This is a genomic window from Sulfitobacter sp. (genome assembly GCF_039977885.1).
Taxonomy (GTDB): Bacteria; Pseudomonadota; Alphaproteobacteria; order Rhodobacterales; family Rhodobacteraceae; genus Sulfitobacter.
Window position 1 is genome coordinate 278714 of the sequence record NZ_JBDWCI010000020.1, and the last position, 230686, is coordinate 509399.

General features: G+C 56.3%; 222 protein-coding genes, 3 tRNA genes and 2 riboswitches (2 of these 227 cut by a window edge). Of the genes, 105 read left to right on the forward strand and 120 right to left on the reverse strand.

The window, feature by feature from the left end; translation table 11 throughout:
• Positions 1-591, reverse strand: the 5' portion of a protein-coding gene (locus ABJM03_RS15010; protein ID WP_348418660.1) for a CDP-alcohol phosphatidyltransferase family protein. The gene continues 546 nt to the left of window position 1, outside the view; the window shows 591 of its 1137 coding nt (coding positions 1-591); it begins with the start codon at positions 589-591; its stop codon lies beyond the left edge, outside the window.
• A gap of 78 nt (positions 592-669) precedes the next feature.
• On the opposite strand from ABJM03_RS15010, the gene ABJM03_RS15015 reads away from it, so the two are divergent.
• The 8 genes from ABJM03_RS15015 to ABJM03_RS15050 all read left to right on the forward strand — a co-directional run bounded on the left by ABJM03_RS15015 (position 670) and on the right by ABJM03_RS15050 (position 8509).
• On the forward strand, positions 670-1569 hold the full coding sequence (locus ABJM03_RS15015) for a metallophosphoesterase (protein ID WP_348418661.1): 900 nt from the start codon (positions 670-672) through the stop codon (positions 1567-1569).
• A 161-nt stretch (positions 1570-1730) separates the two neighbouring features.
• A complete protein-coding gene (locus tag ABJM03_RS15020; RefSeq protein ID WP_348418662.1) occupies positions 1731-2180 on the forward strand; it encodes an HIT family protein in 450 nt (149 codons plus the stop codon).
• A 20-nt stretch (positions 2181-2200) separates the two neighbouring features.
• Positions 2201-3409: an LptF/LptG family permease gene (locus ABJM03_RS15025; RefSeq protein WP_348418663.1), complete on the forward strand. Its 1209-nt coding sequence runs from the start codon at positions 2201-2203 to the stop codon at positions 3407-3409.
• A complete protein-coding gene (gene lptG / locus ABJM03_RS15030; RefSeq protein ID WP_348418664.1) occupies positions 3406-4458 on the forward strand; it encodes an LPS export ABC transporter permease LptG in 1053 nt (350 codons plus the stop codon). Before ABJM03_RS15025 ends, lptG begins: the two co-directional genes overlap by 4 nt.
• Positions 4459-4470: 12 nt before the next feature.
• Entirely contained in the window at positions 4471-5670 is a 1200-nt protein-coding gene (locus ABJM03_RS15035; RefSeq protein WP_348418665.1) for a CDP-alcohol phosphatidyltransferase family protein, read from the forward strand.
• A gap of 127 nt (positions 5671-5797) precedes the next feature.
• Positions 5798-6550 carry a sterol desaturase family protein gene (locus ABJM03_RS15040; RefSeq protein ID WP_348418666.1) on the forward strand — a complete coding sequence of 251 codons (753 nt, stop codon included), beginning with the start codon at positions 5798-5800 and terminating at the stop codon, positions 6548-6550.
• 25 nt (positions 6551-6575) lie between these two features.
• The gene (locus ABJM03_RS15045; protein WP_348418667.1) at positions 6576-7718 is read left to right on the forward strand and encodes an N-acetyltransferase; all 1143 of its coding nucleotides are present in this window, start codon (positions 6576-6578) and stop codon (positions 7716-7718) included.
• The gene (locus tag ABJM03_RS15050; RefSeq protein WP_348418668.1) at positions 7715-8509 is read left to right on the forward strand and encodes a nucleotidyltransferase family protein; all 795 of its coding nucleotides are present in this window, start codon (positions 7715-7717) and stop codon (positions 8507-8509) included. Before ABJM03_RS15045 ends, ABJM03_RS15050 begins: the two co-directional genes overlap by 4 nt.
• A gap of 6 nt (positions 8510-8515) precedes the next feature.
• Here ABJM03_RS15050 and ABJM03_RS15055 read toward each other — a convergent pair whose 3' ends face one another.
• Positions 8516-9238, reverse strand: a complete 723-nt coding sequence (locus ABJM03_RS15055; protein WP_348419144.1) for a phosphocholine cytidylyltransferase family protein — start codon at positions 9236-9238, stop codon at positions 8516-8518.
• A gap of 279 nt (positions 9239-9517) precedes the next feature.
• Between ABJM03_RS15055 and ABJM03_RS15060 the strand changes: the two genes are divergently transcribed.
• On the forward strand, positions 9518-10393 hold the full coding sequence (locus ABJM03_RS15060) for a lysophospholipid acyltransferase family protein (protein ID WP_348419145.1): 876 nt from the start codon (positions 9518-9520) through the stop codon (positions 10391-10393).
• 60 nt (positions 10394-10453) lie between these two features.
• Here ABJM03_RS15060 and ABJM03_RS15065 read toward each other — a convergent pair whose 3' ends face one another.
• Positions 10454-11227: an aspartyl/asparaginyl beta-hydroxylase domain-containing protein gene (locus ABJM03_RS15065; protein ID WP_348418669.1), complete on the reverse strand. Its 774-nt coding sequence runs from the start codon at positions 11225-11227 to the stop codon at positions 10454-10456.
• 337 nt (positions 11228-11564) lie between these two features.
• Between ABJM03_RS15065 and ABJM03_RS15070 the strand changes: the two genes are divergently transcribed.
• Positions 11565-12332, forward strand: coding sequence for a YrbL family protein (locus ABJM03_RS15070; RefSeq protein ID WP_348419146.1), 768 nt, complete (start codon positions 11565-11567; stop codon positions 12330-12332).
• A 126-nt stretch (positions 12333-12458) separates the two neighbouring features.
• Here ABJM03_RS15070 and ABJM03_RS15075 read toward each other — a convergent pair.
• Positions 12459-12535 (reverse strand) — tRNA-Arg (locus ABJM03_RS15075).
• A gap of 142 nt (positions 12536-12677) precedes the next feature.
• Between ABJM03_RS15075 and ABJM03_RS15080 the strand changes: the two genes are divergently transcribed.
• Together ABJM03_RS15080 and ABJM03_RS15085 are read left to right on the forward strand one after the other, a co-directional pair.
• On the forward strand, positions 12678-13712 hold the full coding sequence (locus ABJM03_RS15080; RefSeq protein WP_348418670.1) for a LacI family DNA-binding transcriptional regulator: 1035 nt from the start codon (positions 12678-12680) through the stop codon (positions 13710-13712).
• Positions 13712-14941: a crosslink repair DNA glycosylase YcaQ family protein gene (locus ABJM03_RS15085; RefSeq protein ID WP_348418671.1), complete on the forward strand. Its 1230-nt coding sequence runs from the start codon at positions 13712-13714 to the stop codon at positions 14939-14941. The genes ABJM03_RS15080 and ABJM03_RS15085 overlap by 1 nt, the downstream gene beginning before the upstream one ends.
• Here ABJM03_RS15085 and ABJM03_RS15090 read toward each other — a convergent pair.
• On the reverse strand, positions 14918-15667 hold the full coding sequence (locus ABJM03_RS15090) for an IclR family transcriptional regulator (protein WP_348418672.1): 750 nt from the start codon (positions 15665-15667) through the stop codon (positions 14918-14920). The two genes, ABJM03_RS15085 and ABJM03_RS15090, sit on opposite strands and share 24 nt — an antisense overlap.
• A 670-nt stretch (positions 15668-16337) precedes the next feature.
• Between ABJM03_RS15090 and ABJM03_RS15095 the strand changes: the two genes are divergently transcribed.
• The 6 genes from ABJM03_RS15095 (at position 16338) to ABJM03_RS15120 (ending at position 22277) form a co-directional block, all read left to right on the forward strand.
• Entirely contained in the window at positions 16338-17075 is a 738-nt protein-coding gene (locus ABJM03_RS15095; RefSeq protein WP_348418673.1) for an allophanate hydrolase subunit 1, read from the forward strand.
• Positions 17072-18100, forward strand: a complete 1029-nt coding sequence (locus ABJM03_RS15100) for a biotin-dependent carboxyltransferase family protein (RefSeq protein WP_348418674.1) — start codon at positions 17072-17074, stop codon at positions 18098-18100. The genes ABJM03_RS15095 and ABJM03_RS15100 overlap by 4 nt, the downstream gene beginning before the upstream one ends.
• A 1-nt stretch (position 18101) precedes the next feature.
• Positions 18102-18866: a 5-oxoprolinase subunit PxpA gene (locus ABJM03_RS15105; RefSeq protein ID WP_348418675.1), complete on the forward strand. Its 765-nt coding sequence runs from the start codon at positions 18102-18104 to the stop codon at positions 18864-18866.
• 47 nt (positions 18867-18913) lie between these two features.
• Entirely contained in the window at positions 18914-20353 is a 1440-nt protein-coding gene (gene xylB / locus ABJM03_RS15110; RefSeq protein WP_348418676.1) for a xylulokinase, read from the forward strand.
• Positions 20354-21262, forward strand: a complete 909-nt coding sequence (locus ABJM03_RS15115) for a glucokinase (protein WP_348418677.1) — start codon at positions 20354-20356, stop codon at positions 21260-21262.
• Positions 21263-21347: 85 nt separating this feature from the next.
• The gene (locus ABJM03_RS15120) at positions 21348-22277 is read left to right on the forward strand and encodes a carbohydrate kinase (protein WP_348418678.1); all 930 of its coding nucleotides are present in this window, start codon (positions 21348-21350) and stop codon (positions 22275-22277) included.
• A gap of 16 nt (positions 22278-22293) precedes the next feature.
• Here the strand turns inward: ABJM03_RS15120 and ABJM03_RS15125 are convergent, their stop codons facing one another.
• Positions 22294-23088, reverse strand: a complete 795-nt coding sequence (locus tag ABJM03_RS15125) for a manno-octulosonate cytidylyltransferase (protein ID WP_348418679.1) — start codon at positions 23086-23088, stop codon at positions 22294-22296.
• A complete protein-coding gene (locus tag ABJM03_RS15130; RefSeq protein ID WP_348418680.1) occupies positions 23088-24056 on the reverse strand; it encodes a KpsF/GutQ family sugar-phosphate isomerase in 969 nt (322 codons plus the stop codon). The genes ABJM03_RS15125 and ABJM03_RS15130 overlap by 1 nt, the downstream gene beginning before the upstream one ends.
• 200 nt (positions 24057-24256) lie before the next feature.
• On the opposite strand from ABJM03_RS15130, the gene ABJM03_RS15135 reads away from it, so the two are divergent.
• A complete protein-coding gene (locus tag ABJM03_RS15135; RefSeq protein WP_348418681.1) occupies positions 24257-25267 on the forward strand; it encodes an NAD-dependent epimerase/dehydratase family protein in 1011 nt (336 codons plus the stop codon).
• 45 nt (positions 25268-25312) lie between these two features.
• Here ABJM03_RS15135 and ABJM03_RS15140 read toward each other — a convergent pair whose 3' ends face one another.
• Positions 25313-26074: a MipA/OmpV family protein gene (locus ABJM03_RS15140; RefSeq protein WP_348418682.1), complete on the reverse strand. Its 762-nt coding sequence runs from the start codon at positions 26072-26074 to the stop codon at positions 25313-25315.
• Between the two features lie 406 nt (positions 26075-26480).
• Here ABJM03_RS15140 and ABJM03_RS15145 point away from each other — a divergent pair, with 406 nt between their 5' ends.
• Genes ABJM03_RS15145 through ABJM03_RS15160 form a run of 4 tightly spaced genes read left to right on the forward strand, consistent with a single transcriptional unit; the run spans position 26481 to position 29087 of the window.
• Positions 26481-26609, forward strand: a complete 129-nt coding sequence (locus tag ABJM03_RS15145) for a hypothetical protein (RefSeq protein ID WP_348418683.1) — start codon at positions 26481-26483, stop codon at positions 26607-26609.
• Positions 26610-26645: 36 nt separating this feature from the next.
• Positions 26646-27929 (forward strand): acyl-CoA dehydrogenase family protein, encoded by a 1284-nt coding sequence (locus ABJM03_RS15150; RefSeq protein ID WP_348419147.1) that lies wholly within the window; start codon positions 26646-26648, stop codon positions 27927-27929.
• A 3-nt stretch (positions 27930-27932) separates the two neighbouring features.
• On the forward strand, positions 27933-28706 hold the full coding sequence (locus tag ABJM03_RS15155; RefSeq protein WP_348418684.1) for an SDR family oxidoreductase: 774 nt from the start codon (positions 27933-27935) through the stop codon (positions 28704-28706).
• Positions 28707-28715: 9 nt separating this feature from the next.
• Positions 28716-29087: a VOC family protein gene (locus ABJM03_RS15160; RefSeq protein ID WP_348418685.1), complete on the forward strand. Its 372-nt coding sequence runs from the start codon at positions 28716-28718 to the stop codon at positions 29085-29087.
• Positions 29088-29111: 24 nt separating this feature from the next.
• On the opposite strand, the gene ABJM03_RS15165 is transcribed toward ABJM03_RS15160, so the two are convergent.
• From ABJM03_RS15165 to ABJM03_RS15185, 5 genes are read right to left on the reverse strand one after another with little or no spacing between them, the layout of a single operon-like run.
• Positions 29112-29978, reverse strand: a complete 867-nt coding sequence (locus ABJM03_RS15165; RefSeq protein WP_348418686.1) for an acyl-CoA thioesterase II — start codon at positions 29976-29978, stop codon at positions 29112-29114.
• 9 nt (positions 29979-29987) lie between these two features.
• A complete protein-coding gene (locus ABJM03_RS15170; protein ID WP_348418687.1) occupies positions 29988-30155 on the reverse strand; it encodes a hypothetical protein in 168 nt (55 codons plus the stop codon).
• 12 nt (positions 30156-30167) lie between these two features.
• Complete coding sequence (locus tag ABJM03_RS15175) at positions 30168-30974, reverse strand: IclR family transcriptional regulator (RefSeq protein WP_348418688.1); 807 nt, start codon at positions 30972-30974, stop codon at positions 30168-30170.
• Between the two features lie 2 nt (positions 30975-30976).
• Positions 30977-32002 (reverse strand): phosphotransferase family protein, encoded by a 1026-nt coding sequence (locus tag ABJM03_RS15180; RefSeq protein ID WP_348418689.1) that lies wholly within the window; start codon positions 32000-32002, stop codon positions 30977-30979.
• Positions 32002-32823: an SDR family NAD(P)-dependent oxidoreductase gene (locus ABJM03_RS15185; protein WP_348418690.1), complete on the reverse strand. Its 822-nt coding sequence runs from the start codon at positions 32821-32823 to the stop codon at positions 32002-32004. Before ABJM03_RS15185 ends, ABJM03_RS15180 begins: the two co-directional genes overlap by 1 nt.
• 195 nt (positions 32824-33018) lie before the next feature.
• Between ABJM03_RS15185 and ABJM03_RS15190 the strand changes: the two genes are divergently transcribed.
• Both ABJM03_RS15190 and ABJM03_RS15195 read left to right on the forward strand, forming a co-directional pair.
• Positions 33019-34017 (forward strand): NADPH:quinone oxidoreductase family protein, encoded by a 999-nt coding sequence (locus tag ABJM03_RS15190; RefSeq protein WP_348418691.1) that lies wholly within the window; start codon positions 33019-33021, stop codon positions 34015-34017.
• Positions 34018-34089: 72 nt separating this feature from the next.
• Positions 34090-34560 carry a MaoC family dehydratase gene (locus tag ABJM03_RS15195; protein ID WP_348418692.1) on the forward strand — a complete coding sequence of 157 codons (471 nt, stop codon included), beginning with the start codon at positions 34090-34092 and terminating at the stop codon, positions 34558-34560.
• 89 nt (positions 34561-34649) lie between these two features.
• On the opposite strand, the gene ABJM03_RS15200 is transcribed toward ABJM03_RS15195, so the two are convergent.
• Positions 34650-34725: transfer RNA gene (locus tag ABJM03_RS15200), tRNA-Lys, on the reverse strand.
• Between the two features lie 106 nt (positions 34726-34831).
• On the opposite strand from ABJM03_RS15200, the gene dapF reads away from it, so the two are divergent.
• A complete protein-coding gene (gene dapF / locus ABJM03_RS15205; protein ID WP_348419148.1) occupies positions 34832-35686 on the forward strand; it encodes a diaminopimelate epimerase in 855 nt (284 codons plus the stop codon).
• Complete coding sequence (gene mtaB, locus ABJM03_RS15210) at positions 35683-36936, forward strand: tRNA (N(6)-L-threonylcarbamoyladenosine(37)-C(2))-methylthiotransferase MtaB (RefSeq protein ID WP_348418693.1); 1254 nt, start codon at positions 35683-35685, stop codon at positions 36934-36936. Before dapF ends, mtaB begins: the two co-directional genes overlap by 4 nt.
• Positions 36937-37242: 306 nt before the next feature.
• Here the strand turns inward: mtaB and ABJM03_RS15215 are convergent, their stop codons facing one another.
• The 5 genes from ABJM03_RS15215 to ABJM03_RS15235 all read right to left on the reverse strand — a co-directional run bounded on the left by ABJM03_RS15215 (position 37243) and on the right by ABJM03_RS15235 (position 41464).
• The gene (locus ABJM03_RS15215) at positions 37243-38022 is read right to left on the reverse strand and encodes a cytochrome c1 (protein ID WP_348418694.1); all 780 of its coding nucleotides are present in this window, start codon (positions 38020-38022) and stop codon (positions 37243-37245) included.
• A gap of 13 nt (positions 38023-38035) precedes the next feature.
• The gene (gene petB / locus ABJM03_RS15220) at positions 38036-39379 is read right to left on the reverse strand and encodes a cytochrome b (RefSeq protein ID WP_348418695.1); all 1344 of its coding nucleotides are present in this window, start codon (positions 39377-39379) and stop codon (positions 38036-38038) included.
• A gap of 12 nt (positions 39380-39391) precedes the next feature.
• Positions 39392-39979, reverse strand: a complete 588-nt coding sequence (petA, locus tag ABJM03_RS15225; protein ID WP_348418696.1) for a ubiquinol-cytochrome c reductase iron-sulfur subunit — start codon at positions 39977-39979, stop codon at positions 39392-39394.
• Positions 39980-40159: 180 nt separating this feature from the next.
• Complete coding sequence (locus ABJM03_RS15230) at positions 40160-40771, reverse strand: glutathione S-transferase (RefSeq protein ID WP_348418697.1); 612 nt, start codon at positions 40769-40771, stop codon at positions 40160-40162.
• Between the two features lie 69 nt (positions 40772-40840).
• Positions 40841-41464, reverse strand: a complete 624-nt coding sequence (locus ABJM03_RS15235; RefSeq protein ID WP_348418698.1) for an FMN-binding negative transcriptional regulator — start codon at positions 41462-41464, stop codon at positions 40841-40843.
• Positions 41465-41527: 63 nt separating this feature from the next.
• Positions 41528-41687, forward strand: a riboswitch (FMN riboswitch).
• A gap of 80 nt (positions 41688-41767) precedes the next feature.
• Between ABJM03_RS15235 and ABJM03_RS15240 the strand changes: the two genes are divergently transcribed.
• Positions 41768-42196 (forward strand): 6,7-dimethyl-8-ribityllumazine synthase, encoded by a 429-nt coding sequence (locus ABJM03_RS15240; protein ID WP_348418699.1) that lies wholly within the window; start codon positions 41768-41770, stop codon positions 42194-42196.
• On the opposite strand, the gene ABJM03_RS15245 is transcribed toward ABJM03_RS15240, so the two are convergent.
• The 3 genes from ABJM03_RS15245 to thiB are packed head-to-tail and all read right to left on the reverse strand — an operon-like array spanning position 42188 to position 45391.
• Positions 42188-42880, reverse strand: coding sequence for an ATP-binding cassette domain-containing protein (locus ABJM03_RS15245; RefSeq protein ID WP_348418700.1), 693 nt, complete (start codon positions 42878-42880; stop codon positions 42188-42190). The two genes, ABJM03_RS15240 and ABJM03_RS15245, sit on opposite strands and share 9 nt — an antisense overlap.
• A complete protein-coding gene (locus tag ABJM03_RS15250; RefSeq protein WP_348418701.1) occupies positions 42867-44438 on the reverse strand; it encodes a thiamine/thiamine pyrophosphate ABC transporter permease ThiP in 1572 nt (523 codons plus the stop codon). Before ABJM03_RS15250 ends, ABJM03_RS15245 begins: the two co-directional genes overlap by 14 nt.
• Positions 44414-45391 (reverse strand): thiamine ABC transporter substrate binding subunit, encoded by a 978-nt coding sequence (thiB, locus tag ABJM03_RS15255; RefSeq protein ID WP_348418702.1) that lies wholly within the window; start codon positions 45389-45391, stop codon positions 44414-44416. Before thiB ends, ABJM03_RS15250 begins: the two co-directional genes overlap by 25 nt.
• A gap of 35 nt (positions 45392-45426) precedes the next feature.
• Positions 45427-45526: riboswitch (TPP riboswitch) on the reverse strand.
• A gap of 92 nt (positions 45527-45618) precedes the next feature.
• Between thiB and aroC the strand changes: the two genes are divergently transcribed.
• From aroC to cobO, 3 genes are all read left to right on the forward strand, one after another.
• On the forward strand, positions 45619-46716 hold the full coding sequence (aroC, locus tag ABJM03_RS15260; protein WP_348418703.1) for a chorismate synthase: 1098 nt from the start codon (positions 45619-45621) through the stop codon (positions 46714-46716).
• 73 nt (positions 46717-46789) lie between these two features.
• Positions 46790-47764: a DMT family transporter gene (locus ABJM03_RS15265; RefSeq protein WP_348418704.1), complete on the forward strand. Its 975-nt coding sequence runs from the start codon at positions 46790-46792 to the stop codon at positions 47762-47764.
• A gap of 9 nt (positions 47765-47773) precedes the next feature.
• Positions 47774-48367: a cob(I)yrinic acid a,c-diamide adenosyltransferase gene (gene cobO, locus ABJM03_RS15270; protein ID WP_348418705.1), complete on the forward strand. Its 594-nt coding sequence runs from the start codon at positions 47774-47776 to the stop codon at positions 48365-48367.
• 93 nt (positions 48368-48460) lie between these two features.
• Here cobO and ABJM03_RS15275 read toward each other — a convergent pair whose 3' ends face one another.
• Complete coding sequence (locus ABJM03_RS15275) at positions 48461-49330, reverse strand: branched-chain amino acid aminotransferase (RefSeq protein WP_348418706.1); 870 nt, start codon at positions 49328-49330, stop codon at positions 48461-48463.
• Positions 49331-49493: 163 nt separating this feature from the next.
• Here ABJM03_RS15275 and ABJM03_RS15280 point away from each other — a divergent pair, with 163 nt between their 5' ends.
• The 5 genes from ABJM03_RS15280 to dxs all read left to right on the forward strand — a co-directional run bounded on the left by ABJM03_RS15280 (position 49494) and on the right by dxs (position 53916).
• Complete coding sequence (locus ABJM03_RS15280) at positions 49494-50003, forward strand: MarR family transcriptional regulator (protein WP_348418707.1); 510 nt, start codon at positions 49494-49496, stop codon at positions 50001-50003.
• Positions 50000-50701: a response regulator gene (locus ABJM03_RS15285; RefSeq protein ID WP_348418708.1), complete on the forward strand. Its 702-nt coding sequence runs from the start codon at positions 50000-50002 to the stop codon at positions 50699-50701. The genes ABJM03_RS15280 and ABJM03_RS15285 overlap by 4 nt, the downstream gene beginning before the upstream one ends.
• Before the next feature lie 164 nt (positions 50702-50865).
• A complete protein-coding gene (locus ABJM03_RS15290) occupies positions 50866-51108 on the forward strand; it encodes an exodeoxyribonuclease VII small subunit (protein ID WP_348418709.1) in 243 nt (80 codons plus the stop codon).
• A gap of 2 nt (positions 51109-51110) precedes the next feature.
• Positions 51111-51977 carry a farnesyl diphosphate synthase gene (locus ABJM03_RS15295; RefSeq protein ID WP_348418710.1) on the forward strand — a complete coding sequence of 289 codons (867 nt, stop codon included), beginning with the start codon at positions 51111-51113 and terminating at the stop codon, positions 51975-51977.
• Between the two features lie 10 nt (positions 51978-51987).
• Positions 51988-53916 carry a 1-deoxy-D-xylulose-5-phosphate synthase gene (dxs, locus tag ABJM03_RS15300; protein ID WP_348418711.1) on the forward strand — a complete coding sequence of 643 codons (1929 nt, stop codon included), beginning with the start codon at positions 51988-51990 and terminating at the stop codon, positions 53914-53916.
• Here the strand turns inward: dxs and ABJM03_RS15305 are convergent.
• The 7 genes from ABJM03_RS15305 to ABJM03_RS15335 form a co-directional block, all read right to left on the reverse strand.
• Complete coding sequence (locus ABJM03_RS15305; protein WP_348418712.1) at positions 53913-54701, reverse strand: ion transporter; 789 nt, start codon at positions 54699-54701, stop codon at positions 53913-53915. The genes dxs and ABJM03_RS15305 overlap by 4 nt on opposite strands.
• 137 nt (positions 54702-54838) lie before the next feature.
• A complete protein-coding gene (locus ABJM03_RS15310) occupies positions 54839-55693 on the reverse strand; it encodes an SDR family oxidoreductase (protein ID WP_348418713.1) in 855 nt (284 codons plus the stop codon).
• 89 nt (positions 55694-55782) lie between these two features.
• Positions 55783-56022, reverse strand: coding sequence for a hypothetical protein (locus ABJM03_RS15315; protein WP_348418714.1), 240 nt, complete (start codon positions 56020-56022; stop codon positions 55783-55785).
• A 145-nt stretch (positions 56023-56167) separates the two neighbouring features.
• Positions 56168-56872 carry a YjbF family lipoprotein gene (locus ABJM03_RS15320; RefSeq protein WP_348418715.1) on the reverse strand — a complete coding sequence of 235 codons (705 nt, stop codon included), beginning with the start codon at positions 56870-56872 and terminating at the stop codon, positions 56168-56170.
• Positions 56869-59034 (reverse strand): YjbH domain-containing protein, encoded by a 2166-nt coding sequence (locus ABJM03_RS15325; RefSeq protein ID WP_348418716.1) that lies wholly within the window; start codon positions 59032-59034, stop codon positions 56869-56871. Before ABJM03_RS15325 ends, ABJM03_RS15320 begins: the two co-directional genes overlap by 4 nt.
• Positions 59035-59154: 120 nt before the next feature.
• The gene (locus tag ABJM03_RS15330) at positions 59155-61035 is read right to left on the reverse strand and encodes a nucleoside-diphosphate sugar epimerase/dehydratase (RefSeq protein ID WP_348418717.1); all 1881 of its coding nucleotides are present in this window, start codon (positions 61033-61035) and stop codon (positions 59155-59157) included.
• A gap of 155 nt (positions 61036-61190) precedes the next feature.
• Positions 61191-61799: a sugar transferase gene (locus tag ABJM03_RS15335; protein ID WP_348418718.1), complete on the reverse strand. Its 609-nt coding sequence runs from the start codon at positions 61797-61799 to the stop codon at positions 61191-61193.
• A gap of 289 nt (positions 61800-62088) precedes the next feature.
• Here ABJM03_RS15335 and ABJM03_RS15340 point away from each other — a divergent pair, with 289 nt between their 5' ends.
• On the forward strand, positions 62089-63198 hold the full coding sequence (locus ABJM03_RS15340; protein WP_348418719.1) for a polysaccharide biosynthesis/export family protein: 1110 nt from the start codon (positions 62089-62091) through the stop codon (positions 63196-63198).
• A gap of 21 nt (positions 63199-63219) precedes the next feature.
• On the opposite strand, the gene ABJM03_RS15345 is transcribed toward ABJM03_RS15340, so the two are convergent.
• The 6 genes from ABJM03_RS15345 to ABJM03_RS15370 form a co-directional block, all read right to left on the reverse strand.
• Complete coding sequence (locus tag ABJM03_RS15345; RefSeq protein ID WP_348418720.1) at positions 63220-64473, reverse strand: glycosyltransferase family 4 protein; 1254 nt, start codon at positions 64471-64473, stop codon at positions 63220-63222.
• A gap of 77 nt (positions 64474-64550) precedes the next feature.
• The gene (locus ABJM03_RS15350; protein WP_348418721.1) at positions 64551-65330 is read right to left on the reverse strand and encodes a carnitinyl-CoA dehydratase; all 780 of its coding nucleotides are present in this window, start codon (positions 65328-65330) and stop codon (positions 64551-64553) included.
• 11 nt (positions 65331-65341) lie between these two features.
• Positions 65342-67357 (reverse strand): acetate--CoA ligase family protein, encoded by a 2016-nt coding sequence (locus tag ABJM03_RS15355; protein ID WP_348418722.1) that lies wholly within the window; start codon positions 67355-67357, stop codon positions 65342-65344.
• A 282-nt stretch (positions 67358-67639) separates the two neighbouring features.
• On the reverse strand, positions 67640-68800 hold the full coding sequence (locus ABJM03_RS15360) for an acyl-CoA dehydrogenase family protein (protein ID WP_348418723.1): 1161 nt from the start codon (positions 68798-68800) through the stop codon (positions 67640-67642).
• A 63-nt stretch (positions 68801-68863) separates the two neighbouring features.
• The gene (locus ABJM03_RS15365) at positions 68864-69619 is read right to left on the reverse strand and encodes a class II aldolase and adducin N-terminal domain-containing protein (protein ID WP_348418724.1); all 756 of its coding nucleotides are present in this window, start codon (positions 69617-69619) and stop codon (positions 68864-68866) included.
• 81 nt (positions 69620-69700) lie between these two features.
• Complete coding sequence (locus tag ABJM03_RS15370) at positions 69701-70123, reverse strand: glyoxalase (protein ID WP_348418725.1); 423 nt, start codon at positions 70121-70123, stop codon at positions 69701-69703.
• 48 nt (positions 70124-70171) lie between these two features.
• On the opposite strand from ABJM03_RS15370, the gene ade reads away from it, so the two are divergent.
• From ade to ABJM03_RS15415, 9 genes are all read left to right on the forward strand, one after another.
• Complete coding sequence (gene ade / locus ABJM03_RS15375; protein ID WP_348418726.1) at positions 70172-71968, forward strand: adenine deaminase; 1797 nt, start codon at positions 70172-70174, stop codon at positions 71966-71968.
• Positions 71965-72777, forward strand: coding sequence for a hypothetical protein (locus ABJM03_RS15380; RefSeq protein ID WP_348418727.1), 813 nt, complete (start codon positions 71965-71967; stop codon positions 72775-72777). The genes ade and ABJM03_RS15380 overlap by 4 nt, the downstream gene beginning before the upstream one ends.
• 11 nt (positions 72778-72788) lie before the next feature.
• Positions 72789-74243 carry an AMP nucleosidase gene (locus tag ABJM03_RS15385; RefSeq protein ID WP_348419149.1) on the forward strand — a complete coding sequence of 485 codons (1455 nt, stop codon included), beginning with the start codon at positions 72789-72791 and terminating at the stop codon, positions 74241-74243.
• Positions 74244-74380: 137 nt separating this feature from the next.
• Complete coding sequence (locus ABJM03_RS15390) at positions 74381-74671, forward strand: HU family DNA-binding protein (protein WP_348418728.1); 291 nt, start codon at positions 74381-74383, stop codon at positions 74669-74671.
• 146 nt (positions 74672-74817) lie between these two features.
• Positions 74818-75687: a DMT family transporter gene (locus tag ABJM03_RS15395; RefSeq protein ID WP_348418729.1), complete on the forward strand. Its 870-nt coding sequence runs from the start codon at positions 74818-74820 to the stop codon at positions 75685-75687.
• 116 nt (positions 75688-75803) lie between these two features.
• Complete coding sequence (gene msrB / locus ABJM03_RS15400; RefSeq protein WP_348418730.1) at positions 75804-76253, forward strand: peptide-methionine (R)-S-oxide reductase MsrB; 450 nt, start codon at positions 75804-75806, stop codon at positions 76251-76253.
• On the forward strand, positions 76250-76759 hold the full coding sequence (gene msrA, locus ABJM03_RS15405) for a peptide-methionine (S)-S-oxide reductase MsrA (protein ID WP_348418731.1): 510 nt from the start codon (positions 76250-76252) through the stop codon (positions 76757-76759). Before msrB ends, msrA (ABJM03_RS15405) begins: the two co-directional genes overlap by 4 nt.
• Before the next feature lie 201 nt (positions 76760-76960).
• Positions 76961-77941 carry a YHYH protein gene (locus ABJM03_RS15410; protein WP_348418732.1) on the forward strand — a complete coding sequence of 327 codons (981 nt, stop codon included), beginning with the start codon at positions 76961-76963 and terminating at the stop codon, positions 77939-77941.
• A gap of 11 nt (positions 77942-77952) precedes the next feature.
• Positions 77953-78483: a hypothetical protein gene (locus tag ABJM03_RS15415; RefSeq protein WP_348418733.1), complete on the forward strand. Its 531-nt coding sequence runs from the start codon at positions 77953-77955 to the stop codon at positions 78481-78483.
• A 13-nt stretch (positions 78484-78496) separates the two neighbouring features.
• Here the strand turns inward: ABJM03_RS15415 and ABJM03_RS15420 are convergent, their stop codons facing one another.
• The 8 genes from ABJM03_RS15420 to ABJM03_RS15455 form a co-directional block, all read right to left on the reverse strand.
• Positions 78497-80500: a hydantoinase/oxoprolinase family protein gene (locus ABJM03_RS15420; protein ID WP_348418734.1), complete on the reverse strand. Its 2004-nt coding sequence runs from the start codon at positions 80498-80500 to the stop codon at positions 78497-78499.
• Positions 80500-81525 (reverse strand): tRNA epoxyqueuosine(34) reductase QueG, encoded by a 1026-nt coding sequence (gene queG / locus ABJM03_RS15425; RefSeq protein ID WP_348418735.1) that lies wholly within the window; start codon positions 81523-81525, stop codon positions 80500-80502. Before queG ends, ABJM03_RS15420 begins: the two co-directional genes overlap by 1 nt.
• A gap of 42 nt (positions 81526-81567) precedes the next feature.
• Positions 81568-82233 carry a glutathione S-transferase family protein gene (locus ABJM03_RS15430; protein ID WP_348418736.1) on the reverse strand — a complete coding sequence of 222 codons (666 nt, stop codon included), beginning with the start codon at positions 82231-82233 and terminating at the stop codon, positions 81568-81570.
• A 54-nt stretch (positions 82234-82287) separates the two neighbouring features.
• Entirely contained in the window at positions 82288-83034 is a 747-nt protein-coding gene (gene mtgA, locus ABJM03_RS15435) for a monofunctional biosynthetic peptidoglycan transglycosylase (protein ID WP_348418737.1), read from the reverse strand.
• A gap of 154 nt (positions 83035-83188) precedes the next feature.
• Positions 83189-87718: a glutamate synthase large subunit gene (gltB, locus tag ABJM03_RS15440; protein ID WP_348418738.1), complete on the reverse strand. Its 4530-nt coding sequence runs from the start codon at positions 87716-87718 to the stop codon at positions 83189-83191.
• Between the two features lie 198 nt (positions 87719-87916).
• Positions 87917-89350: an NAD(P)-dependent oxidoreductase gene (locus ABJM03_RS15445; protein ID WP_348418739.1), complete on the reverse strand. Its 1434-nt coding sequence runs from the start codon at positions 89348-89350 to the stop codon at positions 87917-87919.
• 157 nt (positions 89351-89507) lie between these two features.
• Positions 89508-90314, reverse strand: a complete 807-nt coding sequence (locus ABJM03_RS15450) for an undecaprenyl-diphosphate phosphatase (protein ID WP_348419150.1) — start codon at positions 90312-90314, stop codon at positions 89508-89510.
• Entirely contained in the window at positions 90311-91294 is a 984-nt protein-coding gene (locus ABJM03_RS15455) for a complex I NDUFA9 subunit family protein (RefSeq protein ID WP_348418740.1), read from the reverse strand. Before ABJM03_RS15455 ends, ABJM03_RS15450 begins: the two co-directional genes overlap by 4 nt.
• A gap of 167 nt (positions 91295-91461) precedes the next feature.
• On the opposite strand from ABJM03_RS15455, the gene ABJM03_RS15460 reads away from it, so the two are divergent.
• Positions 91462-91547, forward strand: a tRNA-Leu gene (locus tag ABJM03_RS15460).
• A gap of 271 nt (positions 91548-91818) precedes the next feature.
• Positions 91819-92586 (forward strand): SDR family oxidoreductase, encoded by a 768-nt coding sequence (locus ABJM03_RS15465; RefSeq protein WP_348418741.1) that lies wholly within the window; start codon positions 91819-91821, stop codon positions 92584-92586.
• A gap of 82 nt (positions 92587-92668) precedes the next feature.
• Here the strand turns inward: ABJM03_RS15465 and ABJM03_RS15470 are convergent, their stop codons facing one another.
• The 4 genes from ABJM03_RS15470 to ABJM03_RS15485 are packed head-to-tail and all read right to left on the reverse strand — an operon-like array spanning position 92669 to position 97003.
• The gene (locus tag ABJM03_RS15470) at positions 92669-93592 is read right to left on the reverse strand and encodes a 2-hydroxyacid dehydrogenase (protein ID WP_348418742.1); all 924 of its coding nucleotides are present in this window, start codon (positions 93590-93592) and stop codon (positions 92669-92671) included.
• Positions 93585-94433, reverse strand: coding sequence for a fumarylacetoacetate hydrolase family protein (locus ABJM03_RS15475; protein ID WP_348418743.1), 849 nt, complete (start codon positions 94431-94433; stop codon positions 93585-93587). The genes ABJM03_RS15470 and ABJM03_RS15475 overlap by 8 nt, the downstream gene beginning before the upstream one ends.
• A 12-nt stretch (positions 94434-94445) precedes the next feature.
• Positions 94446-96245: an IlvD/Edd family dehydratase gene (locus ABJM03_RS15480; RefSeq protein ID WP_348418744.1), complete on the reverse strand. Its 1800-nt coding sequence runs from the start codon at positions 96243-96245 to the stop codon at positions 94446-94448.
• Positions 96242-97003, reverse strand: coding sequence for an SDR family oxidoreductase (locus ABJM03_RS15485; RefSeq protein ID WP_348418745.1), 762 nt, complete (start codon positions 97001-97003; stop codon positions 96242-96244). The genes ABJM03_RS15480 and ABJM03_RS15485 overlap by 4 nt, the downstream gene beginning before the upstream one ends.
• A 188-nt stretch (positions 97004-97191) precedes the next feature.
• On the opposite strand from ABJM03_RS15485, the gene ABJM03_RS15490 reads away from it, so the two are divergent.
• The gene (locus ABJM03_RS15490; RefSeq protein WP_348418746.1) at positions 97192-98076 is read left to right on the forward strand and encodes an NAD(P)-dependent oxidoreductase; all 885 of its coding nucleotides are present in this window, start codon (positions 97192-97194) and stop codon (positions 98074-98076) included.
• Positions 98073-99041: a D-erythronate dehydrogenase gene (gene denD, locus ABJM03_RS15495; protein ID WP_348418747.1), complete on the forward strand. Its 969-nt coding sequence runs from the start codon at positions 98073-98075 to the stop codon at positions 99039-99041. Before ABJM03_RS15490 ends, denD begins: the two co-directional genes overlap by 4 nt.
• Here denD and ABJM03_RS15500 read toward each other — a convergent pair.
• Positions 99038-99685 (reverse strand): GntR family transcriptional regulator, encoded by a 648-nt coding sequence (locus tag ABJM03_RS15500; protein ID WP_348418748.1) that lies wholly within the window; start codon positions 99683-99685, stop codon positions 99038-99040. The two genes, denD and ABJM03_RS15500, sit on opposite strands and share 4 nt — an antisense overlap.
• Positions 99686-99882: 197 nt before the next feature.
• Between ABJM03_RS15500 and ABJM03_RS15505 the strand changes: the two genes are divergently transcribed.
• From ABJM03_RS15505 to ABJM03_RS15565, 13 genes are all read left to right on the forward strand, one after another.
• On the forward strand, positions 99883-100908 hold the full coding sequence (locus tag ABJM03_RS15505; protein WP_348418749.1) for a TRAP transporter substrate-binding protein: 1026 nt from the start codon (positions 99883-99885) through the stop codon (positions 100906-100908).
• A 142-nt stretch (positions 100909-101050) separates the two neighbouring features.
• Entirely contained in the window at positions 101051-101911 is an 861-nt protein-coding gene (locus ABJM03_RS15510) for a TRAP transporter small permease subunit (RefSeq protein WP_348418750.1), read from the forward strand.
• Positions 101911-103707, forward strand: a complete 1797-nt coding sequence (locus ABJM03_RS15515) for a TRAP transporter large permease subunit (RefSeq protein ID WP_348418751.1) — start codon at positions 101911-101913, stop codon at positions 103705-103707. The genes ABJM03_RS15510 and ABJM03_RS15515 overlap by 1 nt, the downstream gene beginning before the upstream one ends.
• A 99-nt stretch (positions 103708-103806) precedes the next feature.
• Entirely contained in the window at positions 103807-104811 is a 1005-nt protein-coding gene (locus ABJM03_RS15520) for a Gfo/Idh/MocA family oxidoreductase (RefSeq protein ID WP_348418752.1), read from the forward strand.
• A 33-nt stretch (positions 104812-104844) separates the two neighbouring features.
• Complete coding sequence (locus tag ABJM03_RS15525; RefSeq protein WP_348418753.1) at positions 104845-105732, forward strand: NAD(P)-dependent oxidoreductase; 888 nt, start codon at positions 104845-104847, stop codon at positions 105730-105732.
• Between the two features lie 3 nt (positions 105733-105735).
• Positions 105736-106617: a DMT family transporter gene (locus tag ABJM03_RS15530; protein WP_348418754.1), complete on the forward strand. Its 882-nt coding sequence runs from the start codon at positions 105736-105738 to the stop codon at positions 106615-106617.
• On the forward strand, positions 106614-107477 hold the full coding sequence (locus ABJM03_RS15535; protein ID WP_348418755.1) for a sugar kinase: 864 nt from the start codon (positions 106614-106616) through the stop codon (positions 107475-107477). The genes ABJM03_RS15530 and ABJM03_RS15535 overlap by 4 nt, the downstream gene beginning before the upstream one ends.
• Before the next feature lie 147 nt (positions 107478-107624).
• The gene (locus ABJM03_RS15540) at positions 107625-108239 is read left to right on the forward strand and encodes a ribonuclease D (protein ID WP_348418756.1); all 615 of its coding nucleotides are present in this window, start codon (positions 107625-107627) and stop codon (positions 108237-108239) included.
• The gene (lptC, locus tag ABJM03_RS15545) at positions 108236-108847 is read left to right on the forward strand and encodes an LPS export ABC transporter periplasmic protein LptC (protein ID WP_348418757.1); all 612 of its coding nucleotides are present in this window, start codon (positions 108236-108238) and stop codon (positions 108845-108847) included. The genes ABJM03_RS15540 and lptC overlap by 4 nt, the downstream gene beginning before the upstream one ends.
• A gap of 8 nt (positions 108848-108855) precedes the next feature.
• A complete protein-coding gene (locus ABJM03_RS15550; RefSeq protein WP_348418758.1) occupies positions 108856-109347 on the forward strand; it encodes an LptA/OstA family protein in 492 nt (163 codons plus the stop codon).
• Complete coding sequence (lptB, locus tag ABJM03_RS15555; RefSeq protein ID WP_348418759.1) at positions 109347-110105, forward strand: LPS export ABC transporter ATP-binding protein; 759 nt, start codon at positions 109347-109349, stop codon at positions 110103-110105. The genes ABJM03_RS15550 and lptB overlap by 1 nt, the downstream gene beginning before the upstream one ends.
• Positions 110106-110344: 239 nt before the next feature.
• Positions 110345-110911: a ribosome-associated translation inhibitor RaiA gene (gene raiA, locus ABJM03_RS15560; protein WP_348418760.1), complete on the forward strand. Its 567-nt coding sequence runs from the start codon at positions 110345-110347 to the stop codon at positions 110909-110911.
• Positions 110912-110962: 51 nt separating this feature from the next.
• Complete coding sequence (locus tag ABJM03_RS15565; protein WP_348418761.1) at positions 110963-111427, forward strand: PTS sugar transporter subunit IIA; 465 nt, start codon at positions 110963-110965, stop codon at positions 111425-111427.
• Between the two features lie 6 nt (positions 111428-111433).
• Here ABJM03_RS15565 and ABJM03_RS15570 read toward each other — a convergent pair whose 3' ends face one another.
• From ABJM03_RS15570 to cysQ, 7 genes are all read right to left on the reverse strand, one after another.
• The gene (locus tag ABJM03_RS15570; RefSeq protein WP_348418762.1) at positions 111434-112861 is read right to left on the reverse strand and encodes a nodulation protein NodH; all 1428 of its coding nucleotides are present in this window, start codon (positions 112859-112861) and stop codon (positions 111434-111436) included.
• Positions 112862-114565, reverse strand: coding sequence for a beta-1,6-N-acetylglucosaminyltransferase (locus tag ABJM03_RS15575; RefSeq protein WP_348418763.1), 1704 nt, complete (start codon positions 114563-114565; stop codon positions 112862-112864).
• Positions 114562-115548, reverse strand: coding sequence for a glycosyltransferase family 2 protein (locus tag ABJM03_RS15580; protein WP_348419151.1), 987 nt, complete (start codon positions 115546-115548; stop codon positions 114562-114564). The genes ABJM03_RS15575 and ABJM03_RS15580 overlap by 4 nt, the downstream gene beginning before the upstream one ends.
• Positions 115549-115616: 68 nt before the next feature.
• The gene (locus tag ABJM03_RS15585; RefSeq protein WP_348418764.1) at positions 115617-116792 is read right to left on the reverse strand and encodes a glycosyltransferase family 1 protein; all 1176 of its coding nucleotides are present in this window, start codon (positions 116790-116792) and stop codon (positions 115617-115619) included.
• Positions 116793-116884: 92 nt separating this feature from the next.
• A complete protein-coding gene (galU, locus tag ABJM03_RS15590) occupies positions 116885-117766 on the reverse strand; it encodes a UTP--glucose-1-phosphate uridylyltransferase GalU (protein ID WP_348418765.1) in 882 nt (293 codons plus the stop codon).
• A 171-nt stretch (positions 117767-117937) separates the two neighbouring features.
• Entirely contained in the window at positions 117938-119182 is a 1245-nt protein-coding gene (locus ABJM03_RS15595) for a glycosyltransferase family 2 protein (protein WP_348418766.1), read from the reverse strand.
• A gap of 22 nt (positions 119183-119204) precedes the next feature.
• The gene (gene cysQ, locus ABJM03_RS15600) at positions 119205-120002 is read right to left on the reverse strand and encodes a 3'(2'),5'-bisphosphate nucleotidase CysQ (RefSeq protein ID WP_348418767.1); all 798 of its coding nucleotides are present in this window, start codon (positions 120000-120002) and stop codon (positions 119205-119207) included.
• A 114-nt stretch (positions 120003-120116) separates the two neighbouring features.
• On the opposite strand from cysQ, the gene ABJM03_RS15605 reads away from it, so the two are divergent.
• On the forward strand, positions 120117-120941 hold the full coding sequence (locus tag ABJM03_RS15605) for an ABC transporter permease (RefSeq protein ID WP_348418768.1): 825 nt from the start codon (positions 120117-120119) through the stop codon (positions 120939-120941).
• On the opposite strand, the gene ABJM03_RS15610 is transcribed toward ABJM03_RS15605, so the two are convergent.
• The 4 genes from ABJM03_RS15610 to ABJM03_RS15625 form a co-directional block, all read right to left on the reverse strand.
• Positions 120938-121432 (reverse strand): hypothetical protein, encoded by a 495-nt coding sequence (locus ABJM03_RS15610; protein ID WP_348418769.1) that lies wholly within the window; start codon positions 121430-121432, stop codon positions 120938-120940. The two genes, ABJM03_RS15605 and ABJM03_RS15610, sit on opposite strands and share 4 nt — an antisense overlap.
• 155 nt (positions 121433-121587) lie before the next feature.
• The gene (locus ABJM03_RS15615; protein WP_348418770.1) at positions 121588-122163 is read right to left on the reverse strand and encodes a hypothetical protein; all 576 of its coding nucleotides are present in this window, start codon (positions 122161-122163) and stop codon (positions 121588-121590) included.
• Positions 122163-123338 (reverse strand): DUF3500 domain-containing protein, encoded by a 1176-nt coding sequence (locus ABJM03_RS15620; RefSeq protein ID WP_348418771.1) that lies wholly within the window; start codon positions 123336-123338, stop codon positions 122163-122165. Before ABJM03_RS15620 ends, ABJM03_RS15615 begins: the two co-directional genes overlap by 1 nt.
• Before the next feature lie 173 nt (positions 123339-123511).
• A complete protein-coding gene (locus tag ABJM03_RS15625) occupies positions 123512-124114 on the reverse strand; it encodes an alpha-ketoglutarate-dependent dioxygenase AlkB (protein ID WP_348418772.1) in 603 nt (200 codons plus the stop codon).
• A gap of 215 nt (positions 124115-124329) precedes the next feature.
• Between ABJM03_RS15625 and dnaK the strand changes: the two genes are divergently transcribed.
• The 3 genes from dnaK (at position 124330) to radC (ending at position 128420) form a co-directional block, all read left to right on the forward strand.
• The gene (gene dnaK / locus ABJM03_RS15630) at positions 124330-126249 is read left to right on the forward strand and encodes a molecular chaperone DnaK (RefSeq protein ID WP_348418773.1); all 1920 of its coding nucleotides are present in this window, start codon (positions 124330-124332) and stop codon (positions 126247-126249) included.
• Positions 126250-126328: 79 nt separating this feature from the next.
• Positions 126329-127489 (forward strand): molecular chaperone DnaJ, encoded by a 1161-nt coding sequence (dnaJ, locus tag ABJM03_RS15635; protein ID WP_348418774.1) that lies wholly within the window; start codon positions 126329-126331, stop codon positions 127487-127489.
• A gap of 217 nt (positions 127490-127706) precedes the next feature.
• On the forward strand, positions 127707-128420 hold the full coding sequence (radC, locus tag ABJM03_RS15640) for a DNA repair protein RadC (protein ID WP_348419152.1): 714 nt from the start codon (positions 127707-127709) through the stop codon (positions 128418-128420).
• Here radC and ABJM03_RS15645 read toward each other — a convergent pair.
• The 3 genes from ABJM03_RS15645 to secA form a co-directional block, all read right to left on the reverse strand.
• Positions 128417-129985, reverse strand: a complete 1569-nt coding sequence (locus ABJM03_RS15645; protein ID WP_348418775.1) for a phosphate ABC transporter substrate-binding/OmpA family protein — start codon at positions 129983-129985, stop codon at positions 128417-128419. The genes radC and ABJM03_RS15645 overlap by 4 nt on opposite strands.
• Before the next feature lie 17 nt (positions 129986-130002).
• On the reverse strand, positions 130003-131055 hold the full coding sequence (locus tag ABJM03_RS15650; RefSeq protein WP_348418776.1) for a hypothetical protein: 1053 nt from the start codon (positions 131053-131055) through the stop codon (positions 130003-130005).
• Between the two features lie 109 nt (positions 131056-131164).
• Positions 131165-133870 (reverse strand): preprotein translocase subunit SecA, encoded by a 2706-nt coding sequence (secA, locus tag ABJM03_RS15655; RefSeq protein ID WP_348418777.1) that lies wholly within the window; start codon positions 133868-133870, stop codon positions 131165-131167.
• 175 nt (positions 133871-134045) lie between these two features.
• Between secA and ABJM03_RS15660 the strand changes: the two genes are divergently transcribed.
• The 4 genes from ABJM03_RS15660 to ABJM03_RS15675 all read left to right on the forward strand — a co-directional run bounded on the left by ABJM03_RS15660 (position 134046) and on the right by ABJM03_RS15675 (position 136783).
• Entirely contained in the window at positions 134046-134900 is an 855-nt protein-coding gene (locus ABJM03_RS15660; RefSeq protein ID WP_348418778.1) for a peptidylprolyl isomerase, read from the forward strand.
• 9 nt (positions 134901-134909) lie between these two features.
• The gene (argJ, locus tag ABJM03_RS15665) at positions 134910-136136 is read left to right on the forward strand and encodes a bifunctional glutamate N-acetyltransferase/amino-acid acetyltransferase ArgJ (protein WP_348418779.1); all 1227 of its coding nucleotides are present in this window, start codon (positions 134910-134912) and stop codon (positions 136134-136136) included.
• A complete protein-coding gene (locus tag ABJM03_RS15670) occupies positions 136133-136531 on the forward strand; it encodes a (deoxy)nucleoside triphosphate pyrophosphohydrolase (RefSeq protein WP_348418780.1) in 399 nt (132 codons plus the stop codon). The genes argJ and ABJM03_RS15670 overlap by 4 nt, the downstream gene beginning before the upstream one ends.
• A 120-nt stretch (positions 136532-136651) precedes the next feature.
• Positions 136652-136783: a hypothetical protein gene (locus ABJM03_RS15675; RefSeq protein ID WP_348418781.1), complete on the forward strand. Its 132-nt coding sequence runs from the start codon at positions 136652-136654 to the stop codon at positions 136781-136783.
• A 76-nt stretch (positions 136784-136859) separates the two neighbouring features.
• Here the strand turns inward: ABJM03_RS15675 and infB are convergent, their stop codons facing one another.
• The 6 genes from infB to pip form a co-directional block, all read right to left on the reverse strand.
• A complete protein-coding gene (infB, locus tag ABJM03_RS15680; protein WP_348418782.1) occupies positions 136860-139331 on the reverse strand; it encodes a translation initiation factor IF-2 in 2472 nt (823 codons plus the stop codon).
• Between the two features lie 9 nt (positions 139332-139340).
• The gene (locus ABJM03_RS15685; protein WP_348418783.1) at positions 139341-139961 is read right to left on the reverse strand and encodes an RNA-binding protein; all 621 of its coding nucleotides are present in this window, start codon (positions 139959-139961) and stop codon (positions 139341-139343) included.
• A gap of 21 nt (positions 139962-139982) precedes the next feature.
• Complete coding sequence (gene nusA / locus ABJM03_RS15690) at positions 139983-141593, reverse strand: transcription termination factor NusA (protein ID WP_348418784.1); 1611 nt, start codon at positions 141591-141593, stop codon at positions 139983-139985.
• Positions 141593-142171 (reverse strand): ribosome maturation factor RimP, encoded by a 579-nt coding sequence (gene rimP / locus ABJM03_RS15695; protein WP_348418785.1) that lies wholly within the window; start codon positions 142169-142171, stop codon positions 141593-141595. The genes nusA and rimP overlap by 1 nt, the downstream gene beginning before the upstream one ends.
• A 121-nt stretch (positions 142172-142292) precedes the next feature.
• Entirely contained in the window at positions 142293-143123 is an 831-nt protein-coding gene (locus ABJM03_RS15700; RefSeq protein WP_348418786.1) for an ABC transporter substrate-binding protein, read from the reverse strand.
• The gene (gene pip, locus ABJM03_RS15705) at positions 143120-144091 is read right to left on the reverse strand and encodes a prolyl aminopeptidase (protein WP_348418787.1); all 972 of its coding nucleotides are present in this window, start codon (positions 144089-144091) and stop codon (positions 143120-143122) included. The genes ABJM03_RS15700 and pip overlap by 4 nt, the downstream gene beginning before the upstream one ends.
• A gap of 48 nt (positions 144092-144139) precedes the next feature.
• Between pip and ubiG the strand changes: the two genes are divergently transcribed.
• The gene (gene ubiG, locus ABJM03_RS15710; RefSeq protein ID WP_348418788.1) at positions 144140-144889 is read left to right on the forward strand and encodes a bifunctional 2-polyprenyl-6-hydroxyphenol methylase/3-demethylubiquinol 3-O-methyltransferase UbiG; all 750 of its coding nucleotides are present in this window, start codon (positions 144140-144142) and stop codon (positions 144887-144889) included.
• Between the two features lie 3 nt (positions 144890-144892).
• Here ubiG and ABJM03_RS15715 read toward each other — a convergent pair whose 3' ends face one another.
• The 4 genes from ABJM03_RS15715 to ABJM03_RS15730 are packed head-to-tail and all read right to left on the reverse strand — an operon-like array spanning position 144893 to position 147174.
• On the reverse strand, positions 144893-145324 hold the full coding sequence (locus tag ABJM03_RS15715; protein WP_348418789.1) for a MarR family transcriptional regulator: 432 nt from the start codon (positions 145322-145324) through the stop codon (positions 144893-144895).
• Entirely contained in the window at positions 145314-146153 is an 840-nt protein-coding gene (locus tag ABJM03_RS15720) for a carbon-nitrogen hydrolase family protein (protein ID WP_348418790.1), read from the reverse strand. The genes ABJM03_RS15715 and ABJM03_RS15720 overlap by 11 nt, the downstream gene beginning before the upstream one ends.
• Positions 146150-146407 (reverse strand): glutaredoxin 3, encoded by a 258-nt coding sequence (grxC, locus tag ABJM03_RS15725; RefSeq protein WP_348418791.1) that lies wholly within the window; start codon positions 146405-146407, stop codon positions 146150-146152. Before grxC ends, ABJM03_RS15720 begins: the two co-directional genes overlap by 4 nt.
• Positions 146408-146442: 35 nt before the next feature.
• Positions 146443-147174 carry a ComF family protein gene (locus ABJM03_RS15730; protein ID WP_348419153.1) on the reverse strand — a complete coding sequence of 244 codons (732 nt, stop codon included), beginning with the start codon at positions 147172-147174 and terminating at the stop codon, positions 146443-146445.
• Between the two features lie 26 nt (positions 147175-147200).
• Between ABJM03_RS15730 and ABJM03_RS15735 the strand changes: the two genes are divergently transcribed.
• The gene (locus ABJM03_RS15735; protein WP_348418792.1) at positions 147201-148001 is read left to right on the forward strand and encodes a methyltransferase domain-containing protein; all 801 of its coding nucleotides are present in this window, start codon (positions 147201-147203) and stop codon (positions 147999-148001) included.
• Positions 148002-148052: 51 nt separating this feature from the next.
• Complete coding sequence (gene hemH / locus ABJM03_RS15740; protein WP_348418793.1) at positions 148053-149108, forward strand: ferrochelatase; 1056 nt, start codon at positions 148053-148055, stop codon at positions 149106-149108.
• A 113-nt stretch (positions 149109-149221) separates the two neighbouring features.
• Here the strand turns inward: hemH and ABJM03_RS15745 are convergent, their stop codons facing one another.
• Both ABJM03_RS15745 and ABJM03_RS15750 read right to left on the reverse strand, forming a co-directional pair.
• Positions 149222-149404: a hypothetical protein gene (locus ABJM03_RS15745; protein WP_348418794.1), complete on the reverse strand. Its 183-nt coding sequence runs from the start codon at positions 149402-149404 to the stop codon at positions 149222-149224.
• Between the two features lie 141 nt (positions 149405-149545).
• On the reverse strand, positions 149546-150160 hold the full coding sequence (locus ABJM03_RS15750) for a L,D-transpeptidase family protein (RefSeq protein WP_348418795.1): 615 nt from the start codon (positions 150158-150160) through the stop codon (positions 149546-149548).
• A 165-nt stretch (positions 150161-150325) separates the two neighbouring features.
• Between ABJM03_RS15750 and ABJM03_RS15755 the strand changes: the two genes are divergently transcribed.
• Positions 150326-150835, forward strand: coding sequence for a CAP domain-containing protein (locus ABJM03_RS15755; RefSeq protein WP_348418796.1), 510 nt, complete (start codon positions 150326-150328; stop codon positions 150833-150835).
• A 131-nt stretch (positions 150836-150966) separates the two neighbouring features.
• On the opposite strand, the gene ABJM03_RS15760 is transcribed toward ABJM03_RS15755, so the two are convergent.
• From ABJM03_RS15760 to ABJM03_RS15790, 7 genes are all read right to left on the reverse strand, one after another.
• Complete coding sequence (locus ABJM03_RS15760) at positions 150967-151467, reverse strand: L,D-transpeptidase family protein (RefSeq protein ID WP_348418797.1); 501 nt, start codon at positions 151465-151467, stop codon at positions 150967-150969.
• A 117-nt stretch (positions 151468-151584) separates the two neighbouring features.
• Entirely contained in the window at positions 151585-152802 is a 1218-nt protein-coding gene (locus tag ABJM03_RS15765) for a class I SAM-dependent RNA methyltransferase (protein ID WP_348418798.1), read from the reverse strand.
• Positions 152803-152841: 39 nt separating this feature from the next.
• Positions 152842-154674: an ABC transporter ATP-binding protein gene (locus tag ABJM03_RS15770; RefSeq protein ID WP_348418799.1), complete on the reverse strand. Its 1833-nt coding sequence runs from the start codon at positions 154672-154674 to the stop codon at positions 152842-152844.
• Positions 154671-156512, reverse strand: a complete 1842-nt coding sequence (locus tag ABJM03_RS15775; protein ID WP_348418800.1) for an ABC transporter ATP-binding protein — start codon at positions 156510-156512, stop codon at positions 154671-154673. The genes ABJM03_RS15770 and ABJM03_RS15775 overlap by 4 nt, the downstream gene beginning before the upstream one ends.
• A 58-nt stretch (positions 156513-156570) precedes the next feature.
• Positions 156571-157752, reverse strand: coding sequence for a CCA tRNA nucleotidyltransferase (locus ABJM03_RS15780; RefSeq protein ID WP_348418801.1), 1182 nt, complete (start codon positions 157750-157752; stop codon positions 156571-156573).
• On the reverse strand, positions 157728-158324 hold the full coding sequence (locus ABJM03_RS15785) for a CoA pyrophosphatase (protein WP_348418802.1): 597 nt from the start codon (positions 158322-158324) through the stop codon (positions 157728-157730). The genes ABJM03_RS15780 and ABJM03_RS15785 overlap by 25 nt, the downstream gene beginning before the upstream one ends.
• Positions 158317-159297, reverse strand: coding sequence for an Hsp33 family molecular chaperone HslO (locus ABJM03_RS15790; protein WP_348418803.1), 981 nt, complete (start codon positions 159295-159297; stop codon positions 158317-158319). Before ABJM03_RS15790 ends, ABJM03_RS15785 begins: the two co-directional genes overlap by 8 nt.
• A gap of 80 nt (positions 159298-159377) precedes the next feature.
• On the opposite strand from ABJM03_RS15790, the gene ABJM03_RS15795 reads away from it, so the two are divergent.
• Positions 159378-159824 carry an NUDIX domain-containing protein gene (locus ABJM03_RS15795; RefSeq protein WP_348418804.1) on the forward strand — a complete coding sequence of 149 codons (447 nt, stop codon included), beginning with the start codon at positions 159378-159380 and terminating at the stop codon, positions 159822-159824.
• On the opposite strand, the gene ABJM03_RS15800 is transcribed toward ABJM03_RS15795, so the two are convergent.
• On the reverse strand, positions 159803-161083 hold the full coding sequence (locus tag ABJM03_RS15800; RefSeq protein WP_348418805.1) for a SpoIIE family protein phosphatase: 1281 nt from the start codon (positions 161081-161083) through the stop codon (positions 159803-159805). The two genes, ABJM03_RS15795 and ABJM03_RS15800, sit on opposite strands and share 22 nt — an antisense overlap.
• A gap of 133 nt (positions 161084-161216) precedes the next feature.
• Between ABJM03_RS15800 and ABJM03_RS15805 the strand changes: the two genes are divergently transcribed.
• A complete protein-coding gene (locus ABJM03_RS15805) occupies positions 161217-161543 on the forward strand; it encodes an Hpt domain-containing protein (protein ID WP_348418806.1) in 327 nt (108 codons plus the stop codon).
• Here ABJM03_RS15805 and ilvA read toward each other — a convergent pair.
• Positions 161540-162772: a threonine ammonia-lyase IlvA gene (gene ilvA / locus ABJM03_RS15810; RefSeq protein WP_348418807.1), complete on the reverse strand. Its 1233-nt coding sequence runs from the start codon at positions 162770-162772 to the stop codon at positions 161540-161542. The genes ABJM03_RS15805 and ilvA overlap by 4 nt on opposite strands.
• Before the next feature lie 128 nt (positions 162773-162900).
• On the opposite strand from ilvA, the gene ABJM03_RS15815 reads away from it, so the two are divergent.
• The gene (locus tag ABJM03_RS15815) at positions 162901-164121 is read left to right on the forward strand and encodes an argininosuccinate synthase (protein WP_348418808.1); all 1221 of its coding nucleotides are present in this window, start codon (positions 162901-162903) and stop codon (positions 164119-164121) included.
• Between the two features lie 323 nt (positions 164122-164444).
• A complete protein-coding gene (msrA, locus tag ABJM03_RS15820) occupies positions 164445-165101 on the forward strand; it encodes a peptide-methionine (S)-S-oxide reductase MsrA (protein ID WP_348418809.1) in 657 nt (218 codons plus the stop codon).
• Here the strand turns inward: msrA (ABJM03_RS15820) and ABJM03_RS15825 are convergent.
• Genes ABJM03_RS15825 through ABJM03_RS15835 form a run of 3 tightly spaced genes read right to left on the reverse strand, consistent with a single transcriptional unit; the run spans position 165098 to position 170083 of the window.
• A complete protein-coding gene (locus tag ABJM03_RS15825) occupies positions 165098-165964 on the reverse strand; it encodes a ribokinase (RefSeq protein ID WP_348418810.1) in 867 nt (288 codons plus the stop codon). The two genes, msrA (ABJM03_RS15820) and ABJM03_RS15825, sit on opposite strands and share 4 nt — an antisense overlap.
• Entirely contained in the window at positions 165961-168219 is a 2259-nt protein-coding gene (locus ABJM03_RS15830) for an NADP-dependent malic enzyme (RefSeq protein ID WP_348418811.1), read from the reverse strand. Before ABJM03_RS15830 ends, ABJM03_RS15825 begins: the two co-directional genes overlap by 4 nt.
• A gap of 58 nt (positions 168220-168277) precedes the next feature.
• A complete protein-coding gene (locus ABJM03_RS15835) occupies positions 168278-170083 on the reverse strand; it encodes a glycosyltransferase family 61 protein (RefSeq protein ID WP_348418812.1) in 1806 nt (601 codons plus the stop codon).
• A gap of 55 nt (positions 170084-170138) precedes the next feature.
• Here ABJM03_RS15835 and mutS point away from each other — a divergent pair, with 55 nt between their 5' ends.
• Complete coding sequence (gene mutS / locus ABJM03_RS15840; protein WP_348418813.1) at positions 170139-172781, forward strand: DNA mismatch repair protein MutS; 2643 nt, start codon at positions 170139-170141, stop codon at positions 172779-172781.
• Positions 172782-172811: 30 nt separating this feature from the next.
• Here mutS and ABJM03_RS15845 read toward each other — a convergent pair whose 3' ends face one another.
• Together ABJM03_RS15845 and hrcA are read right to left on the reverse strand one after the other, a co-directional pair.
• Positions 172812-173366, reverse strand: coding sequence for a nucleotide exchange factor GrpE (locus ABJM03_RS15845; RefSeq protein WP_348418814.1), 555 nt, complete (start codon positions 173364-173366; stop codon positions 172812-172814).
• A gap of 9 nt (positions 173367-173375) precedes the next feature.
• Positions 173376-174440 (reverse strand): heat-inducible transcriptional repressor HrcA, encoded by a 1065-nt coding sequence (gene hrcA, locus ABJM03_RS15850; RefSeq protein WP_348418815.1) that lies wholly within the window; start codon positions 174438-174440, stop codon positions 173376-173378.
• 82 nt (positions 174441-174522) lie between these two features.
• Here hrcA and rph point away from each other — a divergent pair, with 82 nt between their 5' ends.
• From rph to hemW, 3 genes are read left to right on the forward strand one after another with little or no spacing between them, the layout of a single operon-like run.
• Positions 174523-175236 (forward strand): ribonuclease PH, encoded by a 714-nt coding sequence (rph, locus tag ABJM03_RS15855; protein WP_348418816.1) that lies wholly within the window; start codon positions 174523-174525, stop codon positions 175234-175236.
• Positions 175233-175844, forward strand: a complete 612-nt coding sequence (rdgB, locus tag ABJM03_RS15860) for an RdgB/HAM1 family non-canonical purine NTP pyrophosphatase (RefSeq protein WP_348418817.1) — start codon at positions 175233-175235, stop codon at positions 175842-175844. Before rph ends, rdgB begins: the two co-directional genes overlap by 4 nt.
• On the forward strand, positions 175837-176994 hold the full coding sequence (hemW, locus tag ABJM03_RS15865) for a radical SAM family heme chaperone HemW (protein WP_348418818.1): 1158 nt from the start codon (positions 175837-175839) through the stop codon (positions 176992-176994). Before rdgB ends, hemW begins: the two co-directional genes overlap by 8 nt.
• Here the strand turns inward: hemW and ABJM03_RS15870 are convergent.
• From ABJM03_RS15870 to ABJM03_RS15900, 7 genes are all read right to left on the reverse strand, one after another.
• Complete coding sequence (locus ABJM03_RS15870) at positions 176991-177884, reverse strand: ParB/RepB/Spo0J family partition protein (RefSeq protein ID WP_348418819.1); 894 nt, start codon at positions 177882-177884, stop codon at positions 176991-176993. The two genes, hemW and ABJM03_RS15870, sit on opposite strands and share 4 nt — an antisense overlap.
• Complete coding sequence (locus ABJM03_RS15875; RefSeq protein WP_348418820.1) at positions 177877-178701, reverse strand: AAA family ATPase; 825 nt, start codon at positions 178699-178701, stop codon at positions 177877-177879. Before ABJM03_RS15875 ends, ABJM03_RS15870 begins: the two co-directional genes overlap by 8 nt.
• Entirely contained in the window at positions 178694-179302 is a 609-nt protein-coding gene (gene rsmG, locus ABJM03_RS15880; RefSeq protein WP_348418821.1) for a 16S rRNA (guanine(527)-N(7))-methyltransferase RsmG, read from the reverse strand. The genes ABJM03_RS15875 and rsmG overlap by 8 nt, the downstream gene beginning before the upstream one ends.
• Complete coding sequence (gene mnmG, locus ABJM03_RS15885; RefSeq protein WP_348418822.1) at positions 179302-181164, reverse strand: tRNA uridine-5-carboxymethylaminomethyl(34) synthesis enzyme MnmG; 1863 nt, start codon at positions 181162-181164, stop codon at positions 179302-179304. The genes rsmG and mnmG overlap by 1 nt, the downstream gene beginning before the upstream one ends.
• A 12-nt stretch (positions 181165-181176) precedes the next feature.
• Complete coding sequence (gene mnmE / locus ABJM03_RS15890) at positions 181177-182463, reverse strand: tRNA uridine-5-carboxymethylaminomethyl(34) synthesis GTPase MnmE (RefSeq protein WP_348418823.1); 1287 nt, start codon at positions 182461-182463, stop codon at positions 181177-181179.
• Between the two features lie 30 nt (positions 182464-182493).
• On the reverse strand, positions 182494-183765 hold the full coding sequence (rho, locus tag ABJM03_RS15895) for a transcription termination factor Rho (protein ID WP_348418824.1): 1272 nt from the start codon (positions 183763-183765) through the stop codon (positions 182494-182496).
• 131 nt (positions 183766-183896) lie between these two features.
• Positions 183897-184346: a CopD family protein gene (locus ABJM03_RS15900; RefSeq protein ID WP_348418825.1), complete on the reverse strand. Its 450-nt coding sequence runs from the start codon at positions 184344-184346 to the stop codon at positions 183897-183899.
• 393 nt (positions 184347-184739) lie between these two features.
• On the opposite strand from ABJM03_RS15900, the gene ABJM03_RS15905 reads away from it, so the two are divergent.
• From ABJM03_RS15905 to dnaQ, 4 genes are read left to right on the forward strand one after another with little or no spacing between them, the layout of a single operon-like run.
• Entirely contained in the window at positions 184740-185339 is a 600-nt protein-coding gene (locus tag ABJM03_RS15905) for a Maf family protein (protein WP_348418826.1), read from the forward strand.
• Positions 185336-186172 carry a shikimate dehydrogenase gene (locus ABJM03_RS15910; protein ID WP_348418827.1) on the forward strand — a complete coding sequence of 279 codons (837 nt, stop codon included), beginning with the start codon at positions 185336-185338 and terminating at the stop codon, positions 186170-186172. Before ABJM03_RS15905 ends, ABJM03_RS15910 begins: the two co-directional genes overlap by 4 nt.
• Positions 186172-186759, forward strand: a complete 588-nt coding sequence (coaE, locus tag ABJM03_RS15915) for a dephospho-CoA kinase (RefSeq protein ID WP_348418828.1) — start codon at positions 186172-186174, stop codon at positions 186757-186759. Before ABJM03_RS15910 ends, coaE begins: the two co-directional genes overlap by 1 nt.
• Positions 186752-187438 carry a DNA polymerase III subunit epsilon gene (gene dnaQ, locus ABJM03_RS15920; RefSeq protein WP_348418829.1) on the forward strand — a complete coding sequence of 229 codons (687 nt, stop codon included), beginning with the start codon at positions 186752-186754 and terminating at the stop codon, positions 187436-187438. Before coaE ends, dnaQ begins: the two co-directional genes overlap by 8 nt.
• A gap of 4 nt (positions 187439-187442) precedes the next feature.
• On the opposite strand, the gene secB is transcribed toward dnaQ, so the two are convergent.
• Positions 187443-187922: a protein-export chaperone SecB gene (gene secB, locus ABJM03_RS15925; RefSeq protein ID WP_348418830.1), complete on the reverse strand. Its 480-nt coding sequence runs from the start codon at positions 187920-187922 to the stop codon at positions 187443-187445.
• A gap of 72 nt (positions 187923-187994) precedes the next feature.
• Positions 187995-188483, reverse strand: a complete 489-nt coding sequence (locus ABJM03_RS15930; protein WP_348418831.1) for an FxsA family protein — start codon at positions 188481-188483, stop codon at positions 187995-187997.
• Between the two features lie 105 nt (positions 188484-188588).
• Between ABJM03_RS15930 and ABJM03_RS15935 the strand changes: the two genes are divergently transcribed.
• From ABJM03_RS15935 to ABJM03_RS15945, 3 genes are read left to right on the forward strand one after another with little or no spacing between them, the layout of a single operon-like run.
• A complete protein-coding gene (locus ABJM03_RS15935; protein WP_348418832.1) occupies positions 188589-189245 on the forward strand; it encodes a Tim44/TimA family putative adaptor protein in 657 nt (218 codons plus the stop codon).
• 23 nt (positions 189246-189268) lie between these two features.
• Entirely contained in the window at positions 189269-190279 is a 1011-nt protein-coding gene (locus ABJM03_RS15940) for an MltA domain-containing protein (RefSeq protein WP_348419154.1), read from the forward strand.
• Entirely contained in the window at positions 190276-190881 is a 606-nt protein-coding gene (locus tag ABJM03_RS15945) for a Smr/MutS family protein (protein WP_348418833.1), read from the forward strand. Before ABJM03_RS15940 ends, ABJM03_RS15945 begins: the two co-directional genes overlap by 4 nt.
• Here ABJM03_RS15945 and ABJM03_RS15950 read toward each other — a convergent pair.
• The 3 genes from ABJM03_RS15950 to hslV are packed head-to-tail and all read right to left on the reverse strand — an operon-like array spanning position 190864 to position 193987.
• Positions 190864-192087 (reverse strand): MFS transporter, encoded by a 1224-nt coding sequence (locus tag ABJM03_RS15950; RefSeq protein ID WP_348418834.1) that lies wholly within the window; start codon positions 192085-192087, stop codon positions 190864-190866. The genes ABJM03_RS15945 and ABJM03_RS15950 overlap by 18 nt on opposite strands.
• A 38-nt stretch (positions 192088-192125) precedes the next feature.
• Positions 192126-193433 carry an ATP-dependent protease ATPase subunit HslU gene (gene hslU / locus ABJM03_RS15955; protein ID WP_348418835.1) on the reverse strand — a complete coding sequence of 436 codons (1308 nt, stop codon included), beginning with the start codon at positions 193431-193433 and terminating at the stop codon, positions 192126-192128.
• Positions 193430-193987 (reverse strand): ATP-dependent protease subunit HslV, encoded by a 558-nt coding sequence (gene hslV / locus ABJM03_RS15960; RefSeq protein WP_348418836.1) that lies wholly within the window; start codon positions 193985-193987, stop codon positions 193430-193432. The genes hslU and hslV overlap by 4 nt, the downstream gene beginning before the upstream one ends.
• A 74-nt stretch (positions 193988-194061) precedes the next feature.
• Here hslV and ABJM03_RS15965 point away from each other — a divergent pair, with 74 nt between their 5' ends.
• On the forward strand, positions 194062-195027 hold the full coding sequence (locus ABJM03_RS15965; RefSeq protein ID WP_348418837.1) for a phosphotransferase: 966 nt from the start codon (positions 194062-194064) through the stop codon (positions 195025-195027).
• Positions 195028-195058: 31 nt separating this feature from the next.
• On the opposite strand, the gene trxA is transcribed toward ABJM03_RS15965, so the two are convergent.
• The 8 genes from trxA to ABJM03_RS16005 all read right to left on the reverse strand — a co-directional run bounded on the left by trxA (position 195059) and on the right by ABJM03_RS16005 (position 206897).
• A complete protein-coding gene (trxA, locus tag ABJM03_RS15970) occupies positions 195059-195379 on the reverse strand; it encodes a thioredoxin (RefSeq protein WP_348418838.1) in 321 nt (106 codons plus the stop codon).
• Between the two features lie 32 nt (positions 195380-195411).
• On the reverse strand, positions 195412-198798 hold the full coding sequence (gene addA / locus ABJM03_RS15975) for a double-strand break repair helicase AddA (protein ID WP_348418839.1): 3387 nt from the start codon (positions 198796-198798) through the stop codon (positions 195412-195414).
• A complete protein-coding gene (gene addB / locus ABJM03_RS15980; protein WP_348418840.1) occupies positions 198795-201743 on the reverse strand; it encodes a double-strand break repair protein AddB in 2949 nt (982 codons plus the stop codon). Before addB ends, addA begins: the two co-directional genes overlap by 4 nt.
• On the reverse strand, positions 201736-202416 hold the full coding sequence (locus tag ABJM03_RS15985; protein ID WP_348418841.1) for a nucleotidyltransferase family protein: 681 nt from the start codon (positions 202414-202416) through the stop codon (positions 201736-201738). The genes addB and ABJM03_RS15985 overlap by 8 nt, the downstream gene beginning before the upstream one ends.
• Positions 202413-203423 carry a phosphotransferase gene (locus ABJM03_RS15990; RefSeq protein ID WP_348418842.1) on the reverse strand — a complete coding sequence of 337 codons (1011 nt, stop codon included), beginning with the start codon at positions 203421-203423 and terminating at the stop codon, positions 202413-202415. Before ABJM03_RS15990 ends, ABJM03_RS15985 begins: the two co-directional genes overlap by 4 nt.
• The gene (tsaE, locus tag ABJM03_RS15995; RefSeq protein WP_348418843.1) at positions 203420-203887 is read right to left on the reverse strand and encodes a tRNA (adenosine(37)-N6)-threonylcarbamoyltransferase complex ATPase subunit type 1 TsaE; all 468 of its coding nucleotides are present in this window, start codon (positions 203885-203887) and stop codon (positions 203420-203422) included. Before tsaE ends, ABJM03_RS15990 begins: the two co-directional genes overlap by 4 nt.
• A 41-nt stretch (positions 203888-203928) precedes the next feature.
• Positions 203929-205428 carry a PAS-domain containing protein gene (locus ABJM03_RS16000; RefSeq protein ID WP_348418844.1) on the reverse strand — a complete coding sequence of 500 codons (1500 nt, stop codon included), beginning with the start codon at positions 205426-205428 and terminating at the stop codon, positions 203929-203931.
• A gap of 77 nt (positions 205429-205505) precedes the next feature.
• On the reverse strand, positions 205506-206897 hold the full coding sequence (locus tag ABJM03_RS16005; protein WP_348418845.1) for an ActS/PrrB/RegB family redox-sensitive histidine kinase: 1392 nt from the start codon (positions 206895-206897) through the stop codon (positions 205506-205508).
• Positions 206898-207007: 110 nt separating this feature from the next.
• Between ABJM03_RS16005 and ABJM03_RS16010 the strand changes: the two genes are divergently transcribed.
• Positions 207008-207613, forward strand: coding sequence for an SCO family protein (locus tag ABJM03_RS16010; protein ID WP_348419155.1), 606 nt, complete (start codon positions 207008-207010; stop codon positions 207611-207613).
• Between the two features lie 64 nt (positions 207614-207677).
• A complete protein-coding gene (locus tag ABJM03_RS16015; protein WP_348418846.1) occupies positions 207678-208232 on the forward strand; it encodes an ActR/PrrA/RegA family redox response regulator transcription factor in 555 nt (184 codons plus the stop codon).
• Here the strand turns inward: ABJM03_RS16015 and ABJM03_RS16020 are convergent, their stop codons facing one another.
• A complete protein-coding gene (locus ABJM03_RS16020) occupies positions 208233-208718 on the reverse strand; it encodes a GNAT family N-acetyltransferase (RefSeq protein WP_348418847.1) in 486 nt (161 codons plus the stop codon). It abuts the gene before it with no gap.
• Complete coding sequence (locus tag ABJM03_RS16025) at positions 208715-209311, reverse strand: HD family hydrolase (protein WP_348418848.1); 597 nt, start codon at positions 209309-209311, stop codon at positions 208715-208717. Before ABJM03_RS16025 ends, ABJM03_RS16020 begins: the two co-directional genes overlap by 4 nt.
• Before the next feature lie 97 nt (positions 209312-209408).
• Here ABJM03_RS16025 and ABJM03_RS16030 point away from each other — a divergent pair, with 97 nt between their 5' ends.
• From ABJM03_RS16030 to ABJM03_RS16050, 5 genes are all read left to right on the forward strand, one after another.
• Positions 209409-209714 (forward strand): S-adenosyl-L-homocysteine hydrolase, encoded by a 306-nt coding sequence (locus ABJM03_RS16030; RefSeq protein WP_348418849.1) that lies wholly within the window; start codon positions 209409-209411, stop codon positions 209712-209714.
• A 94-nt stretch (positions 209715-209808) separates the two neighbouring features.
• Positions 209809-211197 carry an adenosylhomocysteinase gene (gene ahcY, locus ABJM03_RS16035; RefSeq protein WP_348418850.1) on the forward strand — a complete coding sequence of 463 codons (1389 nt, stop codon included), beginning with the start codon at positions 209809-209811 and terminating at the stop codon, positions 211195-211197.
• A gap of 5 nt (positions 211198-211202) precedes the next feature.
• Positions 211203-211943, forward strand: coding sequence for an extensin family protein (locus tag ABJM03_RS16040; protein WP_348336990.1), 741 nt, complete (start codon positions 211203-211205; stop codon positions 211941-211943).
• Positions 211944-212054: 111 nt separating this feature from the next.
• The gene (locus tag ABJM03_RS16045; RefSeq protein WP_348336989.1) at positions 212055-212627 is read left to right on the forward strand and encodes a hypothetical protein; all 573 of its coding nucleotides are present in this window, start codon (positions 212055-212057) and stop codon (positions 212625-212627) included.
• A 164-nt stretch (positions 212628-212791) separates the two neighbouring features.
• Positions 212792-213133 (forward strand): DUF2853 family protein, encoded by a 342-nt coding sequence (locus tag ABJM03_RS16050; RefSeq protein WP_348336988.1) that lies wholly within the window; start codon positions 212792-212794, stop codon positions 213131-213133.
• A 224-nt stretch (positions 213134-213357) separates the two neighbouring features.
• Here ABJM03_RS16050 and ABJM03_RS16055 read toward each other — a convergent pair whose 3' ends face one another.
• From ABJM03_RS16055 to tsaD, 4 genes are read right to left on the reverse strand one after another with little or no spacing between them, the layout of a single operon-like run.
• A complete protein-coding gene (locus ABJM03_RS16055; RefSeq protein ID WP_348336987.1) occupies positions 213358-213777 on the reverse strand; it encodes an EVE domain-containing protein in 420 nt (139 codons plus the stop codon).
• Entirely contained in the window at positions 213777-214049 is a 273-nt protein-coding gene (locus ABJM03_RS16060) for a YciI family protein (protein ID WP_348336986.1), read from the reverse strand. Before ABJM03_RS16060 ends, ABJM03_RS16055 begins: the two co-directional genes overlap by 1 nt.
• Position 214050: 1 nt before the next feature.
• Positions 214051-215004, reverse strand: coding sequence for an NAD(P)H-dependent glycerol-3-phosphate dehydrogenase (locus ABJM03_RS16065; protein WP_348418851.1), 954 nt, complete (start codon positions 215002-215004; stop codon positions 214051-214053).
• Entirely contained in the window at positions 215001-216086 is a 1086-nt protein-coding gene (tsaD, locus tag ABJM03_RS16070; protein WP_348418852.1) for a tRNA (adenosine(37)-N6)-threonylcarbamoyltransferase complex transferase subunit TsaD, read from the reverse strand. The genes ABJM03_RS16065 and tsaD overlap by 4 nt, the downstream gene beginning before the upstream one ends.
• A gap of 84 nt (positions 216087-216170) precedes the next feature.
• On the opposite strand from tsaD, the gene ABJM03_RS16075 reads away from it, so the two are divergent.
• From ABJM03_RS16075 to ABJM03_RS16100, 6 genes are all read left to right on the forward strand, one after another.
• Positions 216171-216872, forward strand: coding sequence for a uroporphyrinogen-III synthase (locus ABJM03_RS16075; RefSeq protein ID WP_348418853.1), 702 nt, complete (start codon positions 216171-216173; stop codon positions 216870-216872).
• A gap of 72 nt (positions 216873-216944) precedes the next feature.
• A complete protein-coding gene (locus ABJM03_RS16080; RefSeq protein ID WP_348418854.1) occupies positions 216945-218279 on the forward strand; it encodes a hypothetical protein in 1335 nt (444 codons plus the stop codon).
• 10 nt (positions 218280-218289) lie between these two features.
• Positions 218290-219783 carry a heme biosynthesis HemY N-terminal domain-containing protein gene (locus tag ABJM03_RS16085; protein ID WP_348418855.1) on the forward strand — a complete coding sequence of 498 codons (1494 nt, stop codon included), beginning with the start codon at positions 218290-218292 and terminating at the stop codon, positions 219781-219783.
• A 41-nt stretch (positions 219784-219824) separates the two neighbouring features.
• Positions 219825-222056, forward strand: coding sequence for a heavy metal translocating P-type ATPase (locus ABJM03_RS16090; RefSeq protein ID WP_348418856.1), 2232 nt, complete (start codon positions 219825-219827; stop codon positions 222054-222056).
• Between the two features lie 187 nt (positions 222057-222243).
• A complete protein-coding gene (rpsU, locus tag ABJM03_RS16095) occupies positions 222244-222444 on the forward strand; it encodes a 30S ribosomal protein S21 (RefSeq protein ID WP_348419156.1) in 201 nt (66 codons plus the stop codon).
• A gap of 191 nt (positions 222445-222635) precedes the next feature.
• Positions 222636-222986, forward strand: a complete 351-nt coding sequence (locus ABJM03_RS16100; protein WP_348418857.1) for a hypothetical protein — start codon at positions 222636-222638, stop codon at positions 222984-222986.
• Positions 222987-223162: 176 nt separating this feature from the next.
• On the opposite strand, the gene gyrB is transcribed toward ABJM03_RS16100, so the two are convergent.
• The 5 genes from gyrB to rpsT all read right to left on the reverse strand — a co-directional run bounded on the left by gyrB (position 223163) and on the right by rpsT (position 230178).
• Positions 223163-225577, reverse strand: coding sequence for a DNA topoisomerase (ATP-hydrolyzing) subunit B (gene gyrB, locus ABJM03_RS16105; protein WP_348418858.1), 2415 nt, complete (start codon positions 225575-225577; stop codon positions 223163-223165).
• 96 nt (positions 225578-225673) lie between these two features.
• Positions 225674-226771, reverse strand: a complete 1098-nt coding sequence (gene recF, locus ABJM03_RS16110; protein ID WP_348418859.1) for a DNA replication/repair protein RecF — start codon at positions 226769-226771, stop codon at positions 225674-225676.
• Between the two features lie 61 nt (positions 226772-226832).
• Positions 226833-227951: a DNA polymerase III subunit beta gene (gene dnaN, locus ABJM03_RS16115; protein ID WP_348418860.1), complete on the reverse strand. Its 1119-nt coding sequence runs from the start codon at positions 227949-227951 to the stop codon at positions 226833-226835.
• A gap of 136 nt (positions 227952-228087) precedes the next feature.
• Positions 228088-229449, reverse strand: coding sequence for a chromosomal replication initiator protein DnaA (dnaA, locus tag ABJM03_RS16120; protein WP_348418861.1), 1362 nt, complete (start codon positions 229447-229449; stop codon positions 228088-228090).
• A gap of 465 nt (positions 229450-229914) precedes the next feature.
• The gene (gene rpsT, locus ABJM03_RS16125; RefSeq protein ID WP_348418862.1) at positions 229915-230178 is read right to left on the reverse strand and encodes a 30S ribosomal protein S20; all 264 of its coding nucleotides are present in this window, start codon (positions 230176-230178) and stop codon (positions 229915-229917) included.
• A gap of 241 nt (positions 230179-230419) precedes the next feature.
• Between rpsT and ABJM03_RS16130 the strand changes: the two genes are divergently transcribed.
• Positions 230420-230686, forward strand: partial view of an MFS transporter gene (locus ABJM03_RS16130; protein WP_348418863.1) — the 5' portion only. It continues 1197 nt past the right edge of the window; 267 of the gene's 1464 nt are visible here — the first part of the coding sequence; it begins with the start codon at positions 230420-230422; the stop codon falls past the right edge of the window.

A 230686-nucleotide genomic window follows, 5' to 3' on the forward strand; every position in this document is an offset into this window, starting at 1 on the left:
CAGCGAGGTGACCATATTCGGGGTAATGCGCATTTTGGCACACCAACGCACAACCGCAATCGCGGGTTTCGGCCAGCAATAGAGCGTCACAAAATCGGTCACACCTTTATAGGAACCGGCAAAGGTGCGCTGCTCTACGGCGCGCACTGTCGCGAGGGTGAGAGGCATAACATAGGGCAGTTCCCGCTTGCGCAGCTTTTCATCGTAAGCCGTGCTCAGCGCTTCGGGCTCGACCTGCGCCAGATCCGTGGCCCGCGACAGCACACCATCCGCGATATCCTGTGCCACATCCGCCGCCCGGTCTGCAGCGACATGGGCCGCGACAGGGCGCCCTTCAGAGGTCAGCACAGTGCCCACCTGCCGCGCCAGATCCCCCAGCAGAACCTGCGCATAAACGTGATCCGCGCTGATCACCAAACAGCTATCATTTACCGGCGCGATACCATCCCATGCGGCAACATCATCCAACCCTGCCCGCGCGCACATCCGCACCAGACGCTCGGCCGAGGTCATGCCCCAGATAGGCGTGCCTTCCCCCACCAGTCGAACCGGTGGGGTGGTCGTTGTTGGCGCAGGAGCGGATGTCGGCATAACAGGTTTCTCTTTTCTTAAAATCAGCGTAGCGGTTATGCCGATATATGATCTGAAACAATCACAAACGCGAGTGCTATGCATCTTTCCTTCGCCCATATGTCGGATCCGCACAATCCACTGACCCCGAATGTTACATTGGGCCAGCTGCTGAATAAGCGGTTTCTTGGCTATAAATCGTGGCACCGCAAACGGCACCTGCGCCACCGGCCCGAGGTACTGGCCGCGTTACTGGCAGATATCAAAGCCGCAACGCCAGACCATCTGATCATTTCTGGTGACCTGACGAATATCGCCCTGCCCGATGAATTTGCCGCCTCGCGCGTCTGGCTTGAACAGGTCGGACCGCCGCAGGACGTGACAGTGATCCCCGGAAATCATGAGGCCTATGTCCATGTTCCCTTTGATCAAGGGATCGGCCAGTGGGCACCGTGGATGTTGGGCGATAACGCAACCGAAGTGACATTTCCCTTTGTGCGCCGACGCGGGCCGGTGGCGTTTATCATGCTGTCCACAGCAACAGTCACGCCGCCACTCATGGCGTCAGGCACCCTAGGAAAACAACAATTACAAGAACTTGAGACCATTCTTGAGAATCTGCGCGGTCAGGATCTATTCCGCTGCGTGGTCCTGCACCACCCGCCCGAAGACCACCCAACCAAACGCCGCAAAGCGCTGCGCGACCGCGCCGCCTTTCGCGAGGTTCTTTCCCGCACAGGGGCCGAGCTGGTCCTGCATGGGCACCAGCATCACAGCCACTTTGGCCTGATCAACGGCCCCGCAGGCAAGATCCCCGTGCTGGGTGTGCCATCGGCCTCAATGAGCCTTACGCACACCAAAGGAGACGAGGCGCGGTGGAACCTGTGGGACGTGCGGCGCGGGGATCATGGCTGGCGTTTGTCGTCCCATGCGCGCGGTCTGACGCAGCGCGGATTTGAGACAATTGGCCGCTGGTCGCTCGACATGCCGCTGTCATAAACTGTTACAATCATGTGCGAGAACTCGCCGGAGGGTCTGCGGCAGCTTGGCCCCGCATGCCGCGCTCTACTTGAGTAAATTCCATTTGTCCGCTATCCATGGCCCTAGAAAAAGCCATGGATGGCAGCAGTGCGCTCGTCCGGTCGCAACGGAGATATACAGTGAGCGAACACGCCCCAAACAGCACCATGTCAAAGTTCGGCCACCCCGACACCGTGATCGGTGAAACCGAGTATTGGACCGTGCAACTGCGCCCCGAGCAGGTCACGCTGGGATCGCTTGTTCTGATCTGCCGCGAACCCGTTGAGGCCTTTGCCGATGTCAGCGCCCAAGGCTTTGCCGATCTCAAGCCCGTTATCGCCAAGATCGAAACCATTCTGGGCGAGATGGTCAGCTATGAGAAAATCAATTACCTGATGTTGATGATGGTCGATAGCGATGTGCATTACCATGTCATCCCCCGCTATGACGGCACACGCCCCTTTGACGGAATGACTGTGCCGGACGCCGGATGGCCCGGCCCTCCGCAATTGGGTCAGGCGGTCACGCCAGACGCGGACACCACAACCAAACTGGTGGACGAGCTTAGACAGCGCTGGTCACAAAGCTGATCTGTGGCGGTTAAACTCACATGAGTATCATCGACAAATATCTGCTGTCCCTGACGATGCGCCGGCTTATGATCGCGCTGAGCATCGTGTTGCTGACGCTTGTTCTGGAGCGCGTGCTGCGGCTGTTTGAATTTGCGGCGGCCAATAATGCAGCGATGGGGTTGGTGTTCCAGATGGCCGCCAATCTGGTGCCGCATTATCTGGGTCTTGCCCTGCCTGCGGCATTTTTCATCAGTATTTTACTGCTCATGGCCCAATTGGGCGACGACAACGAACTGGACGTTATTCTGGCGACCGGATCATCGGTGCGGCGCATGGCTCGGATCATCCTGATCTGCGGTATTGTCCTTTCTATTCTCAGCGTTCTGCTGCTGGGTTATCTGCAACCCTACAGCCGATACGCCTATCGCGCCGTGCGCCATGTCGCCACCCATGCGGTATGGAACGAGGCAATTTCCGAAAAGACTTTTTTCACGCCAACAGATGGGCTGACTATTCTTGCGGATGAGGTCGATTTCGGCGGCAAAGGGTTGGGCGGTGTTTTTTTGCATCAACTATCCGACGACGGAAGCAAAATGACCATCACTGCCGAAGCAGGACAGGTCGAAACCGACGATGTTACCGGTGAGACAAAAATCCTTTTGCAGAACGTCGTCCAGATGATCGAGAAACCAGGCACCGCACCTTACACTCTGTTTTTGGGTCAGCTTACCTATAAACCCGACTTTGCCTTCCAGCCCGCCCCATACAGGGCACGAGGCCGCGAACAGCGCGAACTCACCCTCGGCGAGCTGTGGGAGCGCAATGCAAACCCACTGCCAGAGGGCGATGAGGCAAGCGATATCGAGCAAAATAAAATCACATCCGAACTTCATGCACGTCTGGTGCGATCCCTTTCGATTATGGCGATGCCTCTTCTTGCTATTCCGATGGGGATTTCCGCAAAACGCCGCCGTCGAGGGCCCGCGATTGCGACCGCAGTGCTATTGCTTTTGCTGCTTCATTATACGTTGCAGGTAGGAGAGGGGCTTGTCGGGATTGGTGTAACATCGCCATGGATCGGGCTATGGCTGCCCCTTGGTGTGTTTTCATTCTTTTGCGGACGCCTGTTCCTGAGGGTTGACCAACGTTTGCGCCCCAACAAGCTCGAGATGTTCTTTGACAGGTTGGATAGCTGCATAGAGTTCGTCAAAACGCGTTTGTCGCGTAAAGGCCGGGCATCCGAATGAGAATTCTGTTCACCTACTTCGGGAAAACTGTTGGTACCCGCATCCTGTCAGTCTTGCTTGCCTTCGCGGCGCTGCTGGTTTTGATGGACCTGATCGACAATTTCGAGGACATCCTCGAAAAGCGCGGCAGCCTTACTGATGTTGCCCGCTTTGTCGCCTACCGCGTGCCCACCATCATCGAGCGACTGATCCCCATTGCCGTGCTGATTGGCAGTACGATGGGCATTCTGACGCTGGCCACCCGCAGCGAGCTGATCGTGTTGCGTGCGGCGGGCATTTCCCCACTCAAGATCGCCGGCTTGGGCCTACCCGCCTGTTTGATCGTCGTTGCCGGTCATTTCTTTTTGGCGGACTACGTTGCCCCGACATCCCAAAAAGCCTTTATCGAATGGTGGGAACCACTGCTCAATGAAGATGCGCCGCAGTGGCTGCGCGGCGAGGAAGACATTGTCAGGATCAGCGGCGTTTCAAATGACGGCAAAACCCTCACCGGCCTCAGCTTTTTCCAGCGCGACGAAATTGGCCGCCTTACCGGACAGCAAACAGCCGCTTCCGCCCGTTTTGAGGATGGCGGCTGGCTGCTGTATGAAACCTCTGATGCTGTTGTAGAGAAAGGCAATCTGCAGATTATCGAGGCTGAAGTCACACCATGGCCAAACGGGCCTGACCCGCAGGTCATTCTTGATCTGATCGCGCCCCCCGAACAGTTGACCAACAGCACACTGGGCAAAGTGATCAATGTTGCGTGGAGTTCCTCGGCGGATCCATCGGTTTATGGCACCGAATTGGCCCGCCGGTCCGTAGGACCTTTGACGTCATTGGTGATGATGTTGATTGCAGCCTCGACCATAAGAGGTCAAAGCAGGTCGGGTGGCCCGCAAATGGGTGCCGCCATCGCCATCGCCCTTGGGCTGTCGTTCCTTGTCTTCGATGGCATCTTTGCATCTTTGGGCAAGGCGGGCGTTCTTACACCGCTGTTCGCGGCGTGGGTGCCGCTGGTTGTTTTTGTTATTATTTCGGGCATTTTCCTGTCCCGTTCCGAAAGTTAGAGAGGATCGCACATGCGTATCTGGATCGATGCAGCCCCTGCATCACAAGCCCCACGCCTTTTTGGCTTTACCTCGCTTGAGCGCATCCTGCGCTCTGTCAAGAAAGCCGCAGACCCCTCTGTTGAGGTTGTCATCTCGGGGATGCCCGACGCCACCACCGACCCGCGCTATAAGGTTGCGCAGGACAACGGCACAGTGGCCGAACGTCTGGCAAGCTATCTGGCGACCGTTGAGGGCCCTGTTTTGGTGCTGGACGGTGGTGCGGTGATCGATGCGCGCCTTGTGCCGCTACTGATGGAGGGTGCCGACCCTGTCTGCTTCACCGCAGCAGCCAAGGATACTGCCGTGCTGCGGTTGAACTCGGACACATTGCCCCCTGCGGATGCCACATCCCTGCAGGACATTGCGAACCAAATGTTGGCGGCAGGCACAATCCGGCAGGTCACGCCGGACGAGCTGCCTGATTTTATCGGCACGCTGCGCCGCAATGTGCCGTTTCTGTTGGAGCGGGTACAGGATGACACCCACCGCGCCGAGCTGGAAAAACGGCTGTTCCATCTGAACTATAAAGGCTCGACCGATTTCATGACCAAATGGGTCTATCCGCCGATTGTTTGGCAGCTTACCCGCTTGTGCATCCGTTGGCGGATCACGCCGAATATGGTGACGATCTTTAGCATCTTCCTCACCATTCTGGCGGTGCCCCTGTTTGCCTACCAATACTGGTTCGCAGGATTTGTCGCGGCCTACGGCATGACCATCCTCGACAGCGTCGACGGCAAACTGGCGCGCCTGACGCTGACGGATTCGCCTATCGGCAACATTCTGGATCACGGGCTGGATATCGTGCACCCGCCCTTCTGGTACGCTGCATGGGCAGCGGGCCTGCTTGCTGGCGGCTCCCAAGCGCCGCTGTATACGGCGACCATCTGGCTGACCATTTTCTACATCGCGGACCGCCTTGCCCTTATGGTGGCAAAGGCTCGGTTCAAACGCGGCCTGCACGCGCTGACCACACTCGACGGGACGGTGCGCACCTTCATCGCACGGCGCAACGTCAATCTGGTGATCTTCACCCTTGGCGTCGCAATCGGGCTTGGCTCGGCCGCGTTTCTGTTCATTACTGTCTGGCAGGGCCTGACGTTTGCATGGCACGCCGCGCGCACCTTCTGGCTATATCCCAAGGCGCGGCACACGCAGTACCTTACATGATGCAGCCGCAAGGCCCGATGTAACGCCGCATGTTTCAGACTGTAATCTGCGACATTCGGTGATCTGGACACCATCCTGACCCACACCTATCTAAGATGTCTGAGTATCCAATAGGAAGGACGCGACAATGAAAGCACCTACGTGGAAAGGTCGTAGTTTCGACCTTGGAAAAATGTCTATGAACGACCTCATCAAGGCGTATTTTACGTTTTACGCCATTCAAGCCTATATCGCGCTTGCGGTAGTGGCCATCATCACGGCCTCGGTTCTGGCCACCGGCTGGACTGGGCCGCTCATTGCGGCGGCCGCCATTGTGTTTGTCTATCCGGTTGTCTGGTATCTGCTGCACCGCTTTGTGCTGCACAGCCAATACCTATACCGCTGGAAGCATACCGCTACGGTCTGGAAGCGCATCCACTTTGATCACCATCAGGACCCGCACAGCCTGGATGTGTTGTTTGGCGCGCTTTACACGACGCTGCCTACGATCTTTTCGTTCACCGTTCCAATCGGTTGGGCTATTGCCGGCCCCGCCGGTGCTGCGGCGGCCTTTGCATCCGGCCTTGTGATCACCTGCATTTACGAGTTCGTGCACTGCATCCAGCACCTGAACTTCAAGCCAAAGAACAAGTGGCTCAAACATATGAAAGAGCACCACCTACTGCACCATTTCCACCACGAAGATGGCAACTATGGCATTACCAGTTTTGGTGTGGATAAGGCATTGGGAACCTATTACGATAAGGCCAAAGACCGCCCTCGTAGCCCGACTGTGTACAACCTTGGCTATGACGTCGAGAAGGCTGAAAAATATCCGTGGGTTGCCGAGGAATCCGGCCGCCTTCCATTGGATCGGCCGCCCTCACGCCAGCAGGCTTAACGCTTAGAATATTGGAATTCCGCCAGTGAAAACATCGACACTCGACATTGTACCGGTTCACACACAGGCGGAATTGGAAGAATTTATCAAGCTACCCTATAGTTTGCATAAAGATGATCCATTGTGGATCCCGCCGCTTTTGATGGAGCGGCGGGACCTACTGGACCCGAAAAAGAACCCCTTCATGAAGCGCGCCGAAGTGCAGTTCTGGCTGGCAAAGCGGGACGGCGTGGCCGTGGGCCGCATCAGCGCACAGCTTGACCCGCTCACAGCAAAACAGCGTGGACCCGGTGAAGGGCATTTTGGCCTGGTCGACGGCGAAGATGATCCCGCCATTTTTGAAGCACTGACCAAGACCGCCGAAGACTGGCTGCGCGCACGCGGGGCCACCGTGGTTTACGGCCCCTTCAATCTGAACATCAATCAAGAAGCCGGCCTTTTGGTCGATGGACACGAAACACCGCCCATGATGCTGATGGGCCATGACTTCCCGCATGTGGACACGCATCTGAATGCTCTGGGCTATGATAAAGTCCGCGACCTGCACGCGTTTGAGTGGAAGTTCGGTGATGAGCTGCCCAAAATGCTCAAGGCATTCGAAAAGCGCGGCCTGTCCGAAAACATGGTCGTGCGCCCCATCAATATGAAGAAATACCAAGAAGAGATCCGCATCCTCGGCGATATCTTCAACGATGGCTGGTCCGAAAACTGGGGCTTTGTGCCCATGGTCGAGGACGAAATCGCGCATATGGCCAAAGAGCTGAAACCCGTGATCGACCCGAAAATGTTCTGGTTTGTCGAAGTAGATGGCGAACCCGCAGCCTTTATTGTCGGCGTGCCAAACGTGAATGAAGCCATTGCCGATCTTCAGGGCAAACTGCTTCCCTTTGGCTGGGCCAAACTGTTGTGGCGTCTCAAGGTTAAGGGCCTCAAGACGGTGCGCGTACCGCTTTTGGGTGTGCGCAAGAAACATCAGGCAACGGTTCTGGGTCCCCGGATCGTTGGCAACCTTATGCTGAAAATCCACAAAGCGCAGGAAGATCGCGGGACCGAGACCCTCGAGATGTCATGGGTTCTGGAAGACAATCACGCGATGATCAGCCTTGCGGGTAAAATGGGTGGTCGCCACTATAAAACCTACCGCGTTTACCAAAAATCACTAACGTGACCTATACCGCTATCGTTCTCGCAGGCAGCCGTGGACCGGACTGTAGCGTCGCCGCCTTGGGCAATGTGTCGCATAAGGCGCTGTTGCCCATCAACGGCACGACGATGATCGAACGCGTGATAGCTGCGCTCCAAAACGTCAAAGCCATCGACAAGGTTCTGGTCGTCATTGAAACGCCAGATGTCTTGCAGGATTTGCCGAGCCTCAAACCTCTTCTGGATAGTGGCTATCTTCAGGCGTTGCAGGCCAAACCCTCGCCCGCGCAAAGCGCATTGCACGGCTTTGAAGCCGCAGGCGCGGGGACTGCTGGCCCGGTCTTGATGACCACTGCGGATAATTGCCTGCTCACCCCTGGGATTATCGAGTATTTCCTCGCCTCCCTCACCGAGGACGCTGATGTAACAGCGGCGATGGCCAAGACCGATCTGGTCATGCAAGCCTACCCCGAAGCGCGCCGCACCCGTATGCGGTTCCGCGATGGTGGTGCGGGGGGATGCAATCTGTTTGCTTTCCAGACCCCCCAAGCCAACGGAGTGATTACATTCTGGCGCGAGATCGAGCAGAACCGCAAAAGCCCGCTGACCATGTTGCGTCGGCTGGGCGTGATGACAGCATTACGCTATCTCACCAACACGCTGACGTTGGCACAGGCAATCAACAAGTTGGGAAAGCGTACAGGAACGCGGCTTGCGACAACGGATATGCCCTTTGCCGAAGCCGCGATAGACGTGGACAAGCCCGAAGATTTCTATCTGGCCGAAAAGATACTCAAACAGCGCGAGAGCGCCTGACCAAGGTCAGCCGCCCCATTTTTCTCCGAGCGCCTCGGCGCTTTTGAGGTCATCCATAAAATCGACTTCTTGCCATGCCAGCCCCTCGATGGAGGCCGTGCCGACGATCTTCTTGACCGCAAGCGCGTCAATCGCCTGCAAATACCAGCGCTTCAGCCCGCCTTCGCTACGCAGCAGATTGACGATAGCATCTTTAAAATGCGCCCCGCCCTCTTCGCTGAACATCAGCATCCCGATTGATTCAGCATCCACAACATCAAGCGGCAAGGATTTCCCGATGCGCGCCAGACGGTCGCCATCAAGACAAACCTTCATATCGTCGCCATCATAGCTGTCTTTGCGGTCAATCGTTACGGTCACAGGTGTGTCGTGTTGCGCAAGTGCGCGCCTGCACAGCTCAGGCTCGAACAGCGTGTCACCGTTGATCACCATAAAGTCGCCCGTCATGAATTCGCGTGCGACATAGCAACTGCCCGCGTTATCGGCGACCGCGTAGAACGGATTATAAAGCGTGCGCACCGTCTGCGCACCGAAATCCCGGGATGCAATCAATGCATCGACCGTTTCAGCATAAAAGCCGGTCACGACCGTCACATCATTCACACCGTTTGCCGCCAGTGCGGCAAGCTGCCACTCAAGAATGGTGCGGCCGTTGACCGGCAGCAGGCATTTAGGTTGGCTTTGCGTCAACGGAAGCAATCTGCTCCCCTGTCCGGCGCTTAAAATCACTGCTTTCAAGGTACTAATCCACGCTTTTTGAAGTTCTCTACGTTCTGCCCAGATTGGACAAGGACATCAAGGACAATACTGGCTTTTCCCCTCTTGGGCGACAGAACGCCACCTCAGGCAGCCCACCCATCGGCATGATACGACCGACGCAACAAAGCCGATGGCGGTCCATCTGGACAATTCGCCCTACTATGCGTAATCCACTTAGAGTTTTTGAGCGTGAAGGCATCCAAGTTGACCAAGAAAATTCCAAAGCACATGAACCCTCTGATTGCGTCCATGCACTTTGTTATCAGAACGTTGCCATTCAGAATAGCACAGCCCCTTATCGCCTTTATTATAAAGAACAGCGGCGGCATCCTCATCAAAACGAGCAATATCAAAAGAAATATTGCCGACGTTTTTCCACATCTGAGCAAAGCCGAGATTGACGCGCTGACCAAAGAAATGCTCGCTAATACGGGGCGGCACATCGCAGAAACCGCTCATATGAAGTCCTTCAAGGAAGGCAAACATGGCCTGCGCATTGATTACACAACGCCCGATGGTATGGTGTTTGATGGCAAAGGTCCGGCGATCTATGTCGGTGCCCATGTAGGAAGCTGGGAAATGTTCCCGATCCTCATGGCCGAAAAGAACCAGCCCTTCACCATCATCTACACCCCCCATGAAAATGCCGTGCTAAACGGTTTGATGATGAAACCTCGCCTTGAGACAGGCGTGAAATATGTCGAAAAATCCAAAGCCCTACGGCCCTGCCTCAAGGCGCTGAAAAACGGCGAATCGATTGGGCTTTTGGTGGATCAGCGCGTCAGCCCCGGTGTCGAAGCCGAGTTTTTCGGCCGCCCCGCGTCATTCACCCAGATGCCGGCCCGCCTTGCGATTGCACATAACTGTCCTATCATCACATTCGATGTTGTCCGCCTCAAAACCGGCCACCTGAGGGCAGTCTTCCGCCCGCCAATTTTGCCAAACGGTGAAAAAGGTCCAGAAGCCGAAGCGCGGCTTACTCAGGAAATCGCCACCTCTATTCAGGGGTCGATCACGCGCAACGCAGAGTCGTGGTTTTGTAGCAAGCTGCGCTGGAAACGGTCTGACAAGAAACGCCCGTTTGATCCAGCCGAAGTCAAAGACACTTCAGGTCAGCCCGTCTAACGCCATCCCCATCAGGCAGCCGTGAGATCGGCCCGCAGGAAACACCGCGGGCCGATATATTTACTCGTCGGCCTTTTCAAACTGACGGAATGTATTTTCCCAATTGCCCAACTGTTTGCGCGCCGTGCCTACAAAGGAACTGCGGCGCACCGCATGGAAAAACAGCGATGCCACAATATTGCCGGGGAATTTCATTGGGCGGTCAAACTGAACCAGCAAGATGACGCGCTCTTCGTCCGTGCGGTTCCACGTTTCATGTTCTTTCGTGTCGTCGAACACAAAGGCTTCGCCTTCTTTCCAGCTGACGATCTGATCATCAACGCGAATGGCACAATTGGCTGTGTCTTTGGGAGTTTTCAGGCCTAGGTGGAAGACACACATGCCCGCAGTGACCCCTTTATGCGGAGGGATCGCCATACCCGGATCATGGATAGAGAACATTGCCGTCCGCAGCCCTGGAACCGCTTTGAGCGCCTGTGTCGTCCGGGGGCAGCGGTCGCAGTTCTGGTCGATACGAAAGCCGTACGCCCACATAAAGAACGACCGCCATTTGTTTTGTTCGTCCAGATTTTTATGATCCGGCGAGATTTTCGCCAGCGGAGGGATCGCATCGCGGTGCTTGAGCACGGCAAGCGCCTCGTCACGAATGGCTTCCCAATCCGCTTCCAGCTCAGACATCCAAGGAAAAAGAGAGCGGTCAAAAACGGCCGCATCACCGATCTTCGAGTGCTTTTTAATGTAGGGGTTAATCCACTTGCGTTGCTTCTTCCCGTAGCGCACCAGCCAAGAGTTCACTTTGCGCTTTGGCGGGGATGCTGTTGCTGAATTTGTCATACCGATCATCCTCGATTTTAAGTCATCAACTATGACATACCCCCATCAGAGCGTAAACCGGCAACCCCTAGCCTGCGGCGGTTGCTCGCTGGATTGTGTTCAGCCCTGCCCCTACACCCGCGCCCCTCGCAAGACATGCTGTAACATAACATCGCCCGCGCTCCCGCAGCCAAATGGCGACCGCAGATGGCGGCAACAGGCTGGAATCCCTTACAAACCGGACTCGACACTCAAACCGCCATGCCCTTCAAATGCCCTGATGTAACAAATTCATTACAAAGCCTTACCCGGGCTGGCTCCATAATGTATCATTTCGAGCAATATCAACCTTGTGTGTATGTTTTTCAGGACGGCTTTTGGTTTGACGCGGCATTTTTCAAGTACTGTTTTCAAGGCTAATTTCGGGGTTGGTTACCATACAGCTCCGGTCCGGAATGCTGCCCAGATTGCGAGCGGGATCACTATTCTGGCCGCTCAGACCCCCATTGCCCAAGGCCGGGTTCGGCAAATCTGGGATCGCCCGGGCTACCCCGATCAAGTCCTCAAAACCATCCAACCCGGGAAGAGAGCGAAATTCGCCAAACGCAGCCGTCTGCGGCGCGCAGTCGATGATATTCGCTTTGGGCCTTACCGTACATTTCGCATCGAATATCGATATTACGCACGCACAGCCTTTAAATGCCTAAAAGCACAGCGCCCAAACCCGATCGCGGAAATGGGCGGGCTGATTGCGACGGATCAGGGGCTTGCCCAAATATGTGAGAAAATCACAGACGCATCAGGTGCGCTGGCCAGTACACTTAAAGTACTGATTGAAGCGAACGCTTTGGACGATCAAAAATTGCGCTGGCTGAACGAATGCATCGAAACACTTTTCGTTCTGAATATCAGCGTTCCCGATCTGAGCGCAGAGAACATCGTGTTCGACGAAGTACGGCAAAGGTGTCTGGTGGTTGACGGTTATGGTGACAAGGCCAAAATCCCGTTCCGTACGTGGATTGCCTACCTAAACCGCGCAAAGCTCGATTTCCGTATCTCCAATAAAATCGCAATCCCCGGTCGCTTGGAATGGGATTCTCAAACGAGAAGGTTCTTTCTTCCTTAAACAGTGAAATTCAAACTGTTTTTTAAGATCGATAGCCCCCGTCCCCAACGGGCCAAACTCTGGAAGCACACCGGATCGACCCTCCCAAAGTGTCGCACCTCAATCCTGCGCCATAAAGTCCGTTTTTGGTGACCCCGGCAGGATTCGAACCTGCAACCTGCCCCTTAGGAGGGGGCTGCTCTATCCAGTTGAGCCACGGGGCCGTCATCGGTTGGATACCCCAAACCAAACGCCTTATCCAGACCATTGAGCGTCGGCTAAAGGGTGAATTTGCGATCATCAATTGCCTGTCTTGCCGTGACCTACTACGCTAACGCAAGCATCAACAGCAGCAGGAACATCACCTTGTCCCAACCGTCCAAGCGCCCCCTCACCTTACGCGATGTATCCGAGGCCTGTGGCGTATCGGAGATGACCGTCAGCCGCGTCTTGCGAAAAAGCGGTGATGTATCGGCAAAGACGCGCGAGCGGGTGTTGGCCTCTGCCAAAGAGCTGGGGTATGTACCCAACCAGATCGCAGGATCATTGGCATCCCAACGCGTCAATCTTGTCGCTGTGATCATTCCCTCACTCAGCAATATGGTCTTTCCGGAAGTGCTCAACGGCGTGAACGAAGCTTTAGACGACACGCCCTTGCAGCCGGTTGTCGGTGTGACCGATTACCGGCCCGAAAAAGAAGAACAGGTGCTCTATGAGATGCTGTCATGGCGGCCATCAGGGGTGATTATTGCGGGGCTTGAGCATTCCGAAGCTACGCGCGCGATGTTGCTTAACGCCGGCATTCCTGTGGTCGAGATCATGGATGTAGATGGCAACCCTGTGGACGCTATGGTTGGCATAAGCCACCGCCAAGCTGGCCGCGATATGGCGCGGGCCATCCTGCGCGAAGGGTATGAACGGATCGGTTTTCTCGGCACCAAGATGCCCCTTGATCACCGCGCCCGCAAACGGTTCGAAGGCTTTACCGAAGCACTGGCCAAAGAAGGAATAGAAATCGAGGATCGTGCGTTTTATTCTGGCGGTTCTGCGCTGCTGAAGGGGCGTGAGATGACGCAGGACATGCTCGAACGCTCGCCTGATCTGGATTTCCTCTACTATTCTAACGACATGATCGGCGCAGGCGGCCTGCTGCATCTGCTGGACGAAGGCATCGACGTACCGGGCAAAATTGGCCTTGCAGGTTTCAACGGGGTCGAGCTGTTGGATGGTTTGCCACGTCAGTTGGCAACCACCGATGCGTGCCGCCGCGAAATCGGCATTGCTGCTGCGCAGATCATCCTCAACGCTTCCGGCAGCGAACCCGATCCAGACCAGCCCAAAGTCATCACCATGAAGCCTAACCTTTCGTTGGGCGACACATTGCGTCGAAAACAGCGCTGATGACGCTTCCACGCCTGTCAAATACGGCAGCGCGGCGGATATTTCTCGATCGCCATGCCTTGCTGGATCCGCCGCAAGGCTCTGCAAGCGGGACTGATCTTTTAGCCCTGATCGAGCGTTTGGGCTTTGTTCAGCTCGACAGCATCAATACGCTGGCCCGCGCCCACGACCTGATCCTTTTTGCGCGCAGACCAAGGTACAGGCCCGACGACCTGAAAGTGCTGTATGAGCGTGACAGCAAACTTTTCGAGCATTGGACCCATGATGCTGCTGTCATTCCCCTGTCCTTTTATCCACACTGGCATATGCGCCGCACCCGTGACGCGGCAAAGCTGCGGGGCCAGTGGCGCAACTGGCGTCGTGACGGATTTGAGGAGCAGTTCCAGACCGTGCTGGATCACATCCGCGACCATGGCCCCTGTGGAACTTCGGATGTTGGCAAGAATGAAAAACGCGGTTCGGGTGGCTGGTGGGACTGGAACCCGTCCAAAACCGCGCTGGAATATCTATGGCGCAGCGGCGCATTGCATGTGGTAGGCCGCGAAAAATTTCAGAAGCGCTATGATTTGACCGAGCGGGTGGTGGAACCGCATCTTTGGGCCCCCAACACAGCGCTCTCCGATGCTCAAACCATTGATTGGTGCTGCAACGGAGCATTGGACAGACTGGGCTTTGCCACCTCGGGCGAAATTGCAGCCTTTTGGGCGCATGCTACATCGGCCGAGGCAAAAGCATGGTGTACGGAAGAATTGGCCAAAGGCCGTATCGAAGAAATCGAAGTGACAGGGGCGGATGGCACACAAAAGCGCTGCTTTGCCCGGCCGGGTTTGCTTGATGACAAGGCGGCTGATTGCCCTGCCCCGCGACGCCTGCGCGTCCTCAGCCCCTTTGACCCCGCCCTACGCGACCGCAAACGGGCCAGCTTCCTGTTCGGGTTCGAATACCGGATCGAAGTCTTTGTCCCCGCAGCAAAGCGCATATTCGGCTACTACGTCTTTCCTCTTTTACAGGGGCAACAACTGGTCGGGCGCGTGGATATGAAAGCGTTTCGCGCCGAGGATACCCTGCGCATCCGTGCACTTTGGCCCGAGCCGGGCATAGCGTGGGGCAAGGGGCGTCAGCAGGCTCTTGAGGCGGAGTTGGACCGTATCATCCGTCTTGCCGGTGTGAGCAAAATCGAGTTCGAGGATGGTTGGCTCAGGCCATCAATTGATTACAAGCCCGGATAGCTCTTTTGCAACTTCCTGCAAACGCGGCAGATGGGATGTAAATTTATCCAGATCGGCGCGCGGCATGGGGCCATGCATCGAGAGCGTTGACATCAACCGGCCCTGGCTGTCCAACAGCGGCACCGCAATTGCAACCATCCCTTCCATGAATTCCTGATTATCGGTGGCGTAGCCCCGATTGCGCACAGCATCTATTTCTGCGCTCAGCAGCCTGGCATCGGTGATTGTGCGGTCTGTGTAGGATTCCAGCGTAACGATGCTGAGGTATCTAGCAAACAGACCCGGCTTGAGAGAGCTGAGATACATCTTGCCCGCGGCTGTGCAGTGAAACGGTACCTCTGTACCAACAGGCAACTGGATGCGCAGCGGCCATTCGGTCTCTGCCCTGTCGATATAGACCATGGCGTGGCGTTCGGGCATTGCAATATTGCACGTCTCGCCGACATCTTTTGCCAATGCGCTCAGCGCAGCCTGACGCACCATCCGGATGCGAGAGGTCGACAAGACAGAAGCCGCCAACCTGCGCAGCCGCGTCCCCGGCGCATAGGAGCGCCCGTCAATGTCGCGCTGTAAAAACCCCTCCTCCTCCAACGTATGAAACAGGCGGTGGATCGTCGGTTTCGGTAGGCCCAAAACTTCATTCGCGGACGTCGGTGTAACCGGCACACCGACCCGAGCCAGCTCTTCCAATAAAAAGAGTAGCCGCAAGTTCGTCGGGATTGTCATCTCAGATCTGCTCGCGTCATCAGGCATAGAGTCATGTCGTCCTTATTTGGCTAGCAAGCGCATCAGCGCCGTCTAATTAGTTAACGATACGATAATTCAGAAACTTATCAAAGCAACCAAATAGGGCTCGGGAGCCGCTAGCAAAGAAAAATAACACCCGGAAGTTGTTTCACTTACCACACAGGCCTTCAAAACTCAGGGCTATCAAAGACAGAAAAGCGCCGCGCGCGACCGCATAACAAAGGCAAAAAGAATCTGTCAGCCACTGGCACTGGCTCAGCCATTTCAGCAGAACCAGACGCCCAGCCTCTTTACCTTTTGCTGTCGAACAAAATGCACCCCTAGCGCACAGAACTGCGTTATTTCGCGGCTGTTGCCCTCATCAATCAGGCGCTGTTCAAAGCAATCCACCCTATCACCGAAAGCCCCATTGCCTTTGCCTCGACTGTCTGGTCTTTCTGCCGCAAAGGAGGCCTCAATGATCCTAGCCCAAGCAAACTGCTATCGCTGATGACGACACAATCCCTACACCTTACGTCGCAAAATACCGGCCAGCCACCAGCCATGGCCAGACCCGGATCCACTTCCCGGGCTGCCTTTTATCAGGGTGGTGCCTTTGCTACTTTCACCCGACACCCGCTCTCTAAACTCTGCAACAAGGTTTTGCATTATGGCTGAACTCCCCCGTATCCGTTACGTAGGCTTATCCGGCCTGCTCGTGCAATTCGGCACCGACATGAGCGAACCTGCCAACCGTGCCGCTATCGCATTTCGCGCCGCAGTCGATGCGCACAACTGGCCGGAAGTGCGCGAAACATCCACATCGCTTGTCTCGACTTTTATCAGCGTTGATCTGGCCGCCTGTGCCCCCGAGCCACTTGTCGAGAAATTGCAGGCCCTGCTGGAAACCCGGAACTGGCTCGAAAGCCCCCTGCCCGCGGGCAGGACCTTTTGGGAGATCCCCGCACTCTACGGCACCGACGCAGGCCCCCAATTAGAAGAGGCCGCCGAAGCTGCTGGTGTCTCGCCCGAGACCGCAATCGCCGAGCTGTCAGAGGCCCGGATGCGCGTGCTTACGCTGGGCTTCGCCCCCGGCCAACCCTACACCGGAGAGCTGCCACCCCATTGGAACATCCCCCGTCAACAAGCACTAACCCAATCGGTGCCCGCCGGCGCACTTGTGGTTGCAATCCGGCAACTCATTGTTTTTACCAACGCGACCCCTACCGGTTGGCGCCATGTGGGCCAGACCGCATTCCGCAACTTTCGTCCCGATAGCGATACGCCCATCGCCCTCTCACCCGGGGACGAGATTTGCTTCCGCTCGGTCAGTGCTGCGGAATACGCGCGCATCCAACAAAGCGATACCAGCGGCAATGGCGGCGCACAGCGGGAGATTTTGTCATGAGTGCGGTTCTTGAAGTTCTATCCTGCGGCCCTTCCATGACCGTACAAGACATGGGCCGTCCCGGTTTTCTGGCTCAGGGCATGACCCGCGGCGGGGCCGCCGACGTGCTGGCGCTGTTCGAGGGGGCTGCGCTGCTTGGCCAATCGCCCGATCTGGCCGCGCTCGAGATGGTCGGCATGGGCGGTAGCTTTCGCGCCACGGCAGACGTCCGCATCGCCCTGACAGGCGCACCAATGACTGCCACGCTGGACGGCGTACCGCTGGCGTGGAACGCAAGCCATCTGTTGCCTGCCGGCGCAACGCTCAATATCGGCGGCATCCGGACAGGTACCTATGGTTATTTACATGTCGGTGGCGGCTTTGACACCGCCGTTATGATGGGGGCCCGCGGCGCGCATCTAAGCGCCGGACTTGGAGCCGCGCTCGCTGCTGGTGATACTTTGCCTGTCGGGAATGATGTTGGCGATACCGTCGGGATGGTCTTGCCAATTGATGACCGCTTTGGCGGCGGTACGATCCGCATCACTCCGTCGATGCAAACAGATCAGTTCGACAGCGCGACGCAGGAACGGTTTACCTCTACTGCATTTCGCCGTGACGCCCGCGCGAACCGCATGGGCGTGCGGATGGATCATGATGGTGCCCCTTTCGAAGCGGCAGGCCAGCTGACCATCGTGTCGGATGTGATTGTCTCGGGCGATATCCAGATCACAGGCGACGGTGCACCCTTTGTCCTGATGTGCGAATGTCAGACCACCGGCGGCTATCCCCGCATCGGGACCGTACTCCCCTGCGATATGGCGCGGGTCGCTCAGGCACCGACCGGTGCGCCCATTTCGTTTCAATTCATCCCCTTTGACGAAGCCCGCCAGATCGAGCAACGCGCCACAACCGCCCGTGACGCGCTGAAATCTGCAATCACGCCATTGCTGCGCGACCCGGCAACCATCAAGGACCTGCTGTCCTACCAATTGATCAGTGGCGTGACCTCTGCCACCTCGGACCCTTTCGAACAGGAGACATAACATGCGAGTAGATTTGAACGCCGATATGGGCGAAAGCTTTGGTGCATGGCGCATGGGCGATGATGCAGCGCTTTTGCGCACCGTGACCTCAGCCAATATCGCCTGCGGGGGGCATGCAGGTGATGCCGATGTGATGGCGGCGACGATGGCATTGGCGCATGACGGAAACGTCGGCATCGGCGCACACCCCGGCTTCATGGATATCGCAGGCTTTGGGCGCAACCGCATGTCCGTGCCACGCGCCACACTACAGAACCAGGTCCGCTATCAGGTGGCGGCCAGCACCGGCATGGCACGCAGTGCCGGCGCACAGGTCCGGCATTTGAAACTGCATGGCGCATTGGCCAACATGGCCTCCGAAGACCCTGTGCTGGCCCGTGATCTGTACGAGGCCGCCCTATCTGTCGCGCCTGATTTGATTATCATGGTGCTTAGCTCAACCGCGCAGCAGCAAGCCGTTCAAGAGCTTGGCTGTTCGTGGGCCGGAGAGATTTTCGCCGACCGCGCCTATAATGACGATGCAACATTGGTTGATCGCAGCATAGAAGGCGCCGTGATCCATGATCCTGTGCGCGCAGGTAAGCGCATGGTCGAAATGGTAAAAGCCGGTGCGATCATCACCGAGTCCGGCAAACAGATTCCGACCGCGATTGATACCATTTGCCTGCATGGTGACACACCAACCGCAGTGCAAATCGCGCAGTCCGTGCGTGGCGCGCTAGAGACAGCGGGCATCACGGTGCAGACTTTTGACGGCCGCCGTTAGGACATTCCATCAATGACTTTTCTGGGCAAAAAACCAAAGGCAACTGTATGAGCTTTATCGGTCTGGATCTTGGCACATCATCGCTGAAGGCAGTGCTCATTGATGCCGATCAGAAAGTGCTGGCCGAGCATAGCGTGCCACTCAGCGGTGCCCGCCCGCAGGCTGGCTGGTCGGAACAGGCACCAGCGGATTGGGTCACCGCCACCGATACGGCGATGAAAGCACTGCGGGCACAGCACGATCTTAGTGATGTGCGCGGCATTGGCCTTTCGGGGCACATGCACGGGGCCACGATGCTGGATGCCGCGGACAATGTTCTGCGGCCCTGCATTTTGTGGAATGACACCCGCGCCAGCACCGAGGCGGCAAAGATGGATGCGGACCCACAATTCAGGGATGTCTCAGGCAATATCGTCTTTGCCGGTTTCACCGCCCCCAAAGTGGCATGGGCCAAGAACCATGAACCGCAACTGTTCGACCAGATCGCTAAGGTTTTACTGCCCAAAGACTACCTCCGCCTGACCCTAACAGGGGAGCACGTGGCAGAAATGTCGGATGCCGCTGGCACCAGCTGGCTTGATGTGGCCGCCCGCAACTGGTCCGATGATCTGCTGGCTGCAACAGGGCTGGAGCGCAGTCAGATGCCCCGCCTTGTTGAAGGCTCTGAGGTCTCAGGCACCTTACGGGATGCCTTGGCACAGCAATGGGGGCTGCCCAAAGGCGTGATCGTGGCTGGCGGCGGCGGCGATAATGCGGCCTCTGCGATTGGGGCTGGCGTTGTGGCCAAGGGCGATGCCTTTATCTCGCTGGGCACTTCGGGTGTGCTATTTGCCGCCAGCGATGCCTACCAACCGGATGCCACCAGTGCGGTGCATACCTTCTGCCATGCGGTGCCCGATACCTGGCACCAGATGGGCGTGATCCTTGCCGCCACGGATGCGCTGCAATGGCTGGCACGTCTTACCGGTCAGACCGCAGCAGAGCTTACTTCAGATTTGGGCGATCTCACCGCCCCCCAGCGGACGCTTTTCCTCCCCTATCTGGGGGGAGAGAGGACACCGCATAATGACACGCAGATACGCGGGCAATTCCTGCACCTCGATCACAACACCGATGCGCGCCAAGCTACCCGTGCCGTGCTTGAAGGGGTCGCATTTGCCTTTGCCGATTGCCATGCCGCGCTCCGCTCAACCGGCACCACAATCGAGCGGGCCATTGCCATGGGCGGCGGCGCAAAATCGAACTACTGGCTGCATGTGCTGGCCACGACTCTTGGCATCCCGTTGATGCTTCCGAAAGACGGTGATTTTGGCGCCGCATTGGGGGCTGCCCGTTTGGCGATTATGGCCGCAACCGGTGCCGGCCTCGAAGTGGCAAGCATGCCGCCAATTGCGCGCACAATTGATCCCGACACAACCCTTACAGCGGCCTTCACCGATACGCACGCCCGCTACCGTGAGGCCTATATTGCGCTAAAAAACCTCTAAATGCGCCTCATTGCAGATATTGGCGGGACCAATTCCCGCCTTGCACTGAGCGAAAGCGGGCAGGTTATCGACGGCAGTACACGGCAATATGTAAACGCTGATTGGGACAGCCTTTATGCCCTAATCGCTGATTTTCTATCTCACCACGCACGCCCCCAGATTTCCGAAGCCGTCGTGGCCGTCGCGGGACCTGTGCATGCAGACCATGCCGAGCTCACCAACTTTCACTGGTCCGTGGAGGCGGCGCAGTTGGCCGCCCTGATCGGCGCACCGAATGTGCGGCTTTTGAATGACCTTACCGCGCTGGGGTATGCCGCCCCAGAACTGCGCGATGACCAGCTGAAACTGATCAAATCAGGAAACCCGAAACAAAGCGCTGTTTCACAATCGCTTGTCGTAGGTATGGGCACAGGGTTCAACGTCAGTCCGGTTTTGCGTAGCGCGCATCAGGTAATCTGCCCCGCCGTAGAGGCAGGCCATATCGCCATGCCATACAGTATTTCAGCGCAACTTGGCGCACTTGCGCTTGCACCAGAGACCTTCCCCACGGTCGAGAGCCTGTTTTCAGGCGGCGGCCTGAGCAACTTTGTCCGCCATATGACGGGCCAGCCCGATCTCACCGGCCCTGCCATCATCGCGGCCTACGGCGATACCAAAATCGCTGTTGTCGTCGACCATTACGCCGCGCTTCTGGGCATACTGCTGCGGGAATTATCATTGGCTTATATGCCATCCGCGGGGATCTACCTTGCTGGAAGTGTGGCGCGTTCACTCATGTCTGTCGCCGCTGGCCCCTGCATGCGGGCTTTTGAGCGCAATGCCAGCAGCCTGTTGCACCCTCATATACCGATCTGGACCATCAATGACGACCTTGCGGCACTCACCGGATGCGCAAAATTCGAGATGTAAGCGACACGTAGCACTGATTGCGCTAACAGCCACACTGCTATAAAGGGTTCACCCTATCCGCATTGTGCTTTTGAAAGGCGACCAAATGATTGTGTGTTGTGGCGAAGCCCTTATTGATATGATTCCCACAGGGGATGCCGAGGCAGGTCAAAGCCTTACGCCCCATGCAGGTGGCGCAGTCTTCAACACGGCCATCGGGCTTGGCCGGTTGAGCGTCAAGGCAAGCTTTCTGTCGGGCGTATCCAATGATCTGTTCGGCAAAATTCTTGCGACTCGCCTCGAAGAAAGCCGCGTGGCCACTGACCTGCTGATCCGCTCGGACCGGCCCACAACCCTCGCCTTTGTCGAGCTTGAGGACGGTCAGGCATCTTATGTTTTCTACGATGAAAACACCGCTGGCCGTATGTTGGACCCGAACGCCCTGCCTGACGTGCCTGACACAGCAGATGCAATGTACTTTGGTGGCATCAGTCTGATTAACGCGCCCGCAGCCGATTTCTATGTCGCCCTTGCCCAGCGTGAAAGCGCGCAGCGGGTTATCGTATGTGACCCGAACATCAGAGCCAATTTCATTAAGGATGAGGCAGCTTACCGCGCGCGGCTCGAAAAGCTGATCGCGGTTGTTGATATTCTCAAGGTCTCAGACGTTGATCTGGATTGGTTGGTGCCCGGACCTGCAAGCCATCTGGAAAAAGCAGCCAGCTTGCGCGGTGCCGGTCCCAGCATTGTTGTCCTCACCCGAGGCAGCGACGGTGCCTGCGCTGTGTTTGGTGAAAACGAAATTGTCGAAGTGCCCATTGAAAAAGTTCAGGTCGCCGACACCGTTGGCGCGGGCGATACTTTCAATTCCGGTTTTCTGGCTCATCTGTCAAAAGAAGGCCTGCTGAAAAAAGACGGGATCAAAAACCTTGCCGCCGACGACATCCAGGCGGCACTGCGCCTTGGCGCAAAGGTGGCGGCGGTTACTGTCTCACGCGCAGGGGCCAACCCGCCATGGCTGCACGAGTTGAGCTGAGCCCTGAGGCGATCTTTTAAAGATCGGCCTTCAGGATGGATTCGATCCGCTCGACATCGCCGGGGTTGTTAAGCTCCCAAAACACGCGACCCCGGCCTTCGACCTCAACGCATAGAATATCTGTGCCGTTCTCGAGAAACCGAAGCTGCTCCAACCCCTCGTGGCGCTCGAGCCGCCCCTCTGACCATGTCGCATATTCCGCTAGGGCAGCGGGCCGGTACGCATATAGGCCAACGTGGTGGAACACTTCGCCCGCGGCATCAGCTTCCTTTGCCGGCGCGATATAGGGCAGCACTTCCTTGCTGAAATAGAGTGCGCGGTTGTTGCGGTCGAATACAGCCGTTGTGCCGCCAACCAATCCTGCGGCGCGATCCGCGCGAAAATGCGCATAGGTTTCCGCATCACATTTCACGACAGGCGTGGCCACCGGCGCATCGGGTGCAGCAGCCATGGCCGCGATCAGGTCTTCGACAAACCACGCCGGTGTCAGCGGCGCGTCCCCTTGCAGGTTCACAACCAGATCAGCCTCAAACGCGCCAGCAAGTGCTGCCTCGGCGCAGCGGGCAGTCCCGTTTTCACAGCTTTCGGAGGTCATAATAACCTGTGCGCCAAATGCTTCGGCAGCCTGCTTAATGCGGTCATCATCTGTGGCGACAAACACACCGTCTACGCCCTTCACCGCCATCGCGGCGTTCCAGCTCCGTTCGATCAATGATTTTGCGATGCCATCATGGCCCGTTAGCGTGACCAGCGGCTTGCCGGGATAGCGGGTCGAGGCATAGCGGGCGGGAATTACGATAACAGTTTTCATTAAGCGACTCCTGCGCGCAAGCAATCATTCACACGCAACAACCCGACGGGCCTGCCTGTATCATCTACCACCACAAGAACGGTGATCTTATTGTCATTCATCACGGCAAGCGCTTTGGCGGCGAACATATCGGTCGGGACCGTCTTGGGGTTGCGCGTGGCGACTTCACCGGCGTTGCGCGTCCCCAGATATTGAATATTGCGGCGCAAATCCCCGTCCGAGATCACCCCCAAAAGCTTGCCATCCTCGATCACGCAGGCAAGGCCGAAACCCTTTTCACCCATTTTGAGCATGGTCTCTTGCATGTCTGTCTCAGGTGCCACGACCGCCATAGAATCCGCATCATGCATCAGCTGATGCACCAGCGCCAACTGCGCACCCAGCTTGCCACCCGGATGATAGGTGCGAAAATGCTCGGACAAAAACCCGCGCTGCTCCATCAAAGCCATCGCCAGCGCATCCCCCAAGGCAAGCGCCATCGTTGTCGACGTGGTCGGCGCGATGCCACTGCCCGCCTCAGGCTCTTGCGGCAGGGTCAGCCGCAGATCGGCCGCGCGCATCAATGTGCTGTCTGGTTTGCTGCTCATCCCGATCATGGGGATCGAAAAGCGGCGGGTGTGGTTGATCAGATCACCCAGTTCGGATGTCTCGCCGGAATTGGACAGCAACAGACACAGATCGTCCTGTGTCACCATCCCAAGGTCGCCATGACTCGCCTCGGCGGGATGCACAAAATACGCAGGCGTCCCCGTCGAGGCCAAGGTTGCGGCGATTTTGCGGGCAATGTGACCCGACTTGCCAATCCCCGATAGAATGATGCGGCCCTTAATCCCCAGAATACTATGGACCGCTGCAACAAAATCATCTGGCAGGTTCTGCGCCATCCGGACAAGCGCACTGCCCTCCTGCTCTAGCACCTGCGCTGCGGTGGCAAGGATCGTATCACTGGCAACAATCTGATCAGGCATGGCTCTCTTTCCATATGGTTCGGCCTGCACGTGATGTACGCGGCGGTGCCGGATGCCGCAAGGCTAGGGCCCTACTTTCACTATTGCTCTATGCCGGTGACGTGATCCACGCAAATCACCCGTGATCGCTTTGCCGGTTGAGCGCCCTCCCTCCAACGGTATAACGCTAGGCAACACACGCGACATCAAAGGACCTTCCGATGAAAACTGCCCTTGTCACAGGCTCATCCGGCTTTATCGGCTATTTCGTCGCGCAAGCGCTTCTTGATGCGGGATGGCGTGTGGTTGGTGTCGACAGCATGAGCGATTATTACGATGTCACGCTGAAACAAGCGCGCCTTGACCTGCTGCTTGCTCAAGACGGGTTCACCAACGTCAAAGGTGAAATCCAGCAACAAGGGCTGCTGGCTGATCTGTTTGCCGCGCACAAACCTGCGCTTGTGGTGCATTTGGCCGCTCAGGCCGGTGTGCGGTATTCCCTCGAAAATCCGATGTCCTATTTTCAAACCAACCTCGGCGGGACATTGCAGCTACTCGAAGCCGCACGCGCGCATTCGCCTGCGCATATGCTTATGGCCTCCAGCTCGTCGGCATACGGTGCCAATAGCCAGATGCCCTACCGCGAAGATATGCAGGCGGATCATCAAATGTCGCTTTATGCGGCGACTAAGAAATCAAGCGAGAACATCGCACATAGCTATGCGCATCTGTTCTCACTGCCCATCACGATGTTCAGATTCTTTACTGTTTACGGCCCGTGGGGACGTCCCGACATGGCCCCGCATAAATTCACCTCACGGATATTGGAAGGGCGTCCGATAGACGTCTACAACCACGGACATATGCGCCGCGACTTCACCTATATCACCGATCTGGTGAAGGCGATTATGCTGCTCATTGACGCCGTGCCCGACCCCAGCACCGCGCAAGGCAAACACCCCAACGACAGCCTGTCGCCCGTGGCCCCTTACCGTGTTGTGAATATCGGCAATTCCGACGCCATTCCGCTGCTTGATTTCATCAAGGCGATTGAGAGTGCTACAGGCATGGATGCAGAAATGAACATGATGCCTATGCAGCCCGGTGATGTGCCTGCCACCTGGGCAGATGCCAGCCTGCTTAAATCACTCACCGGGTATGTGCCGCATACCCCCGTAAAAGACGGCGTGGTAGAATTTGTGAAGTGGTATCGTGACTACTATGCAATCTAGGGCAAATCATCAACCAGACCGACAAACGCGATCTGGCCGGATGTCTTAGAAGTTCAGGTTGAAGACCCGCGAGATGCCAAGGCGCACCCGGAATTGATCGTCAGAGCCGCTGCGCGTGATGGGGCTGTCGCCTGCATCGTTGAGCAGCTTCTCATAGCTTACCGCCCCTTCAACCGCCCACTTGTCGTTGATGAAGTAGGAACCGGTCACCTCAAGGCCACCACCCAGAATGCCACCATCGGCATCAAAGCTGTCAAAGTTTGCAGTGCCACCTGTTGGCACACCAAAATAGGTATCTGCAAATTCATCATCGCCAAAGCTCATCCGCGGACCTGCAGTGAACAACCAGCGTTCACTTGGGCGAAAGATAAAATCAGCGCCCACCGTACCGGTAAAGCCGCTGTGACCGGTTACACCTCTGCGCGCTTCAGCATAGATCATCCAATCGGTCTCTTGATATTTTGCCCGCAAGCCGAGTTCGACTGCTGTGTCGATATCATCCAGACCTTCCAGATCAGAGCTGTCATCGGAATCGCGATCACCGATCACGCGAAAGGCAGGGCTGATGGAAAAGCCGTTTTTCGGCGCAGCACGTGCACCTTCACCAAGGTTAATGCCGCCGAACTTCAGGGAGCCAAAGGTAAAACCGATATCAGGTGCTGCTTCAAAATCGTCCGAACCGGGGTAGTCGGGAATAGCCGAAGCGCCAACACGCAAAGAAAAACTAAGCGAGCGTTCCTGCGCCGCAGCGGGCAAAGCAGCGGCAAAAGCTGCCACAGTCAGGCAAGAAGCAAGAAACAAACGCATTAAGAGAACTCCGGTAAAAGCGGCCAAAACCGTAAAGGCCGCAAGGGTTACGTACAAATACGATACTAGCCACGCCACGTATACGGGGAATACACAATATCGTGCGACTAGAGACGCAGAAGACACAGTTGGAAAAGCCGCCAATGGCACCGGCACCAACCCGCCCCCACCACCATGCGGTGGTTCCTGTCAACAATGCGTAAACACCTTAAAAATTTGCCAGCTACACCACATTGATCAAAGCGCCAAACCCACCCCCTCACCTGCTACCCATTTTGCGAAATGAGGTTCTGCACTGCGGTATTGGCAGATCGCAGCTTTGAGCCTAGTCTGCTTTGAAAGCACGCCGTGATCGTCATGCAACGACCTGTGGCACCGCTGACTTGGGAGGGTCGGGAAGCTTCAGATGAGCAACACAACAAACTCTGCACAGCGCAACTGCGCGGCCATCGCCGGGTCGAGCAGGAACATGGGTTTGAATGAAGGCGTCAACGCTTTTGTCGAGAAACGCAAACCCGAATGGGTGAACCAATAACTCAGGAGGCATCCAATGCCCGACACGCCAATGGAAATGAACAATCTTGCCATGTCCGAAAAGGCCAAGCTATTGCTGGCCGCAGTCATCAAACATATCCGTGAAAACGTGGACCCGATGACGGATGAGTTTTTTCGCCTCGGTGAGGGCCGCGCAGACCGCTGGTCCTATGCGCCCGGTCAGCTTGAGCTATTGGAAGAGGCCAAACAAAAAGCACGCGATGCAGGGCTTTGGAATTTCTTCCTGCCCAACGCTGAAACCGGTGAAGGCCTTAGCAATCTCGATTATGCCTATATCGCTGCCGAGCTGGGCAAAAGCCCGCTGGCCCCCGAGACATTGAACTGCAATGCGCCCGACACAGGCAATATGGAGGTACTGGAGCGTATCGGCACCCCTCAGCAAAAAGAACAATGGCTCACCCCCCTGCTTGCCGGGGAAATCCGTAGCGCATTCGCGATGACCGAGCCGGATATGGCGTCATCGGATGCCAAGAATATCTCGACGTCGGCGGTGCTCGAGAATGGCGAGTGGGTCATCAACGGGGAAAAATACTACATCTCCGGCGCAGGTGATCCGCGCTGTAAAATCATGATTACCATGGTCAAAACTTCGCCCGCCGCAGAGCCGTTTCGTCAACAATCCCAAATCCTTGTGCCCATCGACACGCCGGGGGTAGAGATTGTCGGCCCCATGCATGTTTTTGGTCATGACGACGCCCCGCACGGCCATATGCATATCAAATTCACCAACGTGCGCGTACCCGAAAGCAATATCTTGTGGGGGGAGGGTCGCGGCTTTGAAATCTCGCAAGTGCGGCTTGGACCAGGCCGGATACACCACTGTATGCGCTCCATTGGCGCGGCCGAAAAGGCGCTGGACCTGATGATTGAACGCGGCCTGTCACGCGAAGCCTTTGGCAAGAAGATCATCAATCTGGGCAAGAACATGGAAACCATCTCGCGTGCCAAGATCGAAATCGAATCCATGCGTCTGCTGGTCCTCAAAGCAGCCAAAGCAATGGATGTGCTGGGCAATAAAGAAGCGCGCATCTGGGTGAGTATGATCAAGGCAAAAGTGCCCGAGCAGGTCTGTGATATCATTGATCAGGCCATGCAGGTGCACGGTGCCACGGGGATCTCCCAATGGTCGCCTTTGTCGGGGATGTATACCGCCCAGCGCACGCTGCGTTATGCGGATGGCCCTGACGAGGTCCACCATCACGTCATCGCCCGCAACGAGGTCAAAGAATACCAGCAAAGCAACGCCCGAACCACAGCAGCACGCAGCGAAATTGCGACAGGGCGCACAAGGCGGGGCTGACAGATGGAGCTTCAAGGCAAGATCATCGTCGTGACAGGGGCCGCTTCGGGTATTGGGCGGGCCATGTGCCAACGCTTTGCCAAGGAAGAGCCTGCACATATTGCCTGCGTAGACCGCGACCTCGCAGGCGCGCAGGAAACGGCAGATATCGTAGGCGGGACAGCATACCACGTGGATGTTTCGGTCAAGGCACAGATCACAGACATGATCGATAAGGTCGAGGAAGAAGCAGGGCCAATCGACCTGTTCTGCTCCAACGCCGGTATTATGATTGACGGCGGTGTGGAGGTGGAAGACGACGACTGGCAGCGCATTTGGGACATTAATGTAATGGCCCATGTCTGGGCTGCACGCCATCTGGTCCCCCTTATGTCAGCCCGCGGTGGGGGCTACCTGCTGAATACCGCCTCCGCAGCTGGCCTGCTTAACCAGATCGGTTCAGCCCCTTACGGCGTGACCAAACATGCGGCTGTTGGCCTCGCTGAATGGCTGGCGCTCAGCTATGGCGATCTGGGCATCAAGGTTTCGGTGCTATGCCCCCAAGCCGTCCGCACGGAGATGACCCGCGACCTTGAGGATCATGTCGCTGCCATTGACGGTATGATGGAACCCGGTCCTGTCGCGGATGCCTGTGTCACAACAATCCGTGAAGAGGGGTTTCTAATCTTGCCGCATAAAGAAGTAGAGACCTACATGCGTCATAAAACCAGCAACTACGGCCGCTGGATCGGCGGAATGCGCAAGCTAAACCGTCGCTTCGGCCCAATCGAAAGATAGGAAAAGACTATGATCGGCTACACTACAATCGGCGTCAAAGACATCGAGAAAGCAAAGAAATTCTACTGCGATCTGTTTGCGGAGCAGGGCGGCAAAGTTGCAATGGATGTCGGCCGCATTGCCTTTGTAAGCACAGATAAAGGCGGTCCAATGCTTGCCGTTTGTGAGCCATTCGACAAGAACGATCCACAGCCGGGCAACGGCACGATGGTTGCCTTTGGCATGGACGAAAAACCACAGGTTGATGCCATGTATGCCCGTGCGATCGAATTGGGCGCAACCGATGAAGGTGAACCCGGCCAGCGTATTCCCGATCAATTCTACGGTGCCTATGTGCGCGACGCCGACAATAACAAGCTTTGCTTCTTTGTCTTTGGCTAACGCCACATAACCAAAGACCCGAACTCAGCGTTTCTTGAGAGGGCGAACCAGACCTTCTTGGGCAACGCTGGCAACCAAAGTGCCGTCGGCACTATACATGGCCCCGCGGTTAAATCCGCGGGCCTTTCCCGTCCAAGGGGCATCCAGATCATACAGATGCCAATCGCTGAAATCGATAGGGGCATGGAACCACATTGCGTGGTCAAGGCTCGCACTCATGACGCTGCCCTGAAACCATGTCAGGCCATGCGGACGCAGCGAAGATCCAAGCAGGTTCATATCCGAGGCATAGGCCAGCAAACAGTGCTGCATCTGCGGCCCCTGCCCCTTTGCGGCCTCCATTCGGAACCAGAGCTGATTGCGGTCAGTTGTTTTCTCGGGGGTAAAGAAATCGCGCGGCGCAATTTCGCGCAGCTCGATCGGGCGCTCCCGCAGGAAATCCGACCGGTATTCGGCCGGTATCTTGTCCACCTGCGCTATGCGCAGCGCATCGCGATTGGGCCATTGCTCTGGGCTGTCGACCTTTGGCATCGGGTGCTGGTAATCCCAGCCTTCCTCGTCGATGTGAAAAGACGCGGATAGGTTAAATATCTGCTTACCATGCTGAACCGCCACAACGCGGCGGGTGGTAAAGCTCCCCCCGTCACGGGCACGGTCCACTTGATAGATAACCGGAACATCCGGATCACCGGGCCGGATGAAATACGCATGCAAAGAATGGCAAAGACGGTCCGGCACCGTTCGGTAGGCCGCCATCAACGCCTGAGCGATCACGTGACCGCCAAAGATGCGCATGGATGTCTCGCCTCCTGATCCGATGCCTCGAAACAGATCCACCTCGAGCTGTTCGATATCCAGAAGGTCCAGTAATTGATCGGCGGCAGTGCTCATGAAGGGACCTCAGAAATTGGCCTGTGCATTTGCAAAGGCGACAAGAAAATCAACGCGTATGATACCCGACACAGGGCCACAGCGCACCATGCAGTCAATGTCCCTACCCAACAATCGCTTTTTGATCCAAACCTCAAGCCTTTTACCCGACACCGCAGCCAAGCCCGCCCGGATCATGGATCATTCCCGCTATGCCGGAGCCTGCTCATGACGCAGACTTAGGACCTCGGCCGCCTCGATCAAGCGACCGGCATAAGATGCCTCAAGCTGCTTGCGCTTGACCCGAAAGGCGGGGCCACCGGCGTTCAGCCCGTAAATACGCCCGTCATTCAATGCATAAACCGGCACTGCAATCCCGTTCACATCCGACCGCCACTGACCATAGCCAGTGCAAAATCCGTGGGTCTCGAACTCCTGCACAGCCTCTTTGTGGCAGGCGCGGGCGGCTTGTTCGATTTGGGCACCTTCGTTGCGGGCAAAGACAAATATCTGTTCACAGCGTTCTGGCGGGGTTGCGGCAAGGATTGCCTTTCCAATAGCCGACCGGAACAACGGCATACGGCCACCCACACCCATCATCAACGCAACCTGTTCAGTCGAATTTTCAGTGGCAAGATAGATCACTTCGGTACGGTGCTGCTCACCCAAGGCCAGACTGACAAACGGATTGGGCCCCTCGGCGCGCAGGGTCTTCATTTCGCTCTTGGCGCGTTCGCGGATGTCGATGGCCGCCAACCGCGCGAAACCCAGCCGCAGAACCCCCGCGCCCAGCCGGTAAGTCCCCACACGGCTGTCCGGCACGAGATAATCAAGCTGGCAAAGCGTATGGGTCAACCGTGACACTGTGGCCTTGGGCAGACCCGTACGTTCGGAGAAATCACTGTTGGTCAGCGATACATCATCCCGCCGGAAACAGCGCAAAATCTCAAGGCCCCGCGCAAGGGCCGTGACAAAATTACGGTCCTTGCCTTCGAGGTTCTGACCAAACTCTTCCATACTCAACCTCGTTTCAGCGCATCCAGCCCGTGTTGCGCGAACACCGGTACATAGGTGCCCAGCTTCATCGCATGTTCCGGATTGGACGCATTGCCGTCTATCGCACGTTTTAACACGCCCTGAATAATCGCCGCCATCCGGAAAAAGGTGAAGCCCAGATAATAGCCGAAATGGTCAATCCCGTTCAGCCCCCGCCGCGCGCAGTAGTCGGCAATAAACGCGTCATCCCGTGGCAGGCCAAGCGCGGCACGGTCCAACCCTCCCATACCGCGCCCTTCGGTGCCTGCCGGGAGTTGCCATTGCATGATCACAGCCGCCAGATCCGCAAAGGGATGACCAATGGTCGACAACTCCCAATCCAGCACCGCAAGACAATCCGTACCTGCACTGTCAAAAATCATATTATCGATCCGGAAGTCACCATGCACAAGCGTGCGCTGCCCGTCATCTTCGGGCCGCTGGGCGGCCAGCGCATCCATCAACCGGTCCATGTCTGGGATACTTTGGGTTTCGGACGCGCGATATTGTTTGGACCACCGCGCCACTTGCCGCTCGAAATAATTGCCCTCGGGGCCATAGTCAGCAAGACCGGCCGCATTGATATCGACACCGTGCAGCGCCGCCAGCACGCGGTTCATTTCCGATATTACGGCCTTGCGGTCGGTATTGTCCAACTCTGCCATCCGGGGTTCGCTGAAATTACGCCCCGACACATGGTCCATAATATAAAACATCGACCCGATAACGCTTTCATCCTCACACAGCAGATGCATCCGCGCCACAGGCACATCCGAGCCTTGCAGCGCGCTTTGCACCCGAAACTCGCGATCCACGGCATGCGCCGATTTCAACAGCGCACCAGACGGCTTACGCCGCAGCACATAGGCATGGGTAGCTGTCCTGAGCAGGAACGTCGGGTTGGACTGGCCGCCCTGAAACTTGGTAGCTGTCATCGCCCCCTCGAACCCCGGCAGGCGCTGCTTGAGGTAGGATTGAACCGCCCCCTCGTCGAGCATCAGCCCCGCCATCAGTGCAATGCCTGCTCAAATATATTCGGGCCCGACATAACGTTGATCCCGCCGGAAACAGGGATCACTGCACCCGTGACATAGGCCCCACCGCGCCCGCACAGGAACAACATGCAACCGCCGATATCCTCGTCACGGCCTACGCGCTTGAGCGGGACATCTCCGCCTACCTTGACGCGCATCTCTTCATCATGTGTCGCAAAGGCGGTCATCCGGCTCACAAACGGCCCCGGCGCCAACGCGTTTACAGTGATTGCATCCCCTGCCAGCTCTTTGGCCAAAATCTTGCTCAGGTGAATTACCGCCGCCTTGGAGGCAGAATAGCTATAGGCACCATCACCCATTTCTCGCTCCCCCATGACAGAGCCGACATTCACAACACGTGCGGGATCATCGACTGTGCCACCGGCGCGCAACATCGGCAGTAATTTCTGCGTCAGGTCAAACAGGCCCGCCACATTCACATTCATAACCTTTTCCCATGCCTTGAACGGAAAATCCCCCAATGGTGCACCCCAAGTGATGCCCGCGTTGTTCATCAATATATCAAGCCTGTCAGTATGGGCCTGCACCGCGCCGACCAGCGCATCGACACCTTCAGGCGTACCTACATCACCCGCAAAACCGATCACCCGCCCCGAGGCCCCCAATGCATTCAACTCTGTGGCCACGGCCTCACAGGCCTCACCCTTGCGCGAAGCAATCAATACCGTTGCCCCCGCCCGCATCAGCGCCTCCGCAGCCATACGGCCAATGCCAGTAGCACCGCCTGTGACCAAGGCCACTTTTCCCTCCAGTCCGAACAGTGTTTGAATATCCATGCCTAAATCCTCCCGATGCGACCCGTTTTCCGGCGTCATTGCGTTTATTATCCGCCACCCTCTATCCTCCCGACAAGGTGCAGACTCAATTTTCGGACAACTATTCCGCACAGCAGAATTACATTTCATTATCTCATTGACAAGCATCCCCCGCACTGCCCCCTTAAACCCCAAATCCAGCAAGGAGACAGACCGATGAAAGCAATGCTAAGCCATGAACTGGGCGGGCCCGAGACCCTAAAGCTGACCGAGCTGGACACACCAGCGCCCGACAAAAAGCAGGTGCTTGTTCGCGTCCATGCCGCGGGACTGAACTTCCCTGACACGCTGATTATTCAGGACCTCTACCAGATGAAGCCACCCCGCCCTTTCGCCCCGGGAGGTGAGATCGCAGGCGAGGTACTGGCTGTGGGTGCGGATGTTAGAGAGTTTGCAGTGGGAGACCGTGTGCTGGGGCTATGCGCGTTTGGCGGATTTGCTTCTCATATCGCTATCGACGCTGCGCAACTGATAAAGATCCCCGACGAGATGCCCTATGACGAAGCGGCATGCCTTATCTTCACCTATGGCACCTCGCATCATGCTCTCAAGAACCGCGCCGAAATCAAAGAGGGCGAGCAGCTGTTGATCCTTGGCGCTTCCGGCGGGGTGGGCACCGCCGCAATCGAGCTGGGGAAAGCCGCAGGCGCAAGGGTCATCGCGGCAGTATCCTCGGAAGAAAAAGCCCAGTTCTGCCGCGAAATGGGTGCAGATGAGACAATTATCTACTCCCTCGACATGGACAGCCGCGAAGCGCAAAAAGCCTTCACCACCCAGATCAGGAAGCTTGCAGGGGGCGACGGCGTGGATGTTGTCTATGACGCTGTGGGCGGCCCCTACGCCGAGCCTGCCGTGCGGGCGCTGGCGTGGCAGGGCCGATATCTGGTCGTAGGTTTTCCGGCTGGCATCCCTAAAATCCCCCTCAACCTCACCTTACTCAAAGGCAGCCAGATCGTCGGCGTCTTCTGGGGTGCACATACGCTGCGTGAGCCGATGCTACATGCCCAGAACATGGCCGACCTGCTGCGCCTGTACGCCAATGGCGCAATCAAACCCCGCATCTCTGCGCGCTTCAAACTAAAAGATGCTGCCGCCGCGCTTGAGCTGATGATGACGCGCAAAGTAATGGGCAAAGTCGTTGTGGAAATCACCTAGCCCCCCTGCGTTGCTGTGCCATAATTAGACAACGGCGCATTGCGTCACTCACTCCACATAAGGAACCACCCGATGTCGGCACGCGATGAAGCTCTTAAAGCTGCCCAACAGCAAATCGGCACGGAAACAGGCGTGTCGAACTGGATCACCGTGGATCAAAAGATGATCGACGATTTTGCCAAAGCCACCCATGATGACCAATGGATTCACGTCGACCCAGAACGCGCCGCGGCCCAAAGCCCCTTTGGCGGCGCAATCGCCCACGGATTTCTGACGCTCTCGCTCGCCAGCCGGTTTGCCTATGATTGTTTTGACATGCTGCCCGGGCAAGTGATGGCGGTCAATTATGGCATGAATAAATTGCGCTTCCTCAAACCTGTCCTCGCGGGGTCGCGCCTGCGCGGCCGCTTTATCCTGCAACAAGCCATCGCAAAGAAGCCTACCAATATGTTGCGCACGAATCTGCTTACCATTGAAATCGAGGGTGAGAAATCTCCGGCCCTGATTGCCGAATGGTTGGGGCTTGCAGTGTTTGAAGATTAACTTGGCACTCCTCGCGCCAACCAGATCAATGCAACGGTAGCTGAAACAAATAACGGGCTAGCAGTTTCCTGCTAACCCGTTGAAATGAGTGGTGAGCCCTGATGGGTTCGAACCATCGACCTACTGATTAAAAGTCAGTTGCTCTACCAGCTGAGCTAAGGGCCCACTGACGCGGTGTTTAGAAACCTGCACGGTTAGGGTCAACCCCCATAACGCACGAATTCTGGTAAGTCTGCTGGAATAATTGCAAGGCTACGGTTATATGCGCCCAATGACCCAGATAAACCTCGCCCCATTACCGTTTATGAAGATGCACGGCCTCGGAAACGACTTTGTCGTGCTGGATGCGCGCGCGCCAGAATCTGCGTTGCTTGAGGGCGATTCCGGGCTTCCACAGGGGCTTGTGCGTGGAATTGCACATCGCCAGATGGGAATCGGCTTTGATCAACTGGCCCTGATCACCCAAGATCACGAATCGCTTTACCTGACATTCTACAATGCAGACGGTTCAACCGCCGGTGCTTGCGGCAATGCGACCCGCTGCGTAGCCCGTTACCTGATGGACGAATCTGGTGCCAAATCGGTTACCCTTGTGACAGAGCGCGGAGAGCTACATGCCATCGACATGGGTAATGGCCTCACGTCAGTGAATATGGGCCATCCGCAGCTGGAATGGCACGAGGTCCCCCTTGCCCGTGAAATGGATACGCTGAACCTACCCATCGACGGCGCGCCAACGGCCACGGGAATGGGGAACCCTCATTGCACTTTCTTTGTCGAGAACGCACAGGCCGTTGATCTGCCGACCTTCGGTGCGCTTCACGAACATCACCCGCTTTATCCGCAACGCACCAATGTGCAGGTCGCCGAGATCACAGGAACCGACCGCATCCGCATGCGCGTCTGGGAACGTGGCGTGGGCATTACACTGGCGTCGGGCTCATCATCCTGCGCCACAGCAGTTGCAGCCGCACGGTGCGGCCTTACAGGGCGTTGTGTGACAATTAATCTGGATGGCGGAACCCTTCAGATCGACTGGCGTGATGACGGGGTCTGGATGACTGGCGAAACCATGCATGTCGCGGACGGCACATTCACCCCTGCCTTCCTGCGGAGCTGTTTATGAGCGCGCCTATCTTCTCCAACCACGGTTGTCGGCTTAACCAGTATGAACTGGAAGCCATGAAAGAACTCGCAGACACTGCGGGCCTGCGCGATGCTGTGGTGATCAACACCTGCGCTGTCACCGCCGAGGCCGTGCGTAAGGCCCGTCAGGATATTCGCAAGTTGCGCAAGGAAAACCCCGACGCACGACTGATCGTAACCGGCTGCGCCGCACAGACTGAACCCGCGACCTTTACCGCCATGCCCGAAGTCGATGCCGTGATCGGCAACACAGAAAAGATGCTGGGCGAGACATGGCAGGGGCTGGCCGCTGATTTCATCGGCGAAACAGAGGCCTTGCAGGTCGATGATATCATGTCGGTGACCGAAACAGCCGGCCATCTGATTGACGGCTTTGGCACCCGCAGCCGCGCCTATGTGCAGGTGCAAAACGGCTGCGATCACCGCTGCACCTTCTGTATTATCCCTTACGGCCGCGGCAATTCCCGTTCGGTCCCCGCCGGCGTTGTGGTCGAGCAGATCAAGCGTCTGGTGGATAAGGGCTTTAACGAGGTCGTCCTCACCGGTGTTGACCTTACTTCATGGGGTGCGGATCTGCCTGCAACCCCGCGCCTTGGCGATCTGGTCATGCGCATTCTGAAACTGGTGCCGGATTTGCCGCGCCTCAGGATTAGCTCGATTGATTCGATCGAGGTCGATGAGAACCTGATGCAAGCCATCGCAACCGAACCGCGGCTGATGCCTCATTTGCATCTGTCGCTTCAGCACGGCGATGACATGATTCTCAAGCGGATGAAGCGCCGGCACCTGCGCGATGATGCGATCGAATTTTGCGCCCAAGCACGCAAGCTGCGGCCCGACATGACCTTTGGCGCAGATATCATCGCAGGTTTCCCGACCGAAACAGACGCCATGTTCGAGAATGCCCTGAAAATGGTTGAGGAATGCGACCTTACATGGTTGCACGTTTTCCCCTACTCAGCCCGCGAAGGCACACCAGCGGCACGTATGCCACCGGTGAACGGCAAGGTCATTAAACAACGCGCTGCACGCCTGCGCGACGCCGGTGAGGCGCAAGTACAGACACATCTGACCGCACAAGTGGGCAAACAGCACGCGGTGTTGATGGAAAACGCCCATATGGGCCGTACCGAACAATTCGCCGAAGTGCGGTTTACCCAGCCACAAAGCGAAGGTAGCATCGTGCAGACCCGTATTCAGGCGCAGACAGGTGTACACCTGCAGGCATGAGCCGGGGCAACATCTGAACAGGCTCCAAGGCAGGGCATTATATTTAATCCCCCTTTCCGGCTTAGGCTTGCTGGCCACGGCCTCCCCCTATCAGCGCGACGCGGGAAACGGCCTCAAAGACGCTGAAGGTTTACTGAACGGACCAAAGTTGAGCATGCGGCAATTATGACTGCCATCCCGCCCTCACATTCGGGGGGCTTTCTATTTGATAGAGCCACCTGACCCACACCACAGGCCTCACGGGAATTGAAAAACGCCCACAGCAAAAGCTATGGGCGTTCATTCATTCCAAGGCTCTGGCCAAGATCAGTCTTTATATTTGACCGATGCCCACAGACGCTTGTTTGTCAGGTACAGCAGCACAGACAGAAGTGTCAGGAAAATAACACCTGCAAGGCCAGCCTGCTTGCGGTTGCCCAGCTTTGGCTCGGCAGTCCACATCAGGAAGGCTGCAACATCTTCCGACATTGCATGAACCGAATTGGAGTGGCCGTCGGCGAATTCGACCGCTTCGTCATACAGCGGCGGTGCCATAGAGATCCAACCGCCCTCGAAATATTCGTTTTCGTACAGCGTCACACCAGCTTGGGTTTTTTCCTCGCCAGTATAGCCGTGCATCAAGGCCGCGATATATTCCGCGCCACCAAAACCATACAGCAGCTGATTGATGCCCAACCCGTAAGGGCCGGAAAATGCTTTACGCTTTTTCGCCATCAGGGACAGGTCAGGCGCGTTTGACAAGGCTGATTTCGGGAAGTGGTCCACAGGAGTTGCTGCGCGGAAATCATCCAGCTCAGGGTCGAAAACTTCCCATTGTTTGGAATATTCGATCACCTGCTCTTCGGGAAGCGACGGGCCGCCCTCATCGCCAAGCGTCCGCAAAGGCACATATTGCAGACCATGACAGGCCGAGCAAACTTCGGTGTAGATTTGCAGACCGCGCTGAAGCTGGTTCACATCATAAGAGCCGAACGGACCATCAAAGGAAAAGTCGATGTTTTCGATCGGTGCGTGGGCTTCGCCCGCCGCAAATGCGGCGGGAGCGGTAAGCGCCATAACAGCGCTGAGGAGTGTTGCTTTGATCATGTTCATCTCTGGTTTACTCCGCAGGGTTCACGACAGTGGTCGTGCCGCCGACTTTTGGCGCATAATGCGCGTCAAAGTCTTCCTCGATGGTTTCGGGAATAGGCAGTGGTTTTTCAATCACGCCCAATAGCGGCAGGATTACCAGGAAGTAGGCAAACCAATAGGTGGACGCGATCAACGAGAAGGTCGCGTAAGGCTCTTCTGCGGGCATTGCACCCAGCCACATCAGTGCGAAGAAATCAAACACCAACAGCCAGAACCACCATTTGAACATCGGGCGGTAACGGCCCGAACGCACGCGGCTGGTATCCAGCCATGGCACTGCCGCCATCACAGCAATCGCACCGAACATCGCCAGAACACCAAAGAACTTGGCGTCGATGATGCCACCGGACAGGGTTTCGGCGATGATAACCACCCAAACCTCGGAGGTGAATGCACGCAGGATCGCGTAGAAGGGCAGGAAATACCATTCAGGCACGATGTGCGCAGGCGTCGCCAATGCGTTGGCTTCAATATAGTTGTCAGGGTGACCAAGGTAGTTTGGCATAAACCCGACCACCGCAAAGAACACCACAAGGATCACGGCCAGCGCAAACAGGTCCTTGATCACAAAGTAGGGCCAGAACGGCAGCGTGTCTTTTTCAGCTTCTTCCTTGGACGTGCGGCGCACATCAACACCGGTCGGGTTGTTGTTGCCTGTGTGGTGGAACGCCCAGATGTGCAGGATCACAAGACCCGCAATCACGAAGGGCAGCAAGAAGTGCAACGAGAAGAAGCGGTTCAGTGTTGCGTTATCAACGGCAGGACCGCCCAGCAGCAGTGTCTGGATTGCTTCACCAACAAACGGCACCGCACCAAACAGGCCTGTAATAACGGTCGCACCCCAAAAGGACATTTGCCCCCATGGCAAAACGTATCCCATAAACGCCGTCGCCATCATCAACAGATAGATGATCATGCCGATGATCCACGTGATCTCACGCGGGGCTTTGTACGAGCCATAGTAGAGGCCCCGGAAGATATGCGCATAAACCGCAATAAAGAACAGCGATGCGCCGTTCATGTGCAAATAACGCAGCATAAAGCCGCCGTTCACATCGCGCATAATATGCTCGATCGACGCAAACGCCGCATCCGTGCTGGGCGTATAGTGCATAGCCAGCACAACACCGGTGACGATTTGCAACGCCAGACAGAACGTCAGAACAATGCCCCAGATCCACATCCAGTTCAGGTTCTTGGGTGTAGGGATCATCAGTGTGTCATACATAAGACCAACGATCGGTAGGCGCGTGTGAATCCACTTTTCGCCTTTGGACTTTGGTTCGTAATGGTCGTGAGGAATTCCAGACATATGTTGTTTCCTTTAGCCCAATTTGATCGTTGAAGCGTCTGTCCATACGGCAGGCGGGATGGGCAGGTTTTCTGGTGCAGGACCCTTACGGATACGGCCAGACAAATCATAGTGCGAACCGTGACATGGGCAGAACCAACCGCCAAAATCACCGGCATCCGCCAAAGGCACACAGCCAAGGTGTGTGCAAACGCCCATCTGGACGATCCATGCACCAGCCGCTTCACCTTCAGGCGATGGCATAACGCGGTTTTCATCCGTCGCCGCAGCATTTGGATCGGTCAGGTTCGCGTTGCGCGCGCTTGCGTCAATCAATGCGCCTTGAGCAGCTTCGTCCTGCGCTTTGGCTTCCTGAATTTCTGCACCGCTGCGGTGGCGGATAAAGACGGGTTTGCCCAACCATTTGACGGTCAACTGCGATCCCGGTTCAACCCCGCTCACGTCAACGCGAATGGAGGACAACGCCAGAACGTCTGCGGAAGGGTTCATCTGGTTGACCAATGGCCAAACAGCAGCACCGACGGCAACAGCACCTGTACCCGCTGTTGCATAATAGAGGAAGTCCCTCCGGTTGCCTTCGATATCATCAGCTTGTGACACGTGGGTTCCTCCGTATTTCGGCCGATATCGGCCAACAGGTATAAAAGTGCGCGAATTCCCGCACACCGGACATTGCTGTGTTGTCTAACTTGCAGCGCCTCACCCGTCTAGATGGATAAGAGACGCAAACCGTCACAGTTGCGATAAAATCAACCCCTATCTGGTGCAAATTTTTGCGAACTACCCTGCCGGCGGCACTGTGGAAACCATTGAAGGGCGCGATTCGAAGGCTTTAAACCACGCTGCCAACTGGTCATTCCCGTGCCTCCAGTCCCGCGCGCCGTGCCGGAAATCAACATAGGCAAGCGCACAAGCGACCGCGATCTGCCCCATATCCAAAGGGCCGGACAAGTGGCTCATCCAGCGCGTATTCAGCGCCACCACAGCGCGGGCAATTTTATCCCACTGCCCCTCGACCCACTCGGGCATCTGCTTGTCTTGCGGGCGCAGCCGCCCCTCATAGGTCATCAATAGAGCCGCATCCAGAATACCATCCGCTGTGGCCTCAAGAGTAAGTGTCTCCCAACGGCGCGCGCCAGACGGATACAGCCGATCACCCGCACGCGCATCCAGATAAGCCGTGATCACACGGCTGTCATAAAGGGTCGGACCATCGGGCCGCTCAAGCGCGGGCACCTTGGCCAGTGGGTTTTTGGTCAACAACCCTCCATCCGCAGCCAAAGGTGTAGTCGCCACGTTGATCACCTCAACATCACCAAGCTGCCCTGTCTCTTCGAGCAGAATCATAACCTTGCGCACATAGGGGGAGGTCGGAGCGTAATAGAGCTTCATGTTGGTCATCCTTTTATTAGGGTCTTTGGTCCCACTCTTCCCGCCATGCCGCGCCGGCGCAACACAATGTTAAAGGTGATCTAGGTCGCGCATCATGGCCGCAATCGCCCCGACATCGCTACCGATGCCATGCTCGGCCATCTGGCCCGCCGCATCTCTGCGCACCGTATCAGGTTTGTTTTGACCCAACTTCCATGTCCCATCCACGCCCATCAGGGTAAACCGGAAAGGCACAATCATCCGCATCATCTTTTCCAGCACTTCGGGTGTCATTTTAGCGGTGGTCCATGGCGTCTTTGGCAAAAGTTGCGCCTCATAAGCCTCCGATTGGCGGTCCAGCATATCGCGCATGACCTCCTGCGGCAGCCGCTCCAGCGTTCCGGACAAATGCACGGCGATGTAATTCCACGTCGGCACCTGATCCGGCACCCCATACCAATCCGGCGAAACGTAACTATCCGGCCCCGACACGGCGATTTTGGCCGGATGCGGCCCCTCCCCCATGCGCGCAATCGGGTTAGAGCGGACAAGGTGCAAATCCGCCTGCGTCCCCTCCGTGTTCAATAAAAACGGCACGTGGCTCAGATGCGGCAGGCCTTCCTCGACCACTGCCAACACGCCAAACCCACGCGCCCGTGCAAAGGCCAGATTGCGTGCTGTATCTGCGTCATGGAAGACAGGATTGGGATGCACGTGACGTTCCTTTAGATAAGCACGATAAACTATTGCAGAGGCAGTGCATGCTTGGCAATCTGGCAGAATTCTCAGGGCGGGGCGAAATTCCCCACCGGCGGTATGAAGGCGCAGTCCTTTGAGCCCGCGAGCGCAACGCGCCCCTTAACAGGGAACGCTTGGTCAAGCAGATCCGGTGAGATGCCGGAGCCGACGGTCATAGTCCGGATGGAAGAGAATGCAGGGTTTCAGCCACGCCGCAAGGTGCGGCCGTAAGCCTGTGATCGCCTTGGGTGGACGTGTTTGAACCTAAAGGAGATCACCATGACAGACACCCCCGCCCGCTTCGCCTTTGTCAAAGCGCAATGGCATGCAGATATCGTAGACCGTGCATTGGACGGTTTTGCCGAAGCCTCGCCCGATGCGCAAACGGATGTCTTTGATGTACCCGGCGCGTTTGAAATGCCGCTCAAAGCTCAGCAATTGGCAAAGACGGGCAAATATGATGCCATCATCTGTGCCGCCTTTGTGGTTGATGGCGGCATCTATCGCCATGATTTTGTCGCCGCAGCTGTGGTCGACGGGTTGATGCGCGTGGGCCTTGATACCGGTGTGCCAGTGCTTTCGGTTTCACTGACACCGCACCAATATCAAGAGACAGAGCATCACAACACCATCTACCGCGCGCATTTCATCGAGAAAGGCCGCGAGGCCGCCCGCGCCGCAATGGCGCTGACCTCAGGCTCAACCTAAATAGGCGCGCAATTCCGGCGGTGGATCATCCAGCAATGCTGCCGCCGGACGTGGGCTCTGCGCGCGCCCACCCTCCACAAAAATCACCTCATCTGCAATGCGCCGGACGTCCTCTGGCGCATGGGTCACCATCACCAATGCTGCACCTGTTTGCGTGACCAAATCCTGCACTAAATCCAGCATCTCATTGCGCAGCGCAGGCCCCAATGCCGCAAAGGGTTCATCCAGCAGAACAAAGGGTCGCGCCTGCACCAACACTCGTGCCAATGCCGCGCGGCTTTGCTGCCCACCCGACAGATTTCCGGGCCGCCGATCTGCGTAACCTGCCAGACCGACCCGTGCCAAGGCATCCGCGACAAGGCCACGCTGTGCCCCATCCAGTCGCAAATCAGGGCGCAGCCCAAGGCCCACATTCTGCGCCACGCTTAGATGCGGGAAAAGGTTATTGTCCTGAAACAGCATCGTCATAGGGCGCGCACCAGGGGCCAAGCCGGCGATGTCCTTTCCCTCCCAAAGCAGCTTTCCTTTGGCCAGGGGCACAAACCCACACAAGGCCCCAAGTAAGGTCGATTTGCCAGCGCCCGAGGGACCGATCACAGCGTATTTGCGTGCCGGCTCTAACGCAAAATCAGCCGCCATCTCAAAGTCGTCTTGCACGACCTGCGCACCCTCAAGCCTCAGCATGCATCCGCCCTCCCTTATCGCACAGCCAGAAAATCCCAAGGCTAAGACCCAACAACACCAGCGCGGCCCCCGCCGCGGCATCCATCCGATACGCGCCCATCAAACGCACCATCTGAAGAGGCAACGTCACCCGCTCAGGATCCGCAAACAGCGCGATCACCCCCAGATCGCCCATCGACAACGCCCCAGTTAAACCCGCAGCAAACCCTATCTGTGGACGCAGCCGCGGCAACAGCACAACCCGCCAAAGGCTCCATCCCCCCAGCCCCAGCATGATGCTCATCCGTCCGTAGTGCTGCACCGTCGCTCGCAGAGGAGGGATAAGAATCCGCAAGGCAAACGGCAGCGCCATCAGCGCATTCACCAGAACCGTCACAGGCAAGACAAAGGCAAAAGGATCGACATAAGGGTTGATTACGATGAACCACCCCGTCCCGATCATCAGCGGAGAGGCGGCAAGGCCCAACAGGCCAATCGCCTCGATGCGCGCGTTCGCACGCCCCGCAATCCAGCCCGCCATCGGCAGAGCCAGCAGCAACAGCACCACAATGCTGGCCAAAGCCACGGCCACAGATGTGCCCGCCGCATAATACACCGAAACTGGCATCGACTGGATGCCCATTGCACCGCGCAACACAACGGCCCCCAACGGAACAAGCAAGAACAGCGCCGCCAACCCAATCGCCAGAAAATCGCCCAGCCGCTGCAGCCCGCCTTTTGCATCCCAGCGTGGCATAATCCGGTCCAGCCCACCGCCCACTGGCAAGGCAGGCACCAGCCACAAGGCCATCACAGCCATTGCCCCCGCAAGCAGCAGCTGAACAACCGACAAAAGCGCCGCACGACCCAGATCAAAATCAAACCGGAACGCTTGATAGATCGCCAGCTCGATCGTCGTGGCCCGCGGCCCGCCGCCCAGCGTCAGCGCCACCGCAAAGCTGGTCAGGCAAACAACAAAAATCAACGCCAGCGCGCCGGGCACGATCTGCCCTAGCATGGGCAATTCAACAGCGCGGAAAACAGCAGGCGGAGTCATGCGCAATTGCGCCACAAGCCGGAATTGTTCCGAAGGGATATTTTGCCAGCCCTGTAAAATCAGGCGCGTGGCCAGCGGCATGTTGAAAAACACATGCGCCAGCACGACACCGTGAAACCCGTAGATCGACACAGACGGCAAACCCACCGTCTCCAGCAGCGCATTCACCCAACCGCTACGGCCAAATACCGTCAACAAACCCAACACGGCCACAATCACCGGCAGGATAAAGGGCGCCCCAAGCAGCGTCACCAACAGGCCCCGCCCCGCAAACCGCCGCCGCGCCAAAGCCCGCGCAACCGGCACCGCAAGGAGAACTGAAAGAAAGGATGAGCACGCAGCCTGCAAAACCGTAAACCGGATCGCAGCCCAATCCGCAGGCCCCAAACCCGCGCCCGCCTCTGCGCGGCTCATCACCGCCAGCAGAGCAAGAAGGATCAGCGCGCACACCAAAAGCGCCGCGCTGATCCCCGTCTTTTTACTGATGAAAAGTCCCGCTACTGGGACAAGGCGCCGAGCCATTCGCTCAACGCTTCCTCACGCAGAGGTCCAACCTCATCCGATGGCACCAACAGCGCCTTTTCAGGCACAATAAGTGTCTCGAACCCTGCAGGCAGACCCGCCTCAGGGGTCACAGCCGGATACATCCAATTCGTGGTCGGCAAAATTGCCTGTGCGGCATCCGACACCATGAACTTCACAAATGCCTCTGCCAACTCGGGCTGGTCTGACCCTTCCAGCACGCCTGCGACCTCGATCTGCATGTAGTGCCCTTCGTCAAAGGCGGCGGCGGTTTTGCTGTCGTCCTCTTCTGCGATCAAATGATATGCAGGGGACGTGGTATAGCTCAGCACCATATCCGCCTCGCCTTCCAGAAACAGGCCATAGGCCTCAGACCACCCTTTGGTCACGGTGACCACATTATCGGCCAAGGCCTCCCAAATTGCAGGGGCCTCCTCCCCGTAGGCGGCTTTCACCCACATCAACAGGCCCAGACCGGGCGTGGAAGACCGCGGATCTTGAATCACGATCTTCAGATCGCTCTCGCCCAATGCTTTGAAATTGGCAGGCGCGCTTAGGTCTTTGTTGTGAACAAAGGCGAAGTAACCCCAATCATAGGGCGCGAATACCGGATCAGCCCATGTCACAGGCAGCGTGTACTCGGCGCTCACCGCTGTTTCTTTGAACAACCCTGTGTCCTTGGCCGCCGCGATCAGTGAGGTATCCAACCCCATCACCACATCCGCGTCAGAGCGTGCCCCTTCGAGCTTAAGCCGCGCAAGCAATGCCGCGCCATCGCCCATTCCAACCAACTTGAGATCACACCCGCAGGTTTCCTCAAACGCTTTTTCAATCGCAGGGCCCGGACCCCAATCGCTCACAAAACTGTCGTAAGTGAAAACGGTCAGTTCAGGTGTCTCGGCCCAAGCAGCCGAAGCTGCCAATGTTGCAGTCGCAAACGTGAGATACTTCATAGCATCCTCCAAATTGCGGCGATGAGAGGTGCGGGAGTTAGTATCCAGACCTTCCCTCCGCCGGTGTTAACCGGTTCAGGTTCTACGGGTCTGTACGGATGTACATCTCAGCCACTGGCACCCCGAGGTATACAAACTCCTATGAGCGCCTTTACAGTTTGGCAAGCCAAAACCCCTTGAGACACCGGTCCACCCCCGATATGGCAGAAGGCAAAGGAGACCTGCGCATGTCGATCAACAGTTTTGGCCATCTTTTCCGCGTCACCACATGGGGCGAAAGCCACGGGCCCGCTTTGGGCGCAACCGTCGACGGCTGCCCTCCGGGTGTCGCGATTGACGAGGCGATGATTCAGCACTGGCTCGACAAACGCAAACCGGGGCAGAATAAATACACCACCCAGCGCCGCGAGGCGGATGAGGTGCGTATCTTGTCGGGCACCTTTGAGGGCGTCACAACCGGCACGCCAATCCAGCTGATGATCGAGAACACCGATCAGCGCTCAAAAGACTACGGCGACATCAAAGAAAAATTCCGCCCCGGCCATGCCGACATCACCTATTTCCAGAAATACGGCATCCGCGACTATCGCGGTGGCGGGCGATCCTCAGCGCGCGAAACTGCCGCGCGCGTTGCCGCAGGCGGGTTGGCCCGCGAAGCAATCAAGGCGATTGCACCAAATATCGAGATCACCGGCTATATGGTCCAGATGGGCACCCATAAAACCGACGTGCGCGACATGGACCAGATCGAGCAAAACCCGTTTTGGGTGCCCGATGCCAAAGCCGCCGCTGACTGGGCCGAATACCTTGACGGGTTGCGCAAATCCGGCTCCTCGGTTGGTGCGATCATCGAGGTGACCGCGCGCAACGTGCCCGCAGGTATCGGCGCGCCGGTGTACGGAAAACTCGACACCGATCTGGCCGCCGCCATGATGAGCATCAATGCCGTCAAAGGCGTCGAGATTGGCGAAGGCATGTCTGCCGCAATGCTGACCGGTGAGCTCAACGCCGATGAAATCTTTATGGGGGAAGACGGCCAGCCGCGCTATTCCTCCAACCATGCCGGTGGCATCCTTGGCGGGATCAGCACAGGACAGGACATCGTTGTACGCTTTGCGGTCAAGCCGACCTCATCCATCCTCACCACACGCCAGACGATCACCAAAACGGGCGAGCAGACCGAAATTATCACCAAAGGCCGCCACGACCCCTGCGTTGGCATCCGCGCGGTGCCCGTGGGCGAAGCGATGATGGCCTGTGTGCTCCTTGATCACCTACTACTGCACCGTGGTCAGATCGGCGAAAACCGAGGTATCATAGGGTAGCATGGCGGGACTTTCCAAACACCGACATGCCCCCCACAGCAGGGCAGCTTGCGCCCAAGGGCGGGCTTAGGCCATGGAAACTTCCCGCACTCAAAACCGCCCCGGTGTTGCCATCGCGCTCAAGACAGGAGCGGTGTTCCTGTTTATGGTCATGGCCGCGCTGATCAAACTCGCCTCCGAAGGCGTCCCGCCCGGTCAGGCCGTGTTTTTCCGCTCCTCCTTTGCCCTGCCGATCATCGTGCTGTGGCTGTGGCAACAGGGGCACCTGCACGACGGGTTCAAGGCCAACAACATTATGGGCCATGTCTGGCGCGGGCTGATCGGGACCACGGCGATGGCGCTGACCTTTTCGGGGCTGGCGCTGCTGCCGCTGCCCGAAGCTACGGCCATCGGCTATGCCACCCCGATGTTCACCGTGATCTTTGCCGCGATCCTGCTGGGAGAGCGCGTCCGCATTGTACGTGTGTCGGCGGTCGCTTTGGGCTTGATTGGCGTTATCATCGTTCTTGCACCGCGTTTGACGTTTGGGCAAAGCTACTCATACGCCGCAATGATCGGTGCGCTGCTAACACTTGGGGCCTCTATGCTGCGGGGCTTGGTGCAGGTGCATGTCCGCCGTTTGGTGCAAACTGATTCCACCTCGGCGATTGTCTTTTACTTCTCGCTCACCGCGACGCTGGTGTCACTGCTTAGCCTGCCGCTCGGGTGGTTGATCCCACATAGCGAGCTGACGTGGACCTGGCCAAGCCTTACCGTTTTGGCGTTTCTTGTCTGTGCCGGGCTGGTGGGCGGCAGCGCACAGATCATGGTCACCTCATCCTACCGCTTTGGCACCGCCTCGATGCTGGCACCCTTCGATTATTCATCAATGATTTTCGCCACCATCATCGGCTATTTTATCTTTGGCGAAGTCCCCACCCCCACAATTTTGATCGGTGCCGCCCTTGTCATTGCAGGTGGCGTGCTGATCATATGGCGTGAACGCCAGCTTGGGCTGGACCGCAGCAAATCAAAGCCAAGCATCGCGCCCTCCGGCACTCCAAACTAAGGACACCCCATGTCAGACGATCACAAACAAAAGATGCAAGAACGCCAAGCCACCCAGCGCAAAAAAGTGTCCGAGCTGAAAGACCCCGAAAAGGGTCTGGTGCTGGTGCATACTGGCGCTGGTAAGGGCAAATCTTCTTCTGCCTTCGGAGTCATCGTGCGCGCCTTGGGCTGGAAGCAGAAGGTAGGCGTGGTCCAGTTCATCAAAGGTAAATGGAAAACCGGCGAGCGGCAGTTTTTTGACCGTCTGGGCGAGGTCACATGGCACACCATGGGCGAAGGTTTCACATGGGACACGCAGGATAAAGACCGCGACATCGCCGCCGCGCAAGCCGCCTTTGCCAAAGGGCGCGAGATGATGGAAAGCGGCGAATATGATCTTATCGTTATGGATGAAATCAACATCGCCATGCGCTATGACTATCTGTCTGCTGAAGATGTCATTGCAGGGCTAGATGCACGCGACAAACGCACCGGCGTGATCCTGACAGGCCGCGATGCTAAACCCGAGCTATGCGAATATGCCGATCTGGTGACCGAAATGACCGAAGTGAAACACCCGTTCAAAGCAGGGATCAAAGCCCAGCGCGGCGTCGATTTTTGAAGGCTGCTGACAGAGGATTTGCGAGGCCTCCGGCCTCGCTACGCCGCCAGCCAAAGCTGCGCTTTGGCTGGCGGCGAAACTAAAGTAGCGCGATCAGGCGCGGACCAGCTTTTCGTAGGCTTCCGCGATATCGCGGGTCATGGCACCAACTTCAAAGTTATACTCACCAATCTGGCCAACAGGCGTCACTTCGGCAGCTGTCCCGGTGAGCCAGCATTGCTCGAAACCTTCCAGCTCTTCGGGCATGATGTGCCGCTCATGCACCGTGAAGCCTTTTTCGCGCAGCATGCCGATGACAGTCTGACGGGTGATCCCGTTGAGGAAGCAATCAGGGTCTGGCGTGTGAACCTCACCGTTTTTCACGAAAAACAGGTTCGCGCCGGTGGCTTCAGCCACATAGCCACGGTGATCAAACATCATCGCGTCCGAACAGCCTTTGGCCTCTGCCGCATGTTTGGACATGGTGCAGATCATATACAGACCCGCCGCCTTTGCATGGCAAGGGATCGTCTCGGGCGACGGACGCTTCCATTTGGAAATGTCGAGCTTGGCACCCTTCATTTTGGCATCACCGTAATACGCACCCCACGCCCATGCGGCGATAGCAACACGCACGGGGTTCTTTTGGGCAGCAACACCCATGTCTTCGCCTACTCCGCGCCATGCGATCGGACGCACATAGGCATCAGACAGGCCCGACGCTTTGAGCACTTCCGCCTTTGCAGCCTCAAGCTCATCAATGGAGTAAGGAATTTCGAAATCGACCATCTCGGCCGAGCGTTTCAGGCGCTCCGAATGCTCACGGCTTTTGAAAATCTTACCATTATAGGCCCGCTCACCTTCAAACACTGACGAGGCATAATGCATGGCATGGGTCAGCACATGCACGTTCGCATCGCGCCATGGGACCATCTTGCCGTCCATCCAGATGTGCCCATCCCGATCGTCATATCCACCAGCCATTGCGTTCCCCTTCAAAGATCAAGATTTATTATCAATTATTGCGCCAAATCGAACCTTGCCGACATATAGTTACGCAAAACTTGGCTTGGCGTAGCCTTTCGGGGTTGGAGTGTCAACAACACTGACATAAGCTGCGCGTCGGATCTACCTTGGGGAGACATTTATGGACAGGCGCGGATCAAGCTCCCATAGCGGGGAGGCTTTGCTGTTTCTCACGGATGAACAGTTGCGGCAGGGGATCGAGGCCATGTTTTTTGCCTATCGCGGGTTCACTGCTGATCCTGACCGGATTCTATCCGATCTCGCCTATGGCCGCGCCCACCACCGCGCGCTGCACTTTATCGGCCGCGCACCAGGAACCACTGTAAACAATCTGCTCAATATCCTTGGGGTGACCAAACAATCACTTAACCGTGTCTTGCGCACGCTGATTGCCGATGGCCTTGTCCAAAGCGCTGTTGGCAGACAAGACAAACGTGAGCGCCATCTTAACCTGACACAGGAAGGCCGAACGTTGGAGCAAACACTGTCCGATGCCCAACGCGCGCGTATGCGCGCCGCCTACCGCGACGCTGGACCAGATGCTGTTGCTGGCTTTCGCACCGTGCTAGAAGCAATGATGGATGGCGAGATGCGCAACAGCTACAATCGACTAAAGGATACCGGAACATGAGCGCCAATGATGCACACCTGCTTATCGTTGATGATGACGAACGTATCCGGACCCTGCTGCAAAAATTCTTGATGCGTCAGGGATTCCTTGTCACCTCGGCACGCGATGCAGCCCACGCGCGGCGCGTTTTGTCAGGGTTGGAATTCGACATGCTAATCATGGATGTGATGATGCCCGGTGAGGATGGCGTCAGCCTCACACGGTCTTTGCGTGAAACGCTAACAACCCCGATCCTGTTGTTGACTGCAAAAGGCGAAACAGGAAACCGTATCGAAGGGCTTGAGGCCGGTGCGGATGACTACCTCGCGAAACCTTTCGAGCCCAAAGAGTTGTTGCTGCGGATCAATGCCATTTTACGCCGCATGCCAGATGCACTGCCCGAAGAATCTGCCCCCAAGGTTCTATCGCTCGGCCCAATCCGCTATGACATGGAACGCGGCGAGATGTGGCAGGGGGAAGAACTGGTGCGTCTGACTGCCACCGAAATCCAGCTGATGAAGATATTCTCGGCCAAGCCGGGTGAGCCGCTGAGCCGCTCAAAACTGGTAGAAGAGCTGGGTCGGGATCGCGGTCAGGCGCAGGAACGCGCCGTGGACGTGCAAATTACACGTCTGCGCCGCAAGATCGAAGCGGATCCCAAGCAGCCGCGCTATTTGCAGACCGTGCGTGGCGCAGGCTATATGCTGGCTCCTGACTAAGGGCATTTTCGGGACCGTGTTGGGGGGCCAGCCCCCCTCGCCCTTTCGGGCGAGCCCCCCGGAGTATTTTTGGCTAGAAAAAATAGGCGCGCGGCGGGCCCATTGCTGGCGTTAGTGTTCTTCGGGCGGTATGGTTCGGCCCAACGAATATAAGAGAGACTGCAATGACCCAGACACCAGTGGACGAGATGAGCTTTGAAGCGGCAATGGCGGAACTGGAAACTGTTCTGAGCAAGCTGGAGCGCGGTGATGTAGCGCTGGATGAAAGCATTGTTTTGTATGAGCGCGGAGCCTTGTTGAAGGCGCGCTGTGAGAAAAAGCTCAAGGAAGCCGAAGAAAAGGTCGCCGCGATTACGTTGGACGGTGAAGGCAACCCCTCCGGATTGAAACCCGTCGAAGGGCAGTAGCCATGAGCCGGTTTGCCCAAGCGCTCAGAGAGGCTGGTGCGTTGGCAACAACGCAGATCGCCGGTAGCCTTGAGGGCACTGATGGTCCGATCCGCGACGCGATGATCTATGCTACAACGGGCGGCAAGGGCCTGCGCGCCTTTTTGGTGCTCGAAAGCGCGCGTTTGCATGGCATAGGAGCCGCACAAACCGCCCCCGCCGCCGCAGCGATCGAGGCACTGCATGCTTATTCTCTCGTACATGACGATTTGCCGTGCATGGATGATGACGACCTGCGGCGCGGGCAGCCCACGGTGCACTGCAAATGGGACGAAGCCACCGCCGTTTTGGCAGGGGATGCTCTTCAGACGCTGGCATTTGAACTGGTGAGCCGAACAGAATGCCCTGATGCTGCACGGCTTGAGCTGGTGCAGACCCTTGCGCGCGCCTCTGGTGTGGCCGGTATGGTTGGCGGGCAAGCGCTGGATATAGCAGCGGAGACATCGGATGCCCCTCTGACACTGGAACAGATCACGACCCTTCAGGCAGGCAAGACCGGCGCGCTGATCGAATGGGCAGCCACAGCGGGCCCCCGCATGGCGCAGGCCGATACGGACGCATTGGGGCAGTACGCCCGCAAGCTTGGCCTCGCCTTTCAGATTGCGGACGATATTCTGGATGTCGAAGGTGATGAGGCTACTGTTGGCAAAGCCGTAGGCAAGGATGCCGTTGCGGGCAAGGCCACATTCGTTTCGCTGCTTGGTCTTGATGGGGCTAAAGCGGAAGCACAAACATTGGTAGAAGCAGCCTGCGATGTACTTTCCGGCTATGGCCAAGACGCCGATACATTGCGCGCAGCGGCACGATTTGTGATCGCGCGCAAAAACTAGGAACAATGATATGACCGACACGCCCCAGACACCGTTGCTTGATCGGATCACGCGCCCTGCGGATATGAAATCCCTGTCTGATCGCGAACTGACACAGCTGGCCGATGAAGTGCGTGCCGAGACGATTTCGGCTGTCTCTGTCACCGGTGGGCATTTGGGGGCCGGCCTTGGTGTGGTTGAGCTGACGGTAGCGCTGCATGCGGTTTTTGACACACCCCGCGACAAACTCATCTGGGACGTAGGCCACCAATGCTATCCGCATAAGATCCTGACAGAGCGGCGCGACCGCATTCGCACCCTGCGCATGGAAAACGGGCTGAGCGGCTTCACCAAGCGCAGTGAAAGCGCCTATGATCCTTTTGGAGCCGCCCACAGCTCGACCTCTATTTCTGCTGCCCTCGGCTTTGCTGTGGCCCGTGATCTGGGCGGCGTGGTGCCTGAGGGGTTGGGTGATGCGATTGCCGTAATCGGTGACGGGTCCATGTCCGCAGGTATGGCCTATGAGGCGATGAACAACGCGGGCCACCTGAAGAAGCGCATGATCGTGATTCTCAACGACAACGAGATGAGCATTGCGCCACCAGTGGGGGCCATGTCTGCTTATCTGAGCCGCCTTTATGCTGAAGAACCGTTTCAGGAATTCAAAACCGCGGCCAAAGGTGCGGTGAGCTTGCTGCCCTACCCTTTCCGCGAAGGGGCCAAGCGCGCCAAGGATATGCTGAAAGGCCTCACCGTTGGCGGCACCCTGTTCGAACAGCTGGGCTTTAGCTATCTCGGCCCCATTGACGGGCACGATATGGATCAACTGCTGCCGGTGCTGCGTACGGTCAAGGCCCGCGCAACGGGGCCAATCCTGATCCACGTCATGACGCAAAAGGGCAAAGGGTATGGTCCCGCCGAGAATGCGCTGGATAAAGGGCACGCCACGGGCAAATTCAACGTCATCACCGGCGAGCAGAAAAAGGCCCCCAGCAACGCGCCCAGCTATACCAACGTTTTTGCACAGACCCTGCTGGATCTGGCAGGTGAGGATGACAAGATCTGTGCCGTGACCGCCGCTATGCCGGACGGCACCGGGTTGAACCGGTTTCTGGAGCGCCATCCCTCGCGCTGCTTCGACGTAGGTATTGCCGAACAGCACGGCGTGACCTTTTCTGCCGCGCTTGCTGCCGGAGGAATGAAACCCTTTTGCGCGATGTATTCGACCTTTTTGCAGCGCGGTTATGACCAGGTCGTGCATGATGTTGCGATCCAGCGCCTGCCTGTGCGCTTTGCCATCGACCGTGCAGGGCTTGTTGGTGCTGACGGCGCGACCCATGCGGGATCCTTTGATGTGGCCTTCCTCGCCAATCTGCCCGATTTCGTTGTGATGGCCGCTGCTGATGAGGCAGAGCTCAAGCACATGGTGGTCACCGCTGCCGCTTATGACGATGGCCCGATCGCCTTCCGCTTTCCGCGCGGCGAAGGGCGCGGGGTCGATATGCCAGAACGCGGCATCCCGCTTGAGATTGGCAAGGGCCGGATGATCGCGCAGGGCAAGCAAGTGGCGCTGCTATCTTTTGGCACCCGACTTGAGGAAGTAGAGAAGGCAGCCGAGACGCTAAGCGCAAAGGGGATCACCCCTACTATTGCCGATGCCCGTTTTGCCAAGCCGCTGGACCGTGAGATGATCCTGACACTTGCCCGCGAACACGAGGTACTTATCACCGTCGAAGAAGGTGCCACAGGCGGTTTCGGCAGCCACGTGGCGCAGCTTTTGGCGGAAGAAGGCGTGTTTGATAAAGGGCTCAAATTCCGCTCAATGGTATTGCCTGATATTTTTATTGATCAGGCAAGCCCAGCGGACATGTATGCTGTTGCCGGCATGAATGCCGAACAGATCGTGGAAAAAGTCCTAGGCACCCTCGGCATCACCAGCATCGGCGCGCAAAGCGCCTAATCTTTTTTCGCGGCAATCAACTGGTCTATCTTTGCCTCCAACGCTTCGAGCTTATCTTCAACACCTGCGCGGTAAGCATCGGTGCTGGCCACTGATTCCTCTTGGTGCGCGTCCTGCATGGAGTTCACAATCAGGCCCACCAACAGGTTCACCACCGCAAAGGTCGTGACCATGATAAAGGGCAAAAAGAACATCCACGCCTGCGGATATACCTCCATCACGGGCCGCACGATGCCCATGGACCAGCTCTCTAATGTCATGATCTGAAACAGCGAGTAGCCGGACGCCCCCAGCGTGCCAAACCACTCGGGAAAGGCATCGCCAAACAGTTTAGTCGCCATCACCGCAGCGATATAGAAAATCAACGCCATCAGCAAAAACACCGATGCCATACCGGGCAACGCGGTGACAAACCCCTCAACCACACGGCGCAAGTTTGGTGCCGCCGAAATAATCCGCAACACCCGCAGGATGCGCAGCGCCCGCAGCGCAGAGAACCCCTGTGCTGCGGGAACCAGGGAAATGCCCACAATCACAAAATCGAAAATGTTCCACCCGTCGCGAAAGAACCGCGCGCGGTAAGCGATCAGTTTGGCCAATAGCTCAATCACAAAAACCGCCAGACATAGCCGGTCCAACAATACGATCAGACCACCAGCCCGCGCCATGATCGGCTCAGACGTTTCAATCCCCAAAATCACCGCATTGAACAGGATCACGGCAAGGACTGTATTCCGCACGCGAGCGGATTCCATGAAATGGGTAAGCTTTTGGGTGAAAGTCATAAACGCTCCAGTTTGATTGAGGTTATATGGCGTGCGCCTGACACAAGGACAAGACGCGAAACCCCCATTCCACAGCTGACCCGATAAGCAACGAAATCACACCACTCAGGCCGCTATCGCGCTGGTCAGACTTATAATCAGCGTAGCTTGGCCAGCATCGCGGCAAGCCCTGTGCGGTAGTCAGGGTAAATTGGCGACCACCCTAATGCCTGTTTGATATGATCGTTCCGCACCCGCTTGCTTTCGGCATAAAAGCTGCGGGCCATGGGCGTCATATCCGCTTGGTCAAAAGCGATCGCCGGCGGGACAGGCATCCCCAACAGTTCTGCCGCATGGCCGATTACGTCTTCCGGCGGGGCCGGATTATCGTCGCACATATTGAAAACCGCACCTGCCATGGGGCGCTCCAGCGACAGCTCAAGCCCCAAGGCAATGTCCTCGACGTGAATGCGACTAAAGACTTGCCCTTCCTTAATGATCCGCCGCGCCGTTCCATTGCGGACTTTCGCAAAGGGGCCACGCTCAGGCCCGTAAATACCGGCAAGTCGGAAGATATGCAGCGGAAGATCGGGGATGGCCTGCCATGCCGCCTCTGCGACGACGCGTGCGGCCCCTCGTTTAGTGCTGGGTGATAGCGGCGTCTGTTCATCCACCCAAGCGCCTTGATGGTCGCCATAAACACCTGTCGTGGAAAGATATCCAAGCCAACGCATTGTCGGCGCAGCCTGCCTGAACGCATCGCACAGATGAGCGAGAACAGGATCACCATCCGGCCCCGGGCCAGCAGAGATAAGGATATTAGGAAATTCCTGAATGAGCGGGGTAATGTCGTTACCCGGCCACAGCAGTGGCTCAACCCCTGTCGCGGCAATCTGGGCCAGCTTTTCCTCGCTGCGGGTTGTGCCAACAATGTGCCAGCCCTCAGGCACCAGCCGCGCAGCAAGCGCCCGCACACTATAGCCGTGACCAATTGAAAGCAACCGTTTGTCCATACACCTATCCGTCGCTAGCAAATGCTACCTTACAAAAGAAAACGGCCCCTCCGATAGGAGAGGCCGCCAAAACGCGCGATGCGTAAATCTTAGTCGGAAACTGTTGTCGTTGTGGAGGACGAATCGTCGTCGTCGCTTGCAACGATTGCGATAACAGCGCCAGCTGCCAGCAAACCACCGATAACGGCAGGTGCACCGATACCGGAACCGGTTGGAACGAAGGCTGGCTTTTGCTCAGGCTCTTGTTCGAAATCTGTGTTCAGCGAACCGGCAAAAGAAGCGGTCGCCATCAAAGATACGGCTACTGCTGCGGAGATAGTCTTAAACATGTTATACATCCTGATTGATTTAATTCGACGAGCGGTTGCACCACCCTTTACGACTGAAATAGCTGAATTCGGAAATTATCACAACATCCCATCTGTTTTTATGCCTAGGATATTAGCAACTTCCCGCCAACTGTTGCACGGCTGCTCAACTTTTCAGCGCAAGCAACTCGAAATACCCGACACGCGGCCCCATCCATTGGCGCGACTTCCGGACAAAACCCGACGGTTGCTGCACCCAATAATCATTGCGAACAACCCTAAGTTCAGGCCCCTCAACCGTGCAGGTTTCTTGCATATGGATCGTGTCAAATGCCTGACTTGCAACGGAAATTCTTTCCGCCCCCAAATTTTCGACATCGCACCGGAATTTATATTTCGTCGTGGTGACATCGCCGTCGGACACGATAAATTCGCGCAAACCGCTACCCTTGCCCTGCCGTTTCAGCGCGCTGAGCGTGGCGTTTGCACCTGCAGCAATTATGTCACCCCCGATACCGCGCGAACCGACAACAATGCCGTCACGCAGAAAGACCTGCGCCTTATCGGACGATTCCCAAATCTCCACCGTGCCCGGCGCCGAATCGTTGCGTACAGCCACGCGCTGCAAGAAATCGCTCCCCCCCCTAAGCTCGGGGTTCACCTGAAGCAGTGGCACTGTGATCTTGGCATAATCGGCTTGCGAAACAACGGTTTTAGGCAATACGCCACGATCCCGCGAAGTCACAATATCTTTGGCCGAACCTGCAAGTACAAGCGGCAGGCTTGGCCCACCGGCATTGTCCGAACTACACGCAGAAAGCAAAGCCGCAACCAGTGCAGCACCAAATCCGCGCTTCCACATCCGTCTCATTCCCATACTCCGGACCAATTTTCACTCAACCGTGTGCGGTGGCCAGAGCGCACCTGTTCATACAAACGCCCCGGTACATTCAACCGTGCGCCACCATCACGCTGCACCGGCCGAATGGTGGTAGAGCGCACCCGGTTGTCAGGGTTCCCCAATAGCCAATTCACAGGCACCGTAAGTTTGATCCCTTTGTCAAAAGAGCCTTCACCGAAGTCTTCCGAAGAAACATCCGTCAACGTGAAGAAGCCGCCAACACGCCAGCCATTTGCAAATTCACGCTCAAGCGTAACCGTCGCGCCATAGTCGCCCGCCAGATAACGCCCGACGTCCAACTGGCCTAGGTAGCCGTTGTTGAATTCATAATAAGCCGAAGCATGTCCCGTCGCGACATCATAATCCTGAAAGCCCAGAATATCGTCAAAATCGCGCTGCTGGACATAGTTGGCCTCAACCCCTAAAGCCAGTCGGCTTGTCGACGGTTTCCACAAAACCTCGGTCGACACCCCGCCAAATATCCGCTCCAAATAACCCGCGGTCACACGCGCGTACACATCCGGCGACAGCTTCCACTGACGGCTCCCATAAAGTTCGGGGATGAAAGTCGCACCGCCGCGTTCATAATCAAGCTGCGAGGTACGCACACGCGGCAGCGCCGACCCTGAATCCTCCAGAGCATCCTCGATATTGCCGGTGAGGCGGTGGCGGATTGTGCCCGCAACCTTCCACCCCGGTGCTGGCTCATAAGAGGCCGATAACGACAGGCCGGCATCCACGCGGATAGGTTCGTTCGGATCAAAGAACCTGCGCGCCAGATAAGGCCCGATAGACCAGTTGAACTTGTTATAGGTGGCCTCGTTGTGGCCCCCCCCCGCAAGCGTCGGCGTTGCGTCGCTAAAGCCGGTCACAGCCAGCAACGCATCGGGCCCCGCAGGAGAGACTTCCAATGCTTCCAGATCAGAGCGACGGAAAACCACAGCCGATTGCGCCAAACCGTTTTTGACCGGTACAATGCGGAATGTTTCGACCGAGTCCGGCAACAAGCGTGCCATGACGCGCGCAACCCGACCCACGGCGATCGACGTCGCCAGATACCGCTCATTGCTAAAACGGACCTCGGTTTCAGAGGCGGTCGTATGTGTTTCGATCAGGGTCAGCCCCTCAGCCTCAAGCAACGGCACAAGCGCGTCGCGTACCTGAACGCTTGCCTCGGCCTCCGATGCTGCCCACTCGGTCGAATAAGCCTCGGGATCCGCACTGCGGCTGGGGCGGATAAAATAGGGACGTGGTGCTGGAATACGCAAAGGCGAAACCGGCCGCTTCGGATTGAGCTGGATCTGTAGGTTTACCCCCAATTCGGACCCATACAGATAATACCCACCAAGCCGGACACTGTCGGAAATCTGGTATTCAGCCCCGAAGTTAAAGCGCGACTCCCGGTCGAACACTCCGCTGCTGGTTTCAAGCGTATAGGCATCAGAGCTATATTCGACCTTGAGGCCGAATTTATCATTCACATTCCACTCAACACCGGCAAAAGGTGCCGCTTCCCCACGGAACCACTGGCTTGTCGAAAGCTCCCCGCCGGTATCGCCCGGGTCAAATGAGGCTGTTCTGGCACCGAAAGGCGATCCAATGCTGCCCGAACTGCCTAGACGCCCCCAGCCCAAGCCGGCAGTCGCCTTGATCCGGCCCGGAATGCGACCGCCCTCGAATGTCTTTGTTGCTGCGATAAACTCGCCCGAGAAAATGCCGGTACCCGCAATATCCTGCAGACCAACGGTCACTGCCGGCAGATACAGGCTTTCTTTGTTTACCAAAAACCGCACATCGAAACTGCGGTCGCGGAAGGTGCTGAACCCCGCCAAATTCAGATCTTCAAGCGCCGAATAACGGAAACTGGCCTGAATGCGCGGAGTCGCCTGAAACGTCAGCGTCGTGCGGGTAATACCGCCAAAGTATGACACACCCACAGCAACCTGCCCGTCAGGCAAAGCCTCGGCTGAGGGCAAATCAATCAGACCGGGCACACCGTAAAAGTTAAGCGTCGGGCGATCGGGTCGTTCAAAAATGCCATCAGCACTCTGGGCCGTAACAGCATGAGGAACCACTACGACGGCCCCTGAAAGGGCTGCGTATTTTGCTTTTCTCGCGATAGATCGGATCATCAAATGCTCTCTGCTCGACGCTATTTTGCAATACTAATGCATGCCACTACATGATGACACAACGAAAGCCACAGCCGCCGCGCCAGATTGGCAGGTAGCGTGACAATTCTGCGCCCTTGATCAGGACGCATCAGCCTTATCTATGCAGGTCTGATATCCCTCAACCCAGCGCCGCACAACGTCACGGGCCATTCCTTCATCGCTTGCCACAAATGCTTCGCGCAGCCCGCGCAACGCCGAGGCAATCTCGATCTGCGACAGCCCTTCTTCCTGCGCCATAAACACCTTGGGGTTGCGTGTGCCAATCAGGTCATTCGACAAAGTCAGCTCTTCGGACATTTTCTCCCCAGGGCGCAGGCCCGTGATCTGGATTTCAATGTCGCCGTCAGGGTTGCTTTCATCCCGAACGGTATAACCAGCGCTTTCGATCACTTGACGCGCCAGTGAAAAGATCGGGACCGGCTGCCCCATATCCAGAACGAAAACCTCTCCGCCTCGACTGATGGCATTGGCCTGCAACACCAGCTGCACCGCTTCTTGCACGGTCATAAAATACCGTTCGACGCCTTTGTCCGTGACTGTCAAAGGGCCGCCACGGCGCAGCTGTTCCTGAAACAGCGGCACGACCGAACCCGACGACCCCAGAACATTGCCAAAGCGCACCATGGAGAAAACCGTACCGCCCGGACGTTTGGCAAGATCCTGCACCACAAGTTCAGCCAGCCGTTTTGAAGCCCCCATCACATTGGTAGGTCGCACGGCCTTATCTGACGAAATCAGCATGAACCGCTCCACACCGGCTTTGGCCGCCTGCATGGCGAGCGTCTGCGTACCAAAGACATTGTTGACCAACCCTGTCAGCGGATTGGCCTCCACAATCGGCACATGCTTGTAAGCAGCCGCATGCAAGACAATCTGAACACCGTGATCCACCAACAGCTTGCGAACCTGACGGGCATCCGTAATCGACCCCAGAACCGGCACCAGCTCGATTTTCAGCTGCTCCTGTTCGATCGTCTGGCGCAACTCCATGTCGATGTTATACAGACCCAGCTCGCTCAACTCGAACAGGATCAACTTGGCCGGACGGCACTCGATCACCTGACGGCACAGCTCGGACCCGATAGAGCCTCCCGCGCCGGAAATCAGAACTGTCTTACCCTCGTAACAGGCACTCGCCTTGCCCAACGGCCGCGCGACCTCATCGCGGCCCAAAAAGCTGCGAGCGTTAACCGGTGTCAGCTTATCCAGCAGTGCATCCTTGCCGATCAGTTGCGCAAATGACGGTAGGGTCTGGACCTCAAGCCCCATCTTCTGAAGCTTGCGCCCGATCTGTATCTGTTTGGGGCGGCTCAATGATGGCACCGCCAGCAACACACGATCAATCTTCATTGTCGCAGCGACTTCGGCAATATGGATTGCCGGATAGACAGGCAGGCGCTGCACGCGCAATCCTTGCAAGCCCTTGTTGTCGTCAACAAATGCAACCGCCTCAATCGCCTCATGGCCCCGCAGTGCAGACACCAGCTGCGACCCCGTCGCGCCTGCGCCATAAATCAATACACGGGTCCGGTCGCTTCCTCGGCGGTATACTGCCAATACAACCTGCAAAAGCACTGCACGCGCCGCTACAGCACCGCAAAAGAAAATCGCGCCGAACACCATGTGCAAACCCAAGGGCAGGCCCAATCCGGCAATGTCGGAAAAAACAATCGAAGCGATTGTAAGCAAGATCGCATGCACAGCAGTCAGACCAATGGACCCGCCGTCATAGCCACTTACCTGAATGTGATCGATGCCGAACCAGATCGAGATACCCACAGCCAAAAGCAGGATGTACGGCAGCAATAGCATGTAACTACTGATATTTTCCCACAGGCCACCGGGTAGGTCCAACGCCGAAAACGCCAGCAGAAGGGCTGCCAGAACGATAACCCCATCCAACAACAGCATGATTGCGCGCTTGCTCGATTTAGAAAGCGATTTGATCCAGCTCAGCATTATCTGATCCATTTTACATTTTGCATCGGGTTTTCGGCATAGAAAACCGCCTGCCTGAATCCGGCCCAAAGGCTCTATAGAATAGTAACATAAAGCACTCTAACGAGAATTCATACATTAGATGACTTTATCCGAAAAGCTCTGGCCAGACGGCGTTATCGGCGGAATAGATTGCCGATCGTTTGAAACACCAGATCAAAATCATAACAGGTTGATTGATTGCGCTGATAGATCAAGTCCAGTCTGGCTTTACGCGGCACGCAAATCCGGCAATAAACATCATCGGTTTGCTCTGCAGTTTTACAGCGGCGCAGCAACCTGTCCTCATGTTTATGAAAACGGATTGTCGCCAACCCCGTCACCCCGGGACGGGATTTGAGGACCTCGTCATAGATGTGCGGGAACCGTTCGACATATTCGCGCAAGGGCGGTCGCGGCCCGACAAATGACAGGTCCCCCTTCAGGATATTCCAAAGCTGGGGAAACTCATCAAGCCGCTTGGACCGCAATCTGGCTCCCACAGGTGTCACCCGCGATGCCTTATGCGCACCTGAAACACCCTGATCCTGATCCACAACCGTCATTGTGCGGAATTTGATCAGGCCAAAAGGCTCATCCGGGGTCTTCATCCGCTCTGCAACATAGAACAGGGGGCGCCCCTGCTTAAGCAAGATATAGATCACCAGAAACAGGATAACCGGCCCCAGAATGACAACCAGCAAACTGGCGAAAAACAAATCGAACAATCGCTTTCGCCATGTCATTACAGGCAGTCTCCTTCAGTCAATCAGAACAGTAATCCAAAGGCATGCCAGCCTGTAATCGTGCCACGTGCTTTATCTGCGCGCATAGTGTCTTTATCTTGGCCATAGCCACTGTGCAACTTTGTCACCACACGAAGGGGGCATAATCGCCGCACCATGGCGCTCAATTACACGGTACATAGCACCCAAAGATTGACCTCCCCCCCCTATGCAGTATCTTGCGTCGACAAATATCCCCTCAATTCGCTTGATCAGAGGGGTGTTCCGGCAAGGGTGAGCAGTTATTCCGATGTTCAAATTGACAAAATTCGCTGTTCTCGCTGCGCTATGTCTGGGTGTGGCTGCCTGTGCCGCGTTACCTCGCGGTGCGCCCATTCAGGCCGAAATCACGCGGGGGGCCAGCGCCCCTGACGCTGATTTTGCCGTCTATACGGTCTCCAAAGCACTACTGCCCAGCATTGCCGAATGGCCCACCGCCGGTGAGCGCCAATATGACTGGCTACCCCATAGCCACGGATCAAACGCGCAAATCATCCAGCCAGGCGATACCCTCAACATCACGATCTGGGACAGTGCCGAAAACTCTTTGCTGCTCACCCCCGGCCAACGCAGCACCGATCTTTCGGGCATTCGTGTATCCGAAGCCGGATCCATCTTTGTACCTTACGTCGGCAAAGTACGCGTCGCCGAACGAACGCCAGACAACGCGCGTCTAACCCTTCAGCGCCAGCTCGAAGCCATTGCGCCCGGCGCGCAGGTCCAATTGTCTATGGCCGAAGGTCGCGAAAATTCCGTTGATATTATCGGTGGCGTCAGCAGCCCCGGCAACGTGAAGCTACCGGATCAGAATTTTTCCGTTCTGGCGGCGATTTCTGCCTCAGGCGGCGTCCCTGATAGCGTGAACAACCCCCAAGTAAAACTTGTACGCGGTCACAAGACCTACAAGCAGTCACTGGCGCGGCTTTTCGAGGACTCAAACCTGAATACGCGGCTGCGCGGTGGAGACCAGATTATTGTCGAGGCAGACAAGCGTTACTTCCTGACACTCGGCTCCGCCGGATCAGAAAGCCAGTTCGACTTTAACCGCGACAAACTTTCGGCGCTTGATGCACTTTCGATTATGGGAGGTGTGAATGAATCCCGCGCCAACCCGAAAGGGGTATTGATCCTACGCGAATACCCCGCCTCTGCATTGAACGCAGGCACACGCGGCCCACGCCAGCAGCGTGTCGTGTTTACAATCGATCTGACCACTTCCGATGGCCTATTTTCAGCACGCAACTTCTTTATCAACTCGGGTGATCTGGTGCTTGCTACCGAAAGCCCCCTGTCAGGCGTGAATGCCGTTGTAGGCCTCATCGGTTCAACCTTCGCGTTGGTAAACCTCGCCACCAACTAATCCACCGGCCCGTCCAAACCCCTAGGCGGGCATAGGGATCTGTTTGTCCGCAGGCAGCAATGCATTCATCTCGGCAATATGCTCAGGCAGGCATTTCGTGAGAAAGTCATACTCTTTGATGACATGCTGACGCGCCGCGGGGCCCAGATGGGCAAAATCCTCAGGCTTTTCCAGCACCTTGATGACCTGACGCGCCAAAGCCTGTGGATCATGGAAATCAACCAATAGACCCGTTTCACCATGCGTCATAGCCTCGCGCACAGGGGCCACATCAGCCGCAACAATTGTGGCCTCCATCGACATCGTTTCAAGCAACGACCACGACAGGACAAACGGCATCGTCAGATAGATATGGCAACGGCTGATCTGAATGATCTTCTGATAATCGGCATAGGGCACCTGCCCCAAGAAATGCACACGGCTCCAATCCACACGGTCGCCGACCTCTGCCTCCATTTCCCCGCGCAAGCCGCCGGGCTGTTTGCTTTTCGCGCCATAAGAGGTCTCGTTGCCACCAATGATCAAGACCCGCGCATCCGGCCGTGCATCCAAGATATCTGGCAGCGCGCGCATGAATTTATGAAAGCCGCGCATCCGCTCCAGATTGCGCGCCATATACGTGACGATCTCGTCACCGCATCTGATTGGTGTATCAATCCGCCCCAGTTTAAGCGTCGCCTTGGGGTCTGATCCAAGCTGATCCGTTCGTATCCCGTCATGACACACGTAAATCTTGTCATGCATCTGCGACGGGAAGCAGTCGCGCTGCCATTTTGTGGGGCTTAACCCCCGATCCACAGTGGTAATATTGAGGCTCGGGATGACATTGCGGGCCTGCAACAGAAACGGCGTATGCGCATTCACCGGCTCTTCGGGGTCAAAGTTCACCGGTCCACCGAACAGACGGTAATAATACTCGAAAAAGCCGATAATCGGCACATCCGCCCAAAGCTGTTTGAAAAACGTAAGCTCGCCCCAACCCACATGCCCGATGATGAGATCCGGTTTAAACCCCTCATCCTTTTCGATCTGCTTGGCCGCCGCAGCCGCGCCAAAGCCCGCACCGCTGGCTTCTTCCCACACCCTGCTAAGCCCGTAAGCCCCCTGTTTGGGGACATGATGCGGCGCATAGACCCGTTCTTTGACACCCTCGATCTTTGGTGGATTTTTGCGCTGCGTCAGAAAGTAGATCTCATGCCCGCCCTGCGCGGCAAGCCACTGAACCAGCTCACGATACTGACCGGGCATGTTTTGGTGCACAAACAATAAATTCATCGGCCGCGCGCGTCCTTCAATCTGCTTTAAAATAATATGATGCAGTTAAACGCGCGCGCTGCCCTTTGGCAAATGGACTATTTGCCCTTCCACACAGGATCTCGTTTTTCCGCAAACGCACGTGCACCTTCCATTTGGTCCTCGGATGCATAAAGCTTGTCCACGCTTTCCAACTGTCGCCCGGTGATCCGGTTCATTGCATCCTGAAATTTGGAGTCTTCCGCGTCGCGCACGACTTCCTTGATCGCCGCATAGACCAGCGGCGGACCAGAGGCGAGCAGACGTGCCAATTCCCATGCACGGTCCATCAACTGGTCGCCGGCAATGATCTCGTTGATCAAGCCCCAGCCCTTGCCTTCTGCGGCGTCAAACCAACGTCCCGTCAGCAAAAGCTCCATTGCGATATGATAAGGAATACGCTTGGGCAGTTTGATACTGGCCGCATCCGCCACCGTGCCGGAGCGGATTTCGGGCAACGCAAATGTCGCATGGTCGGCCGCCAAAATCATATCTGCACTCAGCGCCAGCTCGAGCCCACCACCGCAGCAAATACCGTTCACCGCAGCGATCACCGGCTTATTCAATCCACGCAGTTCTTGCAGCCCACCAAAGCCACCAACCCCATAATTGCCATCCACGGCATCACCGCCCGCCGCCGCTTTCAAATCCCAACCGGGGCAAAAGAACTTCTCACCACCGCCAGTGATAATCGCCACACGCAGCTCGGGATCATCGCGAAACCCTGCAAATACCTCGCCCATCTGCACCGAAGTAGCCAGATCAATGGCGTTGGCCTTGGGGCGGTCCAATGTCACTTCAAGGATCGCGCCCTCGCGACGGGTTTTAATCGGGTCCATATTCTCTCTCCTTAAGCTTGACGCAGCAATGCGTCCGCGGCGATGGCCGCATCCGCGGTACACATCAACGGGTTAATCTCTACCTCACTGATACTGTCGGCATTGGCAATGACGTAGTCCTGTAACGCCATAACAGCATCAATAATCGCGGCCAGCTTCGCTCCCGGCTTACCGCGATACCCTTCGATTAATGGCCAAATGCGCAAGGACCGCAACGCGGCCTCAATCGTCTGTGCCCGCGCAGGCACCAGAACTGTCGCCGTATCCTGCCAAAGCTCGGTCAGCACACCACCCGCACCCAACGTCAGGACAAATCCATGCGCCGGATCACGCACCACTCCTAGCAAAAGCTCAACCACAGTTCCCTGCACCATCTGCTCCAGCAGATAGCTTCCCTCCGGCATTGCCTCAGCCATGCGGACAACCTCATTTGCCGCAAGACCAACCTTTACACCGCCCGCCTCGGACTTATGAGCCAGCCCCGAGACCTTCAAAACCAAAGGTCCCTCAAGGCTGTCCGCCGCCGCACCCAGGCCACCACGGTCCTCTACAAACCGCCCCTCCGGCACCGGAATCCCATGGGAAGCCAGCGCCGCTTTGGCCTCTACCTCCCCCATCAATTCCGCCTCCCGGTCCGGGCCAGGTGCCAGAACAGATACCTCTTCAGGCGCCGCCAATCTGGCAGCCACATCCGTCGCTGTAATGGCCTCCCGCAGACCGTTCATCGGCACCACGCCGCCCGCTATCAGGGTCGCAGCCACGTCTGCAGGCATCAACTCCGGCAAAGTCGCCACCACAGCCACCGGACGCCCGCTGCGCGCGCGCACCGCCAATGCAGCCTCCGTCGCACAAATCCAGTCGCCGGCATCTGTATGGGGGTAGTCAACAATCATCAGCGTCAACCCGATATGCTCTGCCGCCATCGGAACCCAGGCATCCGCCATCCGCTCCGTATCGCGCCAGATATAGGTGTGGTAATCCAACGGATTTCCCAGCGCGACCATCGGACCCAATGCCGATTTCAGCGCGACGCTTTGATGCTCGGTCAACGCCGGAAACGTCAGGCATGTGCCCACAGCCGTATCTGCCGCCAAACTCGCCTCCCCACCCGAGCAACTGATCGACGACAAAGTCGGATGCTCCAGCGGCCCCACCATATGCAAAAGCTTCAATGTCTCCAAAAAGCTTGGCAGGTCATAAACACGACCAATGCCCAACCGCCCAAGCAACGCCGCGGCCCCCGCATCACTGCCCGCAAGCGAAGCAGTATGCGACACCGCCGCCTGCTGTGCCTGATCCGACAGACCGACCTTCAGCGCAATTAGCGGCACGCCCTGCGCATGGGCCCGCTGCGCCAGCTTGTGCCAAGCGGCCAGATCGCCAAAGCCTTCAATATGCAACCCAATCGCAGTCACGCGCGGATCATCCAACAGATCATATGCGACCTGCGCCTGCGAGGTCTGCGCCATGTTCCCGCAAGCCACCACATAGGCAAGCGGCAATCCACGTCTCTGCAACGACAGATTGACCGCGATATTGGAAGACTGCGTAAGGATCGCGACACCGCTCTCTACGGCCACACACCCGTGCTGATCCGGCCATAACAACGCACCGTCCAGCGCATTGATAAACCCGTAACAATTCGGCCCGAGAATCGGCATGTCACCCGCCGCCGCAACCAACTGCACCTGCAGATCGGCCCCGGTATCATCTTCCGCCACCGCCTCTGAAAAGCCGGAGGCAAAACAAACTGCCCCCCCCGCGCCCATCGACGCAAGAGCCCCCACAACCTCAATCGTAGCGCTCCTGTTCACCCCGACAAAAACAGCGTCTGGCGGCATCTCAAGTTGTTCCAGCGAAGTCACCGCCTGAATGCCCTCAATTATCTCGCCACGCGGATGCACTACCTGAATGTCGCCCCCGAAATCCATTCCTCGTGACTGACGAATGATCTGCGCACACCACGCACCACCACCGATGACGGCAATCGACCTGGGTCGCAGCAATCGCGATAGATCAGACTTCATAGGCGGCTATCCTCCAAAAGAAATTTTCGCCTTCGGCGAGAGTATTTTTGGCTAGAGAAAATAACCAATCATTAACCACGACCCGCCTAAACTGCACAAGCGGTACAGGCCGGAGGGCCGATGGCCGTGCTAGGGGAAATAGCTTCGCTTTTTCTCGAAGAGGAGCTCCAAAGCGGGCTCCCCTATTTGTCCTAGCCATAAGTACTCCGGGGGAATCGGCGCAAAGCGGCGATGGGGGCTGGCCCCCTGCTGCGTCGGCGTGCCTGCACGACGAAACCGCTCTCACGCTCCCAACGCCCGCAGCAACTCGCGGCTGATGATATGTCGCTGGATCTCGCTTGTCCCATCCCAGATCCGCTCAACTCTTGCGTCGCGCCAGAACCGCTCGAGCGGGTAGTCGTCCATCAACCCCATACCCCCATGAACCTGTATCGCCGCATCCGTTACCCGCGCCAACATCTCGCTGGCATATAGTTTGGCGCTCGCGATTTCACGGTTCGCAGGGATGCCCTTATCAAGCCTGTCCGCAGCTGCCAGCGTCAGCAGATCCGCCGCGTCGATCTCGGTGATCATATCAGCCAGCTGGAAAGAGATGCCCTGAAACTTGCCGATCTTCTGGCCAAACTGCTCCCGCTCGGCGGCATAGTTCAGCGCATAGTCAAACACGCGGCGCGCGCGGCCAACGCTCATCGTGGCGACAGTGATCCGCGTCGCATAAAGCCATGTGTTCATCACTTCGAACCCGCCATCGACTTCACCCAAAACCTGCGCGTCAGGCAGGCGGCAATCGTCAAATTCGAGAATCATGTTCTTGTAGCCCCGGTGGCTTACCGACTTATAACCATCCCGGATCGTGAACCCCTTGGTACCGCGATCAACCAGAAAGGCAGTGATCCGCTTTTTGGGGCCTTTGGGGGTCTGGTCCTCTCCCGTCGCAATGAAGACAATGATAAAATCAGCGTGGTCCGCGCCGGAGATAAAATGCTTAGTGCCATTAACGACCCAGTCGCCGCCATCCCGCACGGCGCTGCATTTCATCCCCCGCACGTCTGATCCGGCCCCCGGCTCTGTCATGGCCAGCGCATCCATCCGCTCCCCGCGTATAGCAGGCATCAGATAGCGTTCGACCTGCTCGCCCTCGCAGGCCATCAGAATATTCTGCGGGCGCCCAAAGAAGTGGTTCAGCGCCATTGATCCGCGCCCCAGCTCGCGTTCGACCAGTGCGAATTCCACGTGGTTCAGCCCCGCACATCCGACGCTTTCAGGAAAGTTGCAGGCGTAGAACCCCAGATCGATCGTCTTTTGCTTGATCTCCTGTGCGATTTCGTCGGGTACCTCGCCGGTACGCTCTACCAGTTCTTCATGCGGATAGATCTCTTTCTCCACAAAACTCCGCACCGTGTCGGCGATCATGGTGTGTTCTTCGCTTAGCCCGTAAATCATTCTCTAATCCTGCTTGTTAGTCTCTTGTCAGTCCGTGTTGATTCAGCCGCCACCGGTTACGTGCTAACTGGCGTAGTTCGATCCTTCATCATCAAGAATCGCCTTGAGCTCGGCGAGATGGCGAATGTCCTGCTCGGGGTATTGCTCCAACTCGCTTGCCGTTTTTTCTGCAATGTCTTCGGGGATGACACGCAGCGGCAGGCCAGTTTGCAGAGCAAGGATATAGTTGCGCGCGGCGCGTTCAAAATAATACATGCGGTTGAATGCTTCGGCTACGGTATCCCCAATTATCAGCAGCCCGTGATTGCCCATCACCATGACCTTTTTCTTGGGGTCCTGCATCAATGTCGCACAGCGTGCGCCCTCATCCTCGAAGGCCAATCCGCCATAGCCTTCGTCAATCACGACACGGTTGAAAAACGTACAGGCATTTTGATCAATCGGCGGCAGGCGACTATCGGCAAGCGAGGCGAGGACCGTCGCATAGGTCGAATGCACATGCATCACGCAGCGTGCGTGCGGGCAGGCCTTGTGCATACCGCCATGCAACCCCCACGCCGTCGGGTCCGGTGCATTCGGTCCTTCCAGAGTAGCAGCATCCTGCGCGTCAATGAGCAACATGTCAGAGGCTTTGACACGGCTGAAGTGTGCCTGATTAGGGTTCATCAGAAACTGCGTGCCACTGTCATTGACCGCTAGTGAGAAATGGTTCGCAACCGCCTCATGCATGTCCAGCCGCGCCGCCCAACGAAATGCGGCGGCCAGATCCACCCGCTCCTGCCAGAAATCCATATTCGGTTTCGTATGAGAATGGTCCATTCTGCGCGCTCCTGTGGTTTGCCCCATCAACAGCACCCCAAAAGCGTCACGTCCATCCCGAATGCGACAGATGCCAAAGAATTACGCAATCGCCGTACTTGGCACCCAAGCATATCCGTTTCCGCACAAAATATATGCCTCGCGCAGGCCGTGCGGCTTATCAGCGGGCGCCTGCAGGATCGTCCCACCCGCCGCTTGCGCCCGAAGGCAAGCATCGTCGGGATCGGTATCATACAGCCGGATCTCAACCCCGCCTCCACGCGGCGGGGATTCCGGTATAAGGCCAAGCAATGGATTGGAGTGATACGTACCGTCACTGTGCAGCTGAAACAGCTGATCACCATATCGCATAATCGCAAAATCAGCCGTCGGTTGATGCGCTTTCATGCCAAAAACAGTCTCTAAAAAGGCGACTTGTGCCACAACATCCCGCACGAGCAAGTTCAAACCGATACCACGCAGGCTGGCTCCAAAGGATTCCGCCCCGACCGTGTCATAATCCATTGCACCGCTCCCGCTTGAACACCGCTCTACCCTGTGGAATGTTGAGCCATGACACAAGCAACATTCCCCGCCTGGCCCGATGTGGCCGCCGATCTTGTCAACGTCGCTGCTGGCCGCCAACCCGCCGATATGATCATCACGGGAGGCATTTGGGTCAACGTCCATACCCGCGAAGCCCTGCCCGATCATGACATCGCCATTGCACAGGGTCGCATCGCTTTTGTTGGACCCTCTGCAGACCACTGCAAAGGCCCCGACACGCAGATCATTGCCGCGAATGGCCGTTATATGATCCCCGGCCTATGCGACGGCCACATGCACATCGAGAGCGGCATGCTCACCCCTGCCGAATTCGCCCGCGCTGTCATCCCCCATGGCACCACCTCCATGTTCACCGATCCCCATGAGATCGCCAATGTGCTGGGCCTTGAGGGCGTGCGCATGATGCACGACGAAGCGCTGATGCAGCCCGTCAACATCTTCACCCAAATGCCCTCCTGCGCGCCCAGCGCACCGGGGATGGAGACGACAGGCTTCGAGATCACCGCCGAAGACGTGGCCAAAGCAATGGATTGGCCCGGGATCATCGGCCTAGGCGAAATGATGAACTTCCCGGGCGTCAGCAACGCCGATCCACAAATGCTGGCCGAGATCGCCGCGACCCAGCGTGCCGGCAAAACTGTAGGGGGGCATTATGCCTCCCCTGATCTTGGGCCTGCGTTTGCCGCTTATGTGGCCGGAGGTCCCGCTGATGACCACGAAGGCACCTGCGAAGAAGACGCCGTGACGCGCATGCGCCAAGGGATGCGATCCATGATCCGCCTCGGCTCTGCGTGGTACGATGTAGAAAGCCAGATCACCGCGATCACCGAGCGTGGCCTTGATCCGCGCAACATGATCTTATGCACCGATGATTGCCACTCGGGCACGCTGGTTAATGATGGCCACATGAACCGCGTCGTGCGCCATGCGATTGACTGCGGCTGTGACCCGCTGATTGCCTTGCAAATGGCCACGATCAACACCGCCACCCACTTTGGGCTAGAGCGCGACATCGGCTCTCTCACCCCCGGTCGTCGTGCGGATGTGATCCTAAGCTCAGACCTCAAAACCCTCCCGATAGAGACTGTTATCGCCCGCGGTCAGGTTGTGGCACAGGATGGTACATGCCTTGTCGATTGCCCCCATTACAGCTGGCCAAAACACGCGCGCCAAACGGTCAACATGGCCCGCGATCTGGGCGCGGATGATTTCACCATTTCCGCCCCCGCCGGGGCCAATGCCGTCACTGCCAATGTCATCGGCGTGGTCGAAAACCAAGCCCCGACAAAGGCGCTCCAATTCGAGCTGCCCGTGACCGAAGGCCGTGTCACCGCCCATGGCGATGTCTGTCAAATCGCGCTGGTAGAGCGCCACCGTGCCACAGGCGGCGTGGTCAATGCGCTGGTCTCCGGCTTTGGCTATACCGGCAATATGGCCATGGCCTCGACTGTGGCGCATGACAGCCACCATATGATCGTGGTGGGCACTGACACCGAACAGATGGCGCTGGCCGCCAATCACCTGCGCGCGTTGGGCGGCGGCATTACCATCTTCAGAGATAGCGCGCCACTTGCCACCATCGACCTGCCCATCGCGGGCCTGATGTCCGACAGCCCTGCCGCCGATGTCGCCGCTAAAACCGATGCGATGATGCAGGCCATGCGCGACTGCGGCTGTACGCTCAATAACGCCTATATGCAGCATTCACTGCTGGCCCTCGTCGTGATCCCCGAACTGCGGATATCCGACCTTGGCCTTGTCGATGTGCGCAGCTTTGAATTCATGGATGTCATTGTCTCGTGAAGGTCTTTGCCCAAAACCTTGCCAAGCTTATGCCAGCCGGTATCACCCTACCGCCTGAACTGATCCAGACATTCGACTGGATGGAGGATCAAGGCTGGCTGCATATCCGTGAGGGTGCCGCGCCTGAGGATCACTGGCTGGCCTTTTATCCCGCCGATTACATCGGCCACCCTATGGCAAGCCACGTTACTTTTGGCGGCACGGCGCTGCCCTTCACCGATCACTGGTCCACGCCTGATCCTACCATCGACGCCAGCATCGCCGAGATTGGCGAGACATCAGGCGATGGCGGCCGCGTTGCGATCTGGCTGGATGATGCGGGCAAGCAGCAATTTGTGCACATCGGCCACGACACGCTGGGCATTATCACGGATGATCCGCTTGTCCTGCTGCAATTTCTTGCCATGGGCTATCCCGAACCCGGCGCGCTGGAGGATACAACCCTCACCCCACTCCAAGCCACGCTAGAGTTCCACGGCGCAAGCAGCAGTGCCGAACTTGCCGAGGATGAGCAGCCCGTCGCGCCCAGCGCACTTCAGGCCTTCCTTAAATCACGCTTTGCCCTCGACATGCCCGCCACCGCGCATGATCTGGGCATCCGAAACTTCCCCGAATATCACTCAGACACCACAGACCCGTTCGCCCTGTGGATCGCCGCCACCACACCCGAACCAACCGAGGCCGAGCTGGCCTACGAATTAGAGTTGATGCGCACGGTGGAATCCCTCAACCTCGATGACGCCGACAGCTCGGATGTTATCATGGAAAAAATCGGCAGCCTGTTTTCAAACAAAGGTACAGATCAATGAAGCAATACCAGATGCTCACACCCGATGCGCCCCAGCCCGAAACATTTACGGACGCGACCGCCGCCGTAGACCGCCTGACCGAGCTTTATGCCCAAGCGGTCGATTTTCTGCGCGCACATTTCGAAGAAGCCATGGCCGACGCGCCCCCCGACACCCGTATCCGCGCGTTTTATCCCGAGGTCCGCTTTACCACCTCATCCTACGCGCAGGTGGACACACGGCTCAGCTTTGGCCATGTCTCGGGGCCAGGGACCTATGCGGCGACAATCACGCGGCCTGATCTGTTCCGTCCCTACCTGATCCAGCAAATCGGCCTGCTGCTCAAAAACCACGGCCACCCCGTCACAATCGGCCCCTCCGAAACGCCTATCCCCATCCATTTCGCCATGACCTCCGAGACAGGCGTAGCCGTGCCTCAAGAAGGCGCTGCCGATTTCACACTGCGCGATGTGTTCGATGTGCCTGACCTCAGCACCACCAACGATGATATCGTCAACGGCACATATGCGCCTGCGGATGGTGTTGGCGCATTGGCCCCCTTTACGGCACAGCGCGTCGACTACTCATTGGCGCGCCTCGCGCATTACACGGCCACCGATCCGCATCATTTCCAATGCCACGTGCTGTTCACCAACTACCAGTTCTACGTGACCGAGTTCGAAGACTACGCCCGCGCCCAACTGCGCGACCCCGACAGCGGCTATACCGCCTTTGTCTCTACCGGGAACCAAGTCATCACAGACGGTGACGCGCCGCTGGAAACGCCCGCCAAACTGCCACAGATGCCGACCTACCATCTCAAACGTGCCGATGGGTCGGGCATCACGCTGGTCAACATCGGCGTCGGCCCTTCCAACGCCAAAACAGCCACCGATCACATCGCCGTTCTGCGCCCTCATGCGTGGCTCATGGTGGGTCACTGCGCAGGACTGCGTAACACACAAGCCTTGGGTGACTTTGTCCTCGCCCACGCCTATCTGCGCGAAGACCACGTGCTGGACGATGACCTGCCCGTTTGGGTCCCCATTCCCGCGCTGGCCGAAATCCAGATCGCTTTGGAAAATGCCGTGGCCCAAGTCACCCAATTGGAAGGCTACGAGCTCAAGCGCATCATGCGCACCGGCACCGTGGCCACCATCGACAACCGCAACTGGGAACTGCGCGACCAATCCGGCCCTGTGCAACGCCTTAGCCAATCGCGCGCCGTGGCCCTTGATATGGAAAGTGCGACCATCGCCGCCAATGGCTACCGCTTCCGCGTGCCTTACGGCACATTGCTGTGTGTCAGTGACAAACCCCTGCACGGCGAGCTAAAGCTGCCCGGCATGGCGTCAGACTTCTATAAAACCCAAGTTTCAAGGCATTTGATGATCGGAATTCGCGCGATGGAGCAGCTGCGCGGCATGCCGTTGGAGCGGATTCACAGCAGAAAACTGCGTTCTTTTGATGAAACCGCTTTCCTTTAGGCCCCAAACTCAAAAAAAAGACACGTATTTCGCGCATTTCAAGGAAAATTACGCGGTAATGCGTTGTGCTTAATATCCACTTACCATTACATTCTGCCAATGAGGCCCATTTTATAGGGCGATCGAGGAGATAATTAATGACCACGAAACCAATGACAAAGACCCAGCTCGTCGCAGCACTCGCCGAAGAAATGGGCACCGATAAAAAAGCTGCAAGCGGCGCATTGGACGCAGTTTGCGCGCTGATCACAAAAGAAGTTGCAGGCGGTGGCGCTGTCACTCTGCCCGGCGTTGGCAAAATCTATTGCCGCGAACGCCCCGAGCGCATGGTTCGCAACCCTGCCACAGGCGAGCAATTCAAAAAAGAAGCCGATAAGGTTGTCAAAATGACAATCGCAAAAGCGCTGAAAGACAGCGTTAACGGCTAAGGCCCACGTGGCTGAAACAGAATTCGAAAAGGCCGGTGCTCGCATCGGCCTTTTTCATTTGTACCCATACATTTTTCCGGACCAATCCCCGTTGCAACCGCCATTGATCTCCTAAAAGGTCAGGCAAACACAACGAGAGGATGATCATGGATCTGCGCGCAGTTTTGATGGGGCTTACTTTTACGCTCATCTGGTCATCGGCCTTCACCTCCGCACGCATTATCGTGGCCGATGCCACGCCCCTGTTTGCCCTCTCTATGCGCTATCTTGTGTCGGGCATCATCGGCATCAGCATCGCAGCCGCTTTAGGCCAGAGCTTCCGGCTCAGCCGTTCTCAATGGCGCGCCACCATCATCTTTGGCTTTTTACAGAACGCTGTTTATCTCGGGCTTTTCTTTGTCGCCATGCAAACGATCGAAGCCTCCCTCGCCGCGATCATCGCCTCCACCATGCCTTTGATGGTCGCGCTTGCTGCATGGGCCTTTATGGGCGACAAGCTCAGCCCTTTGGGCATCTTGGGGCTGATCACCGGCTTTGCCGGCGTGATCTTTATCATGGCCGCGCATCTGTCCGGCGGGATTGACCTCATTGGCGTTGGGATTTGCTTTATCGGGGTGCTTGCGCTCACCATTGCCACCCTCACCGTGCGCGGTGCCTCGGCGGGCGGGAACCTGTTGATGGTGGTCGGTTTGCAAATGCTGGTGGGGTTTGTCGCATTGGCCCTCGCAACGCTCTTGTTTGAAACGCCCCAAGTCACGATGAGCTGGCCCTTGATCGCCGCCTTTACCTACACCTGCCTTGTACCCGGATTGCTGGCCACATGGATTTGGTTCCTGCTGGTGGGCCGCATCGGTGCCACCCGCGCCGCCACCTTCCACTTTCTCAATCCCTTCTTTGGCGTGGCCATCGCCGCCCTGCTGCTGGGCGAGAAATTGGGGCTGCGCGATGTCATCGGCGTTGCCGTTATCGCCGCAGGCATCCTCGCCGTGCAAATCTCGCGCCAGCGCAGCACCTGACCGCTGATTTCCCCTCTCGATGCCTGGTCACGTCTATATGACCACAGGCACCGTCCCTTTGATTTATTGTGCAAAAGCACCATCTAATGGAACAAGCCAAGCGCAAGGAGAGCCCTATGCCCGAGTACACCAAAAACCCCGATGTCATCGCGACCCTGTCACCCGAAGAATTCCACGTCACCCAACAAAGCGGCACAGAGCGCCCCGGCACCGGCAAGCTGCTTGGGAACAAAGAACCGGGTATCTACGTCGATATTGTCTCGGGAGAGCCGCTGTTCGCCTCCGGTGACAAATACGAGAGCGGCTGCGGCTGGCCCAGCTTCACCAAACCGATCGAGCCTGCCCATGTGCAAGAAATCAGCGACCGCTCCCTTGGCATGGTCCGCACCGAAGTGCGCAGCACCCATGGCGACAGCCACCTTGGCCATGTCTTCAACGATGGCCCGCGCGATCGGGGTGGCCTGCGCTATTGCATTAACTCGGCCTCTCTGCGCTTTATCCACCGCGACGACATGGAGGGCGAAGGATACGCCCAGTATTTACCCCAAGTGGAGGACATAACATGAGCAATCAGCGCGCAGTTCTGGCAGGCGGATGTTTCTGGGGCATGCAGGATCTGATCCGCAAACGCACAGGCGTGGTCAGCACCCGCGTCGGATATTCCGGCGGCGATGTTCCCAACGCCACCTACCGCAACCACGGCACCCACGCCGAAGCGATTGAGGTCATCTTTGACCCCAACCAACTCAGCTACCGCGACCTGCTTGAACTGTTCTTCCAAATCCACGACCCCACAACGCCCAACCGCCAAGGCAACGACCGCGGCATGAGCTACCGCTCGGCTATCTACTTTGTGGACGAGGACCAAAAGACCACCGCCCTCGACACCATCGCGGATATCGAAGCCTCTGGCATCTGGCCCGGCAAAGTGGTCACCGAGATTGAGCCCGTGGGCGATTTCTGGGAAGCCGAGCCCGAGCATCAGGATTACCTTGAGCGTTTGCCAAACGGCTACACCTGCCACTTCCCGCGCCCCGATTGGGTTCTGCCCAAACGCGCCGCAGCGGAATAAAAATAGGGCGGTCCGATTCGTTGGGCCGCCCACACAGCTTTCATATCACGGCAGTGCCAAATATCTGTGCCCAAAGGCCGACACTGCCCCTGTCCAAGCGCACGACAATTAAACACACCCCCATTTGACATGCGCAAAGCTGACCCTAGGTTAAATTTCAAGTTTTGAAATATATGGGTGATCCGTCGAATGTCTCATAGAATGCTGTATAGCACCGCCGCGGCCTCGGTCCTTATGGCCACTGGCGCGCTGATCTATTCCCCCATTTCCGCTCAGGATACCTCGACTGACACAGCCGAGGCCATCGAATCTGCACCGTGGCACGACAATGTTGAAATCACGATGCAGCCCGAGACAAACAGCTTTAACTACAAGTCCAACGGTATCCCAAGCCATGGCTTTGCAGAGCAATATCTGATCCCCTCCGACCCGTCGAACCAGCCGTTCAAGGACAAGCCGGCCGAATTCTTTGTTGTGGCCAATTCCGCTGATGATTTCATCGAATCCGAACTTGAGACCACAATCACAACGCGGCCCGTATATACAGACACCACCACCGACACGTCGCTTGGCCTGATTGGCGTTGCAATCAACGGGGCACGTATCTTCAACGACTACGAAGACTTTGAGCGCGCCCTCACCGCGCAAGATGATCAGGTTGTTCATGACCATGTGGCATTTCTGGACAATTGCAACGGGCATACATTGGCCAACGGCAAAGACTACCATTACCACGGCATCCCTGTCTGCATCGCCGAAGCAATCGCGCAGCCTGGCAAACATTCGTCAATGATTGGCGTGCTGGCTGACGGCTTTCCCGTCTATGCCAATAATGATGTGGGCGGAATTGTAGTCACGAATGATGATCTGGATGAATGCAGCGGCCATTTCGGCACCACTCCTGAATTCCCCGATGGCATCTATCACTACCACCTGACCGCAGATGAAGCGCCCTATATGATTGATTGCTACCATGGCGAAGTTGAAGAGACCCGGGCGGAGGGCCCGAACGGCCAAGGCCCCGATTTCGCCGCCGCAGCGGATGAGCTGGGCGTCACAGAGGCCGCGCTGAGGGAGGCGCTTGGCACGTCTATGCCACCCGATTTCGGGGCCGCAGCGCAAGCTTTGGGCGTTTCCGAGGATGCCTTGACCACAGCGCTTCCTGCGCCGCCGGGCCGTTGAGCAACGCGCCGTTGGAAAAACTCGCCTATATCATCATCGGGGTGTCCATGGGCATTGTCGCTATGATACTGCTGCCGATGGCCCACACCGGCACGCAGACGCCTGCAACCATGGATCACAGTGCCATGGCCATGGGTACAGCGGACAACCCTGCTATGGACGCACAAGCGATGTCAGCGATGCACCAACACCCCCCACGCTCCGTGCGCGAAGGTCTCCCCGTCCCTACCGTGAACCACCTGATGTTTCCCGACATCATGGGCGGCTATAACGTGCAGATCATGACACAGAATTTCACCTTCACACCTGCCGCGATTAACCGCACACCGAAGGACAACGAAGGCCATGCGCATATCTATGTGAATGATACAAAGATCGCGCGGATTTACGGTAATTGGTATCACTTGCCCGCAGAAATGCTGGCTTCTGGTGACAACAAAGTCCGCGTAACATTAAACGCCAATGACCACAGCGAATGGGCGGTGGACGGCGTGCCTATTTCTTCCACGGTTAACATACAGGTGCCTGCCCCATCGCAATAGCCGCCGCGTCGGTTCAGACCCCCACGCGCGGTCTGCCCGAGGCTTCGACAGTGATCTCAGCCTCGACAAAAACCTCGCGCCCCTCAACTCCTGCGGTGCGCACATCGCGCGTCACGTCGATTTTAATATCTGCGGCTCCGGCGTCCTGCGCAGCCCCCACAGCCGCAGCGCGCAGCACTTCTTCCAACCGTGCCAATGCAGCAGTTTCGTCTCTGAAATCCTCTGGCCCCGCGCTTAGATGCACGCGGAACCTCCCCTCACTGGGCGACGTCACGGTTCCAGCCTCGCGCATGGTCACGCGGCCAACCACAGCACCAATCGCATTGGCCACGCCTGCGTGCTCTGGCAGGATCATCTCACAGCCCAACCTTGTGCCCACCGCCGGATAATACGTCCGCGCCGAGGCACCCAGCCCGATCACCGGCACCCCTAATCCCGTATCAAGCCGCACCAATCCCGCGTGCCCGCCCAGCCCGCGTTGCATCAAAACATGCCGTGCAAGCACAGCAGGATCTTCCCCAAATCCGTCCTCTTCTTCGGCAAAAGCAGCCTCTAATAAGGCCAAAGCGGTTTGATGCTGCAATTGATCCACAATCATCCGCGCCAGCACATCCGCCTGCGCCGCCAGCCGTTCCCCAGCGCCCGTGCGCCTGCGCCCGAACAACGCCAGCGCCTTTTCTGCGGCCTGTCTGTCCCACGCATCCGCAAGCCCCAGCACGTGGCAAGCATCGGATGGCGTCACGGCCGAAACCTGCACCAGCCCCCGATCAACCAACCGCTTGAGCGCGCCTGTCTCGATCCGCGCGCGCAAGATATCGCCCAACGGGTGCACACCGCTCCCGATCCGCTCCAACAAAGCGGTTTCACGGGGGCCGATCCCTTCCATGCTCTGCCCCGCTACGGCGCGCAGGAACCTGCCGTCATGCTCACCGGGCAGCGTACTGCGCAACTGCGCGTCCAGCGCATCATGCACCACCTCAGGCGCATCCACCGCCAGCAAAGACACCGGCAGCACGCGGCGCGGGCCAAGCGTCACACCGCCGACCAGCCCTTCGGTGACAAAATGCACCTCGCTGTCACCGCCCAGACCCGTCGTGCGCATGGCCACCGCCTCGACCATAGTGCGGTACGGCCCCACTTGCGCACCCGCCGGATCAATCGCCGGACGCCCGCCTTTGAGCAACGCCACATCCGTCGTTGTTCCGCCAATGTCACTGACCAAAGCGTGATCCGCCCCCGTCATCCAGCGCGCGCCCACGATAGAGGCGGCAGGCCCGCTCAGGATCGTCTCAATCGGCCGCTCACGCGCCTGCGCAGATGAAATCAGCGCCCCATCCCCGCGCACCACCATCAACGGTGCCTGCACGCCAATCTCACGCAGAATATCTTCGGCCCGCCCGATCAGCCGGTCAATCATCCCGATCAGCCGCGCATTCAGCACCGCCGTCATCGCCCGCTTCGGCCCGTTCAGCTTGGCTGACAGTTGATGCGATGCCGATACGGGCCGCCCCGTCAGCTCTGCCACCAGTGCCATCGCACGCAGCTCATGGGCGGGGTTGCGCGTGGCAAACTGCGCCGCCACAGCAAAGCCCCCCACGCTGTCGCCATGCTCTGCCACAAACGCGCGCAGCGCCGCCTCGTCCAGCGGCACGGCCTCGCCACCTGCGTGGTTATGCCCCCCCGCCAACACAATCGCCGGATCACCGTTGAGCGCATCAAGCAGGCCATGTGTCTCTAAATCACGCTCTTTGAACCCGATATAGATCAGCGCCACGCGCCCGCCCTGCCCCTCAACCAACGCATTGGTCGCAAGCGTCGTCGATAAAGACGCCAGAGCAATGTCATCAACCGCCACACCGGATTGCGCCAATACCGCCCGCACAGCACCGCCAACGCCAATCGCCAAATCAGCCCGAGTGGTCAGCGCCTTCGCACTTGCGACTACTTCTACCTCATCACGGATGATCACCGCATCCGTATAGGTCCCGCCTGTGTCCACACCCAAAAGCAACGCCATCAGCTATCTCCTAACAACCGCGCCACGGCCCAACGGGCCGCATCTGCAACGGCGGCATCCGCATCCTCACATAATCCCTGCGCCAAACCGCACAGCGCCCCATCGCCCGAATTGCCAATCGCATAGAGCACATTGCGCACAAACCGGTCCCGCCCGATCCGCTTGATCGGAGAGCCGGAAAACCGCGCGCGGAAGGCAGTATCATCCAAGACCACCAGCTCGGCCAAGCTCCCCCCCGCGGTGCCGTGATAGCGCATGTCACTGGCGGCGACGGCAAACTTGTTCCACGGGCAGGCCGCCAGACAATCATCGCAGCCGTAAATCCGGTTGCCCAAGGCACTGCGCAACTCCTCATCCACCGGCCCGCGATGCTCAATTGTCAGATAGGAAATACAGCGCCGCCCATCCAGCTTGTAAGGTTCGGGGAATGCCTTGGTCGGGCAAATCTCCTGACAGGCAGTACAACTGCCGCAACGGTCCACTTCACGCGCATCGGGTTCCAGCTCAAGTGTCGTGAAAACAGACCCTAAAAAGGCCCAATTGCCCCAATCACGGCTGACAACATTGGTGTGTTTTCCCTGCCACCCCAGCCCCGCGGCCTGCGCCAATGCCTTCTCCGGCACGGGGGCAGTGTCGACAAAAACCTTCACCTCGCAGGGCTCCTGCGCGATCAGCCAACGCGCAATCCGCTTGAGCCGCTTTTTCACCACATCATGATAATCGCGCCCCTTGGCATAAACCGATACCGCAGCCTGATCAGGATGCTGCAATATCTCCAAGGGATCATGCTCGGGCGCATAGCTTTCGGCCAGCATGATAACCGACCGCGCCTGCGGCCACAGCACAGACGGATCACCGCGCCAATTGCTGCGCGCCTCCATCCACTCCATCTGCCCGTGATATCCGGCCTCCAAAAAGGCACCAAGGCGCGCGGGTACTTCGGGCACGGCATCCGGCCTGCAAATCCGGCAGGCCACAAACCCTGCCTCTAATGCCTCGGCCACCAATCGCTGTTTAAGGTCCATAGGTCGCTCCGCCCTTAAACTGACTGCCTTGCCATAAGTGCCCTAGAAATCGAGATCATTATAATGCTTGGGCGGCGTGAACCCCGGCACCTGATCCGCCAAAATGGACCGGAACGCAGGCCGCGACTTGATCTTCACGTACCAGTCCTTCACCTCAGGACAGCTGTTCCAATCCACATCCGAGATATAATCAAGCGAGGACAAATGCGCCGCAGCGGCAAAATCGGCCAATGTCATCGCATCCCCCGCCAACCACCTGCGTTGATCCAACAACCACGTCATATAACCCAGATGAAACTTAATCGCCCGCGCGCCCGCTTTGACGTTCTTGCTATCGGGATAGCCCGATTTCATCATCTTTTTATTGACCCGCTCATACAGCAGCTTCGAGGTCACCTCATGATGGAACTTATCATCAAACCACGACACCAAACGCCGCACCTCAAGCCGCTGCTCAGGGTCGCTGGGCAACAGTGACGGCTCGGGGCGGGTTTCTTCGATATATTCGCAAATCGCCGCGCTTTCGGACATCATGATCCCGTCAAGCCGCAGCACAGGCACTTTGCCCGCCGGATTGCGGCGCATGAAATCGGGATCCTGCTCCCAATAACGTTCTTCGACCAGATCAACCTCGATCTTTTTCTCTGCAAGACTAAGCCGGATTTTCCGACAGAAAGGAGAGAGGGGGACGTGAAACAGACGTGCCATGATTTATCCGGTATATTGCGCGTTTAATCTAAATGCCTTGTGGCGACCAATTTATCAACTCTGGAAACAATTTGCCCGACCGTCAGCCAGAATCGTCGCCGCACCCGAGCGGATTTGCGCCGCCCGTTTTCCTAAAAATGCCGTGGGTCGTGACGCGCTGCGCGTTTTGGGTGATGGCAAAACCGCCGCCAATTGCGATGCCTGCCGCGCACTTAATGCCCCCGCACTGACGCCAAAATAATGGCGCGCTGCGGCTTCGACCCCGAATACGCCTTCATCAAATTCGGCCACATTGAGGTAGACCTCCAATATCCGCCGCTTATCCCAAATAATTTCGACAATCGGGGTTATGCCCGCCTCGAATGCTTTTCGGATATACGTGCGACCATGCCACAAAAACACATTCTTTACCGTTTGCTGATCAATGGTCGACGCCCCACGGTTAGAGCCCTGCGCGATCGCCAAACGGATCGCAGCCACGTCAAATCCCCAATGCATGCAAAAATTCGCATCCTCGGCGGCCACCGCGGCCCGCGCCATAACCGGCGCGATATCCTCAAGCCGCACCCATTCCTGATCGACCCCACCCAAACGCCGGGATTCGGACCACATGTAATAGGTCGTCGGCGGATTGATCACACGGAACAACAAAACAACGGCAACCATAAAAACAGCCACAGCCAGCACACTGCGCCAAAATATACGCCGCACACGTCTGCCAAAGGGCATTCGTTCAACCGCCTTGCCGGCAGCTTTCTTTGTTCGGGGTGATTTTGTCGATTTCGCTGCGCGCTTTGCCATAACCCTTGCTATAGCGGCCACAGAGCATTTTGTGAACGCTGAGCGACACTTGCACCGCTTTCTCCCGATGCCGTGCCCTCAAGGGCACTGTCCGAACAGGACAGGGATGTGCCAGCGTAACGTGTTTTCACGCCCGCTGGCACAGTGTTCTTGATCACTCGGCCGGAACAGCCTGTGCTTCATTTCCCAAAGGCGCGGCAATCCGGCTCAGCATTTCTTTGGGGCAAACCTGCACGAAATTCGCAAGCTCAAGATCCCAGTGCTGCAAGATATCGGCGGCCTTGCGGCTGCCTGTCTCTTTGAGGTGCTTCTCGATCAAGGTTTTCAGCTCATGCTCCCAATGATCGGTGGTGACGGGGCAATGTACCAGTGTTTCATGGTTCATACGCTCTTCCGCGATCCCGTCAGGATCATACAGATACGCCATACCGCCAGTCATACCCGCGCCAAAGTTGGCACCGATTTCACCCAGGATCACAGCAACACCACCGGTCATATACTCACAACCATTGCTGCCACAGCCCTCAATCACGACCTTCGCACCCGAATTCCGCACAGCAAACCGCTCACCCGCGCGACCGGCGGCGAACAGGTAGCCATCCGTCGCACCATACAGAACCGTGTTCCCGATGATGGTGTTCTCGGCCGCCACAATCGTCGACTTCATCTGTGGCCGCACAACGATGATACCGCCCGACAGGCCCTTACCAACATAGTCATTGGCATCCCCTGCCACCACCAGCTTCAGACCCGGCGCAGCAAAGGCACCCAAGGATTGCCCCGCAGAACCACTCAGGTTCACCGTCAGGTGATCCGCCTGCAGGTCATTTCGCATCCCGAAACGCTTCACGATATGGCTTGAGGTCCGTGTGCCTACGGTCCGGTGCGTGTTCTGCACCGCATAGCTTAGCTGCATCTTCTCACCATCCTCAAGGAACGGCACAGCATCCTTAACGATCTGGGCATCCAGCGTGTCCAACACAGCATTACGCGGCTTGGAGCGGTCATAGACCGTGTCCATCTGCGCATCAACACAGATCAACAGCGGGTTGAGGTCCAGATCATCCAGATGCGCCGAACCACGCGAAACCTGCGTCAGCAGATCGGCACGGCCAATCACATCATCAAGGCTGCGCGCCCCGATGCTGGCAAGGATTTCGCGTACTTCTGTGGCGTAGAAGGTGATCAGGTTTACAACCTTATCCGCACTGCCGGTGAACTTGTCGCGCAGCGCTTCATCCTGTGTACACACGCCCACGGGGCAGGTGTTGCTCTGGCACTGACGCACCATGATACAGCCCATCGCGATCAGCGCAGCCGTACCGATACCGTATTCCTCGGCACCCAGCATCGCCGCCATGACAATGTCACGGCCCGTGCGCAAACCACCGTCGGTCCGCAATGTCACACGGTCGCGCAGGTTGTTCATCGACAAAACCTGATGCGCCTCGGTGAGGCCCATCTCCCACGGCAGACCCGCATATTTGATCGAGGTCGCAGGCGATGCGCCTGTGCCGCCATTGTGACCCGAAATCAGGATAATATCCGCTTTCGCTTTGGCCACCCCCGCAGCAATCGTGCCAACACCGCTGGACGCCACCAACTTTACCGTCACCTTACAACGCGGATTGATCTGCTTGAGATCGTAAATCAACTGCGCAAGGTCTTCGATCGAGTAGATATCGTGGTGCGGCGGAGGCGAGATCAGCGTCACACCCGGCGTCGAATGACGCAGGCGCGCAATCAGGTCGGTCACTTTCATGCCCGGCAACTGCCCACCTTCACCAGGCTTGGCACCTTGGGCCACCTTGATTTCCAGCTCTTCACACTGGTTGAGGTATTCCGCCGTCACACCAAAGCGACCCGATGCCACCTGCTTGATCTTCGCAGAGGGATTGTCGCCATTGGCCTCCGGCAGGAAGTGCGCTGGATCTTCGCCGCCCTCGCCACTGTCGGATTTTGCACCAATCCGGTTCATCGCCACGTTCAGCGCTTTATGCGCCTCAGGGCTTAGCGCGCCCAGCGACATACCCGGCGTGACAAACCGCTTGCGGATCGCGGTGATGCTTTCCACCTCTTCGATGGGCACGGCCTCGCCCAATGGCTTGAGCGCCAGCAGATCGCGCAAATGGATCGGCGGGTTGCTCTGCATCTTGGCGCTATACTGCTTCCACATCTCATAGGAGGCGCGGTTACATGCCGCTTGCAACATATGCATCGAGGTCGCTTCCCACGCGTGGGTCTCACCCGATTTGCGGGATTTGTAGAAACCACCAATCGGCATCACGGTGTCATTACCAGCCCAGCCCTTGGCATGGACTTCTTCCGCTTTGCGCTGGATGCCGTGGATACCGATACCGCTGATGCGGCTGGTCATGCCGGGGAAATACTCCGCACACATCGCGCGGCTCAGGCCCACAGCCTCGAAATTCAGACCACCGCGATAAGACGACAGAACCGAGATCCCCATCTTCGCCATGATCTTGAGCAGACCCTGATCAATCGCATCACGGTAGCGCGCCACAGCAGTGGTCAGATCCGCATCCAACAACCCGCGACCGATCCGGTCGGCCAGCGAATCCTCTGCCAGATAAGCGTTCACCACCGTCGCACCGCAACCGATCAGCACGGCAAAGTAATGCGGATCCACACATTCCGCCGCCCGCACCGTGATGGAGCAGAAGGTCCGCAAACCCTTGCGTGTCAGATGGCTGTGCACCGAAGAGGTCGCCAGAATCATCGGCATTGCCACACGGCCCTCGCCGCTCATCTGATCCGTCAGCACAAGGTGCCCCGCACCCGAACGCACCGCATCCTCGGCTTCTGCACGGATCGCCTGAAGCGCATCGTTCAGGCTTGCCCCCTCGGCAAAGCTACAATCAAGCGTCACCAGATCGGCGTTGAAATGGCTGGCCATCTCGTCAAACTGCGCGTTGCCCACAAACGGGCTGTCCAGTACCAGAATCTCGGTCTGGCTGCTGTCTTCGTCCAGCACGTTCTTGAGGTTTCCGAACCGCGTCTTGAGGCTCATCACGCGGAATTCACGCAAGCTGTCGATCGGCGGGTTGGTCACCTGAGAAAAGTTCTGGCGGAAGAAGTGGCTCAGCGGGCGGTATTTGTTCGACAATACAGCCGAAGGCGTATCGTCACCCATCGAGGCCAGCGTTTCTTTACCGTCTTCAGCCATCGGAGCCAGAATCTGTTCCAGCTCCTCGATGGTGTAGCCCGCCGCGATCTGACGGCGGCGCAGCTCGTTGCCTTCAAACAACGGCTTCTCGGTCACTTTCGCCAGCTCATCGTCCAGCTCGTTGATCTTGCCAACCCAATCACCAAAGGGACGCGCCGCCGACAGCTTGTCCTTGATCTCGGTATCGCCAAACAACTTGCCCTCTGTCATGTCCACAGCCAGCAATTGCCCCGGCCCCAACGCGCCTTTATGCACAACGCGCGCCTCATCCAGCGGCACCATGCCCGCCTCGGAACCGGCAATAAGCATACCATCGGATGTCACAACATAGCGCATCGGTCGCAGACCATTACGGTCAAGACCGGCACAGACCCAGCGGCCATCGGTCATCGCCAATGCGGCCGGACCATCCCAAGGCTCCATCACAGAGTTGCAGTAGGAATACATATCGCGCCACGCCTGTGGCAGCTCGATCGCCTGCTTGGACCACGACTCGGGCACCAGCATGGTTTTCGCCATAGGCGCAGAACGCCCTGCACGCACCAACACCTCGAACACGGAATCCAACGCCGCACTGTCGGACGATCCCGCCGCGACAATCGGTTTAATATCCTCGGCCATTTCCCCGAACGTCGATGACGCCATGCGGATTTCGTGGCTCTTCATCCAGTTCATGTTGCCCTTAAGCGTGTTGATTTCACCGTTATGAGCCAACATGCGGAACGGCTGTGCCAGCCACCACTGCGGGAATGTGTTGGTGGAATAACGCTGGTGATAGATCGCAAACGCCGACTCGAACCGTTCGTCCATCAGGTCGGGATAGAACTCCGCAACCTGCTCGGCCAACATCATGCCCTTGTAAATAATCGACCGGCACGACAGCGACGCGATATAAAGCGATGGCACCTGCGCGGCAATCGCGGCCTTTTCGATCCGGCGGCGGATCACATAAAGCTCACGCTCGAATGTTTCCTCATCCACACCCTTCGCGTTCGAAATCAGGATTTGCTCGATCTCGGGGCGGGTTGCATTGGCCTTTTCGCCCAGACACTCCACCTTTACCGGCACATGGCGCCAGCCATAGATGTAATACCCCATGCGCAGTACTTCGGTCTCGACGATGGTACGGCAGGTTTCTTGTGCGCCAAAGTTCGTGCGCGGCAAAAACACCTGACCGACGGCGATCATCTCGTCCTTGCGTGGCTTGTGGCCTGTCCGCTCGATCTGGTCATAGAAAAACGGCACCGGAATTTGCACATGGATGCCCGCGCCATCGCCGGTCTTGCCATCCGCATCAACCGCACCACGGTGCCAGATCGCTTTGAGCGCCTTGATCCCGTTCTCAACAACTTCGCGCGACCGCGAACCATCAATGTTGACCACAAGGCCCACACCACAGGACGAGTGCTCCTCCTCGGGAGAGTACAACCCCTTCTCAGCCATAAACGCACGCTTGGCTTCTTCACGGGCTACCCATGCGTCATCATATTTGGTCATTGGTCGTCTCCTGTCGATGGCGCACAAAGCGCAAAGATTGGTCTCTTGTCAGCCCGCGGTGCGCTTTTCATCAGCAGGCACCTTTCAGACTTTGTTCATTTTTCCGGCAAGACAGGGCAGCTTCCCTGACCCTTTAACCGGACATTAATACTCAATCGTATGCCACATCGGTGCACAGGCTGTGCACACTGTGTGACATCACTCTGCGGCGACAGCGGATGCGCCGTTGAATTGATCCAGAATAGCCTCGGCACAGTCGCGCCCGTCCTTGATTGCCCAAACAACCAATGACGCGCCGCGCACAATATCACCCACGGCATAGACGCCCTCGGCTGCTGTACGGCCAGTGATATAGTCGGCCTTCACGGTACCCCAGCGGTTCACCGGCAGATCAGGGCACTCCCAAAGCGTCGGCAGATCCTCAGCCTCAAAACCCAAGGCCATGATCACCAGATCAGCCTCTTCCACATAATCAGCACCCTCGATCACCTCGGGGGCCTGACGACCAGTGGCGTCAGGTTGGCCCAGACGCATTTTCTGGACCATGACGCCTGTTATCGGATCACCTGTAAAGCCCTTTGGCGCGCTCAACCATTCAAATACCACGCCTTCTTCCTCGGCGTTTTGCACCTCGCGTTGCGAGCCGGGCATGTTGGCGCGGTCACGGCGGTACAGGCATTTCACGCTTGTCGCACCCTGCCGGATCGAGGTCCGCACACAGTCCATCGCCGTGTCGCCCCCACCGATCACAACCACGCGCTTGCCGTTGGCATTCAGGCTGCCATCGTTGAATTCCGGCACATCATCGCCAAAGCTTTTCTTGTTGCTGACGGTCAGGAAATCCAACGCGGGAACCAGACCCTGCACGCCCACACCAGGGGCCTGCAAATCGCGGCTCTTGTAAACACCCGTGGCAATAATCACTGCGTCATGGGCCTTGCGAATATCTTCAAAACTGATGTCGCGACCTACTTCGCAGTTGAGCTTGAACGTCACGCCGCCCTGCTCCAATTGCTCATTCCGGCGCATAACCACATCTTTTTCCAGCTTGAAACCGGGGATGCCGTAGGTCAGCAAACCGCCCGCACGATCATAACGGTCATAGACAGTGACCTGCACGCCTGAGCGGCGCAGGAAATCCGCCGCGGCCAGCCCGCCGGGGCCAGCGCCAATAATGCCAACGCTCTCGGTCCGCTCGGCGGCGGGGGTGATGGGTTTCACCCAGCCCTGCTCCCATGCGGTGTCTGTCACGTATTTCTCGACCGAGCCGATCGTGACCGTGCCATGGCCGGACTGTTCAATCACGCAATTGCCTTCACACAGACGGTCCTGCGGGCAAATCCGGCCACAAATCTCTGGGAATGTATTGGTCGCTTGGGACACCTCATAGGCCTCCTGCAACCGCCCCTCGGCAGTCAGGCGCAGCCAGTCAGGGATATTATTGTGCAGCGGGCAATGGGTCTGGCAATAAGGCACGCCACATTGGCTGCAACGGCTTGATTGCTCTTTCGCCTTGGCATCAGCGTACTCTGCATAAATCTCGTTGAAGTCTTCTTTGCGCAGATTGGGCGGACGCTTCTCCGGCATATCCCGCTCAATGTTTATAAACTTCAACATAGGTTGCTTTGCCATGATACCGCGATCCTTCATTCCCTTGGACCCTCCGCATAAACGAAGGTCCATCAGAATAAAAGGCAGCAATGCTGACCTATATGTTGTTTTTCTCTCTCTGCACCGCAGCAAGAGAGGTCTCAATCCGGAATTTTAAATCCGGATCGGACCTATATGATCAGAAGTCCATAATAAGAAACAACAATGCCAATGACCCAACAATGATCCGCCACCAGCCGAACAAAGCGTAACCATGACGGCTCACGTAGCCCAACACCCACTTCACCACGACAACTGCCGAAATGAACGCCATGGCAAAGCCGACGCCAATCTCGCCCAGCGCTGACATGTCCAGCACATCGCGATTCTTGTAGAGGTCATAGGCAAAGGCCCCAGCCATCGTCGGCATCGACAAAAAGAAGGAAAACTCCGCCGCCGCGCGCTTGCTCGCGCCCAGCATCAGCGCACCAACAATTGTCGCCCCCGAACGCGACACGCCAGGCACCATGGCCAAACATTGAATGAACCCGATCTTTATCGCCATCCCGATGGGCAATTTCATCGCATCATCATGCACAGGTTCGGGCGCGAAACGATCCACGAACACCAACACAATCCCACCAAGAATCAGCATGATCGCGATCAGCTTTGGCGTCTCGAACAGCACTGTCTTGATAAAATCATGCGCCAGCACGCCGATGAACACAGCAGGCAAAAACGCCAATAAAACCGACCAGATAAACCGCCGCGCCTGCGGATCATTTGGGGCTGCGGCAAACACCGAAATCAGCCGCGCGGAATACAGCGTCAAAATCGCCAAAACCGCACCCAACTGAATCACGACTTCAAATGTCTTGCCCGCCGACTCAAAGCCAAGGAAATGCCCCGCCAGCAACAGATGGCCCGTAGACGAAACCGGAATGAATTCTGTCAGCCCTTCGAGCAACCCCAGAAATGCGGCGATGATCGTTGAGCTTTCCATCAGTTAGAACGCAGGTTTTTCGCTGATTCCTTGATCTCGCTATATTGCCCTGCAGGCCGGAAACGCCACAGATACTCTGGCAACACAGATGCCATCGCCGTGGGCGCAATACCCAGCGCATCAAGCCCCTGCGCATCCTCTGAAACAACATTATCATTGCGCAGATTCTTAAGCTGGTCGCGGGTGACGGTCGGGTTCTTGACCAATCCCAGCGTCGCCGCCTCAAGCACATCAAAGGAAAACGCCATGATTTTAGCGGCAAAGAAAGGGATGTTCAAAACCAACCGACGGCGACGGATCACCTCCAGCATCAGGCCCATCAACTCGCGGAAACTCATCGTGACAGGGCCACCCAATTCAAACACACCCTGAGCCTCGCCCAGCACACCCTGCACCGCAGCCTCGGCTACGTCATCTACATAGACCGGCTGGAACTTGGTATTTGCGCCAACCACCGGCAAAACCGGCGACATGCCCGCCATACCGGCGAAACGGTTGAAGAATTCATCCTCCGGCCCGAACACAATAGACGGGCGCAGGATCATCGCATTCGGCTGATACTTGAGCACCGCCGCCTCGCCCTCACCCTTGGTACGTGCATAATCGCTTTCGCTTTGGGTATCGGCCCCGATGGCCGAAACATGCACCATACGGTCAATCCCGCGCTCTTGCGCGATGCGCGCAATCCGTTCGGCACCTTCGGACTGTACCGCGTCAAATGTATTCTTGCCATTCTCGGCCAACACGCCCACGCAGTTCACGACCGCATCCGCACCCTGCATCACCGAAGCAACCGACGCATCATCACGGATATTGCACAGCACAGGCTCGACCTGACCGACAACACCATACGTCTTTACAAAAATCGCTTCATTGGGGCGACGCACCGCGACCCGCACCCGCCAGCCTTCCTTAGCCATGCGGCGCGCAATATACCGACCGACAAAACCAGATCCGCCATAGATCGTTACCAGCTTAGACATGATGCATACCCTCAACGATTGTCGGTTTACGGTGTACCCCCGCACCGCGCGTCAAACAAGCCGGAATTGCCACCGCCGCACGACGGGGTAAAAGAAGTTTCAAACAAAGCATGAAATCACATTGACACCCATCGCATCGCACCTTAGATGCACCTCTCACAAGATGTGCCCAGGTGGCGGAATGGTAGACGCGCTAGCTTCAGGTGCTAGTACTGGCAACGGTGTGGAGGTTCGAGTCCTCTTCTGGGCACCAATTTTTCCGTAAAATTTTTACAGCAGCAAAGACTTACAGTCAGAGCCGCTCTTGTGGTCCAGCTTCCAGAGCCCTTTATGGTCTCTCTCGAATACTTCAAATTCTTATCTTTTAACCGCACATGCCCCAAAGCCCCCCCTAAATTAGCGTTGGGCTAGGCCGCTCGTCTTTAGGCGGACCACGGATGATCTCAGTCAATCCTTACCCAGTGATCTATACATTCGTCACATTGTTACAGATACTCATTGAATAATATTCAGGGAGTTATGCGATGACGCTCGAAATCTTTGATCTGACTGGAAAAACTGCACTCATTACCGGCTCCAGCCAAGGGATCGGCTTCGCGCTTGCGCGTGGCTTGGCCGGTGCGGGCGCGGAAATTGTGCTCAACGGGCGTGACCCAGGCAAACTTGCTGCCGCGGCTGATACACTTACCCAAGAGGGTGCAACGGTGCATCAGCTCGCCTTTGACGCAACTGATCACGCTGGCGTCCGAAAGGCGGTTGATGATTTCGAGGCGACCACCGGCCCAATCGACATCCTGATCAACAACGCGGGTATGCAGCACCGGACCCCACTGGAGGACTTTCCGGCAGAGGCGTTCGAGAAGCTTTTGCAGACCAATGTCGCGTCGGTGTTCCACGTGGGTCAGGCCGTCGCACGACATATGATCGCGCGCAAAAGCGGCAAAATCATCAATATCGCCTCTGCTCAAACACAGCTCGCCCGTCCGGGCATCGCGCCCTATACCGCGACCAAAGGCGCTGTCGGGAACCTCACGAAAGGTATGGCGACCGATTGGGCGCAGCACGGACTTAACTGCAACGCCATCGCACCGGGGTATTTTGACACGCCGCTCAATGCCGCTCTGGTCAACGACCCCGAGTTCAGCGGATGGCTGGCCAAGCGCACCCCCGCATGCCGATGGGGTAATGTGGAAGAGCTGGTCGGTGCCGCCGTGTTCCTATCCTCTGCCGCGTCCAGCTTTGTAAACGGGCACACGCTATACGTGGACGGCGGGATTACTGCATCACTCTGACGCTACCAATATTAGAGCCTACGCTGTTGATTAGATATAAAGGGCGATGACGCGCTCGAACATGCGTCATCGCCTTTGGCTTTTACAAATGCGCGCACTCGGGGACAGCACTGATCACCGTACCATCCTTGAGATGCTGCAAAAGATTATCCACGGTCAAAGCTCCCATAGCTGCCCGCGTCTCGACGGTGGCGCTCCCGACGTGCGGCAACAGGACCGTATTGGGCAAAGCGCACAGCGCCTCGGGGATATGCGGCTCTGCTTCGAACACATCAAGACCGGCCCAGCCGAGCCTACCACTGCTCAGGGCATCAATCATCGCGGCTTCATCCACGACCGATCCACGCGCCACATTGATCAGCGTCCCCGTCGAGCCCAATGCCTCCATCACCTCGGCATTGACGATCTTGTTCGTCGACGCGCCGCCCGGTGTGATGCAGATCAGCACATCACAGTCGTGGGCCATCGCCACCAGATTATCATAATAGGTATAGGGCACGTCCTTTTCAGAGCGTGTATGATAGACAATCGTCGGGCTCCACGGGGCCAGCTTATCCGCAATCGCCTGCCCGATCCGCCCAAGCCCCAGAATACCGATGGTCTGGTTTTCGGGTGACCGCGTCAGTGGCGCGCCTCCCTTCGCTTCCCATGCGCCTGTGCGCGCATAGGCATCATCGCGCAGCGCCTCGCGGTAGCACATGAGCATCAAAAGCACCGCAGTTGTAGCCACCTCTTCGTTCAGGACATTGGGCGTATGCGTCACGATGATCCCACGCCGCGCCGCTTCATCCGCGTCGATGGCATCATATCCGACACCATAGCCGCTGATCATTTTGAGGTTAGGCAGGGACGCCATCAAATCCGGCTTTACCCCATCGTGACCATTGGTCACGATATGGGTGATCTCATCCGCATTATAGCGGTTGGTTTGGTGAATGGTGAAAGCCGCCTCCAGACGCTCTTTCATCGTGTCGGTAATGCCACCGATTTGCAAAAGATCAGGCATCTTGCCCCACTTTCTGACGTTGCTGGCCCAGACCTTCGATGGTCAGCTCCATCACATCACCTTCTTTCAGATACACAGGCTCGGGCTTCATCCCCATCCCCACCCCCGGAGGCGTGCCGGTCGTGATCACATCACCGGGGTGCAGCGTGAAAAGACCACTCAGATGTTCGATAATCTCGGCCACGGTAAAGATCATGGTCGAGGTATTGCCGGTCTGCATCCGCTTGCCGTTCACGTCCAACGACATGGCAAGGTTCTGCGGATCACCGACCTCATCGCGGGTCACCAACCACGGACCTGTCGGGCCGAAGGTGTCACAGGATTTTCCCTTGGTCCATTGACCAGTCAACTGTGTCTGAAAATGCCGCTCGGACACGTCATTGACCACACAATACCCCGCAACATAGTCTAAAGCCTCTGCTTTAGAGATATATTTTGCAGTCTTACCGATTACCACACCCAGCTCGACCTCCCAATCCGTCGCCATCGATCCGCGCGGCATCATCACGTCGTCATTCGGGCCTACAACGGCAGAGTTTGCCTTGAAAAACAGGATCGGATGCTCAGGAATATCCGCGCCTGTTTCCGCGGCATGGTCCGAATAGTTCAACCCGATGCACAGGAATTTGCCGATGTCGCCGACACAGGCACCGATGCGCGGATTACCTTCAACCAGCGGCAGCGCGCTTGGGTCAAGCGCGCGCAGCTTGGCCAGTGTTGCATCATCCAGCGTGCCGCCTGTGATGTCACCGATATGGGCAGATAGATCGCGCATCTGGCCTGCTTCGTCGATCATTGCGGGTTTCTCAGCGCCAACAGCACCGTAACGTAGAAGCTTCATCTCTTCGTCCTCTTAATGATTGTCACGCGGCATGTATTTGCGCGCGATGTCTTGATATTTATCGGCCCCCTTAAGGGTCATGCCGTGGTCCAACCGGCCCACTTTCTCACGGAAAAACTCCTGCCACGGCGATTGGCTCACTAGGGCGTCATACCCGCCGTTGGCTGCCAAATTACGCGCCCGCTCGGCCAGCTCATCAAGCGGCACCAGCATGTTGACGGTCCCTTTGCCCAAATCAATGCGCACCGTGTCGCCGGTTTGCAGCAAGGCCAGCCCGCCGCCATCCGCAGCCTCAGGGGAAGCATTCAGGATCGAGGGGCTGCCAGATGTGCCGGACTGCCGCCCGTCCCCGATACACGGCAACGCCTCCACGCCCTGTTTGATTAAGTAAGAAGGCGGCCGCATATTCACCACCTCCGCCGCACCGGGATAGCCCTTTGGCCCCGCGCCCCGCATGAACAACACGGATTTCTCGGTGATGTTCTCAGAGGGGTCATCAATCCGGTGGTGGAAGTCCTCCGGCCCGTCAAAGACAACCGCGCTGCCCTCAAACGCCTCCGGATCATCAGGGTTGGACAGGTAGCTCTTGCGGAACGCGGGCGAGATCACCGAAGTTTTCATAATCGCGCTTTCGAACAGATTGCCCGACAGGTTCAGGAACCCCGCCTGTTCCTTCATTGGATCGCTGGTGGGCTTAATGACATCTGAGTTTTTGGATCGTTTACCCCCACAGTTATCGCCCATGCTGCGCCCGTTCACAGTCATCGCCCCCTCATGGGGGAGCAAACCACCTGCGATCAACTCTCCCACTACCGCAGGCACCCCGCCCGCGTGTTGGTAGTCTTCGCCCAGATATTTACCGGCTGGCTGCATGTTCACCAACAAGGGCACATCATGCCCGTGTTTTTGCCAATCATCATTATCCAGCGGCACGCCAAGGTGGCGGGCAATGGCATTGAGGTGAATGGGCGCGTTGGTTGACCCGCCAATGGCGGAGTTGATCACAATGGCATTCTCAAATGCCTCACGGGTCATAATATCTGTGGGGCGCATGTCCTCCCACACCATCTCAACGATCCGCTTACCAGTCTCATAACTGATCTGCCCCCGCTCACGGTAAGGCGCAGGGATCGCCGCCGACCCGGGCAATTGCATGCCCAGCGCCTCAGCAAGGCTGTTCATTGTCGTCGCCGTGCCCATCGTGTTGCAATAGCCCACCGATGGCGCAGAGGCCGCCGCGATCTCCATGAACTCATCCGTGTCAATATCGCCTGCGGCCAGCTGCTCGCGTGCTTTCCAGATCACGGTGCCAGAGCCCGCACGTTCCCCTTTCCACCAGCCATTGAGCATCGGACCAACAGACAGCGCGATGGCCGGAATATTCACGGTTGCAGCAGCCATCAACAGCGCTGGCGTGGTTTTGTCACAGCCAATATTGAGAACGACACCATCCAATGGATAGCCAAAAAGCGTCTCTACTAAAGACAAATAGGCCAGATTCCGGTCCAATGAGGCCGTCGGCCGCTTGCCGGTTTCCTGAATGGGATGCACAGGAATTTCAATGCATGTCCCCCCCGCCGCAATGATCCCGTCGCGCACGCGCTTGGTCAATTCGATGTGGTGGCGGTTGCACGGGCTCAGGTCGCTGCCTGTCTGCGCGATCCCGATGATCGGCTTGCCCGATTGCAGCTCTTCGCGCGTCAGCCCGTAGTTCAGGTACCGCTCCATATAGAGCGCCGTCATCTCAAGGTTATCTGGGTTCATGAACCACTTACGCGAGCGCAGATCCCCGATTGTAATTTTCTTAGTCATTGGCCCGACCAGCCTCCATCAATGATATGTGGGTGTCCCGTGGTAAAACCACTCTCGTCACTGGCCAGATACACCACCAGCTTCGCGATCTCTTCTGCTGTGGCCACGCGCCCCATGGGTTGGCGTGACACGAATTGTTCCATGGCTTTGTCATAGCTGCCCAGCTGTTTGCCCAACTCGGTCACGCGGTCATGCCAACTGGGGCTTTCTACCGTGCCCGGGCAGATGCAGTTACAGCGGATGCCTTGTTTCACAAAATCCACCGCAATGGATTTCGTCATGCCGACCACTGCCGCTTTGGTTGTGCCATAGATGAACCGGTTCGGCGCGCCGATCACAGAAGAGCAGGCCGAGGACATATTGATGATTGAGCCGCCGCCGCGTTCAATCATGCCCGGCAAAGCGGCCTGCACAGTGCGGATCATCGAACGGATATTCAGGTCCACTGCAAAGTCGAATTCATCCTCTGTGGCGTCCAGAATCGTGCCCCCCTGCACAACACCTGCACAGTTGAACAAGACGTCAGGATTGGCCCGTGCAACCCCTTCGGAAATGCTCTTTTTATCAAGAACATTTATTTCGAAAATTTCTACATTTTCGAGATTCAGCTCCCGAATCGTGGACATAATTTCCATATTTACGTCCGTGGCGAACACCTGCGCGCCCTCGTTGGCCATCGCAATGGCGCTGGCGCGACCGATCCCCTGACCAGCAGCAGTCACCAACACACGCTTACCTTTAAGCCTTTGACCTATCATAGAAATATCTCCTCCCTAGACACATCCAACACTTGCTTTTCTGCGCAAATTTCCATGCCAAATTACAAAATAAACGATATTTTTAGGGCCCTCCCACTGGCCCTTTCAATCTATCTGGTTAGCGTATGTCAGAGTTTTACGTTTGACCATAACCCCGCTGACAGCCGCCCATGCAAAGGACCCCACCAATGAGCACAAACCCCAAGATTACCCTGATTGGAACGGGGCTGATGGGCGCGCCCATGTCACGCAATCTGATGAAGGCAGGGCATGACCTGACCGTGTGGAACCGCAACGCCGCCCGTGCGGCGCCTTTGGTCGATGGGGGCGCCAAAACCGCCGCCACCTCAGGCGAGGCCATCGCCGGTGCGCAGATCATTATCACCATGCTGAGCGATGGCTACGCCACCGAAGCGCTTTTGGCAGACCCGCAGTTTCGCAGCAATCTGGCCGAGGGCATGATCTGGATCGACATGTCCAGCGCACGCCCCGAACACGCGCGCGCCCAATCCAAACAGCTTGCCGAGCTGGGCGTCGCCCATCTGGATGCGCCAGTGTCTGGCGGCACCAAAGGCGCCGAAGAGGCCAGCCTTGCCATCATGGCTGGCGGCGACACACAGGTCTTCAACAGCGTAGCACCCATCCTCAAGGCGATGGGCCGCCCTGTGCATGTCGGCCCCTCCGGCGCGGGGCAGCTGTGCAAACTGGCCAATCAAACCATCGTCGCCGTGACCATCGCCGCGGTGGCAGAAGCGACATTGCTGGCAGAGAAAGGCGGGGCCGACCCCGCCGCCCTGCGGGCCGCCCTCAAAGGTGGGTTTGCCGATAGCGTCATTCTTCAACAGCACGGCGCACGGATGTCAGAGGGCAATTTCATACCCGGTGGCCCGTCGAAATTCCAACTCAAAGACCTCAACAACACTTTAGAGGAAGCAGACAGCCACGGTCTCACCCTCCCCTCGGCACTTGCTGTGCGTGACCGCTATGCGCATTTCGTGAATGAAATGGAGGGGGCCGACCTTGATCATGCGGGTCTGTATCTGGAGCTCAAAAAGCAGAATGGACTGACATGACCAAAATGCTCATCCTCGGGGGCGGCGGCATGGTCGGTCAAAAACTGGCCCAGCGCATCGCCGCAGATGCCCCCTTTGCTGACCCGCAGATCACGCTGTTTGATCGCGCCTTCCCACCCCAAAGTGCTGCGGGCAAGCAGATCACCGGCGATGTTTCTGATCCTGCTATGGCTGCGACCCTCGCGGCCGCGCGGCCCGATGTGATCTTTCACCTCGCGGCCATCGTCTCTGGCCAAGCCGAAGCTGAATTCGCGCTGGGCTGGGATGTGAATATGATGGCCATGTGGCACCTGTTGAACGCGTTGAAGGCCGAACATGACGCCTCAGGCGGCAGTTACCGGCCCCGCCTTGTGTTCACCTCGTCGATCGCCGTCTTCGGCGGCCCTTTTCCCGATCAAATCGGGGATGAGTTTCTATCCGCCCCCCTGACCAGCTATGGCGCGCAAAAAGCCGCATGTGAGCTGATGCTGAGCGACTTTAGCCGCAAAGGGTTTGTTGATGGGCTATCTTTGCGCCTGCCCACGGTCTGCGTGCGGCCGGGCAAGGCGAATGCAGCGGCCTCTTCGTTCTTTTCGGGCATCATCCGTGAGCCGCTGAACGGGATTGAGGCGATCCTGCCTGTGGCCGATACCGTGCGACATTGGCACGTCAGCCCCCGTGCCGCGACCAAGTTCCTGACCCAAGCAGCGTTGCTGGATACCGACCAGCTAGAGGGACGCCGCGCGCTCAACCTACCCGGGATCAGCTGCACCGTCGAAGAACAGATCGGAGCGCTGCGCCGTGCCGCCGGGCAAAAAGCGGTCGACCTGATCAAACACATCCCCGACGAAACAATCATGCGCATGGTTGCCGGATGGCCGCGCGATTTTGCCCCCGAACGCGCGATTGCATTGGGCTTCCAAGCCGAGAGCCGCTTTGACGAGATCATCGCCGTCTACATGGAAGAAGAGCTGGGCGGCGCTTAAACGCCCAGCGTCTCTCCGGTCAGATGGCGCGCCAGATGATCATGGATTTTCTTACGTGTTAGGCTCTCATTTCCTGATAGCGCCGCCTCAAGGATCTGGGCGTGGTGCTCGATATTTGTTGAGATGAAATCAAAGTCACGGTCTGCCAGCATCAATTGCTGGCGGAACTGCGCATAGATCTGCCCGTGCATCTGTTTAAGCGTCTTGGACCCACAGGCAGAGATCAGCGTTTCATGGAATTCTTTTTCGGCCCCCGCCCAAATGGCAACCAAGTCATCCGAGGCAGCCGCCTCATGAATGCGCGTCTCAATATGGCTAAGTTGGTGATGCGCCGCTGTCAGCCGCGCCTCCCATGCAACGCCACCCGCGCGGATCGACATCACCGTCCCTTCGCCCTCTAACAGCACCCGCATATGGGTCAGCTCAATGAGCTTTTCAGGGGAACGTTCTGGCACGCGAAAGCCGCGCTGTTCCTGGAACGACACCAACCCAACCGTTGAGAGGCGGAATAAAACCTCGCGGATCGTGCTGGCAGAACAGTCGAATTCCTTGCGCAGCACTTCTGCACGCAGTTTTGCACCATGTTCAAACCCGTTAGAGACAAGCTTGCGTTTCAGCGTTTGATAAATGTCGACTTCTTGCACCACAGACTCTTTTTCGCTTAGACAATCGCAGGTCACATAGCACCATTAATTTTGATAATATATCAAAATCTCGAAATTTTATATAATTTCACTTTATTCTTGTTGTACGAGATTCCTCCCCTTAACGTTAAAGCAGCGTAAAATACGCGGAGGCAAAAGATCTCCGGAATCCAACGCTCAACGTCTGGGAGGACAACATGAAACAACTAACAAACACGTTCGTTGCTGCCATCGCTGCAACAATGGTTGCCGGAACGGCCATGGCCGAAGACGCGCCAATCACGAAACTCCGCATCCAAACACACCACGCGCCCGAAACAACTGCGGGCAAACTCTACAGCAGCATGTTCGACAGCATCGAAGCCCTGTCCAACGGGGAAATCGACATTGAACCGTTCTTTTCATCCTCTGTTGTGAAGTCGGTTGAAACCTTTGACGCCGCTGCAACGGGCATTCTGGATTGCGACGCCACGGGCGGCGCATATCAGACCGGCAAAAACCCCGCCTTCCAGTTTGTGGGTGACATCATGGGGGGCTATGCCACTCCGACACAGCAACTGTCATGGCTCTATTACGGCGGCGGCCTCGAAGCGGCGCAGAATCTCTACAACCAATACGACATGCAGCTGGTCGGCTGGATGGTTTATGGTCAGGAAAGCTTTGCCTCGACAAAACCGATCCGGAGCGTCGAAGACCTCAAGGATTGGAAATTCCGCTCCCCTCCGGGCATGGAGACCAAAATCTTTGAAAAGCTGGGCGCAAAGCCGGTTGTGATGGATTTCACCGAAATCTTCACCGCGCTTGAGACCGGCATCATTGACGGCGCAGACGCCTCAAACATCGCGACAAACAAAGGTCTTGGCCTTTATGACATCGCAAAATTCGCCAACTATCCGGGCTTCCACTCGATGCCATCTGACCACCTTGCGTGCAACAAGGCCGTCTGGGACGCCATGCCAGAGCACCACCGCACCATCATGGAAGGCGCAATGGCTGATGCCGCGCTCAAGGCGGTTCTCTTTGTTGAAAAGCAAAACACCGAGGCGCTTGCCGCCTTGAAGGCCGAGGGCGTCGAGATTGCCGCATGGAGCGATGAAGACCTGCAAGAGTTCCGCAATGTGGCCCAAGCAACATGGCCCGAGTTTGCAACCACACCAGAAGCAAAGGCACTGGTGGAGAGCCATCTGGCCTACCTTAATGAGCTGGGTCTCGTTCAGGAATAAACCCTAGAGGAGAGCGCGGCGCTTGCTTGGCTGGCCCCGCGCTCTTTTTTGTCTCAAGCGGCTTTTCAAAGGCCTCTTGAGACAGAAAAGACAACGCATTTCAGGAATACCCGCACAGCGGTCACAGCGCAAAGGAGGGGGCATGAACAATAAACTATCAGGAAGGCCCGTTGAGTGGCTGGTCCCCTTGGCCTTCATATTTTGCGCAGGCTGGATCATCTGGCACATGCCTGCTTTCATCTTGGATTGGGGTCAGGATGGGGAGCAGCTCGCCGCGCAGTTTGCCCGTATCAACATCACGCCCAATGCGCCCATCGTTATCGGCAAATACATTGATATCTATAATCTGCTTGCGTTCATCGCCTTGCCAGCCTTGTTAATTGTTGGTGTTCTTACCGTGCGCCGCGCCCCGATGGAGTTTGAAAACTGGCGCGCGCTGGACAGGCTGTCGGTGTTTATCGGGCGTGTGACCATGATGTTGATCGTCTTGTTAACACTTGTGATGCTCTATGAGGTTGTGCTGCGATATGTATTCGAACAACCCACCCTTTGGGCCAGTGAGCTGTCGCTTTGGCTGGCGGGTTTTGTATTTCTGACCGCAGGCCTTTATGCGATGCAGCAACGCTCGCATATCCGGATTTTTCTGCTTTATGACGTATCGCCCCGCTGGGTACAGCGGGTGTTTGACATCATCTCGACGTCCCTGATCATTCTCTTTGCAGCCGCGCTGTTCTATGGCGGTTACGGCGAAGCCTTTGCCAAATTCAGCCGTTGGGAAACCTTTGGCACAGCCTTTGATCCGCCGATCCCTGCAACGCTGAAAATGGCTGTGCTGATTGTGGTGCCTATGGTGGCCCTTCAAGCGGTGATTAACCTGATCTCGGACTGGAACGCAGTGCCCGTCATCCATACCGCGGCGGACGATATCGATCAGGACGAACTTGATCGCCTGCGTGCCGCTGTCGGTGCCGATACAGACATGCAACCAAAGGCGGGCATCTAATGGACATTGGCACAATTTCACTGGTCCTGATGCTGGGCCTTTTGGTCCTGCTTGCCATTGGTATGCCGCTTGGCATGGCCTCGGCCGTTCTGGCGGTTCTCGTGCTGGTGATGAAATTCGAACCTGCCCTGCTTACCGCGCCTTGGACCTTTGGCGATGGCATCCTGACGGGGAGGCCGGGGAGCGGGCCCCTCAATATCCTGGCGCAAAAGATATACGGGCTTTTAACCGATTACGTCCTTATATCCATTCCGCTGTTTATCTTTATGGCCTCCCTGCTGGAACGTTCGGGCATCGCAAAGGACATGTATTCCTCGCTGAACGTCTGGCTGAACCGGACACGCGGCGGCATCGCGATTGTGACCTCCATCATGGCGGTGATCATGGCGGCCATGTCCGGTATCATCGGTGGCGAAGTCGTCCTGCTGGGCCTGATCGCCCTGCCCCAGATGTTGCGGCTGGGCTATAACCAGAACCTTGCCATCGGGACCATTTGCGCCTCGGGCTCCCTAGGAACCATGATCCCGCCCTCTATTGTCCTCATCATCTATGGTCTGATCACCGAAACCTCGATCAAGGCGCTGTTCACTGCGTCTTTCCTTCCGGGCTTTATGCTTGCGTCGTTTTTCATCATCTACATCATCGTGCGCACAAAACTGCGCCCCCAGGATGCCCCTTTGCCTGACCCCCAACCGGGTGAGCCGGTAGGCGCTCAGAAGCTTGTCCTGTTTCTGGCCTTCCTCTCTGTGCTTACGGCTGGCATCTGTACTGTGCTGTTTTTGCGCGCGCTGTTTTTTACCATCACCGGACAAAATGCCGATCTGGGCGTCGGAGTTGACCCCATCTTTTGGGGCACGCCTGATTACGTGTTGTGGTTCGGCGGCATCGTCGCGGCCTGCCTTGGCCTGATCTATTTCGTCTTCGGGATCGAACGCACAACACGCGGCTGGCTGCTGGGCAAAGGTCTGGTCGCACCTATTGTTGTGATCGGTGTGGTCATGGGGTCGATCTATGGCGGCATCACCGGCATTACCGAAGCCGCCGGCATGGGCGCGCTGGCGGTCTACCTGCTGATGACGATCTACCAAAAGGACTTTAACGCATGGATGGCTTTGCTGTCCGCAAATGCAAAATGGATCGCCCTTTACGTCGTTGTGGTTCTGATCGCGCCACAATTCTTTATCAACAGCCCAACCCTTGGCATTTCGCAAACCATGATCACCCTATTTGTGCTACTTCTGCTCACCCTGCGCCTGCCTGCGGTGCTGGAGGGGCTTTGGGACAGCCTGATGCGGACGCTGAAATCCACCGGCACAATCATCTGGGTCACTGTCGGCGCAGCAGCGCTTGCGGGTGCCTACACAATTGCAGGCGGCCCGACCTATGTGGCCGACTTTATCGTGGGCAGCGACCTTCCAACGATGGGCATTATCCTGTCCATGATGGTGATCTTGCTGTTTATGGGCGCGTTCATGGATTGGGTCGGCATCGTGCTTCTGATCATCCCCGTTTTCCTGCCCATCGTTCAACGCCTGCCCATCGAGGAAATCGGCTTTGTCGGGCAGCTTGAGCCACGCCATGTGGGCATCTGGTTCGGTGTGGTGTTCTGTATGAATATGCAGGTGAGCTTTCTATCGCCGCCTTTTGGCCCCGCCGCCTTTTACCTTAAATCCGTGGCCCCGCCCCACATCAGCCTGACCGATATTTTCAAAGGCTTCCTACCTTTCATCGGGATCCAGTTGATCGCCCTATCGGTGCTGCTGATCTGGCCCAACATTATCACAATCCTTCTTTGACGCAGACGCCTGCACAGCCATCCGAAAGTAACCGACCATGGATATTCTACGCTCCGTCCGCGCTGACACTGCGGTCCGCACCACTTATGGAGCGGTCACGTGAAACGTATTCTGGTGGTTGGTGGCGGCTTGATTGGTATCCGCCATGTGCAAACGGTGCAGGAGCATCCCAACTGTGAACTGGTGGGGCTTGCCGATCCTGATATGTCCATTGCGCCTGACCTGCCCCGTTTTGCCGCGATGGAAGATGTCGATGTCCCCGTTGATGGTGTGATCATTGCCACCCCTACCCATTTGCACGCGGTCCATGGCCAACTGGCCGCTGACCGTGGTTGGCACATGCTTCTCGAAAAACCTGTGGCCGATACGCTGGAACATGCGCAAGCACTGCAATGCAGCCTGCGGCGGACAAATGTCCGTTCGCTCGTCGGTCATCATCGCCGCTACCATGCCTCGGTTCAGCAGCTTAAGGAGTTGATTGCCGATGGAGCCATCGGCGATGTTGTCACCGCCTCGCTGCTATGGGCCATGCGCAAACCTGATGCCTATTTCGAAGGGAACTGGCGCACCGCAGGCGGAAGCCCCGTTTTGATCAACCTCGTACATGACATTGACCTGCTGCGGTTTTGTCTGGGCGAGATCACCCAGACAATCGCCCTTTCCGGCCTGCCCTTGCGCGATGCAGGACGGATCGAAAGCGGGGCCATTGCCATGCGCTTCGCCAGTGGCGCAACCGGCACGATCAGCTTTGCCGACACGGCACCTTCCCCTTGGGGGTTCGAGGCCGGCACAGGCGAGAACCCCAATATCGGGACCACCGGCGAGGATATGATGTGGATCACCGGTACCAAAGGGGCGGTCAGCTTCCCATCGTTGAACCTTTGGTCCGGCCTAGACTGGAGCGTCCCGCCCCTGCGCGTTCCACAGACGATCTCGCTCAACACCGCGTCGCCGCTCGACGCACAGCTATCGCATTTCGTCGATGTCATGGACGGGGCACCGCCGCTCATCGACGTGGCCGATGCCACGCGCACGCTCGCCGTCGCGCTGGATATCGAAGCACAACTCACCCATACCGACACAATCCAATGCAGGTCCGCATGACGCGGCCTCAGACCTCCCTCGAAAGGAAATAAAATGACCAAACCAACAATCGGATTCATCGGCCTCGGCCTGATGGGCGGCGCCATGGTCGGACGCCTACAGGACCAAGGGTATAGCCTCACCGTTCTTGGGAACCGTGACCGCACCTACCTTGACGCTGCGATCGCACGCGGCGCCACCGAGGCGAAAACCGCCAAAGAAGTGGCCGAAGCCAGCGATATCGTCATGCTGTGCATGGGCACCTCGGATCACGTCGAAGGCCGTATGCGCGGAGATGACGGCGTAATCGCAGGCCTGCGCAAAGGCGCAACAGTTGTTGATTTCGGCACCTCCCTGCCCGGCAGCAGCCGCAGCCTTGCCGAAGAAGTCGCAGCCGCCGGTGGCAACTTCCTTGATGCGCCTTTGGGCCGCACGCCACAGCACGCAGTTGACGGCCTGCTCAACATCATGGCCTCAGGCGATAAAGCAGCCTTTGACGCGGTCGAACCCGTGCTCAAAGATCTGGGCGAAAACGTCTTTCACCTCGGCAAAGTAGGCTCGGGCCACACGATCAAGCTAATCAACAACTTCTTTGGCATGACTGTCGCCAACGCCATGGCCGAAGCCTTTGCTATGGCGGATGTTGCAGGCGTGGACCGCGAACAGCTTTATGACGTGATGGCGGCAGGTCCGTTGCATTGCGGCATGATGGATTTCGTCAAGGCCTACGGCGTGAACAAAGACGCCTCGATGCTGGCCTTTGCCGTGAAAAACGCTGCCAAGGATGTCGGCTATTACGCCAAAATGGCCGAGGACGCCGGTGTTGAATCCGTCATGTCCAAAGGCACGTTGAGTGCGCTGAGCGATGCGCGCGACAGCGGCCAAGGGGATGATATGGTCAGCCAGATGGTCGACTATTACGTGGCCAAGTTCAAAGGCTAACCCATGGTCGTCGCCGCCCAATCCAACGCGGATCTGCCGCGCCTCGGCATCATGTTGATGCTGGGCGCGTGGCTGTTCTTTTCCGTGGTGGATACGGGCGCAAAATGGCTGGCGGTTGCGGGTATTCCGGCGTTCCAACTCGCCTTTATGCGCTATGCCAGCCATTTCGCCATCTCTATCGCGGTCATCGCCAAAGGTGGCATGACCACAGACCGGTTTCGTACCAATCACCTGTGGCAGCTTGTGACCCGCTCGCTTTTGCTGGTCTCTGCCACGCTATCGAATTTCTATGCCCTACAGTTTTTGCCACTCACCGTCGTCTCTGCGATCATGTTCTCAAGCCCCGTCATCGTCTGTTTTCTGTCGGTCACGGTCCTGCGCGAACAGGTCGGCCCTTGGCGCTGGGCAGCAATTATTCTGGGCTTCATCGGGGTGCTGATCGTGGTACAGCCCTTTGGCACCGTGTTTCACCCCGCCATGCTGATGATCCTCTATAACGCGACCGCCTTGGCGCTTTATGCCCTCATGACACGCAAGCTGTCCGGCATTGTCGCAGTGGACACGATGCAATTCTATATGGGGCTGGTGGGCACGCTGGTGCTATTGCCCTTTGCTTTGGCCGTCTGGACCCCGCCCGAGACCACATGGGGCGTGATTGTCCTGTTCGGTCTTGGCGTGATGGGCTGGGCCGGCCATCAACTGCTCACCACCGCACACCGTTTTGGCACAGCCAACCAGCTGATGCCTTTCACCTATACGTTCCTGATCTATGTCGCCGTTTGGGGGTATCTGCTGTTTGGCACGATCCCTGACGCGAAGACGATCATGGGCGCTATTGTTATCATGGGCGCAGGCCTGATTATCTGGAAGAGAGAACAAAAATGACCCGAATTGCCTGTATTGGCGAAGCCATGATCGAACTGTCTATGGCAGGCGATGATGCACAACTTGGCGTGGCGGGCGATACGCTCAACACTGCCATCTATCTACACCGCTCGGCCCCCGAAGTGACTGTCGATTACATTACCTGTCTGGGCGATGATCCTTTCTCGCACCGGATCAATGATTTCATCGCAGCCCAAGGCATCGGCACCTCCGCGATCCGGCAGATACCTGGCACTTCGCCCGGCCTCTACGCCATCACCACCACCCCCGAAGGCGAGCGTAGCTTTACCTACTGGCGTAGCGCCGCCGCCGCGCGGCAGCTTTTTGCAGATGGCGACTTCTCCATACTAGAGAACTACGACGCGCTGTATCTATCAGGTATCTCGCTTGGGATTCTGCCCCATCACGTGCGCCTCTCTCTGCTGGCCTATCTTGAGAAAAGCCCCGTCAAAGTCATCTACGACAGCAACTACCGCCCCCGCCTGTGGGAAACGGTTGAGCAAGCCCGCGAGGTGACAACCGCATTTTGGAACCGTGCCGATATTGCCCTGCCCTCTATCGACGACGAAATGATGCTCTATGACGAAACCGAAGCCCAAGTCGCTGCCCGCTTCACCACCCGCGGCGGTCACGGCGCGCTAAAGCGTGGTCCCGAAGGGCCGCTCTCGCTTGGGTCCATCGTCGCCCAAAACTATCCGCCCGCCCAGAATGTCATCGACACCACCGCCGCAGGAGACAGCTTTAACGGCGGTTATCTGGCGGCAATCCTGACAGGAAAGGCGCAGGCACAGGCCCTGATGGCAGCGCATCAGCTGGCCTCGGATGTGGTACAGCATCGCGGCGCGATTATGCCTGCATAGGCGATAAAGCGAGCGGCAGGCAGAATATTCTGCGCTGCCGCTCTGCCCAAAGGCACGCCGCCACTGAAATAAGCCCATTGCGACACGATCCTGCCGAGCCTCACAGCCCGCCTTCCCCCTCACCGCGTCACGGCGTATGAAGGGGGTATGAAAAACAGAGTATACCAAAACGACCTTCCCGATACCCTCGACCTTGGGCCGGTTGTGGCCATTGATTGCGAAACCATGGGGCTGCATCCGAAACGGGACCGCCTGTGCCTTGTGCAGCTCTCGGGCGGGGACGGAAACGCGCATCTGGTCCAGATCGCCAAAGGCCAGACACAGGCCCCGAACCTGTGCCGCCTACTGGAAGATCCTGATGTGCTAAAGCTGTTCCACTATGGCCGCTTCGACATTGCTGCCATGCTCAACGCCTTTGGCGCTGTCACGGCACCGGTCTATTGCACCAAAATCGCCAGCCGCCTTGTGCGCACCTATACCGACCGTCACGGGCTGGCCAAACTCACGCAGGAATTGCTGAGCGTGGACATATCGAAACAGCAACAATCCAGCGATTGGGGCGCGGCCAAACTGACAAAGGCACAGATCGACTATGCCGCCTCGGACGTCTTGCACCTGCATCGCCTGCGCGAAGTGCTTGATGATATGCTTGCACGGGAGGACCGGACCGAAATGGCACAGGCCTGTTTTGATTTCCTGCCCATGCGCGCCCGGCTTGATCTGGCGGGTTGGCCCGATACGGACATTTTTGCCCACGCATGAGCACACGAGACCGACACACGCGCATCATTGCGTTTCTAAAAGTCGTCTTGCCGCTCGCGGCGCTCGCATTGCTGTGCACCTTGTTCCTGCTGTCCCGCGCGATACGAACCCATACAACAATCCCATTTGCAGAAACCGAAATTCAGGAACGCCTGCGCGATCAGCAAATCACAGGGCCGTTCTTTTCCGGCACCACGACCAATGGCGACCAAATGTCGTTCTCGGCGAAAAAGCTGGTAACAGTCCTTGGCCGCATCGGGGCCAACCGCGCCGAAGATGTAAAGGTCGAAATCAAAACCAACAGCGGCAGCACCTACCAGATGCAGGCCCAACTGGCCGAACTGGACATCTCTGATAGCGTGGCCACATTGTCCGGCGATGTCAGCATCAACAGCTCGACCGGCTATAACATCAGCACCGACAACCTGACTGTGACCATATCAGACACCGAACTGGCAAGCACCGAACCGATCAAGGCAACCGGCCCCGTCGGCAGCCTCACTGCAGGAAGTTTCAGGATTTTCACACCAAAGTCATCAGATTCGGCGCAAATGCTTTTCAGTGGCCGCGTGATGCTGGTATACACACCCAACCGAACAAGAAAGTAGCTGAGCTTATGGGCCTTCGATTGTTGCTAATTGCGCTGTTTAGCGCGCTGATCTCTACCCAAGTCATGGCGCAAGGTGCCAGCGTTGCCTTTGGCACAATTTCCCAAGACACCAGCCTCCCGGTCGAGGTGACCTCGGACGAGCTGTCGGTGGATCAGGATACAGGCACGGCGATCTTTACCGGCAATGTGGTAATCGGTCAGGGCGAAATGCGTCTGTCTGCGCCCCGCGTGCTGGTCGTCTATCGCGCCGAAATCGAAGGAATTGCAAAGCTCGAAGCAACGGGTGGCGTGACAATTGTCTCTGGTGACGACGCTGCCGAAGCGGACCGCGCAAATTATAGCATTGATGCAGGCACCATCGTAATGAACGGCAATGTCCTGCTCTCTCAGGGAACCAGTGCGGTCAGCGCCGATACAATGACCATCCGGTTAGAGGATGGCACCGCGCGCATGTCCGGCAATGTGCGCACCCGTCTCCAAGGTGGTGGCAACAACTGATGGCCAAGCCCAAGCTCACCGTGTCAGAGGGTAGCGCAGGCCTGCGCATTACCCATCTGCGTAAATCATACCGCAAGAAAACCGTAATCCGCGATTTCTCGATGGAATTGATGCGCGGCGAAGTTGTGGCGCTTTTGGGCCCCAACGGCTCGGGCAAGACAACAACCTTCTATTCGATTGCAGGCCTTGTGACCCCGGAAAGCGGCACAGTCACCATTGATGGCAAGGACGTCACCGCCCTGCCCATGTACCGCCGCGCACAATTGGGAATCGGGTACCTCCCGCAAGAGATGAGCATTTTCCGCGGCCTATCGGTGCAGGACAACATCCTCGCCGTGCTCGACATCGTCGAAAAAGACCGCCGCACGAAACTGATGCGCCTTGATCAGCTTTTGGGTGAATTTTCCATTGAACATCTGCGCCGTGCGCCTGCGATGGCGCTGTCAGGGGGCGAACGCCGCCGCGTCGAAATCGCCCGCTGCCTTGCAGCCAATCCCAAATACCTCCTTCTGGACGAACCTTTTGCCGGCGTCGACCCGATCTCGGTCGGGGATATCCGCCATTTGGTCGCGGACCTGCGCAAACGTGGCATCGGCGTGCTTATTACGGACCATAACGTCCGGGAAACGCTCGAAATTGTGGATCGTGCCTATATCCTGCACGAAGGCCGGGTGCTGATGTCAGGCACCCCCGAGGAAGTTGTGCAAGATGGCGATGTCCGCCGCGTGTACCTTGGGGATGATTTTAAGATATCTTGAGCGACTTACAGCTCGGATAACTGCAATCTTACGCCAAAAAGATTGACTCTGATCAGCCTGTCACCATCTAATAAGGTATGGCGAAACTGCTATGCACTTCTTTCAAGACACTGCCGCCCATGGGCGTGACGGCGTCTTTAGACCTGCACTTTTTCACCATTTCCCGCACCTGAACCTGATGACAACACCCCATTGCGGGCGATGCATTGAGGCGACGGTTTAATAATGAAGGAGATACTATGCGGTACCAAATCAGCGGAAAACAGATCGACATTGGCGACGCCTTGCAAACTCATGTGAAAACAGAGCTGGCCGAAGTTGTGCAAAAGTACGCCGAACGACCGACTGATGCGCAGATTGTTTTCTCCAAATCAGGGAGCGAATTTGTCTGCGAAAGCACTGTTCACCTGTCTACCGGCCTGACCGCGTCGGCAAAGGCCCACGCCCATGAAATTTACGCCGCTTTTGACAGCTGCGCACAGAAAATGGAAAAGCAACTACGCCGCTACAAGCGCAGATTGAAGGACCACCACCGCGAGCGGGCAGAACCGGTTGATTTTCTGGGCGCGTCATCGTACATTCTAGCTGCAGAAACAGATGCACAAGAGGCAGAGCCGGACACGCTCCAACCCATCATCATCGCTGAAATGCAGACAAAAATCGCGACCTTATCCGTCGGTGAAGCAGTGATGCAAATGGAGCTTTCCGGCGCACCAGCGCTTGTGTTCAAAAAAGACGGCGACGCCGGGATCAATGTGGTGTATCGCCGCGAAGACGGTAATATCGGCTGGATTGACCCAGCTTAGAGACTGAGCTATTGCGCGCCCTGAGCGGTGCGCTCACGGGAAAGCAGGCATATGAACTTTGCAAATCTTCTGACGCCAGAGGCAGTCAAGGTGTTGTCCTCGACCACCAGCAAAAAGCGGCTCCTTACGGAGCTCGCCGAGCTGGCTGAGACAACATACGGCATGAATGCCCCTGACGTTGTCGACGCATTGCTTGCCCGCGAAGCGCTGGGGCCCACAGGTGTGGGCCACGGCGTGGCCTTGCCGCATGCGCGTATGGATGGAATCGACAAAGTCGTCGGTCTGTTCGTGCTGCTGGAAAAGCCGGTTGATTTCGGCTCGGTCGATCACCAACCGGTCGATATCGCATTCGCGCTTTTCGCCCCCGAGAACGCAGGCGTCGAACACCTCAAGGCGCTCGCGCTTGTGTCGCGCACCCTGCGGGACGGCAGCATTTGCAACAAATTGCGCGCCAACCGGTCGGCAGATACGCTTTATACTATCCTGACAGAAGCCGAAGGCGTGAAAGCCGCCTGATCGGGCCTAACGCCAGCGACCAAATCCGAACATCATATAGTCGCGCTGATACACCTCAGCGCCCAACGCCTCGATTTCGTCGTCATAGACGTCTTCAAGTAGATGCATGCCATGGAACGACGATGGCTCAACCCGCGGCGCAGAATCATAGCCGACATCAGCAGCTAGTTCATTCAGCGCCCCCGCCATCGTTTCCTCCCGCAGGATCATGTCGGGCAAGGTGAATTCACCGAATCCTCGCACAATTTCGCTTTGCGAAGCCCACTCAGGATCAATTCGGATCGAGGTCTGGCCAGCCAGATTGCCCTTTAGAAAAACCAAAAACGCCTTGAATGCTGCACGGTGCGTGGCCAGATCAACGCCGCCCTCTTGCCCCTCTTCGGGCAGCGGCAGTTTATAGCGGCGCATCAACGTGCGGCGTAGCTGTAAATAACTGCCTTTGTCACTGTTCATTATCCGGTGGCAAAATACGTTATGTGCCCGCAGAATCGGATGGCGCAGCACGGTAAAGCTGCGATGCCCGGGCTTGCTCCGCTTCCATTGCCGCAGCTCTTTCTGGCTCATCTTCTTGCCCAGCGCATTTTGCTTTTCGCCATCAAGAGCCGCCAACCAGCGGTTCACCTCTTGTTGTGGTCCACCGGCCATTGGCATGAACAAAAGCGGCGCAGAAATCCCCGCCACATAGCCCGGCACATTCGGCCCACGCCGTGGCTCGAAATTGGGCGTTCGGGTCAAATCAAACCGGTCGATCCGCCCCAACGCAAGTTCCATCTGCGCGTAATTTTTGACCTTCTCGGACAGCGGGCTGGGGTTTTGTTTTTTGAGGCTCTTGTCCAGCTCTTCCAACATCTCCGGCACCCCCAGAAACGCCGCGATTCCGTTCATTACATCAACGCTTTGCAGGTCTTCATACGCCACATAAAATGCAGTCTGCCCGCTGGTCTGGAGCCGGTTGAGCAGTTTGATCTGAAACGATTGCAATGCCTCCAGATGGGCCTCGAACTCGGCCGGATCGAACACCGCCTGCGCAGCCTTGCGCGCCTTTATATCCGTCAGCTTCCACTGCCCTGTGGCCTGAGCAATCTTCCAGCTGATATAGCTTTCTACCGGATTGCGCGTCAGCACAATCTTGGCGCAGGCGGGATCGTCCAGAACCATATCCAACACCCGTGGATCATGGTCATGGAAATAGCGAAAGCCCCCCATCACGGAAGGATCGTGCCGGATCGCCCTAAGCAACGCACCGGGCTCCGCATCCCGCGTTGCCTGATCCACCCCCAGAATATGGGTGCTGTTCGGATAACCGATAAAATGCGGATTAAACGCCTCACCGTGGCAGGTGATACCAGCAAACGCATTCAGATTCGCCTCAAGAAAATTCGAACCGGTGCGCATTTCGGCAAACACCACAAAGCTGCTAAAGCGCTCTTTCATTTACTTCACCAAATAAGGTTTGCGAGGGACATTACTGCTTGCGTTCGGGCCACGCTCAACAGGGAAATCACCCATCAAGTAAGGGTGCATCCCCTGGTTTTTAAGGTTTTGCAGGAACTGACCGAAGCCGTGCAAATCAACCATCTTGGGCGCTTCTGACAAACGCCGGATGCGCGCCTTGCCGATCTCGTCCAGAATACCCTGCAACGGCTCCATCGGTGCCTCGATAAACTCGGCCATGCTCCAGATCCGCACCCGCGCCTTGGTGTAGGGAGATCGCAACACATCCATATGCTCGCTCTCGATCTTTTGCAGCGTGGCAGCGATGCGCCGGATATCCGCAAAATCCATGTTGGACCGGAATAACGGCACCGCCCATGCCCCTGTGATTACCGAAATCTGGGCATTTGGGTCTTTTGCCACTCGCCAGCAGATATCCTGATTGTCCAGCGGACCGAATTGAAAACACTGCCGTTCGCCGCGTGTGTTCCAGATCAGATTGGTCAAAAACGCCTTTGCATTATAATCCCGATGCAAGGGATTATCACTCAGCGCGCCATTCAACGTCGTCTGGCCCTCGGCAAATTCGACACGGGACGTCGCAAACAGATGCCCGTGCACCCGCGCGCCCGTCGCATTATGCAGCCATGGCTCGAAATTCTCGAATAGCTCGGAAAATCCCTGAAACATCGAATATTCCGCCGCCGTCACACCATTTTCCCAATCCTCATTGGGGAAACGGCTTTGCATATACAGGCCAGAGCGCCCGCGTGTCCGACGCTCAACCGCCTTGGCGAAAATACGGTCGATTTTTCCGGGGTTCGGTTCGGTCTTTTTCATCGCCCCCGCGGCGTCGGTCAGAAACGCCTCGTAAAGGCGGTCAGCATACGGCCAGATTTTACGCGCGACAAAACAATCCGAGCGGCGCAACAGCTGCAAATGGTCATCGTAGAAAATATGCGGCTTACCCTGAAAGTCGAACTTGCTCAGCGTGAGCGAGCGGCTCTCGACTTTGGTAGAATAAAGCCGCGATAACGTTTGAAAGTAGCTTTCATCCGGAATCCAGACATGGCTGAAGTAACGGTCATATTTCGGCCGCTCAGGGTCTTGCAGGATCGCGGACAAAGTTTGCCGTGTCAGGCACCACCACTGCGACCCCATATGCGGCACAACCCCCTTGGGCATCCGCCGCTTCAGGCCCAGCTTTCGCTGGATGCTTACCGCCTTGTCGAACAGGTAGCGGTGCTGCTTCCATGAAAAAGGAAACCGCATGGTAAAGCGTTCTTCGTCAAGCCCACCGACCGTCCACGGCACGTCCGCCGTTGTCGCGCTTTCGATGAAATCCGTGCGCGGTCTGTCGGCCAGATAGTCGATCAGCTCATGCACAGGGCGCAGCGGCAGGCACGACCCCGAGGCCAGATAAATGTGCCGCACATCCGGAAAACTCGCCAACATCAGCTCGGACGCCGCCTGCGAGGCTGCCACAATTCCCCATGTGCCCCATTCACAACGAAACCGCTTGCTGAATAATACGTTTGGCACATCGGCCATCGCCGCGGTAAAGGCCTCATATGTCTTGGCAGACACGTTGCGATCCACATGGATCACCACAGGCACATCCGCCGCGGCCCAATGGCGCGCGACCTGCTCGGCCCGCCCAAGTGCCGTATGCACCAACATCACAACACCCATTGACGCGGTCATGCCCAGTTCCCCTTGGACATCAGACCCAGAATCTCCAACTGCCGCCAATTGATGTATTTCTCGCTCCACTTGCACCACAATTGCGGGTTTCCTTTGACCCGCTCTGCATAGGCTTTGTACTCGACCGATCCCGCATAATGCTGCCCGCGCTCCAACTCCTCTGCGGCCTTGGCCCCAAAGGTGTCGATGAATTTCGCATGCAGCAACACGCCGCTGGCCTTTTCGCCGCCCCACTCGTCATAGACTTGATTCAAGCCGCGCGGCAGCAACATATGGGTTGAACTGACATAGACATATTTGCGGTCCCATTTGACCAATGGCACCTTGTTGAGCGCAGGTGCCTTTGCCGGTTCATCCGCGAAGAACACCCGTGAACGCGGGCCGCCCTGTATCCACAGGTTCGCAAAGGCATAATTGCGCGACATCGTATAATTGCCACTGTCAAACCAGGATGCGGTCTCGATCGGGTTCTCGCCCGAATGATATGGCCGCTCATCAAGCCGCCCCTTGGGGTACATATCAAGCAGCATCGCCGAGAAGGATTTGATCGACGACGCATCCAGCCAATCCGTCAGCGCCCGCAATGGGCGCGTATCGCAGAACGGATAGACCAGAAATTCATCCGGATCGATGGTCAACGCCCAATGGCCATGGGCATATTTGCGCTGCAGCCAGTTCAGCCAATCCACCCCGAACCGCGACCGCCGATAGCTGGCGCGCGTATGCCACAACGAGACATCAGGCTGGTTGCGCAGATAATCCAGCGCACCATCGTCGCTGTCATTGTCCACGAAAAAGAAATGATTAACGCCCTGCTTACGGTAGTAATCAAGGAAATAGGCAAGGCGGATTTTCTCGTTTCGCTGGGTGCAGAACAATAAAATATCGTCGGGCCGAATTTGATCGGTCCGGTCGACGACGCATTTCAGCTCCCGCCGTTTTCTAAATGCCCTAAGACGCCAACGTTTCCGCTGTAGCCTCAGGCGATATGATTGGATCGCACCCAAACATTGCCCCTTACTTTCGGTCCGTCAGCCTTCCTGCACGCCTATCAGGTAAAACTTAAAACGGTCTTGAAATGCTCCACCCACTCCGGCGCATCAAAACCCTCTACCCGCAACATGTTTCGAGACTGTTTAGACCAACCCACCACAGTGGCTTCCCACATTTCCCTATCAGAATCATCTAGGTAAACGGCATAATTTGCAAGGATTTCACGAAATGTCGCTATATTGCTGCACAATACAGGTGTCCCAAGCAGCAAAGCTTCAACCGCAGGTAACCCAAAGCCCTCCGCATGACTGGGAAACAGCAACCCCTGCGCCCCCTGAACCAATGCAGCCAAAGCACCATCGCTCAGGCCCGGAACCTCTTTAACCCGCGCATCATCACCCAGCGCATCAAGCCGCGTAAACACCGCTTCATTGTTCCAGCCACGTCCGCCACAAATAAAAAGCTCGGGCGCATCCGGTCCCATCCGGTCCCAGACATCAAGCAACAGCGCGTGGTTTTTGCGCGGCTCAATCGTGCCCACGGTGACAAAATATGGCTCCTTGGGGCGCAGATTTTCGGGAATGTCCTGCGGTGCAGGAGCGGGCGAAACTGTTCCCAAATGCGCAACAACACCCTGCGGCACGCTCCCCCACTCAGCCATAGCGCGCTCGGTCCGTGTTCGGGTATCGGCAGAATTATAGATCAAAAGATCGGCAAACTCGCGCACCCGCTGCATCTTTTGGGCAAACACCTCGACTGTGCCTGCACGCTGGAAATGCGGATATTCCAAAGGAATGACATCATGCACCAGCACGGCAATCCGCGCATCCGGCAGCCTGCGTACCGCACGCAACACGCGTGCTGACAGATTGCTGTGCCCCGTGTTCAGATAAGCCGTACCTGCGGGCAATTGCTTTGCCAGCATCGCCGGCAGTCCGTGTGGCAGACACCGCGCAACGGATAGCTTGCGCAGGTCAGTCAACGCCCGACGCGCACTATCACGCATCCCGCGCTGCAAGCGCGACAAAAGATCGGGCGCGGACGGGGGCAGTGTGCCATCCAATCGCGCCCGAAACCCGACAAGCCCGCCACGGTCCAACAGAACATAGCCCAAAGGCGTCCGCGCCAAACCAAAGACCGGCACATCCTCGGCCACCAAGGCATCAAGATAGGCGAGCTCGACACGGTCTACGCCCGTCCAAACCCGCCCCGCACGCCGCAAAAGACGTGTCACATCCAACAGCCGCGCAGGCGGAGAAGGCTTATGCGCTAAATCATCCAGTTGAGGGTCATCTCCGCGCATCAGGACCAAAGACAGGCAATGCCTTAAAGAGTTGGGGCAATACTCTTGATGTATTCTGACAGATCACCCTGCAGCTCGGGGCGCGCCAGACCAAAGGCAACTGTCGCCTGCAAGAAACCCGACTTCGAGCCACAGTCGAACCGCTGCCCTTCGAACCGGTAGCCGAATACTTTGCGACCCTTCTCCAGATCCGCAGCAATCGCATCAGTCAACTGAATCTCGCCGCCGGCACCTTTACCCATCGAAGACAGGTTCTTCAAAACGGAAGGAGCCAGAATATACCGCCCGATCACCGCAAGGTTCGATGGTGCTTCACCTGCCGCAGGCTTTTCAACCATATTTTTCACATTCAGCAGGTTCCCCTCTTCGGAGGAGATATCCAGAACCCCGTAAGAAGAGGTCTTCTCCGGTGGAACTTCCATCGCGGCAACCATGTTGCCACCGCATTCCTCATAGGCTTCGACCATCTGCTGCAAACAGGGTTTATCAGCAGCAATCACGTCATCCGGCAGGATTACCGCAAACGGCTGATCTCCGATCAAACGGCGCGCGCACCAGACCGCATGCCCAAGGCCCAGCGCCTTGTGCTGGCGAATATAGGCAAGCGCCCCGCTATCCATGTTGGTTTGCTTGAGAACCTCCAACATGTCTGTCTTGCCCTTCATGCGCAGCTCTTCTTCGAGGTTAGGCGCAAGATCGAAATAATCCTCCAACGCCCCCTTACCGCGTGAGGTCACAAAAATGAACTCGGTGATACCTGCCGCCCGCGCCTCGTCGATCGCGTATTGGATCAACGGACGGTCAACCAGCGTCATAATCTCTTTCGGGACAGATTTGGTCGCTGGCAAAAAACGGGTTCCCAAACCTGCGACGGGGAAAATGGCTGTTGTAACTTTGTTACTCATAGCTCTGTGAAACCTTTATATCTTGCGTTGTTTTCAAATAAATCCCGTACTAGCAGGCAAAATACCAACCAGCCCCGGAAAAGCTTTCATCTATACTGTTGTACTATGCCCGACATTCAAGGCGCTAGTGTTACAATTGGCTGTAAATTCACCCAACACGCAAACAATCGCCTAACGGGCTTGCAACGTCAACGCGCGCACGCCTGCCACACGGCCGAACTCACGCGCGGCCCGTTTCTTGAACGTAGTGAGCCGAAACAGGGGGTCATTGCGGTCTGAACGGCCGAAAATGCCGCCCCGCTGAAGCCAAACCCCCTCTGCTGTGAACGCCACCTGATGGAACAACCCTGTCGGGGACAACACCACAAGTGTCTCTAAACCACCCTCGGCGACCCTTTTCGCAGCGGCCTCCAACGCGCGCCGCCCCCGCACACCCCGCACAGCATGAAATGCCGCCTTGCGTGGCGTGAATGGCACGGGCCGGAACGGCAGCACGGGATGGCGCGGCAGGCTCCCGCCTCCAAACCTGCGCGTTTGGCCTTCGGCATATCCTGCAGCCAGCCCTTTCATTAAACGCCGCACATCGCGCGGCTCAAGACGACCGGCTACTATATGGATCAACAACCGCTGACGCTCTTGGGTCCATTGCGCCTGCCAATGGGCTGCGCGGTCCTCTTTCGGAATGTGTTTGCGTTGAAACACACCCCAGCTGGCTCCGATCTCATAAAGATCGCTGGGCACGCGGTCCGTCCGGCGCCGCGCACTTGCAGCAAATCCATGATGCACCTGAGCCAAAGGCACCAACGCCGTGGCATGCCCCGCCCGCGCCAGCCGCATATTCACATCGGTTTCATCCAGATAGAAACGATAGGCAGGATCAAACCCGCCGATCTCGACCAATATATCGCGCCGGAACGCCATATTAGTGCCTTCCGTCTTAATCGCACGCCCCTCGGGCGGCACTAAAACAGTCGCTTGTACGGGATCAATCTCAACCGGATGCGCCGCACCCTGTGCGTCCAGCGTGCGCGCCTTGTATTGAAAACTGATCCCGTTGCGCCCACGCACATAGCCGCCCATCGCAGCTACGTCAGCGCGCGCCGCCGGAGCCACCAGATGGCGCAGCCATTGCGGCTCGGGCACAGCGTCGTCGTCAATAAAAGCGACAATCTCGCCCGCCGCGTGGGCCAGCCCCAGATTTCGCGCCGCCGAAATATTTGCCTCATCAAAGGCAATGCATTTGATCTGGGGCAAGACCTCGATCTGTTCGGTCACTGCGATTCCCATCGGGCAGGCCACAACCACAACCTCAAACCCAGAGTATTGCAGTTGTGACACACCCAAAAGGCAGCGCCGCAGCGCATCAGGGCGCCCCCTACTCACGATTATCACACTGACAGTAGGATCACTTATCACGCGCGGCGCCCCCTGAACCGTTTCAGGCGTCCTTCAGCTCGACACCGGGGGCGTAGGCGATAAAGAACGGGTTGGCATAATCGGCCTTGCCATAGGTCAGCACGCTGTGATCGTCGAAACGCACAACCTGACCGCCTGCGCCCTTAAGCACCGCATGACCCGCCGCTGTATCCCACTCCATCGTGCGACCCACGCGCGGGTAGATATCCGCCTCACCTGTCGCCACCAGACAGAACTTGAGCGAACTGCCCGCGCTTTTCATATCCTTGACGCCGTATTTGCCGATGTAATCATCCGTTGCCTGATCGCGGTGTGACTTGCTTGCCACCACCATCAGCGCGGAATTATCCGGTTTAGAGACTGATATCTCGGTCAAAGAACCGACAGTTTCCTTGTCAAACGTACCGGTTTCCTCAACCGATTGCCCCGTCGAAGTGGTAAAGAACATGCGGTTTTTGGCAGGCGCATAAACCACGCCGCGTGTCGGATGCCCGCCTTCGACCAAGGCAATATTGACCGTGAAGTCGCCACGGCGATGGATGAACTCCTTGGTGCCGTCCAGCGGATCAACGATCAAAAATGTATCACCCGTTGCACTATGTGTGTCCGCTTGCTCTTCGGTGATCAACAACACATCGGGAAACGCCGCGCGCAACCCGTCCGAGATGATCTTATCCGCCGCTTCATCGGCCGCAGTCACAGGGCTGTCATCGGATTTTGATTTGACGTTGAAATCATCCTGACCGTAAATTTCCATAATCTTATCGCCCGCTTCCAACGCGAGCTTGCGCATCACGCGCGTCAATTTATCGTAGTCCATGCCCAACTGTTGCCATCCTTTATTGAAATACACTTTATGTACCTTATGATGGTCTTGTAACGGATCGGCAAGAATTCCGTGCAATCGTGGTCCTAACCGCAAGGCAGTAAACAGATGTTCCAACCCATTCGCACGCGCCGGTCTACGCTGCAGGTCGCGCTGACCATACTCGAACTGATCTACCACTCCATCGTCCGGTCGGTTCGCAAATCCCACAATAACGCGTTTATGGCCATTGCGACCAACCTCTTGCAGGCGGTCATATTTGTCGCGGCTTTTTATGTGATGTTTTCCATTCTCGGCTTGCGCGGCTCTGCCCTGCGTGGCGATTTCTTGCTGTACATCATGTCGGGCATTTTCCTTTACATGACCCACTCCAAGGCGCTCGGCGCGGTTGTCGGCTCCGAAGGACCGGCCAGCCCGATGATGCAGCACGCCCCGATGAACACGATCATCGCGATCTGCTCGGCTGCGTTGGGTGCGCTGTATATTCAGGTACTATCCCTTGGCGCGATCCTGTTCGTTTATCACGTGGCTTTTGTCCCGATTCATATTGAGCAGCCTATGGCGGCTTTTGGCATGCTGCTTTTGGCATGGTTCACCGGTGCAGCACTTGGCCTTGTCCTGCTTGCGATCAAACCGTGGTTCCCCACAGCCGTCGGCGTCTTTTCCACGATCTATCAACGCGCCAATATGATTGCCTCGGGCAAGATGTTTGTCGCCAATACCCTGCCCGGTTTCATGCTTGCCATGTTTGATTGGAACCCGCTGTTCCACACCATTGATCAGGCGCGCGGCTTTGCTTTTATCAACTACAACCCGCGCTATAGCGATCCGATGTATGCGTTTTGGGTTGGGCTTGTTCTGGTGATGATCGGCCTGATGGGCGAATTCTACACGCGCAAACACGCCTCCCTCAGCTGGAGCGCGCGACGCTAGCTATCCTCATCCGCAAACTGTCCCGCCTTGTGAGCGGCAGCCATTTCGGCCCCGCTCACAATACCGTCGGCATTGGTATCAACCAGATCGAAAAACTCCCGTAAACCTATCTGACGATACAACCGGGCCGAGGCAAATACCTCGACCTCTTCACGCGTCAATACACCATCACCGTTCAGATCACTCGGCCCGAATGAATAGGGCGGCGGGATGCGGTCCATTTCCTTGGGTGACAATGTACTGTCAAAGTCGGTGTCATATTGATCAAAATAATCCACCATGCCAACGCTACGTTCCGGCCGCTCAGCGACAAAACCCTCTATCTCTGCCCGTGTCACTGCTCCGTCGTGGTTGGCATCAGGCGCATCCAAAGCGCCAAGCGGCCCCGCGCCCTTGCTCAACGTGCTATCGCTTGCACCTGATGTCAGCATCCAGAAGGCTCCCAAAAGCACAACAGCAATCACCGCGCCTGCTCCGATACCCTTTTTCATGCTCTATCCTTTGCCACTGGCCCGCCCGCTACACGCGTAGCATTCAGACCTAAACGCACGAGCCGTTCTTTTCCGTCGGCATTTGACAAATAAATTTCTAAAAACTACGGGCGCGCTGGCGCAAAAATCCGCCAGCCACTTGATAAACAACGATATTATGGCATATCCAAGCGGATGCCCTGCATTGCCCCATCAGTAGGCCGATACAGAAACCGCGCAAGCCCGACCGGATCGGCATCATCTTCAGACCAATAGACCGTCGCCTTATGGCTGCGAACTTCATGCATCACCGCATCATAGAATAACGTCAGTGGAAAAATCTCTTGTTTCGGATCGGACAGCACCGCGGTGAAATCCAGAACCAACAGGTCATAGCTGCCCACATCATGGTGCTGCACGCTTCTCAACGATGCCCGCTCAAGCGACAAGGGCAACGGCCCCTCACCCCGTTCAAGCGCAAGATGATCCCGAAAATACGTGGCAAGCAAATCCCGTTGATCCTCGGACACGCCCTGATCACGTGGCACATCCTCCAGAACGCGCAACGCCGGCCCTGCGATAACAAGCTCCTCCAGCGGAATTTGCACCTCAAGGTCAAGCATGCCTTCCGTCTGCGACAGGGTTAGAACGCTCCCCGGCAGGCCATGGGTAAAAGCGGCACCAACGGCACTGACCCACATAAAACAGGCAAGAATAGCCCCCCGCCCTTTGCCACCGAATGCCTCAAACATCACTCAGTATTTCCACCATAATCATCGTCGATATCACGCCAGACCGAATGCGGGTGATTTCCGGCTTCGCCTGTGGATTTGTTTGATTGCACCGAAAACTCCAACCACAGCGACGGGCCATGAATACGCACGTAATCATCTTCGTCCTTCACCTCGGTCGTGCCCGAAAACCCCAGCACGGTATCGGGCAATTCCTCAGTGTATTTTGCCATATATGCTGCGGCGTCCGCATCACTGATATCGCCCACATAGGTCGCGATTGCCGCCAACAGCAACGCCTGCTGCGCCTCACTCAGCTCTGAAACAAGCAACCCTTCCTGAGTGTCGGGGATCGCATCATCGGCTTGCGGGCCTGCAATGATATCGCGGTAAACCCCCTCCAATGTGGCGCTTTCCTTTTGCGCATCGGTCAATGACCGCAACACATTCGCAAAGGCTGCGCGTTCTTGCATCAAGGGCATGTTTTCACGCCCGTTCATATCGAACCGTGGAAACGGCTCTATGCCGCGAAATGATGGCGTGGCACCGGCAAGCACCCCATCAGTGTAGGTATGGGTCAACGCAAGGTGGTGGCCCCCATAATACAGCTGCCACGTACCCGTCTTGGACGGCGTGCCCAAAAAGGCGAATTTAGTGTTATATGAGGCATAGCCGACCCCATAATCCGTACTGACAGACCCGATATAATCATCTGCATTCAGCGTTTGCTCCAGCTCGTCATAGCCCTCATTGTCGGTCAGGCTGGTGGCTTCCATCATGATCGCTTTGACATAGCCGCGCTGCTCGACACTGAGCTCTCCCAGAAAAACACCGGGCCGCGCAGGAAAGGCCCCTGCGGGCAGGTTGCTCCAGTTCTTTGCCTCGGCAACTGAATACTCCAGTTGCAGGTTCTCCATCACCTCATCCGACACGTCCGCTTTCAACAGGTCGATCAGGCACAGCAACCGCGCATGCCCCGGATCGGTGCCGCAATCACTGGCTGCTGCGGGTATCTGGACCGACCCCATCAGAATGCTGGTATCGCCCAGCCTTTCATTCGTGTTGTTCAAATCCTCTCCCGGAGGGGGCGGACCTTTTCCATCGGCAGGTTGCGCCGATACTGGCAAGGCCATGCCAATGACCCATGCGGCAGCCCCGGCAAGAGCCCAAGCTGTGGTTGATTTCGCATATCCCATCGCATTTCTCCAATACTGGCCATTTCTCAAATCACTATTGGCACGCCTCCTGCAGAGCGAGGCATATGTTGCGCGCCATCGTGAGAGCCTCTGGTATATTCAACATAACCCAAGGTAAGCCTCCGACCACCTTTGCCCACAAATTCTATGATGCCTGCCCTCTGTCACCGCGCCTAAACCACGACCCGCAGCGTCAGGTTCAGCCGCCCGCCTTTGGGTAGCAACGTGCTGGATCCGCTTCTGATCCGGTCCACCCCGTGATAGGCCAATCGCGCCTCGCCGCCCATCACCACCACATCGCCCGAACCCAGCCAGAGGCTTTCGGTTTTGCCGCCGCGCGTCACATTACCCATCCGGAACAGCCCCTCATCTCCCAATGAGATCGACACAACAGGCCACGCCATATCCGCCTCACTGCGATCCTGATGCAGGCCCATTCTGGCCTCCGCGTCGTAATAGTTGATCAAACAACATTCCGGCTGTCGTTGGGTCAGCCCCGTCACCTGCGCCCACAGCTCCAATATCTGTTCGGGGATTTCAGGCCATGGCGTGCCCTTCGGATGGGTCTGTGCATAGCGGTAGCCATCCTTGTCAGACAGCCAACCGAACTTGCCCGCCGCCGTCATGCGGACAGACATCTTTTTACCGTTGGGCATCTGCGGCCGGAAAAATGGCGCCTGCGCCACCACCCCGCGCACGGCCGCCAACATGGCCCGCTGCGCCGCGATATCCAGAAACCCTTTGTGGATCTCAAACCCTTTGACTGTCAATTTCACCGCAGTTGTTCTCTTTTTAGCCAAATTTTCGGGATTTGCCCCTGAATCATCACATCTATGTCAGCGCACCTGTTGCAGCACCCGCACCCCCTCCCTATATACCCTCCGAACTGTTGGAGACGACCCGTTTCCAGCATCAACCAGATCGGAGCATAGGTGCCGTAACGGGCTTGTGCTTCGTGACATCGCCTTGACCTAAATGAGGGATCGAAAATATGGCCAAAGTAATTGGTATTGACCTTGGAACAACCAACTCCTGTATCGCAATCATGGACGGCAGCCAGCCACGCGTGATTGAAAACGCCGAAGGCGCGCGCACAACGCCCTCCATCGTCGCGTTTACAGATGACGAGCGCCTTGTAGGCCAGCCGGCAAAACGCCAGGCCGTCACAAACCCTGACAACACCGTCTTTGGTGTAAAACGTCTGATCGGCCGTCGCAACGACGACCCGGATCTGGCCAAAGACAAAAAGAACCTGCCCTTCAACGTGATTGATGGCGGCAATGGCGACGCATGGGTCGAAGCCAAAGGTGAGAAATACTCCCCTTCGCAAATCTCTGCGTTCATCTTGGGTAAAATGAAAGAAACCGCCGAATCCTACCTCGGCGAAGAAGTATCCCAAGCGGTTATCACCGTGCCTGCATACTTCAACGACGCCCAGCGTCAGGCCACAAAAGACGCCGGCAAAATCGCTGGCCTCGAAGTGCTGCGCATCATCAACGAGCCAACAGCAGCCGCGCTGGCGTATGGCCTCGATAAAGAAAACACACAAACCATCGCGGTTTATGACCTTGGCGGCGGTACATTCGACGTAACCATCCTCGAAATCGACGATGGCCTGTTCGAAGTGAAATCCACCAACGGTGACACGTTCCTCGGCGGTGAAGACTTTGACATGCGCATCGTCAACTACCTCGCGGATGAGTTCAAAAAAGAACACTCTGTCGACCTGACCCAAGACAAGATGGCCCTTCAGCGTCTGAAAGAAGCCGCCGAAAAAGCCAAGATCGAGCTGTCCTCCGCAACACAGACCGAGATCAACCAGCCCTTTATCTCCATGGGCTCCACCGGCCAGCCGCTGCACATGGTTATGAAACTGACCCGCGCCAAGCTGGAATCCCTTGTGGGTGACCTGATCAAAGCCTCCATGAAACCATGTCAGGCCGCTTTGAAAGATGCGGGCCTGTCCGCGTCCGACATCGACGAAGTCGTTCTGGTTGGTGGTATGACCCGCATGCCACGCGTCATCGAAGAAGTGACCAAATTCTTCGGCAAAGAGCCGCACAAAGGTGTGAACCCTGACGAAGTTGTTGCTCTTGGTGCCGCGATCCAAGCGGGCGTTCTGCAAGGCGACGTAAAAGACGTTGTTCTGCTCGACGTGACACCGCTCTCACTGGGCATTGAGACTCTGGGCGGCGTTTTCACGCGCCTGATCGACCGCAACACAACCATTCCAACCAAGAAAAGCCAGATCTTCTCGACCGCGGAAGACAACCAGAACGCAGTGACCATCCGCTGCTTCCAAGGTGAGCGTGAGATGGCTGCGGACAACAAAATCCTCGGTGCCTTCAACCTCGAATCGATCCCGCCTGCCCCACGCGGCATGCCACAGATCGAAGTGACCTTCGACATTGACGCAAACGGTATCGTATCCGTTGGCGCGATGGACAAAGGCACTGGTAAAGAACAGAAAATCACCATCCAAGCTTCCGGTGGTCTGTCCGATGCCGATATCGAGAAAATGGTTCAGGACGCAGCAGACAACGCCGACGCGGATAAAGAGCGTCGCGCGCTGATCGAAGCGAAAAACCAAGCGGAAAGCCTGATCCACTCGACCGAAAAGTCGATGGAAGAGCATTCCGACAAGGTCGATCCGACCACCATCGAAGCGATCGAGCTGGCCATCGCCGCGCTCAAGGACGAGCTGGAAACAGAAGACGCCGAGAAAATCAAATCCGGCATCCAGAACGTGACCGAAGCTGCGATGAAACTGGGTGAAGCGATCTACAAAAACGCTCAGGAAGCCGGCGAAGACGACATGGCCGCAGCAGCGGATGAGGCCCCCAATGCAGGCGCGGATGACGACATCGTTGACGCCGAATTTGAAGACCTCGATGGCGACAAACGCTCGTAAATCCGCTTAGTGGAACCAATGACAGGGCCGGTCCGATCAGACGGGCCGGCCCTTCACGTTCCTGAAAAGGACTGTATCTATGGCAAAACGTGATTATTACGAGATCCTCGGAGTCGCCAAAGGCGCGTCCGCCGATGAGATCAAAAAAGGCTATCGCACCAAAGCGAAAGAGCTGCACCCGGACCGCAACAAAGACCGCCCCGAAGCCGAAGGCCTCTTCAAAGAGGCGAATGAAGCTTACGAGGTCCTCAAGGATGCTGACAAAAAAGCAGCCTATGACCGCTATGGTCATGCTGCCTTTGAAGGCGGCATGGGCGGCGGTCGTCCCGGTGGCGGCTTTGGCGGCGGCGGTCAGGGCGATTTCTCGTCCGCCTTCTCGGACGTGTTCGACGATCTGTTCGGTGATTTCATGGGCGGTCGTGGCGGCCAACAGGGCGGCGGCGGGCGACGTGCCGCACGCGGTTCCGACCTGCGCTATAACCTCGGCATCACCCTTGAAGAAGCCTTTGCCGGGATGCAGAAATCCATCAACATTCCCACCTCTGTCTCCTGTGGCGCATGTAGCGGCTCGGGCGCGGAAGGCGGTGCCGAACCAACAACCTGCCCCACCTGCTCGGGCATGGGCAAGGTCCGCGCACAGCAAGGTTTCTTTACCGTTGAACGTGGCTGCCCGACCTGTAATGGCCTCGGCCAGATCATCAAGAACCCCTGCAAAACCTGCCGTGGCGCGGGTCGCGTAGAAAAAGACCGCGCACTCTCCGTCAACATCCCAGCAGGGGTCGAGACAGGCACACGCATCCGCCTTGCAGGCGAAGGCGAAGCCGGTATGCGCGGCGGTCCGGCCGGTGATCTCTACATCTTCATGGAAGTAAAAGAACACGAGCTGTTTGAACGCGACGGCCCGAACCTGTTCTGCCGCGTTCCCGTGACGATGGGCAAGGCCGCCTTGGGTGGCAGCATCGAAGTTCCCACCATCGACGGGGGCCGTGGCCGCGTACAAGTCCCCGCAGGCAGCCAATCAGGCCGCCAGATGCGCCTGCGCGGCAAGGGGATGCCCCATGTCCGTGGCAATGCCACCGGCGACATGATCATCGAACTGGCTGTTGAGACGCCCGTGAACCTCACCTCACGGCAAAAAGAATTGCTGCGCGAATTCGAAGACCTCTCGGAAGAGAACAACCCCGAAAGCAGCAGCTTCTTTTCTTCGGTCAAATCCTTCTGGGATTCGATGAAAGGGTAACGCCCCTTCCAAACCCACCAACTCAGAAAGGGCGCGCCGCATCACACGGCGCGCCCTTTTTTGTGCGCGCTCGGGTATGCACGTGCTGTGTACGTCCGGTGCACATTGTGTGACTCCTAACATCTCCTTAAATTTGCGCCGAATTAACTCTTCGCTAACGATGCCGCGCCATGCTCTGACCATGAGCAACCTGCGCGAACAACCCCTTCCCTTTCTCATGGATGAAGCCCCCGCCGCCGCGCCCGTCGGCGGCAAACAGCCCTCATATATCGCCGACCACCGCGCACGCCTGCGGGCCCGTTTCATGGCTGGTGGCGCGGATGCCATGCCAGAATACGAACTGCTGGAACTGGTCCTTTTCCGCGCCATCCCCCGCCGCGACGTAAAGCCATTGGCCCGCGCCCTGATGGACCGTTTCGGCGATTTCAACCGCGTACTCACCGCGTCCGAACCCCGCCTGCGCGACATATCCGGCGTCGGCGATGCCGTCATAACCGAACTCAAAATCGTCGAAGCCGCAGCCCACCGCATGGCCCGATCGCGTGTGATGCAGACACAAGTTTTATCCAGTTGGGATGCTTTGTTAGACTACTGCCACACCACCATGGCCCACCGCGAAACCGAACAGTTCCGCGTGCTCTACCTAGATCGGAAAAATATCCTGATCGGGGATGAGGAACAGGCGAAAGGCACGGTGGACCATGTGCCGGTCTACCCTCGCGAGGTCGCAAAAAGAGCGTTGGAATTCAATGCATCAGCGCTCATTCTAGTGCATAATCATCCCTCGGGTGACCCCACTCCGTCGCAATCGGATATCGACATGACACGCCGTGTGAACGCGGCATGTGAGGCCCTCGATATCACCCTCCATGACCACCTGATTATCGGCAAATCGCGTGAGTTAAGCTTTCGTGCCGAAGGCTATCTTTAGCGGACCCAGACCTCTACACGGCGGTTTGCGCTGCGGCCCCATGCGCTTTCGTCGCAAGCCATCGGCATGGCCTCGCCAAAGGCATCCACCCCCAGCTCGACGCGCTCCAGATTGGCCGCCACAGCCGCTTCGCTCACTGCGCGGCGCACGGCATCTGCACGGCGCAACGCAATGTCCCGATTGGCCTCGGCCGGCCCTTCGCCGTCACTGAAGCCCACAAACAAAAGCTGCCGCGCATCATAGCTGCCCACCTCTAGCGCACGCGCCAACTGCTGCACATTCGACCGCGACTGCGCATCCAACCGGACCGAACCCGCCTCAAACCGGAATGACGTACTAAGCCGCGCCATCGGCGTGAGCGTCGACGTCATCCGCTGCAATTCCCCCAGCGAAATCTCAACGCCTGCATTGCCAATCGCATTGGCAAATCGGTTCCCCTGCTCCTCCACAGCAATCTCTTCTGGCGTCTGGTCCACAAACCCCGAACGCCGGATCACAATCTGCGCCGCCGAGCCACGGGTAAAGGCCAGAAACTCCCGCGCCAAACGTGGCAAACGGCGGGCAGGAAAATACAAAAACATCGGTGCTGTAAGGGGATAGTCTTCGGTCTTGATTGTGCGCCGCGAAGCTTGCATGGAAAAACCGCAACTTCCCGTCAACATCAAAGCCTGCGTATTCCGGCGCTCCGCATAGCTGGTTACACCCAATGCAAACGTATCTGCCGCCACTGCCTGTGCCAAGGCGACAGGCGTGGGATGGCGGATCGCCCCCTCTACCAGCTTGGCCTCGCTGTCAGGCAGCAAAAGCTGGTCCATGATCGCTTGAGACAGGCCCGATGTATCGTTCGGCAGGTGCACATCAATCGGCACATCAGGCCCGCCCAGAGCCTCCCAATTGGTGATTTCACCCGCCAGGACCTGAGCCAGATCAGAGGGCGAAATGCCTTGCACCGGATTGCTGGGGGCCACCACCGGCACAATCGCATCAAGCGCCAGCACACGGCTGCGGTTTACGCCCGTCATGTCACCCAGCCCGACTTCGCGCGCGCGGGCACGCTCGTCAGGGCGGATCTCACGCAGGGCCATGACGATATCGGCCTCATCCGCCAAAAGATCGGCAAACCCCTCGTCCGTGTTCGTAACCCGGAAATAAAACCGCGCTGCCAGCTTCCCGTCTTCGCCGCGGCGGATCAGATAGGTGAACATCGTCTGGTCTTCATCGGCGACGCGCTCGACCTCATAGCCGTTCTTTTGCGCAAAGGCTTCGATCAAGGCGGGCATCACGACGGCACCCAAAGTCGGGGCACCCGATATCTGAAGTTCGGCGACGAAATCCTGTAGGTTCGGGCAAGCAGGACCCGAGCACAGCACACCAGAGCCATCCAGCGTCAGCTCACCATATTCTGTTTGAACCCGGTAGAACTCTCCATCAAAGCCAAGCAGCGTGCCGCTAAGCTCAACCTTGCTATCGCGCGAAGTGAGCGTGATGTCCTGTGCCAATACGGACAGGGTCGTTCCAAAAAGGAAAAGTGCGGCGAAGACCGCCGCACATATCACTTTGATCATGTGACCTCGAAATTGCGTTATCTAGACGCAACTTTCAGGTCTTCGAAGAGATTATTCAACACAAGAAAGTTGCCGCTCGCGTCACAATCAGGAACAGACAGCGTCAAATCTTTGGTTGTGATATCGTTACCACTATTCATCTGAAGCGTTTGCGCCTCGATCTCCAACGAGCAGTTATTTTCAGCAACTTCGGCTTCAACGCTCAGCTGAATGCGTCCGGCGCTTCGGTTGACGCCAGCAGGGAACGTATAAACCTCGGCCATCAGCGCATCGGGGACAGACGTGTCACCCAAGACCGAGATAAACCCGCCTTCACCGGTGACGGCAGCAGAGATTTCACCGGGCGCGCCAGCCCAGACATGACCTTCGCTGTCATATCCAGCACCGAATTCCAGCGCGTGAAGTTGAAATCCCGTGTCGCCTTTCCACTGCAATGCCACACGATCGAAATCGGCCAGCTCTTCAACGGGTGTCTGGGCCACGGCTCCTTCGCCATCGCTGAATGCAACAATGAACACAGCTTCCTGTGTCAGGGCAGGAAGTGTGATATCCAAATTCCCCTGAGCATCAGTCACCTGACCAAACAAAAGCCCCGCATGGTGCACTGTGACCCGTTCGTTCGGCAGGCAAGAAGCAGACACGGTCAAATTGACCATCGCCGCTGCAATAGGGCGCGCATCTGCACTGACTTCGCAGCTATCTGCCAGAAGCGTATCATCGTCTACGGCAGTATCAGACAAGACATTATCGCTCACATCCAAGGAAGCAGTCTGAACCGGCGCGACCTCTGGAGGCAGAGAAGGAAGTGTTTGCTCTTGCGGGGTGCCGATTTCCTGTGCGGTGGGTTGCGCAACCTCCTGCTCCGCTACGGGGGCCGCGACCTCCTGATCAAAGCTGGCCGAGGTCAGCACGACATCTTCCACATTCAGAACCGATGCATCGGCGTTTGTCAGGGCCACCCCTTCATAACCGGCTTTCGGCGCTTCCCCCGAGGATTGCATGAAAAACCCGATCCCGAGGGCGCAGGTCAACGTGCCTGCGGCTGTCATGATTTCCTTGCGATAACGCATGTTATCCACCTCATACTATAAAATAGCTCAGTTAAGAGATGGCGCGGAAACGGGGCCGGAATTGGGCGGCCCCGTGCTTAGATTATGACATTTAACGCATATTTAATTTTTAGAGGCGGCCATGGCAGTGTTTGAACTTCTCACCTGAGCCACAGGGGCACAGCTCGTTCCGGCCGGGATTACCCCAGGTTGATTGATCCGTTTCATCAAATCCGTTCTCAGGATTTGTGGCCCGAGGGCCGCCGGCTTTTTCAACCGCGGTGTTGGCAATCGCAGCCTCCGCCGCCTGTTGCTGTGCCTGCATTGCTTGGATCATGCGCTGCTGCTCTTCCTCGCTGGGCGGCTGGACGCGTGACAGTTTCTGCGTGACGTCAGCCCGCAGACTATCGAGCATCCCCTCGAACAACTGGAAGGATTCATTTTTATATTCATTCAGCGGATCGCGCTGTGCATAGCCCCGGAACCCGACAACAGATCGCAAATGCTCAAGCGTGAGCAGATGCTCGCGCCATTTGGCGTCGATTGTTTGCAGCAGAAAATGCTTTTCGATGTTGCGCATATTCTCTTCGCCAAAAAGCTTGGTCTTTTCAGCCATCAACGCATCTGTCGCTTCGATCAGGCGTTCGCGCACGACCTCGTCATCCACACCGTCTTCTTCGCACCACGCCATTATAGGCACATCAACGCCAAGCTGTTCGATGGCAGCAGCATAGAACCCTTCGCTATCCCATTGATCAGCATAGGTATTGGGCGGCATGTATTGATCAATCAAATCGTCGATCATCTGATGGCGCATGTCTTCGGTAATTTCGTGTAAATCCTGACTTTCCATGATGTCACGGCGCTGGCCAAAGATGACCTTGCGTTGTTCGTTCATCACGTCATCGAACTTTAGCAGCTGCTTGCGCATGTCAAAGTTGCGGCCCTCGACCTTGGCCTGCGCACGCTCGAGCGACTTGTTGACCCAAGGGTGAATAATCGCTTCACCTTCTTTCAGCCCCAACGAAGTCAGCACTTTTTCCAACCGTTCCGAGCCAAAGATCCGCATCAGATCATCTTCGAGCGACAGGAAGAAAGACGAGCGGCCCGGATCACCCTGACGGCCAGAGCGACCGCGCAGCTGGTTATCAATGCGGCGGCTTTCATGACGCTCGGACGCGAGCACATACAGACCGCCCGCTTCGAGCACCTTCTTTTTCTCGTCGGCAGTCTCGGCTTCAATCCGTGTACGCAACGCGACGGGATCAGCTTCGGGATCGGCCGTCAACGCCTCGAGCACTTTCAGTTCGACGTTACCGCCCAGCTGAATGTCGGTGCCGCGCCCCGCCATGTTGGTGGCGATCGTCACCGCGCCAAGTTTGCCAGCATCGCCGACAATCTGCGCTTCCTGCTCGTGCTGGCGCGCGTTCAGAACCTTGTGTTTGATCCCTTCGGCATCCAGCATTTTGCTGAGCATTTCCGATTTCTCGATAGAGGTCGTGCCGATCAGACAGGGCTGACCTTTGGCGTGGGCCTCTTTCGCCTTTTCGATCATCGCCGCGTATTTTTCAGCAACGGTACGGTAAACGGCGTCATCCTCATCCACCCGCGACACTGGCAGGTTTGTGGGAACCTCAACCACACCAAGGCCGTAAATCTCCATGAATTCGTCCGCTTCGGTCAGGGCAGTCCCCGTCATACCGGCAAGCTTGTCATACAGGCGGAAATAGTTCTGGAAGGTCACCGAAGCCAAGGTAATGTTCTCTGGCTTGATCTCGACACCCTCTTTGGCCTCGATCGCCTGGTGCAGGCCATCCCCAAGACGGCGACCCGACATCATCCGGCCCGTGAATTCGTCAATCAAGACAACTTCGCCATCGCGCACGATATAGTCTTTATCTTTCTCGAACAGCGTCCGCGCACGCAGGCCTTGGTTAACGTGGTGCACAAGCGACGTGCTTTCGGGATCATACAGGGTCATGCCCTCTTCGAGCAGCCCGCGAACGCGCAACTGGCCTTCGAGGAACTCGGTACCCTCGTCGGTAAAGGTCACATTGCGGGTTTTTTCGTCCAGCTCATAATGTTCGGGCGTGAGCAACGGAATGATGCCATCAATGGTGACATACATATCAGAGCGGTCGTCGGAGGGCCCGGAGATGATCAGCGGTGTACGTGCCTCGTCGATCAGGATGCTGTCGACCTCATCCACAATGGCAAAGTTATGCTGTTTCTGGAAAATCTGGCTGATCTCGGACTTCATGTTGTCGCGCAAGTAATCAAAGCCAAGTTCGTTATTCGTCGCGTAGGTAATATCGCAGTTATATGCGTCACGCTTTTCGTCGTCGGTCATGTTGGGATAGATGAAACCGGTCGTCAGGCCCAATGAACCGAAAACCTTACCCATCCATTCGGCGTCACGTTTTACGAGATATTCGTTCACCGTAACGACGTGCACACCCTTATGCGTCAACGCATTCAGATAGGCGGCAAAGGTGGCGGTGAGGGTTTTACCTTCCCCTGTCTTTTGCTCGGCTACATTGCCCTGATGCAAAAAGATCGCGCCCAGCAATTGTGTATCAAAGGCCCGCAAGCCCAACGTGCGACGCGCACCTTCGCGGCAGTTGGCAAAAGCTTCGGGCAGCAGGTCATCCAGGCTTTCGCCCTTTAGAGCACGCTCAGAAAGCTCATGGGTTTTGCTTATAACCTCTTCGTCGCTGAGTTTGGAAAACTCAGGCTCAAGCGCGTTGACCTTGTCAACAAGCGAGCGAGCGGCCTTGATCTTGCGATCATTGGGTGAGCCAAAAACCTTTTTTGCGATTTTTCCGAGTCCCAGCATGCGATCTCCAGCCGATGTTAAAAACAATCGCGCGATCTGCTTGCCCCGCAAACACCCAGTCCATAAATAGATGGGGAGAATGGTGGCAGCATGCCGCGCCCATCAGCGATGTAAGGGCCACCATGTAGCGTGTCAATGTAACCGGCCCTTTCGCGTCGGAATGATAGGACGAACAATGCAAAAACCCCTCACTTTTCTTGGTGCCGCCGCAATTGCAGCCGCGCTTGCCCTGCCTGTAACGGCTCAGGAGACCGCGACAGCCGATCCATCCACCGTTGTGGCCACGGTTGGTGACACAGAAATCACACTGGGTAACATGATCGTGGCATGGGCCAGCCTACCAGAACAATATCAGGGGTTGCCCGATGATGTGTTGTTTCAAGGTATCCTTGATCAGCTGGTTCAGCAGACCGCTCTTGCACAACAATACTCCGGCGATCTGCCTGCGCGCATTGAATTGCAGCTCGAAAACGAACGCCGTTCACTAGTTGCCGGCGAAGCGATTGAAGGCATCATGGAAGACCCGCTGGACGAGGCCGACGTACAAGCCGCCTACGAAGCCGACTACGGCGGAGCCGAACAGGCACCGGAATATAACGCCTCGCATATTTTGGTGGAAACCGAAGAGGCCGCACAGGCCGTGATCGAAGAATTGAACGACGGTGCCGATTTTGCTGCGGTGGCCCGCGACAAATCCACCGGCCCCTCAGGCCCCAATGGCGGTCAGCTTGGCTGGTTTGGCCCGGGTGCCATGGTACCCGAGTTCGAAGAAGCGGTTGTTGCAATGGAACCGGGAAAGGTTTCCGAGCCGGTGAAAACCCAATTCGGCTGGCATGTCATCAAGCTCAACGAAACACGTGTGCCCGAAGCCCCCGCGCTTGAGGAAGTACGTGAGCAGATCGAGCTTCAGATCCGCCAGATTCGCGCTCAGGAGAAAATCGAGGAAGTGACCGCAGCCGCCAAGGTTGATCGCAGCGCCTCCGAAGGTATTGATCCCTCTGTAATCAAACAAATCTCAGCGCTGGAGTAACCCTGAATTATGGCAAATATCACAGCCGTTTCGCCGCTGGCCCCCGCCAGTTTTCCGGCCCTGCCGGCAATTGAAGGCGTCCGCTTTGCAACCGCTGCTGCGGGAGTGAAATATCAGGGGCGAACGGATGTGATGCTGGCCACGCTATCACCGGGTAGCGTCGTGGCAGGAGCATTCACACGCTCTGCCACGCGGTCTGCTCCGGTACTGGATTGTCAGGCCAAGATCACACAGCACAGCGATGCACCTGCGGCTATTCTGGTGAACTCGGGCAATTCCAACGCCTTTACCGGCAAGGGCGGTACAGCCTCGGTCGAGGCGATCACATCTGCGGTCGCGCAAACCTGCGACGTCCCGCAAAGCCGTGTCTTTACATCCTCGACCGGCGTCATCGGTGAGCCGTTGCCCCATGACCGGATCATTTCGGTTCTGGACAGTCTCGCAGCCGATCTCCAACTAGATGGCATCGCCGCAGCGGCCGATGCCATCATGACAACAGATACGTTCCCCAAAGGGGCCGGTACAACCGTGCAGGTCGATGGTAAAACTGTCTCGATTGCAGGGATTGCCAAAGGGTCCGGCATGATCGCCCCCGATATGGCGACGATGCTGGTCTATATCTTTACCGATGCGCAAATCAGCCACGGTGCACTGCAGACATTGGTATCCCGCCTGAATGATAAGACCTTTAACGCCATTACCGTAGATAGCGACACCTCAACGTCGGACAGTTTGATTGTCGCAGCCACAGGTGCCAGCGGCGTCGATGTCAGCGCCGATGAGGGCTTTGCCACCGCGCTGCATGAAGTCATGCAGGATCTCGCCCATCAGGTTGTCCGAGATGGGGAAGGTGCGACCAAATTTGTCGAAGTTACCGTCACAGGGGCTGCGACAGATAGCGACGCGAAATGCCACGCCATGGCGATTGCGAACTCTCCACTGGTCAAAACGGCCATCGCTGGCGAAGATCCGAACTGGGGTCGTGTGGTCATGGCTGTCGGGAAATCTGGCGCCGCTGCTGACCGTGATCGGTTGAGCATTCGCTTTGGCGATGTTGAAGTCGCCAAAGATGGCTGGCGAAGCGTACACTACTCTGAAGAGGACGCCGCAGCCCACATGAAGGGCGAGAACATCCTCATTTCTGTCGATATCGGAATTGGCGAGGGCCAATCTACGGTTTGGACTTGCGACCTGACCCACGGCTATATCAGCATCAATGCAGACTACCGCTCATGAAGATCGTTCTTGTTTCGGCAGTTGCGCTGATTGATGTGGACGGGCGCGTTTTACTCGCACAGCGGCCTGAAGGGAAATCAATGGCCGGCCTATGGGAATTTCCCGGCGGTAAAGTCGAACCGGACGAGACCCCCGAAGCCGCGCTCATCCGTGAGCTGGAGGAGGAGTTGGGGATCAACACATGGGCTTCCTGCCTGGCACCGCTGACCTTTGCCAGCCATTCCTATGAGAACTTCCATTTGATGATGCCGCTTTTCGCCTGTCGGAAATGGGAGGGGACACCCCAAGCTCGTGAAGGACAAACCCTCAAGTGGGTAAAGCCCTTGGAGATGGGAGCCTATCCCATGCCTGCCGCTGATATACCGCTGGTTGCGGTACTGCGCGATTGGCTGTGAAAACCTTCGAAAGATTGTTTCTCAAACTCGCATAAAAACACAATTAAACACCAAGATAGTTCTGGATAATTGTCCAATTACAGGTATTCTGAATTCAGCAGAACTCTGGGGAGGATTGTTATGCTACGTACGATTACGCTTGGAACTTGTGTTTCTGTTCAAGGAACATTTGTACGGGCAATGCCAGATGGAAAGATCGCCGTTCAGGTCGACAATACCATCTTTTCCGGCGTGCCGATCACCAAGAAATAGAAAGCGCATATCAAAGACGGAAAAAGGGGACGGTGTTTGCGCACCGTCCCCTTTTTTATATTGTTTTCCGCCTGCCTTATGACAGCGTGCGTTCGACTTCTTCGCGGGTGAAGATTTCGATCACGTCGTTTGGACGGATGTCTTCGTAGTTCTCGAAGGCCATACCACATTCCTGACCGGACTGGACCTCGGGCACTTCGTCCTTGAAGCGCTTGAGGGTTTTGAGCGTGCCTTCGTGGATAACCACGTTGTCGCGCAGCAGACGCACACCGGCAGAGCGGCGTGCCACCCCTTCGGTAACCAGACAGCCAGCAACTTTGCCAACACCGGTAACCTTGAAGACTTCTTTGATGCTTGCGTAGCCAATGAAGTTTTCTTTGATCTCGTTGCTGAGCAGGCCAGATGCGGCTGCTTTCACATCGTCCACCAGATCGTAGATGACCGAGTAGTAACGAATCTCGACACCTTTCTGGTTGGCAGTGTTACGGGCAGAGGCATTTGCACGGACGTTAAAGCCCATGATCGGCGCACCGGATGCTTCGGCCAAACCAACGTCGGTTTCAGTGATCGCACCAACGCCAGAGTGTAGAACCCGAACGCGGACTTCTTCGTTGCCGATTTTCTCCATCGCCTGAACAATCGCTTCGGCAGAACCCTGCACGTCCGCTTTGACCAGAATAGGCAGTTCGGACACGTCTTCATCGGCTTTGGCATTCGCCATCAGCTGTTCCAACGTGGTCGCAGCACCAGCAGCAGCGCGTTTGTCTTTGGCTGCCTGGGCACGGTATTCAGCGATTTCGCGCGCCTGTGCTTCGGTGTCGGTCACGTTCAACACGTCACCCGCTTCGGGTGTGCCGTTCAGACCCAGAACCTCAACCGGAACAGATGGACCGGCTTCTTTGACGCGGTTGCCCTGATCGTCGATCAGCGCACGAACCTTACCGTACTGCTCACCCACAACAAAGATATCGCCCTGACGCAGTGTACCGTTCTGAACCAGAACAGTCGCAACAGGACCGCGGCCCACGTCCAGCTGTGCCTCGATCACGGCACCAATAGCGGCACGGTTCGGATTTGCTTTCAGTTCAAGGATCTCGGACTGGAGCGCGATCGCTTCGAGCAATTCGTCCAGGCCTTGACCGGTGATGGCCGAAACTTCGACGTCCTGCACATCACCCGACATTTTTTCGACGATGACTTCGTGCTGCAACAAAGCTGCACGCACGCGGTCAGGATCGGCCGAGGGCTTATCGATTTTGTTGATCGCAACAATCATCGGCACTTGCGCCGCTTTCGCGTGGGCAATCGCTTCGATCGTTTGGGGCATTACAGCGTCATCCGCCGCAACAACCAGAACAACGATATCCGTCACCTGTGCACCGCGTGAGCGCATGGAGGTAAAGGCGGCGTGGCCCGGTGTATCAAGGAAGGACAGCACAGCGCCGTTATCGGTTGTCACCTGATAGGCACCGATGTGCTGTGTGATGCCGCCTGCCTCACCTGCCACAACTTTTGCGTTGCGGATCGCATCCAACAGGGATGTTTTACCGTGGTCAACGTGGCCCATAATCGTGATGACAGGAGGACGACCAACCAGATCGGCCTCATCATCTTCTTCGACCTTGATCACGTCTTCAACGTCGGCGTCCGATACACGAACAACCTTGTGGCCAAACTCTTCGATGATCAGCTCGGCTGTGTCTGCATCAATCGTTTCGTTTTGCGTAACCATGAGACCCGACTGCATCAGGGCCTTTACAACAGCACCTGTCTTTTCAGCCATACGTGCGGCCAGTTCGGACACAACAATCGCCGGAGGCAGCTGCACGTCGCGAATGATCTTTTCGCGCTCGACATTGCCGCCCATCGCCTTTTGACGCGCACGGTCTTGTTTACGCTTCATCTGCGCCATAGAGCGCTGACGGCCGCCTTCGCCACCGCGCAACGCTTGGTTCACGGTCAGCTTACCAGAGCGACGATCGTCGGCCTGACGGTTTTTCTTGTTGGTTTCCTCGCGGTCACGCTCGGTCTTGCGTGGGGTCGCGGCAGGAAGTGCCTTGTTCGGTGCAGCGCGCGGTGCTGCAGGCTCCGCGGCGGGAGCTGCGGCGGCCTGAGCGGCAGCAACGGCTTCACGCTTGGCGCGCTCTTCCTCTTCGGCTTTCGCCTTGAGGCTTTCTTCGCGGGCTTTGTCTTCGGCCTCTTTGGCCTCGATTTCAGCGCGGCGGCGCTCACGGTCTGCGGCGCGGGCCTTTTCTTCGGCTTCGCGTGCAGCTGCCTCTTCGGCTTCGCGGGCTTTGGCGGCCTGAACCGCCTTCAAACGGCGTTCCATTTCGGAATCCGTGATACCTGCCGGGCGTCGCGATGGATCGCCTACAGGACCAGCGCCGGGGCCAGTTGGTTTTTGTCCGCCGGGTTTGGGGACCACAACGCGCTTGCGCTTAGTCTCGACCACAACGTTTTTCGTACGCCCATGGCTAAAGCTTTGCTTTACGTTGCTGGGACGTGAGCCACCAAGGCCCAATGTTTTTCTGCCGTCACTATCGCTCATCTAGCTCGTCTATCCTTTCGGCTGGTCGATACCAGCCTCGTTTTTGCGCACGCCGTTCAACCGGTGAGCTTCCTCTACAACACGTAGAGTGAGTCCACCAGAGGCGAGCGCCCCATGTATCACAGTTTGGCGTCCGAATGCCAAACCCAATTCATCTGCCGTCAGACAGCCAATATAGTGGCCGTAATGCGGCGTACTCAGTTTCGATTTGCCGCGCCCCGAACCGTCAACGGCCTGGATCAACACCAAAGCCTCTTCGGTTTGCAGCCAGGTTTTAACTTTTTCGTATCCCGCCACGGCTTTACCCGCCTTGCGCTGCATCGAAATAAGCTCAACCGTACGTCGCGCCAACTGCGCCTCTACCTGTTCAACCAGATCTTCGGGCACTTTTACGGGCTGTTTGGCACTGCGTGCAAACAAACCTTTTTTCGCAGCAGTCTCAAGCGCGGCGCGATTTGCTGTTACCCATATACCACGTGCGGGCAGTTTACCCAAGATGTCAGGCACAACTTGTCCGTCAGGCCCGACAACAAAACGTACCATTCGGTACTTAGGTTGTACTTCGCCTGTGGCAATGCACTTGCGTTCCGCGCCGCTTTCGCGGTCTTTAGATGCGCCACCGCGTCCCATACAGTTCCCCGCGACCTGCGATCAGGCCTCGGCCTCCTCATCTGCGTCAGCGTCGTCTGCTTCCGCTTCAAGTTCTGCAGGATCAACCCAGCCCAGAAGGACACGCGCCGTCATAATCATCGCTTGGGCATCTTCCAATGTCATGCCGAAGGATTCCAGCACACCATCGTCTTTGATCCGTTCGCCGTTTTCGGTGGTCCAGCCACCGGCCAGTTCCCAATCCGCGCAGGTTGCGAAATCTTCGAGAGTTTTCACATCGTCCTTGGCCAATGCTTCGATCATTGGCGGGGTCAGCCCCTCGAATTCGATCAGGCTATCCTCTGCGCCTAGCGCGCGCGCAGCATCAAGTGCGGCTTTGTTCTGGGCTTCGAGAACGTCACGTGCACGGGCCTGAAGCTCACCGGCGGTGCCTTCATCCACACCATCAATGACCAACAGCTCGTCAACTTCGACATAGGCAACTTCTTCGAGGTTCGTGAAACCCTCTGCGACCAGAAGCTGGGCAAAGAATTCATCGAGATCGAGGTTGTCCATGAACAGTTTGGTACGCAATTCGAACTCGGCCTGACGGCGTTCGCTCTCTTGCTCTTCTGTCATGATGTCGATGTCCAGACCAGTCAGCTGGCTTGCCAGACGGACGTTCTGACCGCGACGGCCAATGGCCAGCGACAGCTGCTCTTCGGGCACGACAACTTCGATTTTGCCGGCTTCTTCATCCAGAACAACCTTGGACACCTCTGCCGGTTGCAGCGCGTTCACAAGGAAGGTCGGCATATCTTCATTCCATGGAATGATGTCGATCTTTTCGCCCTGAAGCTCGTTCACGACGGCCTGAACACGGCTACCGCGCATACCAACGCAGGCACCCACAGGATCAATAGAGCCGTCATAAGAGATCACAGCAATCTTTGCGCGCGAACCGGGGTCACGGGCCACGGCTTTGATTTCAATGATGCCATCATAGATTTCTGGCACTTCCATCTTGAACAGCTCGGCCATGAATTCGGGCGCTGTACGGGAAAGGAAAATCTGCGGGCCGCGCTGTTCGCGGCGCACGTCCTTGATGTAGACGCGGATACGGTCGTTCGGGCGATATGATTCGCGGCCGATTTTCTCGTTGCGGCGCAGGATCGCTTCGCCCGCACCCACATCAACGATGACGTTGCCATATTCTTCACGCTTGACCAGACCGTTCACAATTGTACCGGCGCGGTCTTTGAATTCTTCGTACTGACGATCACGCTCGGCTTCGCGTACCTTTTGCAAGATCACCTGCTTGGCCGATTGCGCCGCGATGCGGCCCATCTCTACCGGCGGGACTTCTTCGATGAATTCCTGACCGATTTCAGGGTTGGCCATATATTGCTTGGCCTGCTCAACCGTGAATTCCGCCTGATAGTTCTCAAGCTCGTCCTCGGCGACAACTGTGCGCACGCGGGTAAAGGTCGCGCGACCAGTTTTGCGGTCAATGGACACGCGGATATCCATTTCCGCGCCGTAACGCGATTTGGCCGCCCGAGCGAGCGATTCTTCCATTGCTTCGATCACCAGCGCGGGATCAATCATCTTCTCACGAGCAACGGCTTCAGCGGTTTGCAAAAGCTCAAGCTGGTTTGCGGATGTAATAGCCATTAGTCTTCTCCCTCGTCAGACAGATGCGTCTGCACTTCGTCAAATTGGGTTTCGTCGATTGCACCTGTCGCTTTGCGCTGGCGCAGCATTTCCTTGATCAGCTCGTCCGTCAGGACCAGCTTGGCATCGGTCAGCCATTCGAATTGCAGGCCAACGGTGCCTTCTTCGATGTTGATCAGAACCTCGTTCCCCTCAACGCCGGCCAATTCACCTTTAAAACGGCGACGGCCATCAATCAGGTCGTCGGTTTCAAGCTTGGCTTCATAGCCTTCGAAGTTAGCAAAATCCTTGAGGCGTGTCAGCGGGCGGTCAATACCGGGGCTGGACACTTCAAGCGCGTATTCGTCGACGATCGGGTCTTCGACGTCCAGCACCGCACCGATCGCGGTGCTGATCTTGGCGCAGTCATCTACTTCGATGCCGCCGTTAGGCTTGTCGGCCATCACCTGTAGGGTGGCGTTCTTGCCGGTCATCAGACGCACACGGACCAGCTCATACCCCATGTCTTCGATGACAGGGGTGATGATCTCCGCCAAACGGCGATCCATGGCTGCTTTTGCAATCAGATCATTGTTCATTTCGGTTGCCTTTGGGCACAAAAAAACGGGCGCGCGGCCCGTACATCAGGTTCGTTGGACGCTTGGTTTGGACCCAAGCGCGCCGCTGTTGATGTCCATATACGCGTAGTGTGTGAGAACATCAAGCCCCCCACCATCGCTGGGGTGCGCGCAGGTCGTCCAACACGCCCCGCCCCAACGTCATGGGCATAGCGATACTGCGCGAAACCGCCTGTCCGTCAAAGACGGCAATATCGTCAAAACCGCTCAGGATTGCTTCATCCGCAATATCGGCACCGTCCACCAGATACTCTGCCACGGCCTGTGCCCGCACCTTTGCACAGGGGATCGAGACAAGCTCGACCGTGTCGAACCACCCTGCCTCACCGTCTTTCCAATGCGAAGCCTGGCGACGGGTCAAAAGTTGTTGGCCGGCGGCAAAATGCTGTACTGCATAAAGCCCTGTGCCAATACCCGCCTGCGGCGCGTGGGCCGGACGAATAACATGCGCCTGCTGCGCAAGGGTAAAGGGCAGCGCGGCATCAGGTGCCTCTAGCCTAATCTGCACAGTCGTCGCGCCCAGCGCCTGAACATCGCCCAAGGCGGCAAGGCTATGCACGACATCGCGGGCACCGAATGGTGCCGCATCATGGAATGCAATCCCCTCCCGCAGCTGGAAGGTCCAGACCTGCGCATCTTCGCTGCGGCCCCATGACGTCGCAAGCGCACCGCGCAAGGTGCCGTCAGCGGCGACCTCGGTAAGGGTTTCAAACACCAACCCAACGCGCGCGATCTGCATAAACAGCCCCTCGCCCGTCATCCAGTCGTCACTCCGGGTTGCGCCAGACAACGCCAGACGCAGCTTCCCCCCGCGCCGCGGCAATGGTCCCGCGCTGACGCCCGTTGCAGCCAGCAAGGCAGCGGCGGCACCGCTGGCAAACAGCGCACGGCGATCAAGGGGTTTGCGGCTCATGTGGCGGCGATCCTGTCCATGGCGCGCACCAACTCGGCGCTGATCCCCGGCTCGGACAGGGCGTGGCCTGCGTTGCGGACCATTTTCAGCACACCTTTTGGCCATGCCTTAGCGATGGCATAGGCCGATGTCGGCGGACAGATCATGTCATACCGCCCCTGCACAATCACACCGGGGATATGCGCAATGCGGTCCATCTGTGCCAGAATTTGACCGTCATACTCGAGAAATCCGTTATTGATGAAATAATGGTTCTCCAACCGAGCAAAAGCACGCGCATATTCACCCGGCCCTTCAATCATCTGACCCGTAGACGAAATCGACGCCAGCGCGTTTTCCCAACCGGACCATGCCCGAGCATAGCGTGTTTGTAGTGACAAATCGTCCGAGAAAAGCCGACTGTGATAGGCTTTGATAAAATCGTCGCGTTCATCCTGTGGGACAATCGAAATGAAATTGTCCCAGACTTCAGGCCAGAACTTGCCCGCGCCGCCGCCATAAAACCAATCCAGCTCCGCTTGGGTCATCAGGAAGACACCGCGCAAGACGATATTACGCACGGCCTCGGGGTGGGTTTGCGCATAAATCAGCGACAGGGTCGCACCCCAGCTGCCGCCAAAGACGACCCACTGGCCAATACCAAGCGTTTCGCGAATCAGCTCGATGTCGGCGACCAAATGCCATGTGGTATTGTCAGACACGCTGGCGTGCGGGGTTGAGCGCCCGCAACCGCGCTGATCGAACAGGATGATCCGGTATTTTTCAGGATTGAAGTAACGGCGCATAGACGGGCTGCACCCACCGCCCGGACCACCGTGCAACACAACAACAGGGATGCCATCAGGGTTTCCGCATTGCTCGACATAGACATCGTGACCCTGCCCAACTGACAGCATTCGCCGGTCAAACGGGTCAAGGGGCGGGTACAGATACTGCACTGCGCGCTTTTGATCAGGGGTCTTATCCATTACCAGCCTATATAGTACGAGGGCACATTGAATACGAGGAGCACAGAAATGCAAGCGCATCAAAGCACTGTGGACGATCAGGAAGTCGCAAAATTCGAAGCGATGGCTGCCGAATGGTGGGATACAGAGGGTAAGTTCAAGCCCCTGCACATGCTCAACCCTTGTCGGTTGGACTATATCACCACGCAAATCGCTGGCGAATTTGACCGCGATCTCACGGCGACTGCGCCGTTTGAGGGCTTGCGAATCCTCGATATCGGCTGTGGCGGCGGGTTGTTGTCAGAACCGATGGCACGACTGGGCGCGACGGTTGTAGGTGCGGATGCCGCCGCAGGTAACATTCCCGTGGCACAAATCCACGCCGAGCAATCCGGCCTCACGATTGATTACCGCCACACCACCGCCGAAGCCTTGGCCGAAGCGGGAGAGCAGTTCGATGTGGTCCTGAATATGGAAGTGGTCGAACATGTCGCTTCCCCCATCAGCTATCTGACAGCCTGCCAACAATTGCTGCGCCCCGGCGGGTTGCATGTTTGCTCCACGCTCAACCGCAATCCAAAATCCTATTTTGTCGCGATCATCGGGGCCGAACATGTGATGCGCTGGCTGCCCAAGGGCACGCATGAGTGGTCCAAATTCATCACCCCCGACGAGCTGTATACGCTGCTAGAGGAATCGGGGCTCACGCCTGTGGACCGCAAAGGGTTTGTGTTTAACCCCCTGCTCTGGAGCTGGAGCCTGTCGGCAAAAGACCTTAGCGTGAATTACGTCACAGCAAGCGTAAAGCCTAAAGCCTAAAGCCTAAAGCTGTTTGCGCAGCTCACGAAGGATGGGCAAAGCCGCTCTGGCTTTGTCCTCCCCCAAATCTTCAACCACTTTGGTAATCATCGGAGCAATCGCATTAAGCGCCGTCTCGCGGGCCAGTTTGCCTGCGGGGCTGATGTTGACGATCTTGCGCCGCGCATCATCCCAATCGGGCCGGATGTGGATATATCCTGCCCACTCCAATTTTGTCAGTGTGTTGGTCATCGCACCGCGCGTCACGTGAAACGTCTCGGCAAGCTGTGCGGGGGTCCGCTCCATATCGCGCCATGCGAGATGATTGAGCACAGAGAAATGTGAAATCTCCATACCTTTAGGCAATACCTTGCTCAGGCGGTTGCGCAGGATCTGGTCGGTGCCCAGAATTTCACTGAACAGCATTATGGCAAGAGTGTTGGAGTCATCGCTCATGTGGTTCGTTAAAGGCGCGCCTGTGGCTCATGCTTGGAACTTTGGCGCGCGCTGATCCTGTTTGTGTCATATCTAGATCAAACAGGTATATCCCCGCCTGCGTGCCTGCGTCCACCATCACCTCGCCCCAAGGCGAGATAACAAGCGAATGACCATACGTCTGTCGGGTTTTATGTTTGGCGCTTGCATGGATGCCCGTCTGCGCGGCTGCGATAACAAAGCAACCCGTTTCGATCGCACGCGCACGCAGCAAGCTGTGCCAATGTGCTGCTCCGGTCACGGGTGAAAACGCCGCAGGCACGGTCAGGATATCTGCCCCCGCCTCGGCCAGCGATTGATACAGCGCCGGAAAGCGAACATCATAACAGATGGTCATGCCGATATTGCCGAACGGCGTACGGACCATCACGGCATCATTACCCGGGCGGTAGCCTGCGGATTCTCTCCACGTTTCTGTGGCTGTCACCTGCACATCGAACATATGGATTTTATCATAGCGTGCGACAATCTCGCCCTGAGGATCAATCAGGAACGACCGATTGGCGAAACGGCCATCTGCGTCCTCGGTCTTAAGCGCGAGCGACCCAATCGAAAGCCAAATGCCCAGCGTCGCCGCATCCTCACCCAGCGCAGCAAGCGTCGGGTCGTTCGCCTCAAGGTGCAAAACCGCGCGCTGGTGATCACGATTCACCGAGACACAGTTCGTAACTTCAGGGGTCAGCACAAATTGCGCCCCTTGCCCCGCCGCCTGCGCGAGCATACCCCGTGTAATCGCCAGATTGGCCAACGGGTCATCGCTCACGTTCAGTTGCAGCAGGGCGGACTTCATTTCGACAGCAAAGCGTCTAGACGGCCTGCTTTTTCCAGCGCGTATAGGTCATCACAACCACCCACATGGGTATCACCGATGAAAATTTGCGGGACAGTACGGCCCCCATTTGCGCGTTTGATCATCTCGGCCTTACGGCCAGGTTGGGCCAATACGTTCACTTCGGAAAACTTCACGCCTTTTTGCTTCAGAAGGCGTTTGGCAGAATGGCAAAAGCCACACAGGGGCGAGGTATAGAGTTCGACGGGTTTCATGGTTATGTCCTTTTCAACACGGGCTGAGAACCGAATTAAGCCTCTTTGCCTGCTCTGGCTAGGGTCAGAACGCGGACAGGTCCCGATCCGGCCAACTTACAAGCCTGCGTGCAGGCCATTAAGGTGGCCCCGGACGTCATAACATCATCAATCAACAGCACCGGTCGCCCATGCAACAAAGCCCCGCGTTTGGCATGTGGGACAATAGCGTTTTCTAGGGTTTTAACCCTTTCACGTATGCTCAGACCACCCAACGGTGCCGTGCGCCGGATGCGATGCAGCGCATCGGGGCACCACGCCAGATCAAGTTGTCGTGATACTGCCCGCGCAAGCAATGCAGATTGGTTGTACCGGCGCTTGAGAAGGCGCGACCAATGCAGAGGGACCGGCACGACAACCGTATCGCGTGGCAGACGTCCGCGGACCGTGTTTGCCATCCAAAGCCCTGCCGGCTGTGCCATTTCCTGACGATCGCCGTGCTTTAACGCAAGCACCAGTTTGCGACCTGTACCTTTATATAGAAGGGCAGCGCGCCCCTGTGCCCATGGCTTGGGGATTTGCATACACTCATCGCAATGATGTTCATCCCCGTCTCCCCCCGGAGTCAGCGGGATGCCGCAGCCGTCACAAATGACACCGCCCAAAAAGATGGTATCGCGCCAACATGCGCCGCACAGACCGAAATCGCTTTCAACCATATCTCCACAGGTGATGCAGCGCGGCGGATAAATCAGCGACACCGCTGTTTGAAGTTGTGCCAGCACCAGCCTATGTACCCCCTATGACAATGCCAATGACCGACACCAAATCCCTGCACCTGCGCCGTGCCCGTACCACCGCTGATGGCATGTTCCTGCACGCCGCCGCCGCGGAGGAGCTTCAGGATCGTCTGGGCATGGTTAATAAGTTGTTTACAGCTCCGGCTGTAGTTACGGGTTTCCGTGATTTTTGGGCTGCGCAATTCCCCGATGCCTTAACTGTTTCCGATGTGGAAACACTACCACTGCAAACCGCGTCCCACGATCTGGTTATGCATACCATGAGCCTGCATTGGGCGAATGACCCCGTGGGGCAACTGATCCAATGCCGTCGCGCTTTGAAGCCCGACGGATTGTTCATCGCCATCAGCTTTGGCGGTGACACGTTACAAGAACTGCGTCGCGCGCTGGGTGAGGCCGAGATTGCTGTGACCGGCGGCCTGTCCCCCCGAATAGCGCCCCTGCCAGAGCTGCGTGATCTGGGCGGGCTACTACAGCGGGCAAGCTTTGCCCTTCCGGTTGCTGATACTGCGACACTTTCGGTCGAATACCGCGACATCTGGCATTTGATGCACGACCTGCGCGCCATGGGTGAAACCAACGCCCTAAACAACCGCCTACGCAAGCCAACCCGCCGCGCGGTGTTTGAGCAGGCGCAAAAACTCTATGCGCAGCACTTTGCCACATCCAAGGGCAAACTAAGGGCGAGTTTCGAGCTGCAAGTGCTTACAGGCTGGGCGCCGGACGCATCCCAACCGCAACCGCTGCGCCCGGGGTCTGCCCAAGCACGGCTTGCAGACGCACTTGGCGCTGCAGAAAAACCGCTCCGCGATTGACCCCGAGGCATACACGCTTATTTGGTGGGGCAACTAAAGCAGGATACCGCAATGATAGATACAGCCACCGCCAATCGCCCCGCACATTCGTCTCCGGATCACCCTGCCGTACCACGCCCGAAAATTGGCGTGCTGCTGGCAAATCTGGGAACACCGGACAACTATGATTATTGGTCTATGCGCCGGTATCTAAGCGAGTTTTTGTCGGACCGCCGTGTGATCGACTATTCGCCTTGGCTTTGGCAGCCCCTTTTGCAACTTGTTATTCTGACCAAACGACCCTTTGCATCGGGTGCCGCGTATAAATCCATCTGGAACGAGGCCGAGAACGAAAGCCCCTTGATGACGATCACAAAGGCGCAAACCGCCAAGATCGCCATTGAGATGGAAAAAACATATGGCAGCGATGTCATGGTTGAATTCTGCATGCGCTACGGCAACCCTTCGACCAAAAGCAAGGTCGAGAAACTGGTGCAAGCAGGTTGCCAGAAAATCCTGTTCTTCCCGCTTTATCCGCAATACGCGGGTGCGACATCGGCCACGGCCTGTGACAGCTTCTTTGAAGCTTTGAGCGTGGAAAAATGGCAACCGGCAAGCCGTACCGTGCAGCCGTATTTTGATCGTCCCGATTATATCGACGCGCTCGCCAAATCGATCGAAGCCAAATACGCCGAGCTTGAAACCCGTCCTGACATTCTGGTGTGTTCCTACCACGGCGTGCCGAAACGGTATCTGATGGAGGGCGACCCCTATCATTGCCAGTGCCAGAAAACCACGCGCCTGCTCAAAGAGCGGCTGGGTTGGGCGGACACAGAGATCACGACAACCTTCCAGTCCAAATTCGGACCCGAAGAATGGCTTCAGCCTTACACGGTCGAAGAAGTGGCCCGCCTGGCTGAACAGGGTAAAAAGAACATCGCGATTTGCGCGCCTGCCTTCTCTGCCGATTGCATCGAAACACTCGAAGAGATCAACGAAGAGATTTTTGAGAGCTTCGAAGAGGCTGGCGGCGAAACCTTCACCTACATCCCATGTCTGAACGACGATGAGGCGCATATTGCTACGCTGTCGAATGTGATTCGCGAAAATCTTGCTGGCTGGACCTGACTTGGGTCCATGCCTTGACGGTCTGGATCGTGCTACACAATTCAGACCTTAAAACACAAAAAAGGAGGCACTTTGAAAGTGCCGCCTTTTCTTTTCAGTCGTGAGACCGAAATTTAGTCGATCGCAACAGCTGCTGCCACAACTGCGATCAGCAGCAGTGGGATCAGGATGCCCGCGGAAGAGCTGTTTGCTTCTTCTACGATGACCGGTGCTTCAATGATCGGATCTGCCAGCGAGCCAGCGGATGCGGAAGAAGCGGCAGCTGTCAGAGCAGCGGCGAGAACGAGTTTTTTCATAGTATTACCTCCAGAAGATGGCGTGTCATGTTTCTCAGCATTCCACGCCTTACACTTACCTCGTGATGTTTTCTAAACATCATTCCGTAACATAATGGAATGAACTTTCTCGCAATAGCAAGGACAAGAAGCCCGAAATCGTCAAATTAGCAACACCTGAGTGCCCACATTCGCCAATTCATACAGCTCTTCGATGTGCTCGTTATACAAACCGATACAACCGTTGGATGACTTGCGCCCGATCTTGCGCGTATCGTGGGTTCCGTGGATGCGGTAATACTGCCAGCTGAGGTGCAAGGAACGCGTGCCCAATGGGTTATCGGGGCCGGGGCCGATGAACGGAGGCCACTCCGGGTTACGCTCGATCATATTGGGTGTCGGGCGCCAGCTTGGGCTTGGATCCTTGAGCGTGACACGTGTGCGACCGCGGCGCGTCAAATCCTGCGTCAAAGGTACGCTGGAAGGGTACAGTTTATAAACAGACTGGTCTTCGGACCAGTAATGCACCGCGCGGCTGTCGATATCGACAAGGATCGCACCGTTCTTGGTGTTGTCAAAATAAGGCTCCCAGCTCAACGTTCGGAAACTGGAAATGTTGCGCTTTACGCTTTCGGTCACATCCCGCTCGACGACAGTCGTCGCCGCGCTGTTGACGTCTAGCCCTGTCGTTTGCGCCAAAGCGGGTGTTGCAAGCATTGCCGCGCTTCCAGCAAGAAAGCCGCGGCGGCTATTCAATTTAAATCTGTCGTTCGACATCTTATGCCTCCGGGTGGGTGGAAAATTCTATTTCTATTATATGGCTCTAAAGACACGTTTTCAAATCAAAGCCCTGTGACAAAGGCAGTTCACGTCGAAGTGCATTTGATCTGTTGCACTACAGCATGTATGGCGAAAACACACATTGTTGCTTGGAGTAGCGTAATGACACGTCTTTTCATTGTTTTGTTTATAGCAATCATGGGCTTAGCTGCATGCCAGCCCTCTGGACCGACGATTGGCGCTGACGGCAAGGCCGTTCCACGTGCATATAAAATCAACGGACGCGAAGCAGATCAAATACCTTTCCGGATGCTCGATTCGGTAAATGCGCTGCGCAGCGCATCTTCTGTAGGGCCTTTGGAGCTGGATGCGCAACTCACCGCCGCTGCGGCGACTCACTCCCGTGATATGCAGGTCCAGAACCGCCCGTGGCACTTTGGCTCTGACGGTTCCTCCCCGGTTGACCGTATTCGTCGGGTCGGATTTGCAGGAACGCTGGTCGGGGAAGTAATTTCGGAAACCTACGAGACCGAACTTGAAACGCTGGGCGCATGGATGGAGCAACCCGACACACGCCGCATCATCCTGTCCCCAGATGCGCGTCGCATGGGTATTTCGTGGTTCCAGGAAAGCAACGGCAAAATCTGGTGGACCATGGTACTGGGTAACTAAGACCCCCAAGGGCCAGCGCACCCACCGATATTTATACAAAAAGGGCCTGACGCGGATATCACCGCTCAGGCCCTTTTTATTACGTTCCGATATCCAGCTAAACCGGAGACTTCACATGCCTTGGCGATCCCTCAAGGATTGATCGCAATCGGCGTTCCAGTCTCAACCATTGCGTAAATATGTTCCATCTCTTCGTTCGAGACCGAGATACAACCCCAAGTCCAATCATCCGTATCGCGCCGCAAAAAGTGACGTTGCCCGTGAATGAAAATATCACCGCCGGGGGATTTACCCAATGATCGTGCGTGGGCGATATCTTCGGCATTGGGATATGAAATACCAAGCGACAGATGGAACCGGCTGTTCGGGTTGCGGCGGTCGATTCGGTAAACCCCTTCAGGCGTTTTACCGTCACCTTCGACCTCTTTATGACCGCTGGGCGCGAAACCAAGGCGGATATCGTAATCCTTCAGAACACGCCCCTCACCAAGGAGATACATCTTCCGCTCGCCCTTGTTCACGACGATGCCCGTGACCGGCGGCCCATTGTAGCGTTTGAATTTAGTGTCGGGCGAACACGCCCCGAGAGTCGCAATTGATGCGCCACCCAAAATGAGATGTCTGCGTTTCATGATTACCTGCCATCTTATCCGTTGTCGGACTATTATTGACTACACGTATAGCAACGAATCTTCGGATCACAAAGACGTCAAATCTCCATAAAGCGCACGTTTTTGTGTTTTCAAACCCTAGGGGCGGCTTAGCTGTGCCGCCAATTCAATGTGCGAAGACCAGCGGAACTGATCAACCGGCTGCACCCAATCCAAGGTAAAGCCCTCTGCAATCATTTGTGCCGCATCCCGGGCAAACGTCACCGGGTTACACGAAACATAAGCGACCCGTTTGATATCCGACCGAATTAGCTCTGCTGTTTGCGCCTGCGCGCCAGCACGCGGCGGGTCCATCACCACAGCGTCATATTTGTAGAACTCGTCCGGCAACAACGGTCTGCGAAACAGATCCCGCGCGGTATGCTGCACCGTCTTGAGCCCCTGCGCCATGCGCCAGCCTTTATCGAGCGCCGCCATCATGGCGGCATCGCCCTCGACCGCCCAAACTTCGGCATTTTTGGCCAATGGAAGGCTGAATGTCCCGCAGCCAGCAAACAAATCCACAACCCGCTTGGCCCCCTGCACTACCTCTTGCACCGCGGCAAGCAGATGTGCCTCCCCGTGGGCCGTCGCCTGCATAAAGGCACCCGGTGGCGGGCATACATCCGCAGCGCCGAACCGTTGCACGGGTGGTGCCCTCTGGGCGATGACTTCATCCTCCCACGTCAGACGCGCAAGACCGCGGGTATCACAAACCGCTGCAAGGGTAATCCGCAACTGCCCGTCGATGGGTTTTCCCCCGCTCACCTGAACATCAAGCCCGACCTGAGATGTCGTTACGGTCACAGCCAATGTTGCCTTACGGCTTCCCCCCAGCTCGGCGAGTTCTTCGGCGATGCTGCGTGCGGCCAGAAGCTCGGGCAGGATCAGCGTGCAACCGGGGATTTCAACCACTGTTCCCGACGCGCGCCCGTGAAAACCGGACATGGTTCCCTTTTTCGTGCGCCGCGCCGCAAAGGTCGCACGGCGGCGTGACCCGGCAGGAGAGGTCACAATAGGCCGGATCGTTGTGCGAATACCTTGTGCGGCCAGCGCCTGTTCGACCACCTCGGTTTTCCATGTCGCCACTAAAGGGTCTGCTGCATGTTGCAGCTGGCATCCGCCACAAGATTTGAAATGCTTGCAGGAGGGGGCCACGCGATCATCCGAAGGCGTGACGATTTTGATATCCCGCAGGGTCGATCCGTCCAGCGTGCCGGTCACGACCTCGCCAGGCAACGTCATAGGTGCAAAAACGGGACCTTCGGCAATGCCGTCGCCGTGCATGCCCAAACGTGTGATGTTATATTCTGTCATAGCCCTGCCATAGCGCCGCAACAGGCCCTACGCCAACCCCTATTCGGCGGCGCGTACATCCAGAAACCCGCCCGATTGACGTTTCCAATACCCTGCATAAAGCCCGTCCTGCGCCAAAAGAGCGTCATGCGTGCCCTCTTCGGCAATGCGCCCTTTGTCTAGAACCACAATACGGTCCATATCCCGCAAAGTGGAAAGCCGGTGCGCAATAGCCAAGACGGTTTTACCTTCCATGACATGATCAAGCGAGATCTGGATCGCCGCCTCGACCTCACTATCAAGGGCGCTTGTCGCCTCGTCCAACACCAAAATCGGTGCATCCTTGATAATTGCACGGGCCAGCGCAATCCGCTGCCGCTGGCCACCGGAAAGCTTTACACCACGCTCGCCAAGGTGCGCATCATAGCCTTTGCGCCCCTTGTTATCTTCCAGCTGTTGAATGAATTCATGCGCTTCGGCCTGACGGGCAGCAGCGATCAGTTCGGCTTCGGTCGCATCTGGTTTCCCATACATGATGTTGTCACGGGCCGACCGGTTGAACATCGCTGTCTCTTGCGTGACCATCGCAATGGCCCGCCGCAAGCTTTGCTGGGTCACCATACTAATGTCTTGTCCGTCGATCTTGATCAGACCCTGATCCGGCTCGTACATCCGCAGCAATAGCGAGACGAGCGTTGATTTACCAGCGCCCGATGCACCAACCACACCCAGTTTTTCACCGGCACCAATAGTCAGATCAACAGGACCGATGCCGCCTGTCTCGCGTCCGTAGCCAAAGCTTAGGTTTTCGATCTGCACCTCACCATGTTCTGCAATCAATGGCTGTGCATCTGCGGCGTCTTCCAGACGCGTGCGCGGGGTCAGCGTGCGCATGCCATCCTCAATCTCACCGATGCTGGAATAGATCGACATCAACGTGAAACTGACCCAGCCGGTCATTTGCGCGATCCGTATGGAAATTGCCCCTGCCGCCGCAATATCGCCCGCCGTCGCCATTCCCTTTTGCCACAGCAACACGGTCGCGCCGATCAACAACACCGGCAAAATGCCTGCAAGGCTCATCAACGCGAAACGGAAACCGGCAGAAAGATAACCGAACGCCAGTGCGCGATTGCGAAAACCTTCCATCGCGCCCAAGGCCGCGCGGTCTTCGTGGTCGTCATGGGCAAACAGTTTCACTGTTTTGATATTAGTGATCGTATCCACCACCTGCCCCGATACCATCGCGCGCGCGTTAGCCCGCGCTGCAGCGCGGGTGCGGATACGAGGCAAGAACCAATTGATCAGCGCAAAATAAAGAGCCAACCAAACCGTCAGCCCCACAGCAACCCAGCCATTAATCGCCGTGAGCAACAACACAGACCCCACAAGAGACGCCAAAGCAAATGCCACGACATTGATTGTCTCGGAGGCAACATCCGTAACCGCGCGTGCCGCTTGCATTTGCTTTTGTGCAATGCGGCCCGCAAAATCGTCATCAAAGAAGGTAATATTTTGGCCTAGTGACCATCGGTGCAACCGCGACAACACCAAAGGATTCACATTCGGCTGCACGATAATCGCGTTTGATGCCGCCGACAGGCCAAAGAACAACGGCCGCGCGATCAGAAAGAACCCCACAGCAGTAATCAGCAACAGCGTATTGCGCCCGTCGAAAAATGTCTCGGGGCTGCTGGCGGCAGTAGCATCAATCACCCAACCAAGGATCAGGGCTGTGCCCGCCTCAAGCGCACCGGCAATCGCCGATAAGGCCGCTGCCAACCACAGCGCGGGCCACGCACCCGACAAACACCAGCGCATAAACGCGCCAAGCTTTTGCGGCGGAGGTCCGCCCGCAGGACGAAATGGGTTGATCCAGTTACCAATATTCACGCGTCTTCATCTTCCGTCTTAAGGAACCCGCCGGATTGGCGTGCCCACAACTCGGAATATAGTCCTCCTTGAGCCAAAAGCCCGTCATGGGTGCCATCTTCGACGATCCGACCCTCATCAAGAACCAGAATGCGGTCCATATGAGCAATCGTGGATAGACGGTGTGCAATAGCGATAACGGTTTTACCTTCCATCATGCCATATAGGGTCTTCTGGATCGCGGCCTCTACCTCGCTATCCAGCGCGCTTGTCGCTTCGTCCAGCAACAGAATGGGCGCGTCTTTAAGGATCACCCGCGCAAGGGTAATCCGCTGGCGCTGCCCACCAGACAGTTTGACGCCCCGTTCGCCCACGCGGCTGGCGTAACCCTCATTGCCCTCGGGGTCTTTCAGACCACAAATAAATTCATGCGCCTCTGCCTGCTTTGCCGCGGCGATCACCTCCTCCTCGGAGGCATCGGGCCTGCCATAGCGGATATTCTCAAGCACCGACCGATGCAGCAATGCGCTGTCTTGTTGCACCATACCGATTTGCCGGCGCAGACTATCTTGGGTAACTTCGGTGATATCCTGTCCATCAATGGCAATTACCCCGGAATCCGCATCATAAAACCGCAAAAGAAGCTTAAGTAGGGTCGATTTTCCAGCACCTGAACGCCCGACCAAGCCGGTCTTTTGACCCGGTTCGATGACCAGATCGATACAATCCACCCCACCGGACGAACGACCATAGTGATGTGCCAATGCCCGCAGCTCGATCCGCCCATCCGTGATCTGCAAAGGAGCAGCGTCCGGCGCATCCACCAATGTGATCGGCTGGGCAATCGTCTCCATTCCCTCTGCCACCACGCCAAGCTCGCGGAAGAAAGCGGACAACGCCCACATGATCCACGCCGTCATAGAGTTCAGCCGAAGCGTAAGCGTCGCGGCCGCCGCAACCGTGCCAACGCTGGCCTCCCCTTGCAACCAAAGCGCAAGCGCCCAGCCAACAACCCCGACAATCAGCAGCCCGTTGAGGGCCACAAGAGAGAAATCCATCGTCGTATAGATCCGCTGTTCGATCTGGAATGTACGACGCGCTTCTTCGATTGCCTCTTTGGCATATTGTTCTTCACGGTCGTGATGGGCGAACATCTTGACCGAATGGATGTTGGTATAGGCATCGACCACCCGCCCCGTCACAGCCGAACGGGCGTCCGACGCCGCCTTGGAGGCCGGTCCGATACGATGCAACGCCCAGCGTGACAAAACGGCATAGACCCCGAACCAGATGATCAGCGGCACAAGCAGGCGGGAATCCGAAGTCATGAGCAAAATCCCGGCACCGACCAGATAGGCCAATGCAAATGAAATCGCGTCAAAAGCCTGAAAGACGACCTCTCCCGCAGCGGGTGGCGTCTGCATGATCCTGTTGGCGATACGTCCCGCGAAATCATTCTCGAACCACCCGACCGATTGCCGCAATACCTGCCGGTGCGCACGCCACCGGATCAGCGTACCAAAATTGGGCAAGATCGCATTGCTGACCAACGCCACATCAATCGCCTGAAAAATCGGACGTATAAAAATGATGCCCAGCGCCACAAGAACCAGTTCGGTGCCATGATCCGCCCACATGTCTTGCGGCCCTTCCTCAAGGACATCGACGACACGTCCCATATAATAAATCAGCCCCACCTCAATCGCAGCGACAAGGATCGACATGAACGCTGTTAGCGCAAAGACCTTTTTGAACGGCTTGCTGTACCCCATGAAAAATGGCCACAATTCCTGCGGTGGGCTGTCGTCATTGGGATATTCAACGTAGGGGTCCACAAGTTTTTCAAAAAATCGAAACACGGAATTCCCCTTTAGGTTGATCGCGACACATATAGGCCGCTGCCCCAGCAAAACACCATCACTCGGGCAAGGCGATCAGCTGTTCTTTGTTCAATTCAAAATCAGACTCTAACCAAGCTTTTTTCAACTTTTTCAAGCGATGACCCAAAGCTGGTCCAGTGAATTCAGGCATCAGATCGACGGCCTTAACCGGAAAAACCTGCGCTGCTGCATCTGACAACTTGGCAACCATATCAGATGACGGCAGCGTTTCGGACAAGGCACAGCGGATTAGATAAGCCTGAACCGCGCAGGGCTGGCCGTGATCATACGCAATTTCTAACAGGTTTTTTCCCTCATATGCTGCACCATAGATGACATCATAATCGCGCTGCTCTGCACGGCTAAGCCGCAGGCGGTCGGACACATCCAGCCCGCCCAGCGCCACAAGACGCCCCAGCCAATCCGGCGCAATACCCAAATACTGCGCGCCGTGGATCATATGCTGGACAAACCGTATATCGGCACCTGGAAGAAGAACCCTCAAAACCCCTGTTTGCACCATCGCAGCCAAGGCTGTTGCAGGGTCTTGGGCGCTCAGCAGTTTACGGATTTCGGTGCCAACCCGTTCCGCTGATAGTGTCTCTAACCCATCGAGATTGACACTGATTGCCGCAAGAGCTTCGGGGTCCATCCCCTCTTCGGTCCTGCCGTACCACGCATGAAACCGGAAATAACGCAGCGTTCGCAAGTAATCTTCGCGGATACGCTGTGCCGCATCCTCGATAAATCGCACACGGCCAGCAATGAGATCGGGTAACCCTCCCAACGGATCAAGCACAATGCCATCCGCATCCGCATAGAGCGCATTCATCGTGAAATCACGGCGGCGGGCATCCTCGGTAATGTCGTTAGAAAACGCGACCACGGCGTGACGACCATCAGTCTGCACATCACGCCGAAATGTGGTAACTTCATACCCCACGCCACCAGAGACTACGGTGATTGTTCCATGATCGGCACCGGTGGGAACCGGTTTTAGCCCTGCAGATTTTGCCAATGCGATCACTTGGTCAGGCAGGGCGCTTGTCGCCATGTCCACATCGGAGACCGGCGCATCGATCAGCGCATTACGCACACACCCTCCGACATAGAATATGTCATGCCCTCCTGCCGCAAAGGCATCACAGACCGCGCGGGCCGAGGGCTCCTTGATCCAAGGGGCATTTCGAGGGGTCAGGGTTGAATAATCTGGGTCCATGACCGCAACATACGCGCAGTTGCGCCCCAGATGTAATAGGGTCCGAATGGTACAACAAAATAGTGGCGGATCTGCCCACGCCAGCGCCGCGATTGTACCAGATAATTGTCCGGATCAAGAACATGATCCAACGGCACCGCGAACACTTCATCCACCTCGCCCGGCTCTGGCACAATCTCGAACGGCTCTGCAACAAAGCCTACCACGGGGGTCACATGAAAACTGGTCACTGTCTCATGCGGCGGGAGCGTTCCCAGAACCTCGACCTTATCCGGCGACAGCCCGATTTCTTCATGCGCCTCGCGCAGTGCGGCGGCAATGACATCTGCGTCGCCGTCATCCTGTTTTCCACCCGGAAAAGCAATCTGGCCGGGATGGTGCTTTAACGCCGCAGCGCGTTTGGTCAGCAGCAGGCTCAGCCCCCGTTCCCCTTCAATGATCGGGGCCAGCACTCCTGCTGGCCTCAAAACACGGCCCTCGGGCAACACTGTTTCGGGGTTGAGATCGAAATCCGAGGACCCCTTACCGGTTTCTGTCAGCGCCTCGCGAAAATGATCCAGCCGGTCACGCATCCTTTGTCGCGTCAAACCCCACTGTTGCGGGATCGATATCGTAATGCGCACCGCAGAACTGGCAATCAGCGGTGACGCGCCCCTCATCCGTTGTCATTGTCTCGATATCTTTTGCCGAATAAATCGAAAGGCTTTGACGCACGCGATCTTCGGAACAGGTGCAGCCGAAATGCACGCGTTGCTTATCAAACACGCGCGGCTTTTCCTCATGGAACAGTCGCAGCAAAACCGCCGAGGGCTCAAGCGTGGGGCCGATGAGTTCCAGATCATCTACCGTATCAAGCAAGACATTCACGCGGTGCCAGTTTTCCTTTTCATCATCCTCAAGCAGGTCAACCGGCTGCAAAACTTCGCCCGTGCCTTCGGCCTGCGCAACAAATGGCGAGGCTTTTGGCATGTGTTGAAGCATCACCCCACCTGCGCGCCAATGCTCTGCCGCATCAGCCGTGGTCGATTTGCCAAAGCTCAGCTCGAAGCGTGTCGGGAGCTGTTCGGATTGCGCAAAATACCCTTCGGCGGCCTTGGACAGGCTTTCGCCAGACAAAGGTGCGATGCCTTGATATGGCGTGGTGCCTTTGCCCTGATCAATCATGACGGCAAAGTAACCATCCCCGATCTGGTCAATCGGCGCCCCGTCGGTGAGCCGCTCTGCGTCATAGCTGGCATAGGCGCGAATGCGGGCAGGTGCGCCTTCCTTCTCGGGGCCGTAATAGTCCGTTGCGATCATACGCACCGGGCCTTTGGACTGTACCTGAAGCTGTAGTTTCCACCGCAATTTCATGGTTTGGCCAATCAGCGCAGTAAGCAAAGCCATCTCGGCGACCAAGGCCTCTACCACTGGGGGATAGTTGTGCTGTTCAAGAATACCGGCCAATGCCGTATCCAACCGTGCAATCCGCCCGCGGATGTCGGAATTATCAAGCTGGAAAGGCAAGACTGTATCATCCCACCCGCTGCTGTTGCCATTTGTCATTTTACTCTATCCTGTCCGCCAAGCGTTTGTCATACCGCGCCTATGTAGGGTGAACAAGCGGTCGGCAAAAGGGGCCAGTGATGATCAGACGAGTCGGAGAACCGCCAAAGCCCGGTCAGATTTACAAAATACGCCCGGGTGCCTATGCCATTTTGCCCATTGGCCGGCGTTTTTTGATCACGGCACAAACATCGGGCGAGATTGATTTGCAGTTACCTGGTGGCGGAATCGACCCCGGCGAAAGCCCGCTTCAGGCGCTTTACCGCGAAGTGCGCGAAGAAATCGGCTGGTCTATTGCTGCACCGCGCCGGTTGGGGGCGTTTCGACGGTTCGTCTTTATGCCCGAATATAACATCTGGGCCGAAAAAATCTGCCATATCTATGCGGCACGTCCAGTACGGCAATTACACGCACCAACGGAACCGCACCACGAAACAATGATTATTGACGCGGATGATGCCATTGCGGCCCTTGGCAATGACGGTGACCGAATGTTCCTAGAATCCTATGTCGCGGCCAGACCCTGATATTCAAACAGAATAGCCGAAACATCGTCGGGGAAATCGGCGGAGCCATTAAACTCGATCAAACGACGGATCATTGCATCAAGAAATGCGGGGCCACGCACGTTGCCCAATTCCTGCATCAACGCAGCCAGCCCTTCTTCACCCAGCATATCACCCTCTGGCCTTGGGCATTCGGTAACGCCGTCCGACAGGATGAGGATACGGTCACCCGGATCAAGGCAAAGCTCGAAACGATCGAACTGGATGCCCGACAACAAGCCCACCGGAAAACCACCAGTGCCGATTTGCTCAATTGTGCCGTCGGCGCGTTGAATAGCAGGATGCGGGTGGCCGGCTTGGGACAGGACCATATTGCCTGTTTTGAGCTCGACATAGGCCAGAAGAAGGGTAAAATAATGCTCTGTCTCCATCTCATCGAGGACAAGGTCGTTCAGATCGGCGACCACTTCCTCTGGCGAGCGTGGAACAAATAACCCGTTTGACGCCTTGCGTAGGGCCACATTCTGGTCCGGAGCGGCACTGGACAAATAACCAGCCAACCGCGCCGTCATTAACGCAGAACTGATCCCGTGCCCCGACACATCCAGCGCATAAAGCCCGATATGGTCTGCCCCTGCCTCAAAGAACCCGACCAGATCACCCCCGACATGCCCTGATGAACGCAGCATGAGCGACAAGTCCCCAACCGATAGCGCGCGGAATCTTTCTCTAACAAGGGATTGTTGGAGTTTTTTCGCTTCTTTGAGGTCGCTGTCTATATTGTCATAAAGCTGTTGCAGCTCGCCCAAAGTCTCACTCAGCACACGGTTTGATTCCGCCATCGAGCGCTGCATTTCAATCAATCGGCCCCCCGCAGTGATGCGCGCGCGCAATTCGTTGTTATCCACCGGTTTGATCAGAAAATCATCCGCACCAGTATCAAGGCCCAGCGCGACCTCTTCCTTCTCGCTTTTTGAGGTGAGCAGAATGAAATAGGTATAATCATCCCCGTCATTCTTGCGGAAATGGCGGCACAGATCCAAACCTGACATGCCGGGCATCATCCAATCGCTTAGCACCAGATCAGGGCGCTGCACGGCCGCTTTTTCCAACGCTTCCTCACCGCTTGCCGCTTCGGCCACGTCGAATCCCCAATGCTTTAGCGCCAGCGTCAGTAGCTTGCGCTGCAACCTGCTGTCGTCGACGACCAAAACATGACGGATCACCCCAGCCTTCGGCGCAAGGTTGTCCGTCGATTTATCTGACAAAATAATGGGCATAAGGCTTTCATAATAAATACGATGCCTTCTTGTAGCTCGGGCGACTTAACAGGGGGTGAAGTCCAGTTCAGGCCAATCATTACCTGCCTTTAACCTTCCTGCCGTATACCAAGGGGAGCAAAAGGAGGTCGCCATGATTAACTGGAAAATGGTGTGGCAACTGCGTGAGGACGTCGGCAAGGATGATTTTTCCGAAGTCGTCGAAATTTTTATCGAAGAGGTTTCCGCAACTATCCACCGATTGCGACACACGCCTGATATTAAAACCCTTGGTGCCGACCTTCATGCCCTGAAGGGCAGTGCATTAAATTTGGGTTTTACCGAATTTTCAGATCTGTGCCAGGCCGGCGAAACACTAGCGGCTCAGGGCAAAGCCGACCAGATCGTGTTGCTGCCGATCCTTGACTCCTATGATGTCAGCAAAGACGCCTTGATCGCCGGCCTTAAGCAGCGTGCCTAGATGATATATTGAGCCAATGTTTCGTCATTGGTGATATCAGTAAAGGTAAATCCGGCATCATCCAACGCCCCGAACAGCGTATCGAAATTGCGCGGTTCATCGGTCTCGATTCCGATCAGGACCGATCCAAAGTTACGGGCTGATTTTTTCATGTATTCGAACCGCGTGATGTTGTCCTGCGAGCCCAGCAAGCCCAAAAAGTCTTTCAATGCGCCGGGGCGCTGTGGAAGGCGCAGGATGAAATACTTCATCAGGCCCGCAAAACGCTGTGCGCGTTCTTTCACTTCAGGCAACCGTTCGAAATCAAAATTCCCGCCGGACGCAACGCACACCACAGTTTTACCCGCAATCTGGTCCTTGATATCGGCAAGGACTTCGATGCTCATGGCACCTGCTGGCTCAAGCACGATGCCCTCGACGTTCAGCATTTCAATGATGCTCATGCAAATCCGGTCTTCGGGAAGGTGGATCACCTCTGACCGCTTGGCATCCTTCAGTCTTTCAAATGTCCGCTGGCCGATCTTCGCGACCGCCGCACCATCCACAAAACTGTCGATCGGCGAGACATCAATGGGCGCGCCTTCTTCTAACGCCCGACCAAGGCTCGGCGCGCCAATAGGCTCTACGTAGGTATAAGTGCAACGATCACCAAAGAAGGCGCGCGTGCCTGCAGACAAACCACCACCGCCTACGGGCAGGACGATCCAATCCGGTGCCCGACCTAATTGATCCTCGATCTCGACCGCGACAGATGCCTGCCCTTCGATCACATCATCATCATCGAATGGCGACAGAAAATACGCCCCCTCTTGGGTGCAGAACGCCTGCGCAGAGGCCAACGTCTGGTCGAAGTAATCCCCAACCAGACGCACTTCGATATTCTCACCGCCAAATTTTTTGGTTTTCTGGATTTTCTGCTGGGGCGTTGTCACGGGCATAAAGATCACGCCGCGGACGCCGAAATGGCTGCACATAAATGCCACCCCCTGCGCATGATTGCCCGCGGAAGCGCAAACAAACAGATCATGTTCAGGGATCAGCTTGCGCATCGCGTTGAATGCGCCGCGCAGCTTATAGGACCGCACCGGCGAAAGGTCTTCGCGCTTTAGGTAGATTTCGGCGCCAAATTTCTCGGACAAATGTTCGTTCTTGAGCAGCGGCGTGGCGGGAAACACGCTTCGCATTGCACGGGTGGCCGCGATTGCGCCCATTTGGAAGTCTTCGTTCATCTTATGCCGCCCTTTTACTGCTCTTATTCCAGATAGGACCGCAGCGCAGCAGCGTCAATGAAGCCACCACCTTGCCGTGCGCCTTAAAAACCGCTACGCCACCGATGATATTCGACAAAGGAAAAGACATGTCTGCGCCCAAGAAAGTTGTGCTCGCCTATTCCGGTGGCCTCGATACCTCGATCATCCTGAAATGGCTGCAAACCGAATATGGTTGTGAGGTCGTGACCTTTACCGCCGATCTGGGTCAGGGCGAAGAACTGGAACCGGCACGCGCCAAGGCCGAAATGATGGGCGCTTCTGAAATTTATATCGAAGATGTCCGCGAAGAGTTCGTGCGCGATTTCGTCTTCCCCATGTTCCGCGCCAACGCGGTCTATGAAGGGCTGTATCTGCTGGGTACCTCCATCGCACGGCCCCTGATCTCCAAACGCCTTGTTGAGATCGCGCATGAGACCGGCGCCGATGCCGTGGCCCACGGCGCCACCGGCAAGGGCAACGATCAGGTTCGGTTTGAGCTGGCCGCCTATGCGTTGGACCCCGACATCAAGGTAATCGCACCTTGGCGTGAGTGGGATTTGTCCAGCCGCACCAAGCTGCTGGAATTCGCTGAAAAGAACCAAATCCCCGTTGCCAAGGATAAACGCGGCGAAGCGCCGTTCTCGGTTGATGCGAACCTGTTGCACACGTCCTCTGAGGGCAAGGTCCTTGAAGACCCTGCAATTGACGCGCCCGAATATGTGTACCAGCGTACCGTTTCCCCCGAAGACGCACCAAACGAGCCCGAGTATATCGAAGTCGGGTTCGAGCGTGGCGATGCGGTATCCATCAATGGTGAGGCGCTCTCCCCTGCCGAATTGCTGACCAAACTCAACGAACTGGGCGGCAAGCACGGCTGTGGCCGTCTGGATCTGGTGGAAGGCCGTTTTGTCGGCATGAAATCACGCGGTATCTATGAAACGCCCGGCGGCACGCTGCTTCTCGAAGCGCACCGCGCCATCGAGTCGATCACATTGGACCGCGGCGCGATGCACCTAAAAGACCAGCTGATGCCACAATACGCCGAGCTGATTTACAACGGCTTCTGGTTCTCGCCGGAGCGGACCATGCTGCAAGCAGCCATCGACGCAAGCCAGACACATGTGACAGGTACTGTTCGCCTGAAACTGTACAAAGGCCATGTGCGCACTGTTGGCCGCTGGTCGGATTACAGCCTGTATTCCGAGGCACATGTGACGTTTGAAGACGATGCAGGCGCTTACGACCAAAAAGACGCTGCCGGCTTTATCCAGCTTAACGCACTGCGGCTGAAACTGCTGGCGGCGCGGGACAAGCGGACCAAAGGGTAAATACAAAAATGGCCCGGATCATTGCTTGTCCGGGCCGATACTCGTTACCGAACCGGAAAACCGGCTTACTCTTCTAAGATAACCAGATACCATTTAAGAAACCTGAAGATACACGTTCAAGGAATGATTAATCACGGGGAAAGCTTCGATGAAGTTAACCCCGCGTCAGTCCTTTTCCATGATCACCAAACTGGTTTTTGGATACAGGGTCCCGCTACAACAAAACCGGCGGTAACCACAAATCACCACACTGTGAGTTTGTATAACAACCGTTGCCAATATGCGTATGCCGCGTCAGCCTGTCCTGAAAGAAGGAGAGCATCATGCCCATGTTGAGCAATCTAAAGACCATCGTCCTTGCCGGTTCGATCGGTGTCGGCTTCCTCGTTCAGGCCTCCCCCTCCTATGCTGCAGAACTTGAGACACTAACCGTCGCAGGTGGTTGTTTCTGGTGCGTAGAAGCCGACTTTGAGAAAGTTGAAGGGGTCACAGAAGCCGTATCGGGTTACGCTGGCGGAACTGCGGCCAATCCAACCTACAAGCAAGTTACCTCGGGCGGCAGCGGCCATTATGAAGCTGTTCAGATCACTTTTGACCCTGATCTGGTCAGTGAAGCTAAGCTTTTGGATATCTTCTTTCGTTCTATTGATCCAACAGATGCCGGCGGGCAATTCTGTGATCGTGGACCTAGTTACCGAACTGCGATCTTTGCAACCGACAGCCAGAAAGACGTAGCCGAGCAGTCCAAAGCAAAAGCGCAAGCCGAGCTGGGGCAACAAATCGTAACGCCGATTCTGGGTGAGGCCGACTTTTATCCTGCCGAGGCCTATCATCAGGATTACGCAAAAGGGACCAAGATCATACTGACCCGCTATGGCCCCAAAAGTCAGGCAAAAGCCTATAAGGCCTACCGCGAGGCCTGTGGCCGCGACAAGCGCGTCAAAGAGCTTTGGGGATCAGCAGCACCCTTTGCAGGCTAAGTACGGAAATGGTCCTGGATTTCTTTGAGATCCGGGATCACATCCGCAGTACCGCGCCGCATCACCATCAGTGCACCTGCCCTGAGTGCGAGATCAATCGCCCCTTCCATCGACATACCGCGATCCAGCCCCGCAATCAGAAAGCCCGTGAAGGTATCGCCAGCGCCAGTGGTATCAATCGCATCTGCCGCATAGGCATCAAACTGTCTATCACCCTTGTTAGAGACCCATCTGCAGCCCTTTTCACCCAAGGTAATCACCACATCCGGTAGGCCCAGCGCCTGAGGTGTTTTGCCGGTGGCTTGCTCAAGCTGTGCCGCTTCAACCTCGTTCAAAACAAGCAGATCAATCCGCCCCAACAAGCGGGCTATTGCATCTGCCTCAAATGGGGCCGCAGCATATACCACCCGCAAGCCAAGCGATTGAGCCGTTTGCGCAGCATATTCCTGCCCGTTTGTTTCATTCTGCATCAGCAGATAATCGCCCGGTGATGCTTCGGTAAGCGCCTGACCAATAATGGCCTCGGTCAGCTCCATGTTTGCGCCTTGAAACAGGACGATGTTATTTTCGCCCTGATCATCCACGACAATATTCGCATGGCCCGTGGGTATTTGCACTTCGGCGATATGCGGGATGTCGACGCCGTATTCCATCAACCGTTCGCGGGTCCAACGGCCTTCAGGTCCTATCGCCCCGATATGCGACACATGCGCGGCCCCTCGCGCTGCAGCAACAGACATATTCGCCCCCTTGCCGCCTAATCCGAAACCGAAACTGCGTGCCGCCAAGGTTTCCCCCTTCGCGGGCAGATGCGGAACTTCGTAAAAATTATCAATATTGATTGAGCCGAGGTTCCAGATCATCCGCCCACCTTACATGCAGCAAGGATTGCCATATTCAGGATGTCATTGGCCGTCGATGTAGATGAAGCAATCTGGATTGATTGATCCAACCCTGTGAGGATCGGGCCAATCACTGTGGCGCCGGCCATCTCTTGCATCAATTTGACCGAAATGCTGGCCGAGTGGCGTGCAGGCACAACAAGAACATTCGCTGGTCCGGTCAGGCGTGAAAACGGATAATTTTTCTGAACCTCCGCGTTCATCGCCACGTCCACGGTCATCTCACCTTCATATTCGAAATCCACCCCGCGCTGGTCGAGTACTTTGGGCGCAAGGTGCATCTTTTCCGCCCGCTCGGAAACAGGATAGCCAAAGGTCGAAAAGCTCAGGAATGCGACCCGCGGTTCCAGGCCAAGATGCCGCGCAACGCGGGCGCCGCTTTCTGCGATATTGGCAAGATCGTTATCGTCGGGCCATTCATGGACCAAAGTATCACCGATCAGCACGATGCGCCCTTTGTGCAGCAACGCCGTTATGCCCACCGCACCGCCCTGCGCCGTGGCATCGAAAACATGGTTAATCTGATCCAGCACATGCGCCGATTTGCGCGTAGCCCCCGTCACCAACCCGTCACCATGCCCATGCGCCAACATAAGCGCCGCAAAAACGTGACGGTCTCGTGCGGCAAGGCGATGAATATCCTTGGCATCGAACCCGCGCCGCTGGAGGCGCCGATACAGGTAGGATTTATACATGTCCAAATGCTGGGTCTTGGCCGCGTTCACCACTTCCAACTCGCGGATCGCATCCTCTAACCCGGCGGCAATCAGTTTGGCTTTGACGTCCTCGGTTCGTCCGACGACCAATGCCTTACCCAACCCTTGTCGTTGGTACATCACCGCTGCACGTAGAACTTTCGGGTCATCCCCTTCGGCAAAGATCATCCGCGCCTGATTGGCCCGCGCACGCGCGTTGATGCCGCGCATGATGTTTGCTGTCGGGTCAAGCCGCGATCTCAGACCCGCCTCATAGGCATCCATATCAATGATCGGCCGCCGCGCGACGCCCGTTTCCATACCCGCCTTTGCAACCGCAGGCGGGACCCTATGGATCAGCCGCGGGTCAAATGGCGTTGGAATAATATAATCCCGACCAAAACTAAGGTTTTTACCATAGGCCAATGCGACCTCGTCAGGCACATCTTCGCGTGCAAGATTGGCCAGCGCGTGGGCACAGGCGATCTTCATCTCGTCGTTGATCGCCCGCGCATTAATATCAAGCGCACCGCGAAACAGATAGGGAAAGCCCAACACGTTGTTCACCTGATTGGGGTAATCACTCCGCCCCGTGGCAACGATGGCATCCGCACGGATGGCGTGCGCCTCTTCGGGGGTTATTTCGGGGTCAGGGTTCGCCATGGCAAAAATAACAGGATCATCTGCCATGCTCGCAACCATCTCGGATGTGACGGCCCCTTTGACCGACACCCCGAGAAAGACATCCGCCCCCTTCATCGCATCGGCAAGGCTACGTGCGTCAGTATTGGCAGCATGGCCGGACTTCCATTGGTTCATGCCCTCGGTGCGACCCTGATAAATCACGCCCTTGGTATCGCACATGATGCAATTATCATGCCGTGCGCCCATCGCCTTGAGCAGCTCCAGACAGGCAATGCCCGCCGCACCGGCTCCATTCAGCACGATGCGCACATCCTCAATTTTTTTGCCCGAAATTCTGAGCGCATTTAGCAATCCGGCCGCACAGATTACTGCTGTGCCGTGCTGATCATCATGGAAGACAGGGATGTCCATTTCTTCCTTGAGGCGCTGCTCAATGATAAAACACTCAGGCGCTTTGATATCCTCAAGGTTGATGCCACCAAACGTCGGTCCCATCAATTTAACAGCGTTGATAAAGGCTTCAGTATCTTCTGTGTCCAGCTCGATATCTATCGAATTCACGTCCGCGAACCGTTTGAACAGAACCGCCTTGCCTTCCATCACCGGTTTGGACGCTAACGCCCCAAGGTTACCCAACCCCAGAACCGCCGTACCGTTGGAGATAACAGCAACAAGATTGCCCTTGTTTGTATAATCATAAGCCAGCTGCGGATTAGACGCGATTTCTTCACAGGGAACGGCAACGCCCGGTGAATAGGCCAACGACAGATCGCGCTGCGTGGTCATCGGGACGGTAGCGGTGATTTCAAACTTGCCCGGTGTTGGTTCAAGGTGAAAGGCAAGCGCCTCCTCAGAGGTTACTTTATTTTTGGTCATCGGTGATCGCCCGTTGTGATGTTTCCATCAGCATAACGGGCGACTGGGTGCCGCACAATCACGCGACGAAGCGGATCCAGTCATGGTTTGCGACAAATGCTTTATGCCGATCAGGAAAATCACGCTCTAATGTCGATAGGGCCCAGCGAACCACCTGTGGACGCTCGCAGTTGCTTGCACACCAGAAAATGCGGATCAAAGTCTGCCAGCGCTGCGGATCCGCAGCATAGGCAGCATTCAGCGCTACAAGCTCTGATTTCGTCTCTCCGAGTTCCTTGTGACAATCAGCAAGCAACAGACATAAGGGAACGTCACCTTTCACCATGTCCTGATGCGCCTGCAACAGCGCAATCGCATTCTCGGCCTTACCCGCGCGCAAAACACGTCTGGCCAATTGGGACAAAAACTTTGAATTCGGCATCAGGGGGGTCTCCCCCAGAATGGTCACGATGAACGATACCACCTGCGCAATCGCCTTCTCAGAAAGCCGCACCGGCAAAATTCCGTGCTCTTCGAACTTAGGCTCTATAAAGGGGTCATCATCGTTGTAATCCGCGAAAAAAGTTAAATAGTTGCACTGCGCAGCATGGGCTAGCGGCCAAAATTCTTTCCAGCGGTAGCGCGCGGTTTGTACGGTTCCCAGCTCGATCACAAAGGCGTCGGGATTGGCGAACAACATATTTGTAAAGCCTGCCCCATGAACCGATACCATCACTTCGGCTTGGGCCATAATCGCAATCTGCTCGAGCGGCGAGAGTTTCTCGAAATCCACATGAGCGAAACCGAACCGCGTCAAATGATCCAAAAGCCCCTCTTCTCCGTCCATCGGACGGCGACGGCTAGACTGATTATCACGACCAACAAAAAACCGTTTGGGCAGATAGCTGAAGTCCTGACTCTCGATCGCTTTGAGCGCGCGGCGCCGCAATGCCAAAAGCCCCGAACTCACCGAGTTCATCTCGAATATCTGCTGATCTTCCATTCCGCTCAGATCAAGACCGCTTTCGCGCGCCTGCGGTGTGAGGCTTTCGAACAGCTGAGCGTCACCATCAGGGGCCTGCCCGAGGGCAATGTTGAAATCAAACGCGGTCATGACCAGATCATAAGCCTTGGGCGCACGTTGAAAGAACACCCGTCCCGCATATTCAGGAAACAGCGCAGCAACAAAACTTTCGGCGAAGGGGCGGCGCTTTTCCTCGCTGTTGGGATAGTGGAACATGATGTTCCCCTGAAACCCTACGTCATCCAGTATTGTCAGCTGTGACAGCGACTCGACGATGAAGTGGAAAAAGTTGAACGTGTTCCGGCATGCAATGCCAAGGTCCAGGTCATTCTCCAGAAACACCTCTTCGACAGGCAGCTTTCGACCGCTGTTGTCCTTCTGACATTTCTCGAAATAACTGTGCAGTTTTTCCTCGGGATCAAAATCTGCGTCCTCATTCTCCCAGCGGTAGGCATTCAAAAGCCGTGTGCCCGACGCGCCGGATAAAATCATCTTGCCTCTCGCAAGCACCGTTGATTTGCGGAATTCGGCCTTGTCGACAACCGCGGGCAACAAATTCACTTCAACCGCTTTGCTAAAACTACGATGCCGCATTGTCTTTGACACAAAACTGCGGATTCGCTTGTTGATCTCGTCATGGTCGCTGACGGCGAAACCTTCGATTTTGGCAGAGGGAATTTCACGCCAGATGAACTCTGGCTTGCGCAGCAGTTTTAGACCCTCATCCCGCCAAGGATTGAAGAACATCTCTTCGGGGTCAAATGACAGTTCAATCTTGTTGCGCAATTGCTCGGTATGTCTCTTGGAGGACGGGTTGATGGATATTAACACGGCAACCGGAACTGTGTACAGGGCCCGCACCCTTCCCTCCCCGCGCCTTGTTTTGTAAGCAGTGCCAACACCAAGGGGGATAAAGATGAGCACAGGCACTGTCACACCGATGATGGCCCAGTATCTGGAGATCAAATCGGGCTATCCCGACGCCCTGTTGTTCTACCGGATGGGCGATTTCTACGAGCTGTTTTTTGATGACGCGGTTGCAGCGGCCGAGGCATTGGACATTGCGCTGACCAAACGCGGCAAACACGACGGAGCCGACATCCCCATGTGCGGTGTCCCCGTGCATGCCGCCGAAGGCTATCTGCTGACCCTGATACGAAAGGGATTTCGCGTCGCGGTCGGGGAGCAATTGGAATCCCCTGCCGAAGCCAAGAAGCGTGGCAGTAAATCAGTCGTCAACCGCGATGTTGTCCGTCTTGTCACTCCCGGGACCTTGACCGAGGAATCCCTGCTTGAGGCACGGCGCCATAACTATCTTGCCGCATTCTCCGAGGTGCGCGACGAGCACGCGCTGGCGTGGGTCGATATTTCAACAGGCGCGTTTCATGTCATGAGCCTGCCTATCGTCCGCTTGGGCCCCGAACTGGCCCGCCTTGCACCATCCGAGCTGTTGGTGGTTGAAGGAAAAGAGACTGAACAGAGAGAATTAGAGACTGAATTCAATCTATCTTTAACCCCCCTAGCCCGTGCCAGTTTTGACAGTACCGGTGCCGAAGCACGCATTTGTGCGCTTTTCTCGGTATCCTCTCTGGACGCCTTTGGAAGCTTCACACGGGCCGAAGTGTCCGCCATGGGTGCGCTCATTGAATATCTTGATATGACGCAAAAGGGTAACCTGCCCCTTCTCCGTAAACCGATCAAAGAAACCGAAGCGCGCACCGTACAGATAGACGCTTCCACCCGCCGTAATCTGGAGCTAACCCATGCATTGAGTGGTGGGCGGTCAGGTTCATTGCTGTCCGTCATGGACCGTACGGTAACTGCCAGTGGTGCGCGTTTGTTAGAACGGCGGATTTCTAGCCCATCCAGGGTATTAGAGACCGTTAATTCGCGTTTGGACGCTGTTGATTATGCCATGGCAAATACCCGCACCACACAGGATATTCGTGATCGGCTGCGCCGTGTGCCGGATCTTGAGCGGGCATTGTCACGGCTATCGCTCGATCGCGGGGGACCGCGTGATTTGGCCGCAATCCGCAACGGCCTGTCCGAAGCCACATTTTTGAATGAAACGTTGGCATCCCTCGACCTACCCGAACTGATGCAATCCGCTGTGTCGAACCTTGCTGGTCATCACGAATTGGTCGACCTGCTGGACAATGCATTAATAGCCGAGCCACCGTTATTGATCCGCGATGGAGGGTTTATCGCTGATGGCTATCACGCGGCGCTGGATGAAGTTCGTGTACTACGCGATGAAGGGCGAAGTGTTGTCGCTGCGATGCAAACACAATTCGTCTCTGATACTGGGATTTCCGCTCTTAAAATCAAACACAACAACGTCCTCGGCTACTTCATCGAAGTGACTGCTACGCATGCCGACAAGATGCTGTCTCCGCCGATGTCGGATACATTTATCCATCGCCAGACCACTGCCAATCAGGTGCGTTTCACAACGGTCGAGCTATCAGAACTCGAAACCAAAATCCTCAATGCGGGAAATCACGTGGTCGAGCTGGAAAAGCAACTCTATTCCTCTCTTAGAAATGCGATCTTGGAAAAGGCGGGTGAGATTGGCGCTACATCTGCAGCATTGGCAGAGCTTGATCTTACCTGCGCATTGGCCGAGCTCGCACAGGCGGAAAATTGGGTCAAACCCACAGTCGACAATTCCCGCGCCTTTAACATCCAGGGCGGCCGGCATCCCGTGGTCGAGCGGGCCTTGTCCCAGCAATCGGGTACGCCCTTTGTCGCCAATGACTGCGATCTAAGTGCGGACAGCAGTGCTGCCATCTGGCTGTTAACAGGCCCTAACATGGCAGGTAAATCGACCTATCTACGCCAGAACGCATTGATCGCACTTATCGCCCAGATGGGCAGTTATGTGCCCGCAAGTTCCGCGCATATTGGATTGGTGAGCCAGCTATTCAGCCGCGTCGGTGCATCTGATGATCTCGCGCGAGGGCGTTCGACGTTTATGGTCGAGATGGTAGAAACCGCCGCGATCCTCAACCAAGCTGACGACCGTGCGCTTGTCATCCTCGACGAGATCGGACGTGGCACCGCCACTTATGACGGCCTGTCCATTGCATGGGCCACGTTGGAACATTTGCACGATGTGAACCGCGCACGAGCGCTTTTTGCCACCCATTATCACGAGATGACCGCACTGGCTGGGAAGTTGGACGGCGTGGACAACGCCACAGTGACCGTCAAAGAATGGGAAGGTGAAGTCATATTCCTGCATGAGGTTAAGAAAGGCGCAGCCGATCGTTCATACGGGGTTCAGGTGGCCCAACTTGCCGGGTTGCCCCCTGCGGTGATTTCACGTGCACGGGTTGTCCTTGAAGCTTTGGAAAAGGGTGAACGCGAAGGCGGTGCTACGCAAAAAACGCTGATCGACGATCTACCGCTATTTGCGATGACACCAACACCCCCACCGGCTCCACAGAAATCATCACCTTTGGATGATTTGATGGCTGCTATTCTTCCCGATGAGCTTACACCACGTGAAGCTTTGGACCTGATCTATAAACTAAAAGAGGCGGCCAAAGAATGACCGCCTCTTTCTAAGAACTTTCAGCCTAAGTTACGCAGGTGTCGAGGACACACCGACCTGCGCGGGGCGCAGTAAACGATCGTGCAACATGAAACCTTCCGCTGCGACCTGAATGATATCGCCCGCTTTTGTTCCGGGCACTGGTGCCTCAAACATTGCTTGATGGATTTTCGGATCAAACTTGTCACCGACTTCTGGTGTGATCGACACGATTCCATGTTTTTTGAAAACCGAAATCAGCTCGCGCATGGTCAGCTCAATGCCTTCGAGCAGCGGGCCCGAAACGGTGCGTTGCTCTTCAGTGGCCGCATCCAGCGCGCGTTTCATGTTGTCATGTACCGACAGCATGTCACGGGCCAGTTTTGAGCCACCATAGTTCTCTGCCTCACGGCGGTCTTTCTCAGAGCGTTTGCGCGCATTCTCAGCATCGGCAAGCGCGCGGGTAAAGCGGTCTTTATACTGATCGCGCTCGGCGATTACTTCTTCGAGCGCGAGTTCGCTCTCATCAATTTCTTCCATCTCATCAGCATAGGCTTCTGCTTCTGCCGCTTCTGGGTCATCTAAAAAATCGTTCGGGTCTGCCATTTTCCACCTCTAACTCCGATCGGAAACCAGCTTCCCGACCAGTTGCGCCGTGTAGTTCACAATCGGCACGATACGTCCATAGTTCAGACGCGTCGGGCCAATAACACCCACAGCGCCAATAATCTTACGATCAGAGTTCATATATGGGGAAACTACCAAAGAGGAACCCGAAAGTGAGAAAAGTTTGTTCTCGGAACCAATAAAAATGCGCACACCGTCTCCATCTTCGGCCAATTCGAGGAAATCTGCGATGTCTCGTTTACGCTCGAGGTCGTCGAACAGGCTGCGTACTTTTTCCAAATCCTGTGCTTCGCCGCTTTCGACCAGCAAATTTGACCGTCCACGTACGATAAGCCGCTCTGGTTGTCCCTCACCGGTTTCCCAAATGACCAGACCGCTTTCCACCAGTTCGGCAGCGAGTGTATCTATTTCTTGGCGGCGGCGGTTCATTTCGGATTTGATTGTGCGCTGAAGCTCGGTCAGGGTTTTACCCTCAACCAGAGAATTCAGAAAATTCGCCGCTTCGCGCATTGAGCTGGGAGTCTGGCCCGCAGGTGGCTTAAAAAGTCGGTTCTCCACATGACCGTTAGAAAAGACCAGCACAGCCAGAGCACTATCATGCGAAAGAGAGACGAATTCGATATGCTTTATCGGTGCTTCCTGTTTCGGGGCCAGCACCAGTGAAGCACCATGCGTCACACCAGAAAGTGCTGTACCCAACCGATCCAGGATACCGCCAACGTCATCGGCGTTGCGCCCCATTGTTGCATCAATCTGTGCACGGTCGCCGTCATCGGGATTACCGACTTCCAATAAACCGTCCACAAACATTCTCAAGCCCAACTGAGTAGGAATGCGTCCCGCACTCACATGTGGACTATCGAGAAGACCGAGATATTCGAGATCCTGCATCACATTGCGGATCGTGGCCGCACTGACCTGCTCGGAAAAATCACGGGTCAATGTGCGCGATCCGACAGGATCACCATTCGCCAGATAGCCTTCAACCACGCGGCGGAACACCTCACGTGAGCGTTCGTTCATTTCTTGTAAAAGGTCAGAGGTGTTTGTCATGCCATACATTAAGGGCGCGGGGGTTGCATCTGCAAGGGATCGAGCGGTATCGGTTGGGTAAATTACACAAGAGGAATATCCCATGCGTCCATCCGGCCGGAAACTTGACGAAATGCGCCCTGTATCGGTTGAGGTTGGCTTCACCAAACACGCCGAAGGCTCTGCCCTGATCAAAATGGGCGACACACATGTTTTGTGCACAGCTTCGATTGAGCCGCGCGTACCTTCGTTTATCAAGGGCTCTGGTCTGGGCTGGGTCACAGCGGAATACGGCATGTTGCCCCGCGCGACCAACACCCGCATGCGCCGCGAAGCCGCGTCAGGCAAACAGGGCGGGCGCACCGTTGAAATCCAACGCCTGATTGGCCGTTCCTTACGCGCTGGTGTTGACCGCGTGGCATTGGGCGAACGACAGATCACCATCGACTGTGACGTATTACAAGCGGACGGTGGCACACGCTGTGCTTCGATTACCGGTGGTTGGATTGCCCTCCGCTTGGCTGTGAACAAATTAATGAAAGCCGGCGATGTGATCTCGGATCCGATGGTTGACCCTGTTGCGGCCATTAGTTGCGGTATCTACGCGGGTCAACCGGTGCTTGATCTGGATTATCCAGAAGATTCCGAGGCCGGTGTCGATGGCAATTTTATCATGACCGAAAGCGGCCAGATGATCGAAACGCAGATGAGCGCCGAGGGAGCGACCTATAGCCGTGCCCAGATGAACGAATTGCTTGATCTGGCCGAGAAAGGTATCGCGGAGCTGACCGCGATCCAGAAAGCTGCTTGCGCATGAGCAGAAAATTCCAAGGGGACCGCATTCTGATCGCGACCCATAACGCCGGCAAGCTTGAGGAAATGACAGAGCTCTTTGCTCCCCTCGGGGTCAGTGTTGTCGGTGCGGCCGAGATGAAATTGGACGAGCCGGAAGAGACCGAAAACACCTTTGTCGGCAATGCGAGGATCAAAGCACATGCAGCAGTAAGGGCCACCGGTTTACCGGCCCTTGCGGATGACAGCGGTATTCAGGTGGCCGCGCTGGATAACGCGCCGGGCGTTTATACTGCAGATTGGGCTGAAACGCCGAACGGTCGCGACTTCATCATGGCCATGCGCAAAACACACGATCTTCTTGAACAAGCCAACGCGCCCCACCCTCGCGCCGCACGGTTCTGTACAACGCTCGTACTTGCATGGCCCGATGGCCACGATGAGGTTGTCGAAGGTTTTGTTGACGGGACATTTGTCTGGCCGATGCGTGGCGAAGCGGGCCATGGGTATGATCCGATTTTCCAACCGAACGGCCACACGCGGACCTTTGCTGAGATGTCCCATGACGAAAAGAACAGCATGAGCCATCGCGCTGATGCGTTCAAAAAGCTGTTGGCGCGTTGCTTTGACTGAAGACTGGCAGCAGGGCGGCTTTGCGATTTACATCCACTGGCCGTTCTGCGAGGCCAAATGCCCCTATTGCGATTTCAACAGCCATGTTTCGCGCAACATTGATCAATCCGCATGGAAAGCCGCCTATCTTTCCGAACTTGACCGCTATGCCATCGAGACGCCAAACCGCACAGTGACATCCGTTTTTTTTGGTGGCGGCACGCCTAGCCTGATGGACCCTGATACGGTTGCCGAAGTCATCGCCAAGATAAGGACTCTGTGGCCCGTTGCAAATGATCTAGAAATCACACTGGAAGCTAACCCCGGATCAGTCGAAGCATCGCGGTTCAAGGCCTATCGGGACGGTGGGGTGTCGCGGGTATCTATGGGCATTCAGGCCTTGAACGATACAGACCTACGGCACCTTGGGCGTATTCACACTGTCTCTGAAGCGCTTGCTGCTTTTGATACTGCGCGAAATACTTTTGAACGGGTTAGTTTTGATTTGATGTATGCCCGTCAAAATCAAACCCTAGATCAGTGGGAAGCAGAGCTAAAGCAGGCTCTATCCCTTAGCATAGACCATCTTTCCCTATACCAGTTGACCATCGAGGAAGGCACCGCCTTTGGTGATCGCTATGCAGTTGGGAAGCTGCGCGGACTTCCCGATGAAAACCTCGGTGCCGATATGTTTGATTTGACACAGGATATTTGTGCCGCTGCGGGAATGCCTGCTTATGAGGTATCAAATCACGCTAGCGATAGCGCGCAATCGCGACATAATCTGATTTATTGGCGCTATGGGGATTATTTAGGGATCGGCCCGGGTGCCCATGGACGGCTGACCAAAGACGGGCAACGCCATGCAACCGTTTGCTATAGCAATCCGAAACGCTGGTTAGACGCCGTTGATGCGAAAAATCCTGAGCAAAGCCGGGATTTATTGACCCGTGAAGACGAAGCTACTGAGTTTCTCCTCATGGGTTTGCGGTTGAGGGAAGGTATCGACCTTGACCGCTATGCAATGCTTGCACAACAGCCGCTTGATCCTGGGGCTGTTGTGCATCTATCAGAGCTCGGGATGGTGCGAACCCAAGATCGTCGTTTAATTGTTACAGATCAAGGGTTTAAGGTCCTAAACTCTGTAATCGGAGAGCTTTTGAACGCCTAAATGTTGCTCAACAAACGGCAAAGTTCATCTAGCTGGTCTAGGGATGTGTATTTGATCGACATCTGCCCTGTTTCCTGACCGGGTTTATGAGAAAGCTGTACCCGCATCCCAAGGTTAGCCGAAAGATCACCTTCCAACGCTATCGTATCAGCGTCCTTTTCCTCACTCCCTGTGTCCCGCTTAGCTTTTGGCGCAGCATCTCCAGATAGCTGCCGCTTTACCAAAGCTTCTGTAGCACGAACTGAAAGCCCGCCCTTAATAACCTGCTGTGCCAATTTCAGCGGATCTTGAGCTGGTACAAGTGCGCGTGCGTGTCCCGCACTCAATTGGCCATCTCTCAACAGTTCTTGAACAGGTGCTGGCAAATTCAACAAACGCAAAAGGTTGGCGATATGGCTGCGGCTTTTACCAAGAGCCTCTGCCATCTTTTCCTGAGTATGACCGAAACGATCCATCAGCTGGCGGTAACCGGCAGCTTCCTCTGCCGCGTTAAGGTCGGCGCGTTGAATATTTTCAATGATCGCAACTTCTAGAACTTCGATATCAGTAAAGTCTCGTACAATTACTGGAAGTTCATGCAATTTTGCCGCCTGGGCGGCACGCCAACGGCGCTCCCCTGCAACAATCTCATACTCTCCATTTTCGCGTGCGCGTACGATAAGGGGCTGTAGCACCCCTTTTTCCTTGATAGATGCAGTTAAATCATCCAAGTCGCTTTGCACAAATTGCTTACGTGGCTGATCGGGATTTGGAGATATCCTTTCGATCGGCACAAATTGATCTGCAGCTGCCGGACCTTTCGCGGCAACTGTTTCTGTTTCATTTACATCTGCCATCAACGCTGACAATCCACGACCAAGACCCCTTTTTCGTTCATTTTTGTTAGACATGCTGCACCTCTTTTATTGCGGGCTGGTTGTTAAGGATTATCTCATCTGCCAAATCCCGATACGCCTGAGCACCCTTAGATAGAGTATCATATGCAAGCACAGGCATCGCAAAACTAGGTGCCTCGCTTACTCGGACGTTGCGAGGGATCATCGTTTTAAAAACAAGATCGCCCAGGTTATCTCGCGCATCCTGTTCGACCTGCTGAGACAGGTTGTTCCGACGATCATACATCGTCAAAAGAACTCCTTCGATCCGCAGATCCTTGTTTCCAGTTTGCCGGACTTCTCGAATAGTTAGCATCAATTGCGATAACCCTTCCAGCGCGAAAAATTCGCTTTGAAGTGGTACCAGAACAGAATGTGCGCCGATCATCGCATTGACCGTCAACAGATTGAGCGACGGCGGGCAATCAATAAGAATATAGGTAAATCCAAACACATCCATCTGCGTCTGGCGCAGAGCATCGTGCAAAAGAAAACTACGTTTTTCGTTTGTGAGAAGCTCAAGATCAGCTGAACTAAGATCCACCGTTGCAGGTACGATAAATAGATTTTCAGTGCTGGTTTTTAGTATCACATCTTCCAGATCAACATCTTCAAGCAAAAGCTCATAGGTCGTAAACTCGCGTTCGTCCAAAGCGATCCCAAGCCCTGTTGATGCGTTCCCTTGGGGGTCAAGATCGATAACCAGTACCCGCTCTCCCTTTTCGGCAAGCGCAGCGGCAAGGTTGATTGTGGTGGTCGTCTTTCCAACACCCCCCTTTTGGTTTGCAACTGCAATGATTTTAGGACCGCTTGGCCGAGAAAGATCAGACACGTGATATCTCCGTAATCTTAAGAATAGTTGCCTCGGGATTGGTTTCGCTTGCGATCACGTCAAGCTGATATGTCCAGTTTCTTTGCGCCGCTTCATGTTCTTTCTGCCATGTTGCACCCTTCGGGAAAAGTGCGATTCCTCCGGGTTTCAGGTGTCGTTCAGCATGATGTAAAAGGCCATCGAGGTCATCCAATGCACGCGCAGATAGCACCGAAGCACCAGCCGGATTCAATAGCTCAACCCTTTCAGAGAAAACATCAACGTTTAACTCGAGCTCTCGCGAAGCTGTTCTAAGGAAAGCACATTTACGTTGGTCGCTGTCTACAAGGGAAAAATTTCGCTCTGATTGACATGATTTAGCCATAATTGCAGCGACAATGCCCGGAAATCCACCGCCACTACCTATATCCATCCATGCCCCTTCCGCTGGGGCAAGACTATAGATTTTCAATGAATCAAGAATATGACGTTCCCAGACTTGATCAATATCTCCCCGAGACACCAGATTTATCTTCTTCGTCCATTTTTGTACTAATGCTTCAAATTGGCGAAGTCGTTCAATTGTTTCACGTGAAACATTTTCTAGAACACTATCGACCATTATGCAGACTTCTTTGGATGGCCGCGGCGTATCAATGCCAACAATAATGTAAGCGCTGCTGGAGTCATACCATCAATCCGCGAAGCTTGGGCAAGATTTTCCGGTCTTGCAGATTCCAATTTGGACTTCAGTTCATTTGAAAGCCCATCAACTGCCGAATAATCAAAAGATTTCGGGATAACCTCACCCTCGTCCTTTTTCAATAACGCCACATCAGCCGCTTGGCGTGCGATATAGTTTGCATATAAAGCATCTTTAGATATCTGATCAGAAATATCGGACTCGACTGCCGCCAGTTCGGGCTTCAATGACTTCAAACTATCAAAATTGACATTTTGAAACGACAATAATTGAAAACCGGACCGCCGTTGACCATCTTGGCTAACGGAAATGCCCGCTTCGTTTGCCTCCTTGGGCGTATACGTGTCTGCTTCAAGCATTTTTCGACACTGATCCAGCTTCTCCATCTTCTCAATGAAAAGCTTCTTTCTTTGATCCGATACACAACCAAGCGCAATACCCTGCCCTGTCAACCGCTGATCGGCATTATCTGCTCGTAACGACAACCGGAATTCTGCTCGTGAAGTGAACATCCGATAAGGTTCAGTTACTCCTCGCGTCGTCAGGTCATCAATCATAACGCCGATATAGCTATTTGTGCGGCTAAAGACGGCTGGATCCTTATCAAAGACAGACAGCGCGGCATTCAAACCGGCGACAAGCCCTTGCGCCGCGGCTTCTTCGTAGCCCGTTGTACCGTTGATTTGACCCGCCAGATATAGACCTGAAACGGCCTTAAGCTCCAATGTCTGTTTCAGCGCGCGCGGATCAATGTAATCATATTCAATCGCATAACCGGGTTGAAGTATTTGAACATTCTCTAATCCCACAATCGAACGCACATAGTCTTCTTGTACAGAAACTGGCAATGAGGTCGAAATACCGTTCGGATAGACTGTAGGATCATCAAGGCCTTCTGGTTCAAGAAAGACTTGATGCGAGGTCTTATCAGCAAAGCGGACAATCTTATCTTCGATCGAAGGGCAATAGCGTGGGCCGACACCGTCAATGTGCCCGCCATACATCGCCGAATGTTCCAAGTTATTTCGAATGATGTCGTGTGTTTTTTCATTAGTGTGCGTGATACCGCAGGAGATCTGATCAGCAGGAGCGCTTTTTGACATAAATGAAAACAGCGCTGGATCATCGTCTCCAGCTTGCATTTCCAGATCGTCCCAACGAATTGTCCGACCATCTAAACGCGGAGGAGTACCTGTCTTCAATCGACCGAGTTTTAATCCAAAGCCATCAATTCGTTCAGCAAGAAGACGGGACGGATTATCCCCCATCCGTCCGCCAGGCTTCTGCTCATTACCAATATGGATAACGCCGCGCAAAAACGTACCCGTAGTCAGAACAATAGCCCCAGACGATAGAATAGTTTCATCAGCCAGCTTCACCCCAGTGACTCGGTCACCATCCATGATAAAATCAATCGCTTCCCCTTCGACAATTTCAATCATCGGGTGAGCTTCGATTTCCGCCAGCATTCTGGTGCGGTAGATCTTTCTATCAGCCTGTGCTCTCGGCCCCTGTACTGCTGGGCCCTTCCGCCGATTTAGGAGGCGGAATTGAATACCGGCAGCATCTGCCACGCGGCCCATCACGCCATCCAACGCGTCAATTTCCCGTACTAGATGACCTTTCCCCAGCCCACCGATTGCAGGGTTGCACGACATCACACCAATTGTCGCCTTGGACATGGTTAAAAGCGCGGTCTGTGCACCCATACGAGCGGCAGCATGAGCAGCATCAGCCCCAGCATGTCCACCTCCGATCACAATGACATCAAAATGTTTCACGTGAAACAATCCTCACTTTCCAAGACAGAAGCTTGCGAATATCTCATCTAGCAGATTTTCTGCATCAATGCGACCTACCAATACCTCAAACGCGTGCACTGCCATGCGTAATTCCGCCGATACCAGGTCATAACAGTCAGGTCCGGCAACGAGTAGATTCAGAGCTTCAACGATACCTTCTCGTGCACGCGTCATGGCTACTGCATGGCGCGCATGTGTGGCCAGCCCAGCACCTGCAGCACGGAGAGATAATTCGCTTTCCAACCTCTCGAGGAGTTTTTCTACTCCCTCACCGGTAAAACCGGAAATCCCACCGGCAGTATTATCTTTTAGATCAGCCTTAGCCAACAATACCACATCAGAAGCCGAAGGCTCCATCGGAGGTTCATCCCCTTCTTCAAGCAGGAAGATGCACATATCGGCATCCGCTGCTCTACGCACAGCGAGTTCAATCCCCAAAGTTTCAATCTCATCCGTGCTCTCGCGAATACCAGCTGTGTCGAGCAATGTCACCGGCAGCCCACCCAGATCCATGCGAACTTCGATTACATCACGTGTCGTCCCAGCGATATTTGATGTAATCGCGGCCTCGCGACCTGCAAGACGATTCAGGAGCGTGGATTTTCCAACATTCGGGGCACCGACAATCGCGACTTCAAATCCTGTGCGTATGCGTTCGGCGACCTGGGTGCCTGAAATTTCGATATCAAGGGTCGAGACCACCGCATTCAACAAATCGCGTACTTCGTCTGTTACATCGACGGGAACATCTTCATCTGCAAAGTCGATTGTGGCTTCAAGGAGCGCCGCCGCACGGATCAATGCCTTGCGCCAATCTTCGACCTTCTGCCCTAGATTACCTGACAGGACACGCAATGCTTGCTTACGCTGCGCTTCTGTTTCAGCCTCAATAAGATCAGCAAGACCTTCTACTTGGACCAAATCCAGTTGGCCGTTTTCCAAGGCGCGGCGCGTAAATTCTCCCGGATGAGCGAGGCGCACACCATCGAATTCACCCAACTCAGTCAATACCCGCTTGGTGATCGCGATACTGCCATGCAGATGAAACTCTACAACATCTTCACCTGTAAAGCTTTGTGGAGCTGTAAAGCTCAAAACAAGCGACTGATCAATAAAGCTCCCGTCACGGCCTTTGATCATCCGCAACGCCGATGCGCGCGGATCCGGTAATGGGCCAGCCATCAAGGTGCCGATAGAGTGCGCCTGTGGCCCAGAAATCCGGATAACACAGACCCCTGCCCGACCCACTGCAGTTGCTTGGGCAAAAATGGTATCCATAGACCTAAGCCTTTGAATTTGTGTATATTTCTAGGTATTCATCGAGTCGAAGAAGTCAGAATTCGTCTTGGTCTGCTTCAATTTGGAAATCAGGAACTCAATCGCATCTGTTGTCCCCATCGGGTTCAGGATACGGCGCAGAACAAAGGTTTTCTGAAGATCGACTTTATCAACCAACAGATCCTCCTTACGCGTTCCGGACTTGAGAATATCAATCGCAGGGAAGACACGTTTATCCGCAATCTTGCGGTCCAGTACGATCTCGGAGTTGCCTGTGCCTTTAAATTCTTCAAAGATCACTTCGTCCATCCGGCTACCTGTATCAATCAGCGCCGTCGCGATAATCGTGAGCGATCCACCCTCTTCAATGTTCCGCGCCGCACCAAAGAAACGCTTGGGACGTTGCAACGCATTCGCATCAACACCGCCTGTCAAAACCTTACCCGATGACGGCACAACCGTGTTGAACGCACGGCCCAGACGCGTCACGGAATCGAGCAGGATGACGACATCCCGCTTATGTTCGACCAGACGCTTGGCCTTTTCGATTACCATCTCTGACACCGCAACGTGCCGCGTAGCCGGCTCATCAAAGGTCGAGGAAACAACCTCCCCTTTGACCGAACGCTGCATGTCGGTGACCTCTTCAGGCCGCTCATCAATGAGCAAGACTATCAGATAGCATTCCGGGTGGTTTTTCTCGATCGAATTGGCAATATTTTGCAAAAGCACGGTTTTACCCGTCCGCGGAGGTGCCACGATCAATGATCGTTGTCCTTTCCCGATAGGCGCAACCAGATCAATAATCCGCGCAGAGCGGTCTTTGACCGTTGGATCGTCTACCTCCATATTCAGGCGTTCATCCGGATAAAGCGGCGTTAGGTTCTCGAATGCTACCTTGTGGCGCGCTTTTTCAGGTTCTTCAAAATTGATTTGCGTCACTTGCGTAAGGGCAAAATAGCGCTCGGTATCGTCCGGTGCCTTGATGACGCCTTCAATGGTATCACCAGTCCGCAAAGAATGCTGGCGGATCATATCGGGCGAAACATAAATATCGTCAGGACCAGGCAGATAGTTCGCTTCAGGCGAACGCAAGAAGCCAAAGCCGTCCTGCAATACCTCAAGCACGCCGTCACCCGAGATTTCCCAACCCTCATCTGCACGTTCGCGCAGAATCTGGAACATCATCTCACCCTTGCGCATCGTCGAGGCGTTTTCGATCTCCAGCTCTTCGGCCATGGCCAATAGGCTTTTGGGAGATTTCGCCTTGAGATCGGCTAGGTTAAGTGTTTCGAGAGTCATGCAAATATCCTTGAGCCTGCGCATCAGGCACAAGCAGATCGTTCAGAAAATATATCGGGTTACGCAATCCCCGGACGGGGTGCTTAGAATGCTTTACGGCACGCCACCCATTCTGTCAATCTTGGGCGCCTTCAGAACTTAACCGTTACCGAGAAAACTATAAGGATCATCAGCAATGTCGGCGCCTCGTTCATGAGGCGGTACTGCTTTCCTGTTACCGTGTTTTCACCGCGTTGAAAGCCTTTCATGCGGCGCATAAGCCAAACGTGGAACGCTGTCATGGCCAACACGCCTGCCATCTTTGTCCAAGGCCAGATATCGCCCCAGTACACAATGCCAGGCGTTGCTACGAGCAAAATACCAAATACCCATGTCGCCATCATCGCAGGGCTCATGATCACTTTGGCCAGCTTGAATTCCATCATTGCAAATAAATCATGGGTTTCACCAGACAGGCCGACACGCTCGGTATGGTGAACCATCAAGCGGGGCAGATAGAACAACGCAGCCATCCAAGAAATCACTGACATGATATGGAGGCCTTTGATCCAAGGATAGGCCAAACTCAGGATATCGCTCATTGTGTTTCCTTCAGTGCTGGCCTTCTCTTTATAATAATAAAGATAGAAAGAAAGATTGTTGATTTAAGTAGGTAGGCCAAAATCTGTGGATAAAATAGTTACCCCCAGATGAATGTCCGACGACCGACCCTTTGGCACTGGCTGTTGATAACATTTGAATTATAGATATTTTCACATTTAAACAAATACTTATGTTACAGATGATCTTGGACGCATGTGGAAAAACCATCGTATATCTTTGAATGGTAAGAAGTTATCAAACGGTTAAATTATCCTTTCCCACGGTGGGTGAATAACATGTTAACTGGGCGAGATAGGTCGCTTATCCCCCTCTTGAACCCGAGCCGTGAATTGTCGACAAGTTCTCACTATTCCTATGCATGAGTTATCCACATGACTGTCCCCATCATACTTGCCTCTGGTTCCGCGATCCGACACCAAATGCTGCGCAATGCGGTCGTTGAACATACTGTTCAGGTCGCCCGAGTAGACGAGGAGATGATCAAACAAGCTCTTGTTGCTGAGGGTGCCCCACCCCGTGACATTGCCGATGCCCTTGCAGAAATGAAAGCGGCAAAAATCAGCGAAAAGAACATGGGTGCTTTGGTGATTGGTTGTGATCAGGTTCTTGAACACGCAGGGACCCTTCTCAGCAAACCGTCATGCCCCGATACTGCCTTTGAGCAGCTCACCAACCTAAGAGGGGACCGGCACACCCTTTTGTCCGCCGCAGTCCTGTATGAGGATGGCAAACCTGTTTGGCGCCATGTGGGGCAGGTTCGTTTACGGATGCGTGACGTGAGCGACGCGTATCTCCGCGACTATATTGAACGTAATTGGGACAGCATCCAACACGCCGTTGGCGGCTATAAACTTGAAGAAGAAGGCGTGCGCCTGTTCTCGCGCATCGACGGAGATTACTTTAACGTGCTCGGCATGCCTTTACTGGAAATTCTCAACTACCTAACCCTGCGTGGAGATATCGCCCAATGACCGACCTTCCCCGTATTCCTTTGGCCGGTGTGATCGGCTCGCCCATCGCGCATTCCAAATCGCCACAAATTCACCGCCATTGGCTTAAAACATATGGCATTGCAGGTCATTACATCCCCATGGATGTACATCCCGATGACCTTGAAACCGTGTTGCGGACGTTGCCCAAGGCGGGGTTTGTCGGGGTGAATGTCACATTGCCGCATAAGGAAAAAGTGCTCGAAATCGCCGATCTGGTGACTGATCGTGCGACGTTGATCGGTGCGGCCAATACGTTGATTTTCCGTAAGGATGGAAAAATTCATGCGGATAATACAGATGGGTACGGATTCATTGAAAACCTCAAGGCAGGCGCACCCCATTGGGATCCCCGCGCTGGCGCGGCTGCGGTTCTGGGTGCCGGTGGCTCAGCGCGTGCAGTTATTTCGTCATTGATTGATGCAGGAGTGCCTGAAATCAGGCTCTCCAACCGTACTCGTATCCGGGCGGATCAACTTCGGGACGAATTTGGCAACCGGATACGTGTTTATGACTGGGTACAGGCCGGCAACATGCTGGATGATGCTGCACTTGTTGTGAACACAACATCGCTGGGAATGATGGGCAAGAAGGAGCTTCGCGTCCCGCTGGACGGCTTGCGTGCCCCTACGGTGGTGACTGATTTGGTCTATGCGCCACTCAAGACCAATCTTCTGGCCACAGCAGAGCAATACGGCTGCACAATAGTGGATGGTCTGGGGATGCTCTTGCATCAGGCTGTTCCGGGGTTTGAGCGCTGGTTCGGACAGCGACCCGATGTGGACCGCGCGACGCGCGCTGCGGCTTTGCGCTGATGTTTCTGCTGGGGCTGACCGGCTCGATCGGGATGGGTAAGTCTACAACGGCAAAGATGTTCGCCGCGCATGGCTGTGCCATCTGGGACGCGGATGCTGCCGTGCACCGTCTCTACAGCGTTGGTGGAGCCGCGGTTGAACTTATTTCACACCTGTTTCCGCAGGCGGTCAGCAACGGCGCCATTTCCCGTAGTGCTTTGAAAAATATCATCACGGCGGATGCCGGTGCGCTTGAACAGATTGAAGCCATCGTACATCCGTTGGTGGCCAAGGACCGCGCTGACTTTCTTGCCCGGTCGGATGCCGACATTGTTGTGCTCGATATCCCGTTGTTGTTCGAGACAGGTGCCAACACGGAAATGGACGCGACCGCTTGTGTGCTGACCGATGATGCGACCCAAGAGGCCCGTGTGATGGCGCGTGGCAGCATGACGCGGGATCAATTCCTCGGGATCAAAGCTAAACAGATGCCTGCTGCGGAAAAATGCGCCCGTGCCACTTATGTGATCGGTACAGATACCCTTGAACAGGCGGCGGCACAGGTGCAAAACATCGTCGAAACCATTCGGAGCCAGCCAGATGCGTGAAATCGTTCTAGACACTGAAACCACCGGTTTTGACCCGCAATCAGGCGACCGGATTGTGGAAATCGGCGCCGTAGAGCTGATCGGTCACATGGCCACAGGCAAGACGTTTCACGAATATATCAATCCCGAACGCAGCATGCCTGACGAGGCGTTTCAGGTGCACGGATTGGGAGATGATTTCCTGCGTGACAAACCTAAGTTTGCTGCTGTTGGACAGGCGTTTCTTGATTTTGTCGGTGACAGTAAAATGATCATCCACAACGCCGCCTTTGATATGAAATTCCTGAACTTCGAGCTGGGCAAGATGGGATTGCGGACGCTCCCGTGGGAGCAGGCCTTGGACACCCTTGCCATCGCACGCAAAAAATTCCCGGGCTCGCCGTCATCGCTGGATGCGCTGTGCCGACGGTTTGGTATCGATAACACATCGCGCACGCTGCACGGCGCGTTGTTGGATAGTGAAATTCTGGCCGAAGTCTATCTGGAGCTGATTGGCGGCAAGCAGCCCGATTTCGGTCTGTCCAATCAGCCGACACCAAAACAAGGCGAGACACAGACAGAATGGACGCCGCGCCCACGTCCGGTGCCCCTGCCATCACGGCTCACCGAAAAAGAAAGCGCCGCCCACGCTGAATTCGTCAGCAAGTTGGGCGGCGATGCACTGTGGCTAAAATCCTAAGCGCTTAGGCAGTGCCAGCAGGCGCTTGGGCTTGACGGCGTGCGATCTCGTTGCGGTACAGCGACACGAAATCAATATTCTCGAGGTTGAGCGGCGGGAAGCCACCATCGCGCGTTACATCGCTAACGATACGGCGCAGGAACGGAAAGATCATGCGCGGGCATTCGATCAACAAGAACGGGTGCAGCTGATCTTCTGGGACTTCTTGAACGTCGAAGATGCCGACATAATCAATCTCGAGCGCGAAAAGTGTTGCATCGCTTTCTTTTGCTTTTGAGGTGACGTTCAGCTTGATGGATGCTTCGTACTGGTTTTCTACCGTGCGCTTTTTGGCGTCGAGGTTTACTTGAACCTGTACATCGGGCTGCACGTCGCTTGGTGCGCCTTTTTGTGCCATGATGTTTTCAAATGACATGTCACGAATAAATTGGCCCAGAACGCGCAGTTGCGGCGCTTTTGGTTGTGGTGCTTCGTCTTCGGCCATGATCGGCTCTCCTCTTGGAGGTTGGAATTTGATTTTGCACGCTTAACAGGTCGCGACAAAGCGCTCAATCGCTTAGTGCTTGGTCCAGCCCGAGGTGCCTTTCGGGGCGTCGTCATCTGGTAATTCCACGAACTCGCCGTCGATAATATCGCCTTGGGTTGGTCCCGCAGCCGGGCCAGAGGGGCGGCCGTGGCTTTGGCTGCCGAAACTTTGCACATTCACGCGCGCCTGAATGGCGTTGAATACAATCTTTCGAAACGCAGGGACCAGCAGCGCAAAACCAAGTGTGTCCGTGAAAAAGCCCGGCGTCAGAAGCAGCGCACCTGAAAACAGGATCATCGCGCCATTCACCAAAGGTTCGGTCGGATCGGAAAGCTGGCCAAAGGATTGTTGCAGTTGACCCAATGCAAGGCGCCCCTGACTACGCACCAGATAGGTGCCCGCAATGGCGGTGCCGATGACAATCAGCAATGTCGGACCAAGGCCCAAAAGACCCCCAACTTTGATAAACAACGCGATCTCGATCACCGGAACGATGATGAATGCGATTAAAAGCCACATGTATTGCTTCCTTTCTTGCAGGGGCTACAGTGGACTTGAGCCCCTTTCGCACTTACATAAGGTGCTCAGACGATTGTTTCCACGCCTAGTCCTCAAGAGGTACTTATGAATTCGCCGCTTATTCAGCTTTTGGTGCTTGCTGCCATCGCTATTTTTCTCATCCTGCGGCTTAAGAATGTGCTTGGGACGCGAGAAGGTTTTGAAAAACCGCCGCTACCCGTGCAGCCCCAGAAAACTAGCGGCCCTGCCTTTGAGGTCATTGAAGGCGGTCCTGATCTGGATATCACCGATCACTTTCCCGAAGGGTCGGCCCAAGCAACTGCTTTGGCTGAGATGAAACGCATCGAGCCTTCATTTAATGTCACTGATTTTCTGGCCGGCGCTCGGAGCGCTTATGAAATGGTCGTGATGGGATATGAGCAAGGCGAACTGGACAACGTGCAGGGTTTTCTTTCAGAAGAAATCTATGAAAGCTTTGTGGATGGAATTGCCGCACGTGAAGATCAGGGTCTAACCATCGACGCAGAGTTTATTGGTGTGCGTGAGATGTCTCTTGAAAATGTGACGCTTGATCCCGCTACAAAAGAGGCTGAATTGACCCTCAGGTTCGTGGCTGAATTGACACAGGCAGTGCGCAACAAAGACGGCGAGATCATTGAAGGCAGCGTCACAGACGCTAAAAAGCAGAAAGATACGTGGGTATTTGCCCGCGTCATGGGCTCGGATGATCCGAATTGGTTCTTGGTTTCTACAGACGGGTAGCATGCGCATTTCGCGCCAGTGCCATTGTGACGGCCTCGCTTTTGGCGGGGCCTTTGGCGTCTGAGGTGAAATATGACATCCTGTCTTTTGATCAGCTTGATGGCTGGGCAGAAGATGACCACGCTGCGGCGTTCAGCACTTTTCTGAACACCTGCAAGGATATGAAGGGCACGGATTGGAAAGCCATTTGTTCCTACGCGCAATCCGGCCCTGACCCGCGCGAGTTTTTCGAGCTGCTGTTCCGCCCTGTTTTGATGGACGATGGGCAAGACCCGTTGTTCACCGGCTACTTCGAACCCGAGCTTGAAGGCTCGCTCACACGGTCAGGCCGCTATCGCTACCCCGTCTATAAAATGCCACCCGAAGCGAGCGTAAACCGCCCTTGGCTCACCCGTCGTGAGATCCTCGAAGGTGGGGTGATGGACGGGCGTGATTTGGTTATCGCCTACGTCGATGATCCTGTTGAGCTTTTCTTTTTGCAGATACAGGGTTCCGGCCGGATCAAGCTTCCCAACGGTACAGCTCTGCGGGTGGGCTATCGCGGGTCGAACGGGCACAACTATCGCTCTATCGGGCAAGAGCTTGTGCGGCGGGGCGTTTACGATCCGCATCAGGTCAGCGCAGAAGTCATCAAAAACTGGGTAAGGCGAAATCCCGTCGAAGGCGAGAACCTGCTGTATCACAATCCGTCCTATGTGTTTTTTCGTGAAGTGAGCAAAGTACCAGCTGACAAAGGGCCGCTGGGTGCCATGAACCGCTCGATCACGGCTATGCGGACTGTCGCTGTTGATCCGTCGTTTGTGCGGCTCGGTTCGCCTGTCTGGATTGAAAAAGACGGCGAAACTCCTTTGCGCCGCCTGATGGTTGCCCAAGACACCGGTTCTGCCATCAAAGGTGCGCAGCGCGCGGATGTTTTCTTTGGCACAGGGGATGCGGCAGGCCGGGAGGCTGGCACATTGCGCGATCCGGGTCGCTTGTTGGTTTTGATGCCGATACAGCGGGCTTATGCTCTGCTTCCTGAAAGTGCGATATGAAACGGCGGGGGCTGTCAGCCGAGGACCGCGCCTTGTGGGACCTTGTCCGCGCCAAGACCGAGCCGATAAAGCGCAGTAATCTTGAGGCCCGTCAGTTTGATCCTGATACTGAATTGCCAGCCCCTTCTCATGCACCAGCGCCATCCAGTCTGCGCAAGACCCGTTCGCTGATCCTTGGCAAACCTGTCGGGAAATCTGCCCCGGCTGCACATAATCTGGCCCCGGCCATTCATGATCAGATCCGGCAGGCCCCTGTGCAAATGGATGCAAAATCTTTCGGTAAGCTCAAACGTGGCAAGCTGCGTCCAGAGGGCAAGATTGACTTACATGGCATGACACTGGACCGTGCCCACCCTGCCCTTACAGGGTTTGTGATGAACGCTCATGCGCAGGGTAAGCGTCTTATCCTTGTGGTCACTGGCAAAGGTAAACAGCGCGACGAAGGTGGCCCGATCCCTGTACGGCACGGTGTGCTGCGCCATCAGGTGCCGCAATGGCTGGCAATGCAGCCGATGAAATCCGTGGTATTACAGGTGGCTCAGGCCCATATCAGCCATGGCGGTGGCGGCGCCTATTACGTCTATCTACGTCGCCACAGGTAGGTCGCGTTGATAGCGCCAGATTCCGAGGCCAGCCATTGCAGCACCGATGAAGTAGAACAACGATAGCGGGATCATCTGGTCAGGGAAATCAATACCCGCGTCAATGAGAACACCGGTGATCCCCGGCCCGATGGCAGAGCCGAACACCATCAGCGCTGCCGCAGCCGCTTTGATCGCACCAAGGTTGCGCGTGCCATAGAAGACTGACCAGAAGGCCGACGTGGCTGTTCCCTGCATCCCCTGCCCGATCCCGAAAATAGACAACCCGACACCAGCCATGAAAATCGTATCCGCCGAGGCGATCACGATGAAAGAAAGGCCAAATGGGATCATTTGAAAAGGCACGACCCATTTCACGCCAAATCGGTCGATGGCCCAGCCTGTGATAAATGTCGCAGCGATGCTTGCCACTGTATATGCGGGCATGAGTGCGACATATGAAACCAGGCTCCATCCTTTTACCTCGGTCAGGTGCACCTGTTGAAAGAACAACGCCGTGCCCCATGCAGCTGGGCCGATGACAATCGGGATGAGAATATAGAATAACGGATGGCACAGCATCTCCCCACGGGTCCAGTGGCGCCCACCCATGCCAAAGCTTTGGGTCGTTTGGGACATGGATTGCGGTGTGCGCTCCTGTTTAAGCAAGACCTGCATAAGCGGGATCAATAACACGATACAAACCGCGGCCACGATCCATAGGTGGCGCCAATTCATGGTCACCAGCAGTGCCACAAACACCACCGGTAAAATCGCCTGTCCCACTGCGAACCCCATCGACGAGAGCGATAGCGCACGTCCCCGTGTGGCAACAAACCAGCGCGACATTGCGACCGCTCCCAGCTGGGACAGCATCCCCTGCCCCATCAGGCGCAGCGCATAGATCACAAAGATCAGCAAAAAGCCGTTGGGTACCACAGCCATCCCCAGACAAGCCACTGCAAGCAGCACCATCACCCCAAGCGACAAATGCCGCACACGGTACCGGTCCGTCAGGACCCCAGCCCAGATCATCGTGATCGCGGATAAGGTCGTGCCAACCGTATATATCCCGCCCCATTGCCCATCGCTCAGGTCAAAGGCGCCCTTAATTTCACCCGCAAACAGCGAGATGAAATAGGTCTGCCCGAAGGACGAGGTAAACGTGAGTAAGAAACCCGCCAGCAGGAACAAACGGTTATTGATAAGAAAGCGGATATAGCCCATGCGCCTAGATTGCTGACGCATGGGGGAATGAAAAGAGGTTAAAGCACGTAGCGGCTTAGATCGGTGGATTTTACAAGCTCGCCAAGGTTGGTGTCGACAAAGGCAGCATCGACCACGATCTGCTCACCGCTCCGGTCAGGCGCGGTAAAGCTCAGTTCTTCGAACACCCGTTCCATCACTGTATACAGCCTGCGCGCACCAATGTTTTCCACCGATTGGTTCACATCCGCCGCGATTTTGGCCAAGGCTGCGATGCCTTCGGGGGTAAAGGATACTTCGACCTGTTCGGTGCCCATCAGCGCGGTATATTGCAGCGTCAGTGCATTGTCTGTCTCTGTCAGGATGCGGACAAAATCCGCCTCGGTCAGCGCACGCAGTTCGACACGGATCGGCAGACGGCCCTGAAGTTCAGGCAGCAAATCCGATGGTTTGGCGATGTGAAAGGCGCCGGAAGCGATAAACAGGATGTGGTCGGTTTTCACCGGCCCGTGTTTGGTGCTTACTGTGGTCCCTTCGATCAGCGGCAGCAGATCACGCTGCACGCCTTCGCGGCTTACGTCACCGCCGCGCGCATCCGAGCGGGCACAGACCTTGTCGATCTCATCAAGGAAGACGATGCCGTTCTGCTCGACGGCCTCGATCGCGTTACGGTTGACGGTTTCATCATCCAGTAGTTTGTCGGCCTCTTCACTGATCAAAACTTCATAGCTGTCCGCCACGCTAAGCCGTTTCTTGGTGGTGCGCCCACCCATGGCTTTGCCAAACAGATCGCCGATGTTCATCATACCGGCACCCGCACCGGGCTGGCCGGGGATCTCCATCGTGGAGAAAGGATTAGAGGTATCGGCGACTTCAAGCTCGATCATTGTGTCGTCAAGCTGCCCGTCATGCAGTTTTTTGCGGAACATGTCGCGGGTGCCGGACCGAGCATCGGGGCCTGCAATCGCGTCAATCACACGCTCTTCCGCCGCTTTTTGGGCATTGGCTTTGACATCCTCACGCATGTGTTCGCGTGTCATGGCGATCGAAGCATCCAGTAGGTCACGCACGATCTGCTCTACGTCGCGCCCGACATACCCGACTTCGGTGAATTTGGTGGCTTCGACCTTAAGGAAAGGCGCGCGCGCCAATTTGGCCAACCGGCGGGAGATTTCGGTTTTACCAACGCCTGTGGGGCCAATCATCAGGATGTTCTTGGGGTACACCTCTGCGCGGATGTCATCGGGCAGATTGCGACAGCGCCAGCGGTTGCGCAGGGCCACAGCAACGGCGCGTTTGGCATCACCTTGGCCAATGATAAAACGGTCCAGTTCCGAGACGATTTCGCGGGGGGTCAGATCAGTCATTGTTTGATTTTCTCCACGGTCAGGTTGCCGTTGGTATAAACACAGATGTCAGAGGCGATTTTCATCGCATCACGCGCTACGGCTTCAGCGTCACGGTTGCTGTCGATCAGCCCGCGCGCAGCAGCAAGGGCAAAGTTACCGCCCGATCCGATAGCTGCGATGTTATGTTCAGGTTCTAGCACGTCACCGGCACCGGTGATGATCAGCAATTCTGTCCCATCGCTGACGATGAGCATCGCCTCGAGTTTCTGTAGGTATTTGTCCGTGCGCCAATCCTTTGCCAACTCGACGCTGGCGCGTTGCAATTGACCGGGTGTCGCCTCTAGCTTGGCCTCCAACCGCTCCAGCAGGGTGAACGCATCAGCGGTCGAACCGGCAAAGCCCACGACCACATCATGCCCGCCCGGTTTCAGGCGACGGACCTTGCGCGCAGTGCCTTTGATCACGGTCTGGCCAAGGCTGACTTGCCCGTCCCCCGCAATTACCACTTCGCCATCTTTTTTCACGCCGATGATCGTTGTACCGTGCCAGCCGGGGAATTCTTGGTTTGCCATAAAGCCTCCATAGTTGAGACCTATATGAAAACCCTGCGAAGGTTTCGCAAGGCCATAGCCCGAAAGGATACGCATTGCCTGAGATAAAGCGCCTGAAATCAGAAGCATCGCAACTTTTTCAGATACTCGGGTCACAGGCGGGTTTGACGGTAGATGGCTATATTTGCGGTGCCGACTGGATTAAAGACGACCGTAACAGGCTGCATATCGTGCAACGCCACGACAGTGCTGCTGGGGAATCTGTGGTGTTGAAATATGCGCAACGCCCGCAAGATAATGAAGGGTTCGGGCGAATTCTGGACGCGCATCAGGCCGCCTTTCACGCATTGCGTGGATCACACGGGAACACCGTCCCCGAAATCCTAGCAAGCGATCGCAGGGCGCAAGCCTACCTAATGCGGCATATCGCGGGCGAAACATTCCTCGATCTGTGCCGTGCACAAACAGACCACAGCGTGTTGTTGCGCAAGGCGGGATCTTGGGTGGCGGGGTTTCATGGCGGAACTTTCAGGCAAAAACGCGCCTTTAAACCGCGGTTTATGGTGGGTCATATGCGTAAACTTGCCGATCAAATGCGGCGCGGTGAGCGGCGCATCAGCGGGCAGGCAGCGTTCATCACCTATGCGGATAGGATCGGTGACTACGCGGGTGCTGCGGACGGCTATCTGGGGACCATTGCCGCGAAACACGGTGATTTGAACGCGCATAACATCATGATTTCCAAAGACACGACTGCGGCGCTGGATTTTCTGGGGGCAGATGATGCGCCCGTTGCCTATGATATCGCGCGCTTTTTACAAAGCTATACACAGATGGTCGGAGACCTTGATGACATCCCGAGGGGCTCGGCTGTGCCACAAAAGGCATGGGATGCGTTTTTTGACGGGTATGACCTGATCGATCGCAGTGATCCAACCGTTGTGTTTCTAAGCAAGGTACAGGTTTTGACTGACTGGAACAGAATGCGGGATAAATCGTCCCTGAGCAGCATTATGCGGTTGGAACGGGTCAAAAAAATAGCGCGCCGGGCTTTTGCCTGACGCGCTATTCCAAATCGAAATTCGGTAATTTTTAGATGGATTCTTCGATCCAGCTTTGCAGCGCTGCCTTTGGGCGTGCGCCGGCCATGTTGGACACGACCTCACCATTTTTGAAAATGAACAGCGCTGGGATACCGCGAACGCCCATCTGTGCAGGTGAGTTCGGGTTGTCGTCAACGTTCACTTTGACGATTTTCACTTTGCCTTCCATCTCGGCGGACAGCTCTTCGAGGGCTGGGCCGATCTGTTTGCAAGGGCCACACCATTCGGCCCAGAAATCAACCACAACGGGGATGTCTGAATTTTTAACTTCTGCGTCAAAAGTGGAATCGGAAACGGAAACGGTGGCCATAAAGCTCTCCATGGGTTTTGGTTACTCAGTAACTAAGAAGGCATGTGCTCTGCGTCAAGGTAACCCGTGCGATGCAAAGCGGCTGTGACAATATCGTGAGGCAGATGCATAAGTCTGCGGGATTGCGTCCAGAGTATAGCGGTTTTGACCGTTCTATCCGGATAAATTGCATGCAACGCGTGTGAATATGCGCCCATCTGCCGCAACAACCCTTCGGGGCAGGCCGCCGCATCATCGGGAACGGTGCGGTTGGTTTTAAAATCCACGGCTAGTACTTCGTCGTCGGTGACAATGAGCCGGTCAATCACACCATACAGGCGCCGGCTGCCCAGATCCGCGGTTACAGCGACCTCGGCAAGCGCATCGGAGGCAAAGATACCGCTCAGCTCTGGCGTGTCGATGACGCGGCAGGCTTCTTCCATTGCCATATCTGCAAGGGTTACATCGGCGTTCTGCAACAATAATTCGGCAGCGGTCGCGCGGTCGTCAGGGCCAAGTGCAGCCAGATGTTCAAGCAAACTGTGCACCAGCGTACCATAGGATTTTGCGGTCTCCTCATCCATGCCTGCCTCGCCGGGCAACGCTTTTGCACCTTCCATATCCGATGGCGTAATCACATCAGGCCGCAGGCGCGGGGCAGGGGCAGGCGTTGTGAACATAGGGTCAAGTGCAGGTGTGACCTTTGTCTCCTTGGAAAGTTCGACAATTGGCAAATCGTTCCAACCTGCCTCTTCATGGCGCAGGCTTTGAATGTCGCCTTCAGTCACCGGAACCGCGTTGAGATGTGTAAGGGCTTGTTCGGTCATCTGATACCAGCTGTCGCCCTTGCTGGGCATGGCTCCTGCGGCGGCCACGATCAGCCATTTTTCCGCGCGGGTCATCGCAACATAGAGCAGGCGCAAGCCTTCTTCGGTTTGCAGTTCTTTAAGGGTGTCGATCTCAGTTTGAATGCCAGCAGTCATATCTGAGGCATTTGGTTTCCAGATTGGGGTGCCATCCAGAGAGATAATTTCGTCGTTTATCTTTACGTCCTTGCGGCCAGTATCAGGCAGAATGACAATCGGTGCCTCCAACCCTTTGGCACCATGCACCGTCATCACGCGGATTTGGTCCGAGGCGCTGTCGATCTGGCGTTTAATTTCCAGATCATCGGCCTGCATCCATTCCAGAAACCCTGTGAGGCTTGGCACTTCGGTCCGTTCATAGGCCAGCGCCTGACCCAACAGCGCGTCAATGCCATCCTCTGCCTCGGTCCCCATGCGTGCCAATAACTTGCGACGCCCGTCATGGCGCGTGAGGATGCGTTCGATTAGGTCGTAAGGGCGTTCAAAATCTACCTGTCCGCGTAGGTCCTGCAAGATGGCCAGTGTTTCAGGGTATTTTTCCTGCTGGTTACGAAGATATTGCCACAGGTCCTGTTTTAAGGGGCGGTAATGGGCCAGCGTGAATAATGCCTGCTCGTCCCAGCCAAACAGAGGAGAACGCAGCGCAGTCGCCAGCGATAGCGCATCATCGGGGGTATCCAGAAAAGACAACAGCGCACCGATATCCCGCACCGCTAGCTCGGCCCCGACCTTAAGCCGGTCGGCACCCGCAATGGGCAGATCAGCAGCTTTGCATGCGCGGATAATTTCGGAAAACAGGCCGGTCTTGCGCCCCCGAACAAGGATCAGGAAATCACCCGCTGTGATGCGGCGACGGATCATTTGCCGGTCAGGGCCTTCATCAGGGATGTAGTGGTCCCCCTCCACCAGATATTTGATCTGGGCGGCAATTTGATCGGCAAGAATGACAGTGTGGTGTTGTTCGCTTTTGCGGTCGATTGGATCCGTCCAATCGGGTGTTTCCTTGTCGGGCTTTGTTTCTTCGATCACTGGCCACAGGTCGACCCGACCGGGCAGCGCATCCTTGAATGCGAGATGGGTCATTGCCTCGCCCATGCGCGGATCAGGCTGGGTGTTGAACGTCTGATCCACAGTGCGCAGGATCGCCGGAGAGGAGCGGAAGGAATAATCAAGGCTCTGGTTCTGGAACCCCAGCTTTGCGGCTTCAAGACTTTGCTGAAATGCTGCGCGCTTGAGGTCGAATTCGCGGGGGTCCGCACCCTGAAACGAATAGATAGATTGCTTTTTGTCACCCACGACAAACAGCGTGCGCTCGGTCTGGTTTTCGCGCGCACCTTCGCCTGAGGCGAATTCATCCGCCAGCTTTTCAATGACATCCCATTGGCGCGGTGAGGTATCTTGCGCCTCATCCACCAGAATATGGTCGATGCCGCCATCAATCCGGTAAAGCACCCATGCTGCCACGTTCTTATCATTCAGCAGCGCCCGTGCGCGTAGGATCAGATCGTCAAAATCCAGCCAGCCGCGGCGTTGTTTTTCGGCCTCATAATGCTTGATAAAGGCCGTGGCAAAGCGGTGTAGCGCACCGGTTCGCGCCACATTGCGTGCCCGCATGTGCAGGTCGTGCGCTTCCATGACGCGCTGGGCAAGGTCCTCCAACGGGGTGAGGAGCGGCCCAAGATCCGCGGCTGCATCTTTGGTCGCAAGGTTCTTGCGCATCTCCATCTTTTGAGTGAGCAGCGCGGTCTTGAGCTGGTCCATATCAGTGAGGGAGGGCTGTTCGAAATTGATGCTGCGCAGGCTGTCAGCCATACGCGTCATGGTCACGCTCTTTTGAGCGGCAAGCACATCAATCGCTTTTGGCATCCAGCGCGCAACTGCCTCATCCATGACTTCGCGGGGCAGGGCATGCAGGTCAAAACCTTGCGGCAGATCAAACAGCGTATTTGTGTCGTCTGGCAAGTCGACAAAAAGCTCCCGCTTGCCTGTGATCGCTTGGGTCAGTTTTGAGAAATTCTCACCTGTGTAATTCGCGGCAAGATCGGTGACTAAATGGGCTTCTTCGCCTTCCGCCATCCGGTCAAGAATATCAGCACGCAACAGCTCGGCTGCGCGGTCTTCGATTTCTTTGAACTGTGGGCTGACACCCGCTTCGAGCGGAAAGCGCCGTAATAGAGACGCACAGAACGAGTGGATCGTCTGGATTTTCAAACCACCCGGTGTCTCGATCGCTTGGGCGAACAGGGTGCGCGCATCGCGCAGCTTTTGCGGCTCGATTTCTCTGAGAACACCTAGATCGCGCAGCGCCGCACGCAGGCCGTCGTCTTCCATCATCGCCCATTCGCCCAGGCGTTTGAACAATCGGTTCTGCATCTCGGATGCGGCGGCCTTGGTGTAGGTCAGACACAAAATATGCTCGGGTTTTACTTCATCCAACAACAGCCGCGCCACGCGATCGGTGAGCACGCGGGTCTTGCCCGACCCCGCATTCGCGCTGAGCCACGTGGACATATCGGGCCGCGCGGCCGTGATCTGCGCAAAGGTTGCATCGTTCCATTCGGGAAGGCGGTTCATATCACATCCTCTGACTGCGCAGGGTCTGATCCATCCCATTCGCCGTAGCGTGCAAGGTGGTCATAATTTCCAGCGAAATCGTCCCGCTCCATCATGCGGCGAGCCGTAAATCCTTGGTTAGGGTCTAAATAGGCCTTTATGAGCGTCCGCAGGCTTTCTAAGATTTCTGCAGGAGGCTCTTCTTGCAAAGGGGCCTCAACCTCGACCGGCGGATTGCCCAAACCGATGAAAACGGCCTTTGAAACAGGCGCTATGCCCACGTTTTTGAACGCACCTTCCTCCACCATCGCGGCTTCGATCAGCAGTTGTTTGTCGAAATGTGCCTGTTGTTTTTCGGTGGGTGGCTTGCCAGTCTTGTAGTCGTAAATCTGGATGTCCCCGTTTTCAGACCGGTCAATGCGGTCCGCGACGCCCTTGAGCGTGAAGCCAAGGTCGGCGAGCTCCAGCTTGCCCTGTGCGTCTTTTTCGAAGGCAATAGGGCGTGCGTGGCGCAAGCGTTCTTGCTCTGCCGTGATGAACCAATCTGCCACCCGCGCAAGTTTAGCCAGCCAGATCGTGCGGGCAGCGGGCCATGGCACTAGATCAGTCAGGATTTGTTCGGAAATGGTCAAAAGCTGATCTTTGGTCAGTAAATCAGGGTCTAACAGGGCTGATTTTACAAATGCTTCCATGACGCTGTGGGTAACAGTGCCACGCAAGGGCGCATCGGGCGATTGCACAAGAGGGTTCAAAGGACGCAATCGCAGGCAATATTGCGCGTAGATGGCATAGGGGTCGCGGATCAGTGTTTTGATCTTTGTCACTGACAGGCTGCGGGGGCGAGCCGCCAAAGGTGGTCGCGGAGAGGGGCGCGGCGCAGGGGCAACACGTGTGACGGTTTCTGCAGCGCGGGCCTGATCCAGCCAATAGTCGCCGCGCGCGATCATCGCCTTCCATGCGCGGGCACCGCCCTGATTTGGCAAACCACCCATCAGATTGCCCAACCGGTTCACCCAGCGCGATGGCACTGTCTCGGCATCCTCTGAACGGATCGCGCGGGTAATCCAGACTTCGCGGGCGCATACTGCTTGTTGGTAGTCATGGGCCGATAGCCCCACGCGCCGCTCAGGCAGCAACAGGCCGGCTGCATTACGCATTTTGCGGTTCAACCACGGATCAGGCGGCGGTGCTTCGGGCCATGTGCCGTCATTCAATCCACCAAGGATCACCAGATCGGCACCCTGCACGCGGGCCTCCAAGGTGCCCCAGATCATAATGTCGGGATGCGGGGCATCGCGGTCGCGCACTTCGCCAGCAGAAAGCAATGCGCCCACAAGATCGCTGTAATCGCGGGCTGTCAGGCTTGTGCCATATTCGGCCTCGGCAGAGAGCTCTTGCATAACACGCAGGGCTTCTTTGCCTGCTTTTTGCCGCCATAGCTCATGCGCTTGGTTGCCTGTGGGGCCTGCCGCAATCCGGTTTGCCAGCATGAGATGCCGTTCTACCCAGTGGCTCAGCGGTTGGGTGCTGTTGTCTTGCAAGCCCATCGTGGCGTCAGCGACCCAAGCGGCCCATTCTTCCATCTCCGGATTGTCGCGCACTGCCTTTTGGCACATGGATACAAAAGGATCTGGCTCAGGGTAGGGCAGACCTTTGTCACGGATCGCCAATTCGCAGCGTTGGGTGTGCAATTGATGTAAATTGCGATCTTCGGCGCTATGGGTGAGCGGATGCTTGAGCAGCGTCAGCAGGGCTTCGGCATCCAGCTTTTTCGTCATTAAACCGGCCACGTGTCGCAAAAACCGACCCGGAGGCGATAGGTGCAAGGGCGTGCCAGCGCTGTCGTCTGGCAGGATACCCCACCGGCTAAGCGCGGCAGTCACTCTCCGGCCAAGCATCCGGTCGGGGGTAATTAACGCGGCGGTTTGCCCGTCTTGGGCCGCACGGCGCAGGCGCAAAGCAATGGCAAGCGCCTCTGCGCGGGGTGTTTCTGCCAAGAGTAGGGTGATGTCTTTGGTCGCGGATTCCAGATCGTTAAGCTGCGGCCCCTCGATCCGCCAAGCATCCGTCACGGGAGCAGGTCGCAAAGATAAGGAGATCAGCTTGTTCCGCATCGGAGCAGGAGCCGCGCAGTCATGCCATTCTTTCACGGCATTTGGGCTGCTCTCTAATCCGTTCATTAGACTATAAAAGCGGTACTGTGGATGGTCCTCGGAAATCATCGGATCATCCAGGGCTGCCCAGACATTGGATGGCAGATCAAAGTCGAACCCCGGCAAGATCAACGCACCTTGTGGCAGCCGCGCTACAGCTTGCATAAGCGCCATCGTGGTCCCGCGGGAGCCGGTTGATCCAGCAATGATCACCGGATTTTGCGGTGGTTGCTCTGCCCAAAGAGCGGCCATGGCCTGAACCCGCGCGCGTTGCCGCGCCGCGTTATCCGGCGCGGATTCTGTGAGGCTAAGATAGTTTTGCACAATGCCAAGGAAGGTCTTTGCCCGTTCCCAATGGCCCGATTGATCGGTCACATCCAGATCCGCAATCCGGTCGGGGGAGACACCTTCACCCTGCATTTCATCAATCAAAGCGGCAAGGCTATCGGCCAGATCATAAAGCGACGAACGCGATGCCAATTCCGGTGATTGCTGCAACAAGGCCGAGATGAGGCCGATCAGCTCTAGCCGCCGGCGAAGGGCAGGGGCACCTTGCGGCAGAATGATGCCGGGGGCCAATGTTTCCAAATCTGTAAGGAGCCGGATGCGCGGCAGTAAAACCGCTGGACCGTCCTCAAAGATACGGCGCAGGCGGCGGGCCATGCGGCGCGTGTTGACCAGCAAATCAACGCGGGCCAATGCTTCGGGCGGCTGGCCCTGCATCCTGTGCAGTAACCCATCCACCAAAGCCTGAGGAAAGTCGATACCGGGAGCGAGCCCAAAGACGCGGGGGGATGTAGAAGGCTCAAACATCTGAGGCAATCAGCTTTTCGGCGGTGAGAACGCCACCGGGATGCCCTACGTCACACCATTGGCCGGGATAAGAGATACCAAAGAGCCGCTTTGCCTCCAACATCTTGTCCCAGACCAGATTGAGAGAGAAGGACTGTTCAGAGATGTTGGCCAAAAGGTCGGTCTTGATGATTTGCACCCCGCCATAGACCAAACCAGCACCACGGCTTAGGCATCCTTTGGCATCGGGGGTGAAATCGCCAAGACCTTGATGTTCTAATGCGTGCTGTGGCGGAACGCCCATCAACAGCGCATCCATATGATCAGGCTGCCAAGCCTCAAGCAAAAGCTGCAAGGGGTTGGGGCCATGCCAGATAGCATCTGTGTTCATCGTAATAACAGGGCCGGTGCCAAGAAGCGGGAGGGCGTTGCGCAAACCGCCGCCTGTTTCAAGGATGTCAGGAAGCTCGACGATTGTGCGCACACCCTGCGGTGCCAGATGCGCCTGCAACATCTCGGCGCGGTAATGCAGGTTCGCGGCGATCACAGGCGGGGCTATCCCTTGGGCAAGCGCCAGCGTGTGGTCGATAAGCGGGCGTCCTGCGATCTCGACCAGCGGCTTTGGGCGGTTAGCTGTGAGGTGCTTCATGCGCGTGCCGAAGCCCGCAGAGAACATTAAAACAGGCAGGCTCATGCGGCGCACTTGGATTTGAGGGTCGCCAAGGCATCTGGCGTGGGTGGGGGCAGGGTGGCGCGGATATGTGGTGCAATCGGAGCCAATGCAGGATGAGCCAGATTGCGCTCTACGAACTCCCACACACGGGGGATCAGGTCGACATATCGCGGCTTGCCCGCCACGATGCATAGCCGCGCAAAGGCACCGACAATCCGCAGATTACGCTGCACACCAAAGACGGCATAGGCCGCGCGGAAGGCTTGGCCGTCCTGCGGGTTTTGGGCCAGATAGCGATCAATCATCGCGGTTTCGATTGCAGGGGGCACATCGCGCCGCGCATCTTGCAGGATCGAGACAAGATCATAGGCCGCATGGCCCTGCATGGCGTCCTGAAAGTCCAACAGGCCAACGCGGGCAGGGCCGTCACGTTCCGGCAGCCAAAGCAGGTTTTCGGCGTGGTAATCACGTTGGATCAAGACCTGTGGCGCGGTTTCCAAGGGGGCGAGCAAATCCGCCATGAGTTTTTCGAACTGTTCTTGCTCTGGCGTATTTTGCGCGCCTGTCAGACCAAAAAGATACCACTCATAGGCGCGGGCGGCAAAAGAGGTCATGGTCGCGGTGTCATAGGCGGCAAGTGGTGGCAAAGGGGCCGCGTGCAATACGCTCAACACATCGACAGAGGCAGCGTACAAAGGTTCTTCCAGCGCGGGATCACGGGCGATTACCTGTTTGAAAAGATCATCGCCCAAATCCTCGGTCAGCAAAAAACCGTTGGCGACATCACGGTGTAGGATCGCTGGGGCGCTCAGGCCGATCCCGCGCAGATGTTCAGCGATTGCGATGAAGGGGCGGACGTCTTCGCCCTTCTCTGCTGGTGCATCCATCAGGATGAGTGTGCTGTTGTCAGGTTTGCTCAACCGTTCGTAGCGGCGATTGGATGCATCACCGGCGATGGTCACCCGTGTGGCATCGCCCCAACCGGTAGTGTTGAGAAAATCGGTCAAAAGTGTCGCGCGGTCAGTCATAGGGTCCAATCCGTAAGTCGTGTGGTCCAGCGGGGATCGGACCATTGAGCTGTGAGCAGTCGGTGATCGTCTTCATCGGTGGCGCAAAGGGTGATGTCCAGCGCATTGGCAGGACGTAGGCTGGCCAACCGGTCAGGCCATTCGATCAGGCAAATTGCATTGGTTAGGGCATCGATTAGGCCCAGCTCTTCTATCTCGGAAGGGCCGGTGAGCCGGTAAAGATCGGCATGCCAAATCTCGGTCCCGTCTGCAGCATCATAGGTCTGCACAAGAGTAAACGTTGGTGAGGGCACGTCTTCGGGCTGGGCAAGCAAGGACTGGATGAGCGCGCGGGCGAAATGGGTCTTCCCTGCGCCAACATCTCCGGTCAGCAAAATAGTATCGCCAGCATGTAGTTGCACGCCCAAGCGTTGTGCCAAGGCTGCGGTATCTTCCGCAGATGTAAGGGGGACAGTCAGGTTCATTTCGCCAAACTACCCGCCCAGCGGGCAGCATGAAAGAGCTGTTACTCGCTGTTTTTCTTTAGAAGGGGTTCTTTTTGTCGTAGGGAGGCGGATTGCTGTGAAAACCGGATCACTGTCGCGCCGGATGCAATGGGGACGATCTTGCACTGCATTGGCACCTGTCCTTTGATGCAGACGGGCATGGACCACATTTCACGGTCCGCCAATGACATGACGGCATCATGTATTTCCTGCCAAAGCGGGTTCGGCTCGGATTGTTCTTTCCATAGCTGGATCGCGTCATGGATGGTGACGTCCGCAAAACTGGTGCCGGTCTGGAACTTCCACATGACGTCGTAAGCCTTGTTCGAAAACGTCAGAAGGCCGCTTTGCGAGAACACGGCAAGCGCATCTTCGAATGTATCCACAAGGTTTTGGCCAAGCTCCAGTTCGGCACGCAAGTTTCGCGCCAGCGATATCTCGGCGCTGATGTCTTCGAACAAAAAGGCAATCGCCCCATCGGGGTGGGGGCGGCCCTTTACGTTGTAGGTTTGGCCGGATTCTAGCGTCCAGGTTTCCTCGAAGCGGCCGTTCTCGGCTTCGTCAATCAAATCGACCATACGCTGGCGCCATGTTTTATAATTTTTGGGCTCTGGCATACGGCGGTTTTCGCGCATGGCATCAAAAAATGAATCGATCGTGGGGCGTGGGCTGAGGAAGGAAACAGTTAGGCCGGTAAGATCGGTGAGCGCCGGGTTGAAAAGTACCAGTTGTCTTTTGCGGTTGAAAACCGCCAGACCAACGGAAAGATGGGCGAATGTCTTGGCCAGAGTTTGGACAAAATCGCGCTGGGCTTCCTCAGCGCGGATCAGAGGATCAATTGAGGTTGCTGAATATAAAACGCCGTCTGAAAGTGGCGTGCGGCATATTTCAAACCATTCGTTCTGTTGGGAAACTGAACATTCAAATTGTGCCCGAAGCGTTGTTTTTGACGGGCTCATGTTTTGAAGGTCGAATATCCCTGCATGGGCATCACACCCTGCACGGACGCTTCTCAATGCCATGTTGGTGTAGCTTTCGTTTTGCCAGACAATATTACCGTGATGATTAGTCTTCCAGGCAGGATAGGGTAGATTATCGCTGACTTGCTGTATGGTGGTTAGCTCTTCGATGGCTGGGGAATCCTTAAGCATGTCTTCCTCGCCAAAAAAGCTGAGGGTTGCCCCGTCGGGAAGCCACGAGATCAATATGGTTTGATGCGTGTTCTGGTTGCTTGTGATCTCTTGATTCTGTGAAATGTTGTCAGGTGGTCGGTCTGGAAAATCCGGATATTCAGGCGAAAGAATGTCGTGTAGATCAAGCCAGTTGTGTGCTCCGATTGCGATTGGAAAGCGATCCTGTGCGGATGCTGAAGCATAGTCCAATATGTTGTTTTTAAAAACGATAATCGGATTATCTGGTGCGGCGACGGAAGGTTCAGGTTTTGCCGGCCAAAGGGCCCAGCACACACTAAGTAAAACCGTGAGGAGAACCACAATTATGATTATACTCAGTTCAGCCAAATAAACGTTCCTTCAGTCAAATAATTGTGAAGAGTTTGGATGGTTTATCATTAACAAACAGTTAAGTCCGTGTCTCCTTACACTTCGGCAAAGCGGCTATTCTGACCTGTAGGCAATGCGTTATCGCCTTCTCGCGCATCAATTTTGCGCCGAGGCCAACGCACTTCGACTATGGCACCGATTTCACCGTTTCCCGAAGCCGGTTCATCCGTCCCATTGGCAAAGCGAAGACGTGCGCCGGATCTTTCAAGCAGCGTTTTTGCGATGAACAGGCCCAAACCCATCCCTTCATATTCCGGCAATGACCTGCTTGGCTTCGGGCTGCGTTTGTTTCCCATAAACGGGTCGCCAAGGCGGCCGATCAGGTGTGTGGGGAAACCCGGTCCGTCATCAATAATGCGTAGGCTGACAAATTTCTCGGTCCAGCTGGCTTCGACCCAAACGGTGGTTGTGGCAAAGTCTACGGCGTTCTGGATCAGGTTGCGCAAGCCGTGGATGATTTCTGGCATGCGCAGGATGGAAGGTTGGGCGGTTGCGTCATTTTTATCGTGGACCAGATTGATCAATACGGTTTTCCCACGGTCTGTATGTGGCTCTGCAGCAAGCTCAATAACTGTAATCAAAGGGGCCTGACGCATGTGAAGGTCGTCTTTCCCCGCGCGCCCCATATCTCGAAGGATGTCGCGGCATCTATCGGTTTGCTCGGCAATCAGTTCGGCATCTTCGCGTAGGTCGGGGTGGCCTTTCAGCTCGTTCACCAGCTCGGTACTGGTTAGTTTTATGGTGGCAAGTGGTGTTCCCAATTCATGGGCCGCAGCGGCAACCACACCGCCAAGATCGGTCAGCTTTTGCTCACGGGCCAGTGCCATATGCGTGGCCGACAGGGCGTCTGCCATCAGGTGGATTTCGGATGTGACCCTGCGCGAGTAGACCGATGTGAAGGTTACTGCGATCACAAGAGCGACCCATTGGCCAAAAATAAACAGTTCCGGTATCTTGAGCTCTTCCCCCTGAGAGGTGAGCAAAGGAACGTAGAAAAACGCAAGACTGGTCATGATGGCAATCGCCAATGCACATAACGCCACCGTTGATCGGTAACTGAGCGCGGAGGCAGAGGTTGTCACAGGCCCCAGCAGCAGTAAGGTAAACGGATTGTTCAGCCCACCTGTAAGCGACAGTAGGAAGCCAAGCTGCAAAAGATCAAATACGACCATCGACAAGTTTTGTCGTTCCGTCAAAAGCTTGTTTTCTGGAAAAACAAAATGCGCCACTAGATTGCCGATGATTGAAACGCCTATGGCAAAAAAGGACCAGCCCAGTTCAAGCTGGATACCAAAGACAAAAGGTGTGAGGGTCACAGCGACCAGCTGACCGGCGATGGCGACCCAGCGCAGAAAGATCATCGTGCGCAGGCGAACCCAGTTGGCCCGCTTGCGTTCGCCCATGGGCCGAATTGTTGACTGCGTCATCTGCGCGCTCCATCGAAAATGTGACTTGCATTGCCTCTTGCGTAGCGTAGGTCTGTCGAAAATTAAGCACAATGGCGCGCAATGACGCTGCCCGTATGGAGAAAAAGATTATGGTTAGAATAGCTGCAATTGTTGCCGTGGTTGTTGCGGGTGCGGGAATATTGGCGATGGTGTTTTTCTCGGGAGGAAAGGAAAGCGCGTTGGCCTCTTGCGACAGCGCAACGATCGCGGGGGATCTGGGCGGACCATTCACTTTGGTCAATGGCGATGGTGAGACCGTGACAGAAAAGCAGGTCATCACAGAACCGACGCTGATCTACTTCGGCTATACCTATTGCCCTGACGTGTGCCCGCTGGACGTGGACCGCAATGCGCGTGCTGTCGAAATCCTTGAAGAACAAGGAAAGTTGGTGACACCTGTCTTTATCACCATTGATCCGGCCCGTGACACGACAGAGGTTGTGCGCGATTATGCCGAAGCCATGCATCCCCGCATGATTGGCCTGACAGGCAGTGACGAACAAGTGGCCCAAGCCAGCAAAGCATACCGTACTTATTACAAAGCGCATCCGCCTGTGGATGGTGAGTACCTCGTAGATCACTCTACGTTTAGCTATCTTGTGGATCCTGATCAGGGATTTTTGACCTTTTTCCGCCGTGAACTGACGCCCGAGCAATTGGCCGATAAAATTGGTTGCTTTGTTGACCATATTTGACGGCCTGCTTTGGCGCACCATATTGCGTTGAAACCTGTAAAACCTTTGGAAAAGGCTGCTTGAGATGCGCGAACAAACTCTGCCTGATCTTGGCGCTGACAAAACCCTGTTGTTGCTAGACGATGACGAACCGTTTTTGCGCCGCTTGGCCAAGGCGATGGAAAAGCGTGGATTTGAGGTTGAAACAGCGGATTCCGTAGCGGCAGGCAGTGCCATCGCCACAGTACGCCCACCCGCTTATGCGGTGTGCGACTTGCGGCTCGAAGATGGCAACGGGTTGGATGTTGTCGAGATTTTGCGCGAAAAACGTCCCGATGTCCGTGTGGTTGTCCTGACCGGTTATGGTGCGATTGCCACTGCTGTTGCCGCAGTGAAAATCGGAGCGACAGATTATTTGTCGAAACCTGCCGATGCCACGGACATCACCAATGCGCTATTGGCCAAGGGTGACGATCTGCCGCCGCCGCCCGAAAACCCGATGAGCGCGGACCGTGTGCGTTGGGAGCATATCCAGCGGGTGTATGAGCTTTGTGATCGGAACGTGTCTGAAACCGCGCGGCGTTTGAACATGCACCGCCGCACCTTGCAGCGTATTCTGGCCAAGCGTAGCCCGCGGTAATCAGATGTCGTAACGCTTTAGGCGTTTGTCCACTTTGGTGCCATCAGCCAGCGTATATCCCTCGATCAGATCATAGTCGCGAAAACCGCGGCTTTGATAATAGGTAAGCCCGCCTTCGTTGTCTGCGCGTATGTTGGCACGTATCCAGATATATCCCAATTCCTCTGCGGCCTTGGCTGTGGCGGAAAAAAGCGCCGAACCGATGCCGAGGCCGGTTTGCCCTACCTGCACAAAGGTCGCGATTTCGGCGGCATGAGGCGGTAGTTCTTGGCTGCTGGTAATCCACTGAAACCCGACGACCTGTTCGTCGTCATCCAATGCGACGTGCCATGCAGAACGCTCTGGCGCATAGGCCATCCGCTCTATCAGATCGGCCCCTGTGACAGGGCGGACCAATGCTGTGGTGCCGCCGATCCTGATGATTTCGTTCAGCAGGCGCGCCATAGAACCGGCATCCAATGGGATGGCAGGGCGGACATTGATCATGGCATTTGTCCCAATAGATCGGCATGGCGGGATGTGAATTCGGCGCGCACTTCAAGCGGCGGCCTGAGTGTGATGCAAAGCCCCTCGTGTAGCGCAGGATCGGGCTTGCCGAAAAACCGGTTCGCTTCGTCAACAGAAAAGCCGGCAATCTGTGTGGCCTCCATCCATGCGCTGACATGATCGGCTTTCTTGATCTGCCGTTTGACCGAGGCAGGCACTTTGGCGGGCAGGCCAAAGCGGATATGCACAGCCGCCTCCAACCGTTCATCAAGCGCGCTATAGCTGGGGCCTACCGCCGCTTTTACGGGGGAGATCATATCCCCGATCACGTATTCCGGTGCGTCATGCAGCAAAGCGGCAAGCCGCCATTTTGGCGGTGCCTTCGGGGCGATACGACCAAATATCGTTTCGACCAACAACGAATGCTCCGCGACGGAATAGGCAAAATCACCTTTGGTCTGACCGTTCCACCGCGCGACAAAAGCAAGGCCATGGGCGATGTCTTCGATCTCGATATCCACGGGGGTGGGGTCCAGCAGATCGAGCCTACGACCGGATAGCATGCGCTGCCATGCGCGGGGTTGTTGAGCCATTCCGCTCTCCTCATGTCACAACTAGGCGTTTGGTTCCAAAATATATTCTGGAACGGCTGGCGCGCCATCGGGTTTATCCTGCAACAAGGAGATCGAGATGAAAACCGCAATGACTGCTCTTGCTGCTGTTGTCGCATTCAGCACAGCCGCTACCGCACAACAAGCCTGCATGAGCCACACCGAGATGCAATCGTCGCTTATCGACTGGTATGGCGAAGAACCCGTATCCGGCCCGATGGAAGATAATTTGCGCCTGTGGGTTTCGGATCAGACAGGTACATGGACGTTGGTCCGTTCCATGGCTGATGGAAATGCCTGTGTTGAGGCGCAGGGCCGAAACTGGTCTGCTGGCATGGACACCCAAGATGTTATGGCCGCAATTGATGCACGCACAAAGAGTTGAGGTCATCCGACACAACCTGTGGCGTTGGCGTCAATTGCACTGAAACCGCTGCGATGGTAAGTGCTCTTCAAAGACATATGAAGGAGCGCCCGACGTGGCCAATGACTATATCGTAAAAGACATCGAGCTTGCCGGTTATGGCCGCAAGGAGCTGGATATTGCCGAGACTGAAATGCCGGGCCTGATGGCGCTGCGCACCGAATATGGTGATGCACAGCCACTCAAGGGCGCGCGCATCGTAGGGTCGCTGCATATGACGATCCAAACGGCGGTTTTGATTGAAACGCTCGTCGCGCTTGGCGCTGACGTGCGCTGGGCATCGTGCAACATTTTCTCGACTCAAGACCACGCAGCCGCAGCCATCGCCGCTGGCGGTACGCCCGTTTTTGCGATCAAAGGTCAAAGCCTTGAGGAGCATTGGGATTACCTCGATAAATCCTTCATGTTCCCCGAAGGTCCAAACCTGATCCTCGACGATGGTGGTGATGCGACCCTCTATATCCTGTTGGGCGCGCGCGCTGAGGCGGGCGAGGAAATCATTCCCGTACCTGCATCCGAAGAAGAAGTCGCAATCAAAGCGCAGATCAAAAAGCGCCTCGAAGCCTCCCCTGGCTGGTTCACCAAAATGCGCGATCAGATCGTTGGCGTTTCCGAAGAGACAACAACCGGTGTTCATCGCCTGTATGAGCTGTTCAAAAACAACCAGCTTCCCTTCCCTGCGATCAATGTGAACGACTCGGTCACAAAATCGAAGTTCGACAATAAATACGGCTGCAAGGAATCGCTGGTCGATGGTATCCGCCGCGCGACAGATACAATGATGGCCGGTAAGGTTGCTGTTGTTCTGGGTTACGGCGATGTCGGCAAAGGCTGTGCCGCGTCCCTTCAGGGTGCTGGCGCACGCGTCAAAGTCACCGAAGTTGACCCGATCTGCGCGCTTCAGGCGGCGATGGACGGCTTTGAGGTTGTGCTGATCGAAGACGTCGTGGATTCGGCGGATATCTTTATCACCACCACCGGCAACAAAGACGTTATCCGCATCGAGCATATGCGCGAGATGAAAGACATGGCGATCGTTGGCAACATCGGCCACTTCGACAATGAAATTCAGGTTGCCGCCCTCAAGAACCACAAATGGACCAACATCAAAGAACAAGTGGACATGATCGAGATGCCGTCGGGCAGCCGTTTGATCCTGCTCTCCGAAGGCCGCTTGCTGAACCTTGGCAACGCCACTGGCCACCCAAGCTTTGTGATGTCTGCGTCCTTCACCAATCAGGTTCTGGCCCAGATTGAGCTGTGGACTCGTGGCGATCAGTACAAAAACGAAGTGTATATCCTGCCTAAACATCTGGATGAAAAGGTCGCACGTCTGCACCTTGACCGTATCGGTGTGAAACTCTCCACACTCGCCCCCGAGCAGGCAGCCTATATCGGCGTGTCGCCCGAGGGTCCGTTCAAGCCCGAGCACTATCGTTACTAAGACAGATGCGTGATCCGCATCCCTACAAGCGTCGCCCGGTTTTCCACTGGGCGGCGCTTTTGTGTTTTATCAGCGGAGGTATCGCACTGGGCGGGTGGCAGTTGCTTGTCCATCCCGACACGCCTGTACCGCCGGAATGGAACCCGCAGGTGCCGCTGCGGGTGAATGACCCGCTAACGGCCCTGACGCAATGGAAGCTGGCCCGCGCGCTGGAGGATGATGACGCCTGCCTTGCGGCGCTTGATACGGGTGCGCAGGCTGTGCGTCAGCCTGATCTGGAGGATGGGCCACAATGCGGCATCGATCCGCAGGTCACGCTTCGCGCGGCTGGGGGTGCCACGCTTGCTCCGATCAACACGCGCTGCCAGACCGCGCTGCGGGTGGCGATGTGGTCGCGCCATGCCCTGCAACCCGCCGCCGAAGAGATATTTGGCCAACCACTTGGGCAGATTTCACATTTCTCAAGTTACTCTTGCCGACGGATACGTACGACGGATGGCGGATCCACGCGGATGAGTACCCATGCTACAGCGGACGCCATCGACATCAGCGGCTTTGTGTTGGCAGACGGGACGACCGTGGACCTGTTGCGGGACTGGGAAGGGGAGGGCGCCAAGGCCGATTTTCTGCGTCGTTCGAATGCATCTGCCTGCGACTGGTTCCGCGTGACACTTGGACCGCAGTATAACGCATTGCATGCAGATCATTTTCACCTTCAACACAGCGGCTGGGGTTTGTGTAGATAAAATTAATTAAAAACAACGTGATGTGGATGTCTCCTGAATTCCTTTGGAACAATTACCGCTTATCTTTCATTGAGTTGGTGAGAAGCGAGTAACCTTTAAGAGGAGTACACCATGACCAACGCAACACTCAAAGCCACCGTAGCCGCATTCGCCCTGACCGCAGGTTCAGCCTTTGCCGCAGGGGACGTGAAATCTAACTCAGCTGATGCAAATCCGCCCGCAGCAGCGGCTGGTTCGGTGACGACAAACCGGGATACTGCGCCAGAAATTGACAGCGAAATCACAAGTAACGGTGCCGTTCAGGCAGACGGCTCTGCCGCGACATCGACGACAGGCATCACTGACACTGGCGAGACGGGTGCACCACTCCCGGATTCTTTCGCTGGGATGACCGTGGGTGAGGTCGTCGGTCTGGGCGTAGAATCCGAAGCCGGTGATGATCTGGGCGAGATTGATTATATTGTCGAGCAGAACGGCGATCAGGTCGCTATCGTCGGCGTAGGTGGTTTTCTGGGTCTGGGCGAGCATGACGTCGCCGTTCCCTTGTCTGACATGACGTTCACGGCCGAGGATCAAGTGACGCTCGCCAATTGGACAGAAGAGCAGTTGGAAGCACAGCCGGATGTGGACGAAGCCAACATCAACGCACTGGATGATGACGTGATGATTGAACGCGATTTATAACAGACTACTACAAATTGCATGCGGGGCACTTTTTAGTGCCCCGCTTTTTCGTTTTTGAGGAGGGGGAAAAGAGATTAAGAAAATCCTTTTTAGAATTGGTTTTTCATTCTAGCATGATTTTCACTGGTCAATGGGGCCGATGAATTTAAAGGTGGAAGTGAAAGATGGGCAAGCGCGACGAATGGATTGCGAAATACGCAGAAGATCTGAAAAACAAATGTAGCATCGAGCCAGACATGGATCTGCTTACAAAGGTTACCATCGGTTGCGGTCCATCCATTTACAATGCGGATGCTTCCACCGTTGCCGGCAGTCAGCCAGCCGAGCTTGAAACCGTTAAAAAGAACTTCCTGATGAAAAAGCTGGGCCTGCCCGATGGTCCAAACCTGATGGAAGCTATCAACTCGGTCATCGAAGTTTATGGCAAATCCGAGCGCAACAAGTACCGCGCGGTTATCTATTACATGCTGACAAAGCACTTCGGCAAAGAAGCCGTTTACAAGTAAGACCCCCATCCTCGGTTGGATGAGAGAAGCGCCTGCTTGGTTAAGTGGGCGTTTCTTTTTTGTGTAGAGTTTAAGATATTGATTTGTTGAAAAAATCAAAGCCCTGATGTAATGCTTTGTCATCGGCCAGAAAGGCTAGAACATATTTCGAATACGTGTGTGGGTTTATGGGAGCACACGGGGTGAGAAGGGGTTCTAGCGGGGTGCTGGAACCCCTTTTGCATTCACGGGTCGGTATTCCCCATCTTGCAAATGATCTGCCACTCTTTTTTCGTGACAGGCTGGACCGACAGACGAGAAAAGCGGACCAATGACATATCGGCAAGCGCCTCTTCCTCTTTGATCATGTCCAATGTGACCGGCGTTTGAAACGGGCGTAGGGCTTTGATGTCGACGCATTCCCAACGTGGATCATCTGTAGAGCTGTCGGGATGGGCCGCCGCGCAGATCTCGACGATGCCCACCACCGATTTTTCGGTTTGAGAGTGATAGAAAAAGGCAAGATCGCCCACTGCCATTTCGCGCATAAAGTTACGCGCTTGATAGTTTCGGACGTCGTCCCATTCCTCACCTGCGTCGCCTTTGGCGACTTGGTCGTCCCAACTCCATGCGGAAGGCTCGGATTTGAACAACCAATAGGCCATCAGCCGATCACCTTTTTCCATTCGTCCAATGTGACGCTTTCGAACAGGTCCGCTTTGGCATAGGGGTCATTTTCGGCCCAGTCTTCGGCTGCAGCCATATCTGCCACATCCAGCACAATCATCGAGCCACGCATGTTGCCTTCGGCATCGAGCAATGGACCAGCCAGCTGTACGCAGCCTGTACTTTTGAGGTATTCCACATGGGCAGGCCGGTTTTCGGCACGCACACCTACCGCACTCGCCTTGTCACGAGCCATCAAACAAACAAGCATCTTATTCCTCCTTCAAGGGTCGGGCCAGCAAGCCTTGCACAGCCATTTTTACATCTAATGTTTTATCAAGCAGCCCGACAACCGCCAGTGTGATGGGCATATCAATATTCGCCAGCTTGGCCACTTGGGCCATGGCACGGGCGGTCGCAGTACCCTCAACCGTTGTCGAGTTGTCGAATTCCGCCCCCTGTCCAAGGCTTAATCCAAGGCGGTAGTTGCGCGAGGTTTCGGAGGTGCAGGTCAACGTGAGATCGCCAAAGCCCGACAATCCGGCCAACGTGTCAGGGTCAGCCCCGCGATGAGCAGCTATCCGTTTCATTTCTGCATAGCCGCGGGTCATCAGCGCTGCGCGGGCGCTTTCGCCCATGCCCGCACCCATCGCGGTGCCGCATGCAATTGCCACAACATTTTTCAGCGCACCGCCTAATTCGGCCCCGATCGTATCTGTTGTTCTGTACAATCTGAGTGTGGCAGTGGTCAGCGCCTTCTGAAGCCGTAGGGCGATGTCTTCATCTGCCGCGGCCAAGGTCAGCGCGGTGGGCAGCCCCCGTGCGATATCCACAGCAAAGCTTGGCCCTGTCAGGATTGCGGCGCGGGCTTGCGGGACTTCGGCTGCGATGATCTGAACCGGACCCATCCCAGTTTCGAGGTCGATACCCTTGCAGCAGGCAACAAGGTCTTTCCCGGCTAGTGCTGTAGCATGCAGCGCCAGAAAGCTGCGTAGCTGCTGCATGGGGACTGCAAGCAAAACAGTATCAGCCTGCAGTGCATTATTGATGTCCTGCGTGACGGTAAGCGCCGCTGGAAACGGGAAATCCGGCAGGCGTTTGGTGTTTTCGCGGCGTTGCTGCATATCGGTTGCGTCGCGGGCCCAAAGGGTCACCGGCCCCTGCGCGGCGAGTGTAATGGCAAGCGCGGTCCCGAAAGCACCGGCACCCAAGACGCAAATTGTCATGCTTTGGCTCCCTTTTTCCCGCTGCCCAGCATTGCGGGCGCGGTCTGATCCAGCGGCCAACGCGGGCGGGCGGATAATGTCATCCCTTCGGGCGGGCGGCTACCCATCTGTTCTAGCGCGGCATAGGCAATCATTGCTGCGTTATCCGTACATAAGGTCAGTGGGGGCGCAATGAAGGTGGCGTCAAATTCTTGTGATACGGTCTCTAGCGCGGCGCGGATTGCCATATTGGCCGCGACACCGCCTGCGACGCAGATGCTGCGCACATCGGTCATAGGCGCGTAAATCGACAGCGCGCGCCGCGTCTTTTCGGCCAGCACGTCAACAACGGCGGTCTGAAAGCCTGCGGCAAGGTCGGCTTGATCCGCCGCGCTGAGCGCGCCGTCGACCATAATGGTATCGCGTTGGCGCAGTACAGCGGTCTTGAGGCCGGAAAAGGACATATCACATCCCTCCCGATCAAGCAGAGGGCGGGGCAGCTTGAAGCGGCGGGGGTCTCCGTCTTTGGCGCGGGTTTCAATCGCGGGACCGCCGGGTTGAGGCAAGGCAATCAGGCGGGCGATTTTGTCAAAGGCTTCGCCCGGGGCATCGTCAATCGTGCCGCCGAGGCGGCGAAAATCATTTGGGCCTGACACGATCAGAAACTGGCAATGGCCACCTGATACAAGCAGCATGAGGTAGGGGTAGGGAACGCTGTCTGTCAGACGCGGCGTAAGCGCGTGACCTGCCAGATGGTTGATGCCGTATAAGGGCAGGTCGCGTGCAAGAGCGATCCCCTTCGCGCACATCACACCAGAAACAACGCCACCGATCAGACCGGGTCCGGCTGTCACCGCGATGGCGTCGATATCGTCCAGCGTGACGTTTGCACTATCAAGTGCCTGACCCACACAATCGTCCAGTTTTTCTGCATGGGCGCGGGCGGCGATTTCAGGCACAACCCCGCCAAAATCGGCATGTAACGCGGTCTGTCCGATGACAACAGATGACAGGATGTCAGCGCTGCCTGCTGCACCGCGCAGGACTGCTGCCGCAGTATCATCACAGCTGCTTTCGATGCCAAGAAGGGTAAGGGAGGTCATGGTATTTGGCGTTTCCGTTGCGCAAGGAATAAAGGGGAGGTAACACTCTGTCGTCCGGCAAACAATCCTGAGAGCGCAGCATAGATGACTACACCAACCCTGCTGTTGACCCGCCCAAGGCCTAGCGCACAGGCGTTTCTGGCTCGGTTGCAGGTAAACGCCCTTGCTCGGGTTCGTGTGGTGGTGTCGCCGCTGATGAAAATAGCAGCCACAGATGGCGTCGCGTGCGTAGACCCAGAGAGCAGCGTTATTTTCACCTCCGCCAATGGTGTGCAGCACGCGCCCATGGGGGAAGGGCGAAAAGCCTTTTGTGTGGGTGAGAATACTTCAGCTCAAGCCCGCGCGCGCGGGTGGGATGCTCAATTTGCAGGCGAAAACGCGAAAGAACTGATTGCCACACTCACGGCCAACCCGCCCAAGGCGGGGTTGCTGCATCTGGCAGGCGTACATACCCGTGGCGAAATCGCTGAAACGCTTAGCGCGGCGGGTATCGAGACAACATATCAAGCGCTTTATGATCAAATACTTACGCCCCTTATACCGGCAGCGTATTCGGCGTTAAAAGGGCCGTGTATTGTGCCGGTTTTCTCTGCCCGTAGCGCTGCGCAGCTGGTCGATCAGGCTGCGGGGCAGCTTGGGCTTGCACGGCTGATAGCGCTCAGCGATGCTGTCGCTAGCCCGCTTCGAGGGGAAAGGGTCGCAAATTTGACCGTGTTACCTGCGCCAAGGATGCAGTACATGTGCAAAGAGGTGGAAAAACTGTGCTTGGCGTGTAGCTTACCTTGAGAGGCTTGACGATGCCGGATAAGGTCAAAAAGCTGAGCCGCCCCAAGCGAAAGAATCGAAAAGGTATCCGTTGTGGCAACATCCAAGAAATCAAGCCCTTTAAAGCGCAAACCAGCGAGAGGCAAGGCTGCGGCAGCAAACGCGCCCGACACGGTGGTTGCGGATGAGGCAGTAGACAAGGCCGACACTGTTGCTGCGCAAACCGATGATACTGTAACAGCATCACCGTCCGAAAAATCACCCGTTGCTGATGTGAGCAAAGATGACACGGTTGCGGCCTTGGGCGACGACACAATTGTGGCTCAAGAAGCTGAAAAACCTGATGCGCGTGCTGATGAAGACACCGTGAAGCCGGCAGATGACAGCATTGCCGCAGTTACGCCCGAGGTCGATCCGGCATCAGGAGCCGAGAAGGTATCGCCATCCTCTGGACCGGTCCATGCAAAATCAGAACCTAACTTTGCCGCGGTGCCGGCGATGGTTCCTGTTGAGGCGCCAGAACAACGCAGTGTTTTCTTTCCGATGTTGTTGGGCGGTGTCGCTGCGGCCGCGCTGGGCTATTTTGCGGCTCAATACGGGCTGATAAATGATCCTACGGCTGCCCTGCGCAGTGATCTGAACGCTGAAAAAGTTCGCATCACCGCATTGGAAAAAGCTGAGGCACCAGTTGCTGACTTGTCGCCGCTAGAGGCACAGCTTGCAGATTTGGATGTACGTTTGAAACTGCTTGAGGACCGTCCTGTGACGGTTACCGCTGACGGGATTGATGTGGACGAGATCGCAGCCGCGGCAACGGCGGCCTACGCACGAGAACTCGAAGGTCTGCGGGAGTCGGTGGAAACCCAGCGCAGCGAAATCCAAAGCCTGTTGAACAATGCAAAGACTGTGGAACAAGCCACCGCCGATGCGGCGAGACAGGCTCGTGCACAGACCGCTTTGGCCAAAATTGTCTCGGCTTTGGACGCGGGGCAGCCCTTTACTCAGCCCTTGGCGGATCTTAAGGCGCTTGATCTGGGAGGCATTGATCCTGCACTGGATGAGATTGCCGCTGATGGTGCCGCGACGTTGAATATGTTGCAAAGCGAATTTGCCGCACAGGCCCGTACGGCGCTGGCGGTTGCGCGGACCAGCGGTGAGGACGGGGAGCAGCAAAACCTTGGCAGTTTCCTCAAACGCTCGCTGGGTGCGCGCTCAGTGACGCCACGTGAAGGCAATGATCCTGATGCGATCCTGTCGCGGGCGGAAGCTGCGCTTAACTCCGGTGATCTACAAAACGCTTTGACTGAACTTGATACCCTGCCCGAAGACGCGCAGGCTGCTATTGCAGATTGGCGTGCGGCGGCTGACGCACACATGAACGTACGCATGGCAACCGATGCTTTGGCACAACGCCTGACGGCAGACTAAGGAATATAAAATGCTCTGGTCCTTGATCAAAATTACCCTTTTTGTTGGCATTGTCGGTTTTCTGGCATGGGGTGCGGGTTATCTATTGGAAGTTGATGGCGGCATGACCATCCGCGGCTTTGGATATGAAGTCAGCCCGGGCCCGTTAGAAACTGTTTTGCTTTTGATTTTGTTGGTCGCATTGGTCTGGGTCTTGATCAAAGTGCTGTCTTTGGCGGTGGCGTTGCTCAAGTTCATCAACGGTGATGAAACCGCGCTATCGCGGTATTTTGACCGCAACCGTGAACGCAAGGGGTTTGATGCGTTGTCCGAAGGGCTGATGGCCTTGGCCAGTGGCGAAGGTAAGGTTGCGATGAGCAAAGCGGCCAAAGCTGATAAATACCTCAAGAAGCCTGCACTGACCAATTTGCTGATCGCTCAGGCGGCCGAGATGGCAGGGGATACGCGCAAAGCGGAAGAAACCTACCGCAAACTGGCCGAGAACGAACAGACCCGTTTTGTGGGTGTGCGCGGAATTATGAACCAGAAACTTGCAGGCGGTGATAAAGAGACTGCGCTGCAATTGGCTGAAAAAGCTTTTGCCTTGAAGCCTAAGCATGAAGAGACGGGCGATGTTCTGTTGCGCTTGCAAGCAGAGAAAAGCGATTGGACCGGTGCGCGCAAAACGCTGAACGCAAAGCTGCGCAATGGGCAATTGCCACGCGACGTTCACAAGCGGCGCGATGCTGTGCTTGCCTTGTCAGAGGCTGCGGATGTCATTGATGAAAACAGCTCGATCGAGCAGCGCGAAAGCGCCATTGAGGCAAACCGTTTGTCGCCGGATTTGATTCCTGCGGCTGTGATGGCGGCGCAAGGCTATATCGAACAGGGCAAGCCACGTTATGCCACACGGGTTTTGAAAAAAGCATGGGATGCGTCACCACATCCCGACCTTGCGGCTGCATTTGCTGCGATTGCACCTGATGAAACACCGGTGGCGCGGATCAAACGCTTTGCTGCGCTGACGCGTATCAATCCCGACCACCCTGAGACAAAGATGCTCCTTGCCGAGCTGCATATCGCCAATGAGGATTTCCCTGCAGCACGCCGTGCGCTGGGCGATTTGGTCGAGACAGATCCCGATGCGCGTTCGGTCACTTTGATGGCTGCCATTGAACGTGGAGAAGGTGCAAGCGATACGGTTGTCAAAGGTTGGCTGGCCCGCGCGATTGCTGTGCCACGTGGCCCGCAGTGGATTTGTGACAACTGTCAGCACATTCACAGCGAATGGGCACCGATCTGTGAAAACTGTTCAAGCTTCGATACGCTGGAATGGAAGCGTCCCCCGCTGTCCGAGGTCGCGATGCCTGCAGGTGTTCAGATGTTGCCGCTTATTGTTGGTGCACTTGAAGAAAAGCCGGCAGAGCCGGTTGCACAAGTCGATGACAGTGCCGATATCGAGGATATAGAGATCATCGAAAGCGATATCACGCCGGAAGCGGACAGTGATAAGGACGCAAAATAGGCATCAAAAACCTGTCATGCGTTCCGGAATAGAGGTGCGCTATGTCTGAAGTATTTTCCATCCGGGTGCAGAACCTTTCCTGCGGGAGCTGTGCCGCACGCGCGCAAAAAGTGTTGAATGAGGTTGATGGTGTCGAAGATGCCGCCGTCAACCTCGCCGATGAAAGCGCGCGCTTTTCTGTGGCCTCGGCCAAGGCGCTGAAATCTGCATTCGCCGCCTTGGAAAAGGCCGGATACCCTGGCGCGCTCAAGGAAGATGAAGACGCTGCCACCCGCCGTGAGGAAAAGGAACATGATGTCGTGTCACTGCGGCGCGCGACCTTGTTTGCTGCGGTGCTTGCCGTGCCTGTTTTCGTTCTGGAAATGGGCAGCCATCTGTTTCCTGCGGTCCATCATGCCATCCACAACAGCATCGGGATGGAAACCTCTTGGCAGTTGCAATCGGTGCTGACGGCAATTTTGCTGCTGGGGCCAGGTGCGCGGTTTTTCCGACGCGGTGTTCCGGCGTTGCTGCGGGGGGCTCCTGATATGAACAGCCTTGTGGCGCTGGGCACCGGTGCTGCTTTTGCATATTCGGCGCTGGTGCTTGCTGCACCTGAAGTACTGCCCGAACAATCACGCGCGGTTTACTTTGAATCTGCTTGTGTGATCGTGGTCCTCATCCTTTTGGGGCGCTGGCTAGAGGCGCGTGCAAAGACGCGGACAGGGGCTGCAATTGAGCGGCTGATCGGTCTGCGCCCTGATATGGTTCGTGTCGAAGTTGACGGTGACTGGACTGAAATGCCGTTGGAAAGCTTGAAGGTTGGTCAATCCTTCATGGTCCGCGCTGGCGAGCGCGTCGCCGCAGACGGTGAGGTTATCAAAGGGCACAGCGACGTTGATCAAAGTATGCTCACCGGAGAGCCGATGCCGGTGTCCAAGACCGTAGGCGACAATGTGACGGGCGGCACGATGAATACCGGTGGCACATTGATTTGTCGTGCTATCGCAACAGGTGGCGACAGCAAGCTCGCCAAGATCATCGAAATGGTGGAAACCGCACAGGGTGCGCGCCTGCCCATTCAGGGATTGGTGGACCGGATCACCCTATGGTTCGTGCCTGCGGTGCTTGCCGTGGCTTTGATCACAGTCGTAGTCTGGGGCGTTGTTGGCCCCGAACCTAGGCTGCCGTTTATGTTGGTCGCCGGTGTGTCGGTGCTGATCATTGCATGTCCATGCGCCATGGGATTGGCAACTCCGACATCGATCATGATCGGCACGGGCCGCGCTGCCGAGCTTGGCGTGTTGTTTCGCACTGGCGGGGCGTTGCAGCATTTGCAAAATGCCACCGTTGTAGCCTTTGACAAGACCGGCACACTTACATCCGGGCATCCGGCATTGATTGACGTCACGCCGGTTGCGGGTGGCAATCGCGATACGGCGCTTGCGGTCATTGCGGCGGTAGAGATGTCCTCTCAGCATCCGGCGGCTCGTGCAATTGTCGCTGGCGCAGAAGGGCTTGTTGTTCCAAAGGCTGATAGCTCTGAAGCCCACGCAGGTCGCGGCGTGAGCGGGGTTGTCGACGGCGCTACCATCCATGTGGGTAAGCACTCATGGATCAGCGGCATCGGCGTGAATTTAGAGATGTTTGAAGATGCCCGCGCGGCGGCAGAAACCTTGGGGCAAACCGTTTTTTTCGCAGCTAAAGACAAAGCCGCATTTGCGATGCTGACCATCGCGGATCAGGTCAAGCCAAGCGCGAAACCAGCGATCGAGGCGCTAAAGGCACGTGGCATCCGCGTGGCGTTGATCAGCGGGGATAGCAATGCAGCGGTGAGCCACCTTGCCGATGAGTTGGGTATAGATGAGGTTGTCGCAGATGTTCTGCCCGAAGGCAAAATCGCAGCCCTTGATAGTCTACGCAAAGAAGGTGATGTGATCGCCTTTGTCGGGGACGGGATCAATGATGCGCCGGCTTTGGCGCATGTTGATGTTGGGGTTGCTGTGGGGACGGGCACAGATGTGGCGATGGATGCTGCAGATGTTGTGCTTATGGCGGGGGAGCCTATGGGCGTCACGGTCGCTCTAGAAGCCTCTCGGCAAACGATGGCGAATATCCGGCAAAACCTGACCTGGGCCTTTGGCTATAACGTGGCGCTGATTCCGATTGCTGCGGGCGTACTGTATCCACTGTTTGGGGTCTTGCTTTCGCCTGGCCTCGCGGCTGGGGCTATGGGGCTGTCGTCGCTGTTTGTGCTCGCCAATGCGTTCCGGCTCCGCAAGATGTCGATATAGGGCGGCTCTGGGGCTGTGATGCGATGTAAGGCGGTCTGACGCTGAATTTTAGACAAAACTCTGTGGAAACTCGCCTGTTAGGTGTGTCTTGCAACAACTGAACCCTTCACAAATTGCTCCAAGGTTGCTATCCGACGGTCTGAAGCAGATTATTGCAGCATCAAACAAGAAAGTTAGTGAAAGCCACATGCAGGTTAGTGTTCGCGACAACAACGTCGATCAGGCCCTCCGGGTACTTAAGAAAAAGCTCCAGAAGGAAGGCGTCTTCCGTGAGATGAAGCTTAAGCAGCATTTCGAAAAACCTTCCGAGAAAAACGCCCGCCAGAAAGCCGAGGCTATTCGCCGTGCCCGCAAACTGGCGCGTAAAAAGCTGGAACGCGAAGCGTAATCTAGACCAGCTTTTGGTATTTCCAATACGGAACCCCCGTTGGCCGGATGGCCGCGGGGGTTTTTGTTTTGTAAGGGGCTTTGAGGCGGAATAGCGACCGGTTGAAATCCGGAGGGTGCTTGCAGGTGTCTTAGATGGCTCGATACAAGTATTTGAAATTTATCCCTAAAAATCACTAAAGGCGCTTCGGAATGTTGGCACAACGGATCAGAACGTATCTTTGCCATGCGGCGGGTGCTGGCGAACCAATCACCTATCAGGCACTCGCTTCGGCGTTAGAACTTGTGCCGCCAAACACTATTCACCAGCTCACAGTCGCCCTAGAAGAGCTTATCAAAGAAGATGCCGCAGCAGGTCAGCCTCTGATCGCCGCCATGGTCATCAGCAAAGCCCGAGGAGGGCTTCCGGCGGTTGGGTTTTTCGACTGCGCCAAGCGCGTGGGCCGGTTTGATGGTGACCCGTTGGGCGCTCAGGCAGCTGTCTTCTTCAAGGCCGAATTTGCCAGCGCTGTATCATTCTGGCGGGTGGAATCATCTAGCTGACCTGTTCGAATCAGGTGCCTGATCCTGCTCCCGCCCCATGGTCAAAGTGAGGCTGGTAGAATTTATGCGGTCTTTTGACCTAATCACCGAAATAAAAAACCGGTGGTTTAATATTCCAAGTCATGGCGCAAAACTCTCTCCGCGCCATGCAATTTTATCCGCTTCCCTACAGGGCTTTAAAAGTCGAGGTTTTCGACGTTGAGCGCGTTTTGCTGAATGAACTCACGACGTGGCTCGACCACATCGCCCATCAATTTGGTAAACAGATCGTCGGCCTCGGCCATGTCTTCGACCTTCACCTGCAACAATGTGCGCGCATCTGGATCCAGTGTGGTTTCCCACAACTGATCGGGGTTCATTTCGCCCAAGCCTTTGTAGCGCTGCAGCGACAGACCTTTTTCGCCCTCGGTCAGCACGGCATTCAACAGGTCCATAGGGCCGTGAATGACCTGTGTGCGGTCCTTGCGAACCAACGTAGCGGGCAGGTTATAGACGTCTTGCAAATGCTCGGTATAGGTGCCCGACTTGCGGGCTTCACCGCCGCGCAGGACTTTGCCGTCCAGCGTGCGGACTTCCTCAACCCCGCGCAGGATACGCGCAAGGCGGATGCCGTGATCTTGGGTGATGCGCCCCTGCCAGCCCTGTTCGTACTCCAGTGCGATAAGGTTCAAACGGGTTGCGACCTTATCAGCGATCCCTTGCAGATCTTTATCTACAGCACCGGGCACAAAGGCACCGGCGATGGCGGCTTGCTCCAGAATATGGCGGGGGTAGTGGGTCGGGAAGGCCTCAAGCACGCGGCGCATTTGACGCGCAAGCTCGACTACACGGGCGAGGTCCTGACCGCTGATCTCTTCCCCGTTCCCTTGGCGCAGCATGGCACCATCAATGCCTTGCTGGATCAGATATTCTTCCATCGCGGCCTGATCCTTGAGGTAAACCTCGGATTTGCCACGCGACACTTTATAAAGCGGTGGCTGCGCAATGTAGAGGTGCCCGTTTTCAATCAGCTCAGGCATCTGGCGATAGAAGAACGTGAGCAAAAGCGTCCGGATGTGCGCGCCGTCGACGTCAGCATCGGTCATGATGACGATCTTATGGTAGCGCAGCTTGTCGATGTTGAACTCATCCCGTCCGATACCGGTGCCAAGCGCCATCACAAGGTTGCCGATTTCCTGAGAGCCGAGCATACGATCAAAACGCGCGCGCTCAACGTTCAGGATCTTACCTTTGAGGGGGAGGATGGCTTGGGTCTGACGGTCACGACCTGTCTGAGCAGACCCCCCAGCAGAGTCACCCTCCACAAGGAAGACTTCGGTTTTGGATGGGTCTTTTTCAGAGCAATCCTTGAGCTTACCGGCGAGGAAGTTCACATCCATCGCCGTCTTGCGCCGCGTCAGATCGCGGGCCTTGCGGGCCGCTTCCCGGGCATGGGCCGCTTCGATGATTTTCCCGACGACGATCTTTGCGATCTGGGGGTTTTCTTCGAACCATTCGGCCAGTTTTTCGTTCATCAGACCCTCAACCGCGGGGCGTACTTCTGATGAGACCAGCTTGTCTTTGGTTTGTGAGCTGAATTTAGGGTCGGGTACTTTGACCGATAGCACGCAGGTCAGACCCTCACGGGCGTCATCACCGGTAAAGGTGACCTTTTCCTTTTTCGCGATGCCGCTGGTTTGGGCATAGCTGTTGATCGTCCGCGTTAACGCGCCGCGAAAGCCCGCCATATGCGTGCCGCCATCGCGCTGGGGGATGTTGTTGGTAAAGGGCAGGACGTTCTCGTGATAGCTGTCGTTCCACCACATGGCGACTTCAACGCCGATGTCATCCTTTTCGCCGGTGATGAAAATCGGCTCTGGCAGGATCGAGGATTTGTTCCGATCGAGGAATTTGACAAACTCCTTCACGCCACCTTCATAAAACAGGATGGTCTCAAGCGGTTCGGTCGGGCGTTCGTCGCGCAGGATGATCTTGACGCCCGAGTTCAGGAAGGCCAGCTCGCGCAGGCGTTTTTCCAGCGTCTCAAAGGAATAATCAAGGTTCGAGAATGTCTCGGTCGAGGCGAGGAAGCGGACTTCGGTGCCTTTGCGCTCTGTCGCGCCCAAGGTCTCGAGGTGTTTGGTGGTATAGCCACCCTCAAAGCGGGCAATATGCTCAAACCCGTCGCGCCAGACGCGCAGTTCCAACCAGTCACTCAGCGCATTCACAACCGATACGCCTACGCCGTGCAAACCGCCCGAAACTTTGTAGGAGTTGCTGTCGAATTTACCGCCGGCGTGCAGCTGGGTCATGATGACCTCGGCGGCAGAAACGCCTTCGCCGTCGTGCATGCCAACCGGAATACCGCGCCCGTTATCAGAGACAGAAACCGAGTTGTCATCGTGAATGGTCACGGCAACATGGTCCGCATGACCGGCCAGTGCTTCGTCGATGCCGTTGTCGACAACCTCATACACCATATGGTGCAGGCCCGAGCCGTCATCGGTATCCCCGATATACATACCGGGACGCTTGCGCACAGCTTCCAAGCCCTTGAGAACTTTGATGGAATTCGCGCCGTATTCTTCTGGTTGCTGCTCTGTCTCGGACATAGTTTGGATCCTGTTATCGGGTCCGCAAAATATACCGTTTTCGTGACAGATTGTCACGCTTAACACACAATATTTTGTGGCTCGGCCTAGGTGACTCTAGAGGGTGGCTGAGACCGCGGATATGCCGCCATCCTCGGTGACCTGAAGGCTCTGTGCACGGGCACCCATGGCCTCGAATAACCCGTCTTCGGTGCCTGTCATCCACGCTTGCGCACCGAGGCCGACGATCTCGTCATAAAGGGCCGCGCGGCGGCCTGCATCAAGATGTGCAGCGACCTCATCAAGCAACAAAAGGGGCGGCGCGCCAAAATCTGCGGCCAGCGCACGGGCATTGGCGAGGATCAGCGAGACGAGCAGCGCCTTTTGCTCTCCGGTAGAGCAATCGCGCGCGGGCACACCCTTTGCGGCATAGACGCCAAACAGATCGGCACGGTGTGGCCCGATGAGCGTGCGACCAGCAGCGAGGTCGCGCATGCGGTTGTCGGCCAAGGCAGCGCGCATGGCCTCCACATCATCCGGCATGTCACACTCCAGCGTGAGCGTTGCGGTGGGAAAGGCGGTTTCGGCGGCGTCTTGGGCTTTTGTAAGTGCAGCAAGCGCATGGAGGCGGTTGTGATGGATCGCCACGCCTGTCTCGGCCAGTCGGTTCTCAAGGGCGGTGTACCATGACGGCTCGCGGACCATGTCCTTGAGCAGGCGATTGCGTTCGCGCATGGCTTTTTCATAGGCCAGCGAAATTTCAGCATGATCGGGTAAAAAGCTGAGGGTCATCCGGTCTAAAAAACGGCGGCGGCCCTCTGCGCCTTCGATCCACAACCGGTCCATAGATGGGATAAGCCAAAGCACGCGGGCAATCCTGCCAAGGGCGGTTTGTGCTGCGGGCTTCCCGTCGATGCGGACCTGCCGTGCGGCCCCTTTTTCCGAGATGATGTCGATTTCGCTGATACCCAAAGGACCATGCAAAAGCGCGCTGATTTTCCAGCCCAAGGCTTCGGGCCTGCGTGCCATGTCCTGCGCGCTTGCGCGCCGTAGCCCGCGACCGGGGGATAGCAGAGACACCGCCTCGAGGATATTGGTTTTTCCGGCACCGTTGTTGCCATGAATGGCGACAGGGCGTGCATCCGTTTCGATCACCGCGCGTTTATGGCTGCGGAAATGCGAGAGCGTAAGGTTTGAAAGAAAAAGGCCAGCCATTTATATTAGTCCGAATTTTCCGAGAAATCCGGACCGGAAATTTTCAAATTCCCAGTGGTCGTCACACACGCATGGGCATGACGACATAAACAGCAGAGGTATCATTCCCCTCACGCATCAATGTCGGGTCACCCGAGGAGTTGAACATGAAAACAGCGTTCTCGCGGTCAACTTGTGAGGCGATTTCCAGCAGGTATTTCGCGTTAAAGCCGATCTCCAGACGCTCGTCAGAATAGGCCACGGCCAGTTCTTCTTCGGCGGCACCGCTGTCGGGCGCATTAACCGAGAGGACCAGACGGTCTTCATCAAGTTGCAGCTTTACCGCGCGGGATCGTTCCGAGCTTACGGTTGCCACGCGGTCAACGGCGCGGGCAAAATCGGCCGCGTCAACTTCGAGCTTGCGTGTGTTTCCTTGGGGAATGACGCGTGTGTAGTCGGGGAAAGTGCCGTCGATTACTTTGGACGTCAGTGTGATCTGTGGTGTGGCAAAGCGGACTTTTGTCTCTGACACAGAGACGGCGATTTGTACTTCGTCATCATCAAGCAGTTTGCGCAGCTCGCCAACAGTTTTGCGCGGCACAATCACGCCGGGCATTTCGACTGCCCCTTCGGGCATATCGGCGTCAATGCGGGCAAGGCGATGACCGTCTGTCGCAACGCAGCGCAGCATTTTGCCGTCTTCGGCGTCCGCGATGTGCATATACACACCGTTAAGGTAATAACGCGTTTCTTCAGTCGAGATGGCAAATTTGGACTTATCAAACAGGCGGCGCAGGACCGCGCTGCCGGCCGTGAAATTGGATGCGTATTCCGAAGAGGCCATTACCGGAAAATCTTCTTTCGGCAGGGTCGCAAGGGAAAAGTTCGACCGCCCGGCCTCAACTGTCAGGCGCCCTGCGGCGGTGTCAGCCGTAAGCGAAACAAGTGCCCCATCAGGCAGTTTGCGCACAATCTCGTGCAGGGTGGTGGCGGCGACCGTCGTAGCACCGGCACGCTCTACCTGAGCGGGGGCTTTGTCGACGACTTCGATATCCAGGTCGGTGGCGCGGAATGATACATCGCTGCCTTCGGCTTCAATCAGCACGTTGGCAAGGATCGGGATCGTGTTGCGCCGTTCAACAACCGATTGTGCCTGGCTGACGGCCTTGAGCAATGCGGCGCGTTCAATGCTGAATTTCATGTACCTATCTCCACTGCACAAGGGTCCGAGTGAGCAAATTACCCGCTTTGCCCTCAATCACAAGGCATAACCAACCTGAAACGTAAAAGGCAGCCCCTTCAAGGGCTGCCCTGTGGCACCGTTGCATCTTTGACGCTTATGCTTCGAGTGCGCGACGCAACAGTTCGAGGTCTTCGGCGATCTGACCGTCAGAAATTTTAAGCTCTTCAATACGTTTGACGCCGTGCATGACCGTGGTGTGATCCCGCCCGCCAAAGCGACGGCCGATTTCGGGAAGCGAGCGGCTGGTCATCTGTTTGCACAGATACATGGCCACCTGACGGGGGCGGGCATAGCTGCGCAAGCGTTTGGGGCCAATCATGTCGGACAGGCGGATGTTATAGTGATCCGAAACCTTGCGCTGGATTTCCTCTACCGTGACTTTGCGCTCGGAGGCACGTAGCACATCGGCCAGGCAATCCTGCGTCAACTCCAGATCAATGGGACGTCCAACAAGCGAGGCAAATGCAAACAGTCGGGTCAAAGCGCCTTCAAGCACGCGCACGTTGGTCGAAATACGGTGCGCAAGGAATTCGAGAATACCGTCTTCCATTTGCAGCTCGGGATAGGAGGCACGATGCACGTCAACTTTGGTTTGCAAAATCCCGAGGCGCAATTCGTAGTCGGTCGGGTGCAGATCAACCACCAGACCGCATTGAAGGCGTGATTTTACGCGGTCTTCAAGGTCTTTGATGTCTGCCGGTGCACGGTCGGCGGAGATGATGATTTGTTTATTCTGGTCAACCAGCGCGTTGAATGTGTGAAAGAACTCTTCTTGTGTGCTGTCCTTGCCGGCGATGAATTGCACGTCGTCCACCATCAGCACATCAACAGTGCGGAAGATTTCTTTGAAATCCATCATCTTGCGGTCGCGTAGCGCCTGAACGAAACGGTACATGAACTGTTCCGCTGACAGATAGAGCACATTCAGTTCTGGTTTGCGGGCCGACAGCTCTTGGGCGATTGCGTGCATCAGGTGGGTTTTACCCAAGCCAACGCCACCGTACAAAAACAGCGGGTTGAACGTTACGGGCCCACCTTCCGCGACACGGCGCGCTGCGGCATGGGCCAATTCGTTCGGTTTGCCGACGACAAAAGTATCAAACGAGAAACGCTTTTCCAGCGGGGCGGTATAGACGCCTGAAGACGCCGCAGGTTTGCTGACGGGGCGTGCCGCTGTGATGGCGTCTGTTTTCTCTGTTACAGGTTTGGCCGTTTTCTGGGCCACCTCAAAGTTCAGACGGCTCAAGGACGCGTCAAAGCTTTTCATCTCATGCAGGATAAGATCGGCAAAGTTCTGGCTGACATAATTCCCGAAAAATGAGGTGGGAACATATACTGTCGAAATGTTGTTTTCGGCGGGGCCCAAAACAAGCGGATCAATCCAGGTTGTATAGTTGTTCTGCCCAACTGTTTTAAGAAGTCGCTGCTTAACGCTGCCCCATTCGTCACTTGTCATTGCCCACCTACCGTCATCAATCAGCATCCGTCTGTTTCTATCCAAAAGACAATACGACTGGTCCGGTCCCAACCTGAAACCAGCCATGCCCCTTGGACACTTATTTTCCCGCGTCGGAAGGTGCATAAAAATTGCTACCTCGCGCAGAGTATTTTTTAGAATGTGACAGGTAGATGTGCTGGCAGCAGCATCTACAATTCCTTCCGGCCGTAATGGATACGGCTAAAAGGGATCCTTCATATCAACGCGCTACCTCTAGCAAAGTAGTGCAAATACTCGGGTCTGTCCCCCCACGATGTGAATCGCTCATACTGTCTAGCAACGTGAAAGGGAGCGGTTCAACTGATCTTATTTGTTGACTCGGACTTTTGGAAAAAGAATCTCACACCGCTGTGAAAGGGGGCCTGAAAACAACACAGGCGCCACCAAAGGTGACGCCTGCATAAAAATCGTTTTGCCTTAGAATCAGGCGATTGCTTTGACGCGTGCTGCCAAACGGGAGATTTTGCGCGATGCAGTGTTCTTGTGGTAGACGCCTTTTGTGACGCCGCGCATCAGCTCTGGCTGTGCCGCTTTGAGAGCTGCGACGGCATCTTCTTTAACGCCGGATTCGATTGCTTCTTCGACCTTGCGGATGAATGTGCGGATGCGTGAACGGCGTGCTTTGTTGATCGCAAAACGCTTTTCGTTCTGACGTGCGCGTTTCTTTGCCTGTGGTGTATTTGCCATGAGGATCGTCCTATCTGTGTCTGTTGTGTCAATGCGTACAATCGCTCCCGCATGGGAGGGCACCGATAGGTGATTCTAGCCTGAGCGGGCTGCACGCGCATGTATGAGGCGTCCTATAGCGGGGTTTATGTGCGTTTGTAAAGACGGCCCCGACGCCGTGCCGGCATATAAGGTGGGATGGACTATCGTTTCGATTGGCGCCAGCACTACACTTATCGAATTCCTATGGAGAAATGTAGCCATGCAGCCCAGCCAGATGCACCAACCACCCGCAAACAGATGGGCGGCCTTTGCGGTATTGCTAACGGCAAGTTTCATGAACGTGATGGACGTCACGATTGTTAATGTGGCTATGCCGACGCTCAAGACAGACTTTGACGCCTCCCCGAACAAGATAGAATGGGTGGTCGCGGTCTATGTCTTTGTTTTTGCGTTGCTGCTTTTGCCGTGTGGGCGGTTGGGCGATATTCTGGGGCGGCGCAAGATGTTCGTCTGGGGTGTGGCGCTG

What these genes read in the sequence shown, in the direction of transcription:
- ABJM03_RS15160 (WP_348418685.1), top strand. Translation starts at nt 28,716, where the DNA reads ATGATCGGCTACACTACAATCGGCGTCAAAGACATCGAGAAAGCAAAG.
- ABJM03_RS15185 (WP_348418690.1), bottom strand. Translation starts at nt 32,823, where the DNA reads ATGGATATTCAAACACTGTTCGGACTGGAGGGAAAAGTGGCCTTGGTC.
- ABJM03_RS15335 (WP_348418718.1), bottom strand. Translation starts at nt 61,799, where the DNA reads ATGACATGGCGAAAGCGATTGTTCGATTTGTTTTTCGCCAGTTTGCTG.
- addA (WP_348418839.1), bottom strand. Translation starts at nt 198,798, where the DNA reads ATGAACCGCCTTCCCGAATGGAACGATGCAACCTTTGCGCAGATCACG.
- nusA (WP_348418784.1), bottom strand. Translation starts at nt 141,593, where the DNA reads ATGGCTATTACATCCGCAAACCAGCTTGAGCTTTTGCAAACCGCTGAA.
- ABJM03_RS15780 (WP_348418801.1), bottom strand. Translation starts at nt 157,752, where the DNA reads ATGGACCCAGATTATTCAACCCTGACCCCTCGAAATGCCCCTTGGATC.
- ABJM03_RS15540 (WP_348418756.1), top strand. Translation starts at nt 107,625, where the DNA reads ATGAAAAACAGAGTATACCAAAACGACCTTCCCGATACCCTCGACCTT.
- ABJM03_RS15870 (WP_348418819.1), bottom strand. Translation starts at nt 177,884, where the DNA reads ATGTCTAACAAAAATGAACGAAAAAGGGGTCTTGGTCGTGGATTGTCA.
- ABJM03_RS15445 (WP_348418739.1), bottom strand. Translation starts at nt 89,350, where the DNA reads ATGGCAAAGCAACCTATGTTGAAGTTTATAAACATTGAGCGGGATATG.
- ABJM03_RS15120 (WP_348418678.1), top strand. Translation starts at nt 21,348, where the DNA reads ATGATTGTGTGTTGTGGCGAAGCCCTTATTGATATGATTCCCACAGGG.
- ABJM03_RS15215 (WP_348418694.1), bottom strand. Translation starts at nt 38,022, where the DNA reads ATGATCAAAGCAACACTCCTCAGCGCTGTTATGGCGCTTACCGCTCCC.
- denD (WP_348418747.1), top strand. Translation starts at nt 98,073, where the DNA reads ATGACCAAAATGCTCATCCTCGGGGGCGGCGGCATGGTCGGTCAAAAA.
- ABJM03_RS15090 (WP_348418672.1), bottom strand. Translation starts at nt 15,667, where the DNA reads ATGACAATCCCGACGAACTTGCGGCTACTCTTTTTATTGGAAGAGCTG.
- hslV (WP_348418836.1), bottom strand. Translation starts at nt 193,987, where the DNA reads ATGGCAAACCAAGAATTCCCCGGCTGGCACGGTACAACGATCATCGGC.
- ade (WP_348418726.1), top strand. Translation starts at nt 70,172, where the DNA reads ATGACACAAGCAACATTCCCCGCCTGGCCCGATGTGGCCGCCGATCTT.
- ABJM03_RS15150 (WP_348419147.1), top strand. Translation starts at nt 26,646, where the DNA reads ATGAACAATCTTGCCATGTCCGAAAAGGCCAAGCTATTGCTGGCCGCA.
- ABJM03_RS15570 (WP_348418762.1), bottom strand. Translation starts at nt 112,861, where the DNA reads ATGAAAGAGCGCTTTAGCAGCTTTGTGGTGTTTGCCGAAATGCGCACC.
- ABJM03_RS15800 (WP_348418805.1), bottom strand. Translation starts at nt 161,083, where the DNA reads ATGCCCATTATTTTGTCAGATAAATCGACGGACAACCTTGCGCCGAAG.
- ABJM03_RS16030 (WP_348418849.1), top strand. Translation starts at nt 209,409, where the DNA reads ATGAAAACCGCAATGACTGCTCTTGCTGCTGTTGTCGCATTCAGCACA.
- ABJM03_RS15990 (WP_348418842.1), bottom strand. Translation starts at nt 203,423, where the DNA reads ATGACTGACCGCGCGACACTTTTGACCGATTTTCTCAACACTACCGGT.
- ABJM03_RS15305 (WP_348418712.1), bottom strand. Translation starts at nt 54,701, where the DNA reads ATGACTTTCACCCAAAAGCTTACCCATTTCATGGAATCCGCTCGCGTG.
- grxC (WP_348418791.1), bottom strand. Translation starts at nt 146,407, where the DNA reads ATGAAACCCGTCGAACTCTATACCTCGCCCCTGTGTGGCTTTTGCCAT.
- galU (WP_348418765.1), bottom strand. Translation starts at nt 117,766, where the DNA reads ATGAGTAACAAAGTTACAACAGCCATTTTCCCCGTCGCAGGTTTGGGA.
- ABJM03_RS15100 (WP_348418674.1), top strand. Translation starts at nt 17,072, where the DNA reads ATGAGTGCGGTTCTTGAAGTTCTATCCTGCGGCCCTTCCATGACCGTA.
- ABJM03_RS15290 (WP_348418709.1), top strand. Translation starts at nt 50,866, where the DNA reads ATGACCCAGACACCAGTGGACGAGATGAGCTTTGAAGCGGCAATGGCG.
- thiB (WP_348418702.1), bottom strand. Translation starts at nt 45,391, where the DNA reads ATGAAGTATCTCACGTTTGCGACTGCAACATTGGCAGCTTCGGCTGCT.
- dnaJ (WP_348418774.1), top strand. Translation starts at nt 126,329, where the DNA reads ATGGCAAAACGTGATTATTACGAGATCCTCGGAGTCGCCAAAGGCGCG.
- ABJM03_RS15830 (WP_348418811.1), bottom strand. Translation starts at nt 168,219, where the DNA reads ATGACCAAAAATAAAGTAACCTCTGAGGAGGCGCTTGCCTTTCACCTT.
- ABJM03_RS15795 (WP_348418804.1), top strand. Translation starts at nt 159,378, where the DNA reads ATGATCAGACGAGTCGGAGAACCGCCAAAGCCCGGTCAGATTTACAAA.
- ABJM03_RS15360 (WP_348418723.1), bottom strand. Translation starts at nt 68,800, where the DNA reads ATGATTTACGGGCTAAGCGAAGAACACACCATGATCGCCGACACGGTG.
- ABJM03_RS15615 (WP_348418770.1), bottom strand. Translation starts at nt 122,163, where the DNA reads ATGTTTGAGGCATTCGGTGGCAAAGGGCGGGGGGCTATTCTTGCCTGT.
- coaE (WP_348418828.1), top strand. Translation starts at nt 186,172, where the DNA reads ATGTTTCTGCTGGGGCTGACCGGCTCGATCGGGATGGGTAAGTCTACA.
- secA (WP_348418777.1), bottom strand. Translation starts at nt 133,870, where the DNA reads ATGCTGGGACTCGGAAAAATCGCAAAAAAGGTTTTTGGCTCACCCAAT.
- ABJM03_RS15790 (WP_348418803.1), bottom strand. Translation starts at nt 159,297, where the DNA reads ATGACAAATGGCAACAGCAGCGGGTGGGATGATACAGTCTTGCCTTTC.
- ABJM03_RS15700 (WP_348418786.1), bottom strand. Translation starts at nt 143,123, where the DNA reads ATGAGCCGCAAACCCCTTGATCGCCGTGCGCTGTTTGCCAGCGGTGCC.
- tsaD (WP_348418852.1), bottom strand. Translation starts at nt 216,086, where the DNA reads ATGACCTCCCTTACCCTTCTTGGCATCGAAAGCAGCTGTGATGATACT.
- ABJM03_RS15805 (WP_348418806.1), top strand. Translation starts at nt 161,217, where the DNA reads ATGATTAACTGGAAAATGGTGTGGCAACTGCGTGAGGACGTCGGCAAG.
- ABJM03_RS15275 (WP_348418706.1), bottom strand. Translation starts at nt 49,330, where the DNA reads ATGGCTGGTGGATATGACGATCGGGATGGGCACATCTGGATGGACGGC.
- ABJM03_RS15535 (WP_348418755.1), top strand. Translation starts at nt 106,614, where the DNA reads ATGACCCGAATTGCCTGTATTGGCGAAGCCATGATCGAACTGTCTATG.
- ABJM03_RS15510 (WP_348418750.1), top strand. Translation starts at nt 101,051, where the DNA reads ATGAACAATAAACTATCAGGAAGGCCCGTTGAGTGGCTGGTCCCCTTG.
- ABJM03_RS15755 (WP_348418796.1), top strand. Translation starts at nt 150,326, where the DNA reads ATGACACGTCTTTTCATTGTTTTGTTTATAGCAATCATGGGCTTAGCT.
- ABJM03_RS15115 (WP_348418677.1), top strand. Translation starts at nt 20,354, where the DNA reads ATGCGCCTCATTGCAGATATTGGCGGGACCAATTCCCGCCTTGCACTG.
- ABJM03_RS15315 (WP_348418714.1), bottom strand. Translation starts at nt 56,022, where the DNA reads ATGTTTAAGACTATCTCCGCAGCAGTAGCCGTATCTTTGATGGCGACC.
- ABJM03_RS16040 (WP_348336990.1), top strand. Translation starts at nt 211,203, where the DNA reads ATGCGTGATCCGCATCCCTACAAGCGTCGCCCGGTTTTCCACTGGGCG.
- ABJM03_RS15035 (WP_348418665.1), top strand. Translation starts at nt 4,471, where the DNA reads ATGCGTATCTGGATCGATGCAGCCCCTGCATCACAAGCCCCACGCCTT.
- tsaE (WP_348418843.1), bottom strand. Translation starts at nt 203,887, where the DNA reads ATGAACCTGACTGTCCCCCTTACATCTGCGGAAGATACCGCAGCCTTG.
- argJ (WP_348418779.1), top strand. Translation starts at nt 134,910, where the DNA reads ATGGCAAATATCACAGCCGTTTCGCCGCTGGCCCCCGCCAGTTTTCCG.
- ABJM03_RS15155 (WP_348418684.1), top strand. Translation starts at nt 27,933, where the DNA reads ATGGAGCTTCAAGGCAAGATCATCGTCGTGACAGGGGCCGCTTCGGGT.
- queG (WP_348418735.1), bottom strand. Translation starts at nt 81,525, where the DNA reads ATGGACCTTAAACAGCGATTGGTGGCCGAGGCATTAGAGGCAGGGTTT.
- ABJM03_RS16010 (WP_348419155.1), top strand. Translation starts at nt 207,008, where the DNA reads ATGGTTAGAATAGCTGCAATTGTTGCCGTGGTTGTTGCGGGTGCGGGA.
- pip (WP_348418787.1), bottom strand. Translation starts at nt 144,091, where the DNA reads ATGGATAAGACCCCTGATCAAAAGCGCGCAGTGCAGTATCTGTACCCG.
- ABJM03_RS15845 (WP_348418814.1), bottom strand. Translation starts at nt 173,366, where the DNA reads ATGGCAGACCCGAACGATTTTTTAGATGACCCAGAAGCGGCAGAAGCA.
- ABJM03_RS15660 (WP_348418778.1), top strand. Translation starts at nt 134,046, where the DNA reads ATGCAAAAACCCCTCACTTTTCTTGGTGCCGCCGCAATTGCAGCCGCG.
- ABJM03_RS15765 (WP_348418798.1), bottom strand. Translation starts at nt 152,802, where the DNA reads ATGACAGAATATAACATCACACGTTTGGGCATGCACGGCGACGGCATT.
- ABJM03_RS15340 (WP_348418719.1), top strand. Translation starts at nt 62,089, where the DNA reads ATGTTCAAATTGACAAAATTCGCTGTTCTCGCTGCGCTATGTCTGGGT.
- ABJM03_RS15475 (WP_348418743.1), bottom strand. Translation starts at nt 94,433, where the DNA reads ATGAAGCTTCTACGTTACGGTGCTGTTGGCGCTGAGAAACCCGCAATG.
- ABJM03_RS16050 (WP_348336988.1), top strand. Translation starts at nt 212,792, where the DNA reads ATGGGCAAGCGCGACGAATGGATTGCGAAATACGCAGAAGATCTGAAA.
- ABJM03_RS15175 (WP_348418688.1), bottom strand. Translation starts at nt 30,974, where the DNA reads ATGGAAGAGTTTGGTCAGAACCTCGAAGGCAAGGACCGTAATTTTGTC.
- ABJM03_RS15385 (WP_348419149.1), top strand. Translation starts at nt 72,789, where the DNA reads ATGCTCACACCCGATGCGCCCCAGCCCGAAACATTTACGGACGCGACC.
- ABJM03_RS15785 (WP_348418802.1), bottom strand. Translation starts at nt 158,324, where the DNA reads ATGCGTGACCGGCTGGATCATTTTCGCGAGGCGCTGACAGAAACCGGT.
- ABJM03_RS15610 (WP_348418769.1), bottom strand. Translation starts at nt 121,432, where the DNA reads ATGAAAAAGGGTATCGGAGCAGGCGCGGTGATTGCTGTTGTGCTTTTG.
- secB (WP_348418830.1), bottom strand. Translation starts at nt 187,922, where the DNA reads ATGGCCGAAGACGAAGCACCACAACCAAAAGCGCCGCAACTGCGCGTT.
- ABJM03_RS15455 (WP_348418740.1), bottom strand. Translation starts at nt 91,294, where the DNA reads ATGTCTAAGCTGGTAACGATCTATGGCGGATCTGGTTTTGTCGGTCGG.
- ABJM03_RS15985 (WP_348418841.1), bottom strand. Translation starts at nt 202,416, where the DNA reads ATGAGCCTGCCTGTTTTAATGTTCTCTGCGGGCTTCGGCACGCGCATG.
- ABJM03_RS15420 (WP_348418734.1), bottom strand. Translation starts at nt 80,500, where the DNA reads ATGGCGTTGCTTTTGGGTGTGGACACAGGCGGGACCTATACGGATGCG.
- ubiG (WP_348418788.1), top strand. Translation starts at nt 144,140, where the DNA reads ATGCAAGCGCATCAAAGCACTGTGGACGATCAGGAAGTCGCAAAATTC.
- ABJM03_RS15945 (WP_348418833.1), top strand. Translation starts at nt 190,276, where the DNA reads ATGAAACGGCGGGGGCTGTCAGCCGAGGACCGCGCCTTGTGGGACCTT.
- cysQ (WP_348418767.1), bottom strand. Translation starts at nt 120,002, where the DNA reads ATGGACTACGATAAATTGACGCGCGTGATGCGCAAGCTCGCGTTGGAA.
- ABJM03_RS15720 (WP_348418790.1), bottom strand. Translation starts at nt 146,153, where the DNA reads ATGAAGTCCGCCCTGCTGCAACTGAACGTGAGCGATGACCCGTTGGCC.
- ABJM03_RS15645 (WP_348418775.1), bottom strand. Translation starts at nt 129,985, where the DNA reads ATGATCAAAGTGATATGTGCGGCGGTCTTCGCCGCACTTTTCCTTTTT.
- ABJM03_RS15285 (WP_348418708.1), top strand. Translation starts at nt 50,000, where the DNA reads ATGAGCGCCAATGATGCACACCTGCTTATCGTTGATGATGACGAACGT.
- ABJM03_RS15565 (WP_348418761.1), top strand. Translation starts at nt 110,963, where the DNA reads ATGAACTTTGCAAATCTTCTGACGCCAGAGGCAGTCAAGGTGTTGTCC.
- ABJM03_RS16020 (WP_348418847.1), bottom strand. Translation starts at nt 208,718, where the DNA reads ATGATCAATGTCCGCCCTGCCATCCCATTGGATGCCGGTTCTATGGCG.
- lptC (WP_348418757.1), top strand. Translation starts at nt 108,236, where the DNA reads ATGAGCACACGAGACCGACACACGCGCATCATTGCGTTTCTAAAAGTC.
- rpsU (WP_348419156.1), top strand. Translation starts at nt 222,244, where the DNA reads ATGCAGGTTAGTGTTCGCGACAACAACGTCGATCAGGCCCTCCGGGTA.
- ABJM03_RS15180 (WP_348418689.1), bottom strand. Translation starts at nt 32,002, where the DNA reads ATGGCGGGGCTGATGCTCGACGAGGGGGCGGTTCAATCCTACCTCAAG.
- recF (WP_348418859.1), bottom strand. Translation starts at nt 226,771, where the DNA reads ATGGCTGGCCTTTTTCTTTCAAACCTTACGCTCTCGCATTTCCGCAGC.
- ABJM03_RS15470 (WP_348418742.1), bottom strand. Translation starts at nt 93,592, where the DNA reads ATGCCTGATCTTTTGCAAATCGGTGGCATTACCGACACGATGAAAGAG.
- ABJM03_RS15265 (WP_348418704.1), top strand. Translation starts at nt 46,790, where the DNA reads ATGGAAACTTCCCGCACTCAAAACCGCCCCGGTGTTGCCATCGCGCTC.
- ABJM03_RS15530 (WP_348418754.1), top strand. Translation starts at nt 105,736, where the DNA reads ATGGTCGTCGCCGCCCAATCCAACGCGGATCTGCCGCGCCTCGGCATC.
- ABJM03_RS15465 (WP_348418741.1), top strand. Translation starts at nt 91,819, where the DNA reads ATGACGCTCGAAATCTTTGATCTGACTGGAAAAACTGCACTCATTACC.
- dnaN (WP_348418860.1), bottom strand. Translation starts at nt 227,951, where the DNA reads ATGAAATTCAGCATTGAACGCGCCGCATTGCTCAAGGCCGTCAGCCAG.
- ABJM03_RS16015 (WP_348418846.1), top strand. Translation starts at nt 207,678, where the DNA reads ATGCGCGAACAAACTCTGCCTGATCTTGGCGCTGACAAAACCCTGTTG.
- addB (WP_348418840.1), bottom strand. Translation starts at nt 201,743, where the DNA reads ATGTTTGAGCCTTCTACATCCCCCCGCGTCTTTGGGCTCGCTCCCGGT.
- ABJM03_RS15320 (WP_348418715.1), bottom strand. Translation starts at nt 56,872, where the DNA reads ATGAGACGGATGTGGAAGCGCGGATTTGGTGCTGCACTGGTTGCGGCT.
- ABJM03_RS16085 (WP_348418855.1), top strand. Translation starts at nt 218,290, where the DNA reads ATGCTCTGGTCCTTGATCAAAATTACCCTTTTTGTTGGCATTGTCGGT.
- ABJM03_RS15245 (WP_348418700.1), bottom strand. Translation starts at nt 42,880, where the DNA reads ATGCTGAGGCTTGAGGGTGCGCAGGTCGTGCAAGACGACTTTGAGATG.
- ABJM03_RS16075 (WP_348418853.1), top strand. Translation starts at nt 216,171, where the DNA reads ATGACTACACCAACCCTGCTGTTGACCCGCCCAAGGCCTAGCGCACAG.
- rho (WP_348418824.1), bottom strand. Translation starts at nt 183,765, where the DNA reads ATGACTCTCGAAACACTTAACCTAGCCGATCTCAAGGCGAAATCTCCC.
- gyrB (WP_348418858.1), bottom strand. Translation starts at nt 225,577, where the DNA reads ATGTCCGAGACAGAGCAGCAACCAGAAGAATACGGCGCGAATTCCATC.
- ABJM03_RS15685 (WP_348418783.1), bottom strand. Translation starts at nt 139,961, where the DNA reads ATGGGACGCGGTGGCGCATCTAAAGACCGCGAAAGCGGCGCGGAACGC.
- msrA (WP_348418731.1), top strand. Translation starts at nt 76,250, where the DNA reads ATGAGCAATCAGCGCGCAGTTCTGGCAGGCGGATGTTTCTGGGGCATG.
- ABJM03_RS15750 (WP_348418795.1), bottom strand. Translation starts at nt 150,160, where the DNA reads ATGTCGAACGACAGATTTAAATTGAATAGCCGCCGCGGCTTTCTTGCT.
- trxA (WP_348418838.1), bottom strand. Translation starts at nt 195,379, where the DNA reads ATGGCCACCGTTTCCGTTTCCGATTCCACTTTTGACGCAGAAGTTAAA.
- ABJM03_RS15350 (WP_348418721.1), bottom strand. Translation starts at nt 65,330, where the DNA reads ATGGACCCGATTAAAACCCGTCGCGAGGGCGCGATCCTTGAAGTGACA.
- ABJM03_RS15505 (WP_348418749.1), top strand. Translation starts at nt 99,883, where the DNA reads ATGAAACAACTAACAAACACGTTCGTTGCTGCCATCGCTGCAACAATG.
- ABJM03_RS15135 (WP_348418681.1), top strand. Translation starts at nt 24,257, where the DNA reads ATGAAAACTGCCCTTGTCACAGGCTCATCCGGCTTTATCGGCTATTTC.
- ABJM03_RS15365 (WP_348418724.1), bottom strand. Translation starts at nt 69,619, where the DNA reads ATGGACCATTCTCATACGAAACCGAATATGGATTTCTGGCAGGAGCGG.
- dnaA (WP_348418861.1), bottom strand. Translation starts at nt 229,449, where the DNA reads ATGACAAGTGACGAATGGGGCAGCGTTAAGCAGCGACTTCTTAAAACA.
- hrcA (WP_348418815.1), bottom strand. Translation starts at nt 174,440, where the DNA reads ATGACAAACACCTCTGACCTTTTACAAGAAATGAACGAACGCTCACGT.
- rsmG (WP_348418821.1), bottom strand. Translation starts at nt 179,302, where the DNA reads ATGGTCGATAGTGTTCTAGAAAATGTTTCACGTGAAACAATTGAACGA.
- ABJM03_RS15085 (WP_348418671.1), top strand. Translation starts at nt 13,712, where the DNA reads ATGACGCTTCCACGCCTGTCAAATACGGCAGCGCGGCGGATATTTCTC.
- ABJM03_RS15280 (WP_348418707.1), top strand. Translation starts at nt 49,494, where the DNA reads ATGGACAGGCGCGGATCAAGCTCCCATAGCGGGGAGGCTTTGCTGTTT.
- ABJM03_RS15295 (WP_348418710.1), top strand. Translation starts at nt 51,111, where the DNA reads ATGAGCCGGTTTGCCCAAGCGCTCAGAGAGGCTGGTGCGTTGGCAACA.
- hemH (WP_348418793.1), top strand. Translation starts at nt 148,053, where the DNA reads ATGATAGATACAGCCACCGCCAATCGCCCCGCACATTCGTCTCCGGAT.
- ABJM03_RS15550 (WP_348418758.1), top strand. Translation starts at nt 108,856, where the DNA reads ATGGGCCTTCGATTGTTGCTAATTGCGCTGTTTAGCGCGCTGATCTCT.
- ABJM03_RS15485 (WP_348418745.1), bottom strand. Translation starts at nt 97,003, where the DNA reads ATGATAGGTCAAAGGCTTAAAGGTAAGCGTGTGTTGGTGACTGCTGCT.
- radC (WP_348419152.1), top strand. Translation starts at nt 127,707, where the DNA reads ATGGATGAAGCCCCCGCCGCCGCGCCCGTCGGCGGCAAACAGCCCTCA.
- ABJM03_RS15040 (WP_348418666.1), top strand. Translation starts at nt 5,798, where the DNA reads ATGAAAGCACCTACGTGGAAAGGTCGTAGTTTCGACCTTGGAAAAATG.
- mtgA (WP_348418737.1), bottom strand. Translation starts at nt 83,034, where the DNA reads ATGGCAAAGCGCGCAGCGAAATCGACAAAATCACCCCGAACAAAGAAA.
- ABJM03_RS15070 (WP_348419146.1), top strand. Translation starts at nt 11,565, where the DNA reads ATGTTTTTCAGGACGGCTTTTGGTTTGACGCGGCATTTTTCAAGTACT.
- lptG (WP_348418664.1), top strand. Translation starts at nt 3,406, where the DNA reads ATGAGAATTCTGTTCACCTACTTCGGGAAAACTGTTGGTACCCGCATC.
- dnaK (WP_348418773.1), top strand. Translation starts at nt 124,330, where the DNA reads ATGGCCAAAGTAATTGGTATTGACCTTGGAACAACCAACTCCTGTATC.
- ABJM03_RS15165 (WP_348418686.1), bottom strand. Translation starts at nt 29,978, where the DNA reads ATGAGCACTGCCGCCGATCAATTACTGGACCTTCTGGATATCGAACAG.
- ABJM03_RS15930 (WP_348418831.1), bottom strand. Translation starts at nt 188,483, where the DNA reads ATGTGGCTTTTAATCGCATTCATCATCGTTCCGGTGATCGAGATCGCG.
- ilvA (WP_348418807.1), bottom strand. Translation starts at nt 162,772, where the DNA reads ATGAACGAAGACTTCCAAATGGGCGCAATCGCGGCCACCCGTGCAATG.
- ABJM03_RS15900 (WP_348418825.1), bottom strand. Translation starts at nt 184,346, where the DNA reads ATGAGCGATATCCTGAGTTTGGCCTATCCTTGGATCAAAGGCCTCCAT.
- ABJM03_RS15195 (WP_348418692.1), top strand. Translation starts at nt 34,090, where the DNA reads ATGTCGGCACGCGATGAAGCTCTTAAAGCTGCCCAACAGCAAATCGGC.
- ABJM03_RS15620 (WP_348418771.1), bottom strand. Translation starts at nt 123,338, where the DNA reads ATGGGATATGCGAAATCAACCACAGCTTGGGCTCTTGCCGGGGCTGCC.
- ABJM03_RS15060 (WP_348419145.1), top strand. Translation starts at nt 9,518, where the DNA reads ATGCACTTTGTTATCAGAACGTTGCCATTCAGAATAGCACAGCCCCTT.
- infB (WP_348418782.1), bottom strand. Translation starts at nt 139,331, where the DNA reads ATGAGCGATAGTGACGGCAGAAAAACATTGGGCCTTGGTGGCTCACGT.
- dnaQ (WP_348418829.1), top strand. Translation starts at nt 186,752, where the DNA reads ATGCGTGAAATCGTTCTAGACACTGAAACCACCGGTTTTGACCCGCAA.
- ABJM03_RS15735 (WP_348418792.1), top strand. Translation starts at nt 147,201, where the DNA reads ATGACCGACACCAAATCCCTGCACCTGCGCCGTGCCCGTACCACCGCT.
- ABJM03_RS15480 (WP_348418744.1), bottom strand. Translation starts at nt 96,245, where the DNA reads ATGACTAAGAAAATTACAATCGGGGATCTGCGCTCGCGTAAGTGGTTC.
- ABJM03_RS15345 (WP_348418720.1), bottom strand. Translation starts at nt 64,473, where the DNA reads ATGAATTTATTGTTTGTGCACCAAAACATGCCCGGTCAGTATCGTGAG.
- ABJM03_RS15950 (WP_348418834.1), bottom strand. Translation starts at nt 192,087, where the DNA reads ATGGGCTATATCCGCTTTCTTATCAATAACCGTTTGTTCCTGCTGGCG.
- ABJM03_RS16045 (WP_348336989.1), top strand. Translation starts at nt 212,055, where the DNA reads ATGACCAACGCAACACTCAAAGCCACCGTAGCCGCATTCGCCCTGACC.
- raiA (WP_348418760.1), top strand. Translation starts at nt 110,345, where the DNA reads ATGCGGTACCAAATCAGCGGAAAACAGATCGACATTGGCGACGCCTTG.
- ABJM03_RS15430 (WP_348418736.1), bottom strand. Translation starts at nt 82,233, where the DNA reads ATGGCACGTCTGTTTCACGTCCCCCTCTCTCCTTTCTGTCGGAAAATC.
- ABJM03_RS15410 (WP_348418732.1), top strand. Translation starts at nt 76,961, where the DNA reads ATGCTGTATAGCACCGCCGCGGCCTCGGTCCTTATGGCCACTGGCGCG.
- rdgB (WP_348418817.1), top strand. Translation starts at nt 175,233, where the DNA reads ATGAGCAGAAAATTCCAAGGGGACCGCATTCTGATCGCGACCCATAAC.
- ABJM03_RS15230 (WP_348418697.1), bottom strand. Translation starts at nt 40,771, where the DNA reads ATGAAGCTCTATTACGCTCCGACCTCCCCCTATGTGCGCAAGGTTATG.
- cobO (WP_348418705.1), top strand. Translation starts at nt 47,774, where the DNA reads ATGTCAGACGATCACAAACAAAAGATGCAAGAACGCCAAGCCACCCAG.
- ABJM03_RS15675 (WP_348418781.1), top strand. Translation starts at nt 136,652, where the DNA reads ATGCTACGTACGATTACGCTTGGAACTTGTGTTTCTGTTCAAGGAACA.
- ABJM03_RS15825 (WP_348418810.1), bottom strand. Translation starts at nt 165,964, where the DNA reads ATGATCTGGAACCTCGGCTCAATCAATATTGATAATTTTTACGAAGTT.
- ABJM03_RS16025 (WP_348418848.1), bottom strand. Translation starts at nt 209,311, where the DNA reads ATGGCTCAACAACCCCGCGCATGGCAGCGCATGCTATCCGGTCGTAGG.
- ABJM03_RS15745 (WP_348418794.1), bottom strand. Translation starts at nt 149,404, where the DNA reads ATGAAAAAACTCGTTCTCGCCGCTGCTCTGACAGCTGCCGCTTCTTCC.
- ABJM03_RS15355 (WP_348418722.1), bottom strand. Translation starts at nt 67,357, where the DNA reads ATGAAGTCTGATCTATCGCGATTGCTGCGACCCAGGTCGATTGCCGTC.
- rph (WP_348418816.1), top strand. Translation starts at nt 174,523, where the DNA reads ATGCGTCCATCCGGCCGGAAACTTGACGAAATGCGCCCTGTATCGGTT.
- ABJM03_RS15125 (WP_348418679.1), bottom strand. Translation starts at nt 23,088, where the DNA reads ATGAAAACTGTTATCGTAATTCCCGCCCGCTATGCCTCGACCCGCTAT.
- ABJM03_RS15145 (WP_348418683.1), top strand. Translation starts at nt 26,481, where the DNA reads ATGAGCAACACAACAAACTCTGCACAGCGCAACTGCGCGGCCATCGCC.
- ABJM03_RS15190 (WP_348418691.1), top strand. Translation starts at nt 33,019, where the DNA reads ATGAAAGCAATGCTAAGCCATGAACTGGGCGGGCCCGAGACCCTAAAG.
- mnmE (WP_348418823.1), bottom strand. Translation starts at nt 182,463, where the DNA reads ATGGATACCATTTTTGCCCAAGCAACTGCAGTGGGTCGGGCAGGGGTC.
- ABJM03_RS15325 (WP_348418716.1), bottom strand. Translation starts at nt 59,034, where the DNA reads ATGATCCGATCTATCGCGAGAAAAGCAAAATACGCAGCCCTTTCAGGG.
- lptB (WP_348418759.1), top strand. Translation starts at nt 109,347, where the DNA reads ATGGCCAAGCCCAAGCTCACCGTGTCAGAGGGTAGCGCAGGCCTGCGC.
- ABJM03_RS15670 (WP_348418780.1), top strand. Translation starts at nt 136,133, where the DNA reads ATGAAGATCGTTCTTGTTTCGGCAGTTGCGCTGATTGATGTGGACGGG.
- ABJM03_RS16065 (WP_348418851.1), bottom strand. Translation starts at nt 215,004, where the DNA reads ATGACAATTTGCGTCTTGGGTGCCGGTGCTTTCGGGACCGCGCTTGCC.
- ABJM03_RS15025 (WP_348418663.1), top strand. Translation starts at nt 2,201, where the DNA reads ATGAGTATCATCGACAAATATCTGCTGTCCCTGACGATGCGCCGGCTT.
- ABJM03_RS15370 (WP_348418725.1), bottom strand. Translation starts at nt 70,123, where the DNA reads ATGGATTATGACACGGTCGGGGCGGAATCCTTTGGAGCCAGCCTGCGT.
- ABJM03_RS16090 (WP_348418856.1), top strand. Translation starts at nt 219,825, where the DNA reads ATGTCTGAAGTATTTTCCATCCGGGTGCAGAACCTTTCCTGCGGGAGC.
- ABJM03_RS15330 (WP_348418717.1), bottom strand. Translation starts at nt 61,035, where the DNA reads ATGCTGAGCTGGATCAAATCGCTTTCTAAATCGAGCAAGCGCGCAATC.
- gltB (WP_348418738.1), bottom strand. Translation starts at nt 87,718, where the DNA reads ATGACCAAATATGATGACGCATGGGTAGCCCGTGAAGAAGCCAAGCGT.
- ABJM03_RS15390 (WP_348418728.1), top strand. Translation starts at nt 74,381, where the DNA reads ATGACCACGAAACCAATGACAAAGACCCAGCTCGTCGCAGCACTCGCC.
- mutS (WP_348418813.1), top strand. Translation starts at nt 170,139, where the DNA reads ATGAGCACAGGCACTGTCACACCGATGATGGCCCAGTATCTGGAGATC.
- aroC (WP_348418703.1), top strand. Translation starts at nt 45,619, where the DNA reads ATGTCGATCAACAGTTTTGGCCATCTTTTCCGCGTCACCACATGGGGC.
- ABJM03_RS16005 (WP_348418845.1), bottom strand. Translation starts at nt 206,897, where the DNA reads ATGACGCAGTCAACAATTCGGCCCATGGGCGAACGCAAGCGGGCCAAC.
- ABJM03_RS15395 (WP_348418729.1), top strand. Translation starts at nt 74,818, where the DNA reads ATGGATCTGCGCGCAGTTTTGATGGGGCTTACTTTTACGCTCATCTGG.
- ABJM03_RS15760 (WP_348418797.1), bottom strand. Translation starts at nt 151,467, where the DNA reads ATGAAACGCAGACATCTCATTTTGGGTGGCGCATCAATTGCGACTCTC.
- ABJM03_RS15715 (WP_348418789.1), bottom strand. Translation starts at nt 145,324, where the DNA reads ATGAGCGATGACTCCAACACTCTTGCCATAATGCTGTTCAGTGAAATT.
- rimP (WP_348418785.1), bottom strand. Translation starts at nt 142,171, where the DNA reads ATGAACAATGATCTGATTGCAAAAGCAGCCATGGATCGCCGTTTGGCG.
- ABJM03_RS15170 (WP_348418687.1), bottom strand. Translation starts at nt 30,155, where the DNA reads ATGATCCGGGCGGGCTTGGCTGCGGTGTCGGGTAAAAGGCTTGAGGTT.
- ABJM03_RS15650 (WP_348418776.1), bottom strand. Translation starts at nt 131,055, where the DNA reads ATGCGTTATCGCAAGGAAATCATGACAGCCGCAGGCACGTTGACCTGC.
- ABJM03_RS15105 (WP_348418675.1), top strand. Translation starts at nt 18,102, where the DNA reads ATGCGAGTAGATTTGAACGCCGATATGGGCGAAAGCTTTGGTGCATGG.
- ABJM03_RS15250 (WP_348418701.1), bottom strand. Translation starts at nt 44,438, where the DNA reads ATGGCTCGGCGCCTTGTCCCAGTAGCGGGACTTTTCATCAGTAAAAAG.
- ABJM03_RS15490 (WP_348418746.1), top strand. Translation starts at nt 97,192, where the DNA reads ATGAGCACAAACCCCAAGATTACCCTGATTGGAACGGGGCTGATGGGC.
- ABJM03_RS16060 (WP_348336986.1), bottom strand. Translation starts at nt 214,049, where the DNA reads ATGCTTGTTTGTTTGATGGCTCGTGACAAGGCGAGTGCGGTAGGTGTG.
- ABJM03_RS15525 (WP_348418753.1), top strand. Translation starts at nt 104,845, where the DNA reads ATGACCAAACCAACAATCGGATTCATCGGCCTCGGCCTGATGGGCGGC.
- ABJM03_RS15910 (WP_348418827.1), top strand. Translation starts at nt 185,336, where the DNA reads ATGACCGACCTTCCCCGTATTCCTTTGGCCGGTGTGATCGGCTCGCCC.
- ABJM03_RS15310 (WP_348418713.1), bottom strand. Translation starts at nt 55,693, where the DNA reads ATGGACAAACGGTTGCTTTCAATTGGTCACGGCTATAGTGTGCGGGCG.
- ABJM03_RS15575 (WP_348418763.1), bottom strand. Translation starts at nt 114,565, where the DNA reads ATGACCGCGTCAATGGGTGTTGTGATGTTGGTGCATACGGCACTTGGG.
- dxs (WP_348418711.1), top strand. Translation starts at nt 51,988, where the DNA reads ATGACCGACACGCCCCAGACACCGTTGCTTGATCGGATCACGCGCCCT.
- ABJM03_RS15015 (WP_348418661.1), top strand. Translation starts at nt 670, where the DNA reads ATGCATCTTTCCTTCGCCCATATGTCGGATCCGCACAATCCACTGACC.
- ABJM03_RS15065 (WP_348418669.1), bottom strand. Translation starts at nt 11,227, where the DNA reads ATGACAAATTCAGCAACAGCATCCCCGCCAAAGCGCAAAGTGAACTCT.
- ABJM03_RS15095 (WP_348418673.1), top strand. Translation starts at nt 16,338, where the DNA reads ATGGCTGAACTCCCCCGTATCCGTTACGTAGGCTTATCCGGCCTGCTC.
- ABJM03_RS16055 (WP_348336987.1), bottom strand. Translation starts at nt 213,777, where the DNA reads ATGGCCTATTGGTTGTTCAAATCCGAGCCTTCCGCATGGAGTTGGGAC.
- petB (WP_348418695.1), bottom strand. Translation starts at nt 39,379, where the DNA reads ATGTCTGGAATTCCTCACGACCATTACGAACCAAAGTCCAAAGGCGAA.
- dapF (WP_348419148.1), top strand. Translation starts at nt 34,832, where the DNA reads ATGACCCAGATAAACCTCGCCCCATTACCGTTTATGAAGATGCACGGC.
- ABJM03_RS15515 (WP_348418751.1), top strand. Translation starts at nt 101,911, where the DNA reads ATGGACATTGGCACAATTTCACTGGTCCTGATGCTGGGCCTTTTGGTC.
- msrA (WP_348418809.1), top strand. Translation starts at nt 164,445, where the DNA reads ATGCCCATGTTGAGCAATCTAAAGACCATCGTCCTTGCCGGTTCGATC.
- ABJM03_RS15935 (WP_348418832.1), top strand. Translation starts at nt 188,589, where the DNA reads ATGAATTCGCCGCTTATTCAGCTTTTGGTGCTTGCTGCCATCGCTATT.
- rpsT (WP_348418862.1), bottom strand. Translation starts at nt 230,178, where the DNA reads ATGGCAAATACACCACAGGCAAAGAAACGCGCACGTCAGAACGAAAAG.
- ABJM03_RS16100 (WP_348418857.1), top strand. Translation starts at nt 222,636, where the DNA reads ATGTTGGCACAACGGATCAGAACGTATCTTTGCCATGCGGCGGGTGCT.
- xylB (WP_348418676.1), top strand. Translation starts at nt 18,914, where the DNA reads ATGAGCTTTATCGGTCTGGATCTTGGCACATCATCGCTGAAGGCAGTG.
- ABJM03_RS15140 (WP_348418682.1), bottom strand. Translation starts at nt 26,074, where the DNA reads ATGCGTTTGTTTCTTGCTTCTTGCCTGACTGTGGCAGCTTTTGCCGCT.
- ABJM03_RS15130 (WP_348418680.1), bottom strand. Translation starts at nt 24,056, where the DNA reads ATGCCTGATCAGATTGTTGCCAGTGATACGATCCTTGCCACCGCAGCG.
- mtaB (WP_348418693.1), top strand. Translation starts at nt 35,683, where the DNA reads ATGAGCGCGCCTATCTTCTCCAACCACGGTTGTCGGCTTAACCAGTAT.
- hslU (WP_348418835.1), bottom strand. Translation starts at nt 193,433, where the DNA reads ATGACTGATCTGACCCCCCGCGAAATCGTCTCGGAACTGGACCGTTTT.
- ABJM03_RS15905 (WP_348418826.1), top strand. Translation starts at nt 184,740, where the DNA reads ATGACTGTCCCCATCATACTTGCCTCTGGTTCCGCGATCCGACACCAA.
- ABJM03_RS15605 (WP_348418768.1), top strand. Translation starts at nt 120,117, where the DNA reads ATGTTCCAACCCATTCGCACGCGCCGGTCTACGCTGCAGGTCGCGCTG.
- msrB (WP_348418730.1), top strand. Translation starts at nt 75,804, where the DNA reads ATGCCCGAGTACACCAAAAACCCCGATGTCATCGCGACCCTGTCACCC.
- ABJM03_RS15240 (WP_348418699.1), top strand. Translation starts at nt 41,768, where the DNA reads ATGACAGACACCCCCGCCCGCTTCGCCTTTGTCAAAGCGCAATGGCAT.
- ABJM03_RS15815 (WP_348418808.1), top strand. Translation starts at nt 162,901, where the DNA reads ATGTCTGCGCCCAAGAAAGTTGTGCTCGCCTATTCCGGTGGCCTCGAT.